This is a genomic window from Streptomyces sp. D2-8, assembly GCF_023184515.1.
Lineage (GTDB): Bacteria > Actinomycetota > Actinomycetes > Streptomycetales > Streptomycetaceae > Streptomyces.
This window is the reverse complement of sequence record NZ_JAAHBP010000012.1, coordinates 115,343-290,297: the sequence shown is the minus strand read 5'-3', so window position 1 is coordinate 290,297 and position 174,955 is coordinate 115,343. Positions and strand designations below refer to the sequence as shown.

142 protein-coding genes, 1 tRNA gene, 2 rRNA genes, 5 pseudogenes and 1 riboswitch (1 of these 151 only partly in view) are annotated in these 174,955 nt (G+C 70.8%); of the genes and pseudogenes, 99 read left to right on the top strand and 51 right to left on the bottom strand.

What is annotated here, in order from left to right; translation table 11 throughout:
- From G3I77_RS22555 to G3I77_RS22540, 4 genes are all read left to right on the top strand, one after another.
- A 23S ribosomal RNA gene (locus G3I77_RS22555) occupies positions 1-105 on the top strand; the annotation flags it as partial.
- Between the two features lie 72 nt (positions 106-177).
- A 5S ribosomal RNA gene (rrf, locus tag G3I77_RS22550) occupies positions 178-294 on the top strand.
- Positions 295-408: 114 nt separating this feature from the next.
- Positions 409-1,071 carry a DegT/DnrJ/EryC1/StrS family aminotransferase gene (locus tag G3I77_RS22545; protein WP_248506550.1) on the top strand — a complete coding sequence of 221 codons (663 nt, stop codon included), beginning with the start codon at positions 409-411 and terminating at the stop codon, positions 1,069-1,071.
- Positions 1,072-1,145: 74 nt separating this feature from the next.
- A tRNA-Thr gene (locus G3I77_RS22540) sits at positions 1,146-1,221 on the top strand.
- Between the two features lie 43 nt (positions 1,222-1,264).
- Here the strand turns inward: G3I77_RS22540 and G3I77_RS22535 are convergent.
- Positions 1,265-4,018, bottom strand: a complete 2,754-nt coding sequence (locus G3I77_RS22535) for a SpoIIE family protein phosphatase (RefSeq protein ID WP_248506526.1) — start codon at positions 4,016-4,018, stop codon at positions 1,265-1,267.
- A 381-nt stretch (positions 4,019-4,399) separates the two neighbouring features.
- Between G3I77_RS22535 and G3I77_RS22530 the strand changes: the two genes are divergently transcribed.
- The 10 genes from G3I77_RS22530 to G3I77_RS22485 all read left to right on the top strand — a co-directional run bounded on the left by G3I77_RS22530 (position 4,400) and on the right by G3I77_RS22485 (position 19,612).
- Positions 4,400-9,871 (top strand): HAMP domain-containing protein, encoded by a 5,472-nt coding sequence (locus tag G3I77_RS22530; RefSeq protein ID WP_248506524.1) that lies wholly within the window; start codon positions 4,400-4,402, stop codon positions 9,869-9,871.
- Between the two features lie 307 nt (positions 9,872-10,178).
- Positions 10,179-10,859, top strand: a complete 681-nt coding sequence (locus tag G3I77_RS22525) for a two-component system response regulator (RefSeq protein ID WP_107459878.1) — start codon at positions 10,179-10,181, stop codon at positions 10,857-10,859.
- A 127-nt stretch (positions 10,860-10,986) separates the two neighbouring features.
- On the top strand, positions 10,987-13,740 hold the full coding sequence (locus G3I77_RS22520; protein ID WP_248506522.1) for a DNA translocase FtsK: 2,754 nt from the start codon (positions 10,987-10,989) through the stop codon (positions 13,738-13,740).
- Between the two features lie 263 nt (positions 13,741-14,003).
- The gene (locus G3I77_RS22515; RefSeq protein WP_248506520.1) at positions 14,004-14,849 is read left to right on the top strand and encodes a helix-turn-helix domain-containing protein; all 846 of its coding nucleotides are present in this window, start codon (positions 14,004-14,006) and stop codon (positions 14,847-14,849) included.
- A gap of 93 nt (positions 14,850-14,942) precedes the next feature.
- Complete coding sequence (gene rimO / locus G3I77_RS22510; protein WP_248506518.1) at positions 14,943-16,421, top strand: 30S ribosomal protein S12 methylthiotransferase RimO; 1,479 nt, start codon at positions 14,943-14,945, stop codon at positions 16,419-16,421.
- On the top strand, positions 16,418-17,389 hold the full coding sequence (pgsA, locus tag G3I77_RS22505) for a CDP-diacylglycerol--glycerol-3-phosphate 3-phosphatidyltransferase (RefSeq protein WP_248506516.1): 972 nt from the start codon (positions 16,418-16,420) through the stop codon (positions 17,387-17,389). Before rimO ends, pgsA begins: the two co-directional genes overlap by 4 nt.
- Entirely contained in the window at positions 17,386-17,931 is a 546-nt protein-coding gene (locus G3I77_RS22500) for a CinA family protein (protein WP_248506514.1), read from the top strand. Before pgsA ends, G3I77_RS22500 begins: the two co-directional genes overlap by 4 nt.
- A 109-nt stretch (positions 17,932-18,040) precedes the next feature.
- A complete protein-coding gene (locus G3I77_RS22495; RefSeq protein WP_003993396.1) occupies positions 18,041-18,421 on the top strand; it encodes a helix-turn-helix domain-containing protein in 381 nt (126 codons plus the stop codon).
- A 236-nt stretch (positions 18,422-18,657) separates the two neighbouring features.
- A complete protein-coding gene (locus tag G3I77_RS22490; RefSeq protein WP_248506512.1) occupies positions 18,658-19,128 on the top strand; it encodes a Dps family protein in 471 nt (156 codons plus the stop codon).
- A 190-nt stretch (positions 19,129-19,318) separates the two neighbouring features.
- Positions 19,319-19,612 carry a hypothetical protein gene (locus G3I77_RS22485; RefSeq protein ID WP_248506510.1) on the top strand — a complete coding sequence of 98 codons (294 nt, stop codon included), beginning with the start codon at positions 19,319-19,321 and terminating at the stop codon, positions 19,610-19,612.
- A 148-nt stretch (positions 19,613-19,760) separates the two neighbouring features.
- On the opposite strand, the gene G3I77_RS22480 is transcribed toward G3I77_RS22485, so the two are convergent.
- The 3 genes from G3I77_RS22480 to G3I77_RS22470 are packed head-to-tail and all read right to left on the bottom strand — an operon-like array spanning position 19,761 to position 26,351.
- Complete coding sequence (locus tag G3I77_RS22480; protein ID WP_248506508.1) at positions 19,761-20,525, bottom strand: SDR family NAD(P)-dependent oxidoreductase; 765 nt, start codon at positions 20,523-20,525, stop codon at positions 19,761-19,763.
- 32 nt (positions 20,526-20,557) lie between these two features.
- The gene (locus tag G3I77_RS22475) at positions 20,558-21,379 is read right to left on the bottom strand and encodes an Fpg/Nei family DNA glycosylase (RefSeq protein WP_248506506.1); all 822 of its coding nucleotides are present in this window, start codon (positions 21,377-21,379) and stop codon (positions 20,558-20,560) included.
- Positions 21,380-21,437: 58 nt separating this feature from the next.
- Positions 21,438-26,351, bottom strand: a complete 4,914-nt coding sequence (locus G3I77_RS22470) for an ATP-dependent helicase (RefSeq protein ID WP_248506503.1) — start codon at positions 26,349-26,351, stop codon at positions 21,438-21,440.
- Between the two features lie 204 nt (positions 26,352-26,555).
- Between G3I77_RS22470 and G3I77_RS22465 the strand changes: the two genes are divergently transcribed.
- From G3I77_RS22465 to G3I77_RS22455, 3 genes are read left to right on the top strand one after another with little or no spacing between them, the layout of a single operon-like run.
- Positions 26,556-27,386 carry an AraC family transcriptional regulator gene (locus tag G3I77_RS22465; RefSeq protein WP_248506501.1) on the top strand — a complete coding sequence of 277 codons (831 nt, stop codon included), beginning with the start codon at positions 26,556-26,558 and terminating at the stop codon, positions 27,384-27,386.
- A 23-nt stretch (positions 27,387-27,409) separates the two neighbouring features.
- Positions 27,410-28,132, top strand: a complete 723-nt coding sequence (locus tag G3I77_RS22460) for an AzlC family ABC transporter permease (protein WP_248506499.1) — start codon at positions 27,410-27,412, stop codon at positions 28,130-28,132.
- Entirely contained in the window at positions 28,129-28,440 is a 312-nt protein-coding gene (locus tag G3I77_RS22455) for an AzlD domain-containing protein (RefSeq protein ID WP_248506497.1), read from the top strand. Before G3I77_RS22460 ends, G3I77_RS22455 begins: the two co-directional genes overlap by 4 nt.
- On the opposite strand, the gene G3I77_RS22450 is transcribed toward G3I77_RS22455, so the two are convergent.
- Positions 28,441-29,385, bottom strand: a complete 945-nt coding sequence (locus tag G3I77_RS22450; protein WP_248506495.1) for a hypothetical protein — start codon at positions 29,383-29,385, stop codon at positions 28,441-28,443.
- Positions 29,386-29,465: 80 nt separating this feature from the next.
- On the opposite strand from G3I77_RS22450, the gene G3I77_RS22445 reads away from it, so the two are divergent.
- The 4 genes from G3I77_RS22445 to recX all read left to right on the top strand — a co-directional run bounded on the left by G3I77_RS22445 (position 29,466) and on the right by recX (position 33,365).
- On the top strand, positions 29,466-29,660 hold the full coding sequence (locus tag G3I77_RS22445) for a DUF3046 domain-containing protein (protein WP_248506493.1): 195 nt from the start codon (positions 29,466-29,468) through the stop codon (positions 29,658-29,660).
- Positions 29,661-29,816: 156 nt separating this feature from the next.
- On the top strand, positions 29,817-31,082 hold the full coding sequence (locus tag G3I77_RS22440) for an AI-2E family transporter (RefSeq protein WP_248506490.1): 1,266 nt from the start codon (positions 29,817-29,819) through the stop codon (positions 31,080-31,082).
- Positions 31,083-31,415: 333 nt separating this feature from the next.
- Positions 31,416-32,540 (top strand): recombinase RecA, encoded by a 1,125-nt coding sequence (gene recA, locus G3I77_RS22435; protein WP_248506488.1) that lies wholly within the window; start codon positions 31,416-31,418, stop codon positions 32,538-32,540.
- Positions 32,541-32,543: 3 nt separating this feature from the next.
- Complete coding sequence (recX, locus tag G3I77_RS22430) at positions 32,544-33,365, top strand: recombination regulator RecX (protein ID WP_248506486.1); 822 nt, start codon at positions 32,544-32,546, stop codon at positions 33,363-33,365.
- Positions 33,366-33,459: 94 nt separating this feature from the next.
- Here the strand turns inward: recX and G3I77_RS22425 are convergent, their stop codons facing one another.
- The 4 genes from G3I77_RS22425 to G3I77_RS22415 form a co-directional block, all read right to left on the bottom strand.
- On the bottom strand, positions 33,460-33,879 hold the full coding sequence (locus tag G3I77_RS22425) for a rhodanese-like domain-containing protein (protein WP_248506484.1): 420 nt from the start codon (positions 33,877-33,879) through the stop codon (positions 33,460-33,462).
- Positions 33,876-34,412, bottom strand: coding sequence for a cysteine dioxygenase (locus tag G3I77_RS22420; protein WP_248506482.1), 537 nt, complete (start codon positions 34,410-34,412; stop codon positions 33,876-33,878). Before G3I77_RS22420 ends, G3I77_RS22425 begins: the two co-directional genes overlap by 4 nt.
- A gap of 96 nt (positions 34,413-34,508) precedes the next feature.
- Positions 34,509-34,580: a putative leader peptide gene (locus tag G3I77_RS41235; RefSeq protein WP_310851512.1), complete on the bottom strand. Its 72-nt coding sequence runs from the start codon at positions 34,578-34,580 to the stop codon at positions 34,509-34,511.
- Positions 34,581-34,688: 108 nt separating this feature from the next.
- Positions 34,689-36,296, bottom strand: a complete 1,608-nt coding sequence (locus G3I77_RS22415) for an FAD-dependent monooxygenase (protein WP_248506480.1) — start codon at positions 36,294-36,296, stop codon at positions 34,689-34,691.
- Between the two features lie 858 nt (positions 36,297-37,154).
- Here G3I77_RS22415 and G3I77_RS22410 point away from each other — a divergent pair.
- From G3I77_RS22410 to G3I77_RS22395, 4 genes are read left to right on the top strand one after another with little or no spacing between them, the layout of a single operon-like run.
- Positions 37,155-37,688 carry a MauE/DoxX family redox-associated membrane protein gene (locus G3I77_RS22410; protein WP_248506477.1) on the top strand — a complete coding sequence of 178 codons (534 nt, stop codon included), beginning with the start codon at positions 37,155-37,157 and terminating at the stop codon, positions 37,686-37,688.
- Positions 37,689-37,732: 44 nt separating this feature from the next.
- Positions 37,733-38,266: a peroxiredoxin gene (locus G3I77_RS22405; RefSeq protein ID WP_248506475.1), complete on the top strand. Its 534-nt coding sequence runs from the start codon at positions 37,733-37,735 to the stop codon at positions 38,264-38,266.
- A gap of 1 nt (position 38,267) precedes the next feature.
- Positions 38,268-40,154 carry an ABC transporter ATP-binding protein gene (locus G3I77_RS22400; RefSeq protein ID WP_248506473.1) on the top strand — a complete coding sequence of 629 codons (1,887 nt, stop codon included), beginning with the start codon at positions 38,268-38,270 and terminating at the stop codon, positions 40,152-40,154.
- A gap of 7 nt (positions 40,155-40,161) precedes the next feature.
- Positions 40,162-40,626, top strand: coding sequence for a S26 family signal peptidase (locus G3I77_RS22395; protein ID WP_248506471.1), 465 nt, complete (start codon positions 40,162-40,164; stop codon positions 40,624-40,626).
- A 130-nt stretch (positions 40,627-40,756) separates the two neighbouring features.
- Here the strand turns inward: G3I77_RS22395 and G3I77_RS22390 are convergent, their stop codons facing one another.
- The 4 genes from G3I77_RS22390 to G3I77_RS22375 all read right to left on the bottom strand — a co-directional run bounded on the left by G3I77_RS22390 (position 40,757) and on the right by G3I77_RS22375 (position 44,095).
- Positions 40,757-41,659, bottom strand: a complete 903-nt coding sequence (locus tag G3I77_RS22390) for an amino acid ABC transporter permease (protein WP_248506469.1) — start codon at positions 41,657-41,659, stop codon at positions 40,757-40,759.
- Entirely contained in the window at positions 41,656-42,321 is a 666-nt protein-coding gene (locus G3I77_RS22385) for an amino acid ABC transporter permease (protein WP_248506467.1), read from the bottom strand. Before G3I77_RS22385 ends, G3I77_RS22390 begins: the two co-directional genes overlap by 4 nt.
- A gap of 87 nt (positions 42,322-42,408) precedes the next feature.
- On the bottom strand, positions 42,409-43,239 hold the full coding sequence (locus G3I77_RS22380; protein WP_248506464.1) for a glutamate ABC transporter substrate-binding protein: 831 nt from the start codon (positions 43,237-43,239) through the stop codon (positions 42,409-42,411).
- 79 nt (positions 43,240-43,318) lie between these two features.
- A complete protein-coding gene (locus tag G3I77_RS22375) occupies positions 43,319-44,095 on the bottom strand; it encodes an amino acid ABC transporter ATP-binding protein (RefSeq protein ID WP_031134866.1) in 777 nt (258 codons plus the stop codon).
- 290 nt (positions 44,096-44,385) lie between these two features.
- Here G3I77_RS22375 and G3I77_RS22370 point away from each other — a divergent pair, with 290 nt between their 5' ends.
- Entirely contained in the window at positions 44,386-45,072 is a 687-nt protein-coding gene (locus G3I77_RS22370; RefSeq protein WP_248506462.1) for a response regulator transcription factor, read from the top strand.
- Positions 45,073-45,081: 9 nt separating this feature from the next.
- Positions 45,082-46,488, top strand: coding sequence for a HAMP domain-containing sensor histidine kinase (locus tag G3I77_RS22365; RefSeq protein WP_248506460.1), 1,407 nt, complete (start codon positions 45,082-45,084; stop codon positions 46,486-46,488).
- 28 nt (positions 46,489-46,516) lie between these two features.
- On the opposite strand, the gene G3I77_RS22360 is transcribed toward G3I77_RS22365, so the two are convergent.
- Positions 46,517-47,518 carry a TAXI family TRAP transporter solute-binding subunit gene (locus G3I77_RS22360; protein ID WP_248506458.1) on the bottom strand — a complete coding sequence of 334 codons (1,002 nt, stop codon included), beginning with the start codon at positions 47,516-47,518 and terminating at the stop codon, positions 46,517-46,519.
- 94 nt (positions 47,519-47,612) lie between these two features.
- Between G3I77_RS22360 and G3I77_RS22355 the strand changes: the two genes are divergently transcribed.
- A complete protein-coding gene (locus G3I77_RS22355) occupies positions 47,613-48,020 on the top strand; it encodes a MazG nucleotide pyrophosphohydrolase domain-containing protein (protein WP_248506455.1) in 408 nt (135 codons plus the stop codon).
- A 65-nt stretch (positions 48,021-48,085) separates the two neighbouring features.
- On the opposite strand, the gene G3I77_RS22350 is transcribed toward G3I77_RS22355, so the two are convergent.
- Complete coding sequence (locus G3I77_RS22350; protein WP_248506453.1) at positions 48,086-49,303, bottom strand: cation:proton antiporter; 1,218 nt, start codon at positions 49,301-49,303, stop codon at positions 48,086-48,088.
- Between the two features lie 4 nt (positions 49,304-49,307).
- Positions 49,308-49,793 carry a TrkA C-terminal domain-containing protein gene (locus G3I77_RS22345; RefSeq protein WP_248506451.1) on the bottom strand — a complete coding sequence of 162 codons (486 nt, stop codon included), beginning with the start codon at positions 49,791-49,793 and terminating at the stop codon, positions 49,308-49,310.
- 110 nt (positions 49,794-49,903) lie between these two features.
- On the opposite strand from G3I77_RS22345, the pseudogene G3I77_RS22340 reads away from it, so the two are divergent.
- The 4 genes and pseudogenes from G3I77_RS22340 to G3I77_RS22325 all read left to right on the top strand — a co-directional run.
- Positions 49,904-50,266 (top strand): annotated as a pseudogene (locus G3I77_RS22340) (sensor histidine kinase); the annotation flags it as partial.
- Positions 50,260-50,652, top strand: a pseudogene (locus tag G3I77_RS22335) (LuxR C-terminal-related transcriptional regulator); the annotation flags it as partial. The pseudogenes G3I77_RS22340 and G3I77_RS22335, both read left to right, overlap by 7 nt.
- A gap of 63 nt (positions 50,653-50,715) precedes the next feature.
- Entirely contained in the window at positions 50,716-52,230 is a 1,515-nt protein-coding gene (miaB, locus tag G3I77_RS22330; RefSeq protein WP_248506449.1) for a tRNA (N6-isopentenyl adenosine(37)-C2)-methylthiotransferase MiaB, read from the top strand.
- A 58-nt stretch (positions 52,231-52,288) separates the two neighbouring features.
- Positions 52,289-53,002, top strand: coding sequence for a class III extradiol dioxygenase subunit B-like domain-containing protein (locus G3I77_RS22325; protein ID WP_248506448.1), 714 nt, complete (start codon positions 52,289-52,291; stop codon positions 53,000-53,002).
- Between the two features lie 120 nt (positions 53,003-53,122).
- Here G3I77_RS22325 and G3I77_RS22320 read toward each other — a convergent pair whose 3' ends face one another.
- Together G3I77_RS22320 and G3I77_RS22315 are read right to left on the bottom strand one after the other, a co-directional pair.
- The gene (locus tag G3I77_RS22320) at positions 53,123-53,461 is read right to left on the bottom strand and encodes an antitoxin (protein ID WP_248506447.1); all 339 of its coding nucleotides are present in this window, start codon (positions 53,459-53,461) and stop codon (positions 53,123-53,125) included.
- Between the two features lie 26 nt (positions 53,462-53,487).
- The gene (locus G3I77_RS22315) at positions 53,488-53,760 is read right to left on the bottom strand and encodes a hypothetical protein (protein WP_248506446.1); all 273 of its coding nucleotides are present in this window, start codon (positions 53,758-53,760) and stop codon (positions 53,488-53,490) included.
- A 182-nt stretch (positions 53,761-53,942) separates the two neighbouring features.
- Here G3I77_RS22315 and miaA point away from each other — a divergent pair, with 182 nt between their 5' ends.
- The 6 genes from miaA to hflX all read left to right on the top strand — a co-directional run bounded on the left by miaA (position 53,943) and on the right by hflX (position 62,181).
- A complete protein-coding gene (miaA, locus tag G3I77_RS22310; RefSeq protein WP_248506445.1) occupies positions 53,943-54,881 on the top strand; it encodes a tRNA (adenosine(37)-N6)-dimethylallyltransferase MiaA in 939 nt (312 codons plus the stop codon).
- A gap of 108 nt (positions 54,882-54,989) precedes the next feature.
- A complete protein-coding gene (locus G3I77_RS22305; RefSeq protein WP_248506548.1) occupies positions 54,990-55,502 on the top strand; it encodes a hypothetical protein in 513 nt (170 codons plus the stop codon).
- Between the two features lie 51 nt (positions 55,503-55,553).
- Complete coding sequence (dapF, locus tag G3I77_RS22300; RefSeq protein ID WP_248506444.1) at positions 55,554-56,426, top strand: diaminopimelate epimerase; 873 nt, start codon at positions 55,554-55,556, stop codon at positions 56,424-56,426.
- 294 nt (positions 56,427-56,720) lie between these two features.
- Positions 56,721-58,901, top strand: a complete 2,181-nt coding sequence (locus tag G3I77_RS22295) for a bifunctional (p)ppGpp synthetase/guanosine-3',5'-bis(diphosphate) 3'-pyrophosphohydrolase (RefSeq protein ID WP_248506443.1) — start codon at positions 56,721-56,723, stop codon at positions 58,899-58,901.
- 130 nt (positions 58,902-59,031) lie between these two features.
- Positions 59,032-60,561: a M1 family metallopeptidase gene (locus G3I77_RS22290; protein ID WP_248506441.1), complete on the top strand. Its 1,530-nt coding sequence runs from the start codon at positions 59,032-59,034 to the stop codon at positions 60,559-60,561.
- 126 nt (positions 60,562-60,687) lie between these two features.
- On the top strand, positions 60,688-62,181 hold the full coding sequence (gene hflX / locus G3I77_RS22285) for a GTPase HflX (RefSeq protein WP_248506439.1): 1,494 nt from the start codon (positions 60,688-60,690) through the stop codon (positions 62,179-62,181).
- Between the two features lie 81 nt (positions 62,182-62,262).
- On the opposite strand, the gene G3I77_RS22280 is transcribed toward hflX, so the two are convergent.
- Entirely contained in the window at positions 62,263-63,465 is a 1,203-nt protein-coding gene (locus G3I77_RS22280) for a serine protease (RefSeq protein ID WP_248506437.1), read from the bottom strand.
- A gap of 285 nt (positions 63,466-63,750) precedes the next feature.
- Positions 63,751-64,974, bottom strand: a complete 1,224-nt coding sequence (locus G3I77_RS22275) for a serine protease (RefSeq protein ID WP_248506435.1) — start codon at positions 64,972-64,974, stop codon at positions 63,751-63,753.
- 331 nt (positions 64,975-65,305) lie between these two features.
- Between G3I77_RS22275 and G3I77_RS22270 the strand changes: the two genes are divergently transcribed.
- The 4 genes from G3I77_RS22270 (at position 65,306) to G3I77_RS22255 (ending at position 72,369) form a co-directional block, all read left to right on the top strand.
- Positions 65,306-66,775, top strand: a complete 1,470-nt coding sequence (locus tag G3I77_RS22270; RefSeq protein ID WP_374386189.1) for a diaminobutyrate--2-oxoglutarate transaminase family protein — start codon at positions 65,306-65,308, stop codon at positions 66,773-66,775.
- A 243-nt stretch (positions 66,776-67,018) separates the two neighbouring features.
- Positions 67,019-69,007 carry an IucA/IucC family siderophore biosynthesis protein gene (locus tag G3I77_RS22265; protein WP_374386186.1) on the top strand — a complete coding sequence of 663 codons (1,989 nt, stop codon included), beginning with the start codon at positions 67,019-67,021 and terminating at the stop codon, positions 69,005-69,007.
- A gap of 438 nt (positions 69,008-69,445) precedes the next feature.
- Complete coding sequence (locus G3I77_RS22260) at positions 69,446-70,174, top strand: GNAT family N-acetyltransferase (RefSeq protein WP_248506544.1); 729 nt, start codon at positions 69,446-69,448, stop codon at positions 70,172-70,174.
- A 218-nt stretch (positions 70,175-70,392) separates the two neighbouring features.
- Positions 70,393-72,369: an ATP-dependent DNA helicase gene (locus tag G3I77_RS22255; protein ID WP_248506430.1), complete on the top strand. Its 1,977-nt coding sequence runs from the start codon at positions 70,393-70,395 to the stop codon at positions 72,367-72,369.
- Between the two features lie 186 nt (positions 72,370-72,555).
- Here G3I77_RS22255 and lexA read toward each other — a convergent pair whose 3' ends face one another.
- Positions 72,556-73,335, bottom strand: a complete 780-nt coding sequence (gene lexA, locus G3I77_RS22250) for a transcriptional repressor LexA (RefSeq protein ID WP_248506429.1) — start codon at positions 73,333-73,335, stop codon at positions 72,556-72,558.
- Positions 73,336-73,956: 621 nt separating this feature from the next.
- Between lexA and nrdR the strand changes: the two genes are divergently transcribed.
- The gene (gene nrdR / locus G3I77_RS22245; RefSeq protein WP_248506426.1) at positions 73,957-74,520 is read left to right on the top strand and encodes a transcriptional regulator NrdR; all 564 of its coding nucleotides are present in this window, start codon (positions 73,957-73,959) and stop codon (positions 74,518-74,520) included.
- 161 nt (positions 74,521-74,681) lie between these two features.
- Positions 74,682-77,573: a vitamin B12-dependent ribonucleotide reductase gene (locus G3I77_RS22240; protein WP_248506425.1), complete on the top strand. Its 2,892-nt coding sequence runs from the start codon at positions 74,682-74,684 to the stop codon at positions 77,571-77,573.
- A 94-nt stretch (positions 77,574-77,667) separates the two neighbouring features.
- Here G3I77_RS22240 and G3I77_RS22235 read toward each other — a convergent pair whose 3' ends face one another.
- Positions 77,668-78,201, bottom strand: coding sequence for a TerD family protein (locus tag G3I77_RS22235; RefSeq protein ID WP_248506423.1), 534 nt, complete (start codon positions 78,199-78,201; stop codon positions 77,668-77,670).
- Positions 78,202-78,355: 154 nt separating this feature from the next.
- On the opposite strand from G3I77_RS22235, the gene G3I77_RS22230 reads away from it, so the two are divergent.
- From G3I77_RS22230 to G3I77_RS22220, 3 genes are all read left to right on the top strand, one after another.
- Positions 78,356-78,961 (top strand): YdbC family protein, encoded by a 606-nt coding sequence (locus tag G3I77_RS22230; protein WP_248506421.1) that lies wholly within the window; start codon positions 78,356-78,358, stop codon positions 78,959-78,961.
- Positions 78,962-79,154: 193 nt separating this feature from the next.
- Positions 79,155-79,814 carry a histidine phosphatase family protein gene (locus G3I77_RS22225; RefSeq protein WP_248506419.1) on the top strand — a complete coding sequence of 220 codons (660 nt, stop codon included), beginning with the start codon at positions 79,155-79,157 and terminating at the stop codon, positions 79,812-79,814.
- A 12-nt stretch (positions 79,815-79,826) separates the two neighbouring features.
- On the top strand, positions 79,827-80,732 hold the full coding sequence (locus G3I77_RS22220; protein WP_248506416.1) for an ADP-ribosylglycohydrolase family protein: 906 nt from the start codon (positions 79,827-79,829) through the stop codon (positions 80,730-80,732).
- Between the two features lie 362 nt (positions 80,733-81,094).
- Here G3I77_RS22220 and G3I77_RS22215 read toward each other — a convergent pair.
- A pseudogene (locus G3I77_RS22215) lies at positions 81,095-82,641 on the bottom strand (MFS transporter).
- A gap of 186 nt (positions 82,642-82,827) precedes the next feature.
- On the opposite strand from G3I77_RS22215, the gene G3I77_RS22210 reads away from it, so the two are divergent.
- The 3 genes from G3I77_RS22210 to G3I77_RS22200 all read left to right on the top strand — a co-directional run bounded on the left by G3I77_RS22210 (position 82,828) and on the right by G3I77_RS22200 (position 84,997).
- Complete coding sequence (locus G3I77_RS22210) at positions 82,828-83,448, top strand: TetR/AcrR family transcriptional regulator (RefSeq protein WP_248506414.1); 621 nt, start codon at positions 82,828-82,830, stop codon at positions 83,446-83,448.
- A 149-nt stretch (positions 83,449-83,597) separates the two neighbouring features.
- Entirely contained in the window at positions 83,598-84,299 is a 702-nt protein-coding gene (locus G3I77_RS22205) for a ribonuclease HII (RefSeq protein ID WP_248506412.1), read from the top strand.
- A 68-nt stretch (positions 84,300-84,367) separates the two neighbouring features.
- Entirely contained in the window at positions 84,368-84,997 is a 630-nt protein-coding gene (locus G3I77_RS22200) for a hypothetical protein (RefSeq protein ID WP_248506410.1), read from the top strand.
- A 278-nt stretch (positions 84,998-85,275) separates the two neighbouring features.
- On the opposite strand, the gene G3I77_RS22195 is transcribed toward G3I77_RS22200, so the two are convergent.
- Both G3I77_RS22195 and G3I77_RS22190 read right to left on the bottom strand, forming a co-directional pair.
- Positions 85,276-85,887: a hypothetical protein gene (locus G3I77_RS22195; protein ID WP_248506408.1), complete on the bottom strand. Its 612-nt coding sequence runs from the start codon at positions 85,885-85,887 to the stop codon at positions 85,276-85,278.
- A gap of 312 nt (positions 85,888-86,199) precedes the next feature.
- Positions 86,200-88,365, bottom strand: coding sequence for a RecQ family ATP-dependent DNA helicase (locus tag G3I77_RS22190; protein WP_248506405.1), 2,166 nt, complete (start codon positions 88,363-88,365; stop codon positions 86,200-86,202).
- 141 nt (positions 88,366-88,506) lie between these two features.
- Here G3I77_RS22190 and G3I77_RS22185 point away from each other — a divergent pair, with 141 nt between their 5' ends.
- The 7 genes from G3I77_RS22185 to G3I77_RS22155 all read left to right on the top strand — a co-directional run bounded on the left by G3I77_RS22185 (position 88,507) and on the right by G3I77_RS22155 (position 100,123).
- Complete coding sequence (locus G3I77_RS22185; protein WP_248506403.1) at positions 88,507-90,276, top strand: DUF4192 domain-containing protein; 1,770 nt, start codon at positions 88,507-88,509, stop codon at positions 90,274-90,276.
- Positions 90,277-90,895: 619 nt separating this feature from the next.
- Complete coding sequence (locus G3I77_RS22180) at positions 90,896-92,815, top strand: glycogen debranching N-terminal domain-containing protein (protein WP_248506542.1); 1,920 nt, start codon at positions 90,896-90,898, stop codon at positions 92,813-92,815.
- A gap of 129 nt (positions 92,816-92,944) precedes the next feature.
- On the top strand, positions 92,945-93,703 hold the full coding sequence (locus G3I77_RS22175) for an NUDIX domain-containing protein (RefSeq protein ID WP_248506401.1): 759 nt from the start codon (positions 92,945-92,947) through the stop codon (positions 93,701-93,703).
- A 133-nt stretch (positions 93,704-93,836) separates the two neighbouring features.
- Entirely contained in the window at positions 93,837-96,119 is a 2,283-nt protein-coding gene (locus G3I77_RS22170) for an ABC transporter ATP-binding protein (RefSeq protein ID WP_248506398.1), read from the top strand.
- A gap of 161 nt (positions 96,120-96,280) precedes the next feature.
- Positions 96,281-97,168 (top strand): FadR/GntR family transcriptional regulator, encoded by an 888-nt coding sequence (locus G3I77_RS22165; protein ID WP_248506396.1) that lies wholly within the window; start codon positions 96,281-96,283, stop codon positions 97,166-97,168.
- Positions 97,169-97,593: 425 nt separating this feature from the next.
- Positions 97,594-99,138: an RNA polymerase sigma factor gene (locus G3I77_RS22160; protein WP_248506394.1), complete on the top strand. Its 1,545-nt coding sequence runs from the start codon at positions 97,594-97,596 to the stop codon at positions 99,136-99,138.
- 136 nt (positions 99,139-99,274) lie between these two features.
- Complete coding sequence (locus G3I77_RS22155; RefSeq protein WP_248506391.1) at positions 99,275-100,123, top strand: trypsin-like serine protease; 849 nt, start codon at positions 99,275-99,277, stop codon at positions 100,121-100,123.
- 120 nt (positions 100,124-100,243) lie between these two features.
- On the opposite strand, the gene G3I77_RS22150 is transcribed toward G3I77_RS22155, so the two are convergent.
- Positions 100,244-100,474, bottom strand: a complete 231-nt coding sequence (locus tag G3I77_RS22150) for a hypothetical protein (protein WP_031134785.1) — start codon at positions 100,472-100,474, stop codon at positions 100,244-100,246.
- A 442-nt stretch (positions 100,475-100,916) separates the two neighbouring features.
- On the opposite strand from G3I77_RS22150, the gene G3I77_RS22145 reads away from it, so the two are divergent.
- The 6 genes from G3I77_RS22145 to G3I77_RS22120 all read left to right on the top strand — a co-directional run bounded on the left by G3I77_RS22145 (position 100,917) and on the right by G3I77_RS22120 (position 107,875).
- Positions 100,917-103,040 carry a DNA topoisomerase IV subunit B gene (locus tag G3I77_RS22145; protein ID WP_248506389.1) on the top strand — a complete coding sequence of 708 codons (2,124 nt, stop codon included), beginning with the start codon at positions 100,917-100,919 and terminating at the stop codon, positions 103,038-103,040.
- A 264-nt stretch (positions 103,041-103,304) separates the two neighbouring features.
- Complete coding sequence (locus G3I77_RS22140) at positions 103,305-103,829, top strand: DUF1453 domain-containing protein (protein WP_248506387.1); 525 nt, start codon at positions 103,305-103,307, stop codon at positions 103,827-103,829.
- The gene (locus G3I77_RS22135) at positions 103,826-104,977 is read left to right on the top strand and encodes a histidine kinase (RefSeq protein ID WP_248506385.1); all 1,152 of its coding nucleotides are present in this window, start codon (positions 103,826-103,828) and stop codon (positions 104,975-104,977) included. Before G3I77_RS22140 ends, G3I77_RS22135 begins: the two co-directional genes overlap by 4 nt.
- Entirely contained in the window at positions 104,974-105,657 is a 684-nt protein-coding gene (locus tag G3I77_RS22130; RefSeq protein ID WP_248506383.1) for a response regulator transcription factor, read from the top strand. Before G3I77_RS22135 ends, G3I77_RS22130 begins: the two co-directional genes overlap by 4 nt.
- 68 nt (positions 105,658-105,725) lie before the next feature.
- Positions 105,726-106,286 (top strand): DUF485 domain-containing protein, encoded by a 561-nt coding sequence (locus G3I77_RS22125; RefSeq protein WP_248506382.1) that lies wholly within the window; start codon positions 105,726-105,728, stop codon positions 106,284-106,286.
- Positions 106,283-107,875 carry a cation acetate symporter gene (locus G3I77_RS22120; RefSeq protein ID WP_248506381.1) on the top strand — a complete coding sequence of 531 codons (1,593 nt, stop codon included), beginning with the start codon at positions 106,283-106,285 and terminating at the stop codon, positions 107,873-107,875. Before G3I77_RS22125 ends, G3I77_RS22120 begins: the two co-directional genes overlap by 4 nt.
- 70 nt (positions 107,876-107,945) lie before the next feature.
- On the opposite strand, the gene G3I77_RS22115 is transcribed toward G3I77_RS22120, so the two are convergent.
- The 4 genes from G3I77_RS22115 to G3I77_RS22100 form a co-directional block, all read right to left on the bottom strand.
- Positions 107,946-108,626 carry a response regulator gene (locus tag G3I77_RS22115; protein WP_248506380.1) on the bottom strand — a complete coding sequence of 227 codons (681 nt, stop codon included), beginning with the start codon at positions 108,624-108,626 and terminating at the stop codon, positions 107,946-107,948.
- Complete coding sequence (locus G3I77_RS22110) at positions 108,626-110,299, bottom strand: sensor histidine kinase (RefSeq protein WP_248506379.1); 1,674 nt, start codon at positions 110,297-110,299, stop codon at positions 108,626-108,628. Before G3I77_RS22110 ends, G3I77_RS22115 begins: the two co-directional genes overlap by 1 nt.
- A gap of 112 nt (positions 110,300-110,411) precedes the next feature.
- Entirely contained in the window at positions 110,412-111,356 is a 945-nt protein-coding gene (locus G3I77_RS22105) for a sucrase ferredoxin (protein WP_248506378.1), read from the bottom strand.
- Between the two features lie 53 nt (positions 111,357-111,409).
- Positions 111,410-112,669 carry a citrate synthase gene (locus tag G3I77_RS22100; RefSeq protein WP_248506377.1) on the bottom strand — a complete coding sequence of 420 codons (1,260 nt, stop codon included), beginning with the start codon at positions 112,667-112,669 and terminating at the stop codon, positions 111,410-111,412.
- Positions 112,670-112,778: 109 nt separating this feature from the next.
- Here G3I77_RS22100 and G3I77_RS22095 point away from each other — a divergent pair, with 109 nt between their 5' ends.
- Positions 112,779-113,939 (top strand): citrate synthase, encoded by a 1,161-nt coding sequence (locus G3I77_RS22095; protein ID WP_248506376.1) that lies wholly within the window; start codon positions 112,779-112,781, stop codon positions 113,937-113,939.
- An 84-nt stretch (positions 113,940-114,023) separates the two neighbouring features.
- On the opposite strand, the gene G3I77_RS22090 is transcribed toward G3I77_RS22095, so the two are convergent.
- Both G3I77_RS22090 and G3I77_RS22085 read right to left on the bottom strand, forming a co-directional pair.
- Positions 114,024-114,263 carry a hypothetical protein gene (locus tag G3I77_RS22090; RefSeq protein WP_248506375.1) on the bottom strand — a complete coding sequence of 80 codons (240 nt, stop codon included), beginning with the start codon at positions 114,261-114,263 and terminating at the stop codon, positions 114,024-114,026.
- Between the two features lie 261 nt (positions 114,264-114,524).
- Complete coding sequence (locus tag G3I77_RS22085) at positions 114,525-115,082, bottom strand: DUF6082 family protein (protein ID WP_248506373.1); 558 nt, start codon at positions 115,080-115,082, stop codon at positions 114,525-114,527.
- Positions 115,083-115,403: 321 nt separating this feature from the next.
- Between G3I77_RS22085 and G3I77_RS22080 the strand changes: the two genes are divergently transcribed.
- Positions 115,404-116,507 carry a GTP-binding protein gene (locus G3I77_RS22080; RefSeq protein ID WP_248506371.1) on the top strand — a complete coding sequence of 368 codons (1,104 nt, stop codon included), beginning with the start codon at positions 115,404-115,406 and terminating at the stop codon, positions 116,505-116,507.
- On the opposite strand, the gene G3I77_RS22075 is transcribed toward G3I77_RS22080, so the two are convergent.
- On the bottom strand, positions 116,504-118,960 hold the full coding sequence (locus tag G3I77_RS22075; RefSeq protein ID WP_248506369.1) for a DNA topoisomerase (ATP-hydrolyzing) subunit A: 2,457 nt from the start codon (positions 118,958-118,960) through the stop codon (positions 116,504-116,506). The two genes, G3I77_RS22080 and G3I77_RS22075, sit on opposite strands and share 4 nt — an antisense overlap.
- Positions 118,961-119,307: 347 nt before the next feature.
- On the opposite strand from G3I77_RS22075, the gene G3I77_RS22070 reads away from it, so the two are divergent.
- The 4 genes from G3I77_RS22070 (at position 119,308) to G3I77_RS22055 (ending at position 124,091) form a co-directional block, all read left to right on the top strand.
- The gene (locus G3I77_RS22070; protein WP_248506540.1) at positions 119,308-120,666 is read left to right on the top strand and encodes a pitrilysin family protein; all 1,359 of its coding nucleotides are present in this window, start codon (positions 119,308-119,310) and stop codon (positions 120,664-120,666) included.
- On the top strand, positions 120,663-122,051 hold the full coding sequence (locus G3I77_RS22065; protein WP_248506367.1) for a pitrilysin family protein: 1,389 nt from the start codon (positions 120,663-120,665) through the stop codon (positions 122,049-122,051). Before G3I77_RS22070 ends, G3I77_RS22065 begins: the two co-directional genes overlap by 4 nt.
- 190 nt (positions 122,052-122,241) lie before the next feature.
- Positions 122,242-122,405, top strand: a riboswitch (cyclic di-AMP (ydaO/yuaA leader).
- Positions 122,406-122,418: 13 nt separating this feature from the next.
- Positions 122,419-123,207: a M23 family metallopeptidase gene (locus G3I77_RS22060; protein WP_248506365.1), complete on the top strand. Its 789-nt coding sequence runs from the start codon at positions 122,419-122,421 to the stop codon at positions 123,205-123,207.
- A gap of 188 nt (positions 123,208-123,395) precedes the next feature.
- Complete coding sequence (locus tag G3I77_RS22055; RefSeq protein WP_248506363.1) at positions 123,396-124,091, top strand: GntR family transcriptional regulator; 696 nt, start codon at positions 123,396-123,398, stop codon at positions 124,089-124,091.
- Positions 124,092-124,259: 168 nt separating this feature from the next.
- On the opposite strand, the gene G3I77_RS22050 is transcribed toward G3I77_RS22055, so the two are convergent.
- Positions 124,260-124,541: an HPr family phosphocarrier protein gene (locus G3I77_RS22050; protein WP_003993478.1), complete on the bottom strand. Its 282-nt coding sequence runs from the start codon at positions 124,539-124,541 to the stop codon at positions 124,260-124,262.
- Positions 124,542-124,720: 179 nt separating this feature from the next.
- Here G3I77_RS22050 and G3I77_RS22045 point away from each other — a divergent pair, with 179 nt between their 5' ends.
- The 4 genes from G3I77_RS22045 to G3I77_RS22030 are packed head-to-tail and all read left to right on the top strand — an operon-like array spanning position 124,721 to position 130,075.
- Complete coding sequence (locus G3I77_RS22045) at positions 124,721-127,543, top strand: bifunctional GNAT family N-acetyltransferase/acetate--CoA ligase family protein (protein WP_248506361.1); 2,823 nt, start codon at positions 124,721-124,723, stop codon at positions 127,541-127,543.
- A gap of 51 nt (positions 127,544-127,594) precedes the next feature.
- On the top strand, positions 127,595-128,182 hold the full coding sequence (locus G3I77_RS22040; RefSeq protein WP_248506359.1) for a DUF5998 family protein: 588 nt from the start codon (positions 127,595-127,597) through the stop codon (positions 128,180-128,182).
- The gene (locus tag G3I77_RS22035) at positions 128,182-129,378 is read left to right on the top strand and encodes an alkaline phosphatase family protein (RefSeq protein WP_248506357.1); all 1,197 of its coding nucleotides are present in this window, start codon (positions 128,182-128,184) and stop codon (positions 129,376-129,378) included. Before G3I77_RS22040 ends, G3I77_RS22035 begins: the two co-directional genes overlap by 1 nt.
- Positions 129,379-129,424: 46 nt before the next feature.
- Positions 129,425-130,075, top strand: coding sequence for a thymidine kinase (locus G3I77_RS22030; RefSeq protein WP_248506355.1), 651 nt, complete (start codon positions 129,425-129,427; stop codon positions 130,073-130,075).
- 22 nt (positions 130,076-130,097) lie between these two features.
- Here the strand turns inward: G3I77_RS22030 and G3I77_RS22025 are convergent, their stop codons facing one another.
- Positions 130,098-130,901, bottom strand: a complete 804-nt coding sequence (locus tag G3I77_RS22025) for a VOC family protein (RefSeq protein ID WP_248506353.1) — start codon at positions 130,899-130,901, stop codon at positions 130,098-130,100.
- A 259-nt stretch (positions 130,902-131,160) separates the two neighbouring features.
- Here G3I77_RS22025 and G3I77_RS22020 point away from each other — a divergent pair, with 259 nt between their 5' ends.
- Positions 131,161-132,012 (top strand): sulfurtransferase, encoded by an 852-nt coding sequence (locus G3I77_RS22020; RefSeq protein WP_248506351.1) that lies wholly within the window; start codon positions 131,161-131,163, stop codon positions 132,010-132,012.
- Positions 132,013-132,075: 63 nt separating this feature from the next.
- On the opposite strand, the gene sepH is transcribed toward G3I77_RS22020, so the two are convergent.
- The 3 genes from sepH to G3I77_RS22005 all read right to left on the bottom strand — a co-directional run bounded on the left by sepH (position 132,076) and on the right by G3I77_RS22005 (position 136,539).
- Positions 132,076-133,104 (bottom strand): septation protein SepH, encoded by a 1,029-nt coding sequence (gene sepH / locus G3I77_RS22015; protein ID WP_248506349.1) that lies wholly within the window; start codon positions 133,102-133,104, stop codon positions 132,076-132,078.
- A gap of 917 nt (positions 133,105-134,021) precedes the next feature.
- Positions 134,022-135,341, bottom strand: coding sequence for a D-arabinono-1,4-lactone oxidase (locus tag G3I77_RS22010; protein ID WP_248506347.1), 1,320 nt, complete (start codon positions 135,339-135,341; stop codon positions 134,022-134,024).
- Positions 135,301-136,539: an MFS transporter gene (locus G3I77_RS22005; protein WP_248506345.1), complete on the bottom strand. Its 1,239-nt coding sequence runs from the start codon at positions 136,537-136,539 to the stop codon at positions 135,301-135,303. The genes G3I77_RS22010 and G3I77_RS22005 overlap by 41 nt, the downstream gene beginning before the upstream one ends.
- A gap of 170 nt (positions 136,540-136,709) precedes the next feature.
- Here G3I77_RS22005 and G3I77_RS22000 point away from each other — a divergent pair, with 170 nt between their 5' ends.
- Positions 136,710-137,837: a ferrochelatase gene (locus G3I77_RS22000; RefSeq protein WP_248506343.1), complete on the top strand. Its 1,128-nt coding sequence runs from the start codon at positions 136,710-136,712 to the stop codon at positions 137,835-137,837.
- An 8-nt stretch (positions 137,838-137,845) separates the two neighbouring features.
- Positions 137,846-138,661, top strand: coding sequence for an inositol monophosphatase family protein (locus G3I77_RS21995; protein ID WP_248506341.1), 816 nt, complete (start codon positions 137,846-137,848; stop codon positions 138,659-138,661).
- A gap of 121 nt (positions 138,662-138,782) precedes the next feature.
- Here the strand turns inward: G3I77_RS21995 and G3I77_RS21990 are convergent, their stop codons facing one another.
- Positions 138,783-138,956, bottom strand: coding sequence for a hypothetical protein (locus tag G3I77_RS21990; protein WP_248506339.1), 174 nt, complete (start codon positions 138,954-138,956; stop codon positions 138,783-138,785).
- Positions 138,957-139,372: 416 nt separating this feature from the next.
- On the opposite strand from G3I77_RS21990, the gene G3I77_RS21985 reads away from it, so the two are divergent.
- The 4 genes from G3I77_RS21985 (at position 139,373) to G3I77_RS21970 (ending at position 142,953) form a co-directional block, all read left to right on the top strand.
- On the top strand, positions 139,373-140,026 hold the full coding sequence (locus G3I77_RS21985; protein WP_248506337.1) for a response regulator transcription factor: 654 nt from the start codon (positions 139,373-139,375) through the stop codon (positions 140,024-140,026).
- Positions 140,027-140,032: 6 nt separating this feature from the next.
- Positions 140,033-141,265 (top strand): HAMP domain-containing sensor histidine kinase, encoded by a 1,233-nt coding sequence (locus G3I77_RS21980; protein WP_248506334.1) that lies wholly within the window; start codon positions 140,033-140,035, stop codon positions 141,263-141,265.
- 406 nt (positions 141,266-141,671) lie between these two features.
- On the top strand, positions 141,672-141,968 hold the full coding sequence (locus G3I77_RS21975) for a DUF4193 domain-containing protein (protein WP_003993510.1): 297 nt from the start codon (positions 141,672-141,674) through the stop codon (positions 141,966-141,968).
- A gap of 13 nt (positions 141,969-141,981) precedes the next feature.
- Complete coding sequence (locus G3I77_RS21970) at positions 141,982-142,953, top strand: hypothetical protein (protein ID WP_248506318.1); 972 nt, start codon at positions 141,982-141,984, stop codon at positions 142,951-142,953.
- A 62-nt stretch (positions 142,954-143,015) separates the two neighbouring features.
- On the opposite strand, the gene G3I77_RS21965 is transcribed toward G3I77_RS21970, so the two are convergent.
- Positions 143,016-143,474, bottom strand: a complete 459-nt coding sequence (locus G3I77_RS21965; protein WP_248506317.1) for a DUF3093 domain-containing protein — start codon at positions 143,472-143,474, stop codon at positions 143,016-143,018.
- 58 nt (positions 143,475-143,532) lie between these two features.
- Between G3I77_RS21965 and G3I77_RS21960 the strand changes: the two genes are divergently transcribed.
- The 7 genes and pseudogenes from G3I77_RS21960 to G3I77_RS21930 all read left to right on the top strand — a co-directional run bounded on the left by G3I77_RS21960 (position 143,533) and on the right by G3I77_RS21930 (position 148,631).
- Positions 143,533-144,117, top strand: a complete 585-nt coding sequence (locus G3I77_RS21960; RefSeq protein WP_248506316.1) for a PaaI family thioesterase — start codon at positions 143,533-143,535, stop codon at positions 144,115-144,117.
- A gap of 68 nt (positions 144,118-144,185) precedes the next feature.
- Positions 144,186-144,755, top strand: a complete 570-nt coding sequence (gene dut, locus G3I77_RS21955; RefSeq protein ID WP_248506537.1) for a dUTP diphosphatase — start codon at positions 144,186-144,188, stop codon at positions 144,753-144,755.
- Position 144,756: 1 nt separating this feature from the next.
- The gene (locus G3I77_RS21950; RefSeq protein ID WP_031106683.1) at positions 144,757-145,509 is read left to right on the top strand and encodes a DUF3710 domain-containing protein; all 753 of its coding nucleotides are present in this window, start codon (positions 144,757-144,759) and stop codon (positions 145,507-145,509) included.
- Between the two features lie 484 nt (positions 145,510-145,993).
- A pseudogene (locus tag G3I77_RS21945) lies at positions 145,994-146,662 on the top strand (histidine kinase); the annotation flags it as partial.
- Between the two features lie 110 nt (positions 146,663-146,772).
- Positions 146,773-147,456: a response regulator gene (locus G3I77_RS21940; RefSeq protein WP_248506315.1), complete on the top strand. Its 684-nt coding sequence runs from the start codon at positions 146,773-146,775 to the stop codon at positions 147,454-147,456.
- Positions 147,457-147,497: 41 nt separating this feature from the next.
- On the top strand, positions 147,498-147,896 hold the full coding sequence (locus tag G3I77_RS21935) for an OB-fold nucleic acid binding domain-containing protein (protein WP_248506314.1): 399 nt from the start codon (positions 147,498-147,500) through the stop codon (positions 147,894-147,896).
- A 3-nt stretch (positions 147,897-147,899) separates the two neighbouring features.
- Entirely contained in the window at positions 147,900-148,631 is a 732-nt protein-coding gene (locus tag G3I77_RS21930) for a DUF3159 domain-containing protein (RefSeq protein ID WP_248506313.1), read from the top strand.
- Between the two features lie 88 nt (positions 148,632-148,719).
- Here G3I77_RS21930 and G3I77_RS21925 read toward each other — a convergent pair whose 3' ends face one another.
- Complete coding sequence (locus tag G3I77_RS21925; RefSeq protein WP_248506311.1) at positions 148,720-149,394, bottom strand: TrkA family potassium uptake protein; 675 nt, start codon at positions 149,392-149,394, stop codon at positions 148,720-148,722.
- The gene (locus tag G3I77_RS21920) at positions 149,394-150,065 is read right to left on the bottom strand and encodes a TrkA family potassium uptake protein (protein ID WP_094053911.1); all 672 of its coding nucleotides are present in this window, start codon (positions 150,063-150,065) and stop codon (positions 149,394-149,396) included. The genes G3I77_RS21925 and G3I77_RS21920 overlap by 1 nt, the downstream gene beginning before the upstream one ends.
- A gap of 249 nt (positions 150,066-150,314) precedes the next feature.
- Here G3I77_RS21920 and G3I77_RS21915 point away from each other — a divergent pair, with 249 nt between their 5' ends.
- The 3 genes from G3I77_RS21915 to G3I77_RS21905 all read left to right on the top strand — a co-directional run bounded on the left by G3I77_RS21915 (position 150,315) and on the right by G3I77_RS21905 (position 155,039).
- Positions 150,315-151,283, top strand: a complete 969-nt coding sequence (locus G3I77_RS21915) for a PfkB family carbohydrate kinase (RefSeq protein WP_248506309.1) — start codon at positions 150,315-150,317, stop codon at positions 151,281-151,283.
- A gap of 265 nt (positions 151,284-151,548) precedes the next feature.
- Positions 151,549-153,600, top strand: coding sequence for an APC family permease (locus G3I77_RS21910; RefSeq protein ID WP_248506307.1), 2,052 nt, complete (start codon positions 151,549-151,551; stop codon positions 153,598-153,600).
- Positions 153,601-153,710: 110 nt separating this feature from the next.
- Positions 153,711-155,039, top strand: a complete 1,329-nt coding sequence (locus G3I77_RS21905) for a class I SAM-dependent RNA methyltransferase (RefSeq protein ID WP_248506305.1) — start codon at positions 153,711-153,713, stop codon at positions 155,037-155,039.
- Between the two features lie 397 nt (positions 155,040-155,436).
- On the opposite strand, the pseudogene G3I77_RS41230 reads toward G3I77_RS21905, so the two are convergent.
- The 5 genes and pseudogenes from G3I77_RS41230 to G3I77_RS21880 form a co-directional block, all read right to left on the bottom strand.
- Positions 155,437-155,769: pseudogene (locus G3I77_RS41230) on the bottom strand (alpha/beta hydrolase); the annotation flags it as partial.
- A gap of 146 nt (positions 155,770-155,915) precedes the next feature.
- Positions 155,916-157,475, bottom strand: a complete 1,560-nt coding sequence (locus G3I77_RS21895) for an MFS transporter (protein ID WP_248506301.1) — start codon at positions 157,473-157,475, stop codon at positions 155,916-155,918.
- 12 nt (positions 157,476-157,487) lie between these two features.
- Complete coding sequence (locus G3I77_RS21890; protein WP_248506300.1) at positions 157,488-158,537, bottom strand: amidohydrolase family protein; 1,050 nt, start codon at positions 158,535-158,537, stop codon at positions 157,488-157,490.
- 243 nt (positions 158,538-158,780) lie between these two features.
- Complete coding sequence (locus G3I77_RS21885) at positions 158,781-159,569, bottom strand: 2-keto-4-pentenoate hydratase (protein WP_248506299.1); 789 nt, start codon at positions 159,567-159,569, stop codon at positions 158,781-158,783.
- The gene (locus tag G3I77_RS21880; RefSeq protein ID WP_248506294.1) at positions 159,566-160,198 is read right to left on the bottom strand and encodes a TetR/AcrR family transcriptional regulator; all 633 of its coding nucleotides are present in this window, start codon (positions 160,196-160,198) and stop codon (positions 159,566-159,568) included. The genes G3I77_RS21885 and G3I77_RS21880 overlap by 4 nt, the downstream gene beginning before the upstream one ends.
- A 151-nt stretch (positions 160,199-160,349) precedes the next feature.
- Between G3I77_RS21880 and G3I77_RS21875 the strand changes: the two genes are divergently transcribed.
- The 5 genes from G3I77_RS21875 to G3I77_RS21855 all read left to right on the top strand — a co-directional run bounded on the left by G3I77_RS21875 (position 160,350) and on the right by G3I77_RS21855 (position 166,200).
- On the top strand, positions 160,350-161,954 hold the full coding sequence (locus G3I77_RS21875) for a bifunctional 3-(3-hydroxy-phenyl)propionate/3-hydroxycinnamic acid hydroxylase (protein ID WP_248506292.1): 1,605 nt from the start codon (positions 160,350-160,352) through the stop codon (positions 161,952-161,954).
- A gap of 13 nt (positions 161,955-161,967) precedes the next feature.
- Positions 161,968-162,843 carry an alpha/beta fold hydrolase gene (locus tag G3I77_RS21870; RefSeq protein WP_248506290.1) on the top strand — a complete coding sequence of 292 codons (876 nt, stop codon included), beginning with the start codon at positions 161,968-161,970 and terminating at the stop codon, positions 162,841-162,843.
- Positions 162,840-163,859 (top strand): VOC family protein, encoded by a 1,020-nt coding sequence (locus G3I77_RS21865; protein WP_248506288.1) that lies wholly within the window; start codon positions 162,840-162,842, stop codon positions 163,857-163,859. The genes G3I77_RS21870 and G3I77_RS21865 overlap by 4 nt, the downstream gene beginning before the upstream one ends.
- 287 nt (positions 163,860-164,146) lie before the next feature.
- Positions 164,147-164,563, top strand: a complete 417-nt coding sequence (locus G3I77_RS21860) for a DUF485 domain-containing protein (protein WP_248506286.1) — start codon at positions 164,147-164,149, stop codon at positions 164,561-164,563.
- The gene (locus tag G3I77_RS21855; RefSeq protein ID WP_248506284.1) at positions 164,560-166,200 is read left to right on the top strand and encodes a cation acetate symporter; all 1,641 of its coding nucleotides are present in this window, start codon (positions 164,560-164,562) and stop codon (positions 166,198-166,200) included. Before G3I77_RS21860 ends, G3I77_RS21855 begins: the two co-directional genes overlap by 4 nt.
- 92 nt (positions 166,201-166,292) lie before the next feature.
- Here the strand turns inward: G3I77_RS21855 and G3I77_RS21850 are convergent, their stop codons facing one another.
- On the bottom strand, positions 166,293-167,453 hold the full coding sequence (locus G3I77_RS21850; protein ID WP_248506282.1) for an amidohydrolase family protein: 1,161 nt from the start codon (positions 167,451-167,453) through the stop codon (positions 166,293-166,295).
- Positions 167,454-167,710: 257 nt separating this feature from the next.
- Positions 167,711-168,457, bottom strand: coding sequence for an IclR family transcriptional regulator (locus tag G3I77_RS21845; RefSeq protein WP_248506535.1), 747 nt, complete (start codon positions 168,455-168,457; stop codon positions 167,711-167,713).
- A 185-nt stretch (positions 168,458-168,642) separates the two neighbouring features.
- Between G3I77_RS21845 and mhpD the strand changes: the two genes are divergently transcribed.
- The 4 genes from mhpD (at position 168,643) to G3I77_RS21825 (ending at position 172,484) form a co-directional block, all read left to right on the top strand.
- On the top strand, positions 168,643-169,464 hold the full coding sequence (gene mhpD, locus G3I77_RS21840) for a 2-keto-4-pentenoate hydratase (protein ID WP_248506280.1): 822 nt from the start codon (positions 168,643-168,645) through the stop codon (positions 169,462-169,464).
- Positions 169,461-170,408: an acetaldehyde dehydrogenase (acetylating) gene (locus G3I77_RS21835; RefSeq protein ID WP_248506278.1), complete on the top strand. Its 948-nt coding sequence runs from the start codon at positions 169,461-169,463 to the stop codon at positions 170,406-170,408. The genes mhpD and G3I77_RS21835 overlap by 4 nt, the downstream gene beginning before the upstream one ends.
- Positions 170,405-171,448, top strand: a complete 1,044-nt coding sequence (gene dmpG, locus G3I77_RS21830; protein ID WP_248506276.1) for a 4-hydroxy-2-oxovalerate aldolase — start codon at positions 170,405-170,407, stop codon at positions 171,446-171,448. The genes G3I77_RS21835 and dmpG overlap by 4 nt, the downstream gene beginning before the upstream one ends.
- 394 nt (positions 171,449-171,842) lie before the next feature.
- A complete protein-coding gene (locus G3I77_RS21825; protein ID WP_248506274.1) occupies positions 171,843-172,484 on the top strand; it encodes a DUF2993 domain-containing protein in 642 nt (213 codons plus the stop codon).
- A gap of 708 nt (positions 172,485-173,192) precedes the next feature.
- Here G3I77_RS21825 and G3I77_RS21820 read toward each other — a convergent pair.
- Both G3I77_RS21820 and G3I77_RS21815 read right to left on the bottom strand, forming a co-directional pair.
- Positions 173,193-174,089: an alpha/beta hydrolase gene (locus G3I77_RS21820; RefSeq protein WP_248506272.1), complete on the bottom strand. Its 897-nt coding sequence runs from the start codon at positions 174,087-174,089 to the stop codon at positions 173,193-173,195.
- A gap of 42 nt (positions 174,090-174,131) precedes the next feature.
- A protein-coding gene (locus G3I77_RS21815) for an NAD(P)/FAD-dependent oxidoreductase (protein ID WP_248506270.1) crosses the window boundary here: on the bottom strand, positions 174,132-174,955 show its 3' portion. It continues 400 nt past the right edge of the window; the window shows 824 of its 1,224 coding nt (coding positions 401-1,224); its start codon lies off the right edge, out of view — the gene reads right to left on this strand; its stop codon occupies positions 174,132-174,134.

Here is a 174,955-nt window from a genome sequence, read left to right as displayed (position 1 = left end):
TTGAGAGGGTAAGGCTCCCAGTAGACGACTGGGTTGATAGGCCGGATATGGAAGCACGGTAACGTGTGGAGTTGACCGGTACTAATAGGCCGAGGGCTTGTCCTCAGTTGCTCGCGTCCACTGTGTTAGTTCTGAAACCACGAACAACCAAAGTGCCGGTTGTCAGTTTCATAGTGTTTCGGTGGTTATAGCGTAGGGGAAACGCCCGGTTACATTCCGAACCCGGAAGCTAAGCCTTACAGCGCCGATGGTACTGCAGGGGGGACCCTGTGGGAGAGTAGGACGCCGCCGAACAATCATTGAAAGGGTTGGACCCAGAACTTCGGTTCTGAGTCCAACCCTTTTTTGTTCCGCGTCACTTGAAGTTCACGTTGCGCAACCAGCATTCACAGCATGGGTACTGCTGCAATGCTCAGGGCCGCCGGTGTCGGACTCGGTGACGAGGTCGTCGTGCCGGCCTTCGGGAACGTCGAGGTCGCCGAGGCCGTGGCCACGGCCGGGGCGCTGCCGGTGTTCGCCGACATAGACCCCGCCAGCTACTGCCTCGACGCCGCTGCTGTGGAAGCGACGGTAACCTCGCGGACCGCGGCCGTGGTTGTCGTACACCGCTTCGGCCGGCTCGCGGACATCGCGCGGCTGCACGCCCTCGGACAGCGGCACGGACTGCTGGTGCTGGAGCAAGGGGAGTCCGAGGCGCCGTACGACGAGATAGCCCAGCGCAGGGAGCGGGCGTCCTATCTCGACGCCAAGCTGCGGGGTGTGCGGACGCCGGACGACGGCGACGGGCACACCTATCAGCAGTACGTCGTGCGGGTTCCGGGCAATGGGCGACCCGATCGGGACGCCTTCGCGCGGGCGGTGCGGGCCAGGGGAGTTGATTGCCGGGTGCCGGTGAAGACGCCCGTGCACAGGCTGCCCGAATTCCGGCGGTGTGTTTCGCTTCCGGAGACCGAGCGGGCTTCGGACGAGACCCTTGCGCTGCCCGTGGACGCGTCACTGACCAAGCGGGACATGCAGAGGGTCGTGTCCGCCTGCAATGCCCTCGGAGGGCTGCTGCAGCCCGCCTTCTGACGTGGTTGGGAGCACGGGTCTGTTCGGGGTATGATCTATTCCGTTGCCGCGGGGGAGACCTCGCAAAGCAACAGGCCCCTATAGCTCAGTCGGTAGAGCGTCTCCATGGTAAGGAGAAGGTCAACGGTTCGATTCCGTTTGGGGGCTCCACCAAAAAGGCCCCACCCTCACGGGTGGGGCCTTTTGCGTTTCCCTAGTCCTTGTGGAGGCCCGGGACGCGCATCGCCAGGATCGCCATGTCGTCCGAAGGGGCGTCCGACGCGAAGCGTTCCACCGCGCGCATGATGCGGGCCGCGACCGCGCCGGCCGTCAGACCCGTGCAGGTCGTGAGGACGTCGGCGAGGCCGTCGTCGCCGAGCATGCGAGCACCCTCTCGGCGTTCGGTGACGCCGTCCGTGACGCACAGGAGGACATCGCCCGGGTCGAGGGTGACGGTCTGCTCGTAGAGCTCCAGGTCCTCGATGACGCCGAGGAGCGGCTGGGGTTCCGCGGCCGGTTCGACCGTGCCGTCCTGGCGCAGGCGCAGCGGGAGGGGGTGGCCGGCGCACACCACCTTCAGTTCCGCGCTGCCGTCCTCCTGCGGGCGCATCTCGCCGTAGAGGAGCGTGAGGAAGCGACTGCGGGCGCCTTCGTCGAGGATGGCGGAGTTGAGACGCTCCAGGACCGTCGGGCCACTGAGACCCTCGCGGGCCAGAAGGCGCAGGGCGTGACGGGCCAGGCCCGTGACCGCTGCCGCGTTCGGGCCCGTGCCGCAGACGTCGCCGATGGCGAAACCGTAGGCGCCGTCGCGGATGGGGAAGACGTCGTAGAAGTCGCCGCCGACCTCGTTGCCCTCGCCGGCGGCGCGGTAGATGACCTCGACCTCGACGCCGCCGATCACGGGCAGCTCCGGGGGCAGGAGGCTGCGCTGAAGGGCCTGGCTGATCGCCGTGCGCTCCGAGTAGAGGCGGGCGTTGTCCAGGGCCAGGGCGGCCCGGCGGGAGAGGTCCTCGGCCAGTTCCAGGATCTCCTGGCGGAAGTGCTCGTCGGTCGGCTTGCCGAGCGTCAGCATGCCGATGACACGGTTACGGGCGACCAGGGGGAGGACCACTGTCTCGCCGCCGACGGCGGAGGCCGTGGCGAGGGTGGGGCCGATGCCGGTCGTGATCTGGCGGGTCGGGCTGCCGCTGAGGCCGAGGCTGCGCATGGAGCTGCGCAGTGCCGCCTGGTGGGCCACCTCAGCGGGTGTCGTCCACACGCGGGCGCCGGGGGTGGGGACCGGGTCGGGCGGGGGGACCTTCGACAGCAGGGACTTGATGCCGTCGATGAGTTCCTCGTCCTCGTGCAGGACGTAGGAGAGGTAGGGCTCGGAGGCCTGGTCGGCGATCGTGTAGACGGCGCACCAGGTGGCGAGGGTCGGGACCGTCATCTGGGCCATCAGGGCCAGGGTCTGATCGCGGTCCAGGGTGCCGGCCAGCAGGTCGGACGCCTCGACGAGGAAGCTGAGGGAGCCGCGGCGCAGGCGTTCCAGTTCGCCCAGGCGGGCCGATTCGACGGCGAGGGCGATGCGGTCGGCGGCGAACTGGAGGCGCAGGGCCTCCTCGTTGGAGTATCTGGCGGGGGCTTCGGCGGCGACGCCGAGAGAGCCGGTGAGGCGGCCCTCGACCTTCAGCGGGACCGTGACGACCGAGCGCATGCCGGTGCCGTTCAGCAGCGGTACCGCGCCGGGGACCGCGGTCAGGTCGTCGTGGACGGCGGGCATGCGGGCCGAGCCGTAGCGGCCGGGCCCGGCTTCGACGGGGACGCGGGCGAAGCGCTGGCGGGCGGAGGGGAGGCCGGTGGAGGCGCGAACCTCCAGTTCCGTCTCGTCGTCGGTGGCCAGCAGCAGGAACGCCGAGTCGCCGTCGAGCATGTCGCGGGCGCGTTCGACCGTGCGCTGGAGGAGACCGTCGAGGTCGTCCGGGGCGGGGGAGCCGATGAAGACCTCGAAGGGGTCGGTGCTCTGGCCCTCGGAGCCGGTCGAGGTGTCGGAGGCGGGCACGCGCAGAGGGGTCTGCAGAACTGCCCGTTCGTGGTCCCGTACCAGGAGGCACACGGTTGACGGTTCGCCGCCGGTGTCGCGGACACGCAGGTGGGAGGCGTAGACGGGGGTGACGCGGCCGGTGGCGGCGCGGATGCCGTAGCTGCCTTCCCAGCGGGAGAGCCGGAGGGCCTCCGCGATGCCGGTGCTGGTGCCGGGGGTGTGCGGCCAGGCCGCGAGGTCGGTCAGGGGCTTGCCCGTGACCTGCTCGGCGGGGTAGCCGAAGAGTTCCTCGGCGTCCTCGTTCCAGGCGGAGATGTGGCCGGTGCGGTCGATCTGGATGACGGCCACGCGGACCCGGCCGTCGGCGAGGGGGAGGAGCTCGGAGGGGAGGGCCGGTCCGGCCGCGCGGGTGCCCACCGTGCGGGCCGGCAGGTCCAGTTGGAACCAGACGGTCTTGTGGGTGGGGGTGTACTCGACGCCCCAGCGGCCGGCGAGGGCCGCGCACAGCTGGAGGCCGCGGCCGCCTTCGCGGTCGGGGCTGCCCATGTTGATGGCCGTGCCCTGGAGGGGGATCTCGCGTTCGGGGTAGCGGTCGGCCACCTCGATGCGTGCGCCCTCGTCGCTGCGCAGGCACAGCACGTCGGCGGAGGTGCCGGCGTGGACCACGGCGTTGGTCACCAGTTCGCTGGTGAGAACGACGGCGTCGTCGACGATGTCGGCGAAGCCCCAGCCCTGGAGGGTGTCGCGAACGAAGGAGCGGGCGCTCGCGACAGATCGCCCGACGGGCTCGAAACTGGCGGCCGCGCGCGCGGTGATCACAGAACTCCTCGACCGGTTCTCGACGTGCTGGGCTGCGTGACCGACCGGCTCGCTCCGCTGTTGCGGCAGGCTGCCCGTCGGCCGGGGGTCCGGGGGCTGTCCCCCAGGGATCAGTCCGGTGGTCATGTGTGTGCGGCCGCCCCTCCGATGCCCGCTCGTCTTCGTGCCACCGCCCAGGCCGGACGGACCGGCGCGGCTGGACAGCCGGATGCAAGGTTACTTACCTTCGCGGTCCATGCGGATGCCGGTCTGCAGTGTTTCCGTCCGGAGGGTGTGCGGACGATGTGCGAAGCTGCCGAACTGTTATGGCCTGGTTCGGCCAGGGTGAAACACTGGGCAAGCTTCTTGTGAAGGTCCGGGCAGGCTGTGTGCCCGACACCGACCTTGGGCAGCAGCCCCCCTGGGAACGGCCTGGTATGCAGGGCAGAGAATACGCAGTAGTAACTGGTACGCCGAGCGTGGTACCCGAGCACAGCAGTGACGGTCGACCCCTGCGGGAGGGACACAGTGGAGTCTGGCGCAGCGACGCGTGGCAAGAAGGCGCGCGCGAAAGGCGGACAGTCCCCGATCAACCAGGGCAAGGTGCGCAGTGGCACGACCGAGGTGGACACGGCGGCCCTGAACCGGCTGATGGCGGCCCTGGTGTCGATGCGGGACGGCAACTTCCGCAAGCGGCTCACGGTGTCCGGGGACGGCGTGATGGCCGAGATCGCGGCGGTCTTCAACGAGGTGGCCGACCGCAATCTGCACCTGACGGGTGAGCTGTCGCGGGTGCGGCGGATGGTGGGCCGCGAGGGCAAGCTCACCGAGCGGCTGGAGACGGGTGCCTGCGAGGGCTCCTGGGCGACCGCGATCGACAACTCGAACGCCCTGGTGGACGACCTGGTGCGGCCGGTTTCCGAGGTCGGCCGGGTGCTGTCCGCGGTGGCGGAGGGTGATCTGTCGCCGCGGATGGAGCTGCGGACGCAGGTGCCGGACGGGAACAGTCAGCCGCTGCGGGGCGAGTTCCTGAAGGTCGGGCGGACCGTCAACAACCTGGTCGACCAGCTGTCGACGTTCACCGACGAGGTCACGCGTGTGGCCAGTGAGGTGGGCACCGAGGGCAAGCTGGGCGGGCAGGCTCGCGTACGGGGCATGTCGGGTTCATGGCGGGACCTCACGGACTCCGTCAACACGATGGCGTACCGGCTGACGGCCCAGGTGAGGGACATCGCGCTGGTGACGACGGCGGTCGCCAAGGGTGATCTGTCCCGGAAGGTCACGGTTCAGGTGGCCGGCGAGATGCTGGAGCTGAAGAACACCGTCAACACGATGGTGGACCAGCTGTCGGCGTTCTCCTCCGAGGTGACCCGGGTGGCCCGTGAGGTGGGCACCGAGGGTGCGCTGGGCGGTCAGGCTCAGGTGCCCGGGGTCGCGGGTGTGTGGAAGGAACTCACCGATTCGGTGAACACCATGGCCGGGAACCTCACGGCCCAGGTGCGCGGGATCGCGGAGGTGACGACCGCGGTCGCCAACGGTGATCTGTCGCGGAAGGTGACGGTTCCGGCGCGGGGCGAGGTCGCGCAGCTCGCCGAGACGATCAACCAGATGACCGAGACGCTGCGGATCTTCGCGGACGAGGTCACGCGTGTGGCCAACGAGGTCGGGGCCGAGGGGCGTCTGGGCGGTCAGGCGAACGTACCGGGCGCCGCGGGGACGTGGAAAGATCTCACCGATTCGGTGAACACGGTCTTCCGGAATCTGACCACTCAGGTGCGGGACATCGCCGCGGTGACGACGGCGGTGGCCAACGGCGACCTGTCGCAGAAGGTCACGGTCGACGTGGCCGGCGAGATGCTCGAGCTGAAGAACACCGTCAACACGATGGTCGACCAGCTGTCCGCCTTCGGTGCCGAAGTGACCCGTGTGGCGCGAGAGATCGGTGTCGAGGGTGAACTGGGCGGCCAGGCCCAGGTGCCCGGCGCGGCGGGGACGTGGAAGGACCTGACGGACTCCGTCAACACGGCGTTCCGGAACCTCACCGGTCAGGTGAGGAACATCGCCCAGGTGACGACGGCGGTGGCCAACGGCGACCTGTCGCAGAAGGTCACCGTCGATGTCTCCGGCGAGATGCTCAAGCTGAAGAACACCGTGAACACGATGGTGGACCAGCTGTCGAGCTTCGCCGACCAGGTGACGCGGATGGCCCGGGACGTGGGCACGGAGGGCCGCCTGGGCGGTCAGGCCCGGGTGGACGGGGTCTCGGGCACCTGGAAGGAGCTCACCGACTCCGTCAACTCGATGGCCGGGAACCTCACTTCTCAGGTACGCAACATCGCGCAGGTGACGACGGCCGTGGCCCGGGGTGACCTGTCGCAGAAGATCGACGTCGACGCGCGCGGCGAGATCCTGGAGCTGAAGAACACCATCAACACGATGGTCGACCAGCTCTCGGCCTTCGCCGACCAGGTGACCCGGGTCGCGCGCGAGGTGGGCACGGACGGCCGCCTGGGCGGCCAGGCGCAGGTGCCGGGCGTGGCCGGTGTGTGGCGCGACCTGACGGACTCCGTGAACGGCATGGCGTCCAACCTGACCGGCCAGGTCCGCAACATCGCCCAGGTGGCCACGGCCGTGGCCCGGGGTGACCTGTCCCAGAAGATCACCGTGGACGCCCGCGGGGAGATCCTGGAGCTGAAGAACACCCTGAACACGATGGTGGACCAGCTGTCGTCGTTCGCCGAAGAGGTCACGCGAGTGGCCCGTGAGGTGGGTACGGAGGGCATCCTGGGCGGTCAGGCCGAGGTGCAGGGCGTCTCCGGCACCTGGAAGGACCTCACGCAGTCCGTGAACGGCATGGCGAACAACCTGACCATCCAGGTGCGCAACATCGCCGAGGTCACGACCGCGGTGGCCCGGGGCGATCTGTCGAAGAAGATCACCGTCGACGCCAAGGGCGAGATCCTCGAGCTGGTCACGACCGTCAACACGATGGTGGACCAGCTGTCGTCCTTCGCGGAGCAGGTGACCAGGGTGGCCCGCGAGGTGGGCACCGAGGGCATCCTGGGCGGCCAGGCGCACGTGCCGGGTGTCACGGGCATCTGGAAGGACCTGAGCGACAACGTCAACCTGATGGCGAAGAACCTCACCACTCAGGTGCGCAACATCTCCCAGGTCTCGGCGGCGGTCGCCAACGGTGACCTGACGCGGCAGGTGACCATCGAGGCGCGCGGTGAGGTCGCGCAGCTCGCCGACACCATCAACACGATGGTGAAGACGCTGAGTTCGTTCGCCGAGCAGGTCACCAAGGTGGCCCGTGAGGTGGGCACGGACGGCATCCTCGGCGGCCAGGCGCACGTACCCGGTGTGGCCGGTACGTGGAAGGACCTGACCGAGTCCGTGAACCAGATGGCGTCCAACCTGACCGGTCAGGTGCGCAACATCGCCATGGTGACCACGGCCATCGCCAAGGGTGACCTGACGAAGAAGATCGACATCGACGCGCGCGGCGAGATCCTGGAGCTGAAGACGACCATCAACACGATGGTCGACCAGCTGTCGTCCTTCGCGGAGGAGGTCACCCGGGTCGCCCGCGAGGTGGGCACGGAAGGGGCGCTCGGCGGCCAGGCACGCGTGCGTGACGTGGACGGCACCTGGCGTGACCTGACCGAGTCGGTGAACGAGATGGCCGGGAACCTGACCCGGCAGGTGCGTGCCATCGCGCGCGTGGCGACCGCGGTGACCCGCGGCGATCTGAACCTGAAGATCGACGTGGACGCGTCCGGGGAGATCCAGGAACTCCAGGACTACATCAACAAGATGATCGCCAACCTGCGCGACACCACGATCGCCAACAAGGAGCAGGACTGGCTCAAGGGCAACCTGGCCCGGATCTCCGCGCTGATGCAGGGCCGCCGCGACCTCGAGGACGTGGCGTCGCTGATCATGAGCGAGCTGACGCCGGTCGTCTCCGCGCAGCACGGCGCGTTCTTCCTGGCGATGCCGCTCGTCGACGGCGAGGACATGAGCGCCGCGGACGACGACCAGTACGAGCTGCGCATGCTCGGCTCGTACGGCTACTCGATGGGCTCCATGCCGACGTCGTTCGAGCCCGGTGAGGCGCTGATCGGGACGGCCGCCACGGAGAAGCGCACGATCCTCGTGGAGAACGCGCCCAGCGGCTACCTGAAGATCTCCTCGGGGCTCGGTGAGGCGCCGCCCGCGCAGGTGATCGTGCTGCCGGTGCTGTTCGAGGGGAAGGTGCTCGGGGTCATCGAGCTGGCGTCCTTCACGCCGTTCACGCAGATCCAGAAGGACTTCCTCAACCAGATCGCCGAGATGATCGCGACGAGCGTCAACACCATCTCCGTCAACACCAAGACCGAGCTGCTGCTGGCGCAGTCGCAGGAGCTGACCGAGCAACTGCGTGAGCGGTCGGCCGAGTTGGAGCAGCGGCAGAAGGCCCTCCAGGCGTCCAACGCCGAACTGGAGGAGAAGGCCGAGCTGCTGGCCCAGCAGAACCGCGACATCGAGGTGAAGAACACCGAGATCGAGGAGGCTCGGCAGGTCCTGGAGGAGCGCGCCGAGCAGCTCGCGGTGTCGATGCGTTACAAGAGCGAGTTCCTCGCCAACATGTCGCACGAACTGCGTACGCCGCTCAACTCGCTGCTGATCCTGGCCAAGCTGCTCGCGGACAACGCCGAGGGAAACCTCTCCCCGAAGCAGGTCGAGTTCGCCGAGACGATCCACGGGGCCGGTTCGGACCTGCTCCAGCTCATCAACGACATCCTCGACCTGTCGAAGGTCGAGGCGGGCAAGATGGACGTCTCCCCGACGCGGATCGCGCTCGTCCAGCTCGTGGACTACGTGGAGGCCACCTTCCGGCCGCTGACGGCGGAGAAGGGCCTGGACCTGTCGGTGCGGGTCTCGCCGGAGCTGCCCGCGACGCTGCACACCGACGAGCAGCGGCTGCTGCAGGTGCTGCGCAACCTGTTGTCGAACGCGGTGAAGTTCACCGACTCCGGTTCGGTGGAGCTGGTCATCAGGCCGGCGCGGGACGACGTGCCGCAGAGGATCCGGGAGCAGCTGCTGGAGACCGGGTCGCTGACCGATCCGGACGCCGAGCTGATCGCGTTCTCGGTGACCGACACGGGGATCGGTATCGCGTCGAGCAAGATGCGGGTGATCTTCGAGGCGTTCAAGCAGGCCGACGGCACCACCAGCCGCAAGTACGGCGGTACGGGCCTCGGACTGTCCATCTCGCGGGAGATCGCGCAGCTGCTGGGCGGTGAGATCCACGCGCAGAGCGAGCCCAGCCGTGGCTCGACGTTCACGCTGTATCTGCCGCTGCACCCCAGCGAACTGCCGCCGCAGGGCTACCAGCAGCAGCTGCCCGCCCTGGAGGCCGGCGACCTGGTGGCGTCGACGTCCGAACCGTCCGAAAGGTCGGACGTGGAGGCCGATGCGCCGGCCGAGGTGACGTCGTACCGCGAGACGCAGAACGGGCCGGCCGCTCTGTTCCGGCGGCGCCGCAGGATGCCGGCGCTGCCGCCGCGTCCCGCGCAGCTGGAGCAGTGGACGCCGGCCGAGCAGGAGCCGGCGCCGAGGCCGCACCGCGGCATCCGGTTCGGCGGTCAGAAGGTCCTGATCGTCGACGACGACATCCGCAACGTCTTCGCCCTGACCAGCGTCCTGGAGCAGCACGGCCTGTCCGTGCTGTACGCGGAGAACGGCCGCGAGGGCATCGAGGTCCTGGAGCAGCACGACGACGTGGCGGTCGTGCTGATGGACATCATGATGCCCGAGATGGACGGGTACGCGACGACCACGGCGATCCGCAGGATGCCGCAGTTCGCCGGGCTGCCGATCATCGCCCTGACCGCGAAGGCGATGAAGGGCGACCGCGAGAAGGCGATCGAGTCGGGCGCTTCCGACTACGTGACGAAGCCGGTCGACCCCGATCACCTGCTGGCGGTGATGGATCAGTGGATGCGAGGGGAATGAGGGGAACGTTGGGCAGTTGCGCGACCATGACGGGAAGGTTCGGTGTTCACGCGGAGTTGCCGACTCGGTGTGCGCATAGTCGTGTAGAAGTACATGATCCGGGGAACCTTCTGGTCTCCTGCTGCGTTTCTGCTACGTGCACAGTGACATCGCGGTGACAGGGTGTGGCGACGAGCGGGGTGCGGCTACGATGACCGGCACAAGGACGGGCGGCGAAAGGGAGTCGTCCGCTGGGGCGGCACCCACCGGTGCTTCCACAGGTCCTGCGGACAGGGGAGGCCCCACGCCGGGGCGAGGAGGGCGGGCCATGGTGCAGAAGGCCAAGATCCTCCTGGTCGATGACCGGCCGGAGAATCTGCTGGCGCTGGAGGCGATCCTCTCTGCGCTCGATCAGACGCTGGTGCGGGCATCGTCCGGGGAGGAAGCGCTCAAAGCGCTGCTCACGGACGACTTCGCGGTCATCCTGCTGGATGTCCAGATGCCGGGCATGGACGGCTTCGAGACGGCCGCGCACATCAAGCGCCGCGAGCGGACCCGGGACATCCCGATCATCTTCCTCACGGCGATCAACCACGGCCCGCACCACACCTTCCGGGGTTACGCGGCGGGTGCCGTGGACTACATCTCCAAGCCGTTCGACCCGTGGGTGCTGCGCGCGAAGGTCTCCGTCTTCGTCGAGCTGTACATGAAGAACTGCCAGCTGCGGGAGCAGGCGTCGCTGCTGCGGCTCCAGTTGGAGGGCAACGGCAAGGAAGCGGGCGGCGAGGCCAAGGAATCGGCCGGGCTGCTCGCGGAGCTCTCCGCACGGCTCGCGGCCGTCGAGGAGCAGGCCGAAGCGCTGACCAAACAGCTCAACGACGAGTCGACGGACGCCGCCGCGGTGGCCACGGCGGCTCATCTGGAGCGCAAGCTCACGGGGTTGCGGCGGGCGCTGGACGCGCTGGAGCCGGGCACCGGGAGCACCTCCTCGGTGTCCTCGCAGAACTGACGTGCACGCAGGCGGGATTGTCCGCCCGTGACCGCGCGTCAATTTCGTGCCTCTCCCGGAGCGACACGAACGGGTGAAGCAGTAGACACGCGTGTCCCCTGTCGTCTCCACCGGTAACCTCACACCCATGGCCTCACGTCCCTCCGCAGCCAAGAAGCCGCCGCCCGCGAAGAAGGCGGCCGCGAAGGCTCCGGCGAAGAAGGCCGCCGCCAAGAAGGCTCCCGCGAAGAAGGCGCCCGCCAGGAAGGCCGCGGCCAAGAAGGTCGCGCCCAAACCGGCCCCCAGCCCCACCGGTGGCATCTACCGGCTCGTGCGCGCCGTGTGGCTCGGCGTGGCGCACGCCGTCGGCGCCGTGTTCCGCGGCATAGGGCAGGGCGCCAAGAACCTCGACCCGGCCCATCGCAAGGACGGTGTCGCCCTGCTGCTGCTCGGCATCGCGCTGATCGTCGCCGCGGGCACCTGGGCCGATCTCAAGGGCCCCGTGGGCGACCTCGTCGAGATCCTGGTGACCGGGGCCTTCGGCCGGCTCGACCTGCTCGTGCCCATACTGCTCGCCGTCATCGCCGTGCGGTTCATCCGCCACCCGGAGAAGCCCGAGGCCAACGGACGCATCGTCATCGGCCTGTCCGCGCTCGTCATCGGCGTGCTCGGCCAGGTCCACATCGCGTGCGGCTCGCCCGCCCGCGACGCCGGCATGCAGGCGATAAGGGACGCCGGCGGCCTCATCGGCTGGGCCATGGCGACCCCGCTGTCGTACGCCATGGGCGACGTGCTCGCCGTACCGCTGCTGGTGCTGCTGACGGTCTTCGGGCTGCTGGTCGTCACGGCCACCCCGGTCAACGCCATTCCGCAGCGGCTGCGGCTGCTCGGGGTGCGGCTCGGGATCGTCCGCGACCCGGCCGAGGACGAGTTCGGTTTCGCCGACGACGACGAGCGCTACGACGAGCAGTGGCGCGAGGCGCTGCCCGCGCGACCGCGCGGCAGGCGCGCGCCGGCGCCCGGGGCGTACGACCCGGACAGTGCCGAGCAGGAGGCGCTCACGCGGCGCCGTGGCCGTCCCCGGCGCTCGGCGGTGCCGCAGCCCGACATGGACCGGCCCAGGGACGCCGTGGACGTCGCCGCGGCGGCGGCCGCCGCGCTCGACGGCGCCGTGCTGCACGGCATGCCGCCCTCGCCGATCGTCGCCGACCTCACCCAGGGCGTACGGGTGGGGGACCAGGAGGCGACCACGCCGACGCCCGTCCCGGCCGCCCGGCCCCAGCAGGACAAGCGCAAGCAGGACAAGACCGGGCAGGACGAGCCCGAGCCGCAGAAGCCGAAGGCGGGTGTCCGCGACCTCACCAAGGCCCCGCCCTCCGAACCCCGCGACCTGCCCCCGCGCGCGGAGCAGCTCCAGCTCTCCGGGGACATCACGTACTCCCTGCCGTCGCTGGACCTGCTGGAGCGCGGCGGCCCCGGCAAGGCCCGCAGCGCCGCCAACGACCTCATCGTCGAGTCGCTGACGACGGTCTTCACCGAGTTCAAGGTGGACGCCAGTGTCACCGGCTTCACCCGCGGGCCGACGGTCACGCGCTACGAGGTCGAGCTCGGCCCGGCCGTGAAGGTCGAGCGGATCACGGCGCTGACCAAGAACATCGCCTACGCCGTCGCCAGCCCGGACGTGCGGATCATCAGCCCGATCCCGGGCAAGTCCGCGGTCGGCATCGAGATCCCCAACACCGACCGGGAGATGGTCAACCTCGGAGACGTACTCCGTCTGGCGGAGTCCGCCGAGGACGACGACCCGATGCTGGTCGCCTTCGGCAAGGACGTCGAGGGCGGCTACGTCATGCACTCGCTGGCGAAGATGCCGCACATGCTGGTCGCCGGCGCCACCGGCTCCGGCAAGTCGTCCTGCATCAACTGTCTGATCACCTCGGTCATGATGCGGGCGACCCCCGAGGACGTCCGGATGATCCTGGTCGACCCCAAGCGCGTCGAGCTGACCGCCTACGAGGGCATCCCGCACCTGATCACGCCGATCATCACCAACCCCAAGCGGGCCGCCGAGGCGCTCCAGTGGGTCGTACGGGAAATGGACCTGCGCTACGACGACCTGGCGGCGTACGGCTACCGGCACATCGACGACTTCAACCGCGCGGTGCGCGAGGGGAAGGTCAAGCCGCCCGAGGGCAGCGAGCGCGAGCTCCAGCCCTACCCGTACCTCCTGGTCATCGTCGACGAGCTCGCCGACCTGATGATGGTCGCGCCGCGGGACGTCGAGGACGCGATCGTGCGCATCACACAGCTCGCGCGTGCGGCCGGCATCCACCTGGTGCTCGCCACGCAGCGGCCGTCGGTGGACGTCGTCACCGGTCTGATCAAGGCGAACGTCCCGTCGCGGCTGGCGTTCGCCACGTCCTCGCTGGCCGACTCGCGCGTCATCCTCGACCAGCCCGGCGCCGAGAAGCTCATCGGCAAGGGCGACGGGCTGTTCCTGCCCATGGGGGCCAACAAGCCCACCCGTATGCAGGGCGCGTTCGTCACCGAGGAGGAGATCGCGGGCGTCGTCCGGCACTGCAAGGACCAGATGACGCCGGTCTTCCGGGACGACGTCGTCGTGGGCACCAAGCAGAAGAAGGAGATCGACGAGGACATCGGCGACGACCTCGACCTGCTGTGCCAGGCCGCCGAGCTGGTCGTCTCCACGCAGTTCGGGTCGACGTCCATGCTCCAGCGCAAGCTGCGCGTCGGCTTCGCCAAGGCCGGCCGGCTGATGGACCTGATGGAGTCCCGGAACATCGTCGGACCGAGCGAGGGTTCGAAGGCTCGTGACGTTCTTGTGAAGCCTGATGAGCTGGATGGCGTGCTCGCCCTGATCCGGGGGGAGTCTGAAGGGTAGGGAAACGGGACGCGGTGATCGCCTCACGGGGCGTTACGGCAATCGAGTGTCCGGATCGTGACTCACCCGTAAGGGATCATCGAGCAACCGTTTCCCTTCGTCGTACGTCAAGTTGAGGGAAGCGACAAGCCGCGACCCCACCATCGGAATGTCGGGCCATTCCGATGGCGTACAAAGTGACACCGCCCGGTTGCCCCAACCTTTTGGTACCCCCCTAGACTGAACTTCCAGCACAGGCGGCTACACGCTCGAAAGGCGCCCCCGTGTCCATCGGCAACTCCCCTGAAGACGAGCGTCCGTTCGAAAACGAGCACGTCGAACCCGACCGCGAGGAAGACCGCCCCTCCATCGGCCGTGCCCTGCAGCAGGCTCGTATCGCCGCCGGGCTGACCGTCGACGACGTCAGTAGCGCCACCCGGGTCCGCATGAACATCGTGCACGCGATCGAGGTGGACGACTTCACCCCCTGCGGTGGGGACGTCTACGCCCGTGGGCACATCAGGACCCTGGCTAAGGCCGTCCACCTCGATCCCGAGCCGCTGATCGCCCAGTACGGCGACGAACACGGCGGGCGTCCGGCACCGACCCCGGCCGCCCCCCTCTTCGAGGCGGAACGTATTCGTCCGGAGCGGCGGGGTCCCAACTGGACCGCGGCCATGGTCGCCGCGATCGTCGTGGTGATCGGTTTTGTCGGCTTCACGATGTTCCAGGGCGACGACAGCGGCAACGAGGCGAACGTGGCCGAGGGCTCCACGCCCAGCGACTCCGCCTCCCCGACCACCAAGACCAAGAAGCCCGCCGCCCCCGAGCCCGAGCCGTCCGACAGCGCCATCGCGGCCGTCCCGCAGGACAAGGTGACCGTCCGGGTCAGTGCCGTCGACGACGAGAGCTGGATCGCGGCAAAGGACCACAACGGTCGGATGATCTTCGACGGCCTCCTCAAGCAGGGCGACACCAAGACCTTCCAGGACAGCTCGAAGGTCCAGCTCGTCATCGGAGACGCCGGCGCGATCGACCTCTTCGTCAACGGCAAGAAGATCGAGGAGAACTTCCAGCCGGGATCCGTCGAACGCCTGACGTACACGAAGGGCGACCCCGAGGCCGGGTGACCGGTCCGAAAGGTCCAGTTGATACGGGGTTGGCCGGGAAACGGTCAACCCCGTCGACGTGGGGTGTCAGCGGGACGAAGTAGTCTTGAGCCCATGCCTGAACGCCGTACCGTCGCACTGGTCACCCTTGGCTGCGCCCGTAACGAGGTGGACTCGGAGGAGCTCGCAGGCCGTTTGGAGGCGGACGGCTGGGCGCTCGTGGAGGACGCCGAGGACGCGGACGTCGCCGTCGTGAACACCTGTGGCTTCGTCGAAGCCGCCAAGAAGGACTCCGTCGACGCCCTCCTCGAAGCCAACGACCTCAAGGGGCACGGCAGAACCCAGGCCGTCGTGGCGGTGGGCTGCATGGCCGAGCGGTACGGCAAGGAACTCGCCGAAGCACTGCCCGAGGCCGACGGCGTGCTCGGATTCGACGACTACTCGGACATCTCCGACCGCCTCCAGACCATCCTCAACGGCGGCATCCACGCCTCACACACCCCGCGCGACCGGCGCAAGCTGCTGCCGATCAGCCCGGCGGAGCGCCAGGAGTCGGCCGCCGAGGTCGCACTGCCCGGGCACGCCCCGGCCGACCTTCCGGAGGGCCTCGCTCCGGCCTCCGGTCCGCGCGCACCCCTGCGCCGCCGTCTGGACGGCTCCCCGGTCGCCTCCGTGAAGCTCGCCTCCGGCTGCGACCGCCGCTGCTCCTTCTGCGCCATCCCCTCCTTCCGCGGCTCCTTCATCTCCCGCCGCCCGAGCGACGTGCTGAACGAGACGCGGTGGCTGGCCGAGCAGGGCGTGAAGGAGATCATGCTGGTCTCCGAGAACAACACCTCCTACGGCAAGGACCTCGGCGACATCCGACTGCTGGAGTCGCTGCTGCCCGAGCTCGCCGAAGTCGACGGCATCGAGCGCGTCCGCGTCAGCTACCTCCAGCCGGCCGAGATGCGGCCCGGCCTCATCGACGTGCTGACCTCGACCCCGAAGATCGCGCCCTACTTCGACCTGTCCTTCCAGCACTCCGCGCCCGGCGTGCTCCGCGCGATGCGCCGCTTCGGCGACACCGACCGGTTCCTGGAGCTGCTCGACACCATCCGCGGCAAGGCGCCCGAGGCGGGTGTGCGCTCCAACTTCATCGTCGGCTTCCCCGGCGAGAGCGAGGCCGACCTCGCCGAGCTGGAGCGGTTCCTGAACGGCGCGCGGCTGGACGCCATCGGCGTCTTCGGCTACTCCGACGAGGAGGGCACCGAAGCGGCGACCTACGACGACAAGCTCGACGAGGACGTCGTCGCCGAGCGGCTGGCGCACATCTCGCGACTGGCCGAGGAACTCGTCTCACAGCGAGCCGAGGACCGCGTCGGCCAGACCGTGCGGGTCCTCGTCGAGTCCGTCGACGAGGACGGCGTCTACGGCCGTGCGGAGCACCAGGCGCCCGAGACGGACGGCCAGGTGCTGCTCACAAGCGGCGCGGGTCTGCGCACCGGCCGTATGGTCGAGGCGAAGGTGGTCGGTACGGAGGGTGTCGACCTGGTGGCCGAGCCGCTGCAGGGCTCGCTCACGTCGCCTGCGTGGAGTGAGGAGGCGGGCAGATGACCGGTGTCCCGGCATCCGCGGCGGAAGGCTCCTCCGGCGCGAGGAGGGCAGCGGCCGGTGCTGCCGCCGCGGCCTCGGAGAAGGTTCCCGGGGCGGCGGTGGGGCGTGCGGCCGCGCGGTCGGCCGAGGGAGGGGCGTCCGGTGCGGGGCGCGCTGCGGCGTCCCACGCGGATCAGAGCGGGGCTACCGGTGCGGGACAGGGTGCCGGGCCCGGTGAGGTACATGGTCCGGCAATCGTCACGGGTCATGGTTCGGCGCCCGCCGCGGATGGTGCCGGGGTTGTCGCGGGTGCGGGTGCGGATGCGGAGAGCGCCGGCGTCGGCGACCAGGGGGACGGGAAGCCCGCGCGGGGCGGGAAGCTGGCCGCCGCGGCCGTCAACCAGGCCAGTGTCTGGAACATCGCCAACCTCCTGACCATGCTCCGGCTGGTCCTCGTACCGGCCTTCGTCGTGCTGATGCTCGCCGACGGCGGACACGACCCGGCGTGGCGGTCCCTCGCCTGGGCCGCCTTCGCCATCGCCATGATCACCGACCTGTTCGACGGTCACCTGGCGCGCACGTACAACCTGGTCACGGACTTCGGGAAGATCGCCGACCCCATCGCCGACAAGGCGATCATGGGAACGGCGCTGATCTGTCTCTCCGCCCTCGGCGATCTGCCCTGGTGGGTGACGGGCGTCATCCTCGGCCGGGAACTCGGCGTCACCCTGCTGCGTTTCTGGGTCATCCGGTATGGCGTCATCCCCGCCAGCCGCGGAGGCAAGCTGAAGACCCTCACCCAAGGCGTGGCCGTGGGCATGTACGTCCTGGCGCTGACGGGGTGGCTGGCCACTCTGAGGTGGTGGGTGATGGCCGCGGCGGTCGTGCTGACCGTGGTGACCGGGCTCGACTATGTGAAACAAGCCATTGTGCTGCGCAGGCAGGGAATCGCCGAGCGCAAGGCCGCGTTGGAGGAGAAGGAAGCGTGAGTTCCACGGCCACCGACGTGGTGCGACTACTCACGGTGAAGGGTGAGACGCTCGCCGTCGCGGAGTCGCTGACCGGTGGCCTCGTTGCGGCGGAGATCACGTCCGTTCCCGGGGCGTCCAAGGTCTTCCGGGGTTCCGTGACCGCCTACGCCACCGACCTGAAGCACGGCCTGCTCGGCGTCGACGCCACCCTGCTGGCGGCACGCGGAGCGGTGGATCCGCAGGTCGCGGCCCAGATGGCGGCCGGCGTACGCAAGGCGCTCGGCACCGACTGGGGCATCGCCACCACCGGTGTCGCGGGTCCCGAGCCGCAGGACGGACAAGCCGTCGGCACGGTCTTCGTCGCCGTGGACGGACCCGCCGGAGCCGATTCCGGTTCCGCCGGCGGCGGAAAAGTGGAGGCTCTGCGGTTGAACGGCGACCGCGCGGAAATTCGTAGAGAGAGTGTACGGAGCGTACTCGCAGTGCTCCTGAAGGAGCTTGCGGGCGAACAGACTGGGAATGAGCGGGCACAGGATACGGAACGGAACGGGGGGTTTTGATGTTTGCAGCCCTGAGTGAACACGACATCGCTCCCCGCACGGCCGCGGCGCAAGGCGGTACGGTGGGGCGTAATGGATGCGGCTACGCGGTCCGAGGAGGGAGCCACCGATGATTCTGCTCCGTCGCCTGCTGGGTGACGTGCTGCGTCGGCAGCGCCAGCGCCAGGGCCGTACTCTGCGCGAAGTCTCCTCGTCCGCCCGAGTCTCACTCGGCTATCTCTCCGAGGTGGAGCGGGGGCAGAAGGAGGCTTCCTCCGAGCTGCTCTCCGCCATCTGCGACGCGTTGGACGTACGGATGTCCGAGCTCATGCGGGAAGTGAGCGACGAACTCGCCCTCGCCGAGCTGGCCCAGTCTGCTGCGGCCACCCCCAGCGAGCCTGTACCCACGCCGGTTCGCCCGATGCTGGGTTCCGTTTCGGTGACCGGTGTGCCACCGGAACGGGTGACCATCAAGGCGCCTGCCGAAGCGGTGGACGTCGTCGCCGCGTGAGGCTTCGCGCCTGCGTGGCATGAGACGAGTGGTGCCGAACAGGCGCTGAGAAGTGGTGAGGCCCCGGCCGGGCCTTTCCGGGAGATCCGGAAGGGTGCCGCCCGGGGTTTTCGCTTGCCTGGGGGCCGACCGATGCCGTCTCAGACCATGCCGTGCCTGATGTGTGTGCGTTTGCCGGTGTGGCGTGTGGCGGTCATCGTTGAGGAGATGGCGGGGGGCAGTCCTCGGAGGTGCGGATGTACGTCGTGAAGAGCCCGTTGTCGGACGCGAGCCTGAAGACCGTGTCCGAGGCGCTGCAAGGTGCCCTTGTCGATCTAGTGGATCTCGCCCTCGTGGCGAAGCAGATTCACTGGAACGTGGTGGGCCAACGCTTCCGTTCCGTCCATCTCCAGCTCGACGAGGTCGTCGACACCGCACGGAAGTACTCCGACACCGTGGCCGAGCGCGCCGCGGCCCTGGGGATCTCTCCTGACGGACGTGCCGCGACGGTGGCCGTCGGCAGCGGGATCGGGGTCACCCCCGAAGGATGGGTCGACGACACGACCGCCGTGGGTGCGCTCGTCGAAGCGCTGGGTGCGGTGATCGCGCGGATGCGGGAGCGGGTCGAGGCGACCGGGGAGCCGGATCCGGTGAGCCAGGACATCTTCATCGGGATCACGGCCGACCTGGAGAAGCATCACTGGATGTTCCAGGCCGAGAACGGGTGACGGAAGAGCGCGCGGGCGCGGGTGACGGGCCGGGCGGGAGTTTCGCCACCGCTCGGCGCGGAGACCTGCGCGGCGTGGGCCGGGTGCGCGTGCGCGGCCTGAGTGGCCTGCGCGGTGCGCTCGTGTGCCTGTGGTGCGCCCTGTCCGTGCACCCGGGTGGCCGCATAGCGTCGGGCTGGAGGTGGCGGCCATGGCGGGGATAGCGCACTGGGGGAGCCGGCCCTGGGAGGTGCGCGGGGCCGCGCTCGGGCTGGGGGCGCTGTGGTGGTGGGCCGTGCTGCGGCTGGTGGCCGTCCCTGAGGCAGGGGTGCTGGAGGCGGCGGTCGCGGCCGGGGGGTGGGGGCTGAGCGTGCTGCCCGTGCATTGCGTGCCCAAGCGGAGGGCGCGGGGGGTTGTGGGGGCGGGGCGGTGGCGGAGGATCTGGGGGGTCGGGGGTAGAGCCGGCGGTGGGGGTGCGGCGGGGGCGAAGTCGGGGGGAGCGTAGGGGACTTGCGCTGTGCGCCTCTTGCGTGAGGGGTGGCGGCCCCGGGGGTGTGTCCTGGTTGGGGCGGCTGCTGTGGGCGCATGCCCTGGGTGGGAGGGGGCAGTGGGGCCGCGACCGTGGCTGTACGTCGTAGACCGGCTGGGTTGTGTCACCACGGCATCGCCACGCCCCCGTTCGGGCGGAGGATCTGGCCCGTTGTGAAGGCCGAGGCGTCGGAGGCCAGGTGGAGGATCGCGTGGGCGATGTCCTCGGGCTCGCCCACGCGGCCCAGGGGTGCCCTGCGGGCCATGACCGACTCCGTGTGCGCCTGGGCTCCGCCGTCGCGGCGGTCGGTCATCGGCGTCCGGACCCAGCCCGGGGCGACCGCGTTGACGCGGATGCCGTGCCGGCCGACCTCCGTCGCGAGGGTCTTCGTCAGCTGGACCACCGCCGCCTTGGCCGCGCCGTAACAGAGCAGTCCGGGGCCGCCCGTGTCGACGGCGCCGGAGGCCATGGTGACGATGCTGCCCCGGGTGCCGTGGGCGATCATCAGGCGGGCGGCCTCCTGGCAGGCGTACAGGACTCCCTTGAAGTTGACGTTCAGCACCCGGTCGAGGTCCTCGTCCCGGGTCTCCAGCACGGGGCTGCTGTGCATGATCCCGGCGACCGCGGCCAGGGCGTCCAGGCGCGCGCAGGAGGTGAGGGCCTGCCGCAGCCGGGTCCGGTCGGTGACGTCGAGGGTGTGGGTGCGGGCGGTGCCGCCGGCATCCTTGATCAGGACCGCCGTCTCGTGCAGGCCCTCGGCGTCACGGTCCGCGCAGTGCACGGTCGCGCCCGCCTCGGCGAGCAGGAGCGCCGAGGCGCGGCCGATGCCGCTCGCGGCGCCGGTGACGAAAGCGGTGCGGCCGGTGAGGTCGTACGCCGTGACGGGCATACAGGGACCGTACGAGCGTTTCTGACGGATCGTCAATTGGTGCGGCCGCGCCGGGTCGGGGGCGGGGCGGGGCCCGGCTGGCAGGTGGGGCACCAGTAGGTGGGGCGTTCGCGGGAGCCGTCGCCCTGGTCGGCGACGCGGATCGAGGTGCGGCAGCGCAGGCACGGGCGGGGGGCCCGGCCGTAGACGAAGAGGTCCTGGCCGCGGTGGCCCGTGGTGCTGCGGATGGGGCGGTCGCGGTTGGCCTCCAGCAGCTTCTTGGCGAGCGCGGGCAGCTTCGCGGCGCGGTCGGCGGGCAGGCCGCCGGCCGGGAGCCAGGGGGTGACGCCGAGGAGGAAGCAGAGCTCGCTCTTGTAGACATTGCCGATGCCGGCGAGGTTGCGCTGGTCGAGCAGGGCCTCGCCGAGCTCGCGGGCGGGGTCCTGGAGGACGTTGGCGAGCGCCCGGTCGGGGTCCCAGTCGGGGCCCAGGAGGTCGGGGCCGAGGTGACCGACCGCGCGGTGCTCGTCGGTGGTGCGCAGGAGTTCCAGGACGGGAAGGCGGTAGCCGACGGCCGTGCGGTCGGTGGTGCCGAGGATCGCGCGGATCTGGTGCCCGGGGCCGCCGCTCCAGCGCTGGCGCTTCCCGTACACCTTCCAGGAGCCGTCCATCCGCAGGTGGGAGTGGAGCGTCAGGCCGCCCTCGATGCGGGTGAGGAGGTGCTTGCCCCGCGGGGTGACCTCCAGGACCGTGCGGCCCGTGAGGTCGGCCGTCGCGAAGCGGGGCACCCTGAGGTCGCTGCGGGTCAGCACCTTGCCCGCGAGGGCGTCGTGCAACCGCCTCACGGCCTGCCAGACCGTGCCACCTTCGGGCATGGGTCAAGGGTGGCACGGCGGACGCGGGCCGGGCCGGAGCGGCTGAGGGTGGTGGCCGTCAGGCGCGCAGGCGGAGCCCTCGGGGCGTCGCGATGAAGCCCGCTCCTTCCAGGAGGGTGCCGATGGGGGAGGTCAGGGCTTGTGCGCCGTTGACGCGCTCCACCGTCACCGTGCCGAGCGAGCCCGCGCGGGCTGCCGCGGCCAGGGCCTCCGCGGCGCTGCCCAGGCGGGGGTCGGCGGCCGGGTCGCCGTCCGGGTCGGCGGGCCAGGCCAGCAGGGTCTTGCCGCCGCGCTCCATGTAGAGCGTCAGCTCACCGTCGACGAGCACCACGAGCGAGCCCGCCTTGCGGCCCGGCTTGTGCCCGGCGCCGGTGGGCGGCTCGGGCCAGGCCAGGGCGGCGCCGTACGCGTTCGCAGGGTCGGCGGCGGCAAGGACAACGGCCCTGGATGCGCCGTCGGGGCGGGTGCGGCGGCCCGCGAAGCCCTGGTCGTACGCTGCGCGCCCGCCGTTCTGCCAGGGCGGGGCAGCCTGGGGGTAGTCGCGGGGCGAGACCCACTCGCCCGGGGACGGAGCGGGTGGGTCGAAGGCGGAATCCAGGTCGGGGAAGCCGTCCGGCCCGGGGTCGTCGGTGTGGTCGTGGGACGGGGCGGAGTCGTCCGGCCCGGCGAAGTCATGGGCGGGGAACGGGTCGGCTCCGGAGCCGGGAGGCGGGCCGGTCAGGTCCTCGCCGCGGTCGCGGGCGGTCGACACCGCGCGCAGGCGGTCCACCGCGCCGTCCATCGCGAACTGCGCGGCGCCGAGGCCCTCCACCACGTAGCCGCGGCGGGCCTGGCCGCTCTCCTCGAAGACGGACAGGACGCGGTACGTCGCCGAGAAGCCGCCCTCGACGCCCTCCGCCGCGACCGCACCCCTGGTGACCACGCCATGCCGGTCGAGGAGCGTGCGGGCGAGGGCGTGGGCCCGCACCGTGGGGTCCGGTTCGTGGGCCGGGAGCAGGGACCAGCGGCCGGCGACCGTCGGCGGGCCGGAGCGGGACGCGGTACGGGCCGCCGCCGTCAGGGAGCCGTAGCGGCCGCGCGGGACCGTGCGCTTGGCGCGGTGGGCCGTGGAGCCCGCGGTGCGGCCCGAGCCCAGCAGCGAGCGCATGGGCGTGAGCGTGTCGTTCGTCAGGCGGCCGGACCACGCCAGGTCCCAGAGGGCGTCGGCCAGCTGGGGATCGGTGGCCTCGGGGTGGGTGGTGGCGCGGACCTGGTCGGCGATCTGACGGAAGAACAGGCCGTAGCCGCCGGAGAGGGTGTCCAGCACGGACTGGTGCAGCGCGGTCAGCTCCAGGGGGTGCGGGGGAGGCAGGAGCAGGGGGGCCGCGTCCGCCAGGTAGAGGGAGACCCAGCCGTCCTTGCCGGGGAGGGAGCCCGCCCCGGCCCAGACCACCTCTCCGGCGGCGGTGAGCTCGTCCAGCATCGCCGGGGTGTAGTTCACGACCCGGGACGGCAGCACCAGCTTCTCCAGGGCGGAGGCCGGCACGGACGCGCCCTGGACCTGCTCGATGGCCCGGACCAGCCCGTCGATCCCACGCAGGGAGTGCCCCTTGCCGATGTGCTGCCACTGGGGGAGGAACTGGGCGAGCGCGGCCGGTGGCACCGGCTCCAGTTCGTGCCGCAGGGCGGCCAGGGAGCGGCGGCGCAATCGGCGCAGCACGGCGGCGTCGCACCACTCCTGGCCGATCCCCGCCGGGTGGAACTCGCCCTGGACGACCCGGCCCGCGGCGGCCAGCCGCTGGAGGGCGCCCTCGGTGATGGCGACGCCCAGGCCGAAGCGGGCGGCAGCCGTGGCCGAGGTGAACGGGCCGTGGGTGCGGGCGTAGCGCGCGAGGAGGTCGCCGAGCGGGTCCTTGACGGGCTCCGTGAAGGCTTCCGGGACGCCGACCGGCAGCGCTGTGCCCAGCGCGTCGCGCAGGCGGCCCGCGTCCTCGATCGCCGCCCAGTGGTCTCTGCCCGCGATCCGGACCCGGATGGCGCGGCGGGTGCCCGCCAGCTCCTGGGCCCACTGAGGTTCGGCGCCCCGCTCGGCCAGTTCCGCGTCCATGAGGGGGCCGAGGAGGCGGAGGAGGTCCGCGACGCCCTCGGCGTCCTTGACGCGGCGGTCCTCGGTGCGCCACTGCAGCTCCCGCTCCAGCTCGGTCAGCACCTCCGCGTCGAGCAGCTCGCGCAGCTCCGCCTGGCCCAGCAGCTCGGCCAGGAGCCGGGAGTCCAGCGACAGGGCGGCGGCGCGGCGCTCGGCCAGCGGGGAGTCGCCCTCGTACAGGAACTGGGCGACGTAGCCGAAGAGGAGGGAGCGCGCGAAGGGGGATGGTTCGGGAGTGCTGACCTCGACGAGACGGACCTTGCGGGACTCCAGGTCACCCATCAGCTCGACGAGTCCGGGGACGTCGAAGACGTCCTGGAGGCACTCGCGGACCGCCTCCAGGACGATCGGGAACGAACCGAACTCGCTCGCCACCTGCAGCAGCTGCGAGGCGCGCTGCCGCTGCTGCCACAGCGGGGTGCGCTTGCCCGGGGTGCGGCGCGGCAGCAGCAGGGCGCGGGCGGCGCACTCGCGGAAGCGGGAGGCGAACAGGGCGGAACTGCCCACCTGGTCGGTGACGACCTGGTCGACCTCGCCCTTGTCGAATACGACGTCCGCCGCGCCCACAGGGGCCTGCTCGGCGTCGTACTCCCGGCCCATCCTGACCGGCTCCTGGTCCAGCAGGTCCAGGCCCATGAGGTCGGCGTCCGGCAGGCGCAGCACGATGCCGTCGTCGGCGTGCATGACCTGCGCGTCCATGCCGTACCGCTCGGAGAGCTTCGCGCCGAGAGCGAGTGCCCAGGGGGCGTGCACCTGGGCTCCGAAGGGGGAGTGCACCACCACGCGCCAGTCGCCGAGCTCGTCGCGGAAGCGCTCCACGACGATCGTCCGGTCGTCCGGGATGTGGCCGCAGGCCTCACGCTGCTCGTCCAGGTAGGAGAGCACGTTGTCCGCCGCCCACGCGTCCAGGCCGGCGGCGAGCAGGCGCAGACGGGCGTCGTCCTTGGACAGCGACCCGACCTCCCGCAGGAACGCGCCCACCGCCCGGCCCAGTTCCAGCGGGCGGCCCAGCTGGTCGCCCTTCCAGAAGGGCAGCCGGCCCGGGACGCCCGGGGCCGGGGAGACCAGGACGCGGTCGCGGGTGATGTCCTCGATGCGCCAGGAGCTGGTGCCGAGCGTGAAGACGTCGCCGACGCGGGACTCGTAGACCATCTCCTCGTCGAGCTCGCCGACCCGGCCGCCGCCCTTCTTGGGGTCTGCGCCCGCGAGGAAGACGCCGAAGAGGCCGCGGTCGGGGATCGTGCCGCCGGAGGTGACGGCGAGGCGCTGCGCGCCGGGGCGGCCGGTGATCTCGCCGGTGACCCGGTCCCAGACCACGCGCGGGCGCAGCTCCGCGAACGCGTCGGACGGGTAGCGGCCCGCCAGCATGTCCAGGACCGCCGTGAAGGCCGACTCGGGCAGTGAGGCGAAGGGGGCGGCCCGGCGGACGGCGGCGAGGAGGTCGTCGAACTGCCACGTGTCCAGGGCCGTCATGGCGACCACCTGCTGGGCCAGGACGTCCAGAGGGTTGGCGGGGACCTTGAGGGACTCGATGGAGCCGGTGCGCATGCGCTCGGTGACCACCGCCGCCTGCACCAGGTCGCCGCGGTACTTCGGGAAGACCACGCCGGTGGAGACCGCGCCCACCTGGTGGCCCGCCCGGCCCACGCGCTGCAGGCCGGAGGCGACGGAGGGCGGCGACTCCACCTGCACGACCAGGTCCACCGCGCCCATGTCGATGCCCAGCTCGAGACTGGAGGTGGCCACGACCGCGGGCAGGCGCCCCGCCTTGAGGTCCTCCTCCACCAGGGCGCGCTGCTCCTTGGACACCGAGCCGTGGTGGGCGCGGGCGATGACCTGGGGGGCGCCCTGGGCTGCTCCCGAGCCGCCCATGAGCTCGGCGGGGGAGTGATGCTCGTCGAGTGTTTCGCCCGTGGCGCGTTCGTACGCGATCTCGTTCAGGCGGTTGCAGAGGCGCTCCGCGAGGCGGCGGGAGTTCGCGAAGACGATGGTGGAGCGGTGGGACTGGACGAGGTCGGCGATCCGCTCCTCCACATGCGGCCAGATGGACGGGCGCTCGGCGCCTTCCTGGCCGTCCGCCACCGGGGAGCCGCCCAGCTCGCCCAGGTCCTCGACCGGGACGACCACGGACAGGTCGAACTCCTTGCCCGACTTCGGCTGGACGATCTCCACCTTGCGGCGGGGCGAGAGGAAACGGGCCACCTCGTCCACCGGGCGGACCGTCGCGGAGAGGCCGATGCGGCGGGCGGGCTTCGGGAGGAGGTCGTCCAGCCGCTCCAGGGAGAGCGCGAGATGGGCCCCGCGTTTGGTGCCGGCGACCGCGTGCACCTCGTCGAGGATCACCGTCTCCACGCCCGCCAGCGCGTCGCGCGTGGCCGACGTCAGCATCAGGAACAGTGATTCCGGGGTCGTGATCAGGATGTCCGGTGGTCGGGTCGACAGGGCGCGGCGCTCGGCGGCGGGGGTGTCGCCCGAGCGGATGCCCACCTTGACCTCGGGCTCGGGCAGGCCGAGGCGCACCGACTCCTGGCGGATGCCGGTCAGCGGGCTGCGCAGGTTGCGCTCGACGTCCACCGCCAGGGCCTTCAGGGGGGAGACGTACAGGACGCGGCAGCGCTTCTTGGGGTCGGCGGGGGGAGGCGCCGAGGCCAGCTGGTCCAGAGCGGCCAGGAAGGCGGCAAGCGTCTTGCCGGAACCGGTGGGGGCGACGACCAGCACGTCCGAGCCCTCGTGGATGGCCTGCCACGCGCCGGCCTGGGCCGAGGTGGGCGCGGAGAAGGCACCCGTGAACCAGGCGCGGGTCGCGGGGGAGAAGCCGTCCAGGGCTCGGTGCGCATTGCTGGGCATGCGTCCATCGTGCACCTCGGCACTGACAACGGGGGTCGGCGCGGTGCCGCCTGCGCGTTCGCGGGCGGGGCCGACCCGTGGGGTGCGGGGCCGACCCGTGGGGTGCGCGTTGGGCCCGTGGGGTGCCGGTTCGGCCCATGGGGCACACGGGCCCGTCCTGTGGGGGTGCGCGTCCCGTCGTCTGCTGCCACGGACAATGGTCGTATGAACGAACGCGCGCGGCACTGGCAGTACGACGACCTGCCCGGCGTCGATCTGCTGCGGGCTCGCTATGTGCGGAAGACCTTCGTGCGGCATACCCACGAGAACTTCGTGATCGCGGCCATCGCCGACGGAGTGGAGGTGTTCCACCACGGCGGGGGCGACCAGTACGCCGGGGCCGGGGCGCTCGCGCTGGTCAATCCGGATACGCCGCACACCGGGCGGGCCGGGGTGCCCGAAGGGTGGCGCTACGGGGCGGTGTACCCGTCGGTCGACGTGGTGGCGGAGATCGCGGCCGAGACGACGATGCTGCGGGGCACACCCGGGTTCGTCAGCCCGGTGATGGACGATCCGTACGCCGTCGGTCTGGTGCACCAGGTGCTGCGGGCCGCCGACGAGGGCAACGCGCTGGCCGCGGACACACTGCTGCGGGTCGCCGTGACCAGGTTGCTGCGACTCAACGGCGGACCCATGCCGCGGCGGGAGGTACGCACGGCGGGAGCCCGGATCGCGGCACGCGCGCGTGGTGTGCTGGAGGAGCGGATGGCACAGCCGCCGACTCTGGAACAGCTGGCATCCGATCTCGGGACCAGCCCGTTCGCCTTGCTGCGGGCCTTTCGGGACGTCTACGGCATGCCGCCGCACGCCTGGCTCACGGACGCGCGCGTACGCCGGGCGCGACACCTGCTGGACGCGGGGACGGCGCCCTCGGAAGTCGCTGTGGCCGTCGGCTTCACCGACCAGCCGCATCTCAACCGGCACTTCAGCCGGATGGTCGGCGTGCCCCCGGGGGCGTACCAGCGGGAGCGCAAGAACGTACAAGACCTGCGGTAGCCGCTGCCCGTAGCGTGCGGCGGGTGGTGAATCGGACAGCTCTCAGAGATACAGAAATCGGTGGGAAGGCGGACCGGGCCGTCGTACGCGACGCCCTGGGTGTCGGGGTGGCCGTCGGGCTGTCCGGGTTCGCCTTCGGAGTGACCTCGGCCGGCAGCGGGCTCACGCTGCTGCAGACGTGCGCGCTCAGTCTTCTGGTGTTCACCGGGGCGTCCCAGTTCGCCCTGGTGGGGGCGCTCGCGGCCGGGGGCAGCCCGTTCACCGCCGCCGCCGGGGCCTTCTTCCTGGGCGTGCGGAACGCCTTCTACGGCCTGCGTCTGTCGCAGTTGCTGGCCCTCCCGCGCGCGGTGCGGCCGCTCGCCGCCCAGTGGGTGATCGACGAGACGGCCGCCGTCGCGCTCGCCCAGCCCACCCGGCGCGCCGCGCGACTCGGGTTCGTCGTGACCGGGCTGAGCCTGTACCTCCTGTGGAACCTCACCACGCTGCTCGGTGCCCTGGGCGCCGAGGCCATCGGGGACACCGACGCGTGGGGGCTGGACGCCGCCGGGCCCGCGGTGTTCCTCGCGCTGCTCGCGCCGATGCTGAAGACCGGCACCGAGCGGGCCGTCGCCGGGCTCGCCGTGCTGCTCGGGCTCGGACTGCTGCCCGTGCTGCCCGCCGGGGTGCCGGTGCTGCTGGCCGCGCTGGCGGCGCCGGCCGTGCTGTGGGCGGAAGGCCGGCGCAGGGGACAGGGGGACGCGCGATGAACGTCTGGATCGCGATCGGGGCGACCGTCCTCGGGTGCTACGCCGTCAAGCTGGCCGGGCTCCTGGTGCCCGCGGGGGCCCTGGAGCGGCCCGTCGTCAAACGCCTCGCCGCACTGCTGCCCGTCGCGCTGCTCGCGGCCCTCACCGCCCAGCAGACCTTCGCCGACGGGCAGACGCTGGTGCTGGACGCACGGGCCGCCGGACTCGCCGCCGCGGCCGTGGCGTTGCTGCTGCGCGCCCCGTTCTTGCTCGTCGTCGCCGCGGCCGTGCTGGTGACCGCGGGAGTGCGGGCCATGGGGGCGGGATGATCAGTCGATGGCGCGGCCGTACGCGCTGAGCACGCGCAGGGCCTCGATCGTCACGAGCGGGCGTGCCTCCAGGGCGGGGGCCGGGGCCCAGTGGCGCCACCGGACGGCCCAGCCGCCGTCCTCCTGCTGCTGCGCCGCCAGGTGGTCCAGGGAGCGGGCCATCTCGTCGTCCGTGAACCACGCGCGCGCGAGCGAGCGCGGTGTCCGCGCGTAGTCGTACGGGAAGTGGTGCTCCCCCGGGGCGTAGCCGGGGGACACCGGATACGCCTCCAGGTCGTCGGGGTCGAGGGCCGCGAGGCGGTGTTCGCGGACCAGACGGCCGAGACGGGCGGCGGCCGCCTCCGCACGCGGACGATCGGGGGCGGAGTCCAGGAAGGCCACGGCGGCCTCGATCTCGTACGGGTGCGACGTCTCCAGGGACTCGACCGCCTGCCAGCAGAAGTCCGTGGCCCGGAACAGCCAGGCGTGCCACACCTCGTTGCGGTGCAGCAGCCCCACCACCGGCCCGGTGGCCAGGAGGTCGCTGGGCGGGTCGTCCACCACCGTCACGAAGGGGGCCGTGGGGTAGTCGCGCTGACTGGGGTGGATCGCCGGGAGGGCGCCGTCAGGAGTGGAGACGGACGTCAGGTAGCGGCACAGGCGTTCCACGCGCTGGCCGGCGCAGCGTCCGACCGCGTCCAGGACGCGCAGGGCGTGCGCGGTGTGCAGCGGCTGGCTTACCGGGCCGCGCAGATCGGGCTCCAGCGCGTGGCCGTACCCGCCGTCGTCGTTGCGGTAGGCGTCCAGGGCGGTTTCCACCGGGTCGGCGGCAGCGCCCCGGAAGTGGTGGGCGAAGCGGCGCTCCTCGAGCACGCGCGCGGTGAGCCAGACGAAACGCTCCGCGCGCGTGACGGGGCTGTGCGGCGGGGGCGTCGGGGGGAGTTCGGTAGCTCCTGTTTCGGCCATGGGTCAGACCGTAGGGCGCGAAGCGGCGTCGGCATGCGGTCCCGGCTCAGGCCCACCCCCAGGGGCGGGATACTGGGGTCATGCGGTTGACGGTCTTCTGGCAGCGAATGGCGGATCACTTCGGTTCCGGTTACTCCGAAACCTTCGCGCGCGACCACGTGATGTCCGAGCTGGGCGGGCGCACGGTGCACGAGGCGCTGGCGGCCGGCTGGGACGCCAAGGAGGTCTGGCAGGTGGTCTGCTCGGTGATGGACGTGCCTCGGGAGAGGCGCTGACCGTTGCCGAAAAGGCGCGGAGACCGCCGGCCGACGGGGTCCGCCCGCCTCGGGGACCACGGGCCTGACCGGCCTGCCGGCCTCGGACGTCGCTGACCGGTCACGAAGATCGCAGGCGGGCAGACGGCTGTCGGTGGCGTGGGCCAGACTTGGACCGTGGCACCCACTGACGAGACCGGGCAGGCAGCCCAGCAGTCCTCAGCTTCCGGTACGACGCCGCCCGTCCGGCCCCCGGTGGGCGGGGCCGGGGCGAACGGCCGTATGCCGCGCTGGCTGCCCCGCGCCATGGTGCTCGCGCTCGCCCTCGTCGCCGCGTTCCAGCTGGGCAGCTGGGCCTTCCACCAGCTCACCGGCCTGCTGATCAACATCCTCATTGCGTTCTTCCTGGCGCTCGCCATAGAGCCCGCGGTGAGCTGGATGGCCTCGCGCGGCATGCGCAGAGGGTTCGCCGCGTTCATCGTCTTCATCGGCGTGATGATCGTGTCGGCCGGTTTCGTCACCGTGCTCGGCTCCGTCCTCGCGGACCAGATCATCAAACTGATCGAGGGCTTCCCCGAGTACCTCGACTCCGTTATCCACTGGGTCAACACGCACTTCAAGACCGACCTGAAGCGCGTCGACATCCAGGAGGGCCTGCTCCGCTCCGACTGGCTGCGCAACTACGTCCAGAACAGCGCCACAGGCGTCCTGGACGTGTCCGCCCAGGTCATCGGGGGGCTCTTCCAGCTGCTCACGGTCGCCCTGTTCTCGTTCTACTTCGCCGCGGACGGCCCGCGACTGCGCCGCGCGATCTGCTCGGTCCTGCCGCCCGCCCGCCAGGCCGAGGTGCTACGCGCGTGGGAGATAGCCGTGAACAAGACCGGCGGCTACATCTACTCCCGCGGGCTGATGGCAATGATCTCCGGCGTGGCGCACTTCGTCCTGCTGCAGGCCCTGGACGTGCCCTACGCGCCCGTGCTCGCCGTGTGGGTGGGCCTGGTGTCGCAGTTCATCCCCACGATCGGCACGTATCTCGCGGGCGCCCTGCCCATGCTGATCGCTTTCACGGTGGATCCCTGGTACGCGCTGTGGGTGCTGATCTTCGTCGTGATCTACCAGCAGTTCGAGAACTACGTGCTGCAGCCCAAGCTGACCTCCAAGACCGTCGACATCCACCCCGCCGTCGCCTTCGGCTCGGTCGTCGCCGGCACCGCCCTCCTCGGCGCCGTCGGCGCGCTCATCGCCATCCCCGCCATCGCCACGCTCCAGGCCTTCCTGGGTGCGTATGTGAAGCGCTACGACGTCACGGACGACCCGCGCGTGCACGGCCACCGGCGCCGGGGAGAGGGACCGGGCCTGCTCACGCGCGCGAGGGGACTGTGGGAACGCCACCGGGAGGCGGAGCGGCCGCAGGGCCGGGGGCCCGGGCAGAGCTCCTCCTGATCTCGCGTGTGTCCCCCTGGGTGGGATGCCGCCGGCCATGACCAGATGCGTGGGGCCGACCGCTGGGGGAAGGCCAACAGCAGGGGGCCGAGACACGGGACGGGTGGCGTCGGCCCCATCCCGTGTGTGCCGCGTGGTGCGCTTGACACAAAAATCGAACATCCATTCTCATGGAGGCGCCGGCGAAGCTCAACGAAGGGCATTTCGACGTACTTTGGGTAGAGATGTGCCCGAGTTATCCACAGGCCGGACGTGCGTCGGGGCGCATTGTCAGTGGCAGGCGTTAGCGTCTTTGACGTGAAGCGATCGACTCAAGCAAATCGGGTGGAACCCATGGCAGGAACCGACCGCGAGAAGGCCCTGGATGCCGCGCTCGCACAGATTGAACGGCAATTCGGCAAGGGCGCGGTCATGCGCATGGGCGACCGGGTCAACGAGCCCATCGAGGTCATCCCGACCGGGTCCACCGCCCTCGACGTGGCCCTCGGCGTGGGCGGCCTGCCGCGCGGCCGCGTCGTCGAGGTCTACGGACCGGAGTCCTCCGGTAAGACCACCCTGACCCTGCACGCGGTGGCGAACGCGCAGAAGGCCGGCGGTCAGGTCGCCTTCGTCGACGCGGAGCACGCACTCGACCCCGAGTACGCGAAGAAGCTCGGCGTCGACATCGACAACCTCATCCTCTCCCAGCCGGACAACGGCGAGCAGGCCCTGGAGATCGTGGACATGCTGGTCCGCTCCGGCGCCCTCGACCTCATCGTCATCGACTCCGTCGCCGCGCTCGTCCCGCGCGCGGAGATCGAAGGCGAGATGGGCGACAGTCACGTCGGTCTGCAGGCCCGTCTCATGAGCCAGGCCCTGCGGAAGATCACCAGTGCGCTCAACCAGTCCAAGACCACCGCGATCTTCATCAACCAGCTCCGCGAGAAGATCGGCGTGATGTTCGGCTCCCCGGAGACCACGACCGGTGGCCGGGCGCTGAAGTTCTACGCCTCGGTGCGCATCGACATCCGCCGCATCGAAACCCTGAAGGACGGCACGGACGCGGTCGGCAACCGCACCCGCTGCAAGGTCGTCAAGAACAAGGTCGCGCCGCCCTTCAAGCAGGCCGAGTTCGACATCCTCTACGGCCACGGCATCAGCCGCGAGGGCGGCCTGATCGACATGGGCGTGGAGCACGGCTTCGTCCGCAAGGCCGGCGCCTGGTACACGTACGAGGGCGACCAGCTCGGCCAGGGCAAGGAGAACGCGCGCAACTTCCTGAAGGACAACCCCGACCTGGCCAACGAGATCGAGAAGAAGATCAAGGAGAAGCTGGGCGTCGGCGTGCGTCCCGAGGAGCCGGCCGCCGAGCCGGGCACGGACGCCGCGGTCACCGCACCGGCCGACGCGGCGCCTGCCGTCCCCGCCCCTGCACCGGCCAAGACGGCCAAGTCCAAGGCCGCCGCAGCCAAGAGCTGACCCGTGACACGGCGAACCGACTGGGCGGAGTACGAGTACGCCGCCTCCGGTGTCCCACGGGGGAGGGGCACCGGAGGCGACACGGGGGGCTCGCCCGTGGACGGGGTGGACGGCCCCGGGGACACGCCATACGAGGGCGACCGGCTGTACGGGGACGGGGACGACACCGGGCCGCACGGGGGCGGCTCACCCAGAGGCGGCTCGCGTGACGGCGGGCCGCGAGGCAGGCACGGTCGTCGTCGGCGTGGCTTCGGTGAGGCGGCGGCTGATGCCGAGGACGGAGGTGCCCTCTCCTCGTCGAGGGCCGAGCAGGAGGCACCTCCAGGGGACCCGGTCGAGCGGGCTCGGGCGATCTGCCTGCGCCTGCTCACCGGGACCCCGCGGACCCGTAAGCAACTCGCCGACGCCCTGAGCAAGCGGCAGATCCCGGACGACGCCGCCGAGGAGGTGCTGTCGCGGTTCGAAGAGGTCGGCCTCATCAACGACGGTGCCTTCGCGGACGCTTGGGTGGAGTCCCGCCACCACGGCAGAGGGCTGGCCCGGCGCGCGCTCGCCCGGGAGCTGCGGACCAAGGGCGTCGACTCCACGCTGATCGACGAAGCCGTGTCCCAGCTCGACTCCGAGCAAGAAGAGGAGACCGCGCGGGAGCTCGTCGCGCGCAAGCTCCGCTCCACTCGAGGACTCGACCGCGACAAGCGACTCCGCCGCCTCGCGGGCATGCTCGCCCGCAAGGGCTACCCCGAGGGCATGGCCCTGCGGGTGGTCCGGCAGGCACTGGAGGAGGAGGGGGAGGACACGGAGTTCCTCGGCGACGAGGGGGTCTGAGGGGTGCACCAGGCCCGGATGGCGACGTGAACGGCTGACGCACCTGCGTTGAGGCTGAGGCCCGCAGGACCGGCCCCCACGCAGCCCCTTGAGCTCACTCCACCGGCAACCCGGCCCCCCGCCAAGCCTGGAAGCCCCCGACCAGATCCGTGGCCCGGCGCAGTCCCAGCTGGTGCAAGGACTGGGCCGCCAGGCTGGACGCGTAGCCCTCGTTGCAGATCACGATGATGCGCAGGGCGTGGCTCGTGGCCTCGGGGAGGCGGTGGCTGCCCTGGGGGTCGAGGCGCCATTCCAGTTCGTTGCGCTCGACGACGTGGGCGCCGGGGATGAGGCCGTCCCGTTCGCGCAGGGCGGCGTAGCGGATGTCGACGAGGAGCGCGTCACCGGCCTCGGCAGCCTCGTACGCCTCCTGCGGTTCGATCCGCTCGTAGCCCGCCCGGACTCGCTCCAGCAACTCGTCGATACCGACGGGCGGTTGGGTGCCGCGGCTCGTCGGCCCGGGTGCGGCGCTCACTGCCAGTCCTCCGGTCGCTCGACCTGCTCGAGTCGCAGCATCGGGCCGCTGCGGCTGTAGCGGCGGATCTGCGGCAGGGGCGGATAGTAGGCGTGGACGGAGATCGCGTGCCGGTCGGTGGACTCGTTGAGCACCTCGTGGACGTGGTGGCGGCCGAAGGCGCGGCCCTGGCCGGCCCCCAGCCGGCGTTCCCGGTCCACGTCCTCGGCGAGTTCCAGGGTCTTCCAGCCGTCGGTGGGCAGCCGAGCGGCGAGCGAGTGCTCCTTGAGTTCGCCCGACGCGGTCAGGAAGGCGCCGACCGAGTCGGCGTGGTCGTGCCAGCCGGTGCCCGTACCGGGCGGCCAGCCGATCAGCCAGGCCTCACTGCCGCCGGGCCCGTCCAGCCGCACCCACGTACGGCCCTCCGGGTCGAGCGGCAGGGAGTCGATCAGCTCGGTGTCGGCGGCCGTGCGCCGGACGAAGTCGTAGAGGTCGGCCTGAGTGGGAGCCGGACCGGCGGCGACAGAGGGGGGCGCAGAAGGGGATACAGACACGGGTGCCGTCCTGAAGGTCCTGATGAGGGTTCGCGGACAAGGCGCGACAGCCGGCAGACAGAGCGCGGCGCGCGCCGAGAGAAGAGGAATGCGAAGTCAGCAGGACGGGCGACACACGCAGCCCGCATAGCGGAGGAGGTCCATATGGACCCTCCGCCACAGGCGCACACAGGTGTCGGTCACGGACCGGAGTACACCACGACCGCCCGGACGGGTCAACTCACTGTCACCATGCGGACGCACCGTGACAGTGAGCACATCACCTCCGGGCCGACATCAGCGCGAGCCGGCCGAAGCACCGGCCTCTGCCTGCGCTTTCACCGGTCCGCCCACCGTGGCCTCCGCCGCCGTATAGAGGTCGTCCGGGCGCACTCCGCCCAGCGCGGTGACGAGGTGCCCGTCGGGGCGCACCAGAAGCACCGTGTGCGCGGCCGCGCCCGGATAGCTCTCGGCGACGAGCAGCTCGGCGGGGTGCGGCAGTGCCGTGACTGCCGCCGCGAGCTGCGGCATGATGCCCGCCCCGACCCAGTGCTTGCGCTCCCAGACACCCGTGCCCGGCGCGATCAGCACCACGAGCAGCGCGCCGCGGCCGAGCCGGTCCCGCAGCCGTACGAAGGTGCCGTCCTCCGCGGTGACCCGTACGTCGGTGACCGGCGCTCCGAGCGGTGTGTTGACCGGGACCTCTCCCTCGAGGTGCTGGGGCGCGAGCGGCGAGTCGGCGTATGCTCCCGGCGCGCCGAGCTGGCCGTGCCCCAAGTGACCCTCCGTGAGGAGGGCGTCGTGGCCCCTGGACGAGCCGGGGACGACGGCGCGCAGCCCTCCACCACCGCGCAACAGCGGCAGTGCCTGGTCGGCGGCGCGAAGCCGGGCGGCGACGACCGCCCGCCGTTCCGTCTGGTAGCTGTCGAGGAGCGCCTCGTGCGGCCCGTGGTGCCAGGCCAGGGCCAGTTTCCAGGCGAGGTTGTCGGCGTCCCGCAAGCCTTCGTCGAGCCCGTGCGTGCCCAGCGCCCCGAGCAGGTGGGCCGCGTCCCCGGCGAGGAAAACGCGGTCGGCGCGCCAGCGGCGTGCCAGCCGGTGGTGGACGGTGTGGACACCGGTGTCCAGCAGCTCGTACGGCGGGGTGGTGCCGTCCGCCCAGCCGGCCAGGGTCTCCCGGATGCGGGTGAGCAGCAGCTCGGGTGTGACCAGGTCCTTGCCGGGCGGCAGGAGCCAGTCCAGACGCCAGACGCCGTCCGGCAGCGGGCGGGCGGTGACCTCGCCGGCCGAGGGCCCGGACATGCGCCAGGGCGGCAGGCGGTGCAGCAACGCCTCGTCGTGCCAGGGCAGCTCCGTACGGAGCGCGGCGACCGCGTGACGTTCCACCGCCGTACGGCCCGGGAAGCGGATGTCCTGGAGCTTGCGTACGGTCGAGCGGGGGCCGTCGCAGCCGACCAGGTAACTGCCACGCCAGTAGGTGCCTTTGGAGCCGCGAGTGTGGGCCGTGATGCCCGAGGGCTCCTGTTCGATGCCGTCGAGGCGGCTTTCCACGGCGACCTTGACGAGCCGTTCGCCGGCGAGGGCCGCGCGCAGGGCGCCGGTCAGCACGTGCTGGGCGATGTGCAGGGGGGCGGGTTCGGTGCCGTCGAAGACGATCTCGCGCATCACCTGCTTGCGCCGCATCGACCGCCATCCGGCCCAGTGCGCACCGGCCCGGGCGAGGGGCATGCCGGTCAGCCGTTCCATCAGAGCGGCGGTGTCCTCGCGCAGGACGACGGTGCGCGCCGCGCGGGGTTCGTCCTTGCCCGGGCCCTCGTCGAGGACGACGCAGGGCACCTCCTGACGCGCCAGCGCCAGGGCGAGCGTGAGCCCGACGGGCCCCGCTCCGACGATGATCACCGGGTCCACGACGCGGCGCCCCCTGCCCGCGGTGGTGTCCTCAGAGACGTAGGTGAACAGGAAGTTGGAGCAGGGTGCACGATCACAGAACGTATGCAACCCATTGCCGGTGCTTGCGTCAAGCCATCAACCTGCCGGTGTCCGGCCGGACGCGCGCCTTCACGGCTGCGACGGGCGAACCAGCCGGTGCCGTGGGCGTGATGCGGTCAGGCCTCGCCCTGTGTGAAGAGGTAAAGCGGTGGTTTGAATTCCGATTCAGCGACTTACGGTGAGGTGATTCGACGCAGGACAGGAGTCGGGTAATCGTGACATAGGGAGTGATTTGCGCGTCAATTGCTGCGGGCTCCGCCCGTCGTTGTCCAGGTGACTGTCAAATCATCATTGCAATGGGTACAGGTGTTCCATAGAATCCCTTCCGTAGGTCGAGGCGCAGTCGCGCCTTCAACGGGGGTGGCCTCTCGTTGCACTTTCTTGTGTGGGCAAGGCCTCCGGGTCAGACCAATCCGGAAACAATAGAGGGGAAACGAATGATCCTTAAGAAGATGGCGGGCAATCTGGGGGACCGAATTCTCGGTCGTCTCGTTCCGTCCACCAGCGCGGACGCCGACCAGTTCGAGTGCACCTATGAGTACCGGTGCACGTTCCCGTATTGCGGAGGCGTTCGCCTCCGCAGGCAGCGCCGTCAGGTGTGCGCTGGCACCCACGGTCCCAGCAAGGGGCCGTGGGAGTACATCGGCTGCTGCTGATCAGCCCCACCCTTAGCAGCACCTGATCCATCCGGTTCGGTCGGCCCTCGGGTATATCCCGTCGGCCGGCCGCACCGGTCATGAGGCCGTCCTGGGATACGTTGAAATCGAGCTCACGTCAATGACCTATGTAGAACTCGGGCTGCGGCTTTCTCTCGTAGGGGTATTTCTTGCTTCAGGGCTGGCAAAGGCACGCACGATCGATGATGTCGTCCTGATGTGGACACGGCTGTTCGGCCGTGTGTGGTCAGCGAAGAAGAGTTGGGCCCCGCAAGCGGCGTGGGCGCTTGTCGCCGTCGAAGTGGCGACGGGGGTCGCCCTCCTGTTCCAGGGCGTCACGCGTGTCTTCTCCCTGATGCTCGCCATCGGCCTGCTCGCGGGCTTCACCCTGCTCGCGATTCTCTCCGCGCGTGCCGTCATCAGGCTTGACTGTGCATGCTTCGGCCGGGCCGGCGCGACCTTGGGCTGGCGCCATGTTTGGCGGAATTCCGCCCTGCTGGCCATTGGTGTCACAGCCATACTCTTCTCGCCGGACAACTCCGGGAGGGCGTTGGATGTCGGCGGTGTGTGTGTTTCCGTCACAGCGGCGGTTCTCGTGACGCTCCTCGCCTTCTTCTACGACGAGATAACAGATCTGCTCAACGGCAACTGGTAGAAGTCCGATGCTCTGAGCAAAAACGAAAACGGGGTGTTCCTGATATGGGGTTCTTGGTCGCGGTTGTCGCCCTGATCGGCGCGATGACCGTACTGAACCTGCTTCTGATCATGGCGGTGATGCGCCGACTCAAGCAGCTGAATTCTTTTTCCACCACGAACAATAACGGGTCCGATATTCCTGAGCTCCCGATCGGCAGTCGAATCCCAGAATTCCGTGCCGAGTCGACGTCCGGGGCTGTGGTGACCACCGGGGATCTCATCGGCTCGGAATCCGTCTTCGCCTTCTTCGACACCGGCTGCTCAGTGTGCAAGACGACCATTCCCAAGCTGATCGACCATGCGGACGTGCACGGTCTCAAGGCCGATCAGGTCATCGCGGTCGTGGGGGGCAGCGAGAACTCCGCCGGTGAGTACGTCGAGAAACTGAACGGGTCAGCGACGGTCATTGTGGAGGAATCGGTCGGGCCGGTTGCCTCCGCCTTCTCGATTGCGGGATTCCCCGCCTTCGTGATCGTCGGTGACGACGGCCGGGTGGCCCGCGCTGGGACGCAGAGCACCCTCACCGCAAAGGCCTGACGTGTCGACCCGTTCGGCCCTGCAATTCGTGAGTGGTGTCGGCGTGCTGGCCGGCCGCGCTCTGCACGCCCTCAATCTGGCCTGGCGGGCGGGTCGGGTTACCACATTGCTGTACCTAGTGGCCATCGTGGCGCAGGGCATGCTGCCCGCCGCTCTGGCCCTGCTGACCAAGTGGCTCATCGACGGTGTCCAGCGCGCGAATACGAGCGGTGGGGGCGGCTCGGGGAGCATTCCGGCGCCCGTGATCACGCCGCTGCAGGCGGTCGTCTGCATTGGTGTGCTGACTGCTGTCCTGGCCGCGTTGCCGCCGATCGCGGAGTACCTGAAGTCACGACTCCAGCGTGGTGTGAGCCTGCTGGTCCAGTACCGGCTGTACTCCGCCGTCAGCCGGCTGGAAGGGCTGGCCCGGTTCGAGCAGCCGGAGTTCCTCGACCGACTCCGGATGGCGCAGCAGGCCGCCGTCACAGCTCCCGAACAAGTTGTCGCCTCCTGTTTCGGGCTGCTCCAGGCAGGTCTGACCGTCTTCAGTTTTCTCGGCGTCCTTATAGCCATCAGTCCGTTGATGGCGCTCGTTACGGTACTCGCGGTTCTCCCGGCGCTTTTCCTTCAGATGTCGATCAGCCGGCAGCGTTCCGACATGATGTGGGAAATGAGCCCAAGGAGCAGGCGGCAGCTCTTTTACCAGCGCCTTCTTTTCGATCTTGACGCGGTCAAGGAGACCCGGCTCTTCGGGACCGGCCGGTTCCTGCTGGAGCGGATGCGCGACGAGACAGTTGAGATCAACCGGGCCGAGGAGCAACTTGACCGGAAGACGGTCACACGGCATGTTCCCCTGTCCGTTCTCAGCGCTCTGGTCGCGGCCTGCGGTCTTGTCTGGATCGTCATGGCTGCACTCGGAGGTGAGTTCAGCATCGGCGATGTGTCCGCGTTTCTCGCAGCCGTCGCGGGTGTGCAGAGCGCGCTGGGCGGCGCCATCGCTGATGCCACCGCCGCTTACCACTCGCTTCTGATATTCGGGCACTACCTGGATGTCAGCAGCGGTGAACCCGATCTGCCTAAGCCCGCTGAGCCGAGACAACTCCCAGCATTGCGCCACGGCATCCGACTCGAGGACGTCTGGTTCCGTTATCGCGAAGACGGCCCGTGGGTGTTGCGTGGAATCACGCTGACCATTCCCTTCGGCCGCGCGCTCGCACTCGTGGGTCTGAACGGAGCCGGCAAGAGCACGCTGGTGAAGTTGCTCTGCCGGATGTATGACCCGACGAAGGGCCGCATCACGTGGGACGGTGTGGACATCCGTGACGTCGAGGCAGCCGATCTGCGGGAGCGCATCAGTGCCGTTTTCCAGGACTTCACCTGTTACGACCTGTCCGTCGCAGAGAACATCTCCATGGGTGACCTGAAGTTCCTCGGCAATGAGGAGGAGATCCGTGCGGCCGCCGAGGAAGCCGGGGTTCACCCCCATGTGGCCAAGCTTCCCCGCGGCTACGACACGATGTTGTCGAGGATCTTCTACCAGGAGGACGAGTCGGGCGAGCAGGAGCACGGCGTCACCCTCTCGGGCGGTCAGTGGCAGCGCATCGCGCTAGCCCGGGCGTTGCTCCGCAGCAGGCGGGATCTGCTCATTCTCGACGAGCCCAGTTCGGGTCTGGACGCGGCTGCCGAGCGGGAGGTCCACGAACAACTGAGGCGTTACCGGGCCAACTCCACCAGTGTTCTCATCTCGCACCGGCTGGGCACTGTACGGCACGCGGACAAAATCGTCGTCATCCAGAATGGGAGTGTCGTCGAAGAGGGCACTCATCACGAGTTGATGGACTATCGCGGGGAGTACGCGCGCCTCTTTTCCCTCCAGGCCCTGGACTATATGGACTCCACCGCGTCATGAAGGGACGGTGATCAGGTTGTTCTGGTTGGCAGTCGCCGTATTGACCGTCCTGATGGCTGCGATCGGTGTCTGCTGGATACAGCGGAGTTTCGTCGCCGTCACGGTGAACGGGCTCAGTATGAGTCCCGCGTTCGAGACCGGAGACCGGGTTCTGATCCGGCGCGGGTCCCGGGGCCTGCGAAAGGGGCGTGTAGTCGTGGTGGTGCGTCCGGACATCGAAACGGGGTGGGGTAGTAAGCCACTCGAGGATCGCGATGTGGATGCCAACCGGTGGTACATCAAGCGGGCCGTCGCACTGAGCGGTGAGAGCTTTCCTGAACAGATGAAGAAGGACGGAGTGGTCCCGGCCGGCCATATTCTGGTGATCGGCGACAATCCCCGCAGTGTTGATTCGAAGCAACACGGGCCGTGCCCCACACACCAGGTGCTGGGAGTGGTGGTTCGCAGGCTCGCGCGGTCGACGGCTGCGTGACGGCTGTCGAGGCAACCTGATCGACTTCGCTCGTGCGAGCAGTGAACAAGTAAGGCTGCGAACAACCGGATGAGGCCCGGCAGTCGGACGGTCTGCCGGGCCTCTCATCCAGTGATGCTGGGGGACGGGATCAGTGCCCCTTCTTCACGTCCTCGTGCTCGCCGGGCACGGCCAGTTCCTCGGCTGCGTCCGCGCCGACGACCGCACCCGTCGACTTCTTGGCCTGCCGCAGCCGGCGCTCCAGCCAGCTCGCGAAGGAGGTCAGGGCGAAGTTGAGCGCGATGAAGATGACGGCCACGACCGTGAAGCTGGCGATCGTGTTCGCACCGTAGTAGCCGCTCATCGTGCTCGCCGAGGCGAGCAACTCGGGGAAGGTGAGGATCGCGCCGCCGAGAGCGGTGTCCTTCACGATGACGACCAGCTGGCTGACAATGGCCGGCAGCATCGCGGTCACCGCCTGCGGCAGCAGGACGAGCCTCATCTCCTGGTTCTTGCGCAGGCCGATCGCCATGGCCGCCTCGGACTGGCCCTTGGGTAGAGAGAGGATGCCTGCTCGGACGATCTCCGCGAGGACTGAGGCGTTGTACAGCACCAGACCCGTGACGACCGCGTACAGCGGACGGTCGTCGGACGAGACGTTCGTGTACTCGGCGAACAGGGCGAGCCCGAAGATCATGAGGATCAGCACGGGGATGGCGCGGAAGAACTCGACCACGGCTCCGGCCGGCACCCGGATCCAGGCGTGCTCCGACAGCCGGGCGATGCCCAACACCGCACCGAGCGGAAGCGCGATGATCACGGCGAGCACCGCGGCCTTGAGCGTGTTCTGCAGGCCCGGCCAGATGTACGTCGACCAGGGCTCGGAGCTGGTGAAGAAGGGCTCCCACAGGACCCATTCGAGCTGGCCGTTGTCCTTGAGGGTGATGTACACCCACCACAGCACGGCCGCCAGAGCGGCCAGGAAGATCGCCGTGAACAGGACGTTGCGCCGCTTGGCGCGGGGCCCCTGCGCGTCGTAGAGAAGGGAACTCATCGCTTCACCGCCACCTTCTTGCCCACCCAGCCGAGGATCAGACCGGTCGGCAGCGTCAGGCACACGAAACCGAAGGCGAAGATCGCGGAGATCAGCAGCAGCTGCGCCTCGTTCTCGATCATCTCCTTCATCAGCAACGCCGCTTCCGCCACACCGATCGCCGCGGCTACCGTGGTGTTCTTCGTCAGCGCGATCAGGACGTTCGTCAGCGGACCCACCGCCGAGCGGAACGCCTGCGGCAGCACGACCAGCCGCAGCACCTGCGAGAAGGTCAGGCCGATGGCGCGCGCCGCCTCCGCCTGACCGACCGGCACCGTGTTGATGCCGGAACGCAGCGCCTCACACACGAAGGCGGAGGTGTAGGCGATCAGACCGAGTACGGCGAGCCGGAAGTTCGCCGTGTCCGACCTGTCGGCGCCGAGGGTGATGTTCAGGGCCTGGTAGAGGCCCAGCGAGGTGAACAGGATGATCACGGTCAGCGGGATGTTCCGCACGAGGTTCACGTAAGCGGTCCCGAAGCCGCGCATCAGCGGCACCGGTCCGACGCGCATGGCGGCCAGCAGGGTGCCCCAGATCAGGGAGCCGACGGCCGACAGCAGGGCGAGCTGCACCGTCGTCCAGAAGGCTCCCAGGATGTCGTAGTCACTCAGAAAGTCGAACACGATCTCCCGCGCTTCCGCGTATAGGGATGCCCCGGTGCGCCGCCCCGGAGGACGGCGCACCCGTCAGGCGTTGCCTCAGCCGTTGCGTCAGCTCTTGATGTCGCCGATCTTCGGCGCGGGCTCGTTCTTGTAGTTGGCCGGGCCGAGGTTCTCGTCCACGGCCTTCTGCCAGGACTTGTCGGCGACCATTTCCTCGAGGGCCTTGTTGATCTTGTCCTTGAGGTCACTGCCCTTCTTGACGCCGATGCCGTAGTTCTCGTTGGTCATCTTGAAGCCGCCGAGCTTGAACTTGCCCTTGAACTGCTCCTGGGCGGCGTAACCGGCGAGGATCGAGTCATCCGTGGTCAGCGCGTCGATCCTCTTGGTCTGCAGACCGCCCATGCAGGCCGAGTACGTCGGGTACGTCTGCAGATCGGCCTTGGGTGCCAGCTCGTCCTTGACGTTCTGCGCCGAGGTCGAGCCGGCCACCGAGCACAGTTTCTTGTCGTTGAGGTCGGCCGGCGACTTGATGGAGTCGTCGTCGGCGCGGACCAGCACGTCCTGGTGGGCCAGCAGGTACGGGCCGGCGAAGTCGACCTTCTCCTGGCGCTCCGGGGTGATCGAGTAGGTCGCGGCGATGAAGTCGACGTCACCGCGCTGCAGCATGGTCTCGCGGTCGCCGCTCTTCGCTTCCTTCCACTCGATCTGGTCCGCGTCGTAGCCGAGCTTCTTCGCGACGTACGTGGCGACGTCGACATCGAAGCCCGCGTAGCCCTGCGGCGTCTTCTGGCCGAGACCGGGCTGGTCGTACTTGATGCCGACGGTGATCGTCTTGTCACCACCGGAGCCGGAATCGCCGTTGTCGCCGCCGCAGGCGGTGGCGGTGAGGGCGAGAGCGAACACGGTGGCCGAGGCGGCGGTGACCTTGCGGAGCTTCATGGTGAACATCCTTTGACTTGTGAAGAGATGTGGGCCGTCAAGGGCGGGGGCGCAGTCGGGTCGCGCGCGCCCCGCGCCGTCAGTGGTGCAGGATCTTCGACAGGAAGTCCTTGGCACGGTCGCTGCGCGGGTTGCTGAAGAACTGGTCTGGCGCAGCCTCCTCGACGATTCGGCCGTCCGCCATGAACACCACGCGGTTTGCAGCCGATCGTGCGAAACCCATCTCATGGGTGACAACGATCATGGTCATACCGTCGCGGGCGAGCTGCTGCATGACCTCCAGCACCTCGTTGATCATCTCGGGGTCGAGCGCGGAGGTCGGCTCGTCGAAGAGCATGACCTTCGGCTCCATGGCCAGCGCCCGCGCGATCGCGACGCGCTGCTGCTGACCGCCGGAGAGCTGCGCCGGGTACTTCTCGGCCTGCGCGGCCACGCCGACCCGGTCGAGCAGGGCCCGAGCCCGCTCCTCGGCCGCCTTCTTGTCCTTCTTGCGGACCTTGATCTGGCCGAGCATCACGTTCTCGAGCACGGTCTTGTGCGCGAAGAGGTTGAAGGACTGGAAGACCATCCCGACATCGGCGCGCAGCTTGGCCAGCGCCTTGCCCTCGGCGGGCAGGGGCTTGCCGTCGATCGTGATCGTGCCGGAGTCGGTCGTCTCCAGGCGGTTGATGGTGCGGCACAGGGTGGACTTGCCGGACCCGGAGGGCCCGATGACCACGACGACTTCACCGCGGGCGATCGTCAGGTCGATGTCCTGGAGTACGTGCAACGCGCCGAAGTGCTTGTTGACGCTCTTCAGGACGACCAGTTCTCCGGTCGCGGCCACATCTTCCTTGGCCACCGATACTTCGGTCATCGCTCTCAGGCTCCGTCCTCCTCGGTTTCGGAGGACAGTAGTAACCCTCTACGACCTGCGTCATTACATCTGAGGGGAATCTGAGCATCACGATCCGATAGCAATCGGACACGTGTCGTAGTACGTGGGAGCGGCGCTCATACCAGCCGGGTAACGGAAGGCGTCCGCAACCGGAACCCTCTTGACGCCGTCCTCATCCATCAGCGTGACTGCACAGGGTGCACGCGCGCGCGTGCACGCATTTTTGTACACATCTAGATCGTACGGCCAGTGAACCGAAGGGGGCCCGGATGAGACTGCTGCTCGTCGAGGACGACAACCACGTCGCCGCCGCCCTGTCGGCGGTTCTGGCACGGCACGGGTTCGACGTCACGCACGCGCGCAGCGGTGAGGAAGCCCTCCAGGCACTCGTTCCCGAGGGCGACTGCTTCGGCGTCGTCCTCCTCGACCTCGGCCTGCCCGACCAGGACGGATACGAAGTCTGCGGCAAGATCCGCAAGCGCACAGCCACCCCGGTCATCATGGTCACGGCCCGCTCCGACGTGCGCTCCCGCATCCACGGCCTCAACCTGGGCGCCGACGACTACGTGGTGAAGCCCTACGACACCGGGGAGCTGCTCGCCCGTATCCACGCCGTGAGCCGGCGCACCTCCCACGAGGACACCTCCAGCGGCATCGAGACCGAGCTGCGCCTCGGCCCGGTGCACATCGAGCTGCCCACGCGGAGTGTCACGGTGGACGGGGCGGTGATCCAGCTGACCCGCAAGGAGTTCGACCTGCTGGCCCTGCTCGCGCAGCGGCCCGGAGTGGTCTTCCGCCGGGAGCAGATAATCAGCGAGGTGTGGCGCACCAGCTGGGAGGGGACCGGGCGCACCCTGGAGGTGCACGTGGCGTCCCTGCGCGCCAAGCTGCGCATGCCGGCCCTCATCGAGACCGTACGCGGAGTCGGTTACCGGCTCGTCGCGCCTGCCGGGTAGCGGGGCCGGGTGCGCACACGTCTGCTCCCCCTGCTCATCATCCTGATGGCGGCCGTTCTGCTCGCGCTCGGCATCCCGCTGGCCGTGAGTCTCGCCGGCGCACAGCAGCAGAAGGTCGTCGTCGACCGGATCGACGACACGGCGCGCTTCGCCGCCCTCGCCCAGTTCGTCACCGACTCGCCCGACGGCACCACCGGCGCGTTCGAGACCGAGCGTCTGGCCACCCTCAGAAGCGAGCTCCGCAGCTACTACGAGGTCTACGGCATCCGGTCCGGTGTCTTCTACCGCACCGGCAGTGCCATGGCCCACGCACCGGCCGCGTGGTCGCTGCCGGAGGAGGGCGAGGTGCGCGACGCCTTCGACGAGGCGAAGCTCAGTCGCCGCAGCCACGACCCGAAGCAGGTGTGGCCCTGGCAGCGCCGCAATCTCGTGGTCGCCTCGCCGGTCATCCGGGACGGGGACGTCGTCGCGGTCGTTGTCACCGACTCGCCCACCGGGCAGATGCGCTCGCGCACGCTGCGCGGCTGGCTGGTCATCGGCGCGGGTGAGTCCGCCGCGATGCTGCTGGCCGTCGGTGCCGCCCTGCGGCTGACCGGCTGGGTGCTCAAGCCCGTGCGGGTCCTGGACGCCACCACCCACGACATCGCCACCGGGCGGCTCAAGTCCCGGGTGGCCGCCGCCGGCGGTCCGCCGGAACTCCAGCGGCTGGCCCGGTCGTTCAACGAGATGGCGGACAACGTCGAGGATGTGCTGGAGCAGCAGCGCGCCTTCGTCGCCGACGCCTCGCACCAGCTGCGCAACCCCCTCGCGGCGCTGCTGCTGCGTATCGAGCTGCTCTCCTTCGAACTGCCCGAGGGCAACAAGGAGATCGCCTCGGTCCAGGCCGAGGGCAAGCGCCTCGCGCAGGTCCTGGACGACCTGCTCGACCTGGCGCTGGCCGAGCACACCGATGCGGATCTGAAGATCACCGACATCGGTGAGCTCGCCGCGGAACGCCTGGCGGCCTGGGCCCCGACCGCCGAGGCCAAGGACGTACGCCTGGTCGGGGACTGCCCGCCGACGACCGCGTGGGCCGACCCGGTCGCGCTGTCCAGCGCGCTGGACGCGGTCATCGACAACGCGGTGAAGTTCACGCCCGGGGGCCAGACCGTCGAGGTGACCGTCACCTCCCACGGCGACACCTCCACCGTCGTCGTCACCGACCATGGCCCGGGCCTCACCGACGAGGAGCTGGCCCGCGTCGGCGACCGCTTCTGGCGCAGCGGCCGGCATCAGAACATCAAGGGCTCGGGCCTCGGACTGTCCATCTCGCGGGCGCTGCTCGCGGCGGGCGGCGGTTCGATCGCGTACGACCGTCACGAGCCGCACGGGCTCAAGGTGACGGTGGCGGTGCCGAGGTCGGCGCCCACGGCGTGATGGAAGGCGACGGCGGAGGGTTCGCGCGCTAAGGCTTGACCGACTGGTAGTAGCGCTGGGCGCCGACGTGCAGTTGCAGCGGGTCGGTGTAGATCGCCGTGCGGACGTCGACCAGCTGGGCGGAGTGGACGGTCGCGCCGATGAGGTCCCGGCTGTCGAGCACCGTACGGGTGAGCCACTCGGTGAGCCGCGGATCCATGTCGCTGCGGGTGAGCAGCACGTTGGACACCGCCAGGGTCGGCACCGCGTGGCCGCGCTGGATGGTGGGATAGGCCGACTCCGGCATCTTGGTGGCGCGGTAGTAGCGCGTGGCGCCGCCCTGGTCGTGCAGCTTGGCCACGAGCGTGGCGTCGATCGGCACGAACCGGAAGGCCGATGCCGACTTCTTGGCCGGCCGGCTGAGACCGTCCGTGGGCACCCCGCCCGACCAGAAGAACGCGTCGAGGCCGTGCCCCAGCCGCTTGGGCCCGGTGTCGATGCCGTCCGAGGACGGTTTGATGTCCTTCTCCGGGTCGATACCGGCGGCCTTGAGCACACCGTTGGCTATCAGCCGTACGCCGGAGTCGGGCAGCCCTATGGCCACGCGCTTGCCCCGCAGGTCGGCGACGGTGCGGATGTCCGAGTCCGGCGGCACGACGAGCTGGACGTAGTCGTCGTACAGGCGGGCGAGGCCGCGCAGCCGGTCGGCGCCCGGGCCGTTGTCGAGCTTGTACGTGGCGACCGCGTCGGCCGCGGCGATCGCGAAGTCGGACTTGCCGGTCGCCACGTCGGCGACGTTCTCCTGCGAGCCGGCGCTGGTCAGCAGCCGCACCTTCAGGTCGGGCATGTCCTTGTCGATCTCGTTGCGCAGGAGCTCCCCGTACTCGTGGTAGACCCCCGCGCGGGTGCCCGTTCTGAACGTGATGGTCCCGCTCGGCGGCTCCTCGGCCCAGGGGCGCAGCCACCACAGCAGCAGGCCGAGGACCACGAGGGCGGCGGTGCCGCCCTGCAGGGCCCGGCGCCTGCCGATCGGGGGGAGCGTTCTGGACATGCGGGCGATCCTGCCAGCCGGGGTGCCTCCCTGACCAGGGCAGGGGGCACCGGGTGAGGGCGGGGTGTCAGTGGCCGCCACTACAGTCGCCCCCATGAGCTCTTCGCCCGCCGACCTGGTCCGTGAATTCCACCGCGCCTTCGGCCTGGACGCCCGCGGTACGCCGACGGAGGTCTCCCCGGACCTCGCGGCCCATCGCGGCGAACTCCTCGCGGAGGAGGCCGCGGAGGTCGCCGAGGTGTCGGTGCGGGGCCCGCTCGACCGGCTCGCCCACGAGCTGGCCGATGTGGTCTACGTCGCGTACGGCACCGCCCTCGTGCACGGCATCGACCTGGACGCGGTGCTCGCCGAGATCCACCGCTCCAACATGACGAAGATCGGCCCCGACGGCTCGGTCTCCCGCCGGGAGGACGGCAAGGTCCTCAAGGGGGAGCACTACGAGGTGCCCGACGTGCCCGGGGTGCTGCGCAAGCAGGGGTGGGTGCCGGGCGGGGGCGCCTGACCCGGGTCGCTCCGGGGAGCACGCACCGGGTCACCAGGGCCCGGGCCGCCCGGCTCACCCCCTCCTCAGTCGGCGACCGGTGCCTCGGCCTCGGTCGCCCGGGGCGCGGGCTCCGGGCGATGGGGCTCGCGGCGCCGGGCCCACCGGGCCGCCACCGGCTCCGTGTAGCGCGCGGTGAGCGGACCCAGAACGACCAGGATCAGCACGTAGGCCGTGGCCAGGGGACCGAGGGACGGTTCGATACCCGCCGCGACGGCCAGGCCGGCGATGACGATCGAGAACTCGCCGCGGGCCACCAGCGCGCCGCCCGCCCGCCAGCGGCCCTTGACGGAGATCCCGGCCCGGCGGGCCGCCCAGTACCCGGTGGCGATCTTCGTCAGCGCGGTGACGACGGCCAGCCCTAGAGCGGGCAGCAGGACGGGCGGGATGCTCGACGGGTCGGTGTGCAGCCCGAAGAAGACGAAGAAGACCGCCGCGAACAGGTCGCGCAGCGGGCTCAGCAGAGTGTGCGCACCTTCCGCGACCTCCCCGGACAGCGCGATGCCCACCAGGAAGGCCCCCACCGCCGCCGACACCTGGAGCTGCTGCGCGACACCCGCGACCAGGATCGTCAGGCCCAGCACGACCAGCAGCAGCTTCTCCGGGTCGTCGCTGGAGACGAACCGCGAGATGAGCCTGCCGTAGCGCAAGGCCAGGAACAGCACGAGCCCGGCCGCGCCCAGCGCGATGGCCAGGGTCACACTCCCGGCCATCAGCCCGGCTCCCGCGACCAGCGCCGTGACGATGGGCAGGTACACCGCCATCGCCAGATCCTCCAGCACCAGCACGCTGAGGATCACCGGCGTCTCCCGGTTGCCGACCCGGCCCAGATCACCGAGCACCTTCGCGATCACGCCGGACGACGAGATCCAGGTGACACCGGCCAGCACGACGGCGGCCACCGGACCCCAGCCGAGCAGCAGCGCCACGGCCGCCCCGGGCAGCGCGTTGAGGGCGCAGTCGACCAGACCGGACGGGTAGTGGGTCTTGAGGTTGGAGACCAGATCGCTCGCCGTGTACTCCAGGCCCAACATCAACAGCAGCAGGATGACGCCGATCTCCGCGCCCGTGGCGATGAACTCCTCGCTCGCGCCCAGCGGCAGCAGACCGCCCTCACCGAAGGCCAGACCGGCCAGGAGGTACAGGGGTATCGGCGAGAGCTGGAACCGGGCGGCGAACCGGCCGAGCAGGCCGAGGCCGAGAATGATGGAACCGAACTCGATGAGCAGAACCGCGGAGTGCAACGGCTCACTCCCGCCCGAGTATGGTCGCGGCCGCGTCGACGCCCTCACGGGTGCCGACGACGATCAGCGTGTCACCGCCGGCCAGCCGGAAGTCCGGCGCGGGCGACGGGATGGCCTCGGCCCGGCGCAGCACGGCCACCACGGACGCCCCCGTCTCCGTCCGCATCCGCATGTCGCCCAGCACCCGCCCGTTCCAGCGCGAGGTCGCGGCCACCTCGATCCGCTCGGCGACCAGCCCCAGGTCCGTGGTGTACAGCAGGCTCGGGCTGTGGTGGGACGGCGACAGCGCGTCGATCAGCGAACCCGCCTCCGAACCGGTCAGCCGCAGCGACTGCGCGCACGAGTCGGGATCGTCGGCCCGGTACACGTTCACCGTGCGCGTGCCGTCGCGGTGCGCCACCACCGACAGATGGCGGTGTTCCCGGGTCTCCAGGTCGTACTGGACCCCGATCCCCGGTAGCGGCGTCGCCCTCAGGCGCGGAGCTGACACGTTGCTTCCCCTTGTTCGTCTTGTTTGTCACACTTTGCCCGTCTGGTGAACGGGGTCGACCATCGGACGGGTCAAGTCCGCATGCTCCCATCCGGCCGTACGGTGACGACATGGGTGTCGTGACGGATATACGCAGCGGCCGGTCGCCGGAGAGGCCGGCGGGGGCGGTGCACTGCGTGAAGGCGGGAAGGAGCGGATTCGGAAGCGTGTCGTTGTTCTGGCGGATCTTCTCGCTCAACGCCGCCGGCCTGGTCCTGGCCACGGCGCTGCTGCTCGGCCCGGTCACCGTGTCCACCCCCGTCCTCGCGGGTGAGGCCCTCGTTCTGCTCGGCGGCCTGGTGCTGCTGCTCGCCGGCAACGCGCTCGTGCTGCGGTTCGGCCTGGTGCCCCTGCAGCGGCTGGACCGGGCCATGGCCACCGCGGACCTGCTGCGTCCTGGCTCCCGGCCGGTGGTAGCGGGACCGGCGACAACGAGGAGTACTTCTTCGAGGCGCTCAGGGCCGGGGCCAGCGGCTACGTCCTCAAGTCCGTCGCCGACCGCGACCTCGTCGAGGCCTGCCGGGCGGCCGTGCGCGACGAGCCGTTCATCTACCCCGGCGCCGAACGCACCCTCGTCCGCTCCTACCTGGAGCGGCTGCACCGCGGCGACGGCCTGCCGGAACGGGCCATCACCGAACGCGAGGAGGAGATCCTCAAGCTGGTCGCGGAGGGCCACACCTCGAAGGAGATCGGCGAACTCCTCTTCATCAGCGCCAAGACGGTCGAGCGCCACCGGGCCAACCTCCTCCAGAAACTCGGCATGCGCGACCGCCTGGAGCTGACCCGGTACGCGATCAGGGCCGGACTCATCGAGCCCTGAGCCGGATGCGGGGTTGTCCACAGGCGGCCGAGTCACGTTCGCCGACCGCCTACCCTTGTCCCCATGAGCAGCATCGACCGGAGCCAGTCAGTGGGCGGCACGCGCACATACGAGGTACGCACCTACGGGTGCCAGATGAACGTCCACGACTCCGAGCGATTGTCCGGACTGCTGGAGGACGCGGGCTACGTCCGCGCCCCCGAGGGCGCCGACGAGGCGGACGTCGTCGTCTTCAACACCTGCGCCGTGCGTGAGAACGCCGACAACAAGCTGTACGGCAACCTCGGTCACCTCGCCCCGAAGAAGGCTAGCCGCCCCGGCATGCAGATCGCGGTCGGCGGCTGCCTCGCGCAGAAAGACCGCGACACCATCGTGAAGAGGGCGCCCTGGGTGGACGTCGTCTTCGGCACGCACAACATCGGCAAGCTGCCCGTCCTGCTGGAGCGCGCCCGCGTGCAGGACGAGGCGCAGGTCGAGATCGCCGAGTCGCTGGAGGCGTTCCCCTCGACGCTGCCCACCCGCCGTGAGAGCGCGTACGCGGCCTGGGTCTCCATCTCCGTCGGCTGCAACAACACCTGCACCTTCTGCATCGTCCCGGCCCTGCGCGGCAAGGAGAAGGACCGCCGCCCCGGCGACATCCTCGCCGAGATCGAGACCCTGGTCGCCGAGGGCGTCTCCGAGATCACGCTGCTCGGTCAGAACGTCAACGCGTACGGCTCCGACATCGGCGACCGCGAGGCCTTCAGCAAGCTGCTGCGCGCCTGCGGGAAGATCGACGGCCTGGAGCGCGTCCGCTTCACCTCTCCGCACCCGCGGGACTTCACCGACGACGTCATCGCCGCGATGGCCGAGACGCCGAACGTGATGCCGCAGCTGCACATGCCGCTCCAGTCCGGCTCGGACCCGGTCCTGAAGGCGATGCGCCGCTCCTACCGCCAGGATCGCTTCCTGGGGATCATCGAGAAGGTCCGCGCCGCCATCCCGCACGCCGCGATCAGCACCGACATCATCGTGGGCTTCCCCGGCGAGACCGAGGAGGACTTCGAGCAGACGCTGCACGTGGTGCGCGAGGCCCGCTTCGCTCAGGCCTTCACCTTCCAGTACTCCAAGCGCCCCGGCACCCCGGCCGCCGAGATGGACGGCCAGATCCCCAAGAAGGCCGTCCAGGAGCGCTACGAGCGGCTCGTCGCCCTCCAGGAGGAGATCTCCTGGGAGGAGAACAAGAAGCAGGTCGGCCGCACACTGGAGCTGATGGTCGCCGAGGGCGAGGGCCGCAAGGACGACGCCACCCACCGTCTGTCCGGTCGGGCTCCCGACAACCGCCTCGTCCACTTCACCAAGCCGGACCAGGAGGTCCGCCCCGGCGACGTGGTCACGGTCGAGATCACCTACGCCGCCCCGCACCACCTCCTCGCCGAGGGCCCCGTGCTCGACGTGCGGCGCACGCGGGCGGGCGACGCCTGGGAGAAGCGCAACGCGGCCGAGAAGACCAAGCCCGTCGGCGTGATGCTGGGCCTGCCGAGGATCGGTGCGCCCGAGCCCCTGCCGGCCGTGGCGAGCGGGTGCGGCTGCGACTGAGCCGGGCCGCCGCTGCCCTGTGCGGTAGCAGCGGCTCCTGAGAGTTACCCTGCCGATCATGCTTGTCGCCGCCGCTGTCTGCCCCTGCCCGCCCCTCCTGGTCCCCGAGGTGGCCGCAGGCGCCGCCCCGGAACTGGATGCCGCGCGGGCCGCCTGCACGGACGCTCTGGGCGTGCTCGCCGCCGCCAGGCCCGGCCGGCTCGTGGTCGTCGGCCCGGTGGACAGCGTCGGGCCCGAGGCGTACCCGGAGGGAACAGAGGGGTCCTTCCGGGGCTTCGGCGTCGACCTCGGCGTGCGGCTGGGAGCGGCCGAAGGCGCTGAGACGGAACCGCGGCTGCCGTACGCGCTGGCGGTGGCGGCCTGGTTGCTGGAACGCACCGGATGGTCGGAGGCCCCGGTCGAGGGACTCGGGGTGGGGGAGTCGTACCCGCCCGAGCTGTGCGCGCGGACCGGGAGGGACATCGCCGCCCGGGACGAGCGGGTGGCCCTGCTGGTGATGGGTGACGCCAGCGCGTGCCGGACACTCAAGGCGCCGGGCTACCTGGACGAACGGGCGGCGCCCTTCGACGCGGAGGCCGCCCGGGCGCTCGGCGCGGCGGACATGGCCGCACTCACCAGGCTGGACACCGGGCTGGCCCACGAGCTGAAGGTGTCCGGCCGGGCCCCCTGGCAGGTCCTGGCGGGCGCGGGCGAGGGCGCGGACCTCGGCGGCTCCCTGCTGTACGAGGACGCGCCCTACGGCGTGGGATACGTCGTCGCCGCCTGGTCGTAGACCGGGCGGCACAGCGCGGGAGACGGCGGACGGCCGGGAGCCTTCGTGCTCCGCGGCCGTCCGCCGATATGCCTGTCAGAGTGCCGATGCCCGCTCGGAACCTGCTGCGCCGATGGGCGCTCAGGACGTGGGAGGCGGTGCCTCCGGACGCGGAGTGCCGCCCGCGTCCGGTGAGGGAGCCGCGTCCCGTGAGGGAGCCGTCCGGCCTGTCCCGGGTGGCGCCGTCGTGCCGCCGGTGTGAGGTGTGTCGCCATGGTGTGTGAGTCGGTCCATGGCGTGCTTGGCCCGGCCCGTGCCTGACTGGATCCTGTCGCTGTACTTGCCCTTGGTCCTCTTGTCGACGGCATGCGCTGCCTTGTCGAGACCGTGGTGGATCTTGCCCTCGTGCCGGTGTGCGAGGTCCGAGACCTTGCCCAAGGCCGGGCCCAGCTTGGCTTTCACGTTCTCCAGGAGACCCATGGCTCACCTTCCCTCGCGCGGGGCGGTCACGTACGGGCGCCCTCGCCGGCCTCGTTGTCGGCCGCCTTGTCGGTGGACTGCTGCTTGGGGATGTCGACGCCCTCGGACTCGGTGACCTCGGTGGTGTCCTCGGCAGCCGGCTTCGCCGCGCCCTCGGCTCCGTCGGTGTCCTTCGTCTCCGCGGTCGCCTCGGCCGCCTCCGTCTCGGGCCCGGCCTTCGCCGTGTCGGTCTGAGCCTCGGCCGCAGGCGTCTCCGCCGTGACCTTTGACCGCCGGAGAAGTCGTGCAAAAACGCCCATATCCACTCCATACGTTACTCGTGCGGGCGAAATCCCGCGTTGCCCGGTGCGTCAGTTTGCGCGGCCCGGGCCACCGCCTCTGCGATCCGGCGGCAGGAACCTCGCAACGGGCAACGACCCCGCGGCCGTCGCGTCACGTAACTCGTTCGAGACCAGGGTTCGAGGTTTGCGAGACTGGGGCGGTGAGCAGCGCACCCCCCGCCCCCCGCGTCATCGCCGTCGTCGGACCAACTGCGGCAGGAAAGTCCGATCTGGGCGTCTTCCTGGCCCAGCGTCTCGGCGGCGAGGTCGTCAACGCCGACTCCATGCAGCTCTACCGAGGGATGGACATCGGCACCGCCAAGCTGACGCCCGAGGAGCGCGACGGCGTCCCCCACCACCTGCTGGACATCTGGGACGTGACCGTCACGGCGTCCGTCGCCGAGTACCAGCGCCTGGCCCGGGAGCGGATCGACGCGCTGCTCGCCGAGGGCCGCTGGCCGATCCTGGTCGGCGGCTCCGGACTGTATGTGCGCGGGGCCGTCGACAACCTGGAGTTCCCCGGCACCGACCCCGAGGTGCGCGCCCGCCTGGAGGAGGAACTGACGCTGCGCGGCTCCGGCGCGCTGCACGCCCGCCTGGCCGCCGCCGACCCCGAGGCAGCCCGCGCGATCCTGCCGAGCAACGGCCGCCGGGTCGTGCGCGCCCTGGAGGTGATCGAGATCACCGGCAAGCCGTTCACGGCCAACCTCCCCGGCCACGACTCGGTGTACGACACCCTCCAGGTCGGCGTCGACGTGGCCCGCCCCGAGCTCGACGAGCGCATCGCGCGCCGGGTCGACCGGATGTGGGACGCCGGCCTCGTGGACGAGGTGCGTGCGCTGGAGGCGCAGGGGTTGCGTGAAGGGCGTACGGCCTCGCGCGCGCTCGGCTACCAGCAGGTCCTCGCGGCGCTCGCCGGGGAGTGCACCCTCGAGGAAGCGCGGGCCGAGACCGTGCGTGCCACCAAGCGCTTCGCGCGCCGCCAGGATTCATGGTTCAGGCGCGACCCGCGGGTGCACTGGTTGAGTGGGGCAGCGGCCGATCTCACAGAACTTCCGCAGCTCGCGCTGTCCTTGGTCGAACGACCGGTTACAGCCTGATCACGTCATGGCATCGGGACGCCCAGGCCGTCATCCGGTCCTTCGGCGGCGTGCCATCATCGAGCTTCGATCGACCGAGTTGAGTCCTAGTTGGGAGGGCGCGTGGCGATGGAGGCCGGCCCTCGCGACACCGCACGAAGCACCGATCACATCACCGCCGAGCGGGATGTGGCGGAGGGCGGGGACGCGCCGGAGCAGGAGACGGGTCACCTCAGCTCCGACGGGCCCGACGAGACGCAGGGTGTGACGGACGACGGTCCCGAGCCCGGCGAGATGTTCGCCGACGAGGTCGAGGTCGAGCTGCGCCCCCAGCGCCGGCTCCGCATCTGGCAGCTGGCGCCCATCGTGAGCCTCGCGGCACTCGGCTCCCTGATGTTCGCCTTCCCGCTCGCCTTCGACTTCGGCGACAGCGGGGCCGTCATCGCCATGCTGGGCCTGCTGATCTGCTCGTGCGCGGCCGGCTGGGGCATGATGGCCGCCCGCCGCGTCGGCTACACGTGGCCGGGCCTGCCGGCCCGGGGCTCCGGCCGCAGACCCGACTGGCGGGTCGCCCTCGCGTACGCCCTGGTCGTGGCCCTCGTGGTGGTCCTCGCCGTGTGGCGCGTGGCGCGACTGCGCTGATCGCCGTACGGGCGCTCGGGCTCTGTCGTAGGCACCCCTTACGATCGAGGCATGAGCACGCGGATCGCCTTCCTCAAGGGTCACGGCACCGAGAACGACTTCGTGATCGTCCCGGACCCCGGGAACGCCATCGACCTGCCCCCGGCCGCCGTCGCCGCCCTGTGCGACCGGCGCGCGGGCATCGGTGGTGACGGGCTGCTGCACGTCGTGCGGTCCGCCGCCCACCCGGAGGCGAAGGGCATGGCGGCCGAGGCGGAGTGGTTCATGGACTACCGCAACGGCGACGGCTCGATCGCGGAGATGTGCGGCAACGGCGTGCGGGTGTTCGCGCGCTATCTCCAGCGCGCCGGTCACGTGACCGAGGGAGACCTCGCGGTCGCCACGCGCGGGGGTGTGAAGACCGTGCACATCGCCAAGGACGGTGACGTGACCGTGGGCATGGGCCGGGCGGTGCTCCCCGAGGGTGCCGTCACGGTGAGCGTCGGCGAGCGCAGCTGGCCCGCGCGCAACGTCAACATGGGCAACCCGCACGCGGTCGCCTTCGTGGACGACCTGGCGCACGCCGGAGACCTGCTCTCCCCGCCGCCCTTCAGCCCGGCCGCCGCCTACCCGGACGGGGTGAACGTCGAGTTCGTGGTCGACCGCGGCCCGGGGCACGTCGCGCTGCGTGTACACGAACGAGGCTCCGGCGAGACCCGCTCTTGCGGCACGGGCGCGTGCGCGGTCGCCGTGGCCGCCGCCCGCCGTGACGGCGCCGACCCGACGGCCACCGGCGCACCCGCGACCTACACCGTGGACGTCCCCGGTGGCACGCTGGTGATCACCGAGCGGCCCGACGGAGAGATCGAGATGACCGGCCCGGCCGTGATCGTGGCCGAGGGTGAGATCGACGCGGACTGGCTGGAAACCGTCACGTCCGTGTGAGCCGGGGCCGGTCGTCCTGAAACACCCGCGCGCCCTCGGCCACCCGACCCGAAACCACCGTTGGAATCCGGCCACTTGGCGGGAATCGCATCGTGGAGGTCAAGACATACGGGGGTACAAACCTCACATTCGTCCCTCGAATGGGTGATCAGTTTCACGCTCGGCGAGAGGCGGTCAGTCGAGCGTGGTGGGCTCGGTAGCATCAAGCACCGGCCCGGACGGGGGACCGAAGCCGCCCCCTGAGCCGTGTCCCTGGGGCACCCCGTCCGCCGGTTGACGCAGCCGGAGGTGCCCATGAGTGCGGAGGCCACGAATTCCGTGACCCCAGGCCCGATGCCGGGCGCGGTGTCGGGACCGGTGACGCCGACAGCCCCCCGCAGAAAGGCCCGCCCCCGGATCGACCTGCGCCGCCTCGGCCGCGCGGCCCTGCTCGGCCCCGCCGCCCGTGGCCGGCTGCCCGACGCCATCAGCCACGTCGTCGAGGCCCACCGCGCCCACCACCCCGACGCGGACCTCGAACCCCTGCGCCACGCCTACGTGCTGGCCGAGTCCTCGCACCGCGGCCAGATGCGCAAGAGCGGCGAGCCGTACATCACGCACCCGCTCGCCGTGACCCTGATCCTCGCCGAACTCGGCGCCGAGACCACGACGTTGACGGCGTCCCTGCTGCACGACACGGTCGAGGACACGGACGTGACGCTCGACCAGGTCCGTGACCAGTTCGGCGAGGAGGTCCGCTACCTCGTCGACGGCGTCACCAAACTCGAGAAGGTCGACTACGGCGCCGCCGCCGAACCCGAGACCTTCCGCAAGATGCTCGTCGCCACCGGCAACGACGTCCGTGTCATGTCGATCAAACTCGCCGACCGCCTGCACAACATGCGCACCCTCGGCGTGATGCGTCCCGAGAAGCAGGAGCGCATCGCCAAGGTGACACGTGATGTGCTCATCCCGCTCGCCGAGCGGCTCGGCGTCCAGGCGCTCAAAACCGAACTGGAAGACCTGGTCTTCGCGATCCTGCATCCCGAGGAGTACGCGCACACCAGGGAGTTGATCGTCCGCAACGCGGCCCGCACGGACGACCCGCTCGCCGAGGTCGCCGACGAGGTGCGCGGTGTGCTCCGCGAGGCGGACATCCCGGCCGAAGTCCTCATCCGGCCCCGCCACTTCGTCTCGGTGCACCGCGTCTCCCGCAAACGCGGCCGGCTCCGCGGCTCCGACTTCGGCCGCGTCCTGGTCCTGGTGAACGAGGACGCCGACTGCTACGGCGTCCTGGGCGAACTGCACACCTGTATGAAGCCGGTGGTCTCGGAGTTCAAGGACTTCATCGCCGTACCGAAGTTCAACCTGTACCAGTCGCTGCACACGGCCGTGGCGCGCGAGGACGGCCAGGTCGTCGAGGTCCTCATCCGCACGCACCAGATGCACAAGGTCGCCGAGGCCGGTGTCGTCGCCCTCGGCAACCCCTACGCACCGGCCCCCGAGGACCCGGCCGACGGCGAGCGCGTCGACCCCACCCGCCCCGGCTGGCTGTCCCGGCTCCTCGACTGGCAGGAGGCGGCACCCGACCCCGACCACTTCTGGTCGACCCTGCGCGAGGACCTCGCCCAGGACCGCGAGATCACCGTCTTCCGGCCCGACGGCGGCACGCTCGGCCTGCCCGAGGGAGCGACCTGCGTGGACGCCGCGTACGCGCAGTACGGGGAGGACGCGCACGCCTGTATCGGCGCCCGGGTGAACGGCCGCCTGGCGACGCTGAGCACCGTCCTGAAGGACGGCGACACCGTCCAGCTCCTCATGGGCCAGGACCCGGCGTCGGAGCCCTCCCGGGAGTGGCTGGAGCACGCCCACACGCCCGCGGCCCGGATCGCCATCCAGCGCTGGCTGACCGCCCATCCGGCGCAGGCGGAGTCCCAGCAGAGCGAGGCGCGGATCGCCGAGGACCGGACAGTTCTCCGGCCCGCCGACGTACCCGAGCCGGAGGGGACGCCCGGGCAGCCCGCCGACCGCTTCGCCACCGGCAACGTCCTCGCCGACCTGCCCGGCGCGACCGTCCGGCTCGCCCGCTGCTGCACGCCCGTACCCCCGGACGAGATCACCGGCTTCGCCGTACGCGGGGGAGCGGTCACCGTGCACCGCGTGGAGTGCGCCGCGGTGGCGCGCATGAAGGATGGGGGGCGCGCGGAGGTCGGCGTGCGCTGGGGGGAGGCCGCCGAGTGCCGGGTCACCCTGGTCGCCGAATCGTTCGTCCGTCCCCATCTGCTGGCCGACCTCACCGAGGCGATGGCCTCCGAGGGCGCCGAGATCGTCTCGGCGACCGTCGAGCCCCCGACCCAGCAGCAGGTGCGGCACACCTACACCGTGCAGCTCCCGGACGCAGGCCACCTGCCCGCCCTGATGCGCGCGATGCGCAATGTGGCCGGGGTGTACGACGTCAGTCGGGCACAGCCGCAGCCACAGCCGCAGGGCGGCTGACCCGGCCCGCACCTCCGGAGGGCCTCCCGGGCGGCCCGGACGGCACCCGGCGCAGGCCCCGGTCCCCGGTTCGGGTGGGTCAAAAGCGCGCCGTCCTCACCGCTCAGCCGCGCGCTGATAGCCGTGGGGCATGCTCCTGACCCCCCACAGCCAGGCCACCACCCCCACCCGTCGTCGCCGGACCGGCGCCGCCCTGCTCACCTCGGCGATCTCCGTCTGCCTCGTCGCCGCGAGCGCCCCCGTCGTCCCGCTCGGCGTCGGCGACCGGCTCTTCCCACACCTGGGCAACCCCGGCTACGACGTGGCGTCGTACGACCTCTCCTTCACCTATCCGGGCAGCAACAGCGAGCCCCTGAGGGCCGTCACCACCATCGATGCCTGGACAACGGCCGATCTGGACCGCGTCAACCTGGACTTCGCCCACGGCACGGTCGAGTCGGTCGAGGTCGACGGCGACCCCGCGGAGTTCCGCACCGCCGGCGAGGACTTGGTGATCACGCCCGAGGACTCGGTGTCGGACGGCAACTGGATGCGGATCACCGTGCGGCACACCAGTGATCCGGTGCCCGTCGAGGGCCGCGAGGGCGGCTGGGTACGCACTGCGGACGGCCTCGCCATGGCGAACCAGGCCGACGCCGCGCACCTGGTGTTCCCGTGCAACGACCACCCCTCCGACAAGGCGATGTTCACCATCCGGGTCACCGCACCCGACGGTCACACGGCTGTCGCCAACGGGCTGCCCGCCGGTGTGGCGAAGTCCGGCGGGTCCACGACCTGGACCTACCGCACCCAGCACCCCATGGCCACCGAACTCACCCAGGTCTCCATCGGCCGCTCCACGGTGCTGCACCGCACCGGCCCGCACGGGCTGCCCGTACGGGACGTCGTCCCGACCGAGCACCGCAAGACACTCGAACCCTGGCTGGAGAAGACCCCCGGCCAGATCGCCTGGATGGAGGGCAAGGTCGGCCGCTACCCCTTCGAGACGTACGGCCTGCTCGTGGCCGACGCCACCACCGGCTTCGAACTCGAGACCCAGACGCTCTCCCTCTTCGAGCGGGAGCTCTTCACCGAGCCCGTCTACCCCAGGTGGTACGTCGAGTCGATCATGGTCCACGAGCTGGCCCACCAGTGGTTCGGCGACAGCGTCAGCCCTCGCACCTGGTCCGACCTGTGGCTCAACGAGGGGCACGCCACCTGGTACGAGGCGCTGTACGCCGAGGAGCAGGCGGACAAGCCGATGCGGGACCGGATGAAGGCCGCCTACGGCGCCTCGGACCGCTGGCGCACCGCCGGCGGACCACCCGCCGCGCCCAAGGCACCCGACGCCGGCCGCAAGACCAGCATCTTCCGGCCCAACGTCTACGACGGGGCCGCGCTCGTCCTGTACGCCCTGCGCCAGGAGATCGGCCGCCCGGCCTTCGAACGCCTGGAACGTGCCTGGGTCGCCCGTCACCAGGACGACACGGCCACGACGGAGGACTTCGTCCGGCTCGCCGCCGAGATCTCCGGGCGCGACCTGGACGGCTTCTTCCAGGGCTGGCTGTACGGCGAGAAGACCCCGCCGATGCCGGGACACCCGGACTGGAAGCAGGAGGCGTCCGCGAAGCCGCAGGCCCTTGCGAAGCAGGCCCGGCCGGCGAGGACGCCCGCCCGATAACACGGTGACGAGACGCCCCGTGCCGTGCGACCATCTTCAGGTCGGCGCGGCACGGGCCGCCGGGAATCTCCCGGACCGCCCGTGCGTTGCAGACAGTGAACGGTTTCCCACCTACGTAAGGATCCAATGACCTCCTCTTCTTCCTTTTCCCAGGACTCCAAGCGCTTCGCGCACAGCCACCCCGAGGGTTTTCGGGCCGATGCCCTGATGGAAGAGGACGTCGCCTGGAGCCACGAGATCGACGGAGAGCGGGACGGCGACCAGTTCGACCGCTCCGACCGCGCGGCCCTGCGCCGTGTGGTGGGCCTCTCCACCGAACTCGAGGACGTCACCGAGGTCGAATACCGCCAGCTCCGCCTGGAGCGGGTCGTCCTCGTGGGCGTCTGGACCTCGGGAACCGTGCAGGACGCGGAGAACTCCCTCGCGGAGCTCGCCGCCCTCGCCGAGACGGCCGGCGCGCTGGTGCTCGACGGAGTCACCCAGCGACGCGACAAGCCCGACGCGGCCACGTACATCGGCTCCGGCAAGGCCGAGGAGCTGCGCGACATCGTCGTCGACACGGGCGCGGACACCGTCATCTGCGACGGTGAGCTCAGCCCGGGCCAGCTGATCCACCTCGAGGACGTCGTCAAGGTCAAGGTCATCGACCGGACGGCGCTGATCCTCGACATCTTCGCCCAGCACGCCAAGTCCCGAGAGGGCAAGGCGCAGGTCGCTCTCGCGCAGATGCAGTACATGCTGCCGCGACTGCGCGGCTGGGGTCAGTCCCTGTCCCGGCAGATGGGCGGCGGCAAGGGCGGCGGCCTCGCCACCCGTGGTCCCGGTGAGACCAAGATCGAGACGGACCGGCGCCGGATCCGCGAGAAGATGGCGAAGATGCGCCGGGAGATCGCGGAGATGAAGACCGGCCGCGAGATCAAGCGCCAAGAGCGCAAGCGTCACAAGGTGCCGTCCGTGGCCATCGCGGGGTACACCAACGCCGGTAAGTCCTCGCTGCTCAACCGCCTCACGGGCGCGGGCGTGCTGGTCGAGAACGCCCTGTTCGCCACCCTCGACCCGACCGTGCGCCGGGCCGAGACCCCGAGCGGACGGCTGTACACGCTGACCGACACGGTCGGCTTCGTGCGCCACCTGCCCCATCACCTGGTCGAGGCGTTCCGCTCCACGATGGAGGAGGTCGGCGAGGCCGACCTGATCCTGCACGTGGTGGACGGTTCGCACCCGTTCCCGGAGGAGCAGCTGGCCGCCGTGCGCGAGGTGGTCCGGGACGTCGGCGCCACCGGCGTACCCGAGATCGTCGTGATCAACAAGGCCGACGCGGCCGACCCGCTCACCCTGCAGCGGTTGCTGCGTGTCGAGAAGCGGTCCATCGCCGTCTCGGCCCGCACCGGCCTCGGCATCGAGGAGCTGCTCGCGCTCATCGACAACGAGCTGCCGCGCCCGTCGGTCGAGATCGAGGCGCTCGTGCCGTACACGCACGGCAAGCTGGTCGCCCGTGCCCACGACGAGGGCGAGGTGATCTCCGAGGAGCACACCCCGGAGGGCACCCTGCTCAAGGTCCGGGTGCACGAGGAACTGGCGGCGGAGCTCACGCCGTACGTTCCGGCGCCGGCGCTCTGAGCCCGGCCTGAGCACGCGTCCCGTCCGAACGCGAGAAGGCCCGCCCCCTGTCACAGGGAGCGGGCCTTCAGCATGTGCGGGTCACTGGCCGCCGTACGTCTTGCTCATGTTCTGGTAGAGCGCCTCGGCGTCCCGGCCCAGCTGCGGACCGGCCAGCCAGGTGTTGTCGGCCGGGCCGATCGAGGTGTTGGAGACCAGCACCGATCTGCCGTTCAGGACGCGGAACCAGCCGCCGCCGGAGGAACCGCCGGTCATGGAGCAGCCGATGCGGTACATCGTCGGCAGGGTCGGGGAGAGGGAGAACCGGCCGGGGATGTCGACGCACTTGAACATCTTCAGGCCGTTGTGGGGCGGCGCGGCCGGGTAGCCCCAGGCGCCCATCTTGGCGGCCTCGGCCGCGGACGGGGCGGAGAAGTCCACGTCCAGCGCGGCGCCGACCGTCTCCTCCAGGGACTTGGCGCCCTGCTCCGGCTTCACGTGCAGCACGGCGTAGTCGTACGCGGCTCCGTCGCCGCCGCTCTCCGAACCGCCCTGGATCCACTGGTTCGAGGTCGAGGCCCAGTTCGCCCACCAGTTGCCGTACGGGGCGATCTCGCCCGGGTTCGCGTTGCTCAGCTCCGCCTCGGACTTCCCGAGGTCGTTGTAGGCCGGGACGAAGACGATGTTGCGGTACCAGCCGCCGTCGCCGCCCGCGTGCACGCAGTGCCCCGCCGTCCACACCAGGTTGGACTTGCCCGGGTGGTTGACGTCCTTGACGACCGTGCCCGAGCAGACGGCGGGGCCGTCGGGGGAGTCGAAGAAGACCTTGCCGACCGGCGCCGCGTGGCGGTGGTACGGCGTCTTCTCGGCCTGCGCCCGGACGGGTGCCGGATCGGGGTCGCTGACGCCCTGGCCGGCCGACGCGTCCTTCGTCGTGACCGTCTTGTCGGCCTCCTCGGCGGACTGCATCCGCTCCGGCTTCCAGAGGCCCTCGATCACCGGGTTGACGAAGTCCTTGGCGTCACTGAGCCACTGGTCCTTGTCCCAGTCCTTCCAGCCGCCGTCCTTCCAGCGGTCGACGTCGATCCCGTGCTCCTTGAGCCTGCCCGCGAGATCGGCCGGGATCTTGACCTTGCCACCGCTGTTCGCGGTGGCCTCGGAGCTGGTGGCGTCGGGCTTGTCGCTCGCCGAGTCCGTCGAACCGCCACAGGCGGTCGCGGTGAGCGCCAGGGCGGCGACGAGCCCGGCGGCCGCGAGGACGGTGCGCCGCCCGCGCCTCGGTGCGGGCGTACGTGTGGAACGCATGGTGCGATGGCCCCCGTTGGTGCGTACGAATCTGGTACTGCGTGCGCCTGGGTGTGTGCATGCCATGGGTGCGGGCTCGGTGGCCCGCACGACACCCCACTATGCCCGGGGAGTTGAGGGCGTAGCGGGGTGGGGCGGTGAAGGTTTCCGAGAGCCCCCGGGCCGGATCTCGTGAGTCCGGGGGCTCTGGCGCGCCGGGTGCGCCGGGCGCCCGGGGTGCTTCGGTGTGCTTGGGGTGGCTCGGGGTGCGCCGTCCTGTCGACGGCGCGGTTCAGCAGCCGGCCGTCACCGACCGGCGAACTTCTTGCTGACCGAGTCGTACACGCCCTTGGCCACAGCACCCAGGCGCGGTCCGGCCAGCCAGCCCGACGTCACCGGGCCGATCGAGGTGTTGGACACCAGCGCCGGCTTGCCGTCCGCGCCGGTCGCCACCCAGCCGCCGCCGGACGAACCGCCGGTCATGGTGCAGCCTATGCGGTACATCGTGGGATCCGACGCGGTGACCGACAGCCGCCCGGGCCGGTCCTCGCACCGGTACAGCTTCTGCCCGTCGTAGGGCGGCGCGGCCGGGTAGCCGATCGCCGTGACGCTCTTGACCTGCGGCACCGCGGGCGCCTTGAAGTCGACCGGCAGCGCCGAACCGACGATCTCCTCCAGCGACTTGCCGCCGCTGCCCTTCTCCGGCGTCACATGGATGACGGCGAAGTCGTAGGGCGCGCCGTCGCCGCCCGTCGAACCGCCCTGCTCGATCCACTGGTCCGAGGTCTGCGCCCAGTCACCCCACCAGACACCGTAGGGAGCGACATCCTCGCGGGTGGCGTTCTCCAACTCCGCCACCGGCTTGCCGTCGTCGTTGTACGACGGCACGAACGCGATGTTGCGGTACCAGCCGCCCTTCTTGCCCGCGTGCACGCAGTGGCCCGCCGTCCACACCAGGTTGGACTTGCCCGGGTGCGCCGGGTCCTTCACCACGGTCGCCGAGCAGACGGCCGACCCCTCGGGGGAGTCGAAGAACACCTTCCCGGCCGTCGGGGCGTTGGCGTGGTACGAGGGCGGAACGGCCTGCGCCTCGACCGGCTCGGGCGTCGGGTCGGTCACACCCTGGTCACCGGAGAGGTCGCTGTCGTCGACGCCCTGGTCGGGCTCCTCGGCCTCCCGCATGCGGTCCGGGTTCCAGAGCCCCTCGATGATCGGGTTGACGTATTCGTTGGCCTCGCGCAGCCAGTCGTCCCGGTCCCAGTTCTTCCAGGCGCCGTTCTTCCACTTGTCGATGTCGATCCCGTGCTCGCGGAGCCGGTCCCTGATGTCGTCCGGGATCCTGAGCTTGCCGTCGTCGGAGGCGGTGGCCGACGCGGAGGCCTCGCCGTCCGCCGTGGCGTCACCCGACTCGCAGGCGGTGGCGGTCAGCGCGAGCGCCGAGGCGAGGGCCACGGCGGCCAGCACGGGGGAGTTCCTGCGGCGCGCCCGACCTCCTCGGCCGGTATGGGACGACGGACGTGTGGATCGCATGATCTGAATCCCCCTGATATGGAACGAACGTGGACTAACCGGTGTTTCGGCCCCGATTCCCGTTGTCTCTCGGGAAGTTCGGGGCGACCTCGCGGTGTCCGGGAACGGCACCACACACTATGCGGTGGCTGTGGGGGCGATCCGACGGATCCGCAACAGTTCCGTCACGGAAAGGATCTTGAGGCAACCCGTAACCCGGTGAGTGATCCGGGGTTGGTAGCGGTGGGGGGCCTGCTGTCTGTGCGCGGTCCTCTGTGCCCGTGCCCAGTGGGAGGTCAGGGAAGCCGTGGCGGAATCCACCCGTGGGGGTTGTGCGTCGGAGGAGGCCGCTGTGGGGCGTACGCAGGTGAAATCCCTCGTCGGCGGAGCCGTCGACGACACCGCCCCCGCCCCGCGCTCCGCGCACGAGGGAATCCTGCGCCGCCAAGCCGCACGCGAATCCGCCGCCCGGACCTACGCCCGTGCCCTGCCGATCGTTCCGGTGCGGGCGCGGGGACTGACCATCGAGGGCGCGGACGGCCGCCGCTACCTGGACTGCCTCTCCGGCGCCGGCACACTCGCCCTCGGCCACAACCACCCCGTCGTCCTGGAGGCCATCCGCAAGGTCCTCGACTCCGGCGCGCCCCTCAACGCCCTCGACCTGGCGACACCGGTCAAGGACGCCTTCCTCACCGAACTGTTCCGCACCCTGCCGCCAGGCCTTGCCGAGCGGGCGCGCGTGCGGTTCTGCGGACCGGCCGCCAGCGAAGCCGTCGAGACCGCCTATGCCCTCGTCCGCGCGGCGACCGGACGGAGCGGTCTCCTGGCGTTCACCGGCTCCGGTCGCGGAAGTACCGACAGGGCCCTCTACGACCCGTCCGCGGACATCCAGGGCGCGCGGGTCGCCCGCCCGCCCTACCCGCAGGACTACCGCTGCCCCTTCGGCATCGGTGGCGAGCACGGTGCCGACCTCGCAGCCCGCTGGACCGAGTCTCTCCTCGACGCCCCCGGGTCCGGGGTGCCGTGGCCTGCCGGGATGATCGTCGAGCCAGTCCAGGGCGAAGGTGAGGTGATCCCCGCGCCGGACACCTGGCTGCGGCGCATGCGACAACTCACCGCCGAGCGGTCCATCCCGCTGATCGCCGACGAGATCCAGACGGGCGTGGGCCGGACCGGCGCCTTCTGGGCCGTGGAGCACAGCGGTGTGACCCCCGACGTGATGGTCCTCTCCAAGGCCATCGGCGGCAGCCTGCCGCTGGCCGTCGTGGTCTACCGCGACGACCTCGACACCTGGGAACCCGGCACCCCCACCGACACCTTCCCCGGCAACCAGCTCGCCATGGCCGCCGGCACGGCGACCCTCGCCCACGTCCGCGAGAACGCCCTCGCCCAGCGCGCGGCGACCCTGGGGGCGCGCCTGCTGAGCCAACTCCAGGAGTTGGCTTCTCAGTTCGCGTGCGTGGGGGATGTGCGGGGGAGGGGGCTGATGATCGGGGTCGAGCTGGTGGATCCGGAGGCGGAGGGGGAGCCCGGCTTTTCGGGTGCTCCTGGGGTTGCGGAGGACGGCGTGGAAGCGTCGGTGATGCCGGGCGGCGGACGCCAACCCTTGCCAGCCGCCCCCGAACTGGCCGCCGCGGTCCAGCGGGAGTGCCTGCGGCGCGGCCTCATCGTCGGACTCGGCGGCCGTCACGCGAGCGTCGTACAACTGCTGCCGCCCCTGACCATCACCGATGAACAAGCGGCCGCCGTACTGGACCGCTTGGCCGACGCGGTCCTCGCAGCGGCTCGGTGCCGTGGGGGTGGCACAGCAGCAGCACCCTGAACGCGGTGAGCCTCTACGGCGCGTGAGCCCGCGCCGTGCCCGCGCGCCAGGCCGCCTGCCTGCCGGGCTGCCCGGCTGCGAGGCCGCCGCCTGCCAGGCGCCCGGCCCATGGGCCCCGCACGTCCCCACGCCCCCCACGACCGCACGCCGCGTGCCTACGCGCCCCGCAGCCCCGCCGAGTGAAGCTCCTCGGCTCGCAGCCCCCACCCGCATGATCCGGAACCACCCGATGAGGTACCTGCCGTGAACGCCACCCCCCACCCCGACGACCACGCACCGACGCCGGGGCAAGCCTCCGTCGGCGCCTGGTCGTCGGGGACATCGCCGAACCCTCGGGTCCCCCATCAGCGGCCGGCTGCGAAACCCGCCCAGGGGCTCAGCGGAGGCCATGGCACTGACCCTCTTGAGCATCCCCACCCGCACACCGTCGCCCAGGCCGCCGCGGTGGAGAACCTGCTCCGCTGCTGGGCGCGTGAGACCGACCAGTCCGCCCCGGCCGACGGCGTCCTGCGCATCCCCCTTCCCGCCAGCGGCACGGCCCTCCTCGCCCCGGTCCGTTACTGGTCCCCGACGGGCTGGCACCGCTTCGGCCCTCCTCGTCTCGCCGGTGCACCCGAATACGCCCCACCGGCCGACGCCGTCACGATCGCCGCCCTGCTCACCCGGGAGACGTCCGCAGACGACTCCGGCATCTGGCGGGCCCCCGACTCCTTTCCCACCGGCGCCCTCAGCTCCGTCACCGCTGGTTTCAGCGACGGCGTGATGCTCGTCGCGGGTGTGGCCGACTCCCTCCGACGTGTCGCCGGCTTCGTCACCGACCGCCGCGAACGCCCGGCCGACGGCCCCGACCTCTTCCTGTCCGCGGAACAGGCACTCGTCCTCGGACACCCCCTGCACCCCACCCCGAAAAGCCGCGAGGGTCTCTCCGAAGCCGAAGCGCTGCTGTACTCGCCCGAGTTGCGCGGCTCCTTCCCACTGCACTGGATGGCTGTCGCTCCCTCCGTCCTCGCCACCGACTCCTCCTGGACCGAACGCGGCCGCCCTGTCGCCGCGCCCCGGCTCACGGCCCGCCTGGCCGGAACCGCACCGGCGTTGCCCGACGGGTACGCCCTGCTGCCCCTGCACCCCTGGCAGGCACAGCAGGTCCGCCACCGTCCGGAGGCCGCCGCCCTGCTGGACACCGGACTGCTCCGTGACCTCGGCACCCACGGCCCGCCCTGGCACCCCACCTCCTCCCTGCGAACCGTCTACCGAACCCATGCCCCCGCGATGCTCAAGCTCTCGCTGGGCCTGCGCATCACCAACTCCCGCCGCGAGAACCTCCGCAAGGAACTCCACCGTGGCGTCGAGGTCCACCGCCTGCTCCGCAGCGGCCTCGCGCAGCAGTGGCGGGCCGTGCACCCGGGCTTCGACATCGTCCGGGACCCGGCCTGGCTCGCCGTCGACATCCCCGGCGGTGCCCCGACGCCCGGACTGGACGTGGTGATCCGCCACAACCCGTTCAGCCCCTCGGACGATGTCTCCTGCGTCGCCGGTCTCCTCTCGCCGCGCCCGTGCTCCCCGACCCCGCTGGACGGCGCTCCGGGACGCGCTGAGGAGCACGGCCCGGCCCTGCGGTCCCGGCTGGCCGAGGTCGTCACGCGTCTTGCCCGCCGCACCGGCCGACCCCGCGGAGCTGTAGCCGCCGAGTGGTTCCTGCGCTACCTCGCGCACGTGGTGCGTCCCGTCCTCTGGCTCGACGGAGAGGCCGGCATCGCCCTGGAGGCGCACCAGCAGAACACCCTGCTTCTGCTGGACCCCGACGGCTGGCCCACGGGCGGCCGCTACCGCGACAACCAGGGCTACTACTTCCGCGCGTCCCGCCGCGCCGACCTCGACGCCCGGTTGCCCGGCATCGGAGAGCGGAGCGACACGTTCGTCTGCGACGAGGTCACCGACGAACGGCTCGTCTACTACCTGGTGATCAACAACGTGCTCGGCCTCATCGGCGCGTTCGGCTCCCAGGGGCTGGCCGACGAGCGGCTGCTGCTCGCCGCCTTCCGCCGCTTCCTCAAGGACATCGCCTCCGGCCCGGGCCGACTGCGCACCTCGCTGCCCGCGCGGCTGCTCGACTCACCCGTCCTGCGCTGCAAGGCCAACCTGCTGACCCGGCTGCACGACCTCGACGAACTCGTCGGCCCGGTCGACACCCAGTCCGTCTATGTCACCATCGCCAACCCCCTCCATTCCTGACCAACCTGGCCGATCGATCCCTTCCACCGCTGACCTACCTCCTTCATCCCTGAGGACATGCCCCACCCCCCTTTCTGAGAGGAGCGTTCGGTGCCTCCCGCCGACCCGACCGCCGAGACCGGTTTCGCCGCCCCTGTCATGGCCGACGCGGCCGTCGGCGCCGGGTCCCGAGCCGATTCCGGTGCCAAGCCGGGTGTCGACGACGACGATGCGCCCGGTGCCCACACCGGTACCGGGTCAGGCGTCTGCGCTGACTTCGCCGGTGGTGAGCCGGACGCCCGCTCGGGTGACTTGGGCGGTGCCGAGTCGGGCGCCCGCGCCGGCCACGGCGCCGGTGCCGACACCTTCGGCGGCGTCGAGTCCCGCCTCGGATCCGATGCGGAGCCCGGCGCGATCTCCGGCGAGCAGTTCCGAGCGGACGGGCACCGCGAGGACACCATGGACCTGCGGCTCCCGGACGAGCTCATCGCCCTCGCAGCGGCTGACGCGCTCGACGGTCGCGGAGCCCGGAGGCGGGACGAGGACACGACGCGGCCCTCCGTCTCCATCGCCGCGACGGGCGAGCCGTCCCGACCCTCCGTCTTCCCCCGCCATGACGACCTCCTCGACCGCGTCGCCGAATGGGGCCGGGCCGATACGCCCGCAGGCGTGTTCCACCTCGTCCCCACACGCCTCGAACGCGACCTCCCGCTCATCAGCCGCTGGATGAACGACCCCGCCGCCGCAGCGTTCTGGGAGTTGTCCGGACCGCAGGACGTGACGGAGGACCACCTGCGGACCCAGCTCGCCGGTGACGGGCGCAGCGTGCCGTGCATCGGCGTACTGGACGGAGCGCCGATGAGCTACTGGGAGATCTACCGGGCGGATCTGGACCCGCTGGCCCGTCACTACCCCGCCCGGCCTCATGACACGGGGATCCACCTCCTCGTAGGTGGGGTCGCCGACCGGGGGCGTGGCCTTGGGGGGCTGCTGCTCCGGGCCGTGGCTGATCTCGTTCTCGCGCGGCGGCCCTCCTGCGCACGCGTCATCGCGGAACCCGACATTCGCAACACCCCCTCCGTCGCCGCATTCCTGGCCGCCGGCTTCCGGTTCTCCGCCGAGGTCGACCTGCCTGCCAAGCGGGCCGCCCTCATGGTCCGAGACCGGGTCCTCCGGCATCTGTTGTAGCGCTGTGTCACCGTGCCATCACTCATTGAACGCGGCCCGTGCCGCCGCAGTTCCCACCTGCCGTGCGAATTTCTCGAACCACTTCGCCACGGCCTCACTCACGCAACCGGAAGGCCCATCCACCGCCCCACCCCCGAGGAGCCCACGGTCTTGATCCCGTCCCCCGCCCCCGCCTTGATCGCCCGTTTGTCAGTGCAGGGTCGTAGGGTGGTCGCGCTATGACGAAGCCCTCACTCCCCGAACTCCTGCATGCTGCCGTCACTGCCGTCGGCGGTACGGAGCGCCCCGGTCAGGTGGCCATGGCCGAAGCCGTCGAGGAAGCCATCGACGACGGCTCCCACCTGCTGGTCCAGGCCGGCACCGGTACCGGTAAGTCGCTTGGCTACCTGGTGCCCGTGCTCGCGCACGGGGAGCGGGTGGTCGTCGCGACCGCCACCCTGGCCCTGCAGCGCCAGCTGGTGGAGCGCGACCTGCCGAGAACGGTCGAGTCGCTGCACCCCCTGCTGCGCCGCCGCCCGGAGTTCGCGATGCTCAAGGGCAGGTCGAACTACCTGTGCCTGCACCGACTGCACGAGGGTGTCCCGCAGGACGAGGAAGAGGGCCTCTTCGACCAGTTCGAGGCCGCCGCGCCCACGAGCAAGCTGGGCCAGGACCTGCTGCGGGTGCGCGACTGGGCCGACGAGACCGAGACCGGCGACCGTGACGCCCTGACGCCCGGCATCTCGGACCGGGCCTGGGCCCAGGTGTCGGTGTCGTCGAGGGAGTGCCTGGGTGCCTCGAAGTGCGCCTACGGCGCCGAGTGCTTCGCCGAGATGGCCCGTGAGCGGGCGAAGCTCGCCGAGGTCGTCGTCACCAACCACGCGCTGCTCGCGATCGACGCGATCGAGGGTGCTCCGGTTCTCCCGCAGCACGAGGTGCTGATCGTCGACGAGGCGCACGAACTGGTCTCCCGGGTCACCGGAGTCGCCACCGGCGAGCTCACCCCCGGGCAGGTCAACCGTGCGGTGCGCCGCGCCGCGAAACTCGTCAACGAGAAGGCCGCGGACCAGCTGCAGACCGCCTCCGAGGGTTTCGAGCGGCTGATGGAGCTGGCGTTGCCGGGTCGCCTGGAGGAGATTCCCGAGGACCTCGGGTACGCCCTCATGGCGCTGCGCGACGCGTGCCGCACGGTTATCTCCGCGATCGGCACGACCCGCGACAAGTCCGTCCAGGACGAGGACGCCGTCCGCAAGCAGGCCCTCGCCTCGGTGGAGAACGTCCACGACGTGGCGGAGCGCATCACGAACGGCTCCGAGTGGGACGTGGTCTGGTACGAGCGCCACGACCGCTTCGGTGCTTCCCTGCGCGTCGCCCCCATGTCCGTCTCCGGACTGCTGCGCGAAAAGCTCTTCGCTGACCGCTCCGTGGTCCTGACGTCCGCGACGCTGAAGCTGGGCGGCGACTTCAACGGCGTTGGCGCCTCCCTGGGCCTCGCCCCCGAGGGCACCGAAGGCGACGACATCCCGAAGTGGAAGGGCATCGACGTCGGCTCCCCCTTCGACTACGGCAAGCAGGGCATCCTGTACGTCGCCAAGCACCTGGCGCGTCCCGCTCGGGACGGTGACCGCGCGGACATGCTCGACGAGCTCACGGAGCTGATCCAGGCGGCGGGCGGCCGCACCCTGGGCCTGTTCTCCTCGATGCGGGGGGCCCAGCTGGCCGCCGAGGAGCTGCGGTCCCGGATCCCCGAGTTCCCGATCCTCCTCCAAGGCGAGGAGACGCTCGGCGAGCTCATCAAGAACTTCGCGGCGGACCCGAAGACCTGCCTGTTCGGCACTCTGTCGCTCTGGCAGGGCGTGGACGTCCCGGGACCGAGCTGTCAGCTGGTCGTCATGGACAAGATCCCGTTCCCGCGCCCTGACGACCCCCTGATGAGCGCCCGCCAGAAGGCCGTCGAGGACGCGGGCGGCAACGGCTTCATGGCGGTCGCCGCCACCCACGCTGCGCTCCTCATGGCCCAGGGCGCCGGCCGTCTCGTTCGGGCGTCGGGTGACCGCGGAGTGGTCGCCGTCCTCGACCAGCGTCTGGCGACGGCCCGGTACGGGGGCTACTTGAAGGCGTCACTGCCCGACTTCTGGTTCACGACGGACCGTAACCAGGTGCGGAAGTCGCTCGCGGCGATCGACGCGATCGCCAAGCAGACGGAAGACGGATGAGCTGTGGGGGTCGGGCCCGCGGTGGCTCAGCCACCGCGGGCCCGACCCCCACCTGCATCAGCCCCGGGGCCCCTACAGGCCCGGCAACCACCCCCGGACAGCGCAGGGCCCCGGAACCGGCGCAGAGGTCCCGGGGCCCGGTCAGGGGGCGGGCCCGCTGGGCCCGCCCGACGCGGTGCGCGCTTGTCAGACGCGTCGCAGTACGGCCACCACCTTGCCGAGGATGGTCGCGTCGTCGCCGGGGATCGGCTCGTAGGCCGCGTTGTGCGGCAGGAGCCAGACATGGCCGTCCTCGCGCTTGAAGCGCTTGACAGTGGCTTCCCCGTCGAGCATCGCGGCCACGATGTCGCCGTTCTCGGCGACCGGCTGACGGCGCACCGTCACCCAGTCGCCGTCGCAGATCGCGGCCTCGATCATCGAGTCACCGACGACCTTCAGGACGAACAGCTCACCGTCGCCGACGAGCTGGCGGGGAAGAGGGAAGACGTCCTCGACGGACTCCTCGGCGAGGATCGGGCCACCGGCCGCGATCCGGCCGACCAGCGGCACGTACGACGCGGCCGGCTTGCCCGCCGTGTCCGTGGGCTGCACCGAGGCGGCCTGGTCGGAACCGCGCACCTCGTAGGCGCGCGGGCGGTGCGGGTCGCGGCGCAGGAAGCCCTTGCGCTCCAATGCCATCAGCTGGTGTGCGACGGAAGAGGTGCTGGAGAGGCCGACGGCCTGACCGATCTCCCGCATTGACGGTGGGTAGCCCCGTCGCTGCACGGAATCCCTGATGACCTCGATCACGCGGCGCTGGCGATCGGTGAGTCCGGAGCTGTCCGCCCGGATGCCGGGAGGTCGGCCCGGCAGGGAGCGCTTGTGCCCCTCAGGGTTCGTGGCTTCGTTCATCGCATGCACCGGCTCCAGTCGGCCCTGGGGGTGGTCCTGGGCAGCGATGGCGGCACTGTCTGCGGTGGTGGTCACGTCGGCCCCTCTCGATGGTCTCCCTGCTGGACAACGGTAGTTGCTTTCGAAAGGTTGCGCCAAACACACGTTCGAGTGAAAAATCGCGAATCACCGGACGCGATCATGTGTCCGGGTGTATTGGCGGCCGCGCCACCTGGCGGGCAAAAGGGCCCATTGCTGTACTCTTCACCGCCGGGGTGATCGCCTCGTGGACTGGTGCCCCAGTCTGCCATCCGGCATTCCCTGGCTCCGGGACCAGTCCTCATCTGTGCGGGAGTCCCACCTCCCCTCCTCGCGGCGCCCACGGTATCTCCGCATGCGCCGCGGCGATACGGCTGTGCAGGAACGGGTGCGGCCGTGTCCCGGACGAAGCCGTCGGCAGGGGGCCTCCGGGGGCATGCGGGGCCGGTGAGGCTCGGCCTGTCGCACGTCACCTGCGCCTCCGCGCGCGACACGCGGGAACGTCGTCGATGTATGAGCCAATCCCCACATCTAGTGGTTGGATTGCGACAGCAGCCCAGAAGTTGTGGTCCCCCGTGTCTCGAGGCCCATGGTCATCGCCTATGCTTGGGGCTGCTTCGTGGGGCGCAAGAGGCCCGGCGAGGCTATTGAGTCTGCTGTGAGGAGGGTTGGGAGTTCATGCACTGCCCCTTCTGCAGGCACCCCGACAGTCGTGTCGTCGACAGTCGTACGACCGACGACGGCACATCGATCCGCAGGCGCCGCCAGTGCCCTGACTGCTCCCGTCGTTTCACGACCGTGGAGACGTGCTCGCTCATGGTGGTGAAGCGGTCCGGAGTCACCGAGCCCTTCAGCCGTACGAAGATCATCAACGGTGTGCGCAAGGCGTGCCAGGGTCGGCCCGTCACCGAGGACGCGCTCGCTCAGCTCGGCCAGCGGGTCGAGGAGGCGGTGCGTGCCACCGGAAGCGCCGAGCTGACCACCCATGACGTGGGGCTGGCCATACTCGGCCCGTTGCAGGAACTCGACCTCGTCGCCTACCTGCGATTCGCCTCCGTCTACCGGGCGTTCGACTCGCTCGACGACTTCGAGGCGGCCATCGAGGAGCTCAGGGCGGAGACGGGGCACCCCGACGCGGACGACGGAGACCGCGAGGACGCGGCTGCGGGGAGCCAGGAAGACCACCGCGGGCCCGGAGGGACGGAACAACACGTCCCCGAGCCCGCAGGCGCCGCCGACTGACCCGCGGGCCGGACCCGGAAGGCAGCTCCGGCCCGGCCGGGCGGCGGCGATGAAGACCTGTTGCGGGCGATGTGAGTGGGTGCCCGCAACACCAGACAGAACACCGTGCCACGGGAACAACGGGGCACTTCAGGGCGTTTGCGCCCGTACAGGGAGGCGGCATGACAGAGACGGCGAGCGGTCCGGCACGGAGTTCCCGCGCCAAGAGCGCCAAGGTGAGCAAGGGCCTGCGTATCGAGCGCATCCACACCACCCCTGGGGTCCACCCCTATGACGAGGTGGCCTGGGAGCGCCGTGACGTCGTCATGACCAACTGGCGCGACGGCTCGGTCAACTTCGAGCAGCGCGCCGTGGAGTTCCCCGACTTCTGGTCGGTGAACGCGGTCAACATCGTCACCAGCAAGTACTTCCGCGGTGCTGTCGGCACGCCGCAGCGCGAGACCAGCCTCAAGCAGCTGATCGACCGCATCGTGAAGACGTACCGGAAGGCCGGGGAGGACCACAAGTACTTCGCCTCGCCCGCCGACGCCGAGATCTTCGAGCACGAGCTGGCGTACGCCCTCCTGCACCAGATCTTCAGCTTCAACAGCCCTGTCTGGTTCAACGTCGGCACCAAGCAGCCCCAGCAGGTCTCCGCCTGCTTCATCCTGTCCGTCGACGACTCCATGGAGTCGATCCTCGACTGGTACAAGGAAGAGGGCATGATCTTCAAGGGCGGCTCCGGCGCCGGCCTGAACCTCTCCCGGATCCGTTCCTCCAAGGAACTGCTGTCCTCCGGCGGCAACGCCTCCGGCCCGGTCTCCTTCATGCGCGGCGCCGACGCCTCCGCAGGAACGATCAAGTCCGGTGGCGCCACCCGCCGCGCCGCCAAGATGGTCGTCCTCGATGTGGACCACCCGGACATCGAGGACTTCATCGAGACGAAGGTCAAGGAAGAAGAGAAGATCCGCGTCCTGCGCGACGCGGGTTACGACATGGACCTGGGCGGCGACGACATCACGTCCGTCCAGTACCAGAACGCCAACAACTCGGTCCGTGTCAACGACGAGTTCATGAAGGCGGTCGACCAGGGCGGCCAGTTCGGGCTGCGCGGCAGGATGACCGGCGAGGTCATCGAGGAGGTCGACGCCAAGGCGCTCTTCCGCAAGATCGCCGAGGCCGCCTGGGCCTGCGCCGACCCCGGCATCCAGTACGACGACACCATCAACACCTGGCACACCTGCCCCGAGTCCGGCCGGATCACCGCGTCGAACCCGTGCAGCGAGTACATGCACCTGGACAACACGTCCTGCAACCTTGCCTCGCTGAACCTGATGAAGTTCCTGAAGGACGACGGCAAGGGCAACCAGTCCTTCGAGGCCGAGCGCTTCCAGAAGGTCGTCGAGCTGGTCATCACCGCGATGGACATCTCGATCTGCTTCGCCGACTTCCCGACCCAGAAGATCGGCGAGAACACGCGCGCGTTCCGCCAGCTCGGCATCGGCTACGCCAACCTCGGCGCCCTGCTGATGGCCACCGGCCACGCCTACGACTCCGACGGCGGCCGCTCCCTCGCCGGCGCCATCACCTCCCTGATGACCGGCACGGCCTACCGCCGCTCCGCCGAACTCGCCTCGGTCGTCGGCCCGTACGACGGCTACGCCCGCAACGCCGACGCCCACAAGCGCGTCATGAAGCAGCACTCCGACGCCAACGACAAGGCCGTCCGGATGGACGACCTGGACACCCCCGTGTGGGCCGCCGCCAGCGAGTCGTGGCAGGACGTGCTGCGCCTCGGCGAGAAGAACGGTTTCCGTAACTCCCAGGCGTCCGTGCTCGCCCCGACCGGCACCATCGGCCTCGCGATGTCCTGCGACACCACCGGTGTCGAGCCCGACCTCGCGTTGGTCAAGTTCAAGAAGCTGGTCGGCGGCGGCTCGATGCAGATCGTCAACGGCACCGTCCCGCAGGCCCTGCGCCGCATGGGCTACCTGGAAGAGCAGATCGAGGCGATCGTCGCCCACATCGCCGAGAACGGCAACGTGATCGACGCCCCGGGCCTCAAGCCCGAGCACTACGAGGTCTTCGACTGCGCCATGGGCGAGCGGGCCATCTCCCCGATGGGCCACGTCCGCATGATGGCGGCGATCCAGCCGTGGATCTCCGGCGCCATCTCCAAGACGGTCAACATGCCGGAGACGGCGACCGTCGAGGAGGTCGAGGAGATCTACTTCGAGGCCTGGAAGCTCGGCGTCAAGGCGCTCGCGATCTACCGCGACAACTGCAAGGTCGGCCAGCCGCTCTCCGCCAAGACCAAGGAGAAGGAGAAGGCGGAGATCACCGAGAAGGCCGAGGAGACGATCCGTACCGCGGTCGAGAAGGTCGTCGAGTACCGCCCCGTCCGCAAGCGCCTGCCGAAGGGACGTCCCGGCATCACCACGTCCTTCACCGTCGGCGGCGCCGAGGGCTACATGACCGCCAACTCCTACCCGGACGACGGTCTCGGTGAGGTCTTCCTGAAGATGTCCAAGCAGGGCTCGACCCTCGCGGGCATGATGGACGCCTTCTCGATCGCGGTGTCCGTCGGCCTCCAGTACGGCGTGCCGCTTGAGACGTACGTCTCGAAGTTCACCAACATGCGCTTCGAGCCGGCCGGTATGACGGACGACCCGGACGTGCGGATGGCGCAGTCGATCGTCGACTACATCTTCCGCCGCCTGGCGCTGGACTTCCTGCCCTTCGAGACGCGCTCCGCACTCGGCATCCACTCCGCCGAGGAGCGTCAGCGTCACCTCGAGACCGGTTCGTACGAGCCGAACGAAGACGAGGTCGACGTCGAGGGCCTGGCCCAGTCGGCGCCGCGTGCCCAGGAGCTGAAGGCCATTTCCGCTCCGAAGGCCGAGGAGGCGGCCCAGCCCGCCCCGCAGCAGGCCCACACCAGTGCCGAACTGGTGGAGATGCAGTTGGGCATCCAGGCCGACGCCCCGCTGTGCTTCTCCTGCGGTACGAAGATGCAGCGCGCAGGTTCCTGCTACATCTGCGAGGGATGCGGCTCGACCAGCGGCTGCAGCTGACGCCGAACGCCTGAGCCGATGACGGAGGGGCACCGCCTGCGGGCGGTGCCCCTCCTGTCGTCACAGGTCGCTGCCGAGGGCCTGTGGATGAGGTTCATGGCCGGCGGGCCGCACCCATCGTCCTGGTGAAGTCGATCGGGTCGCTCTCGAAGCCATGGAGTCCGGAGCGGAAGTCCCACGGGCCGGAGCCGTCCCGGGTGAACTCCGCGACCGTCGCCGCCGTCGCCCCCAGGACGCCGCCGAAGTCGTCCTCCGCCAGGACGGTGTACCCCTCGCGGATACGCAGCCCGGGGTTGCCCACACTGACGAAGGTGCGCTGCGCCGGGCGCTGCTGGATGACGACACCGACCACCACGCGCGCGTACCGGACGTCGAGCCGGTCGAGTTCCAGCGTCATGACTTCGTCGTAGCCGAAGCCCTGGCCGTCCTTGCTGTCCCGGTTGAGAGTGATCGTGCCGTCGGGGGAGCGGCTGTCGAAGTGCACCGCGTACGCGGGATCGCCGTGCGGATCATCCGCCAGATAGGTCGCCGCGACCAGGTCCAGATCGGTGGACGGCTGCCCCGCCGGGCTGGGATCCCACCGCACCGCGATCTCGACCTTGCGAAGCCCCTTGTTGAGCCCGTCCACCAGAATCCCCTTCCCCGTGCCGACCCGTCCGTGGCCCCAACTGCCGGGCGCTCATGACTGTTTGTCCATCCTGCCACGCGCGCGGGTACGTGCGTGGGGGAGCGGTCCAGCCGAGAGTGACCGGCGCCACGCTCCGTGGCCTTACCATGGCGCGGTGCTGGTCAAGTGGATTCGCTGCACCGTGGTGGACCGCCGCGGTTTCGAGCGGGGGCAGCGGAAGTGGGCGGGGCTTCTGGGGGAGCCGGGATTTCGCGGGCAGGGGGGTGGCTGGAGCCGGGGGCGGCCGGACGTGGCGCACATCTTCGCGTTCTGGGAGAGCCGCGCCTTCTACGACTCCTTCATGGCACGGTCCCACGACCGGCTCGCGTCGGCCCAGGCGGGCACGTTCAAGGGCGCCCAGGTCAGACTCTTCGACTACCGCTTCGACGTGAAGACCGGCTTCGAACCGCGCTTCACGGACGCCGACCTGCTCCGGGTGGCGCTCTGCCGCATCCACGAGGAGCGGGCCGAGCACTTCGTGCTGATGCAGGAGAAGGTCTGGAACCCGGCGATGGCGGGCTCGCCCGGCATGGTGCGCGGGTTGTTCGGCGAGGCACCCGGGAACGAGTTCCTGGTGCTGTCGATGTGGCGCTCGGCCGCCGAGCACGGCAAGTACCGCACCGAACGCGTGGAGCGGCTCGCCCTGAGGGCCCAGACGGAGGCGGACGTGGCGGCGCTCACCGGGGACGTCGTGGACATGGAGCCGAGCTGGACTGTCTGATTTCCGCGTGCCGCCGACGGGTGCTCCGGATGCTGCGCGCGGGTTGCTGTGACTCCGGGTGGGACCGGACGGAGTAGTTCCGGCCGGACAAGCGTGCGACCGAAGTGACCTGTGGTGCAGGAATCGTGTGACCTACGCCGTATGCGTGCGGTGTGAGTGCTCCAGGAGCCCTTACCCGATCTAGGGTCTTGGCATGGCACGACCACGGCGCATCGTCCTTGTCCGGCACGGCGAGTCAACGGGCAATGTTGATGACTCCGTCTACGAGCGTGAACCCGACCATGCCCTGGCACTGACCGAGCGCGGCCGGCGGCAGGCGGAGGCGACGGGCGAGCAGCTGCGCGAACTCTTCGGCGACGAGCGCGTCAGCGTGTACGTCTCCCCGTACCGCCGTACGCACGAGACCCTGCGCGCGTTCCACCTCGACTCCGGACTCATACGGGTGCGCGAGGAACCCCGGCTGCGCGAGCAGGACTGGGGCAACTGGCAGGACCGGGACGAGGTCCGCATCCAGAAGGCCTACCGGGACGCGTACGGCCACTTCTTCTACCGTTTCGTCCAAGGCGAGTCCGGCGCGGATGTCTATGACCGGGTCGGCGGCTTCCTGGAGAGCCTGTTCCGCAGCTTCGAGGACCCCGACCACCCGCCGAACGTCCTCATCGTCACCCATGGCCTGGCCATGCGGCTGTTCTGCATGCGGTGGTTCCACTGGACGGTCGCGGAGTTCGAGTCGCTGTCGAACCCGGGGAACGGCGAGGTGCGGATGCTCGTTCTGGGGGACGACGGCAAATACACGCTTGACCGGCCGTTCGACCGTTGGCGAGATCCCGAGCCGTACGGGATCACCGGATAGAGTGGCAGGGCGATGACCGCTGATTCCTCCCCCGACGTGCGCCTGGACCGCGCCCTGGCCTGCCTGCGCGGACTGTCCGTCGGGGACGCCCTGGGCTCCCAGTACTTCGTACCGGTGAACTACCCGCTGCTGAAGCGCCGCGAGGTGCCGTCCGGGCCGTGGCGGTGGACGGACGACACGGAGATGGCCGGCTCGGTCGTCGCCGTCCTGGCCGCCCACCACCGCATCGACCAGGATGCCCTGGCCCGCTCCTTCGCCGAGCACCACGACTTCGACCGGGGGTACGGCCCCGCGGTCAACCGCCTGCTGCGCCTCGTCCGAGAGGGTGGCGACTGGCGGGAACTGGCCGCCGCGCTCTTCAAGGGACAGGGGTCCTGGGGCAACGGCGCGGCGATGCGGATCGCCCCGCTGGGCGCCTGGTATGCCGATGATCCGGAGCAGGCCACCCACCAGGCGGAGATCTCGGCCTACACCACCCACCAGCACCGTGAGGCCGTCGTCGGGGCCATGGCCGTCGCCGCGGCTGCCGCGTTCGCGGCCGCCCCCGACGGACCGCCCGGCGCCGAAGCCCTCCTCGACGGGGTCATCGGCCTGGTGCCGAAGAGCGCCGTGGGTGCGGGACTCCGTCGGGCCCGGGACATGCTCGACTACGGCGATCCGGGCACGGTCGCGGCCGTGCTGGGGTGCGGGCGGCGTACGACTGCCCATGACACCGTGCCCTTCGCCCTCTGGTCGGCCGCGAGAAGCCTCGGCGACTACGAGCAGGCGTTCTGGACGACCGCCCAGGTGGGCGGGGACGTCGACACCACGTGCGCCATCGTCGGGGGTGTGATCGCCTCGGGGGTGGCGGGGACGCCACCCGCCGAGTGGGTCGAGCGGACGGAGCCGCTCCCGGACTGGGTGCCGACGTCGGCCTGACGGTCAGGGCTGTCGGCCCGTCGGGAACTCTCCGTGCACCTCGGGAACTCTCCGTGACCGGCCGCCCGTTGTTCTGACATCCGCTGTGCGAGCCGTCGAGGGCGCGCACACTCCGGACGTCCGCGCGGGTGGCGCTGAGGGAGGTGGTCATGGAGGCTCTGCTCGCTGTTCTGGTCCGCTGGTGGGGCGCTGTGGCGCGCCGTGTGGGACGCGGACGGGTGGCCGTGCTGCCGTCCTCTCCGTCCGTCCCCCGGACCAGCCCCGGCCATCCGCAGCAGGTCGCGTACCGGCCCGGCAGTCGTCGGCGGGCTTGTGTCGTGCCCGTCGGCGAGCGGCCGGAGCCGGTTCGCGGTGCGCTTGCGTCAGCCGAGTCCCGGTCCGGCCGAGCCGGAGAGTGCATCGAGGTCGCTCTTGCGGACCCGGATCACCAGCCAGGCCGTGGCCAGGGCGAGGACGGCCATCGCGGCGGCCGGTATGAAGGCCGTCGAGATGCCCTGGGCCAGCACCTCGTGCCCCCATGGCGCGGGCAGCTGATGCGTCCTGGCGAACTCCGCCTTCTGCTCAGCGGTCCCATCGGCCATGAACTTGGGAAGCTGTTTCTCCGCCTCGTCCTTGGTCGCCGTGCCGAAGACCGTCGTCAGGATGGACAGACCCAGCGATCCGCCCACCTGCTGTGTCGTGTTGAGCAGCCCGGACGCCGCGCCCGCCTCGTGCGGGGCGACCCCGGAGACGGCGGTGAGCGTCAGCGTCACGAAGTTCAGCCCCATGCCGAAGCCGAACACCAGCATGGGGCCGAGGACTCCACCGACGTACGAGCTGTCGGAGCTGATGAGCGCCTGCCAGGCCAGTCCGGTCATCGCGAGCGCCGAGCCCACGAGCATGAACGGCTTGGGGCCCAGTACCGGCAGGAACCGCTGCGACAGCCCGGCGCCGAGCGCGATCACGACCGTCACGGGCAGGAAGGCGAGCCCTGCCTCGATCGGGCTGTATCCGAGCACGTTCTGCACGAACAGCACGATGTAGAAGAACATGCCGAACATCGCCGCGGCCAGGCTCAGCATGATCACGTACGTGCCCGAGCGGTTGCGGTCAGCGAACATCCGCAGCGGAGTGATCGGCTCCTTGGCCCGGGACTCGATGATGCCGAAGGCCAGCAGCAGCACCACCGCGGCAGCGAAGGACCCGATGGTGAGACTGTCCCGCCACCCCTCGTCCGCGGCGCGGATGAAGCCGTAGACGAGAGACGCCATGCCCGCGGTCGAGGTCACCGCGCCCGCGATGTCGAAGCGGCCGCTGTGCCGTTCGGACTCGCTGATGTAGAGCGGAGTGAGCACGGCTATCAGCACGCCGATCGGCACGTTCACGAAGAGCACCCAGCGCCAGTCGAGCCATTCGGTGAGCATGCCGCCCGCGAGCAGACCGATGGCACCACCGCCGGCGGAGACCGCGGCGAAGACACCGAAAGCCCGGTTGCGCTCCGGGCCCTCGGGGAACGTGGTGGTGATGAGCGCCAGCGAGGTGGGCGAGGCGATCGCGCCTCCTACGCCCTGCAGAACCCGAGCAGCCAGCAACTGCCATGGCTCCTGGGCCAGCCCGCCGAGCAGCGAGGCGAAGGTGAACAGCAGAATGCCGGTCATGAAGACCCGGCGCCGTCCGAGGATGTCACCGGCGCGACCGCCGAGGAGCAACAGGCCGCCGAAGGTGAGTGTGTAGGAACTGACGACCCAGGTGAGGTCGGTGGTGCTGAACTCGAGCGCGTCTTGAATGTGCGGGAGCGCGATGTTCACAATCGTCGCGTCGAGTACCACCATGAGTTGGCAGGCCGCGATGACGGTGAGCGCGATGCCGGGCGTCCCTCCCGGCGTGCCGCACCTGGCTTCGGATCTTGGAGTAATGGAGAGGTTGTCACTATGGGTCCCCCACGAGTGCGTTAGTGAACGCTTGCGTTCACTGTCGCGTCAACGGTAGTGAGTCCCCGACAGTGAACGCAAGCGTTCACTTACGACGTCGTCGTTCGGCACGTCCCCCCTGTGGCCGTCCGGCGCGTCCCCCATCCCCGGAATGCCCGCTTCCTCTGCTCGTTGGAGAGAGTCCGATGGTTACCCCCAGCTGGGCGGATGCCCCCGCTCAGACGGCCGCCCGCCGCCGCGGCGCGGTACTCGAACGCGCGATCCTCGACGCCGCGCTCGATCAACTCAGCACGGTCGGCTGGAACGGCCTGACGATGGAGGGCGTCGCCGCCGGCGCCCAGACCGGCAAGGCCGCGGTCTACCGGCGTTGGTCGTCCAAGGAGGATCTTGTCGCCGACGCTCTGCGTGCCGGGCTGCCGCAGTTCGACGCCGCCCCGGACGAAGGGAACGTGCGCGAGGACCTCTTGGCGCTGTGTCTGCGCGCCCGTGACGCGATGTTCTCCCGCCCTGGTTTCGCGCTTCGCTCGGTGATTCACGAATGCGACACGGCTCAGGCCGAACGCTTCCATGGCGTGATCTTCGAGGGGGTCGTGGAGCCCACCATGAGGATGTTGCGAGAGGTCGTCGACCGCGGGATCAAGCGAGGCGAGGTGCGCCCCGAGGCTGCGAACGGCTATGTCTTCGACGCCATGCCGGCGATGATGATGTATCGCTCCAAGATGTGCGGCTGTGAATGGCAGGACCGTGAAGTCGAGGAGATGATCGACCAGTTGATGGTTCCGCTGCTGCGGTCGCACGGTTCCTGACGCTGCGGCGAAGGGGGCTGATGCTGCAGCCGAGCGGTGCCCGACGCCGCAGCCGGCCGTTGCCCGACGGGGGCTCGTGAGGCCGGCGATGCCGCCGATGCCGACCGGGGTGTCGCGGGCGGTTCGGGGCGGCGTAATCTAGGGGCGCCATGCCGTACGAACCGCCTACTCACACTGTCGAGCGCTCCCTTCGAGCCACGACCGGAGCGAAGATCGTTGCAGGTGTCGACGAGGTGGGGCGCGGCGCGTGGGCCGGTCCCGTCACCGTCTGCGCGGCGATCACCGGACTGCGCCGTCCGCCCGAGGGGCTCACGGACTCGAAGCTGCTCACCATCAAGCGACGCACCGCCCTCGCCGAGGAACTGCGGACCTGGGTGACGTCGTATGCGCTGGGGCATGCCTCCCCGGAGGAGATAGACGCTCTGGGGATGACGGCCGCGCTGCGGCTCGCTTCCGGGCGTGCGCTGGACGCACTGCCGGTCCGTCCCGACGCGGTCATCCTCGACGGCAAGCACGACTACCTCGGTGCGCCCTGGCGGGTCCGCACAGTGATCAAGGGTGACCAGTCCTGCGTGGCAGTCGCCGCGGCCTCGGTGATCGCCAAGGTTCAGCGCGACAAAATGATGGCCGAACTGGGTATCGACCATGCAGACTTCGGTTTTGCGGACAACGCCGGGTATCCATCACCCGTGCACAAGGCCGCACTGGCGGAGCGGGGCCCCACCCCCTACCACCGGTTGTCGTGGGCGTATCTTGATGCGCTGCCCCAGTGGCGGCACCTCAAGAAGGTCCGCAGCTGGGCGGACGGAAGTGTTCCGGAAATCGAGGGTCAGCTCGGCTTCGATTTCTGACGGTTTCGTGCGCACGGATGCGCCACCCGCCGACGCGGGTCGTACCAACGTTTGATAAATATCAACTCATGCCTCTCATTCCCGAGGAGCCTCAGATTCACGAGAGTGCCCAGGGTCCCCGCGCCACTCCGGCCAGCGGCCGCACCGCGCAGACCCCCCGTCCCGTACCCGGCCCCCGCCCCGCGGCTCCGTCGCGTCCCGGTCACCCCGGCCCTCTCCGGCCGGCGCCGCCGGTGCAACGTACGCCGCGCGATGTGGCCGCCAAGCCCGCTCCGTCGGGTCCCGCCGCCGGCGCCGCCGCACCGGTCACCCCGCAGATCCAGTTGATCCCGGCTTCCGTGGAGGGGGCGCTCGACGCCGCCGAGGAGGCCGTGGACCTGCTGCTGGACTCCGGTCGTGCCCCCGGCGACGTCCTGGTGATCACGACCGGGGATCAGCACCCGTGGGCCACCCACGAGCTGTCCTTCGGTGAAGCCTCCTACTGGGCCCAGCATGACGCCGGCGACGACGTCTTCTACACGGACGCCGCCATCGCGGCCCGCGCCGCGTCGCGGCCTGTGGTCGTGGTCGCCGTCAACGGCGGTCCCGAGGCTGCAGCCGTGAGCGCCCTGTCCCTGGCCCACTCCCGGGCGGGCGCCCTGCTGATCGTCTGCGGCGACCCGCAGCGGATCAACTCGGTGCTGGGCGCGGGTGTCTGAGTGGTGCCGTAGCGCCCGGTAGTGCGCCGGGGGGGGACTTCGGGCGTCGCTGCGGCGGCGCCGCAGCGACGGGCAGTTCACCATGCCCCGAGTGCGGGAGACCGTCCCTGCGTGGTGACCTCGCCCGGCCCCGGGGAGTGCCTCCGTGACTGAGGCGGACCGCCGCGCTCGCGGCTCGGCCAGGGCAAGGTTCGGAGTGCTCGTTCGGCTGCCCGTCGTAGGAATCGTCGTGCGCCGTGGCCCGGGCCCGGATCCGTGCGGAACGGTCTGTCCGGGCCTCAGCGTGCCGCCGCTGCGCGGCGCAGTACCTCGGAGGCGCCGCCGGTGCGCGGTATGGGTGGCGGTGCCTCCGACGTGGCGAACGGCTCCGGTGCCGATGCCGAATGAGGGCGGCGTCCGCCGCGGCCCTCGCCGAGGACCTGCCAGCCGTCACGGGTCAGCGTGATGTATGCCCCGCAGCGCAGTCCGTGGAGGGTGCACGCGTCGCGCAGCCCCCACATCCACGCGCCGTCCTCCTCCGTCCAACGCGCGTCGCCCTCACGGCAGTAGAGCAGCACCGCGGTGCGTACCGGCGTGCGGCGGCGCAGATCGTGCGGGATGACCCGGCGCAGCTGCGCGAGCAGGGCGTTGCGGAACATCCAGCCGTCGGCCGGGGCCGAACGGCGCACGAAAGAGGCGCTCGCCCGCAGCCGCTCGTCCGGGTCGAGCACGGCGACGACAGCGGTCGCCGGCTGCGGGTGGTGACGGGCGTGCAGTCCGCTGACGATCTCACGGGGATTGCGCAGGAGTGGGATCCCGGCGGTGGCCCATTCCGCGGGTTCGAGCAAGCGGTTGGCGGAAGCGGCGGACGTCGACGCCGCTGCCGAGGCCGGAGCGAATCCGAAGGTCACGGTCCTCCCTTCGGCTACGCGCCCACACTGCGGGCGGGGTCGGATTCCTGGGAGCGCGCACCGCAACGAAGCCCTACCGGAGCGGCCGGCGAGCCGTGCGGGAGCAGACCTCAATTCTTCCTGTCGAACTTGAATGCGGCAACGAGCAATTGAGGCAGCCGACCGTTATCAGATGATGCGCGGCTAATATCCCCACCGTGTGTGTCACCGGACCACCCATGGGGCGTTCGAGCACGACACGTTCGTACGTCATGGGGGTGGGCGGCGTCCAGAGGTGTGCGCCGGGGCAGCCGCCCCGGCCCGGGCACGCCGTCAGCCCTGCACGGCCAGTACCAGCGGCAACACCCCCTGTGCGCCGGAGCGTCGGAGCATGCGGGCCGCGACCGCGAGGGTCCAGCCGGTCTCTGTGTAGTCGTCCACCAAGAGGACCGGGCCCTGGGCCTCGGCGAGAGCGGACGTGAGGGCGGGCGGCACGGCCAGAGCGCCATCGAGTGCCTTCAGCCGCTGGGCACTGTTGCTCCGGGAGCCCGGGAGGGCGTCGCCGACGTACTCGACGGCGCCCAGCAGCGGCAGTCGGCCGATCTCGGCGATGCGCGCCCCCAGGGAATTGATCAGCTGCGGTCGCGTGCGCGAGGCAACGGTGACGACGCCGGCCGGGCGCGGCCGGCCATCCGGTGCGCCCGGGGCCCAACCGCCAGGGCCCCTGGCCCAGTCGGCCAGTACGCCCACCACGGCCTTCGCCACGTCGTCGGGCACGGGCCCGTCGGGGGCCTGGGGCGCGAGCATGGGCCGCAGCCGGTTGCCCCACCCGATGTCCGACAGCCGTCCCAGCGCGCGTCCCGACGCGGCCTGTTCGCCGATCGGGATACGTCCCTTGAGGTCCACTCCGATCGCCGGCAGTCCGGTGGGCCACATCCGGCGGGGCTCCACCTCGACACCTGCCCGGCCCAGGTCCACGCGGGCGGCCTCGAGCGACTCCTCGGATGTGTCGGCGGCGAAGCGGGGGGCGGCGCAGTTGTCGCAGCGACCGCACGGCTTGGCGGCCTCGTCGTCCAGCTGGTGCTGCAGGAACTCCATCCGGCACTCGGTCGTCGACGCGTACGCGCGCATGGCCTGCTGCTCGGCCTCGCGCTGACGTGCCACCCACGCGTACCGCTCGGCGTCGTACGTCCACGGCTGCCCGGTCGCGATCCAGCCGCCCTTGACCCGCTTGACCGCCCCGTCCACGTCGAGGACCTTGAGCATGGTCTCCAGTCGGGAGCGGCGCAGCTCCACCAGGGGCTCCAGGGCGGGCAGCGACAGGGGCTTCTCCGCGTGCCCGAGGACGTCGAGCGTGCGGCGCACCAGGTCTTCCGAAGGGAAGGCGAGCGACGCGAAGTACTTCCAGATCGCCTCGTCCTCCTTGCCCGGGAGCAGGAGCACCTCGGCATGCTCCACACCGCGTCCCGCGCGGCCCACCTGCTGGTAGTAGGCGATGGGGGAGGAGGGTGAGCCCAGGTGCACCACGAAACCCAGGTCGGGCTTGTCGAAGCCCATGCCGAGCGCTGACGTGGCGACCAGCGCCTTCACCTTGTTGCCGAGCAGATCCTCCTCGGCCTGCTGACGCTCGGCGTTCTCCGTTTTGCCCGTGTACGCCGCGACCGTGTGCCCGCGCTGCCGGAGGAAGGCGGTGACCTCCTCGGCGGCGGCCACGGTGAGGGTGTAGATGATTCCGGACCCCGGCAGTTCGTCGAGGTGCTCCGCGAGCCAGGCCATCCGGTGCGCGGCGTCCGGCAGCCTCAGCACGCTCAGGCTCAGGCTGTCCCGGTCCAGCGGTCCCCGCAGCACGAGGGCGTCCGAGCTGCCGCCGGTGCCGAGCTGTTCCGCGACGTCGGCCGTCACGCGCGCGTTGGCCGTGGCGGTGGTCGCGAGCACCGGCACACCGGGCGGGAGATCGGCGAGCATCGTGCGCAGCCGGCGGTAGTCCGGCCGGAAGTCATGGCCCCAGTCGGAGATGCAGTGGGCCTCGTCCACCACCAAGAGCCCGGTGGCGGCCGCGAGCCGGGGCAGTACCTGGTCCCGGAAGTCCGGGTTGTTGAGCCGTTCAGGACTCACCAACAGGACGTCCACCTCGCCCGCGGTGATCTCGTCCTGAACGGCGTCCCACTCCTCCGTGTTGGAGGAGTTGATGGTCCGGGCATGGATGCCGGCCCGAGCCGCCGCCTCGACCTGGTTACGCATGAGCGCGAGCAGCGGCGACACGATCACGGTCGGACCGCTGCCCCGCGCCCGCAGCAGCGAGGTCGCCACGAAGTACACCGCGGACTTGCCCCAGCCCGTGCGCTGGACGACCAGGGCACGGCGTCTGTCGGCGACCAGCGCCTCGATCGCCCGCCACTGGTCCTCGCGCAGCCGGGCCTCTCCCGAGACGTCCCCGACGAGACGGGCGAGGACCGCGTCGGCCGCCGCCCGGAGTTCCGCGTTGCTCGTGTGCTCCATGCGTTCCATACAACAGGACGGCACTGACATCCGGAGCCGACCACCGAGAGCTGGGGGCGCGCCGACCTTGGGTGACGTGTCCCTGATCGGACTTATCCACAGGGTCAAGCGGAGATTTGCGTTCCGCGAGATCGTCTTCGCATGACGAACCACGGCGAAACGACCGGATCCCCTGAGAACGGTGACATCACCGGGCCCGAGGCGCAGAGCGGACACAAGAACGGTGAACAGCAGAAGAAGAGGAGCGACGCATCCGGGCCGCACGCTCCCGGCCCCGCGTACGACAGCCACGGCGGCGAGCACCAGGTCACTCTGCGCACTCCGGCCGAACTGGCCGACGCCCTGCCGTACCTGCTCGGATACCGCCCCGAGGACAGCATCGTCCTGGTCGCCCTGCACGACAGGGACGGACGCGGGCGGTTCGGAGGCCGGGCCCGGCTCGGCATCCCCGCGAGCGCGGACGACTGGCCCTGTGCGGCCCGGCAACTGTCCCATGGCCTCGTGACGGGCAGCGAGCGCCGAGGGGCCCGGCCCGAGTCGATGGTGGCCTTCCTGTGCCAAGAGCCGGAGCAGGGCCAGACCGGCCGGCAGGTGATGGAGCGGCTGAGGCCTCTGGCCCAGAGGCTGCGCGTCGAGTGCGGTTCCCTGGACGTGGTGGTGGTCGAGGCGCTGTGCATCTCCGATGGCCGCTACTGGTCGTACTGCTGTGACAACGCGGCATGCTGCTCCCCCGAGGGAGCCACCATGGGCCTGCCCGGCACCTCCGTACTGGCCGCGGCGGCCACCTACGCCGGTCTCCAGGTGCGTGGCACTCTGCGAGAACTCCGGGCCCGGCTGCTGCCCTGGGAAAACGCCGCGGCCCTCGAGCAGGAGGCCGCCCTGGACGCCGCCAGCATGGCGCTGGTGCCGAAAATCCTGGACGACTCGGGCCGTGCCGCCGTGGCGGACGACACGCTGGAACTGGCCGGGAGGATCCTGGCCCGCTTCGCCGAGGCGCATCCCGTCTCCGGCATGCTCCTGGCGGATCTCCGCGACGACGAACTGCTCGGCCACGAGGACGCCGCCCGATTGATCCTCGGCCTCCAGGACCGAGCGGCCCGCGACCGGGCGGCCGAGTGGATGGAGGGTGACGACGCCGCAGTCGCCCTTCGCCTCTGGCGGACGCTGGCTCGCCGCTGCGTCGGGCCCTACGCCGAACATGCCGCTGCGCCGCTCACGCTCGCCGGCTGGGTGGCCTGGTCCACCGGCGACGAACTGGAGGCCCGCGAAGCTCTCGCCATGGCTCTCGGCGCCGATCCCGACTACCTCTTCGCCCGCCTCCTGCACCAGGCCTGCAATGAAGGCCTCGACCCGGAGGCGATCCGCAGTTGCCTGCGAGCGGAGCGCGAAGGTCGTGGGCGTGCGGGAGCCGACCGCCTGGAAGAGCGGGCGGACGGTGACGAGTCTCCTGGACGCGAGACGACCGCGGCGACCGAGATCGAGCGCCGCGACAGGCCCTCATCGGCATCGGCGCCGTCGGTCTCCGGGCCGTTCGGCAAGCCCTCACCGGCAGCGATGACGCCCGAGTTCGGGCCATCCGACAGGCCCTCACCGGCAGCCGTGCCGTCACGCCGTCGCCGCCGCTCCCGTCCCGGCGGCACCACCGGCGCTGCCGTCGGCCGTACCGGCGCGGAAGACCGTGACATGGGAGCCCGGACTCCCCGGCGGCGCACGCCGGCGGGCACCACACACCCTGCCGGTGCTACCGAGACCGGTCCTCGTTCAGGCCGTGCGGCAACGGCGGGTACCGCTCGGTCCGGCAGCGTGCGAACGGGCGGCACGCGTGCGCGTACGCCGAAGAAGGCAACGCCCTGCCGGGACACGGGCCGGGAAGGCGTACAGCCCGGCCACGGCACGGACGATGAGGAGTGAGCCTGCGCCGGGCGGCCTCGAGGTGCAGGGGCCGGGCCCTGGGCGTGACTCGGAGGACACCTCCACCGTTCACCTGAGTGGCGGAACGGCTGAACGGGCCGTGACGCCGTACTGCCCCTGCGCCGTCGGAGCCCTCCGGCACCGGGGCCGAACCCGATCGAGGCGCATCGAGCGCAGAGGAAGCCTTCCCATGCAAAAGCCGACTCCGCCCACCGCCGACGACCGCCGTCGCCAGGGCGAGCCCCCACCGCCCCTCGGATCGGGTGCCGCCCCGCCCGGGGCCGGGATGCCGCGGGCGGGGGACCAGGTCGTCTCCGCGCGACCAGCGGCACGTGTCGATGGTTACGGGCCGAGGTTCCCCGGCAGCACCTCATACCCTTCTGCACCCATCGGCCCCGACTCGCGTCCTCCGTCGTCGCCGGGCCCCGGCCGATCGTCTCCCCGATGGGCGGGTCAGAATCGTCGCCCGGGTGCGAGTTCGGGGTACAGCTCAGCTTCATCGCCCGTCGCCCAGGTGCGGACTCCGCCACCCATGGGGCACTCGTCTTCGCCCCCGCCCCGAGGCGCCACCATCCCCGGACTGCGCTGGTCTGCCGACTTGCCACCCGCGCACACCGCGATGATCTGCGTCGCCCTTCCCGGCCTCGCCATTTCGACCGAGGAGGGACAGCTGACCGGCCGAGGCCTGGAGGGGTTCTACCGTGCCGGCCGGCGCGTGCTCTCCCGGTGCGAGATCCGCGTCGCCGGACGCGTACCCCTCGCGGTCCAGGCCCGGATGTCCTCGGCCGACCGCGCCAGGTTCGTGGGCACACTCCGCACGTCACCGCAGGCGGGCCCGGACCCCGACGTGATCGTGGAACGCAACCGCTTCGCGGACGGCACGGAGCGGATCACCCTGCACAGCGCGGCTCCCCGCCCGCTCCGGCTGCCGGTCGAGATCGTCCTGGGCACGGACCTGGCCGACCTCGGGGCCATCGCCTCCGGCAGCGCCGGCCCCGAACTCCCCGCCAGTGTCCACGGTTCCGGTCTGCGCTGGTCCTGCGCCACCGGCAACGCGTCCGTCACGGCCGAACCAGCTCCCTCGGACGCCCTCGCCTCGGCCGGGCTCCTGCGGTGGGAACTCGACCTGCCACCCGGCGGCAGCAGAACTGTGGAACTGCGGATGCGACCGGACGGCGCGCGGCCCCTCCGAGCTGCGGGACGGGCGGCGACCAGCCCTCTGACCGCCGCGCGTGCGGAGGGCGACGACCTCAGAGTCCCCGCCCTCCTGCGGACGAGCATCGAGGACCTCCAGGCCCTCCTCCTGCGCGACTCCGCGCACCCCGCCGACACCCACCTCGCGGCCGGGGCACCCTGGCGCTGCGGTCTGGCTCCCGCCGACGCGCTCGTCGCCGCCCGGATGGCTCTGCCGCTCGGCACCGGCCTCGCCGCGGGAACGCTGCGGATCCTCGCCCGGACCCAACTCACTGGCCCCGGAACGCAGTCGGGAATGATCCCCGGCCCCCGACGGGACGCCGGGCCGCACCTTCCGCCGCAGTGCACCGGCACAGAGGCCACGCTGCTCTTCCCCGCCCTGCTCGCCGAGGCCCGCCGCTGGGGCCTCCCCGACCAGGAGACGGAAGAGCTGCTGCCCGCCGCCGAACGCTGCCTGGCCTGGCTGCGCACCACCGTGGGAGACGGCACATACCTGCGCGACCCGAACCCGCGCGAGCCCGTCCGGTGCGAGACACAGGCCCATGCCCACCGTGCCGCCCTGCTCGGCGCCGACCTGCTCGACGCCTGCGGCCGGACGGGGGGAGCAGCACTCCGGCAGTGGGCGCAGGCCTTACGGACCGCATTCCGGAAGGACTTCTGGGTCGAGGACCGCGGGGGCGGCCGGCCCGCGACAGCCCGTGCGCCGGACGGCAGCCTGGTGCCTCACCTGGGCGCGGCCGCCGTGCACCTCCTCGACACGGGCCTGCTGGGCGGGGGCGAATTGGCGCCCGGCCTGCTCGACAAGTTCCGGACCGAGAAACTTGCCCGGCTGCTCGGCAGCCCGGTCATGGACTCGGGCTGGGGCCTGCGTGGACTGGGCGCGAAGGAACCGGGATTCAACCCGTTCGGCCACCGCGCGGGAGCCGTACGGATCCAGGAGACGGCACTCGCCGTCGCGGGACTGGCAGCCGCCGGCTACGAAAAGGAATCGAACTCGCTGCTGCGCGGCGTACTCGCGGCCGCCGAGACCTTCGCTCACCGGCTGCCCGAGATGTACGCGGGGGAGCAGCGCACGCAAGGGAGTGCTCCGCTCCCGCACCCGGCAGCCTGCCGCCCCGCGGCCACAGCGGCGGCCGCCGGAGTCCTGCTGCTGACCACCCTCGCCGGTATCCGCCCCGACGCCCCGGCCGGGACGGTCACCCTGAGCCCCGTGCGCAGCGCGCCCCTCGGCGAGATCGGCTTCACGGGACTGCGCGTGGCGGGCGCCCTGTTCTCCGTGCGGGTCAGCAGGCTGGGCCTCGCCATGGTCGAGGAGGCGGCCGATGGACTGCAACTGGGGGTGTGACGTGCAGCGACGTGCCAATTCCGGACCGGGGGAGAGGCAGTGGAGTCCATACCGGACCGAAGTGGATCAGTAAGCGAAGGGACCGGCGAAGGGAGTGTTTATCGTCAGGCAGACGACTATGATCGCCGCATGCCCTACGACCCGTCAGCGTTTCCGCCCTTCGCCGTCACCGTGGACCTGGTCGTGCTGACCGTGCGCCGTCATGCCCTGTGTGCGCTGGCGGTACGCAGGGGCGAACCGCCGTTCCAGGGACGTTGGGCGTTGCCCGGCGGCTTCGTACGGGCCGACGAAGACCTGGCGCAGGCCGCGGCACGGGAGCTGGCCGAGGAGACCGGACTGCGTGTGCACGACCCGTCCGTCCCACCCCAGGACAACGGCGCACATCTGGAGCAGCTCGCCACCTACGGAGACCCCAAGCGGGACCCCAGGATGCGGGTCGTGAGCGTCGCCCACCTTGCTCTCGCCCCCGACCTGCCCGCGCCCAGGGCAGGCGGAGACGCCAGCAACGCGCGCTGGGCCCCGGTCGAGGAGCTGTTGCATCAGGGCGGTTACGGGCGGGACGCCGAGCCGGTCGCGCCGCTCGCCTTCGACCACGCGCAGATCCTCGCGGACGGAGTGGAGCGAGCCCGCTCCAAGATCGAGTACTCGTCGCTGGCCACCGCCTTCTGCCCGGCCGAGTTCACCGTCGGGGAACTGCGCCGTGTCTACGAGGCGGTGTGGGGCGTGGCGCTCGACCCGCGCAACTTCCACCGCAAGGTCACAGGCACACCCGGCTTCCTCGTTCCCACCGGTGGGACGACCACCCGCCAGGGCGGACGCCCGGCCCAGCTCTTCCGCGCCGGTGGCGCGACGCTGCTCAACCCCCCGATGCTGCGCCCCGAGGTATGACCGGCGGGCCGGGCGCGGGCCTCGCCGGGCCCGGAGCGCGACCCGCCCGCACCCCGGTCGCGGGTGATGGTCCTGCCCGCGGCAGGCCTTGGGATGCCCGGAAAACCGGACATAGCGCGCTATCTTGCTGTGAGTGATCCAGGCCTTCGGACTGACCAGCAACCCCCGCAAAGAGCTTCCGCCCGCAGCCGACGACGTCTCCTTCGAGGCGTGGGCGGGTCGCATCACCGCGCTGCTCGGAGCACCGGGCGCCGGCAAGACGACGGTTCTCAGACTCATGCTCGAACTCCAACAGGGCCGCGGCATCACCCACTTCCGGGGGCGTCCCCTGCATCGCATCGCCCATCCCTCGCGCGAAGTCGGTGTGCTGCTGGGCGACGTTCCCGGGCATCCCGCCCGCACGGTCCGCGGCCATCTGCGCATGCTGTGTGCCGCCGCGGGGGTTCCGGTCCGGCGTGCCGACGAAGTCCTCGAAGCGGTCGGGCTCGTGAGCCTGCGCGACGAACGCCTCGGCACCCTCTCCCGCGGCATGGACCGCCGTCTCGGCCTGGCCTGTGTCCTCCTGGCCGACCCGCACACCCTCGTCCTCGACGACCCGGCCGCCGGGCTCTCCGCCCGTGAGAGCACCTGGCTGCACGGCATGTTGCGCGCCCACGCCGCCCAGGGTGGCACGGTCCTGTTCACCACGGCCGACCCCAAGGCGGCCGCGCGCACGGCCGACCGCGTCGTCACCCTGGAGCAGGGCAGGCTCGTGGCCGACCAGGGGGCCGAGGAGTTCTCGCGCACCCGCCTCCGCCCCCGTGTCGCCGTACGGAGCCCGCACGTGGCCCGTCTGGCGGTTCTCCTGGCCAAGCAGGCCCGCACTTCGCAGCGCTCCGTCGAAGTCGTCCGAGAGGGCGGCAACCGCCTTTCGGTGTACGGCGGTACCTGCGCGGACATCGGCGAGATCGCGTTCCGTCACGGCATCGTCGTTCACCAACTCGCCGACGAGATCGGCGACATGGGGCCCGGTGCGGGTTTCGCTCAGGCAAGCGGGCCGCGTGACCGAAGTCTCGTCGTGTCAGGGCGCGTCAGCGACACGCAGCGGCCAACCCTCGCGCCCCGGTTGGGAGAACCGGCAGGGTCCCCCGAGCTGTCGAGGCCGCTCGCAACAGACCCCAAGGCCGCCACGGCCGAGCCGCGGCCGACGCTTGAGCCGCGATCCGCTTCGGAAGTAGGGGAGCCGGTCGCAGGCGAGCCGTCGCTTTCCTCCGGGGCCCCTGTGGCCGTCTCGGCCGAGCCGCGGCCCACGCCTGAGACGGGAGCCGTCTCTGACGCACGGGAGCCGGTCACCGGCGAGCCGTCGTCTTCCTCCGGGGACCCCGCGGCCGTCTCGGCCGAGCCGCGGCCGACGTTTGGGCCGCGATCTGTTTCGGAAGTACGGGAGCCGGTCGCAGACGAGCCGTCGCTTTCCTTCGGGCAACCGCAGCTGCCCGACGCCGAGCCGCACGAGCTCTTGGACACCTCCACGACCAGCCGGTCGAGCAACGGTCCTCTGACGGCGACCGCGCCCTCTCCGCCCCGGGGGCCACACCTCACCAGCCCTCGCGCAGCTCCCACGCTCGACGCGCTGCCCCCTCTGCCGCCCCCCATCTCCGTTCGCCACGCCCCCAGCCCCCTCCGTCCCCTCCGCTACGAGATCCGGCGCGCCGCAGGGATCGGCACCGGGTTCCTGACCGGAGCCGTCGTGCTCGCCGTGTCCGCCGTGACCGCCGTAGTGCTCGCACGCATCGGGCACACCCCGCAGCCGCGCCTGCTCGCCGCGTGGCCGCGGGAGCTGCCCCTGCCGCCTGCGGCGCTGGGCGCGGGACTGCTCGGCGCGCTGGCCTTCGGCGACGAGTTCCGCCACCCCGCCCTGGCGGCGGACCGCGGCACCGTGCCCCGCCGGCTGGGGCTGCTGGCCGCCAAACTCCTCGTCTCCTCGGCCACCGCGCTGGTGCTGGCCGTCCTCACCATCGGCTGCGACGCCGAAGTGCTCTATCTCGTCTACGGACGGGAGCTCGCCCAGGTTCCCGCCGACTGGATCCCATTGAGTGCGAGTTGGATCGGGCTCGTGGTCGGTTGTGCCTGGGCCGGGGTACTAGCCGCGGGTGTCTTCCGGTCCACCACGGCCGGGCTCGCCGCCGTGGCCGCCGTCCCCCTCCTCGTCGTACCCGTCGTGCACAAGCTCGTGAACGGACCGTCCGTGCGAACCGCGGCCGGACTCCCCATGCGGCTGCGAGAGGCCCTCCTGCCGCGATGGCCCTTCGGGGGAGAGCGCTACCTGGAGGCCGCGCTCAACGTGATCTCCCAACCCGTGGGTGGGGCGCTGACGTTGTCGCTGACCGCGCTGCTCTGCGCGTATCTGCTCACCACCCTGCGCAGCAGGCTCCGGTGACGACTGTCCGTAACCCTTAGTCCGGCCATGCGCACAACTCCCCGCAGAACGCCCATTTCTTTCCGATAAGGCGTCAATTGCGACGGGGTGAGCGATCACCCTTTCGTGTGCTTTTCACCAAAGACCTCAAGGGAGTTGGAGACGGCGCCGACAAAGGATGCGTGAGTACCCTTGCGCACACCATGATGACCGCCGCCCGCTCCGCTGACTCCGGCCTCGCGAGCCCGGGCGAACTCGACCGCTACCCGTACGCCGAGGCGCCCGCCGTCGACCGCGTCGGGATCCCTGCCTGGGACGGCGGGGACCCCGAGCTGGGCCGCGTGGGCCGGCGCGCCGCGGGAAACCGCGGGCGCGGGCTGCACGGCCAACTCGTTCAGCAGCTGGGTCAGATGATCGTCTCCGGCGACCTGGGCGCCGACCGCCCGCTGGTGCCCGAGGAGATCGGTCAGCGGTTCGAGGTCTCCCGCACCGTCGTCCGCGAGTCGCTTCGCGTCCTGGAGGCCAAGGGCCTGGTGAGCGCCCGTCCCAACGTCGGCACGCGCGTGCGCCCCGTCAGTGACTGGAATCTCCTCGACCCGGACATCATCGAGTGGCGGGCCTTCGGGCCGCAGCGCGACGACCAGCGCCGCGAGCTGAGCGAGCTGCGGTGGACGATCGAGCCGCTCGCCGCCCGCCTCGCCGCCGGGCACGGGCGCGAGGACGTCCAGCAGCGGCTTGCGGACATGGTCGAGATCATGGGGCACGCGATGGCCCAGGGTGATGCGCTCACCTTCTCCCGTGCAGACTCGGAGTTCCACTCGCTGCTCATCCAGGTCGCGGGCAACCGCATGCTGGAGCATCTCTCCGGGATCGTGTCCGCGGCCCTTCAGGTCTCGGGCGGCCCGGTAGCGGGCTGTGACCGGCCGAACGAGGCGTCCCTGGCGCACCACGGCCGCATCTGTGACGCCCTCGCCATCGGTGACGGAGCGGCGGCCGAGGCGGCCATGCGTCAACTCCTCACGGTCCACCCCGAGGTGGAACGGGTCGTGCCCGCCCCGCGCGAGCACTGACCGCGTTCCGCGGGCGGCGCGGCCGGGTGTGCCACCCCCCTCCTGTGGCAGTGCCTGATCGGTGATCCGCCTCCCGTCGGACCCCGTGGGATCCTTGTGATCCTGTGGGGTCCGACGGCGCGAAGGGGCCGGGACCCGACAGGGCGGCCGGATCCGTACCGGATATGATCACTTCTGTCCATATCTGACCCTTTTGTTTGCTTACGGGGTGTGACTCGGGCCACGCAGATTGGGCGTAACGCTCGCGGGGAGAACGCGATGACCTAAGAGGTGACAGCCGCGGAGGGAATACGGACGCCGTTCACGGCGCTGTGAATCTTCCCGGCCCCCGCCCGCGCCGTCGGCCCATCCCCAAGCCGGCGGTCGGCTCCTGTCCTCTGTGGACGGGGCCGGAAGCCGTTTTCCAACGTTCCGAGAGGTTGTTCGTGTCGGCCAGCACATCCCGTACGCTCCCGCCGGAGATCGCCGAGTCCGTCTCTGTCATGGCGCTCATTGAGCGGGGAAAGGCTGAGGGGCAGATCGCCGGCGATGACGTGCGTCGGGCCTTCGAAGCTGACCAGATTCCGGCCACTCAGTGGAAGAACGTACTGCGCAGCCTCAACCAGATCCTCGAGGAAGAGGGTGTGACGCTGATGGTCAGTGCCGCAGAGCCCAAGCGCACCCGAAAGAGCGTCGCAGCGAAGAGTCCCGCCAAGCGCACCGCCACCAAGACGGTCGCGGCCAAGGCGGTGACCACCCGGAAGGCCACCGCCACCGCCACACCGGCGGCGCCCGCCGCCGAGCCCGCCGTCGAGGAGGACGAGGCACCCGCCAAGAAGGCGGCTGCCAAGAAGACGACCGCCAAGAAGGCGGCCGCGAAGAAGACCGTCGCCAAGAAGACGGCGGCCAAGAAGACCAGCGCCAAGAAGGACGACGCCGAGATCCTCGAGGAGGAGGTGCTCGAGGAGGCAGCCCCCGGCAAGACCGGCGAGGAGCCCGAGGGCACCACCGAGAACGCGGGCTTCGTGCTGTCCGACGAGGACGAGGACGACGCCCCCGCCCAGCAGGTCGCCGCTGCTGGTGCCACCGCCGACCCGGTCAAGGACTACCTCAAGCAGATCGGCAAGGTCCCCCTGCTCAACGCCGAGCAGGAGGTCGAGCTCGCCAAGCGCATCGAGGCGGGTCTGTTCGCCGAGGACAAGCTGGCCAACGCCGACAAGCTGGCTCCGAAGCTCAAGCGCGAGCTGGAGATCATCGCCGAGGACGGCCGCCGCGCCAAGAACCACCTCCTGGAGGCCAACCTCCGTCTGGTGGTCTCCCTGGCCAAGCGCTACACCGGCCGCGGCATGCTGTTCCTGGACCTCATCCAGGAGGGCAACCTCGGTCTGATCCGCGCGGTCGAAAAGTTCGACTACACCAAGGGCTACAAGTTCTCCACGTACGCCACCTGGTGGATCCGTCAGGCGATCACCCGCGCCATGGCCGACCAGGCCCGCACCATCCGTATCCCGGTGCACATGGTCGAGGTCATCAACAAGCTCGCGCGCGTGCAGCGCCAGATGCTCCAGGATCTGGGCCGCGAGCCCACCCCGGAGGAGCTGGCCAAGGAACTCGACATGACCCCCGAGAAGGTCATCGAGGTCCAGAAGTACGGCCGCGAACCCATCTCGCTGCACACCCCGCTGGGCGAGGACGGCGACAGTGAGTTCGGTGACCTCATCGAAGACTCCGAGGCGGTCGTCCCGGCCGACGCGGTCAGCTTCACGCTCTTGCAGGAGCAGCTGCACTCCGTCCTGGACACCCTGTCCGAGCGCGAGGCGGGCGTCGTCTCGATGCGCTTCGGTCTCACCGACGGTCAGCCGAAGACCCTCGACGAGATCGGCAAGGTCTACGGCGTCACGCGTGAGCGGATCCGCCAGATCGAGTCCAAGACCATGTCGAAGCTGCGTCACCCGTCCCGTTCGCAGGTGCTGCGCGACTACCTCGACTGAGCGAGGTCGTACGACACGGAAGGCCCGGTTCCCCGAGGGGACCGGGCCTTCGCGGTGCCGCCTCGCCGCGGGTGCGGGGTTCCACGGCGTGGATCACTCTGGGTGTCTCACGGACACCACGGAGTGAGGAGTGCGTATGCGTCGCCGTCTGGCACGAGCTCTGGTCCTGTCGCTGGCCCTGACAGCCGCAGTACCTGCCCTGTCAATGGGCTCCAGCGCCCCTGTGGCCGCCGACAGTGTGGTCATAGGTGGATTTCCCGTCGAGGCGTCTCAGAGCCCGTGGACGGTGGCCCTGTCCAGTCGTGACCGGTTCGGGGGTACGCGCGCGGGACAGTTCTGCGGAGGCGTGGTGGTCGGCGGCACGACCGTGCTCACCGCGGCGCACTGCCTGGACGAGGACGTCCTGGGCGGGCCGCCGGAGCGCGTACGGGACCTCAAGGTCATAGCCGGACGCACGGACCTGCTCTCGGGCCGCGACGGCCAGGAGATCGCCGTGCGCCGTGCATGGGTGAACCCGGCCTACGACGGTGTCAGCAATGCCGGGGACTTCGCCGTGCTCACTCTCGCCGAACCGCTCCAGGGCGCCTCGGTCATCACCATGGCGGCCGACGGTGACCCCGCCTACGCGGCGGGTGGGGTCGCGACCGTGTACGGATGGGGCGACACCTCGGGCGCCGGCGAGTACCCGGACAGTCTGCGGGCGGCACGCGTGCGGGTGCTCCCCGACGCGCTGTGCGAGGAGGCGTATCCGGGAGGTGCCGACGGCGCCTACGACGCCACGAGCATGCTGTGTGCCGGGGAGGTCGAGGGGGGCCGGGACGCCTGCCAGGGCGACAGCGGGGGGCCGCTGGTGGCCCAGGGGCGCTTGATCGGACTCGTGTCATGGGGGATCGGCTGCGGCCGGGCCGGCAATCCCGGGGTGTACATGCGGGTGTCCGACATCATGCGGACCCTCGGCTGGGCACGGGCCTCGGAAGGTGTGTGAGGCGTCCGGCGGAGCCTGAACCGGCTTGTGACACGTGGACGGGCGGTTGCCTCTGGTGACCAGAGGCAACCGCCCGTCCACCGGCCTGTGCCGGGCTGGCTCGTCGTCGGACGCGAGGTGTCAGCGCTCTTCTTCGGAGGCGTTCTCGGGAACGGACGTGAGCCGCTCCGTCTCGTCCTGTATCTCAGCGGCGATCTTCTTGAGTTCCGGCTCGAACTTGCGCCCGTGGTGGGCGCAGAAGAGCAGCTCTCCGCCGCTGAGCAGGACGACGCGCAGGTACGCCTGGGCGCCGCAGCGGTCGCAGCGATCAGCGGCCGTCAACTGGCTCGCAGGGGTCAGAACAGTAGTCACGTCGCCTCTTCTCTAGCTCGACGAGCTGTCGTACCAGGGTCAACATCCAACCAGCCCCAAAACGTTCCCGCTCGTGGCTTTTCCTCGAAAGATTCTTTCCGAGGCGGCTGTCTGCTGCCGGTTGGCGGCGAATGTGCCGTATTGCGTGTCTATGTGTCTTACGGGGCTTCGCGTTGTATCGGTGGTCGATCCTCCCGGCTGGGTTGCCGGTTGTTCATGAGGACGTGCCCGGAGCCTAAATGGTTCATGCCTGGAAGGGAACGTGATGTGTACTTCACTCCATCGAGGGATCGAACACGCATACGAGTCTGGACTAGTCTGAGTTTCCGACGAGGGTGGCGTTACAGCGGCTCTACCAGGCCTCTGTACCCTCTCACCGGTGACCGAAGCCGCGCCCTTACCCATGAGGGCCCCATCTGAAATTCAGCGAGGAGCGAACCGCGTGACCGCCGAGACGTCCGTGCCGTCCACAGCTCTGCTGGCAGGAGCAGACCGGGACGGGTCCAACTACACCGCGCGGCACCTGCTCGTCCTCGAGGGGCTCGAGGCCGTGCGCAAGCGCCCGGGTATGTACATCGGGTCGACCGACAGCCGTGGCTTGATGCACTGCGTCTGGGAGATCATCGACAACTCCGTCGACGAGGCCCTGGGCGGGTACTGCGACCACATCGAGGTGATCCTCCAGGACGACGGCTCGGTCGAGGTCCGGGACAACGGCCGGGGCATCCCGATCGACGTCGAGCCCAAGACCGGCCTCTCCGGTGTCGAGGTCGTCATGACCAAGCTGCACGCCGGCGGCAAGTTCGGCGGCGGCTCCTACGCCGCCTCCGGCGGTCTGCACGGCGTCGGCGCCTCCGTGGTGAACGCCCTGTCCGCCCGACTGGACGTCGAGGTGGACCGCGGGGGGCACACCCACGCGATCAGCTTCCGGCGCGGTGTCCCGGGCGCCTTCGCCGGGAACGGCTCCGAGGCCAAGTTCGAGGCCAAGAGCGGCCTGCGCAAGGCCAAGAAGATCCCGAAGAGCCGTACCGGCACACGTGTGCGGTACTGGGCCGATCGCCAGATCTTCCTCAAGGACGCCAAGCTCAACCTGGAGACGCTGCACCAGCGCGCCCGCCAGACCGCGTTCCTGGTGCCCGGCCTGACCATCGTCGTGCGTGACGAGTACGGGCTCGGCGAGGGCGGCAGCAAGGGCGAGGAGTCCTTCCGCTTCGACGGGGGAATCAGCGAGTTCTGCGAGTACCTGGCGAACGACAAGCCGGTCTGCGACGTCCTCCGCTTCTCCGGGCAGGGCAGCTTCAAGGAGACCGTCCCCGTCCTGGACGACCACGGCCAGATGACGCCCACCGAGGTCACCCGCGAGCTCGGCGTCGACGTCGCACTGCGCTGGGGGACGGGCTACGACACGACGCTCCGGTCGTTCGTCAACATCATCGCCACGCCGAAGGGCGGCACCCACGTCGCGGGCTTCGAGCAGGCCGTCGCCAAGACGATGAACGAGGTGCTGCGCACCAAGAAGCTCCTGCGCGTCGCCGAGGACGACATCGTCAAGGACGACGCCCTGGAGGGCCTGACCGCGGTCGTCACGGTGCGCTTGGCCGAGCCGCAGTTCGAAGGCCAGACCAAGGAGGTCCTCGGTACCTCGGCGGCCCGCCGCATCGTGAACAACGTGGTCACGAAGGAACTCAAAGCGTTCCTGACCTCCACGAAGCGCGACGCCGCCCAGCAGGCCCGTGTCGTCATGGAGAAGGCCGTCGCCGCGGCCCGCACGCGCATCGCCGCCCGGCAGCACAAGGACGCGCAGCGGCGCAAGACGGCCCTGGAGTCCTCGTCGCTGCCGGCCAAGCTGGCCGACTGCCGCAGCGACGACGTCGACCGCAGCGAGCTGTTCATCGTCGAGGGCGACTCCGCGCTCGGCACGGCGAAGCTCGCCCGGAACTCCGAGTTCCAGGCGCTCCTGCCGATCCGCGGCAAGATCCTCAACGTCCAGAAGTCGTCCGTGACGGACATGCTGAAGAACGTCGAGTGCGGCGCGATCATCCAGGTCATAGGAGCCGGCTCGGGCCGGACCTTCGACATCGACACCGCCCGCTACGGCAAGATCATCATGATGACCGACGCCGACGTCGACGGCTCGCACATCCGTACCCTGCTGCTGACGCTGTTCCACCGCTACATGCGGCCCATGGTCGAGGCCGGCCGGGTCTTCGCGGCGGTGCCGCCGCTGCACCGCATCGAGATCGTCCAGCCGAAGAAGGGCCAGGACAAGTACGTCTACACGTACTCGGACCGCGAACTGCGCGACACCCTCATGGAGTTCCAGAGCAAGGGCATCCGCTACAAGGACTCGATCCAGCGCTACAAGGGTCTCGGTGAGATGGACGCCGACCAGCTGGCGGAGACGACGATGGACCCGCGCCACCGCACCCTGCGCCGGATCAACCTCTCCGACCTGGAGTCCGCCGAGCAGGTCTTCGACCTCCTCATGGGCAACGACGTGGCGCCGCGCAAGGAGTTCATCTCCAATTCGGCGGCGACGCTGGACCGGTCGCGGATCGACGCGTAGCCGCTGTACCGGGCTGTCGCCGGGTACGGCCGGGCGGGTTTGGCGACCCGGTCGGTGCCCGCAGGGGTCCGGCGTGGGTGAGGCTTCTGGGTACCGTCCCGGCCGCACCGAGGCGTCTCTCCACCTCCGGGTGGAGAGACGCACGGCGGCGGATCCACCCGTGATCCACCCTGGCTCCGATCCCGTGACCTCGCGCATTCCGTAGCGTCGAAGGCGTCGGCGGCACCCGCTGCCGGCCGCTCCTTCCCGCTCACGGAGGCTGTGATGTCCGGGCTCGTCGACGCGTTGGTGATCGTGGTCGTTGCCGTCGTGGTGACAGCCCGGCAGTTCCGCGCGCACCGGATCGACGGCGAACGCCGCTGGTGGCCCCTGCCCGTGATCCTGGTCGTCCTCGCGCTGCGCGAGCCGGGCATACTCGACGCCCATCACCACATGGCCTCGGCGCTCCTGCTCGGCGCCGAACTGCTCGTCGGCCTGGCCACCGGAGCCGGCTGGGCCTGGACCACTCGCATGTGGGCGGAACCGGACGGCGTTGTCTGGAGCAGAAGCAGCACGGTGAGCGCCGCCGTCTGGGCCGTGGGCATCGGTCTTCGCGTCGGCCTCTTCGCCCTCGGCTCAGCGGTGGGCGTTCACCAGCACAGCTCCGCCCTGCTGCTGAGCCTCGCCGGCACCCTTCTCGTCCGGGCCGGAATTCTGGTCCGGCGCGGGCAGTCCCTGCGCCCTGACGCGACGTCGAGCGGGGCCTACGGTGACGGCACGACCCGGCCCGTGGGGAGGGAGCGCGTGTGAAGGAGAACGCCTGGGCACGCTGGCCTTCCCGGGAGGCGCTCAGCCGCGAAGGACTCTCGACCTCCCGGTGCGCGCTTGCCTGGTCGGTGCGGGGCCTGGTTTTGGGCATGCTGCTGTGGGGCGCCTTCGTCGACGGTCGTGGGCGCGGTTGGACGACAGCTGCCGGCGTGGCGGGCGTCCTTCTCGCCGCGCTGCTCGCCAGGGAGTTCCTCCGGGCCACGCTCCAACACCGGCTGTGGTCGTCGCTGGCCTCGTTCGCGTTGCTTCAGGGCATGGCCATCGCGGCCCATGTGTCGGGGTTCTCGATGGCCGCCCTCGTCATGTGGTGCGGGTGCGCTGTCGCGGCGCTGGAGCGGCTGCCCCCGACGGCCGCCTTCATCGCAGCGGGTGTGGCCTTCGGTTCGTACGGGTCCGTCATCGACGCCGATCTGCTGACGACGATCGTCAACGGAGTCGGCCTGGGACTGGCCGGATACACCCTGCGCCTCGATGCCGAGGCCCGTGGCAGCGCCCAGCGGCTGCTCGCGCAGGAGCGGGCCGCGCGCGCGGCCGAGGCTCAGACGGCGGCGCTCGCGGAACGGGCCCGCATAGCGCGGGAGATTCACGATGTGGTGGCCCACAGCCTCTCGGCCCAGCTCGTACACCTGGAGGCGGCCAGGCTGCTGATCGAGCGGGGAGGGGAGCGGGAGCAGATCCACGAACGCGTGGTGGCGGCGCGGGAGATGGCCCGGGGCGGCCTCGCCGAGACCCGGCAGGCGCTCTCCGCCCTGCGCGGGGAGCTGACTCCGCTGGAGGACTTCCTGGGCAGTCTGGTGAGTACGGTCGGCGGTGCCGAGATCACCATCACGGGTGAACGGAGGACGCTGCCGGCCGAGGCCTCCCAGACGGTGCGCAGAGCGGCTCAGGAGGCTTTGACGAACGTCCGCAAGCACGCCCCGGGCGGCAAGGTCCGCCTCAGCCTCGACTACCGTCCGCACGAAGTGACCCTGGACGTGCGGGACTCGGGCGGTTCGCCGGGCGAGCTGACCGGGGCGGGCGCCGGGTACGGTCTGCTGGGCATGCGGGAGCGTGCCGAGCTGCTGGGCGGTTCCCTCGAGGCCGGGCCGGGCGAGGAGGGGTTCGTGGTGACGTTGAAGGTGCCGGTATGACGCAGGAGGCCGAGCGGAAGCCCGCTCGGGTGGTGGTCGCGGACGATCAGACAGTGGTGCGGGAGGGCATCGTGATGCTGCTCGGTCTGCTGCCCGGGATCGAGGTCGTCGGCGCCGCGGGGGACGGGGAGGAGGCGGTGGCGCTCGTCGCCGGACTCGCTCCGGACGTGGTGCTGATGGACCTGCGCATGCCCCGTTGCGACGGAGTGGAGGCGACCCGCAGGATCCGGGCGGAGCACCCCGGGACGCAGGTCGTGGTGCTCACGACGTTCGCGGACGACGAGTCGTTGTTCCCGGCGCTGGCTGCGGGGGCGCGCGGCTACCTCACCAAGGACGCGGGAGGGGACGAGATCGTGCGGGCCGTGCACAGCGTGCTGTCGGGCGACGCGGGCCTCTCACCGGGCATCCAGAGGCGCCTGCTGGAGCGCCTGGCGGAGGCCGAGCCCAGACCGGCCGCGCCCCCTGAGCCGCCGGACGGACTCACCGCCCGGGAGACGGAGGTGCTGCTGCTCATCGCCGAGGGGCTCAGCAACCCGGAGATCGCCCGGAGACTGCATGTCTCCACCGCAACCGTGAAGACCCACATCAACAACCTCTTCACCAAGACCGGCCTCAAGGACCGTGCGCAGGCGGTGCGTTACGCCTACGGGAAGGGACTTGTGCGGCCACCAGCGGGTTAGTCACCTGATGGGGTGAAGAGCGAGGGGAAGAAGAGTCGGGGATCTTCCCGTTCTGTCCATCCTTGGGCATGCAGCCAAGCAAGGGCCGTCCCCGCGGTGGCGGGGCCGGCCAGGAGAGTTGGGTCGAGCCTCTCGACGGTCATGACCCGGTCCCGGCCGAGGAGGCCGGACAGCTCAGGTACGACGACCCCTGGTACGACGCCCTCGCCTCCGGCTGGGGCGAGTCGGCCGGCGACGGGGCGCAAGCTCTTGCCGGGGTTCCCTCGGCGCGGACGGAGGGTGACACGGGGGTCGAGGCGGCCGATGTGTACCTGGAAGTGCAGCGCAGTGCGGCCTTTCAAGAGGTGCGGCGGCGGTACCGGAGGTTCGTGGTGCCGGCGTTCGTGACCTTCTTCGCCTGGTACGTGGGCTACGTCGTGGCTGCCACGACCGCGCCGGAGCTGATGGCGCGGCCCGTGGCGGGAGCGGTGAACGTGGCGATGGTGGCGGGGCTCGGACAGTTCCTGTCCACGTTCCTGCTCACCTGGGCCTACGCACGGCACGCGCGGCTGCGCAGGGACAGGGCCGCGCTCGAACTGCGCTGGGACACACAGGAACTGACGCGTGGCGTGGATGGTGGTCTGTCGTGACGGGGGAACACCAGACGCTGGCACTGCTGCTCTTCAGCGCGTTCGTCGGGGTCACGCTGGGGATCACGACATGGGTCAGCCGCAACCGGCGTGGCTCGGCGGAGGAGTTCTACGCGGGCGGGCGGCTCTTCTCACCCATGGAGAATGGTTTTGCCATCGCGGGCGACTACATGTCGGCCGCCTCCTTCCTGGGAGTCACCGGGCTCATCGCGCTGTTCGGCTACGACGGGCTGCTGTATGTCGTCGGTTTCCTCGTGGCGTGGCTGGTGGTGCTGTTCCTGGTAGCCGAACTGGTCCGAAACTGCGGCCGGTTCACGCTCGCCGACGTCGTGGCGGCCCGGATGAGGGAGCGGCCGGTACGGATCGCGGCGGGAACCTCCTCGGTCACGGTGTCCGTTCTGTATCTGGTGGCGCAGATGGTCGGCGCGGGCAGCCTGGTGGCGCTGCTGCTCGGGGGGACGAGCGACGCGGCGCGGGCCTGGACCGTCATCGGTGTGGGAGCGCTCATGGTGATCTATGTGTCGCTGGGAGGGATGCGGGCGACCACATGGATTCAGATCGTCAAGGCCGTTCTGCTGCTCGGCGGCACCATCGCACTGACGGTGCTCGTTCTGCTCCGTTTCCACGGCGACGTGGACCGGCTGCTGCTCACGGCAGCCGAGCGCAGCGGGCACGGCGAGGCGTTTCTGGCGCCGGGGCTGAAGTACGGCGGGGACTGGACGGCCCGCTTCGACTTCATCAGTCTGGGGCTGGCTCTGGTGCTGGGTACGGCGGGGCTGCCGCACATCCTGTCCCGCTTCTACACCGTGCCCACCGCGCGCGCCGCCCGCCGCTCGGTCGTCTGGGCCGTCGGACTCATCGGCGGCTTCTACCTCATGACGATCGTGCTCGGGTTCGGTGCGGCCGCCATCCTGGGGCCGGACGCGGTACGCGGGTCGAACGCGTCCGGGAACACGGCGGTTCCGCTGCTGGCGCTCGATCTGGGCGGTGGTGCGGGATCCACCGGGGGGACGGTTCTCTTCGCGATCGTCGCCGCTGTCGCCTTCGCCACGATCCTCGCCGTGGTCGCCGGCATCACGCTGGCGTCCTCGGCGTCCGTGGCCCACGACCTGTACGCATCCCTGCGGCGCCGGGGCGGGAAGCCGCGCAGCGAGGTGGCCGTGGCCCGTCTCGCGGCCGTCGGCGTCGGCGTGGTGGCGATCGCGCTCGGGCTGCTGGCGCGGGATCTGAATGTGGCGTTCCTAGTGGGCCTGGCCTTCGCCGTCGCCGCGTCGGCGAACCTTCCGGTGCTGCTCTACTCGCTGTTCTGGCGCGGCTTCACCACACGGGGCGCCGTGTGGGCCGTCTACGGCGGTCTGGTTCCGGCCGTGGTGCTCGTGGTGCTGTCCCCGGTGGTCTCGGGCAGCCCCGACTCGTTGTTCCCGGGCATCGACCTCCAGTACTTCCCGTTGCAGAACCCGGGCCTGGTCTCGATCCCCCTCGGCTTCCTCGCGGGCTGGCTGGGCACCGTGACCTCGACGGAGGTCCCGGACGAGGCCAAGCACGCGGAGACCGAGGTGCGGTCGCTGACCGGTGCGGGAGCGGCGTAGGGGGCCTTCGGTGCCACGACCAGGACGGCAGCCATCACCGAGTTCGTGAGGAAGCCGGCAGGCCGTCGCCCTAGCCGCGGGTCGCCCACACGTAACGGTGTTCCGGGCGGCCCGCGTCGCCGTACTTGAGGGTCAGTCTGGCCCGTCCCGTGCGTTCCAGGAGCTTCAGATAGCGCTGGGCGGTCTGGCGGCTCACCCCGGTCCGCTCGGCGATCTCCTGGGCGGACAGAGGCCCGTTCGCGTTCATCAGGGCCTGGCGGACCAGCTCCGCGGTGGTGGGGGAGTGGCCTTTGGGCAGGTCGGGCTCGGAGGCCGCCGACAGGGCCCCGAAGATGCGGTCCACCTCGGCCTGTTCCGCCTCTCCACCGCCGTCGAGGGTGCGGCGCAGCTCCCCGTAGGCCTCCAGCTTGGCGCGCAGGCCGGCGAAGGCGAACGGCTTGACCAGGTACTGCAGTGCGCCGTGCCGCATCGCCGCCTGCACGGTGGAGACGTCCCGGGCCGCCGTCACCATGATCACGTCGGTCTGGTCCCCGCGCCGCCGCATCTCCTGGACGACCGCCAGCCCGGTCGCGTCCGGCAGGTAGTGGTCCAGGAGCACCAGGTCCAGCAGGGGCAGCGTCTCCAGTTGATGCAGCGCTTCCGCGGCGCTGTGGGCCACCCCCGCGACATGGAAGCCCGGCACCTTCTCGACGTAGGCGGCGTTGACCCGCGCGACCCTCATGTCGTCGTCCACGACCAGGACCTCGATCATCACGACTCCTCCTCGGCGGTCTGCGGAGCTGACGGCACGGTCACCACGGCCGGCTCCGGGCCCGGCTCCGCCAGCGCTTCGGGCAGGACGACGGTGAACTCCGCGCCCCCGCCGTGCGCCTCGCCGACGGTCGCGCTGCCACCCTGTCGCTCCGCCAGCCTGCGCACCAGGGAGAGTCCGATACCCCGCTCACGGTGAGCCGGCGGCTTCTTCGTAGACCATCCCGTGGTGAAGATCAACTCCCGTTGCTCCGGCGGGATCCCCGGCCCCGTGTCGCGCACCGTGAGGATCGCCGTACGCCCCTCGGCGCGCAGTTCGACCTCCACGCGCGCGTGCGGCTCGCCGGCGACGGCGTCGAGGGCGTTGTCCACCAGGTTCCCCACGACGGTGACGAGCCCCTGCGGGTCGACCAGCCGGTCGGGCACCCGGGTCCGGTCCGACACCCACAGGGCGACACCCCGCTCGGCCGCGACGGTCGCCTTGCCGACCAGCAGGGCGGCGAGCAGCGGGTCCTCGATCCGCTCGGTGACCTGTTCCGCTGTGGCCCGGTGGTCACCGACCACTTCGCCGACGAACTCGACGGCGTCGTCGTACATCTCCAGTTCGAGCAGCCCCAGAAGCGTGTGCATACGGTTGGCGTGCTCGTGGTCCTGGGCGCGCAGGGCGTCGATCAAACCGCGGGTGGAATCCAGTTCGCGGCCCAACTGCTCCAGCTCGGTGCGGTCGCGCAGGGTGGCCACGGCGCCACCGTCGTCGGTGGGCATCCGGTTGGCGACCAGCACACGCTGGCCGCGCACGGTGAGCAGATCCGTGCCGGTGACCCGTCCGGCCAGCACATCGGCCGTGCGGCCCACGCCGAGCGCCTCGTCGGGGGAACGGCCCACCACCGTCTCCCCGATGCCCAGCAGACGCTGTGCCTCGTCGTTCACGAGGCGGATGCGGCCGGTGCGGTCCAGGGCGACGACGCCCTCCCGGATGCCGTGCAGCATCGCCTCACGCTCGGACAGGAGCGCCGCGATGTCCGAGAAGGCCAGGTCCCTGGTCTGCCGGTGGACCCGCCGGGAGATGAGCCACGCGGCCAGCGCGCCCACGGCCAGGGCGCCGCCGGCGTACGCGAACAGCCCTGGGATCGCGTGGATGAGGCGGGCCCGGACGCTGTCGTAGGCGATGCCGACCGAGACCGCGCCGACGACGCTGCCGTCGCTGTCGCGCAGCGGCACCTTGCCCCGGGCGGAGCGGCCCAGAGTGCCGCTGTCGATCTCCATGACCTCCTTGCCGGCCAGGGCCTGGCCGGGGTCGGTGGAGACGATGCCGCCGATCTGCTTCGGGTCCGTGTGCGACCAGCGAACGCCCCGCCAGTCCATCACCACGATGTACTCGGCCTTGGTGGCCTTCCGGATCCGCTCCGCCTCCCGCTGCACCGGACCATGGGGCGAGGGCGGCGTGTCCCGCAGGTCCCGCGCGAGTTCAGGCTGCTGCGCGGTCGTCTGCGCGATCGCGAGCGCGCGGCGCATCGCCTGGTCGTCCAGCTGGTTGCTCAGGGGCGCGAGGAACAGCCCGGTCGCGAGCACCGCGACTCCCGCCGCGATCGCCACCTGCATCAGCAGCACCTGCGAGAACACCCGCCGGGGCAGGCCGAGGCGCAGGCGACGGGCGGGGGGAGTGGGGCTCATACCCAAGACGGTACGTGCGGCCGGCTACCTGCCCTAGACGGGTGTGGCGTGGATCTCCCAATCAATGTGTGCAGAGGCAGCATCAATGAATGAAGCGTCCAGAGCCGGACGGTCAGCCGGCCAGCGCCGTCGCCATCCTCACCTCACGTACCGCCACCACGTCCATCCGCGCGGGTGAACCGAGAACGGACGCCCCGCAGCTCTCCGGGCGGGGCGGCAGGGCCGCGCCCTGGGCCACGTCGACCTGCCAGCGGCGCCCGTCGGTGTGGGCGACGGTCACCTCCCAGCGCGGGGCCGTGCCGGCCGTCCCGACGACGCTCAGCGCCTGAGCGGCGTATTCGCCGGTCCTGGTGCGCACGGCGAGCTCGGCGGCCTGACCGGGCCGATCCCAGGCGGAGCTGCCCCGGCACCCCTCCACGACGATCCGCCCCTCCCGGGCGCTGTGCAGGACCTCCTTGAGGGAATGAGCCTCGGCCCTGCCGTACGCGTATCCGTACGGCAGCACGAGCACCGTGGGGGAGAAGCGGTGACCACCCAGATGGGTGACCTCCCAGACGCCCTCGACCCCGGACGTCGCCAGCTCGGCCGCGAGGGGCCGGCCCAGGAGGGCGCAGCAGCGGTCGCGCTTGCCGTTGGTGCAGACGAGGGCGAGCGGGTCACCGTCATGGGGCCGGCCGCCGAGCAGCGCGTCGAACATGCGGTGGTCGCCCCGGCCGAGTGCCGCGAAGTCGAGATCGAGCAACCGCTCGGGGTCCGAGGTCGAGGCGCTGTGCAGCCACACGCTTCCCGGGACGACGTGCGCCGCGTACACCCGGCGCGAGGCGGGCATGCGGCGGTCCGCGTGGCGCCCGGGGCGGCGGATGAGCGCGATCCGTACACCCGTGTCCTTCGCGGCCGCCTCCAGGGCACGCCCCAGGACGGGGTCCAGGTGGCTCGAAGTGAGCGCCTTGGCACCCCACGGACCGGGCTGTTCCAGCAACAGCCAGGTCCTCGCAGTGGCCGCGGTTCCCGAAACGGGCTCGTCGAAGTCCCGGGAGACGCTTGAGCACGTACTCACAGAGGTGAGCCTAACCTGACTTCGTCCGCAGCGACTTTCGGCCCCGCCCCGCTCTACTCCGGCAGTGGCTGCGGAGGCCTCGGACCTGCGTAGAGACCGCTCGGACGCATCCGCAGCGGGCGTTCGCCGTACTCCTCCAGGGCGTGGGCGATCCAGCCCGCCGTCCGGGCCACTGCGAAGATCGTCTCGCCCGCCGTCGGGGCCATGCCGCAGGACGCGGTGAGCACGGCGAGCGCCAAGTCCACGTTGGCGTGCAGCGGGGCGTGGCGGGCGGTGGTCTCCACGATGTCGCGGGCCGCGAGGAGAGCCGGCTCCGCGCGCGGGATCTGCTCCAGGAGGGCGAACAGAGCACGCGCGCGTGGGTCCTCGCCCGGGTAGAGCCGGTGTCCGAGGCCCGGGACACGGCGGCCGGCGCGCAGTTCGTCCGCGATCACCGGTGCCGCGTCGCCCTGGTCGAGCACGTCCTGCAGCAGCCGGTGGGCGTGCCCGCTGGCCGCACCGTGCAGCGGACCCTCGATCACGCCCAGCCCGGCGGAGACCGCCGCGTAGGGGTGGGCGCGGGCGGACGCGGCGACGCGCACCGCGAGGGTGGAGGCGGCCAGGTCGTGGTCGACGAGGAGGGCGAGGGCAGCGTCCAGGGCGCGCAGGGACGCCTCGTCGGGGTCCTTGCGCACCGACAGCCGGGTCCACAGGCGGTGGGCCATGGGGTCCTCGTCACGGCGGTGGTGCCCCGCCGGAGGCAGCGCGGCGACGAGCGTGGGGATGAGGGTGCGCGCGGTGCCGAGCACGGCCTCCTCGGACAGATCGAACCGCAGGGGGTCGGCGGTCGCGGCGGCGATCGTCGCCACCCGCAACAGGTCGGTGGGAGCGGCGTGTTCGGGCAGCGCCTCGACGGCGCGGCGGGCGACGGCGACGGAGGCGGCGGGCGCGGTGAAGGTGCTGCCCGGGAGCATCCGGCCCGTCCACAGCCACTCGGCGACCTCCTCGTAGGTGTGCCGTGCGGCAAGGTCGACCGCGTCGACACCGCGGAAGAAGTAGCGGTCGTTCTCGATGAGCGTGATGCGGGTGCGGACGGACAGGTCGCCGCCGGTGCCGGAAGCGCCCGCGCTCTCCCGCCTGTTGCGCCGGGCGAGCGCCTCGACCTCCCGGGCGTCGAAGGTGCTGCCGCGGCCGCCGCTCACCCGTCGGCTGCTGAGCTGGCCGCGGCTCACGTACGCGTACACGGTCTCCGGCTTCACACCGAGCAGCTCGGCGGCCTCCTTGGTGCTCAGCCGCCGTTCCGCGTCCAGGGGGGCGGGTTCTTGATCGCGCATGGGGGTCACCGTATCCGTCAGCGGACCATTGACTGATATATTGATTCAATCAATATTGACACGTCTCAAGTCAATCATGGACAGTCAAATCAAGTTCAGGGAGGAAGTCATGTCCGTCAACAGGTCAGCAGCCACTCTTGTCGAAGCGCCCCGGGGGCTCGCCGGTGTCGTCGTCACCGACACCCGGGTCGGTGACGTCCGCGGTCTGGAGGGCTTCTACCACTACCGGCAGTACTCGGCCGTCGACCTGGCGCGGAACCGCGGCTTCGAGGACGTCTGGCATCTCCTCGTGCACGGCGAACTGCCGGACGCCGGGCGGAGTGCGGCCTTCGCGGCCGAGACCGCCGCGCTGAGGCGGCTGCCGGACGAGGTGCGGGCGGCAATGCCGGCCATCGCGGCGGCCGGCGGGCGCTCCGGTCCGCTCGCCGGGATGCGGACGGCCCTCTCGCTGCTCGGTGCGGCGAAGGCGTTCCACCCCGTGTACGACATCGACGCCGACCGGCGCCGTCAGGACACGATCGAGGCGGCAGCGGCCGTACCCACGTTGCTCACCGCGCTGCACCGGCTGGGCAAGGGGCTCGAACCGGTGGAGCCGCGCGAGGACCTGTCCTACGCGGCGAACTACCTGTACATGTTGACCGGTTCGGTGCCCACCGAGCCGCACGCACGGGCGATCGAGCAGTACCTGATCTCAACGATTGATCACGGATTCAATGCATCAACCTTCACGGCCCGGGTCATCGCGTCCACGGGTGCGGACGTGGCGGCGTGCCTCGCCGGGGCGGTGGCGGCGCTGTCGGGCCCGTTGCACGGGGGTGCGCCCAGCCGTGCACTGGACACCCTGGACGCGATCGGCACCCCGGACCGAATCGACCCGTGGGTGCGCCGGCGGGTGCTCGCCGGTGAGCGCATCATGGGGTTCGGGCACGCGATCTACCGCACGGAGGACCCGCGGTCCCGGATGCTGCGCGAGGTCGCCCAGGGATTCGGCGGGCCGAGGGTGGACTTCGCCGTCGAGGTCGAGCGTCATATCGAGGCGATCCTGGCGGAGCTGAAGCCCGGCAGGGAACTCCACACCAACGTCGAGTACTACGCGGGCGTGGTCATGGAACTCTGCGGCCTGCCCCGCGAGATGTTCACCCCGACCTTCGCCGCCGCGCGGGCGGTGGGGTGGAGCGCCAACATCCTGGAGCAGGCGGAGGACACGAAGATCATCAGGCCGGTGGCGCGCTATGTGGGACCGGAGGCGCCGGCGCCTGTGCCCGCCTGAGCGAAGGCGTCACGGGAGCGTGAAGAGGCCCGGCACGTTCCGGTGCCGGGCCTCTGGTGTCCGGCCTATGAGTGACCGACGGGATCAGGCGTCGGGAATGTCGACCTTGGCGTCGATGAGAGTTCTGCGGGAGACTACGACGATGCGCTCGTAGTCCGCCCGGGAAGCGTCGGCGGGAAGCTTCCCGTCCAGTTCTTCGGTGAGGTCCGTGCCGATCACAGCGAACCTGCCGTCGGACAGCTCGAAGATATCGGGGCAATTGGCACCGGTCGCACTGCCCCGGTCGCTGGGAGGGGTGCCAATCCGACGGATGATGTGGCTCACTGTTCTGGCGTTCCTTGATCTCGAGGCGTGGTGCGCACTCGCCTGCGGTGCGATGCGGCCCTGTGGGGCCGCGGCCTCGACAACCGGGCGGCGTGGAGCGGCGGTTCGGCGGTGGTCGACCCGGTTCGCGGGATGCGCAGTAGTCAACCTTGTTGGCACCTGGGGAAACGCGCCGGTTTATGGGTTCGTTACCGCCCAGCCGTGTGATGCGTTCCGGAGAGTGATCCTCGAGGTGCGGCGCTTACGGCCGGTGCCGTGGGGCTACTCGCCCGGCGGATCCCCGACCACCCACCACTCGTCGATGTCCGCCTCCTCCAGCTGTACGAGAAGTTCGTCGACCATGCGTCCCAGCCCGGCCTCGTCGGAGGTGTCGACGAGGGTCGCCCGGTGTGGGCGGGTGGCGTACCAGTACTCCCGGAAGAGGGGGTTCTGCAGCATGCTCCGGGCGAAGCCGAAGAACTCCTCTCTGGTCATGTTGCCCATGCGGTAGTAGCACAGGGCGTTGGTGTAGAGGGCGTTGGCGAAGAGGAACTGGCGCTGCTTCCTGGGAGAGACGGTCCCGTCGTAGGCGTCGATCACCTCGGCCAGTTCCGGATCGTCCATCGCCTTGCTCAGCAACTCCCAGTGCAGACGCTGCTGGTACGCGAAGTTGGTCCGGTGCTGGGCCTGCGCGGCCTCCTCCAGCTGCTCGATCCGGGCACGCAACGCGTGGAACGCGGGCCACTGCAGGGCCAGGGCGACGGCGGCACCCGCCGCCAGGCCCATCCCTGCCGAGGCGGTGGCCCTCAGCCCTCGAAACCCAAATTTCTGTGTGGCCATGTCAACCCCCGGTTCAGGCGGCCGTCCGCCGGTCGTCGGGGTGCGGGTCGACTGGTGGGGACCGGCGAGCGGTGGGCGGCGCTTGCCGTCTCCCAGAGTGCCGAGCGGCTCTGATCGGCGGGGAGGCGGAGAGGAGGCGCACGGAGGGAAGCGAGGGTCGCACAAACCGGCGCCATGCCCAACGTCTGCCCCGCGAGTGCTGCTAACAATCGTTCACTTCGGCGTGGATCTCATGGCTCGTATCCTGGGGCGGCATCCCCATTTCCCACGTGTGCCGGGAACGCGAGCCGGTGCACGCGTCGGCGCGAGAGAGGTCGCACGGTGAGTCAGCCGAGCCCGAAACCGCAGCAGATCCCGGTCGTCGTCCTGGCCGGATTCCTCGGCTCGGGAAAGACCACCCTGCTCAATCACCTCCTGCACCGCAGCGGTGGCAGCCGTATCGGAGCCCTCGTCAACGACTTCGGGGCGATCGAGATCGACGCGATGGCCGTGGCGGGAGCGCTCGGCGACTCGACGGTCTCACTCGGCAACGGCTGTCTGTGCTGCGCCGTCGACGCGAGCGAACTGGACCAGTACCTGGAGCGGCTCGCGGAGCCCTCCCTCGGCATCGACGTCATCGTCATCGAGGCCAGCGGTCTCGCCGAGCCTCAGGAACTCGTCCGGATGCTGCTGGCCAGTGAGCATCCGGGGGTCGTGTACGGCGGGCTCGTCGAGGTCGTCGACGCCGCCGAGTTCGACGACACCCGGGCCAGGCACCCCGAGATCGACCGGCATCTCGCGCTGGCGGACCTCGTCGTGGTCAACAAGCTCGACCGGGCGGCGGACGGCGAGCGGGTCCTCGGGCTGGTCCGGTCCCTCGTCGACCGCGCCGCGGTCGTTCCGGCCTCCTACGGCCGGATCGACCCCGAGTTCCTCTTCGACTGCCGGCCGAGCGAGGAGCGCATCGGACAGCTCTCCTTCGACGACCTCCACGAAGGCGACCTCCACGGGGACGCCCCCCACGACGACGCCCCGCACCAGCACGGCGTGGACGACCACACCGGCCACCTGCATGCCGCCTACGACAGCCTGTCGTTCGTCTCCCCGGAGCCCCTCGACCCGCGCCGGCTGATGACCTTCCTCGACAGCCGGCCCGAGGGGCTGTACCGGATCAAGGGCTACGTCGGCTTCGGGCCGTACGACCTCCGCAACCGCTACGCCGTCCATGCCGTCGGGCGGTTCCTGCGCTTCTACCCGGAGCCCTGGCCGGCCGGCGATGAACGCCTCACCCAGCTGGTCCTCATCGGCTCGGGGATCGACGCCCCCGCTCTCGGCAAGGAGCTGGAGGCGTGCACGAGCGACGCCCCACACGCCGACGAGCACGGCATGTGGGGCGTCCTGCGGTACGTGCGCGGTCCCGAGGCGGATGCCGCGGACCCGGCCTAGACCGGCCCGGCCACCACCGCCACCGTCTTCGCCAGGGACACCCCCGAGCCGTCACGGCGCGGGTCGATCTCCGGGAGGTCGGCCGGGGTGCCGTTCTTCTGCGCCGCGAGGGCGGGGACGGGGCCCGCCCAGGCCAGCGACAGGCAGTCCTCGCCCTTCAGGAACCGCTGGCAACGGACACCGCCGGTCGCGCGGCCCTTGCGCGGGTACTGGTCGAACGGGGTCAGCTTGGCCGTCGTCTGGACGGAGTCGTCCAGCGTGCCCCGCGAGCCCGCGACGGTGAAGACGATGGCGTCCACGGCCGGGTCCACCGCCGTGAACGAGATGACCTTCGCTCCCTCGGCGAGCTTGATGCCGGCCACACCGCCGGCGGGGCGGCCCTGCGGGCGCACCTGGGACGCCTGGAAGCGCAGCAGCTGCGCGTCGTCGGTGACGAAGACCAGATCCTCGTCGCCGGTGCGCAGCTCGACCGCGCCGACGATCCGGTCGCCCTCCTTGAGGGTGATCACCTCGAGCTCTTCCTTGTGGGCCGGATAGTCCGGGACCACGCGCTTGACGACGCCCTGTGCCGTGCCGATCGCCAGGCCCGGCGACGACTCGTCGAGCGTGGTCAGACAGACCACCGTCTCGTCGTCCTCCAGGGAGACGAACTCCGCCAGCGGGGCGCCTCCCGCGAGGTTCGGCGCCGCCGGCGACTCCGGAAGCTGGGGCAGGTCGACCACGTTCAGCCGCAGCAGCCTGCCCGCCGAGGTGACCGCGCCCACCTCGCCGCGGGCGGTGGCCGGCACCGCCGAGACGATCACGTCGTGCTTCACGCGCTTGGCGCCGGCGTCCTCCGCGAACGGCTCGCCGCTCGCCGTACGGGCCAGCAGACCCGTCGAGGACAGCAGCACCCGGCACGGGTCGTCGGCCACCTGCAGCGGCACGGCCGCGACCGGGGCGCCGCCCGACTCCAGCAGGACGGTACGCCGGTCGGTGCCGAACTTCTTGGCGACGTTGGCCAGTTCGTTGGAGACCAGCTTGCGCAGCTCCGCGTCCGAGTCGAGGATCCGGGTCAGCTCCTCGATCTCCGCGTTGAGGCGGTCCTTCTCCGACTCCAGCTCGATGCGGTCGTACTTGGTCAGCCGGCGCAGCGGCGTGTCCAGGATGTACTGCGTCTGGATCTCGCTCAGCGAGAACTGCTCCATGAGGCGCTGCTTGGCCTGCGCGGAGTTCTCGCTGGAGCGGATCAGCCGGATGACCTCGTCGATGTCCAGCAGGGCCGTCAGCAGGCCCTCGACCAGGTGCAGCCGGTCGCGCTTCTTCGTGCGGCGGAACTCCGAGCGCCGCCGTACGACGTTGAAGCGGTGGTCGAGGTAGACCTCCAGGAGCTCCTTCAGGCCCAGCGTGAGCGGCTGGCCGTCGACCAGGGCCACGTTGTTGATGCCGAAGGACTCCTCCATCGGCGTCAGCTTGTACAACTGCTCCAGGACGGCCTCCGGCACGAAGCCGTTCTTGATCTCGATGACCAGGCGCAGGCCGTGCTCGCGGTCGGTGAGGTCCTTGACGTCGGCGATGCCCTGGAGCTTCTTCGAACCGACCAGGTCCTTGATCTTGGCGATGACCTTCTCGGGGCCGACCGTGAAGGGCAGCTCCGTGACGACGAGACCCTTGCGGCGGGCCGTCACGGGCTCCACCGACACCGTCGCCCGGATCTTGAACGTGCCGCGGCCGGACTCGTACGCGTCCCGGATGCCGGACAGGCCGACGATGCGTCCGCCCGTGGGCAGGTCGGGGCCCGGGACGTGCTTCATCAGGGCGTCGAGATCGGCGTTCGGGTACCTGATCAGGTGGCGGGCGGCCGCGATGACCTCGCGCAGGTTGTGCGGTGCCATGTTCGTGGCCATACCGACCGCGATGCCCGAGGCGCCGTTGACCAGGAGGTTCGGGAAGGCGGCGGGCAGGGCCACCGGTTCCTGCTCCTGGCCGTCGTAGTTGGGGTTGAAATCGACGGTGTCCTCGTCGATCGACTCCGTCATGAGGCTCGTCGCCTCGGCCATCCGGCACTCGGTGTACCGCATGGCGGCCGGCGGGTCGTCGTTGCCCAGCGAGCCGAAGTTGCCGTGGCCGTCGACCAGGGGGACCCGCATCGAGAAGGGCTGGGCCATGCGCACGAGGGCGTCGTAGATCGACGCGTCGCCGTGCGGGTGCAGCTTGCCCATCACCTCGCCGACGACACGGGCGCACTTGACGTACCCGCGCTCGGGGCGCAGGCCCATCTCGCTCATCTGGTAGACGATGCGGCGGTGCACCGGCTTGAGGCCGTCACGTGCGTCCGGCAGGGCGCGGGAGTAGATGACCGAGTACGCGTACTCGAGGAAGGAGCCCTGCATCTCGTCGACGACGTCGATGTCGAGGATCCGCTCCTCGTACGAGTCGTCGGGCGGCGGGGTCTTCGTGCTGCGGCGGGCCATCGCTGCCGGCTCCTCCTGTTGCTGGTCGCTCGCCTACAGGGCATTCATGCCGGTGACGAGCCGTCGACCGTGCTCAGCCCTTCGGGCCTCCGCGCGCTCGCCCTCTCGTCACCGACCGCCCCTGCGGCTTCGCTCATGCTGCTGCGATCCGGATCTGACGCCGACCATTGTGGACCGCCGCACTGACAACCGGGACCAGGACCCTGTCCTGGGCACCTCCCGTGCTGCTGGGACCAGGTCGCCGCCGGGAACTTCACCAGGGCTTCGCACGCTTGCATACAGTGGCAGGACCGGCAGGAATCCGCGGTCTGAACAACCGCTCCGCGATCGAAGGGACGTACATGCCCATGGGTCACACGGCCACAGCCCAGGCAGGCTCCGGGGGCCTGACAGCGACCGAGCACCGCCTGGCCAACGGCCTGCGCGTGGTGCTCTCCGAGGACCATCTGACCCCGGTCGCGGCGGTGTGCCTCTGGTACGACGTCGGCTCACGCCACGAAGTCAAGGGGCGGACCGGCCTGGCTCACCTTTTCGAGCACCTGATGTTCCAGGGTTCCGCGCAGGTCAAGGGCAACGGCCATTTCGAGCTCGTCCAGGGCGCGGGCGGCTCGCTGAACGGCACGACCAGCTTCGAGCGGACCAACTATTTCGAGACCATGCCCGCCCACCAGCTGGAGCTCGCCCTCTGGCTGGAGGCCGACCGTATGGGCTCGCTGCTGGCCGCACTCGACGACGAGTCGATGGAGAACCAGCGGGACGTCGTCAAGAACGAGCGCCGCCAGCGCTACGACAACGTCCCCTACGGCACCGCATTCGAGAAGCTGACCGCCCTCGCCTACCCGGCGGGCCACCCCTACCACCACACCCCGATCGGCTCGATGGCCGACCTGGACGCGGCGACCCTGGAGGACGCGCGCGCGTTCTTCCGGACCTACTACGCGCCGAACAACGCCGTGCTGTCCGTGGTCGGCGACATCGACCCGGAGGAGACCCTCGCCTGGGTCGAGAAGTACTTCGGCTCCATCCCCGGTCACGACGGCAAGCCCGCCCCGCGCGACGGCTCGCTGCCGGAGACCATCGGCGAGCAGCTGCGCGAGATCGTCGAGGAGGAGGTCCCGGCGCGCGCCCTGATGGCCGCCTACCGGCTGCCGCACGACGGCACGCGCGCGTGCGACGCGGCCGACCTGGCCCTCACCGTCCTCGGCGGCGGCGAGTCCTCCCGCCTCTACAACCGGCTCGTGCGGCGCGACCGTACGGCCGTGGCGGCCGGATTCGGCCTGCTGCGGCTGGCCGGGGCGCCCTCCCTGGGGTGGCTGGACGTGAAGACGTCCGGTGACGTGGAGGTTCCGGTCATCGAGACCGCCATCGACGAGGAGCTCGCCCGGTTCGCCGAGGAGGGCCCCACGGCCGAGGAGATGGAGCGCGCCCAGGCCCAGTTGGAGCGCGAGTGGCTGGACCGGCTCGGCACGGTCGCGGGCCGCGCCGACGAACTGTGCCGGTACGCCGTGCTGTTCGGCGACCCGCAGCTCGCCCTGACCGCCGTCCAGCGTGTGCTGGAGATCACGGCGGAGGAGGTCCAGGAGGTCGCCAAGGCCCGCCTGCGGCCCGACAACCGCGCGGTGCTCGTCTACGAGCCCGTCGCCGACGAGGACGCTCCCGAGGACACCGCAGCGGCCACCGACGAGAACGAGGAGGCGGCCAAGTGACCGAGCTCGCCACGATGGACTTCCACCCCCGCCCCGACGCGGGCGAGGCCAAGCCGTGGGCCTTCCCGGCCCCCGAGCGCGGCACGCTCGACAACGGCCTGACGGTGCTGCGCTGCCACCGCCCCGGCCAACAGGTCGTCGCCGTGGAGGTGCTGCTGGACGCCCCCCTGGACGCCGAGCCGGCCGGCCTCGACGGTGTGGCCACGATCATGGCCCGGGCCTTCTCCGAGGGCACCGACAAGCACTCCGCCGAGGACTTCGCCGCCGAGCTGGAGCGCGCCGGCGCCACCCTCGACGCGCACGCCGACCACCCCGGCGTCCGGCTCAGCCTGGAGGTGCCGGCCTCCCGGCTCACCAAGGGGCTGGGCCTGATCGCCGACGCCCTCAGGGCGCCCGCGTTCGCCGACAGCGAGGTCGAGCGGCTGGTCGACAACCGTCTCGACGAGATCCCGCACGAGCTGGCCAACCCCTCCCGCCGTGGCGCCAAGGAGCTCTCCAAGGAGCTGTTCCCGGCGAACTCGCGCATGTCGCGGCCGCGGCAGGGCACCGAGGAGACCGTCGCCGCGATCGACTCCGCGGCCGTACGCGCCTTCTACGAGAAGCACGTCCGCCCCGCCACGGCCACCGCCGTCGTCGTCGGTGACCTCACCGGCATCGACCTCGACGCCCTGCTCGGGGACACGCTGGGCGCCTGGACGGGTTCCTCGGCCGAGCCGCGCCCCGTGCCGCCGGTGACCGCCGACGACACCGGCCGGGTGGTGATCGTGGACCGCCCGGGCGCCGTCCAGACGCAGCTGCTGATCGGCCGGATCGGCCCGGACCGGCACGACCGCGTGTGGCCCGCGCAGGTGCTCGGCACGTACTGCCTCGGCGGCACCCTCACCTCCCGCCTGGACCGCGTGCTGCGCGAGGAGAAGGGCTACACCTACGGCGTACGGGCGTTCGGCCAGGTCCTCAGGTCCGCCCCGGAAGGCACGGGTGCCGCGTTGCTCGCCATCAGCGGTTCCGTCGACACGCCCAACACCGGCCCCGCCCTGGAGGACCTCTGGACGGTGCTGCGCACCCTCGCCGCCGAGGGGCTGACCGATGCCGAGCGGGACGTCGCCGTGCAGAACCTGGTCGGTGTGGCGCCGCTGAAGTACGAGACGGCGGCGGCCGTCGCGAGCACGCTGGCCGACCAGGTCGAGCAGCACCTGCCCGACGACTACCAGGCCACCCTGTACCGGCAGCTCGCCGCGACCGGCACCGTGGAGGCCACCGCGGCGGCCGTGAGCGCCTTCCCGGTGGACCGGTTGGTGACCGTCCTCGTCGGTGACGCGGCGCAGATCAAGGCGCCTGTCGAGGCCCTCGGCATCGGCGAAGTCACCGTCGTCGCCGCCGAGTAACGGCACGAGCGTAGGGGCCCTGGTTGTCTTCCAAGGCACCAGGGCTCCTTTATGCCCGAATTGATACGGAGGTTGCCTGTCTGCCCTGTGGGATGCGCTACAAAAGCCGGGATTCGTTTGGGAATTGAAAGTGGCGCCGCTTAGCGTCATCCGGGCTGTTCGTCAGGCAGTGCGCCGCACCCGCGGCACCGGACAGTCATCGCCGAGTCCCCGTACGGCGCGAGCCAGGGGAGCCGGGGACCCATCGCAGTCCCTGGGGTGAATCGGACGCCCGCGCGAGCCGCGAGGGAGTCCGTAGGAGACCTTCCTGCTCCGAACCCGTCAGCTAACCCGGTAGGCGAGAAGGAAGGAAAGGACCAGCCACCACATGGCGTTCACTCGCGCCACCGGGAAGCACCGTCGTCCCAGCAGGATCCAGCGCGGCACCGCCCGCGCGGCCGGCGTCGCGGCCCTCGCCACCACCGGCGTGATCGGCACCGTGGCGGCCCCCGCGGCCTTCGCCGCCGAACCCAGCGCCGAGCAGACGGGCCTCACTCCCGTCGTCACCATGGGCGACACCGTGGCCCAGCAGATCGACGCCCAGGCCGTCGCGCAGCAGCAGGCCGCCGACGAGGCCGCCGCCAAGCAGAAGGCCGAGGAGGCCGCCCGCAAGCGGGCCGCCGAGGTGGCCGAGAAGGCCAAGGAGGCGGCCGAGAAGGCCCGCGAGGCCAAGGAGCGCGCCGCCCGCGAGGCCGAGCGCAAGCGCCTCAACACCTTCGTGTCCCCGATCTCCGGCTCGTACGTCTCCACCAGCTACAAGGCCAGCAGCGGCCTGTGGTCCTCCGGCAGCCACACCGGGGTCGACTTCCACGCGGCCAGCGGCACCTCCGTCCACGCGGTCGGCGCGGGTACCGTCGTCGAGGCCGGCTGGGGCGGCTCCTACGGCAACCAGATCGTGATCAAGATGAACGACGGGACGTACACCCAGTACGGCCACCTGTCCTCCGCCGGCGTCTCGGTGGGCCAGCAGGTCACCCCCGGCCAGCAGATCGGCCTGTCCGGCGCGACCGGCAACGTCACCGGTCCGCACCTGCACTTCGAGGCCCGTACGAGCCCCGAGTACGGCTCGGACATCGACCCGGTCGCCTACCTCCGCTCGCACGGCGTCAACCTCTGACCGGAACCTCTCCGCTGTTCCAGAAGCCCCGGCTCCCCGAGCCGGGGCTTTCGGCGTTTGTGGCCGCCCGCTGTCCAAAAAATATCCATGGATTCCCGGCTGCCGTCGGAAATTCCGGCTCATTGCAATAGAGTCACGGAACGCGCGCCGTTCGTCGGCGTTTCACGGGGATTAAGCGGAGGTCGGTCATGCGTATTCCCGCGCACTCGGTGTGCACGGCCATCCGGGACGACATCGTCGCGGGTGTCCACGCACGCGGCAGCCGGCTCACCGAGGAACTCCTCGCGCGCCGCTACGGCGTCTCGCGGGTGCCCGTCCGGGAGGCACTTCGCACGCTGGAGGCCGAGGGCTTCGTGGTGACCCGCCGGCACGCGGGCGCGTGCGTGGCCGAACCCACCGAGCAGGAGGCCGGCGACCTGCTGGAGATGCGCATGCTGCTGGAGCCGCTCGGTGCGGCCCGTGCCGCCCAGCGCCGCACCGAGGCGCACCTGAAGGTTCTGCGCGGCCTGGTCCGGCTGGGCCAGGAGCGGGCCCGCCGGGGCAACAGCGAGGACCTGCGCTCCCTGGGCGGCTGGTTCCACGAGACGCTCGCCCAGGCCTCCGGCAGCCCCGCGCTGACGTCGATGCTCACCCAGCTCCGCCACAAGATCGCCTGGATGTACACCGTGGAGGCGTCGGCCAACCCGGTGGAGTCCTGGACGGAGCACGGCGCGATCGTGGACGCGGTGGCGCGCGGGGACGGCGAGCGCGCGCGGGCGGTCACGGCGCGGCACACCGAGCGCGCGATGGGCGCACACCGCCTGCGTCTCGGCTCCGCCGGGGAGCGCACCGACCATGTGAGGAACTCGCAACATCCCGTAAACACGGCGAGCCTGCGGCATTAACACGGCAGCCGTATACAAAGAGCAGCTATTCACGGGGGCTTGTTTTCCCTTGCCCGGAAACGGTGAATTCTCGAATTCCCGCCCGGTGTCGGCCGGGAATGGCGAAGGGCTCGCCCGGTGAATTCGGACGAGCCCTTCGGTGTGCGCCGGGTCGGGCGCGCGGGGAAATCAGACGGTCTCGGGCAGTTCTTCGAGACCCTCGGAGACCAGCTTCGCCAGCCGGTCCAGGGCGGCGTCCGCGCCCTCGGCGTCGGAGGCGAGGACGATCTCCTCGCCACCCTGGGCGCCGAGGCCCAGGACGGCCAGCATGGAGGCCGCGTTGACGGGGTTGCCGTCTGCCTTGGCGATCGTCACCGGGACGCCTGCGGCCGTGGCGGCTCGGACGAAGATGGAGGCGGGGCGGGCGTGGAGGCCCTCGGCCCAGCCGACGTTGACGCGGCGCTCAGCCATGTGTTGCTGCCCTTCGGTGTTCAGGGTTGTCTAGACCAGTTTCCCATATCGTGAAGCTGACCCGGAGCGGTCCTCGCGTTCCACTCCGGGGGTGCCGTCGGATCGCGGCCTCGACCCGACTGACGCCCTCCACAGACTGCCTCGCGCCGCTGTCGGACGCTAGCCGTACTCTGGGGCCCATGCAGACCTCGCCGGACCGGCATGAGTATCCCGCCCACTGGGAAGCCGACGTGGTGCTGCGCGACGGGGGTACCGCGCGCATCCGGCCCATCACCGTTGATGACGCCGATCGCCTGGTCAGCTTCTACGAGCAGGTCTCCGACGAGTCGAAGTACTACCGCTTCTTCGCGCCGTACCCTCGCCTGTCCGCCAAGGACGTCCACCGCTTCACGCACCACGACTTTGTGGACCGGGTGGGACTCGCGGCCACAGTCGGCGGCGAGTTCATCGCCACCGTACGCTACGACCGGATCGGCGCGGACGGAACGCCCGCGTCCGCACCCGCCGACGAGGCCGAGGTCGCCTTCCTCGTGCAGGACGCCCACCAGGGCCGCGGGGTCGCCTCCGCCCTGCTCGAACACATCGGCGCCGTCGCCCGCGAGCGCGGCATCCGCCGCTTCGCCGCCGAGGTGCTGCCCGCCAACACCAAGATGATCAAGGTGTTCACGGACGCCGGCTACACCCAGAAGCGCAGCTTCGAGGACGGCGTCGTCCGTCTGGAGTTCGACCTCGAACCCACCGACCGCTCCCTCGCTGTGCAGTACGCGCGCGAACACCGTGCCGAGGCGCGCTCCGTGCAGCGGCTGCTCGCCCCCGGCTCGGTCGCGGTCATCGGCGCCGGCCGCACCCCCGGCGGCGTGGGCCGCAGCGTTCTCGGCAACATCCGGGACGCCGGGTTCACCGGCCGTCTGTACGCCGTGAACAGGGCCCTCCCGGAGGGGCAGAAGGAGCTCGACGGGGTGCCCGCGCGCCGCTCGGTGCGGGACATCGACGGCCCGGTCGACCTCGCCGTGGTCGCCGTGCCGGCCGAGCATGTCCCCGACGTCGTCACCGAGTGCGGCGAACACGGCGTGCAGGGGCTGGTCGTGGTGTCCGCCGGGTACGCCGAGAGCGGCCCCGAGGGGCGCGAACGCCAGCGCGCACTCGTGCGGCAGGCGCGCACGTACGGCATGCGGATCATCGGCCCGAACGCCTTCGGCATCATCAACACCTCCCCGCGGGTACGGCTCAACGCCTCCCTCGCCCCCGAGGTGCCGCGCCCGGGCCGGATCGGCTTGTTCGCCCAGTCCGGCGCCATCGGCATCGCCCTGCTGTCCCGGCTGCACCGGCGCGGTGGCGGCGTCACGGGTGTGACCGGCGTCTCCACCTTCGTCTCCTCCGGCAACCGCGCCGACGTCTCCGGAAACGATGTCCTGCAGTACTGGTACGAGGACCCCGACACCGATGTCGTCCTCATGTACCTGGAGTCCATCGGCAACCCCCGCAAGTTCACCCGCCTCGCCCGCCGGACCGCCGCGGCCAAGCCCCTGGTCGTCGTCCAGGGCGCGCGGCACGGCGCCGCTCCCCAGGGGCACGCCGTACGAGCGACCCGGCTGCCGCACGCCACCGTCTCGGCGCTGCTGCGCCAGGCCGGCGTCATCCGCGTCGACACCATCACCGAGCTGGTGGACGCGGGCCTGCTGCTCGCCCGCCAGCCCCTGCCCGCCGGCCCCAGGGTGGCGATCCTGGGCAACTCCGAGTCGCTCGGCCTGCTCACGTACGACGCGTGCCTCGCCGAGGGCCTGCGGCCGCACCCCCCGCGGGACCTGACCACCGCGGCCTCCGCGGCGGACTTCCACGCCGCCCTGTCCCGTGCCCTGGCCGACGACCGGTGTGACGCGGTCGTCGTCACCGCCATACCGGCGGTGGGGGAGGGCTCGGTCGGCGACGCGGCCCTCGCCGAGGCCCTGCGCTCGGCATCGGCGGCGGCCCCGGCAAAGCCGGTCCTGGTGGTCCACGTGGAGCTCGGCGGCCTGGCGCAGGCCCTGTCGGCGGCGGCGAGCACGGCCCCACAGGCAGGTTCGGACAACCTGCCGCAAAACACCCCCAGCCCGGCATCCGTCGAAGAACGCCTCCCCGCCACCGAGGCCCCCGAAGGTGCCCACCTCATCCCCGCCTACCCCGCCGCCGAGCGCGCCGTCCGCGCCCTCGGCCAGGCTGTCGCCTACGCGCAGTGGCGGCGCGACGCCGCCGACCCCGGCAAGGTGCCCGAGTACGAGGACATCGACGAGAGGGGCGCCGCCGCGCTGATCGACGGCCTCCTCGCGCGCGGGCAGGGACTCACGCTCGGCACGGACGAGACCTGCGACCTCCTCGGCCACTACGGCGTCCAGGTCCACCGCGCCCTGCCCGCCCCGACCCCCGAGGCCGCCGCCGAAGCCGCCCGCACCCTCGGCTACCCCGTGGCGCTCAAGGCCACCGCCCCGCACCTCAGGCACCGCGCCGACCTCGGCGGCGTCCGCCTCGACCTCGCGGACGAGGAACAACTGCGCCGGTCGTACGCCGAGTTGAACGAGCTGTTCGGCGCGCCGGAGGAGCTGCGACCGGTGGTGCAGCGGATGGCGCCGCGCGGCGTGGACGTCGTCGTACGGGCCGTCATCGACCCCGCGGCCGGGGCCGTGCTCTCCTTCGGGCTCGCCGGGGCCGCCTCGCAGCTGCTCGGGGACACCGCGCACCGGCTGATCCCGGTCACCGACCGGGAGGCGACCTCGCTGGTGCGCTCGATCCGCACCGCCCCCCTGCTGTTCGGCTGGCGCGGCTCCGCACCGGCCGACACCCGCGCCCTGGAGGAGCTGCTGCTGCGGGTGTCCCGGCTGGTCGACGACCACCCCGAGGTCGTCGCGGTCACCCTGGAGCCGGTCGTCGTCGCCTCGCACGGCCTGAGCGTCCTCGGCGCCTCCGTCCGCCTCGCGACCCCGCCCGCCCGCGACGACCTCGGCCCGCGGACCCTCCCCGCGTACTGACAGGGGGCGAGCTGTCCCTCGCAGCCAGTGGTCCCCCGTAGGATGGGCGTCATGGCCAAGACCAGTACGACGACCCAGGGGCTGCGGTCGGCGATCGAACGCAGCGGCTACTACCCGGCCCTCGTGGCCGAGGCGGTGGAGGCCGCCGTGGGCGGCGAGCCCATCCGGTCGTACCTGGTCCACCAGGAGACGACGTTCGACCAGAACGAGGTGCGGCGGCACGTGACGGTGCTCGTCCTCACGGACAACCGCTTCATCGTCAGCCACACCGACGAGCAGGCCGCCGACAGCACCTCCCCGACGCCGTACGCCACGACGTCGACGGAGTCCGTGAAGATCGGCCGCATCTCGTCGATCGTGGTCAGCCGCGTGGTCGCCAACCCCGAGTCCTACAAGCCGGGGACCCTGCCCCGCGAGGTCGTCCTCACCATCGGCTGGGGTGCCGTCTCCCGCATCGACCTGGAGCCCGCCGCCTGCGGCGACCCCAATTGCGAGGCGGACCACGGCTACACCGGCAATTCGACGGCGGACGACCTCAGCCTGCGCGTCAGCGAGGCCGGGGACGGACCGGAGACCGTGCGCGAGGCGCTCGCGTTCGCGCAGGCCCTCTCCGAGGCGACCGCGGACACGACCCGCTGATGGCACAGCCCAAGACGGCCTGGGACCACCACCCCGAACCGCTCGCTGTCGCCTCCGCGCCCGTCCCCGAGTACGGCAGCGGATCGCTCGCCGACCTCCTGCCCACCCTGGCCGCCGGCCTGGGCGTACCGGACATGAGCGCCACGATCACCGAGCTGACCCCCGCCGACCGGAACTGCGTGTTCCTGATCGACGGCCTCGGCTGGGAGCAACTGAGGGCGCACCCCGAGGACGCCCCCTTCATGACGTCCCTGCTCGCCACCTCCCGCGGCGGCACCGGGCGTCCGCTCACCGCCGGCTACCCGGCGACCACGGCGACCTCCCTCGCCTCCGTCGGCACCGGCCTGCCGCCCGGCGCGCACGGCCTGCCCGGCTACACCGTCCGCAACCCGGACACCGGCGAGCTGATGAACCAGCTGCGCTGGCAGCCGTGGACCCCGCCCCGCCCCTGGCAGCCGTACCCCACGGTCTTCCAGCTGGCGCACGCTGCCGGGGTGCACGCCGCGCAGGTGTCGTCCCCGACCTTCGAGAACACCCCGCTGACCAAGGTCGCGCTCAGCGGGGGAAAGTTCCTCGGGCGGCTGTCGGGCGAGGACCGCGTCGGCCTGGCGGCCGAGCAACTGGCCGCGGGTGACCGCTCACTGGTGTACACGTACTTCGCCGAGGTCGACGGCGCCGGCCACCGCTTCGGCGTCGACTCCGACGCCTGGCGCGGTCAGCTCATGTACGCCGACCGCCTGGTCCAGCGCCTGGCCGAGCAACTGCCCCCGCGCAGCGCGCTCTACGTCACCGCCGACCACGGCATGATCGACGTGGCCTTCGACGAGCAGCACCGCATCGACTTCGACGAGGACTGGGAACTGAGCGCCGGCGTCGCCCTGCTCGGCGGCGAGGGCCGCGCCCGCCATGTCTACGCGGTGCCCGGCGCGGCCAACGACGTCCTGACCTGCTGGCGCGAGGTGCTCGGCGAGCAGTTCTGGGTGGCCTCACGCGACGAGGCCATCGCGGCGGGCTGGTTCGGCCCGCAGATCGACGAACGGGTGTACGGCAGGATCGGTGACGTGGTCGCGGCCGCGCGGGACGACGTCCTGCTCATCGCCTCCGAGCGGGAGCCGAAGGAGTCGGCGATGGTCGGCAACCACGGCTCGATGACCCCCGCCGAGCAGCTGGTCCCCCTGCTCGAAGTACGCTCCTGACACAGCCCCACCCCGACCTCTCACGCCGAAAGGTGCTCAACTCCACATGCCCGAGCTGGTGTTCTTCTGCGGAACGATGGACTGCGGGAAGTCGACGCTGGCTCTCCAGATCGAGCACAACCGCTCGGCGCGCGGTCTGCAGGGCATGATCTTCTCGCGCGACGACCGCGCCGGCGAGGGCAAGCTGTCCTCGCGCCTCGGCCTCGTCACGGACGCGGTGGAGGTCGGCGACGGGCAGGACCTCTACGGCTACCTCGTCGACCACCTCTCGCAGGGCGGCCGCGCGGACTACGTGATCGCCGACGAGGCGCAGTTCCTCGCGCCGGAGCAGATCGACCAACTCGCGCGTGTGGTCGACGACCTGAGCCTGGACGTCTACGCCTTCGGCATCACGACGGACTTCCGCTCCAAACTGTTCCCCGGCTCGCAGCGGCTGGTGGAACTGGCCGACCGGGTCGAGGTGCTCCAGGTCGAGGCCCTGTGCTGGTGCGGAGCCCGCGCCACGCACAACGCCCGCACGGTAGGCGGGGTGATGGTCGTCGAGGGCGCCCAGGTGGTCGTCGGCGACGTCACCCACTCCGCCGACGAGGTCGGGTACGAGGTCCTGTGCCGCCGCCACCACCGCCGCCGGATGACCGCGGCGACGTCCCACGCGGCGGCCCTGTCCCCGGACGTGCTGCCGGTGACGTCCGGCTGACCTGCGTCCGGCTCTGTGGCCGTCAGTTCGGCCGTTGCAGCAGCGCGAACCGCGCCCCTTCCGGATCCGCGACCCTCGCCACCCGCCCGTGGGCGGTGTCGTGCACCGGCTTGAGGACATGCCCGCCCAGGTGGACGAGATGATCCAGAGCGTCGTCGACGTCGGCGACCTGGAAGTACGTGACCCAGTGCGGTCCCCGGTCGCGGGGCAGGGCGTGCCCCAGACCGTGGATGCCGGCGACGGGTTCGCCGGCGAGGTTCAGGGTCACGTAGTCGAAGTCGGCGGAGACCACCGGCTCCTCCTCGTAGCCGAACACCGTCCGGTAGAACTTGGCGACGCTCGCCGACTCGAAGGTCAGCAGCTCGTTCCAGGCGGGGGTGCCGGGAACGCCCGAGACGGCGGTGCCGAGGTGCGCGGCGGCCTGCCAGATGCCGAAGACCGCGCCCGAGGGGTCGGAGCCGATCGCCAGCCGGCCGGCGTCGGCGGCGTCCAGCGGACCCACGCCGATCGTGCCGCCGCGGCTGCGCACCGTCTCGGCCGTCAGGTCCACGTTCCCCGAGGCGAAGTAGGGCGTCCACGCGATGGGGAGATGGCGGTCCGGCGGCAGCCGGCCGATGCCGGCCACCTCGCGCCCGTCGAGCAGCGCGCGCACATACGGGCCGAGCTGCTGGGGGCCCGGCTGGAACTCCCAGCCGAACAGCGCTCCGTAGAACTCCTCGGTCGCGTCCGGGCCGTGCACCATCAGGCTCACCCAGCAGGGTGCGCCGGGCGCGTGCCGAGCGGGTGTGTCGCCGTTCGGGCCGGTGGACCCCCGTGCGTCGGTCATCGTCACTCTCTTCTCGGCCTCGCGGTGGCCGTGCTCTCCGCAGCCTGGTGGGGCGGCCTTGTGGGGCGTCCCTTGTTCCGGTGTCCGGGAGAATGCCCGATGTGCGGGCCCCTGTCCCTCGCGGCGCGCTTATCGGCACGTGTCGTTCAGCTGTACAGCATGTGCTTGTTCCCGCACGCCGTGTGATCGCTCCGCTCCGGCCGAGCAGAGTAGCCGGACACGGACGGCTCGGCCACCCCCGTGCGCGAGGATGGGGACCATGAACGCCATCATCTCCGCATCCGACCTGGCGAAGGACCTCACGGGCGCCCACCCGCCGGTCCTGCTCGACGTCCGCTGGCAGCTCACCACGGCCAAGGCGGCCGGCGAGCCGCCGTTCGACGGCCGGGCCGCCTACGAGGCAGGGCACCTCCCCGGTGCCGTCTACGTCGACCTGGACCGGGAGTTGGCCTCCGCGCCGGGCAAGGCGGGCAGGCATCCGCTGCCCGACCTCGCGCGCTTCGGTGCCGTGATGCGCCGGGCGGGCGTGTCGGCCGGGACCCCGGTGGTCGTCTACGACGGCGGCCAGGGATGGGCGGCGGCCCGGGCGTGGTGGCTGCTGCGCTGGACGGGTCACCCTGACGTGCGAGTCCTCGACGGTGGGTTGCCGTCCTGGGAGGGGGCGTTGGAGAAGTCCGTGCCGGCTCCGGCGGAGGGTGCCTTCGTGCCCGAGCCGCGGGCGACGGGGCTGCTCGACGCGGATGCCGCCGCGGCGCTGGCCCGGTCCGGGGTGTTGCTGGACGCACGGGCGGGGGAGCGGTACCGGGGCGAGGTGGAGCCGATCGACCCGGTGCCCGGGCACGTCCCCGGTGCGGTGTCGGCGCCCACCACGGAGAACGTGGCGGCCGACGGGCGCTTCCTTCCCGCCGGGGAACTGCGGGCGCGCTTCGAGGGACTTGGCGTGACCGAGGGGACGCGGGTCGGCGTGTACTGCGGGTCGGGGGTCTCCGCCGCCCACGAGGTCCTGGCGCTGGCGGCCGCGGGCATCGAGGCCGAGCTGTACGTGGGGTCGTGGTCGGAGTGGTCCTCGGACCCGGGCCGGCCGGTCGCCGTGGGTCCGGACCCGCAGTGACCTGATGCGAAGAGAGGGCCGCGCCCGGACGGCGCGGCCCTCGTCGTTCGACAGCCGACTCGGCTACTCCTGCTTCTTGCGCCGCGTCCCGAAGACGATCTCGTCCCAGCTCGGGACGGCCGCTCTGCGGCCCGGGCGGACGCCGTCCGCCTCGGCCTGGCGGTCGGTGGCCCCGATGAGCCGGTCGCGGTGGCTGCCCACGGATCGCGGCATGAGGACGTCCGCGTAGGCGGAACCGGCCGAGGCCGCGGGGGCCGGGGGCTCCTCCTCCTCGACCTCGGCGACGACGGGCTCCTCCTCGGGCTCCGCCGGGGGGAGTTCCGGAACCACCAGGTCGCCGCGGAAGCTCGGCACCGCTTCGAGCAGGCTGGTCAGCGAGTCACGCTCGCCCGTGGTCTCCTCGATCGGTTCGGACGCCTGCGCGGGCAGGCTGGGCCGCTCGGGGCGGTCCAGCGGTCTGTCGCGCGGCAGCCGGGCGATCCGGGGGACGAACGGGAAGCTGGGCTCGGGCGCTGCCAGGTCGTCGGACTCGCCGATCAGGGAGCGCGCCTCGTCGTCGACGGCCTGGACGAGCCGCCGGGGCGGGTCGTACGTCCAGCTCGCCGAGTGCGGCTCACCCGCGACGCGGTAGACCAGCAGGACCTCCCACGTGCCGTCGTCGCGACGCCACGAGTCCCACTGGACGGTGTCCTTGTCGGCGCCGCGCACCAGCAGCCGCTCCTGCACGGCCTCACCCAGGGGCGGACCGGAGTTCTCGCCGGGGCGGCGGACCGGGGTCTTGCGGGCCCGCTCCGCCATGAAGGCACGCTCCGCGAGCACGGGGCCCTCGAAGCGGCGCACCCGGTCGACGGGGATGCCGGCCATCTGCGCGACCTCTTCCGCGGTCGCGCCTGCACGTATACGCGCCTGGATGTCGCGGGGGCGGAGGTGGCTCTCGACCTCGATCTCGATCTGGCCGAGACGGGGACGGTCGCCGCGCACGGCGGCGCGCAGGCGTTCGTCGATCGGAAGGGTGTACTCCGTAGAGTCGGCAGCCTTCAGCACCAGCCGTGTGCCGTCATTCGAGACGGCCACGACACGCAGTTCGGGCATGGGGACCTCCCGGGTGGTGCCTGCCGACGTCACGTGCGTCGCTGCTTCCGCTAGTCGAGTGTGGCCTGCCCGGGTGCAGCCTGCCACAACCTTGCCGAGTTGCCCGGCGTGTCGGGCGCGGGCCCTGGATCGCCGTTATGGCACGGTTACCTATTCGCAACGCTAAGTGACGAACTCTGTCACCCTGTGCAACTAGCCCCCTCCCGGCGGTCCTTAAAGGCCCTGTACACCCTGACGGGAGACCGGACCCAGGGCTCGCAACAGTACTCCATTTGGGCCACGTGCGTGGATTGGCGCGCCGTCCAACTTCTGGCAAGTCGTGGGGCTTGGCCGCCCCTTGCCCCCGATTCGCGATCTTGAACGTGGGGAACTTCACGTAATCGCCTGAATCGGAACTAAGGGTTTCGGTCGCACGTCCCCTTCTTGTGCAGTTGAACGACCGTGTACGGGAAAGGCAGGCAAGGTCCGGGGATGCGTGAAAGGTGCCGTGGCGGCGGTCCCGGCCGCCGAACCGGCGTCCTGCTTCGGGGTGTACGGCACGATCCTCGGCGCCGGCGTCGTCAGTGTGGTCGCCACCTGCGGCGGCAGGCTCTTCCAGCACTTCTTCAAGCGCACCGGAGAGCAGCTCCGGGACGCGACCGCCGTGGCCGCCAGGCCGGCGGCACCACCTCGCCGGGCCCTGGTGGTTCGGGCGGCTCGGGGACGTCCGGGGCATCCGGTTCCGGTACCCCCGACTCCGGCAGCCCGGACGACTCCGGCGCCGCCGACGCTCCTGCGACCGGCCCGTCCGGTGCACCGCAGGGCGAGACCACCCCCGCCCTCCACCGGCGAGAGCGGCGCTGCGACGCCCAGCCCGACCCCGACCCCGAACGCCACCGGGAGCGAGGAGGCCGGCAGCACCGCCCCCAGTGCTTCGCCTACGCTCCCAGAACCCGCCGCAAGTAGTCGTTCTGGAACCGCCGATCAGGATCGAGACGATCCCGCAGCGCCGTGAACTCGCCGAAGCGCGGATACACCCGGGAGAAGTACTCGGCGTCCCGCGTGTGGACTTTGCCCCAGTGCGGACGGCCTTCGTGGGCGGTGAAGATGCGCTCGGCGGCCGTGAAGTACCGCTGGTAGGGCGTGCCCTGGAACATGTGGACGGCGATGTACGCGCTGTCCCGGCCGGAGGCGGTGGACAGCGTGATGTCGTCGGCCGGGGCGGTGCGCACCTCGATCGGGAAGCTGACCCTGAGTCCGGAACGGTCGACCATCGTCTTCAGCTCGCGCAGCGCCTCGACGACGGCCGCGCGCGGAACGGCGTACTCCATCTCCACGAAGCGCACCCGGCGCGGGGACGTGAAGACCTTGTAAGGGATGTCCGTGTAGGTCCGCGCGGACAGGGCCTTGCTGGAGATCTGGGCGATCGCGGGGATCGTGGCGGGCACCGCGCGGCCGACCCAGTTGGCCACCTGGAAGACGCCGTTGGAGAGGAACTCGTCCTCGAACCAGCTCTGGAGCTGCGGCACGGGCTTCTCCGGGCCCGCGCTGCGGTTGTTGCGCTTGGTGTTGGTGCTGCCGGTGTGCGGGAACCAGTAGAACTCGAAGTGCTCGTTCTCGGCCCAGAGTTCCTCGAAGTCCGCGAGGACCCGGTCGAACGGCATCGGTTCCTCGCGGGCCGTGAGCAGGAAGACCGGCTCGACGGCGAACGTGATCGCGGTGACGATGCCCAGCGCGCCGAGGCCCAGGCGGGCCGCCGCGAACACCTCCGGGTTGTCCTTCTCGGAGCAGCTGAGGACCGAGCCGTCCGCGGTGACCAGTTCCAGGCCCCGGATCTGGGCGGCGATCGAACCGGAGTCGCGGCCCGTGCCGTGCGTGCCGGTACTGGTGGCTCCGGAGACCGTCTGCTCCATGATGTCGCCCATGTTCGTGAGCGACAGGCCCTCGCGTGCGAGGGCCATGTTGAGCCTCTTGAGCGGGGTGCCGGCCTCCACCGTGACCGTCATGTTCTCGCGATCAATGCTGCGTATGCCGGTCAACAGTTGAGGGCGGATCAACACGCCGTCCGTCGCGGCTATGGACGTGAAGGAGTGCCCGGCGCCGACGGCCTTCACCTTCAGACCGTCCTCGGCGGCCCGCCGCACGGCGGCGGCCAGCTCGTCGACGGAGGCAGGGGTGACCTCTCGCGCGGGACGTGCCGAGACGTTGCCGCCCCAGTTACGCCACGTGCCGTTCTTTCCGTTCGCTGTGCTGCTCAACGGAGCCTCCCCGACCCGGTGCCGGTCGCTTGAGCCGGCGGAACCCGAGGAAACCCACCGCGACCGCGGCGGCCCCGGCCACCGCCGGAACCCCGTACCCGGCACGCGCCCCGGCCGCGTCGATCACCCAGCCGGCCGCGGCGGAGCCGAGTGCGACTCCCACCGCGAGCCCGGTGCTCACCCAGGTCATTCCTTCGGTGAGCTGCGCGCGTGGTACGTGCTCTTCGATGAGGGACATCGTCGTGATCATCGTGGGAGCGATGGACAGACCCGCAACGAACAGCGCCACGGCCAGAAACGGCAAGTTTCCGACCAGTAGGAGGGGGATCATACTCACGGCCATGGCACATACGCCCAGCAGCCATCGACGTTCCGGTGCTCCGGCGAAGTGCAGCAGCCCGAAGATCATGCCCGCCACACAGGAACCTGCCGCGTACAGGGCGAGGACGACGCTCGCTGCGGCCTTGTGCCCCTCCTCGTCGGCGAAGGCCACGGTGACCACGTCGACCGCCCCGAAGATCGCCCCGGTGGCGACGAAGGTGGCCACCAGGACCCGGAGCCCCGCCGCGCGCATCGCGCTGCCGCCGCCCTTGCGCTCGCGCGGGTGCGGCTCGGGTTCGGTGGCGCGCTGCGCGGTCAGCCAGAACACGCCGACGGCCAGGAAGCAGGCGGCGAGCAGCGGGCCGGCCTCCGGGAACCAGGCCGTGGACAGGCCGATGGAGATGATCGGCCCGAAGATGAAGCACACCTCGTCCACCACGGACTCGAAGGAGTACGCGGTGTGCAGCCGCGGGGTGCCCCGGTACAGCGCCGCCCAGCGAGCCCGGATCATCGCGCCCACGCTCGGCACGCAGCCGATGCCGGCGCAGGCCACGAACAGCACCCAGTCCGGCCACCCGTAGTGCGCGGCGAACAGCAGGACCGCCGCCGCCGTGAGCGAGATCAGCGTGGCCGGGCGCAGCACCCGCCGCTGCCCGTACTGGTCCACCAGGCGCGAGACCTGGGGTCCGGCCACCGCGGCGGCCAGCGCGATGGTCGCCGACAGGCCACCGGCCAGCCCGTACCGCCCGGTGAGCTGGGAGACCATCGTGACCACGCCGATGCCCATCATCGACAGCGGCATCCGACCGAGGAAGCCCGCAGCGGAGAAACCCTTGGAGCCGGGTGCTGCGAACAGGGCGCGGTAGGGGCTGGGCACGGGGTCTCCGAAGGGCTCAGTAAGCTGCGAACGCAGTCGACACAGCTTACGGCTCGGGGCACCCCGATGCACCCGTCCGGCCCAGCCCCGGAGCACCCCCGGGCCCGCGTGCCGCGCGGGCGCCACCCCGCCGTTTCCCGGCTGTCAGTGCAGGGTGGCAGGATCGACTCATGCCAGACGCGCGCGATGTCAGCCCCTACGACGCCCTGCTCCTGCTCTCGTTCGGCGGCCCGGAAGGCCCGGACGACGTGGTCCCGTTCCTGGAGAACGTGACGCGTGGGCGCGGCATCCCCAAGGAACGCCTCAAGGAAGTCGGGCAGCACTACTTCCTCTTCGGCGGGGTCAGCCCGATCAACGACCAGAACCGCGCCCTGCTCGACGCTCTGCGCAAGGACTTCGCCGACCACGGCCTGGACCTGCCGGTCTACTGGGGCAACCGCAACTGGGCGCCGTACCTGACGGACACGCTGCGCGAGATGGTTCGCGACGGCCGCCGCCGCATCCTGGTCCTCGCCACCAGCGCCTACGCCTCGTACTCGGGCTGCCGCCAGTACCGCGAGAACCTCGCCGACGCGCTCGCGGCCCTGGAGACCGAGGGGCTGGAGCTGCCGAAGGTCGACAAGCTGCGGCACTACTTCAACCACCCGGGCTTCCTGGAGCCCATGATCGACGGGGTGCTCCAGTCCCTCGCCGAGCTTCCCGAGGACGTCCGGGACGGGGCGCACCTCGCCTTCTCGACGCACTCGATCCCGACGGCCTCCGCCGACACCTCCGGCCCGGTCGAGGAGCACGGCGACGGTGGAGCCTATGTGAAGCAGCACCTGGACGTGGCGCAGCAGATCGCCGACGCCGTCGGGGAGCGCACCGGCGTCGACCACCCGTGGCAGCTCGTCTACCAGTCCCGCTCCGGCGCCCCGCACATCCCGTGGCTGGAGCCCGACATCTGCGATCACCTCGACGAGCGGCACGCGGCCGGCGTCCCGGCCGTCGTCATCGCCCCCATCGGCTTCGTCTCCGACCACATGGAGGTCCTCTACGACCTCGACACGGAGGCCAGGGCCCGGGCCGAGGAGCTCGGGCTGCCGATGCGGCGGTCTGCCACCGTCGGCGCCGATCCGAGGTTCGCCGCGGCGATCCGCGAGCTCGTCGTGGAGCGCGCCGCCGTCGAGCGCGGGCAGGACGTCACGCCGTGCGCCCTGGGCGCCCTCGGGGCGAGCCACAACCTCTGCCCGGTCGGCTGCTGCCCCGCCCGCGCCCCCCGGCCCGCCGCCGCGGGCGCCGACAGCACCTACGCGTGAGGAGCACCGTGACCGACCCCCTGCACACGGACCTGCTCGAACTCGCCCAGGAGGCCGCCCGCCGCGCCGGCGCGCTGCTGCGGGACGGGCGCCCGGCCGACCTCGCGGTCGCCGCGACCAAGTCCAGCCCGATCGACGTCGTCACCGAGATGGACATCGCGGCCGAGAAGCTGATCACGGGCCTGATCGCCGAGCGCCGCCCGGACGACGGCGTCCTCGGCGAGGAGGGTGCCGCCTCGGAGGGCACGAGCGGCGTCCGCTGGGTGATCGACCCGCTCGACGGCACGGTGAACTACCTTTACGGGCTGCCGACCTGGGCCGTCTCCATCGCCGCCGAGCAGGACGGCGAGACCGTCGTCGGAGTCGTCACGGCACCGATGCGCGGCGAGACGTTCCATGCCGTGCGCGGCCGGGGTGCCTGGGCCACCGGCACCTGGGACGGCGAGCGCGGGCTGGCCTGCCGCCCCGCGCCGCCCCTGGACCAGGCGCTGGTCTCCACGGGCTTCAACTACGTCGCCGAGGTCCGCGCCCACCAGGCCGATGTGGCCCAGCGGCTGATCCCCCTGCTGCGCGACATCCGGCGCGGCGGCTCGGCCGCGGTCGACCTGTGCGACGTGGCCGCGGGACGCCTCGACGGCTACTACGAGCGCGGCCTGCACCCCTGGGACCTCGCGGCGGGGGACCTGATCGCCCGGGAGGCGGGCGCGCTGACCGGTGGACGCCCCGGTAAGGGCCCGTCAGGCGATCTGGCAGTGGCGGGTACCCCCGGCGTCTTCGAGCCCCTCCAGCGCCTCCTGGAGGACTTCGGAGCCTGGCACGACTGAGGGGGGCCGGAGCCGCCCTGCGAAGGCCGACGGCGTGCCGAACACCAGGTGAACGCACCCCTACGGCAACGAAGCGGGCCCCGGCGCTGGATTCGCCGGGGCCCGCTTTCGTACGGCCTGATCAGACGCGCGTCGCGCCGACCTGCACACCGTGCTCGGCGGCGAGACGGCGCAGGTCGTCGAGCTCGCCCTGCTCCACATCGACGAGGAACTCGTCGCCCTCGTCGCGAGCCCGGGACAGATCGGACTCGGTCGCCCTTATGCGCTGCAGAAGTCCTGCGGTGAATGCGTCCATGCTGCGCCCCCTCGTCCTGGGTCGTGGGTCGTTGGCACGGGGGTGTGCCGTTCGGAAGGGACGATCACGCCGCATGTGGATGCCCAGCGCCGCTCGGCTGGGCGGCGACGGTGCCGGACACCCACGCCCGCCCTGCGGAAAAGCGGATTGTTGCGCACCGCATGGTGGTGCGGCGCCAGCAGAGCGTGATCGTGGGATGTAAAGCCGTCCTCCCCAAGCTCCCTTTCGTGGAAACCTAACCGGAGGAGAAAATCTCGTATTCCCCCTCGGGCCCCCGCCCTCCCACCCGCCTTACCTCCGACTTATGGCCGAAAAGGGCAGGATGGAGGGCAACACACCAAGGCACCGTCGAAGACCCCTGCCCGCGTGCGCCCGGTGAAGGGCTACGCGGGTGGACATGAGGAAGGACCAGGAACGTGCGCGTACTCGTCGTCGAGGACGAGCAACTGCTCGCCGATGCGGTGGCCACCGGACTGCGCCGGGAGGCCATGGCCGTCGACGTCGTGTACGACGGTGCGGCCGCCCTGGAGCGCATCGGCGTCAACGACTACGACGTGGTCGTCCTCGACCGCGACCTCCCGTTCGTGCACGGCGACGACGTCTGCCGCAAGATCGTCGAACTGGGCATGCCCACGCGCGTGCTGATGCTGACGGCCTCCGGCGACGTCAGCGACCGGGTCGAAGGGCTGGAGATCGGCGCCGACGACTACCTGCCCAAGCCGTTCGCGTTCAGTGAGCTGATCGCGCGGGTGCGCGCCCTGGGCCGGCGTACCAGCGTGCCCCTGCCGCCCGTCCTGGAGCGCGCCGGGATCAAGCTCGACCCCAACCGCCGCGAGGTCTTCCGCGACGGCAAGGAGGTCCAGCTCGCGCCCAAGGAGTTCGCGGTCCTGGAGGTGCTGATGCGCAGCGAGGGCGCCGTCGTCTCGGCGGAGCAGCTCCTGGAGAAGGCCTGGGACGAGAACACGGACCCGTTCACGAACGTCGTGCGCGTGACGGTCATGACCCTGCGCCGCAAGCTCGGCGAGCCGCCGGTCATCGTCACCGTCCCCGGCTCCGGCTACCGGATCTGATACCCCGTGGCAGCGACTCCCGCGCCCCCGCATGCGCCTCCCAAGCCCACCTGGGACCCCAGAAGGCCCGTGCCGCCCTTCCCGTGGCTGCGCCCGACCATCCGCATACGGCTCACGCTGCTCTACGGCGGCATGTTCCTGATCGCCGGCATCCTGCTGCTGTCGATCATCTACCTGCTGGCCGCCCAGGCCCTGAACGTGGGCAGCGACCTGCCGTTCAAGATCGTCGAGGGCAAGGTCACCAGCGACATCTGCAACCTGCCCGGCCAGGCCTCGCCCAGCGAGTTCAACGACGCCATGAACAGTTGCGTCAACGAGCAGCGCCGGCACGCCCTGGACAGTCTGCTCAGCCGCTCGCTCCTGGCCCTGCTGGGTCTGGCGGTCATCGCCTTCGCCTTCGGCTACGCGATGGCCGGCCGGGTCCTGTCGCCGCTGGGCCGGATCACCCGCACCGCCCGCGCGGTGGCGGGCTCCGACCTGTCCCGCCGGATCGAGCTGGACGGCCCGGACGACGAGCTGAAGGAGCTGGCGGACACCTTCGACGACATGCTGGAGCGGCTGCAGCGGGCCTTCACGGCCCAGCAGCGCTTCGTCGGCAACGCCTCGCACGAACTGAGAACGCCGCTGGCGATCAACCGCACGCTCCTCGAGGTGCACCTGTCCGACCCGCAGGCGCCCATGGAGCTCCAGCAGCTCGGCAAGACGCTGCTGGCCACCAACGAGCGCAGCGAGCAGCTCGTCGAGGGCCTGCTGCTGCTCGCCCGCAGCGACAACCAGGTCGTCGAGCGGGGGCCCGTGGACCTCGCCGAGGTCGCCTCGCAGGCCATCGACCAGGTGCACGGCGAGGCCGAGGGCAAGGGCGTACGGATCCGCGGCGAGCAGAAGCCCGCGGTCATCCAGGGCAATGGCGTGCTGCTGGAGCGGATCGCGCTCAACCTGGTGCAGAACGCCGTGCGCTACAACGTGGCGGAGGGCGGCTGGGTCGAGGTCACCACCGACGTGCAGCACGGCCAGGCGGTCCTGGTCGTCTCCAACACGGGCCCGGTCGTGCCGGCGTACGAGATCGACAACCTCTTCGAGCCGTTCCGGCGGTTGCGCACGGAGCGGACGGGCAGCGACAAGGGTGTCGGGCTCGGGCTCTCCATCGTCCGGTCCGTGGCCCGGGCGCACGGCGGGCACATCTACGCCCAGCCGCGTGAGGGGGGTGGGCTCGTCATGCGCGTCACGCTGCCGATCTGAGATCATGTCGCCGATCAACTCGGCGGCACACGGGGATGTTCGCTTTGCGCGGAATTTCTGAAGCTGCACCGCGCGTGCACCGTGTGTGATCGATCACAGGGACGCCTTTCCGGCCATCTACTCTCCGTGATCATGCACGCTGTCGGAAAGCCGGGAAAATCCCGGTTTTCGGGGGTCTTGATCACGGGAAGTACACGGTGAGACGCCTTTGGCGTGCGGCATACGGACCGTGTACGGTCCCCATCGCCATCCAAGCCGATCACTCATGAGGGGTCCGGTTGGGTGTCGATTGAGTAACAGACCTTGATGTGAGGCAAAATCTCCGCCTCAGGTCGGGCACAAGTCCGGCCTCTCACGCGTTACGTGCGCTGGAGACACCGCAGACACCCAGAGGGGGAGAGCGACCATGGCAACCGATTACGACACTCCACGCAAGACCGACGACGACGTCGACTCGGACAGCCTCGAAGAGCTTAAGGCTCGGAGGAACGACAAGTCGGCCTCCGCCGTGGACGTCGACGAGTTCGAGGCCGCAGAGGGCCTCGAGCTGCCCGGAGCGGACCTCTCGAACGAGGAACTGGCCGTCCGGGTGCTCCCGAAGCAGCAGGACGAGTTCACCTGCATGAGCTGCTTCCTGGTGCACCACCGCAGCCAGCTGGCCCGGGAGAAGAACGGTCAGCCGATCTGCCGCGACTGCGACTGAGGACGGGTCGGCCGTGACTGGCTCGACCCCTCCCTGGAAGCGCCGCTTCTCCCGGAGGGAAGCGGACGAAGGGCCGATGGACGGCCCGCAGTACGGCGCGCGTGACGACGAGCGAGGCTCAACCGATACGGGGGCGGCCTCGCTCGAACCGACAGCGGACCGGGGTGACCTCCCGGCGTCCGTGGACGTCCCCGCACCCGTCGCGAGACGGCGGGCGGGGACGATCCGGGAGCGGGCCAGGGAAGGCGCCCGCAAAGGCGGCGACCGGGCCCGGGCCGGCCTCTCCTACCTCGCCGACCGGATCATCGAACTGGCCCCGCGCGTCCCCGTGCGGGACCTGGCGACGCTGCGCAGGCAGTTCCCGGGCCTCGGGCCCGAGGAAATCGCGGACAAGCTCGTGGCGGGCGCCGCGAACGCGACGGCGACGGTCGGCGCGGGTATCGGCGCGGCCGCGATGCTCCCCGTGCCCCCGGCGATGCCGACGGAACTGGCCGCCGAGGTCACCGGCGTCGCGGTGATCGAGCTGAAGCTGATCGCCGAACTCCACGAGGTCTACGGCGTCCGGCCGCCCGGCAACCTCAAGCAGCGCAGCACCGCGTACCTCGACTCGTGGTCGGGCGAGCGCGGGGTCGACGCGTCCAAGCCGTCGACCCTCAGCGTGGCGCTGAACAGCCGCATGAAGCGCGAACTGCGGCAGCGGATCATGAAGCGGATGGTCCGCAGCATGCCGAACCTGATGCCGTTCCTGGTGGGCGCCGCCGTGGGGGCGGTGATGAACCGCGGCGAGACGAGAAGGCTCGCCGGCCGGATCCGGAAGGACCTGCGCAAGATCCAGGTGTCCTGGGAAGCCCTGGAGGCGCTCCCCGCCCTGGAACGTCCGGCGGACGCCCTGGAGATGGGCGAGATCACCAGCGACCCCCTGGGCCGTCACCAGGGCCACCGGCCCGACGGCGGACACGGCCGTCAGCACGGCGACGGGCGCTGAGACCGGCCCGTCGAACAACCGGCCCGTCAAACAGCGGCCGGGTGATGCCCCGCGCAGGTGTGCTACGCCGGCTTCGCCGTCCGCAGGGCCTCCGCCAGGCGCTCCGGCTCGCGCGTGGACAGGTACAGGTACGGAGTCGGGTCCTCCGGGTCCGTGACCTCCACGCGCAGAGCGGTGGGGATGTATGCACGCAGCAGGAGGAAGGCGCGCGTATCGGCCTTGTAGGTGCGCCAGGCGCGGGCCCCCTCCGCGTCCAGCACCTCCGCGTCGCCCAGTGCCGCCAGCGGGATCTTCGCCTCGCCCGCGATCAGGGAGTCGCCCACGACGCGGATGCGGACCGAGCCGTACGAGCTCGCGGCGACGGCCGCGACCGCGGTGCCCCCGGCCAGGCCGCCGAGCGTCGGCAGCGTGCCGAACGGGAGCAGGATCAGGGCCATGGAAACGCCCACGAGGAACGAGATCAGCCACCAGCTCCGCGGGGCGGTGAGGCGTTCTTCGTAGGGGGCGGCGGAGAGCTGCATGGGGCCAAGCTTGACACGGTGTCGGGAAGGGGCCGACGCGCGGGTAAGGTCTCCGGCTGTGAGTCGTACTTCCGCAGCTCTTCAGCCTCCGGTCGATGCCGTGCAACCGGTGCGACACCCGGACGCGCCCGCGCCCGGTGAGCTCCTCGGCGCGCACTACGGCCAGTGTTTCGGCTGTGGCGGCGACCAGCCGCACGGGCTGCACCTGGAGGCGCGGGCCGGTGAGGGCGTGTCGCTCACCGCCGAGTTCACCGTGCAGCCCGCCCACCAGGGCGCCCCCGGCCTCGCGCACGGTGGCGTGCTCACCTCCGCCCTGGACGAGACCCTCGGCTCGCTGAACTGGCTGCTGCGCACGATCGCGGTGACCGGGCGGCTCGAGACCGACTTCGTACGGCCCGTGCCCGTCGGCACCACGCTGTACCTGGAGGCGGAGGTGACGGCGGTGGCCGGGCGGAAGATCTACTCCACCGCGACCGGACGCGTCGGCGGCCTCGACGGGCCCGTCGCCGTGCGCGCGGACGCGCTCTTCGTCGAGGTGAAGGTCGACCACTTCGTCGACCACGGCCGCCGGGAGGAGATCCAGGCCGCCATGAACGACCCGGACCAGGTCCGGCGCGCCCGCGCCTTCGAGGTGAACCCGTGAGCACAGCCCGTCCCGTGCTGCCCGACAGTCCCAACAGCCTCACCAGCCCCGTGAGCCCGGAGAGCCCCATGACTCCCACGAGCCCCGTGAGCCGGCAGCCGCTGGACGTGCTGATCCGGCGCGTTGATCCGGACGTACCGCTTCCGTCGTATGCGCAGCCCGGTGACGCCGGGGCTGATCTGCGCACCACCGAGGCGTGCCAACTGGAGCCGGGCGAGCGGGCCGTGCTGCCCACGGGAGTGTCTGTGGCGCTGCCGGAGGGGTACGCGGCCTTCGTGCACCCGCGATCCGGTCTGGCCGCCCGCTGCGGCGTCGCCCTGGTGAATGCCCCGGGGACGGTTGATGCCGGGTACCGTGGGGAGATCAAGGTGATCGTGGTGAATCTCGACCCGCGCGAGGCCGTGCGGTTCGAGCGATTCGACCGGATTGCCCAACTGGTAGTCCAGCAGGTCGAGAGGGTCCGCTTCCAGGAGGTGGCGGAACTTCCCGGCTCCGCGCGGGCCGAGGGGGGCTTCGGGTCCACCGGAGGCCATGCCGCGGTGGACGGGACGAACGGCACAAGCGGTCAGGCCGCCCTGGGCGGTCAGGCGGGTGGGAATCGATACGCTTCGGTCGTATCCGACCGGGAAGGACAGTGACGTGTTCGGACGTCGCAAGAAGAGGGATGCCGCCGAGGACGCGGCCGGCGAGGCCGAGCAGGTCGTCGACGGTGTCGACACTGAGGCGGACGACGAGCGCGAGCGCCTGAGGCTCGAGCCTGCGCCGCGCCCCGACGGGCCCTGGGACGACTCGGAGGTCCGGGACCCGGGCGAAGGCCGGGTCGACCTGGGCGGTCTGTTCGTGCCGGGCGTCGACGGCATGGAGCTGAGGGTCGAGGTCGCGGGCGACGCGATCGTGGCGGCGACGGTCGTGCTGCGCGACAGCGCCATCCAGCTGCAGGGCTTCGCAGCGCCCAAGCGCGAGGGCATCTGGGGCGAGGTGCGCGAGGAGATCGGTACCGGCATCACCCAGCAGGGCGGCATCGTCGACGAGGTCGAGGGGCCGCTGGGCTGGGAGCTGCGCGCCCAGGTGCCCGTACAGCTGCCGGACGGCACCGGCGGCTTCCAGGTCGTGCGGTTCGTCGGTGTGGACGGCCCCCGTTGGTTCCTGCGCGGGGTCATCTCGGGCCAGGGTGCGGTGCAGCCGCAGGCCGCCGGGCTGCTCGAGCAGATCTTCCGGGACACGGTCGTGGTCCGCGGCGAGGGCCCGATGGCGCCCCGCGACCCGATCGTTCTGAAGCTGCCGAACGACGCCCAGATGGTCCCCGAGGGCGTGCAGCAGGAGGAGGGCTCCCGTTTCGCCGGCGGAATGGGCCAGCTCCAGCGCGGACCGGAGATCACCGAGGTCCGCTGAGTACGCAGAGACGCCAGGGCCGCACCCCACCGGGGGTGCGGCCCTTTGTCGTGCGCGGAACCCTGACGGCCCATTGGTCTATTCATCCATGAGAACGGAAGCCCCTCCCGCCTATGCGAACGGCACGCCCGCAAGGCGAGCAACGCGCCCCTGCAGACCGGCTGGGCCGGCTCCTCCTGGCCCAGGGCCGCCGAGATCAACGGCTCGAACTCCAACGGGAACGGGGAGCTGTCGATGATGGAGGCCGCCGTCGGTATCTCCGTCTTCGTGGAGGACAAGGCGTCGCAGGACCTCTACGGCACCGACGTGGGCGAGCGGCTGCTGACCCTGCGGGGGACCCCGGCGCCCAGGCCGCCCGCGGGCCGGCCCGCGTCAGAGTTCCGTCAAAGTGCGTCCCGAGTCGTGGCCTGCACCCGGATCCCGCCCTTTCCGGCCGTAGGGTCGACGCTGCGCAGTCGGCAGACCACGGGAAGACAATGGAGCCATGGCACGCGGCAAGCTTCGGATCCACCTCGGCGCGGCGCCGGGCGTCGGCAGGACGTACGCGATGCTGTCCGAGGCGCACCGCCGGGTCGAGCGCGGCACGGACCGCGTGGTGGCCTTCGTCGAGCCCCATGGGCGGCCCCGCACCGAGGTGCTGCTGAACGGCCTGGAGCAGGTGCCGCGCAGGGAGCTGGAGTACCGCGGCGACGTCGTCGAGTCGATCACCGGGGTGCGGCAGCAGGAGACCGGGCCGGACGAGGTGGTGCGCCGGGCCGACCAGGTCGAGCTGGTCGAGATGACGCCGGAGGCGCTGCGGCGGCGGATGGCGCACGGCAACATCCACCAGCCCGGCAAGGCCGACGCCGCCCTGAACTACTTCCGCCCCGGCGACCTGACCGCCCTGCGCGAGCCGGCCCTGCTGTGGGTGGCCGACCGGGTCGACGCCCACCTCACCCGGTACCGCGGCGAGCACCGGGTGTCGAGGATCCGGGGCTCGCGCGAGCGGATCGGTCGACCGGGGGCCGGGCGTCCCCGACGAGGCCAAGGAGCACATCTTCGAGCCCTCCAGCGTCATGGCGGCGCCCCGCGCGGCGCGGGGGTCGGTCCGGGACTCGCGGTGGCGCGCGGCTTCGCCGAGGCGATGGGCGGCACCCTGAACGCCGAGGACACCCCCGGCGGCGGACTCACCATGGTCCTCACCCTCCGCGCGGCGGGAACCCGCCAGGAGCTTCAGCACGCGGCAGAACCGGACCACGCGGCAGAACCGGAAAGGCAGGCCTCATGACCCGCGTCCTCGTGGTCGACGACGAGCCGCAGATCGTGCGCGCCCTCGTGATCAACCTCAGGGCACGCAGGTACGAGGTCGACGCGGCCCATGACGGCGCCACCGCCCTCCGGCTCGCCGCCGCCCGCCACCCCGACGTGATCGTCCTCGACCTCGGGCTGCCCGACATGGACGGCGTCGAGGTGATCAGGGGACTGCGCGGCTGGACCCGGGTGCCGGTCCTGGTGCTGTCCGCCCGGCATTCCTCCGACGAGAAGGTCCAGGCGCTGGACGCGGGCGCCGACGACTACGTCACCAAGCCGTTCGGCATGGACGAGCTGCTGGCCCGGCTGCGCGCCGCCGTGCGCCGCGCCGAACCGGCCGGCGGCGGTGAGGACGACGTGATCGTCGACACCGGCGAGTTCACCGTCGACCTGGCCGCGAAGAAGGTCAACCGTGCAGGCAAGGACGTCCGGCTGACCCCCACGGAGTGGCACCTGCTGGAGGTCCTCGTGCGCAACAGGGGCCGCCTGGTCGGGCAGCGGCAACTGCTCCAGGAGGTGTGGGGACCGTCGTACGGGACGGAGACCAACTATCTGCGCGTGTACATGGCGCAGTTGCGGCGGAAGCTGGAGGCGGATCCGTCGCACCCGAAGCACTTCATCACCGAGCCGGGGATGGGATATCGCTTCGAGAAATAGGCTCCTCGCCCTTCGTCAGTACGCCCCGGTACGCTTCAGATATGAGTGCTGTCCCTCGTTCCGAAAAGCCGGTGGGCCGGTTCCGGCGCATGCTCGACCGGCTCTCCTCGTCGCAGGAGGACCTGGAGTCCGAGGAACTGCGGGAGGACACCGAGACGGCCGGCTGCATCCGGATCGGAGACTGCCGGGACCGCGAGATAGTGACGGTTACTGGTACCTTGCGCACGGTCACCCTTCGGCCGCGCGCCGGAGTCCCGGCCCTGGAGGCCGAGCTGTTCGACGGCTCCGCCGCGCTGGACGTGGTGTGGCTCGGCAGGCGCTCCATCGTGGGGATAGAGCCGGGGCGCAGACTGATCGCATCGGGCCGGATCTCGATGAGCCGGGGCCGCCGGGTGCTGTTCAATCCCAAGTACGAACTGAGACCCCTCGGACGGGAGTAGCCGGTGACGTCGCTCGACAAGCCGACCGAAGAGACATCTGCGGACGACGCCCGGGCGGTGACCGAGGCCGCCCTGTTCGAGGCGTTCGGCGGCGTGCGGGGCATGGTGGAGACGGTGCTTCCCGGCCTCCTCTTCGTCACCATCTACACGATCAACAAGGACCTGCACCTGTCGGCGATCGCGGCGCTGGCCGTGTCGCTGGTGCTGGTCGTGGTCCGGCTGGTGATGAAGGACACCGTCAAGCACGCCTTCAGCGGTGTCTTCGGCGTGGCCTTCGGTGTCGTCTTCGCGATGATGACCGGCAACGCCAAGGACTTCTACCTGCCCGGCATGCTCTACACGCTGGGTCTGGGCCTCGCGTACATCATCACCACCCTGTGCGGGGTGCCGCTGATCGGGCTGATCCTCGGCCCGGTCTTCAAGGAGAACCTCTCCTGGCGCACGCGGAACCCGGGCCGCAAGAAGGCGTACGCGAAGGCCAGCTACGCCTGGGGCGCGATCCTGCTCGCCAAGTGCGCGATCCTCTTCCCGCTGTACTGGTGGGCCGACACCACGCAGCTCGGCTGGGTCCTGGTCGCCCTGAAGATCCCGCCGTTCCTCCTCGCGGTGTACCTGACGTGGGTGTTCCTGGCGAAGGCACCCGCTCCGATCGACGTGTTCGCGGAGATGGACGCGGAGGAGAAGGCGGCCGAGGAGCGGGAGCGGCAGGCTGCCGCCCGGTCCGCCGAGCAGTGAACCTCCAGAGCTGACAGAAGCTGACGGAAGGGGCGTCCCGAGCACTCGGGACGCCCCTTCCGCCTGTTCCCCCCGCGGGGGGAGGTGCTCAGCCCGCCGCGTTCCGTCGTACCGACAGCAGGTCTTCCAGCTGCTCCTCGCGGGCCTGGGCGGCCACGAAGAGGAGCTCGTCGCCGGCCTCCAGGGAGTCATCCCGGGAAGGGGTCAGGACACGGTTGCCGCGGATGATCGTCACCAGGGACGTGTCCTGCGGCCACTCGACGTCGCCGACCTGCGTGCCGGCCAGGGCCGACTCCTCCGGCAGGGTCAGCTCGACCAGGTTGGCGTCGCCGTGGCTGAAGCGGAGCAGGCGGACCAGGTCGCCCACGCTCACCGCCTCCTCGACCAGGGCCGACATCAGACGCGGGGTGGAGACGGCCACGTCGACGCCCCAGGACTCGTTGAACAACCACTCGTTCTTGGGGTTGTTCACGCGGGCGACGACGCGCGGGACGCCGTACTCCGTCTTGGCGAGGAGCGAGACGACCAGGTTCACCTTGTCGTCGCCGGTCGCGGCGATCACGACGTTGCAGCGCTGGAGCGCCGCCTCGTCCAGGGACGTGATCTCACAGGCGTCGGCGAGCAGCCACTCGGCCTGCGGGACGCGTTCGACCGAGATGGCGGTCGGCGCCTTGTCGATCAGCAGGACCTCGTGGCCGTTCTCCAGCAGTTCGCCCGCGATCGAGCGGCCGACGGCGCCGGCTCCGGCAATGGCGACCCTCATCAGTGACCGCCCTCCTCTTCGGGACCCTTGGCGAACGCCGCCTCGACCTTGTCGACCTCGTCGGTGCGCATCATCACGTGCACCAGGTCGCCCTCCTGCAGCACCGTCTGCGAGGTGGGCAGGACCGCCTCGCCGAGCCGGGTCAGGAACGCGACGCGCACGCCGGTCTCCTCCTGGATCCGGCTGATCTTGTGGCCGACCCAGGCGGTGGAGGTGTGCACCTCGGCGAGCTGGACGCCGCCGGTGGGATCGCGCCACAGCGGCTCGGCGCCGGAGGGGAGCAGACGGCGCAGCATCTGGTCGGCCGTCCAGCGGACCGTCGCGACGGTGGGGATGCCCAGGCGCTGGTAGACCTCCGCGCGGCGGGGGTCGTAGATGCGGGCGGCGACGTTCTCGATGCCGAACATCTCGCGGGCCACGCGTGCGGCGATGATGTTGGAGTTGTCACCGCTGGAGACGGCGGCGAAGGCGCCGGCCTCCTCGATGCCCGCCTCGCGCAGCGTGTCCTGGTCGAAGCCGACGCCGGTGACCCGGCGGCCGCCGAACGAGGAGCCCAGCCGGCGGAAGGCGGTGGGGTCCTGGTCGACCACGGCGACCGTGTGCCCCTGTTGCTCCAGGTTCTGGGCCAGTGCGGAACCCACCCTTCCGCACCCCATGATGACAATATGCATCGCGTCACACCGCGCTTCCTGCAGGCCCTCTGGCCTTCATGAATGTCGTGCTCATGTCTCTCTCTCGGCTCGCCAGGCATCACGTCGCGGCCTGCGTGCGGGCCGCCGGGCAACATCATGCCGGTGGAATCACGTCATGATGTCCTCCGGGGGCCGTGCCGCGTTCGGCTGCCCGACTCCAACGTATCCGCAAAGTCGAGGGGGTTGCCGAGGGCCCTGCCGGGCCCCGGGCCCGGGGAGGAACCCGCAATGAGTACCGAGATCGACGTCCTCGTGCTGGGCGGCGCGGGTGTGGACACCATCGTGCCCGTGCCCGAGCTGCCCGTGCCGTTCGCGGACAGCCACATGATCCGGCCCGGAATCGTGACGCGGGCGGGCCAGAGCGGGGACTTCGTCGCCCTCGGGACGAGCGCGCTGGGCCTGCGCACGCACCACCTCGACCTGCTCGGCGACGACCCCGAAGGTGACCTCGTCCGCGCGCTGCACCAGGAGCACGGCATCGGGCTCACCGCCGTCCCGCAGCCGCTCGGCACCAAGCGCGCGGTCAATCTCGTCGGCCCCGACGGCAGGCGGCTGTCCCTCTACGACGCCACCCGCGCAGCCGACACGGACCGGCTGCCCGAGGCCACCGTGCGCGCACTCGCGGGTGTCAGCCGGCACGCCCACGTCGTCATCACCCAGCCGTGCGCCCAAGCGCTGCCCGCCCTGCGCGAGGCGGGCGTCACGATCTCCACCGACCTGCACGACTGGGATGGCTCCAACCCCTACCACGAGCCCTTCGCCCACCAGGCCGACCTGGTCTTCCTGTCCAGCACGTCCCTGACCGACCCGGAGCGGACCATGCGGCGGATCACCGAGCGGGGCCGGGCCCGGATCGTCGTCGCCACCGCCGGGGCGGAGGGAGCGTACCTGCTGGCCGACGGGGAGCTCACCCACGTACCCGCCGCCGCGCCCCCGGCCCCGGTCGTCGACTCCAACGGCGCGGGCGACGCCTTCGCCGCCGCGTTCCTCTACGCCTGGCTGAACGGCACCCCACCCCACCGCAGCGCCCTGCACGGCACGGTGGCAGGCGCCTATGCCTGCACGATCCCCTCGACCCGGGCGGCCGGCATCGGGCGGGAGGAACTGAGCGCGGGGGTGGCGGGGCTGGAGCGCTCCGGGCAGCCGGGCTCCGCGCCCCCTAGCGCGCCCCCGGCGACACGTCCTTGCGCCGGCTGATGCTGCGCACGCTCGCCATCGTGAGGATCCCGAGAGTGACGAGCGTGGCCGCGGCGCCGATCAGCTGGGCGGGCGTGTGCATGGGACCTCCAGGGGCGGCAACGGCCGGGTGACGGACAGGGCTTAGTCATATAGGCATGGGAAGCGGGTGGCCTGCGGAATCCGCAGCCGCATGCGCCTCTGAATTCACTCGGAGAGCAGACGGAACGCCGCTGGAGGGTGGCGGGTGGGCGGCCCCGCAATCGAAGGCCTACGATCCTCTGTTGTGTCCAAACTGACCGACGTGCCCAAACGGATCCTGATCGGGCGCGCACTGCGCAGCGACCGGCTGGGCGAAACGCTCCTGCCGAAGCGCATCGCACTCCCCGTCTTCGCCTCCGACCCGCTGTCCTCCGTGGCGTACGCGCCCGGCGAGGTGCTGCTGGTCCTGTCGATCGCGGGCGTGACGGCGTACCACTTCAGCCCGTGGATCGCCGTCGCGGTCGTCGTGCTGATGTTCACCGTGGTCGCCTCGTACCGGCAGAACGTGCGCGCCTACCCCAGCGGTGGTGGCGACTACGAGGTGGCGAACACCAACCTCGGCCCCAAGGCGGGCCTGACGGTCGCCAGCGCGCTGCTCGTGGACTACGTCCTCACGGTCGCGGTGTCGATCTCCTCCGGCATCGAGAACCTCGGCTCCGCGATCCCGTTCGTGGTCGAGCACAAGGTGCTCTGCGCGATCGGCGTGATCGTGCTTCTGACGCTGATGAACCTGCGCGGGGTGAAGGAGTCGGGCTCGCTGTTCGCGATCCCGACGTACGTCTTCGTCGCCGGCGTCTTCACCATGATCGCCTGGGGGGCCTTCCGCGGACTGGTCCTGGACGACACCATGCGGGCACCGACGGCGGACTACGTCATCAAGCCCGAACACCAGGGCCTGGCCGGCTTCGCCCTGGTCTTCCTGCTGCTGCGCGCCTTCTCCTCCGGCTGCGCCGCGCTCACCGGCGTCGAGGCGATCTCCAACGGCGTCCCGGCCTTCCGCAAGCCCAAGTCGAAGAACGCCGCGACCACCCTCGCGATGATGGGCCTGCTGGCCGTCACCATGTTCTGCGGCATCATCGGCCTCGCCATGGCGAGTGACGTCCGCATGGCCGAGAACCCGGCCAAGGACCTCGTCCACAACGGCGTCCCGCTCGGCCCCGACTACGTGCAGAACCCGGTGATCTCCCAGGTCGCCGAGGCCGTCTTCGGCAACGGCAGCTTCCTCTTCATCGTCCTGGCCGCGGCCACCGCACTGGTGCTGTTCCTCGCCGCGAACACCGCCTACAACGGCTTCCCGCTGCTCGGCTCGATCCTCGCCCAGGACCGCTACCTGCCGCGGCAGCTGCACACCCGCGGCGACCGGCTGGCCTTCTCCAACGGCATCGTGCTCCTCGCGGGCGCCGCCGCACTGCTGGTGGGGATCTACGGCGCCGACTCCACCCGCCTGATCCAGCTGTACATCGTCGGCGTGTTCGTGTCCTTCACGCTCAGCCAGACCGGCATGGTCCGGCACTGGAACCGGCACCTGGCCACCGAGAAGGACCAGGCCAAGCGCCGCCACATGATCCGCTCCCGCGCCATCAACGCCTTCGGCGCCTTCTTCACCGGCCTCGTGCTGGTCGTCGTCCTCGTCACCAAGTTCACGCACGGCGCCTGGGTCGCCCTGCTCGGCATGGTGATCTTCTTCGCGACGATGACGGCCATCCGGAAGCACTACGACCGGGTCGCCGCCGAGATCGCCGCCCCCGAGGGCCCGAGCGACGACAGCGTGCGGCCCTCCCGCGTCCACTCCGTCGTCCTGATCTCCAAGATCCACCGCCCCACGCTGCGCGCCCTGGCCTATGCCAAGCTGATGCGCTCGGACTCGCTGGAGGCGCTGAGCGTCAACGTCGACCCGGTGGAGACCAAGGCCCTGCGCGAGGAGTGGGAGCGGCGCGGCATCGACGTACCGCTGAAGGTCCTGGACTCGCCCTACCGCGAGATCACGCGGCCGATCATCGAGTACGTCAAGGGGCTGCGCAAGGAGTCGCCGAGGGACGCGGTGTCCGTGATCATCCCCGAGTACGTCGTCGGCCACTGGTACGAGCACCTGCTGCACAACCAGAGCGCCCTGCGGCTGAAGGGCCGGCTGCTGTTCACGCCCGGGATCATGGTGACCTCGGTGCCGTACCAGCTGCAGTCCTCCGAGGCGGCCAAGCGGCGGGCCCGCAAGCAGCAGGACTGGAACGCGCCGGGGTCGGTGCGGCGCGGTCCCGCGCAGGTGCGGTCGAAGGAGTCCACCGAGCACAAGTCGTGAGGCGACGGCTCGTGTGAAACGGCCGGGCGGCAGCCACGTAGACTGGTGGGCTGTTGTCCGGCCGTGTCCGTTCGGCCCTTTCCCCTCACGCGTTTTGGAGTCACCCCGCCATGCAGGCAGAACCGAGGAAGTCGCTGGTGGGGGAGGAGTACGAGGTCGAGGTCGGCCCCGTCGCCCACGGCGGTCACTGCATCGCCCGCACGTCCGAGGGCCAGGTGCTGTTCGTACGGCACGCGCTGCCCGGGGAGCGGGTCGTGGCGCGGGTGACGGAGGGCGAGCAGGGCGCGCGGTACCTGCGCGCCGACGCCGTGACGGTGCTCGACGCCTCCAAGGACCGGATCGACGAGCCCTGCCCGTTCGCCGGCCCCGGGCGCTGCGGCGGCTGCGACTGGCAGCACGCCAAGCCGGGTGCGCAGCGACGCCTGAAGGCCGACGTCATCGCCGAACAGCTCCAGCACCTCGCCGGGCTCACCCCGGAGGAGGCCGGCTGGGACGGCACGGTGGTGCCCGCCGAGGGCGACAAGCTGCCCGCGGGCCAGGTCCCCGCGTGGCGCACCCGCGTCCAGTACGCCGTCACCGCCGACGGCCGGGCGGGACTGCGCCGGCACCGCTCGCACGAGGTGGAGCCCATCGACCACTGCATGATCGCCGCGGAGGGTGTCAGCGAGCTGGGCATCGAGAAGCGGGTCTGGACGGGCATGGACTCCGTCGAGGCGATCGCGGCGACGGGCTCTCAGGACCGCCAGGTGATCCTCACCCCGAAGCCCGGGGCGCGCCTCCCGCTCGTCGAACTCGACCGCCCCGTCTCCGTCCTGCGCGTGGACGAGCGCACCGGCGGTGTCCATCGTGTCCACGGCCGCCCCTTCGTCCGCGAACGCGCGGACGGCCGCACGCACCGCGTCGGGAACGGCGGCTTCTGGCAGGTCCACCCGAAGGCCGCGGACACCCTGGTGACCGCGGTCATGCAGGGCCTGCTGCCGCGCAAGGGCGACATGGCCCTCGACCTGTACTGCGGTGTCGGCCTCTTCGCCGGCGCCCTCGCCGACCGCGTCGGCGACCAGGGCGCGGTCCTCGGCATCGAGTCCGGCAAGCGGGCGGTGGAGGACGCGCGGCACAACCTCGCCGAGTTCGACCGTGTCCGCATCGAACAGGGCAAGGTCGAGAGCGTGTTGCCGCGCACGGGCATCACGGAGGTCGACCTGATCGTCCTCGACCCGCCGCGGGCGGGGGCGGGCCGCAAGACGGTGGAGCATCTGGCCTCGCTGGGCGCGCGGCGGATCGCGTACGTGGCGTGTGATCCGGCTGCGTTGGCGCGGGACCTGGGGTACTTCCGGGATGGGGGGTATCGGGTGCGGATGCTTCGGGCGTTCGATCTGTTTCCGATGACGCACCATGTGGAGTGCGTCGCGATCCTCGAACCTGCGGGCAAGAGGCCCTGACCTGCGCTTTTGTTGTCCGGGTGGGTTACTCGACCTGGTTCCCTCCGTGCAGCGGTTCGAGCGACGGATCGATCTTTTCAGTTCGCTGACCTGCGGATTCGTTAGCGAGGTGCCTGCATCGGCGACGCCTTCAGGGGGTCGTTCGGAGATTCTTGACGCTCGGATGACGCCCGAAGCGGAAGTCTCTGCTGCACCTCCGCAGTGGCGGTGCGAGCGGAGAACGCGGCCCGACCGCGCCACTTTGATACCGACCTGGTATCAAGTCTGTGTGGCGTGACACTCCGACTCCCCGACGACCTTGATGCGAAGCCCACCGAGCGGGCTCGTCGGGAGGGCCGCCTTTCGACCTGGTTCCTCCTTTCCTGACGTTCGATGTCGTGCGGTGGGGGACGAAAACCGCGCCCGGGTCGCCGAACTTCTCGCGCAGCATCTTCCCGTCCCGACGCAGGGTCGACTCGTCCCGCCGGTTCGGCAGGAGCAGCACCTTGCGCGGGCCCTCGGCGTCGATCTCCACCGGCGGTTCGGCGGGGGTGTACGGCCAGAAGGCGCACGGTGTGATGTTGGCGGTGGTGGCGCCGTGCAGCGGGTAGCGTTCGCCGTCCTCGGCAACGCCCCGCCGGTAGGTGTTGACGTCCTCGGGCCACTCGACGTCGTTGCAGGTGACCCGGCCGCGCTGACGCCCAGGGTGAGGCGGCCGACAGGCCGCGGGCCGCCGCCTCGTCGCCAGCATCGCCTGTCAGGTCTGCGCCGGCTTGGGGTACTGCGTCTGCTTGAGCAGGTGGCCGAACGTCAGGAGTCGGATGAGGCTGCCGTCGATCTCCGCGACTGGAGCGTCGTCGAGTGTGCCGGCGATGGTGAACTGCCGCCGTGCCGGAGTCAGTCGACCGTCGGCGGTGCCTTCGGCGCGCGGAACAGGCAGCCGATCGCTGCGGCCAGGACGATGATGCTGACGGCGATGAGTGAGGCGGACAGGCCGTCCATGAAGGCGGACTTGACGCCGTCTGTAAGGGCCGCGCCCCGGGCACCGAGTTGATCGGCGACATGGAGGCCCGCGGCGGCGGAGTCGCGTGCGGCTTCGCTGGCTTCGGTGGGGAGCTCGTCGAGGGAGGCGGGGAGGCTGGAGCGGTAGTGGCTGCCGTAGATCGAGCCCATGAGGGCGATGCCGACCGCTGAGCCGACCTCGCGGGTGGTGTCGTTCATCGCGGAGGCGACGCCCTGCTGGCCGCGGCCGAGTGAGCCGGTTATGGCGGCCGTGCCCACGGATCCGGACAGGCCGATGCCGAAGCCCGCCAGGACGAGACCTCCGAGGAACGGCAGATATCCGGAGTCGACGTGGAGCAGGGAGATGACGAACAGGCCGGCGCTCAGCAGGAGCAGACCGACGGTCATGGTGACCTTCATGCCGACCCGTCGCACCAGGTGAGGGGTGGCCTGGGAGGTGGGCAGGACGACGACGGCGACGGGGACGAGGGCGGCGGCTGCCTTGAGCGGGCTGTAGCCGAGGATCAGCTGCAGGTACTGCAGGCCGACGAAGAAGAACCCGAAGACGGCCATGAACTGCACGAGGACGGTGATCGCGCCCGCCCGGAAGCCGCGGATGCCGAACAGCGAGGGGTCGAGCAGCGGGTGCTGATTGCGCAGGCCGAGCCAGGCGTACGCGGTGAAGGCCACCACCGTGACGACGAGGGCGACGATCACCGCGGGATCCGTCCAGCCCTGCTCGTTGCCCTCGACGATGGCGAAGACGAGGGTGCCGATGCCGACGGCGGTGCACACGGCCCCGGACACGTCGGGCGGGGACGGGTGCTCGTCCTTGGTGTCGGGCGCCAGGACGAGGGCGGCGACGGCGGCGACGAGGGCGGCTGCGGCGCTGGTGACGAAGATCGACCGCCATGAGTACCACTCCAGCAGAGCCCCCGCGGCGAGCATGCCGATGATGGCGCCCGCCGCGGCGAACCCGGACCAGGTGGCTACGCCCTTGGCGCGCTGCTCGGGAGGGAAGGCGGCGGTGATCGTGGACAGGGTGCCCGGCATGATCATCGCGGCCCCCAGGCCCATGACGACCCGCCAGACGACGAGGGTGGTGGTGGAGTCCGCGTAGGAGGCGGCCAGGGACGCTGCGCCGAAGACGACGGTGCCCACGAGGAGGACATTGCGGCGACCGACGCGGTCACCGATGGCGCCGAGGGGCAGGACGAGAGCGGCCAGGGCGACGGTGTAGCCGTCGGCGATCCAGGTCAGCGAGCTGTTGGTCGCCGACAGGTCGATGGCCAGGTCGGGCATGGCGAGGTTGAGCGCGGAGACGGACGCGACGACCAGGACCAGGGACAGGCACATGGCGAAGAGCACGCCGTGGTGGCCGGCGCGGCCGGTCGCAACGGCCTCTTGCCTGTCCTCGGTCTGATGGTCGGGCTTCTGGTAGGGCGTGGTGGACATGAGGAACCCGTCTCAGTCGGTGCCGGGCTGGAGGAGTTTGAAGACAAGACGCGCGGCGGTGCGCTGGGCTGCCTGGCGCAGGCGCACCGGGGCCGGGACAGCTGGGGACGGCGTCGGGGGAGTGGTGGCCAGACGCGGGAAGAGCGCTTCGGCGGTGGTGCGGTTGACAGCCGTGAGCGCGCCCGGGTCGACGTTGCCGTCGAGGCCGTTGGCGAAGTACTGCGCGGCGGGAGTGGGGGCGAAGGGCCAGTCGCTGCCGAAGAGTATGCGTCCGGGGCGGGCGAAGGCGAGCAGGGTCGGCAGGGCGGCGGGGCTGGAGGACAGGGCGGTGTCGAAGTAGAAGGAGCGGAAGTCGTCCAGCACGTCGAGCGGGCTGCGCGCGGTGTCATTGGCGATGGTGACGGCCATGCGGTGCGACGAGTAGGGAATGAAGCCACCCCCGTGGCTGAGGATGAACCGGATGTCCGGGTAGCGGCGCGGGATGCCGTTGCGGACCAGGAGGTAGGCGGCGCGGGTGGTGTCCAGCAGGAAGTCGGCGGCGAAGGGGGGAATGCCGTCGACGGGCGGAGCGGGCAGTTCCGCCGGGTGTACGAAGACCACCGCACCACGGTCGTTCAGGGTGCGCCACAGCTCGTCCTGGCCGGCGGATCCGAGGTAGCTGCCCCGGTTGTTGGCGAGCAAGGTGACGCCGTCGGCGCGCAGGTCGTCCAGTGCCCGCGCGGCCTCGGCGGCGGAGGCGTCGGCGTCGGGCATGGGCAGGGTGGCGAAGAAGCCGAAACGGCCGGGGGGGTCGGCCGTCAGGGCCGCGGAGTGGTCGTTGAGGCGTCGGGCCAGGTCGGCGGACTCGCCGGGGCCGGTGAGAAAGCCGGCGCCGGGTGTCGAGACGGACAGGATCGCGGTGGTGGTGCCGAGGAGGTTCATCAGCTGCAGTGCCGACTCGGGGCTCCAGTCGGGCAGGGCCCGTCCGCCGGCGTCGGCGATGCCGGCCTTGGCGAGCTCGTTCCGGTAGAAGTCGGGCACCACATGCTGGTGGACGTCGATGCGCTGTGCCGAAGGGGACATGAAGCGGCCTTTCATGCGGTCTACGGGGTGCTGCGGGGAGCCGCGTCCTCCCGGCCGTCCAAGGGGCGCTGCCGAACCACGCGATGAGCAGGCGCGGGGCGTTGGTGCCCCGGGACGCCGAAGGAGACCGGCGGGGCGGTTGAAGGGCCCTGGGAGACCGGGGGAGCTGATCGGGGGCGGGTGGGGAGGCGCGTCGCGAGCTCGGCCTTCACGTCTCAGGCGGGATGGAGGGCGGACGGCCGGTCAGACGAAGGACACCGAAACGGAGCCGAGGGCGTCGAAACGGGCCTCCGCCTTCTGCCCCGCGCTGACGAAGGGGGCGGTGGTCATGGCGCCGGGCAGGATCACGTGTCCGGGGTCCAGTCCGATACCGAAGGCGGCCAGGGTGTTGGCCAGCCAGGCGACCGCGGCGGCCGGGTGGCCCAGGACCTGCGCGCCGCTGCCGGAGGCCACGTGGTCCCCGTTCACGTGCAGGTCCACGGTGACCGCCGCGAGGTCGGGCGCGTACTCCATCGGTGTCCAGGAGCCGCAGACCAGCCCGGCGGAGCTGGCGTTGTCCGCGACGGTGTCGACCAGGGTGATCCGCCAGTCGCGGATGCGGCTGTCGACGATCTCCAGTGCGGGAGCGACCGCCTCGGTGGCGGCCAGTACGTCCTTGACGGTCGCCCCGGGGCCGCGCACCGGCCGGGCGAGGCGGAAACAGATCTCGGGTTCGACGCGCGGGCCGCAGTAGCGAGTGGCGCGTACGGTGCCGCCGTCGCGGTGGACCATGTCGTCCAGCAGGTGCCCGAAGTCCGGCTCGTGCACGCCGAGGAGCTGCTGCATGGCGGCGGAGGTCAGGCCGACCTTGTGGCCGATCACCGTCGCCCCGGCGGCCAGCCGGTGGGCGATGTTGTCCTGCTGGACCGCGTAGGCGTCGGCGAGATCGAGGCCGGGCAGCGTCGTGGAGAGCGGTTCGACCGGTGTCGTGCGGCGTTCGGCCTCGCGCAGCAGCCGGGCGGCTTCCTCGCGTCGTCGGCCGGGCGGGGTCATGCCTCGCTCCTTGCCGCCATGCGCGTCGCCGCGTCGTAGACCAGCTGGGCGTGCAGTTCGAACAGTGCCACGAGGTCGACGGCGTCGCCGTTGATCTCCCGATGTACGAACAGTCCGTCAGCGCCCGCGACGGCGTAGGTCGCCAGGATATCGACGGCCTCCCCGTCGAGGCCGGGGAAGAGCGTTTCGGTCACCTCGGCGATCTTCGCGTGCGCGATGGCGCGGACCTGGAGGAACACCGTCCGGCCGCGGGGTTCGGCGGGGCGTCGTTCCAGCGCGAGCATCAGACCCAGGCGGAGGAAGTCGGGGGCATCGACCAGTGACTTCGCCACGTTGCCCGCCATGGCGGTGATCCGCTCCAGCGGGGTGCCGGTCTCCTCGCCCGGAAGCACGACCGCGGCCAGCCAGGTGTCGAAGCTGCGCTCGATGACCGCGGCGATCAGGTCGTCCTTGTCCTTGAAGTGCCAGTAGATCGAGCTGGCGGGCAGGCCGCACTTGGCGCTGACCGCCGCGATCGACGTGCCCTCGTATCCCCGCTCGCCTGCGATCTCCACGGCGGCGTCGAGGATGCGCTGCCGCGACTCCACCCCGTTCGCGCGCTTCTTGCGGGTCGTCTGCGGCCTCGTCATGGCTGGTAACCCCTCCTCTGTGCCGTCCACGCCGGCTCTTGACCGTCTCCGGCTGCAAGCATACCGTAGCATCTGCTCCAATTGGAGTGAGCGTTACAACAAGAGCTGCAGCAAGAGCCGTGCACCATGAACGACAGTGAGGTGGCCTGGTGTGAGTGAGATCAGGGCCGGAACAGAGACCGAGAACAGTGCCTACGACGTTGCGGTGATCGGGTACGGGCCCACGGGCGTGACCGCCGCGAACCTGCTGGGCGCCATGGGCCTGCGCGTCGTCGTCCTGGAGAGCGATGCGGAGATCTTCAGCCGCGCCAGGGCCATCTCCACCGACGAGGAGGTCGTCCGCATCTGGCAGCGGATCGGCCTGGCCGAGCGGCTCAAGCAGGACATGCTGACCGAACGGCCCGTCGACTTCGTCGACGCGAACGGCCGCCCGTTCCTCAGCGCGCGCCCCACACCGCGCGGCCACGGCCATCCGCCGCAGATGTTCATCTACCAGCCCGCGCTGGAGCAGGTCCTGCGGGACGGCGTCGACCGCTACCCCAGCGTGCGGGTGCTGCTGCGCCACGAGTGTCTGCGCGTGCGCCAGGACACCCACGGGGTGGAACTGACGGTGGTCGGCAGGGCCGACGACTCCGTCCACCGGCTGCGCGCTTCCTATGTGATCGCGGCCGACGGCGGCTCCAGCCTCACCCGCGCCCAGCTGAACATCGGCTACGAGGGCAAGACGTACGAGGACCGCTGGGTGGTCATCGACACGAAGATGCTCAAGCCCTGGCCGGACCACGACAAGCTGCGTTTCCACTGCGACCCGGCCCGTCCCGCCGTGGACTGCCCGACCCCGCTCGGTCACCACCGGTGGGAGTTCCCGATCCTGCCCGGCGACGACGAGAAGCAACTGACCACCGAGGAGGCCGTGTACCGGCTGGTGGCCCGGTACGGCATCTCCCGCGACAGCGTCGAGGTCCTGCGCGCCACCGTCTACAGCCACCACGTCCGCTTCGCCAGCCGCTTCCGCATGGGCCGGGTCTTCCTCGCCGGCGACGCCGCCCACGCCATGCCTCCGTGGATCGGCCAGGGCATGGCCGCAGGCGTGCGCGACGTGGCCAACCTCTGCTGGAAACTCGACGCCGTCCTGCGCGGCGAACTGCCCGAGGCAGTGCTCGACAGCTACGAGGCCGAGCGCAAGCCACACGTCAAGGAGGTCACCAAGCGGGCGGTGTTCGTCGGCCGGATCATCACCGAACGCCGCACGCGGATCGCGCGCGTCCGCAACGGCGCCCTGCGCGCCCTGGGCCACATACCGGGCTTCGGCGACTGGCTGCAGGACTCGAGCTGGATACCCGTCGCACGGTACGACGCCGGCCTGCAGGCCCGCTTCCGCACCAGGGCGACCGGCCACCAGGTCCCCCAGCCCTGGGTCACCGGCCCCGACGGCACCCGCGTCCGCCTCGACGACGCGCTCGGCGGCCGATGGCTCCTCCTGCACGCCGGCACGGCCACGCCCCAGTCCGCCTGGCCCTCGGGCGTTCCTTGCCTGACCGTCACCCCCGCCGGCTCCCGGCCGGCCGAGGGCACCCTCGTCGACAGCGACGGAGTTCTGCTGCCCTGGATGACCCGGCACGACGCCGTCACGCTCGCCCTGCGCCCCGACGCCTACGTCTACGCCGCGGCTCCCGAGGACGCCCCGCTCCCGCCGCCGCCCCGTGGCTTCACGCCGTCCACGACCTCCCGCCCGACCGCGTCCACCGCCCAGTGAGGACACCTGCATCATGACGACGACACCGACCGGCCTGCCGACGATGCAGGAGACGACGTACGACATCGGCGGGCGGAAGATCTTCGCCGCGGAGACCGGCGACGGCCCGCCGGTCCTGCTGCTGCACGGCGGCGGCCCAGGAGCCTCCGGCGTCTCCAACTACGGCCGCAACGTGGCGGAGCTGGCCAAGGAGTACCGGGTCATCGTGCCCGACCTGCCCGGCTACGGACGCAGCACCAAGGGCGTCGACGGCGCCGACCCCTTCGGGTACCTGGCCGACGGCATCCGGGGAGTGCTCGACGAACTGGGCTTGGGGAAAGCCCACTTGGTCGGCAACTCCTACGGCGGTGCCTGCGCGCTGCGCCTGGCCCTGGACACCCCCGACCGGGTCGAGCGCATGGTCCTCATGGGCCCCGGCGGCATCGGCACCACCCGCGCCCTGCCCACCCCCGGCCTCAACAGCCTGCTGAACTACTACACCGGTGACGGCCCCTCGCGGCCGAAACTGGAGAAGTTCATCCGTAACTACCTCGTCTTCAACGCAGCAGACGTCCCGGACTCCGCGATCGACGAGCGCTACCGGGCCAGCATTGACCCCGAGGTGATCGCCGCGCCGCCGCTGCGACGGCCCTCGGGCCCCAATGCCCTGCGCACTGTGTGGAAGATGGACTTCACCCGCGACCCGCGCCTGTCCCGGCTGCCCGTGCCCACGCTGGTGCTGTGGGGGGCACAGGACAAGGTCAACCGGCCGTCCGGGGGCCGGATGCTGGCCGAGCGCATGCCCAACTGCGACCTTTACCTGGTCGCCAACACCGGGCACTGGGTTCAGTTCGAGCGCGCCGAACTCTTCAACCGGCTGTGCGCCGACTTCCTGGCAGGCCGCCGATGAGCACCGCAGTGACCACAGCTCCCTCCGTCTTCGGCTCCGTCCACCTCGGCTACGTCGTCATCGAGACCAACCGCTTCACCGACTGGCGCCGGTTCGGCACCGACGCCATCGGCATGCATCACGACGCCCTCTCCCGCGACCTGATGCGCTTCCGCCTGGACGACCAGGAGTGCCGGTTCCTGCTGCGGCGCGGACCGGCCGAGGATGTCGTCGCCACGGGCTGGCACATCGACGACCACACCGCCTTCGAGCAGATCGAGGCCCGCATCCGTGCCCACGGCGTCCCACTCACCGTCGGTACGGACGAGGACGCCGCGCTGCGCGGCGTCGAACGCCTGCTGCGCTTCCCCGGACCCAAGGGCATCACCCAGGAGATCTACACCACCCCGGTGAAGTCGGCCGAGCCGCTGCGCATGCTCGCCTCCGGCTTCGTCACCGGGGACTCGGGCATGGGACACATCGCGCTGACCTCCACCAAGCCCACGCAGATCCGCGGCTACTTCAACACGGTCTTCGACGCCCGCCTGACCGACTACATCGACGAGACCATCAGCGGCGTCAAACTCAGGATCCGTTTCCTGCGCGTCAACGAACGCCACCACTCCGTCGCCGTCGTCGGCACCCGCGGGCTGGCCATCGACCCGGTCCGCACCCGCGTCCAGCACCTCAACATCCAGGCCGCGAACCTCGACGACGTCGCCCAGAGCTACCAGCGCGTGCACGAACTCGGCTTCGGCATGGCCCTGTCCGTAGGCCAGCACACCAACGACAACGAGCTCTCCTACTACGCCCGCACACCCTCGGGCTTCGAGTGGGAAGTGGGCTGGAACCCGATCGTCATCGACGAGACCACCTGGGAACCCACCACCCACCAGGGCATCAGCATCTGGGGGCATCTCCCCGTCGGCCAGACCATCGTGGACAAGCTCAACCAGTTCCGCCTCGGCGCCCGCTCCCTGGCCCGTCCCGAGAACACCGTGCCCGCTCTCAGCGGCAGGGGTATCGCGGACTACTGACCCGCGTACGGTCACTTCACCACCGGCGGGGCGACCGTACCCGCCGGACTCTCCATGGCCGGGCGGGGGGACCCGCGCCGCCCGCCCACCCTCACAGCCCGATCGCGGGCAGCGCCTTGCGACCCGGCCGTTCCGGGCGCCTTCGGCCGTACGTGCCCGTGCCTTCCCGTTTCGCGCTGTTCAGCCCGCGGCACGCCCCCCCGGCCTTCCTGCCACAAGGCACCAGGGATCGGTCATGTCGCAGACCTCCAGTGAATGACCACTCCGTCTCGCGAAAGGACCAGCTCATGTGCGTCCTTCCTCACCGGCCCGGCAACGGACCGACCGACGACCCGGCCCTGGACACCGGCGCCGGGCCCCTGCATGTACTCCACCGCACGCACGCCGGTGCGCGTCGGCGGTTCCTGGCGGTCAACGGTGTCGCCTTCCTGGTCACCGCGCTGCTTTCCGGCGCGGTCGGCGAGCTGTTCGCGGACCGTCCGGCGAGCGGAATGCCCCTGGGCGCAGCGCTGGGCGCTCTGCAGCTGACCGTGCTGCTGCTGACCTCCTGGTGGTACGACCGCGCTCTCCGGAGGCACGCCGATCCACTCGTCGACGAGGTACGACGCCGTGCCGCGCACCTCCCGCACTCGGCTCAGCCGCAGCCGGGCCTCGCGGACGCCATGTCCGGATGGCCGTTCCCGGCACCGGGGAGACAGAGATGACCGGGCTGTCGCTTGCCACGCAGTTCACGTCGGTCTCGGGCGGTTCCGACGATCGGGCGACGGTGTTGACCGCCTTCATGGTGTTCATCGTCCTGTCCCTGCTGTTGTGTGTTCTGGCCGGCCCCGAGGGCGAGACCGCGTCCGACTTCTACACCGGCAGCCAGTCACTGACGCCGATGCAGAACGCGTTGGCGCTCACCGGGGACTACATATCGGCCGCCACACTCATGGGGGTCTCCGGTCTGGTGGCCGTGGCCGGGTACGACGGCGTCTCACTGGCGGTCAGCAGTTGTCTGGCCGTCGGCGTGTTCCTGGTGCTCGCCGGCCCGCTGCGCAACGCCGGCCGCTACACCCTGGGCGATGCCTTCGCGCTGCGTTCGCCGGGTTCCTCGTCCCGCGTCGCCGCGGCCACGGCCACCTTGGCCGTCTGCCTGCCTTTCCTCGTTCTCCAACTGGCCGGAGCCGGCAGCGCCACGGCGCTGCTGCTCGGTCTCACGAGCCAAGGTGCCCAGCAGGTCTGCACCGTCTTCGTGGGATCGGTGATGATCTGCTACACGGTGCTCGGCGGCATGAGAGGGACGAGTCTGGTCCAGATCGTCAAGGTGGTCGTGGTCATCACCACCATGCTGCTGCTCGCCTTCCTGGTCCTGCGGCGCCACGACTTCGACCCAGGTGCTCTGCTGACCGCGGCCGAGCAGGGGAGCGGGCTCGGCGACCGCTATGTCGAACCCGGTCACGCCCTCGGTGACAGCGCCGTCGGGCGCCTCGACTTCCTGAGCCTGCAACTGTCCGTCGTCCTGGGCGGCGCGTGCATGCCGCACGTTCTGATGAGGATCAACTCGGCCGCCGACGGGGCCGCCGCGCGGCGGGCGACCCGCTACGCCGTCGCCATCATGGCCGTGTTCTGCCTCTGCGTCGTCATCGCGGGACTTGGTGCCGCCGATGTGGTGGGAGGTCAGAAGATTCGTGCCGTCGACAGCAGCGGCCAGACGGCCCTTGTCCTCCTGGCCGGGAACCTGGAGGGTGGCACCTCGGGACTTCTAGGCCGCGTGCTGTACACCGCCGTCGCGTGTTCCGTCTTCGTCACCGTACTGGCGGTGGTCGCCGGCATCGCGTTGAGCGCGGCGGCCGCGCTGGCCCACGACCTGCACGCGCACGCAGTGCGCCGGGGCCGCATGTCGGGGTATCGGGAAGTCCGTTCGGCCCGATGGGCCGTGGCCGCCGTGGGCGGTCTCGGCGTCTTCCTGGCGGCGATGGCCCAGGGGCGGAACATTCAGTCCCTGACCCACCTGGCCCTCACTCTCGCCGCCTCCACGGTCCTTCCTGCCTGTCTGTACGGACTGTTCTGGAGCCGGTACAACCGGACCGGTCTGCTGTGGACCGTGTACGGCGGCGTTCTCTGCACCACCGCTCTGTACGTATGTTCCCTCTCCTTCTCCGGCACACCTGCCTCACTCCTGCCGGGGCGTCACTTCCACGTCATCGGGTTGCAGTCCACCGCCGTGCTGGCGATCCCGGTGGGATTCCTTCTCGGATGGGCGGGCACCGTCGTCGGACGGCGTGCACGCGGCGCCGAGGAAGCCGAGGCGGACGTCCGATGGCGTGAACGGGTCCTCGTCGGAGCGAGACAGCAATGAAGAGCGCCGCGGCCCGGCGGTACGACCGGGCCGCGGCGCACGCCGCGACTCACTCACAGAGACAGAGGTGGGGCGCCGTCGCCGCGCCGGGCTCAGGCCGGAACGGCCCCGATCCTCGCGGCCAGCGCGGGAAACTGCGCCAGGGCGTTGGAGCGTTCGACAGCCAGCCGCTCAGCAGGTGCGAACGTCTGGTCCAACTGCGGTGCGGGGTCTCCGGTCGCCGGGAACAAGGCGCTCGTGAAGGGCCAGTCGGTGGCGAAGAGGATGTGCTGGGTACCGGCCAGTTCCCGCACCGATTTCATGGCCTGGGGGGCCGGTGACAGGGCGGTGTCGTAGAAGAGCTTGCGGAAGTACGGGCTGCTGGCGTCCGCACCGGTGGCGCCCACCTGCTGGGCGATCGCCGGGGTGAGGGTCAGCAGGCTGGTGCGGTAGGAGATGTAGGGCAGAGTGCCGCCTGCGTGGGCGGCGAGCCAGCGGATGCGCGGGTAGCGCTGATACACGCCCCTGTAGAGCATGTTGACCAGTGCGCGGGTGGTGTCGAACGTGAACTCGTACAGAAACGGTGGCAGTCCGAGGTCCGGGTAGCCCTGCGGGGTCACCGGGTGGACGAACACCATGGCGCCCAGGTCGTCGAGCGCCTTCATCAGGGGCTCGAACACGGGATCGCCCAAGTACCTTCCGCCGTAGCTGCTGAAGATGCCGACACCGTCCAGCTTCAGGTCGCCCACGGCCCGCTCGGCCTCGGTGACGGCACGTGCGACGTCCCGCTCGTCGACGGTGCCGCCCAGAGGCAGGACGGCGAATCCGCCGAAGCGTCCCTTCAGGCGTGCGGACTTCGTGTGAACCAGATCCCGGCTGGTGTAGGTGTTCAGACGCTGTGCCATCTCCACCCGGGCCTTCGGGGAGGACAGGTAGGTGACTCCGGGTTCGGAGACGGACACTACCTGGGTCTGGATGCCGTAGCGGTTCATGAAGTCGACCGCGAGCGCCGGGCTCCACGCCGGGACCGGCACGCCCCCGATCGCGGTGACGCCATGCGCCGCCAGGGAACGGCGGTAGAAGTCCGGGATCAGATGGCAGTGCACGTCGATACGGTCCCGGCCGCGGGGTGCCGGAGCGTCTGAGGACGCGCTGTCGACCGCGCTCGCCGGCACGGTTCCGAGGGCTGTCGCGGCGACCCCGAGCGGCAACGCCGCCTTGAGCACGCCGCGTCGTCTGATGCCGCGCGGGTCAACTTGTCCGGTAACAGCCATGGAACACCTCACCGAGGGAGCGAAGGGGGGACGTAGGGCCGCTGGGAAGGCAACGCGGAAGTCGGGCGGCCACAGGATCCGGCAGCGGTACGCACGCCGACATCCGGCCTTCTTGTAGCGTTCACTACAGCGACTGGAGCGATCGCTACGGTAAGAGTGGCGGGAGTGGGCGTCAAGGACCGCGGCAGGTGTGATTCAGGGGTGCGGCTGGGCGCCCGGGTTCTTCCGCCGGGCACGGACAGGTGCCCGGCGACGTCTCAGTAAGAGGTGCCGCGCGACGTGCCGCTGCCCGCGCGCAGTACGCGGGACAGGCCCAGAGCGGCCGTCCGTACGGCGGGCGCCAGCCGGGCAGGGTGGAACCGGGCGCGCGGTACGGCGACCGACAGGGCGCCCACCGCTGTCGGTCCGTCGAAGACGGGCGAGGCGATACAACTGACGCCGAGGGCGGCTTCCTGTTCCTCGTAGGCGAGGCCGGACACCTGGATCTGCTCGATGGCGGTGCGCAGCCGCACGGCGTCGGTGACCGACTGGGGGGTGAGGCGGGGCAGCGGCGCGGCCAGTACCTCGTCCACCAACTCGGAGCCGGAGAAGGCCAGGAGTGCCTTGCCGACACCGGTGCAGGTCAGGGGGAGCCGTCCGCCGATGCGGGAGGGCAGCGACAGGGCTTGGTGGCCGTGGATCCGCTCGACGTAGACCACGTCGTGTCCTTCTCGTACGCCCAGGTGCACGGTCTCGTGGGTGGCCTCGAAGAGGTCCTGGAGGAACGGCAGCGCCGCCTCCCGCAGGTCGAGCCGGCGCGGCACCAGCGACCCCAGCTCGAAGAGCTTGCCGCCGAGCCGGTAGGTCTCGCCGTCACGTTCGAGCAGACCGAGGCGTACGAGGTCGGCGCAGAGACGGAACGCTGTCGTCTTGGCCAGCTCTGTACGGGCCGTGATTTCTGTGAGACGGAACGCGCCGCCGTCCGGGCGATAGCAGTCCAGGACGGCAGCCGCCTTGTCGAGCATGTTCCCCTGCGCGCTGTTCCGTGTCATGGAACGAATTTTGCCACTGCTGCGACCGCACTCCTATACCTGTGGTGGATCGACGGACGGCCACCCGCCGCCTCTCCGACAGCCCCATGTCTCCCCGCCCTGGAGGTAGCCCGCATGTCCGCTCCGCACCGTCGCACCAGTCCGCGCCGGGGTCGAACGTGAGCCCCCACGAGTCCGCCGATGCCGTCGCCAGGGCGGCGGCCGTCCTTGAGGAAGCCGCCCGCACCGGTGCCCCGTGCGCCCCGGTGCGCACGCTCCTGCCCGAGGGGGACCTCGAGGCCGCGTACGCCGTGCAACGCCTGCACGTGGAGCGCGGCGTCACTGCCGGCCGCCGGCTGGTGGGCCGCAAGATCGGCCTGACCTCGCCCGCCGTGCAGCGTCAACTCGGCGTCGGCCAACCGGACTTCGGCGCCCTGTTCGCCGACATGGCAGTGCCCGAGGGACAGCCGGTCGCCGCCGGACGACTGCTCCAGCCGAAGGTCGAGGCGGAGGTCGCCCTGGTGCTGGGGGCGGACCTGCCGTACCGCGACCCGACCGTCGCCGACCTCCTGAGGGCCACGGCGTTCGCGCTGCCCGCGCTGGAGATCGTGGACAGCCGGATCGCCGACTGGGACATCAGCATCGTCGACACCGTCGCCGACAACGCCTCCTGCGGCCTGTACGTCCTCGGCGGCACGCCCGTGCCCCTGGACCGGGTCGACCTGCACGCCGTACGGATGACCCTGACGAAGAACGGCGAGACCGTCTCGCGGGGCACCGGCGCAGACTGTCTGGGCAGTCCGCTCACCGCCGCCCTCTGGCTCGCCGCCACACTCGCCGGCCTGGGCGATCCGCTGCGGACCGGCGACATCGTCCTGACCGGGGCGCTCGGCCCGATGGCGGTCGCCGTTGAGGGCGACGAGTTCACCGCGCACATCGAAGGGCTCGGCACGGTCACGACGGCGTTCGCGTCCGCTCGCACGGAAGGAGCTGGAGCATGAGCACGAAGGTCGCGGTCATCGGGTCGGGCAACATCGGCACCGATCTCATGATCAAGATCCTGCGGCTCTCCGAGTCTCTGGAGATCGCCGCGATGGTCGGGATCGACCCCGACTCGGACGGCCTGGCCCGCGCCCGCCGCCTCAAGGTCGCCACCACCCACGAGGGCGTGGACGGCCTGGTGAAGCTGGACGCTTTCGCGGACGTGGAGATCGTCTTCGACGCCACCTCCGCCGGTGCGCACCGCCGACACGACGAGGTGCTGCGCTCACTGGGGCGCAGGGTGGTGGACCTGACGCCCGCCGCGCTGGGCCCGTACGTCGTCCCGCCCGTCAACGGCGACGCCCACCTCGACGCGCCGAACGTCAACATGGTCACCTGCGGCGGCCAGGCCACCATCCCGATCGTGGCCGCCGTCGCGGCCGTGACCCCGGTGCACTACGGCGAGATCGTCGCCTCGATCTCCTCGCGTTCGGCCGGACCCGGTACGCGGGACAACATCGACGAGTTTACCGAAACCACCTCCGCGGCCATCGAACAGGTCGGCGGCGCGGCCCGCGGCAAGGCGATCATCGTCCTGAACCCGGCCGAACCCCCGCTGATCATGCGGGACACCGTGCACTGCCTGGTCGGCGAGTGCGACGAGGCCGCGGCGACCGCTTCGGTGGAGGAGATGGTGGCCCGCGTCCAGACGTACGTGCCCGGCTACCGCCTCAAGCAGAAGGTGCAGTTCGACCGCGTCACCGGCGACGATCCCCTGCGCTCGCTGCTGCCCGCCGACGCACGGTCCGCCGACGCCGCGAAGGTCTCGGTCTACCTGGAGGTCGAGGGCGCCGCCCACTACCTGCCCGCCTACGCCGGCAACCTCGACATCATGACCTCGGCCGCCCTGCGCACCGCCGAACGCATGGCCGCACACCGCTCCACGGAGGTGGTCTCCCGATGACCGCGAACCAACTGCCCACGCAGCCGCCCGCCCTGTACATACAGGACGTGACCCTGCGGGACGGCATGCACGCCGTACGCCACCGCTACACCGTCGACCAGGCCCGCACCATCGCCACCGCCCTGGACGCCGCCGGGGCCGCCGCGATCGAGGTCGCCCACGGCGACGGCCTGTCCGGCTCCAGCATCACCTACGGCGTCGGCGCCCACACCGACTGGGAATGGATCGAGGCCGTCTGCGACAGCGTCCGGCACGCGGTGCCCACCACGCTCCTCCTGCCCGGCATCGGCACCCTGCGCGACCTGCGGCATGCCCACGCGCTCGGCATCCGTTCGGTCCGCGTCGCCACCCACTGCACCGAGGCCGACATCGCCGCCCAGCACATCGCCGCCGCCCGCGACCTGGGCATGGACGTCGCGGGCTTCCTGATGATGTCCCACCTGGCCGACCCCGCCGAACTCGCCCGCCAGGCCAAACTGATGGAGTCCTACGGCGCCCACTGCGTCTACGTCACCGACTCCGGCGGCCGGCTCACCATGGACGGCGTCCGCGACCGCGTCCGCGCCTACCGCGACGTCCTCGACCCGGCCACCGGACTCGGCATCCACGCCCACCACAACCTCGGCCTGGGCGTCGCCAACTCCGTCGTCGCCGTCGAGAACGGCGTCACCCGCGTCGATGCCTCCCTCGCCGGACAGGGCGCCGGGGCGGGCAACTGCCCGCTGGAGGCGTTCGTCGCGGTCGCCGACCTGATGGGCTGGCAGCACGGCTGCGACCTGTTCCCCCTGATGGACGCCGCCGACGACCTCGTACGTCCTCTGCAGGACCGCGAGGTGCGGGTCGACCGCGAGACGCTCACCCTCGGCTACGCGGGCGTGTACTCCAGTTTCCTCCGGCACGCCGAGGCCGCCGCCCGCCGTCACGGCCTCGACACCCGGGCGATCCTCGTCGAAGTCGGTCGGCGCAAGATGGTCGGCGGCCAGGAGGACATGATCACGGACATCGCCCTCGACCTCGCAGCGGCCGGTCGCGCCGGCTGACCGGGGGTGATCGGCGCGGGACCCGCGGCCGCTCGGAGGAGGCGACGTCACCGCTGCCAGGTGGTCGGCCAGGACATCCGCGGCGAGTCGTTTCGCTCGCCCGCGACCTCCACCGCTGGGTGTGGCAGAGCCTCATGCGGCAACGCCCGTACCCCGGCTCCCGCGTCCCGAGCAGATGGGTGCGCGTAAGCGTGCCGGGGCACCCGGCCGCCCGGCTCGGCGGCCTTTCGGCAACACCCCCTGAAGGATGGTCATGACCCCGCACCGCCATGACGACGGCCCTGGGCGTCGGCCCGGGTCCGGCGCCGACTCCGTGTCCGTCGACGCGTCGCCCCGAGTGCTCCGCAGAGCCGTCACAGCCGTCGTGTGCCTGGCCATGGTGGGGGCGGCTTTCGTGACCGTCGACCGCGTGGCCACAGGCCGGGCGGAGAGCCGTACGGCCGAAGCCTTCCAGCAAGGAATGGGGACGCCGAAACGCCCGTCGGTCGACGTCCGTGGATTCCCCGTCCTGACGCAACTGGCCTCCGGCACCTTGCGGCACGTGGACATCACTGCCGATGACCTACCGGCCCGAGGCACCAGCCGGCCGCTGCCGGTGACGAGGCTCACCGCCGGGCTGGACGGCTTGGGAACCTCCGGTGACGCCGACCAGGCCCGCGCACGCGCTGTCAATGCGACGGCGGTCCTGTCCTACGAGGACTTGTCGGATGCGCTCGGGGTCCAGGTCTCCCAGGACACAGAACCGGGGCGGGTCAGGGCGCGCCTCGTCCTCCCATTGAGCGGGGAGGCGACTGTGAGCACGGCCGTCACGGTCCTCTCCGACAACCGCATCGCCTTCTCGCATGTGCTCGTCGTCCAGGGACATCTGCCGGCTCCCGGACGAGTCGCGCTCGACAAGGTACTGGCAGAACCTGTTCGTTTGCGCAGCCTCCCTGAAGGGCTGCACCTGCGATCGGTCACCGCCACGACTGTCGGACTCGACGCGCGCTTCACCGGTGACAACGTCACCTTCCGGCCGGACACCTCTTCTGCGTGACCCCCTTGCACGGCAGCGCCGGCCGAGACCGCCGGTCAGCGGGCGACTGCGCGGTTCGTCAGGACCGGCAGAGTCCTCACCAAGATCACTTCAGCGAGGATAGCCACCTGTCCAACACCGAGCTGGGCACACCGTTTGGAGTGCTGGCACTCACGTGGGCACCGTTCGGCTGGTTGCCGGCTGTCTGTTGGACAAGCTCGGCAGACGCAAACCGATTCTGATCGCCGCCATGGTTCTTTTCTCCTGTTTCTCCGCGGCGGGCGGATGACCGGCTTCCTCGGTCTGCTCGTCGCCCGGGCCCTGATGGGCGTGGCGGAGGGGACCGTAACGCCGCTGGCACCGTCACCGATGGTGGAGGCGTCCCGGGAAAGCCGTCGCGGTTGCTCGGCTGTTTCACCCTGTTCATGGCCACGATCCCCGCCCGGCGCCACCGTGTTCACGCGGGTGCCGTCCGCGGCGGGCCGGCCGTCGTCTACGGGGTGGCCCCGACGTCGGCGGCGGTCCCTCCACGGCATCGTGCGGCAGACGCCGCAGCCACGGTCGCAGGTGATGAACGGGGGCGCCCCCGGGGCGTGCATCTGCCGGGCCTTGTCGAGCATCCGTTCGAGAATGTAGCGGGAGGGGCTCACTCCGGTCGGCTGAACGGTGACGGCCCCCGGCCGTGTCCCCGGCCGGGGGCCGTGCGGTGGTGCTCCCGGGGAGAAGCAATCAGCGGTTGAGGGTCCGGCTGAGCCACCCTGCGCTGCGGGAGACGATCTCGGGAAGGTGGTTCGAGAGGATCTCGTAGTGCTGGCCCTTGTACTCGATGAGTTCTTTGGGCTCGGGAACCCTCCCGAACATCTCGCGGGCCTCCTCTGCCGGCGCCACGGTGTCCTTTGAAGCGAGGATCATGAGCAGCGGCGCGGTGATGCGCTCGGCGTAGCCGCGCACCTCCATCTCGAACAGGTAGTCCAGGGTGGAGACGGTGATCTCGTTGCTGAAGCTGGGCAGGCCGTGGATCATGTTCTCCACGAACTCCAGGCCTTCCTCGTCGCTGAACATTACCGGCTTGCCCGGCTCGGGCTTGCCGTGCAGGCGGATGGTGGCGGCGGCCTCACCGCGCAGCTGTGCCTGGCGGTCGTCCGGGATGAGGGCGTCCAGTTCGGCCATGGTGTCGGAGGGCTGGAGCCCCCGGGCGCTCCAGCCGCTGACCGGCGGGATGAGGCTGACCACGGCTGCGATCCGGCGGTCCATGGCGGCGGTGAACAGGGAGTTGGCGCCTCCGATGCTGATGCCCCACAGGCCGATGCGGTCGGCGTTGATGTCGTCACGCAGTGTCAGGTGGGTGATGACGTGGCGCAGGTCGCGGCACTGCTGCCAAGGGTCGAAGAGCTGGCGGGGCTCACCCCCGCTGTAGCCGGTGCAGCGGTGGTCGTATATCAGGCAGGCCAGTCCGGCGTCGGTGAAGCCCTGGGCCATGGGGAACATGGCCTCGGCGGGGCCGCCGAGTCCGGCCTGCAGGACGGTGACCGAGAGGGGGGTGTCGGCGCTGCTCTTGGGGCGGAAGAGCTTGCCCCTCAGGGTCGCTCCGGGCACGGTGAACTCGACGTCTTCCTCGACGGGCATGATGAATCTCCTTGGAGTGGGCGGTGTGCGCTGGATCCGCGGTCAGTCGCGGTCGGGGACGGTGAGTTCGTCCGGCAGGAAGTCGCTGTCGAAGGCGCGGGGGTCGGCGGAGGCGCGCAGGATGGGAAAGACCTCGGCCCGCATTTCCGCCTCGTACTCCGCGACGGCCTTGAGCAGGGGAACGTCGCCGTGTACCACCTCCGTGAGTGCCCGGGTCAGAGCGGCGGCGTCGCGCAGTGCGTTGTTGGCCCCGGCGCCGAAGGTGGGCGGCATGGCGTGGATGGCGTCGCCGAGCAGCGTGACCCTGCTGGTGGTCCAGGGGTCCGCCGGCTCCAGGTGCCGTACGGCCACGGGGAAGAGAGTCGAGGCGTCGATGCGTGCGACGGCCTCGGCCAGTGCTGGATCCCAGCCCCGGACAGCCTGGCGCATCACCTCGTGACGCTCTTCGGCGGACGCCTTCCACAGGTCCGGGGCCTCGCGGCTGAAGGGACTGCCGGGGATGATGCCGAGGTTGACCATGATGTACGGGTCGACCGGGTCGATTTGGGCGCCCGGCGCCAGTTCGGCGGCTGCCTCGGCGATGGGGCGGCGGGGTTGGTAGACGCCGTAGACGATCAGCGCTCCGTCCGGGCCGGAGGCGGCGGCGAAGCCGTCGAAGAGGGCTTCCGGCAGGGTGGCGGCCAGGTCGTCGGTGAGCGGCGCGGTCGCGTACATGCCCAGGATGTGGGTGTCCACGACAGGCACCTTGGGCAGGAGTCGGCGTCGGATCACCGAGTTGATGCCGTCGGCCGCCACGAGGATGTCGCCGGTGGCCGAGGAGCCGTCGGCCAGGTGGACCCGCACTCGGTCGCCGTCCTGCTCGAAAC

Excerpts from the sequence above, each read along its gene's own strand:
- G3I77_RS22115 (WP_248506380.1), bottom strand. The coding sequence starts at position 108,626 with ATGATCGAGGTCCTGGTCGTGGACGACGACATGAGGGTCGCGCGGGTC.
- G3I77_RS22380 (WP_248506464.1), bottom strand. The coding sequence starts at position 43,239 with ATGAAGCTCCGCAAGGTCACCGCCGCCTCGGCCACCGTGTTCGCTCTC.
- G3I77_RS21885 (WP_248506299.1), bottom strand. The coding sequence starts at position 159,569 with ATGACCCCGCCCGGCCGACGACGCGAGGAAGCCGCCCGGCTGCTGCGC.
- pgsA (WP_248506516.1), top strand. The coding sequence starts at position 16,418 with ATGACCGGTGTCCCGGCATCCGCGGCGGAAGGCTCCTCCGGCGCGAGG.
- G3I77_RS22070 (WP_248506540.1), top strand. The coding sequence starts at position 119,308 with ATGGGTCACACGGCCACAGCCCAGGCAGGCTCCGGGGGCCTGACAGCG.
- G3I77_RS22060 (WP_248506365.1), top strand. The coding sequence starts at position 122,419 with ATGGCGTTCACTCGCGCCACCGGGAAGCACCGTCGTCCCAGCAGGATC.
- G3I77_RS21835 (WP_248506278.1), top strand. The coding sequence starts at position 169,461 with ATGAGCACGAAGGTCGCGGTCATCGGGTCGGGCAACATCGGCACCGAT.
- G3I77_RS22155 (WP_248506391.1), top strand. The coding sequence starts at position 99,275 with ATGCGTCGCCGTCTGGCACGAGCTCTGGTCCTGTCGCTGGCCCTGACA.
- G3I77_RS22130 (WP_248506383.1), top strand. The coding sequence starts at position 104,974 with ATGACGCAGGAGGCCGAGCGGAAGCCCGCTCGGGTGGTGGTCGCGGAC.
- G3I77_RS22110 (WP_248506379.1), bottom strand. The coding sequence starts at position 110,299 with ATGAGCCCCACTCCCCCCGCCCGTCGCCTGCGCCTCGGCCTGCCCCGG.
- G3I77_RS21870 (WP_248506290.1), top strand. The coding sequence starts at position 161,968 with ATGACGACGACACCGACCGGCCTGCCGACGATGCAGGAGACGACGTAC.
- G3I77_RS22280 (WP_248506437.1), bottom strand. The coding sequence starts at position 63,465 with ATGCGTTCCACACGTACGCCCGCACCGAGGCGCGGGCGGCGCACCGTC.
- G3I77_RS21940 (WP_248506315.1), top strand. The coding sequence starts at position 146,773 with ATGACCCGCGTCCTCGTGGTCGACGACGAGCCGCAGATCGTGCGCGCC.
- G3I77_RS21845 (WP_248506535.1), bottom strand. The coding sequence starts at position 168,457 with ATGCTCGACAAGGCGGCTGCCGTCCTGGACTGCTATCGCCCGGACGGC.
- G3I77_RS22210 (WP_248506414.1), top strand. The coding sequence starts at position 82,828 with ATGGTTACCCCCAGCTGGGCGGATGCCCCCGCTCAGACGGCCGCCCGC.
- G3I77_RS22240 (WP_248506425.1), top strand. The coding sequence starts at position 74,682 with ATGACAGAGACGGCGAGCGGTCCGGCACGGAGTTCCCGCGCCAAGAGC.
- G3I77_RS22455 (WP_248506497.1), top strand. The coding sequence starts at position 28,129 with ATGAACGTCTGGATCGCGATCGGGGCGACCGTCCTCGGGTGCTACGCC.
- G3I77_RS22490 (WP_248506512.1), top strand. The coding sequence starts at position 18,658 with ATGTACGTCGTGAAGAGCCCGTTGTCGGACGCGAGCCTGAAGACCGTG.
- G3I77_RS22375 (WP_031134866.1), bottom strand. The coding sequence starts at position 44,095 with ATGACCGAAGTATCGGTGGCCAAGGAAGATGTGGCCGCGACCGGAGAA.
- G3I77_RS22495 (WP_003993396.1), top strand. The coding sequence starts at position 18,041 with ATGATTCTGCTCCGTCGCCTGCTGGGTGACGTGCTGCGTCGGCAGCGC.
- G3I77_RS22040 (WP_248506359.1), top strand. The coding sequence starts at position 127,595 with ATGGCCAAGACCAGTACGACGACCCAGGGGCTGCGGTCGGCGATCGAA.
- G3I77_RS22410 (WP_248506477.1), top strand. The coding sequence starts at position 37,155 with ATGACCTATGTAGAACTCGGGCTGCGGCTTTCTCTCGTAGGGGTATTT.
- G3I77_RS22290 (WP_248506441.1), top strand. The coding sequence starts at position 59,032 with ATGCTCCTGACCCCCCACAGCCAGGCCACCACCCCCACCCGTCGTCGC.
- G3I77_RS22075 (WP_248506369.1), bottom strand. The coding sequence starts at position 118,960 with ATGGCCCGCCGCAGCACGAAGACCCCGCCGCCCGACGACTCGTACGAG.
- dapF (WP_248506444.1), top strand. The coding sequence starts at position 55,554 with ATGAGCACGCGGATCGCCTTCCTCAAGGGTCACGGCACCGAGAACGAC.
- G3I77_RS22450 (WP_248506495.1), bottom strand. The coding sequence starts at position 29,385 with ATGGCCGAAACAGGAGCTACCGAACTCCCCCCGACGCCCCCGCCGCAC.
- G3I77_RS22180 (WP_248506542.1), top strand. The coding sequence starts at position 90,896 with ATGATCTGCGTCGCCCTTCCCGGCCTCGCCATTTCGACCGAGGAGGGA.
- G3I77_RS22190 (WP_248506405.1), bottom strand. The coding sequence starts at position 88,365 with ATGGAGCACACGAGCAACGCGGAACTCCGGGCGGCGGCCGACGCGGTC.
- G3I77_RS22480 (WP_248506508.1), bottom strand. The coding sequence starts at position 20,525 with ATGCCCGTCACGGCGTACGACCTCACCGGCCGCACCGCTTTCGTCACC.
- G3I77_RS22050 (WP_003993478.1), bottom strand. The coding sequence starts at position 124,541 with ATGGCTGAGCGCCGCGTCAACGTCGGCTGGGCCGAGGGCCTCCACGCC.
- G3I77_RS21850 (WP_248506282.1), bottom strand. The coding sequence starts at position 167,453 with ATGGCTGTTACCGGACAAGTTGACCCGCGCGGCATCAGACGACGCGGC.
- G3I77_RS22475 (WP_248506506.1), bottom strand. The coding sequence starts at position 21,379 with ATGCCCGAAGGTGGCACGGTCTGGCAGGCCGTGAGGCGGTTGCACGAC.
- G3I77_RS22175 (WP_248506401.1), top strand. The coding sequence starts at position 92,945 with ATGCCCTACGACCCGTCAGCGTTTCCGCCCTTCGCCGTCACCGTGGAC.
- G3I77_RS21895 (WP_248506301.1), bottom strand. The coding sequence starts at position 157,475 with ATGTCCACCACGCCCTACCAGAAGCCCGACCATCAGACCGAGGACAGG.
- G3I77_RS22200 (WP_248506410.1), top strand. The coding sequence starts at position 84,368 with ATGCCTCTCATTCCCGAGGAGCCTCAGATTCACGAGAGTGCCCAGGGT.
- G3I77_RS22055 (WP_248506363.1), top strand. The coding sequence starts at position 123,396 with ATGCGTATTCCCGCGCACTCGGTGTGCACGGCCATCCGGGACGACATC.
- G3I77_RS22045 (WP_248506361.1), top strand. The coding sequence starts at position 124,721 with ATGCAGACCTCGCCGGACCGGCATGAGTATCCCGCCCACTGGGAAGCC.
- G3I77_RS21965 (WP_248506317.1), bottom strand. The coding sequence starts at position 143,474 with ATGCAGCTCTCCGCCGCCCCCTACGAAGAACGCCTCACCGCCCCGCGG.
- G3I77_RS22260 (WP_248506544.1), top strand. The coding sequence starts at position 69,446 with ATGGACCTGCGGCTCCCGGACGAGCTCATCGCCCTCGCAGCGGCTGAC.
- G3I77_RS21860 (WP_248506286.1), top strand. The coding sequence starts at position 164,147 with ATGTGCGTCCTTCCTCACCGGCCCGGCAACGGACCGACCGACGACCCG.
- G3I77_RS21920 (WP_094053911.1), bottom strand. The coding sequence starts at position 150,065 with ATGCATATTGTCATCATGGGGTGCGGAAGGGTGGGTTCCGCACTGGCC.
- G3I77_RS22025 (WP_248506353.1), bottom strand. The coding sequence starts at position 130,901 with ATGACCGACGCACGGGGGTCCACCGGCCCGAACGGCGACACACCCGCT.
- dut (WP_248506537.1), top strand. The coding sequence starts at position 144,186 with ATGACTCCCACGAGCCCCGTGAGCCGGCAGCCGCTGGACGTGCTGATC.
- G3I77_RS21975 (WP_003993510.1), top strand. The coding sequence starts at position 141,672 with ATGGCAACCGATTACGACACTCCACGCAAGACCGACGACGACGTCGAC.
- G3I77_RS22020 (WP_248506351.1), top strand. The coding sequence starts at position 131,161 with ATGAACGCCATCATCTCCGCATCCGACCTGGCGAAGGACCTCACGGGC.
- sepH (WP_248506349.1), bottom strand. The coding sequence starts at position 133,104 with ATGCCCGAACTGCGTGTCGTGGCCGTCTCGAATGACGGCACACGGCTG.
- G3I77_RS22370 (WP_248506462.1), top strand. The coding sequence starts at position 44,386 with ATGAGACTGCTGCTCGTCGAGGACGACAACCACGTCGCCGCCGCCCTG.
- G3I77_RS22305 (WP_248506548.1), top strand. The coding sequence starts at position 54,990 with ATGGAGGCCGGCCCTCGCGACACCGCACGAAGCACCGATCACATCACC.
- G3I77_RS22035 (WP_248506357.1), top strand. The coding sequence starts at position 128,182 with ATGGCACAGCCCAAGACGGCCTGGGACCACCACCCCGAACCGCTCGCT.
- G3I77_RS21905 (WP_248506305.1), top strand. The coding sequence starts at position 153,711 with ATGCAGGCAGAACCGAGGAAGTCGCTGGTGGGGGAGGAGTACGAGGTC.
- miaB (WP_248506449.1), top strand. The coding sequence starts at position 50,716 with ATGAGCAGCATCGACCGGAGCCAGTCAGTGGGCGGCACGCGCACATAC.
- G3I77_RS21915 (WP_248506309.1), top strand. The coding sequence starts at position 150,315 with ATGAGTACCGAGATCGACGTCCTCGTGCTGGGCGGCGCGGGTGTGGAC.
- G3I77_RS21935 (WP_248506314.1), top strand. The coding sequence starts at position 147,498 with ATGAGTGCTGTCCCTCGTTCCGAAAAGCCGGTGGGCCGGTTCCGGCGC.
- G3I77_RS22405 (WP_248506475.1), top strand. The coding sequence starts at position 37,733 with ATGGGGTTCTTGGTCGCGGTTGTCGCCCTGATCGGCGCGATGACCGTA.
- G3I77_RS22525 (WP_107459878.1), top strand. The coding sequence starts at position 10,179 with ATGGTGCAGAAGGCCAAGATCCTCCTGGTCGATGACCGGCCGGAGAAT.
- hflX (WP_248506439.1), top strand. The coding sequence starts at position 60,688 with ATGACCTCCTCTTCTTCCTTTTCCCAGGACTCCAAGCGCTTCGCGCAC.
- G3I77_RS22140 (WP_248506387.1), top strand. The coding sequence starts at position 103,305 with ATGTCCGGGCTCGTCGACGCGTTGGTGATCGTGGTCGTTGCCGTCGTG.
- G3I77_RS22320 (WP_248506447.1), bottom strand. The coding sequence starts at position 53,461 with ATGGGTCTCCTGGAGAACGTGAAAGCCAAGCTGGGCCCGGCCTTGGGC.
- G3I77_RS21890 (WP_248506300.1), bottom strand. The coding sequence starts at position 158,537 with ATGTCCCCTTCGGCACAGCGCATCGACGTCCACCAGCATGTGGTGCCC.
- recA (WP_248506488.1), top strand. The coding sequence starts at position 31,416 with ATGGCAGGAACCGACCGCGAGAAGGCCCTGGATGCCGCGCTCGCACAG.
- G3I77_RS22355 (WP_248506455.1), top strand. The coding sequence starts at position 47,613 with ATGAGCTCTTCGCCCGCCGACCTGGTCCGTGAATTCCACCGCGCCTTC.
- G3I77_RS21855 (WP_248506284.1), top strand. The coding sequence starts at position 164,560 with ATGACCGGGCTGTCGCTTGCCACGCAGTTCACGTCGGTCTCGGGCGGT.
- G3I77_RS22545 (WP_248506550.1), top strand. The coding sequence starts at position 409 with ATGCTCAGGGCCGCCGGTGTCGGACTCGGTGACGAGGTCGTCGTGCCG.
- G3I77_RS22520 (WP_248506522.1), top strand. The coding sequence starts at position 10,987 with ATGGCCTCACGTCCCTCCGCAGCCAAGAAGCCGCCGCCCGCGAAGAAG.
- G3I77_RS22485 (WP_248506510.1), top strand. The coding sequence starts at position 19,319 with ATGGCGGGGATAGCGCACTGGGGGAGCCGGCCCTGGGAGGTGCGCGGG.
- G3I77_RS22445 (WP_248506493.1), top strand. The coding sequence starts at position 29,466 with ATGCGGTTGACGGTCTTCTGGCAGCGAATGGCGGATCACTTCGGTTCC.
- G3I77_RS22535 (WP_248506526.1), bottom strand. The coding sequence starts at position 4,018 with ATGACCACCGGACTGATCCCTGGGGGACAGCCCCCGGACCCCCGGCCG.
- G3I77_RS22275 (WP_248506435.1), bottom strand. The coding sequence starts at position 64,974 with ATGCGATCCACACGTCCGTCGTCCCATACCGGCCGAGGAGGTCGGGCG.
- G3I77_RS21880 (WP_248506294.1), bottom strand. The coding sequence starts at position 160,198 with ATGACGAGGCCGCAGACGACCCGCAAGAAGCGCGCGAACGGGGTGGAG.
- rimO (WP_248506518.1), top strand. The coding sequence starts at position 14,943 with ATGCCTGAACGCCGTACCGTCGCACTGGTCACCCTTGGCTGCGCCCGT.
- G3I77_RS22185 (WP_248506403.1), top strand. The coding sequence starts at position 88,507 with ATGACGAACCACGGCGAAACGACCGGATCCCCTGAGAACGGTGACATC.
- G3I77_RS21990 (WP_248506339.1), bottom strand. The coding sequence starts at position 138,956 with ATGGACGCATTCACCGCAGGACTTCTGCAGCGCATAAGGGCGACCGAG.
- G3I77_RS22205 (WP_248506412.1), top strand. The coding sequence starts at position 83,598 with ATGCCGTACGAACCGCCTACTCACACTGTCGAGCGCTCCCTTCGAGCC.
- G3I77_RS22390 (WP_248506469.1), bottom strand. The coding sequence starts at position 41,659 with ATGAGTTCCCTTCTCTACGACGCGCAGGGGCCCCGCGCCAAGCGGCGC.
- G3I77_RS22255 (WP_248506430.1), top strand. The coding sequence starts at position 70,393 with ATGACGAAGCCCTCACTCCCCGAACTCCTGCATGCTGCCGTCACTGCC.
- nrdR (WP_248506426.1), top strand. The coding sequence starts at position 73,957 with ATGCACTGCCCCTTCTGCAGGCACCCCGACAGTCGTGTCGTCGACAGT.
- dmpG (WP_248506276.1), top strand. The coding sequence starts at position 170,405 with ATGACCGCGAACCAACTGCCCACGCAGCCGCCCGCCCTGTACATACAG.
- G3I77_RS22315 (WP_248506446.1), bottom strand. The coding sequence starts at position 53,760 with ATGGGCGTTTTTGCACGACTTCTCCGGCGGTCAAAGGTCACGGCGGAG.
- G3I77_RS22225 (WP_248506419.1), top strand. The coding sequence starts at position 79,155 with ATGGCACGACCACGGCGCATCGTCCTTGTCCGGCACGGCGAGTCAACG.
- G3I77_RS22100 (WP_248506377.1), bottom strand. The coding sequence starts at position 112,669 with ATGCGCGATCAAGAACCCGCCCCCCTGGACGCGGAACGGCGGCTGAGC.
- G3I77_RS22465 (WP_248506501.1), top strand. The coding sequence starts at position 26,556 with ATGAACGAACGCGCGCGGCACTGGCAGTACGACGACCTGCCCGGCGTC.
- G3I77_RS22085 (WP_248506373.1), bottom strand. The coding sequence starts at position 115,082 with ATGGCCACACAGAAATTTGGGTTTCGAGGGCTGAGGGCCACCGCCTCG.
- G3I77_RS22220 (WP_248506416.1), top strand. The coding sequence starts at position 79,827 with ATGACCGCTGATTCCTCCCCCGACGTGCGCCTGGACCGCGCCCTGGCC.
- G3I77_RS22325 (WP_248506448.1), top strand. The coding sequence starts at position 52,289 with ATGCTTGTCGCCGCCGCTGTCTGCCCCTGCCCGCCCCTCCTGGTCCCC.
- G3I77_RS22360 (WP_248506458.1), bottom strand. The coding sequence starts at position 47,518 with ATGTCCAGAACGCTCCCCCCGATCGGCAGGCGCCGGGCCCTGCAGGGC.
- G3I77_RS22095 (WP_248506376.1), top strand. The coding sequence starts at position 112,779 with ATGTCCGTCAACAGGTCAGCAGCCACTCTTGTCGAAGCGCCCCGGGGG.
- G3I77_RS21865 (WP_248506288.1), top strand. The coding sequence starts at position 162,840 with ATGAGCACCGCAGTGACCACAGCTCCCTCCGTCTTCGGCTCCGTCCAC.
- G3I77_RS22125 (WP_248506382.1), top strand. The coding sequence starts at position 105,726 with ATGCAGCCAAGCAAGGGCCGTCCCCGCGGTGGCGGGGCCGGCCAGGAG.
- G3I77_RS22030 (WP_248506355.1), top strand. The coding sequence starts at position 129,425 with ATGCCCGAGCTGGTGTTCTTCTGCGGAACGATGGACTGCGGGAAGTCG.
- G3I77_RS22470 (WP_248506503.1), bottom strand. The coding sequence starts at position 26,351 with ATGCCCAGCAATGCGCACCGAGCCCTGGACGGCTTCTCCCCCGCGACC.
- G3I77_RS22000 (WP_248506343.1), top strand. The coding sequence starts at position 136,710 with ATGCCAGACGCGCGCGATGTCAGCCCCTACGACGCCCTGCTCCTGCTC.
- G3I77_RS21925 (WP_248506311.1), bottom strand. The coding sequence starts at position 149,394 with ATGAGGGTCGCCATTGCCGGAGCCGGCGCCGTCGGCCGCTCGATCGCG.
- G3I77_RS21820 (WP_248506272.1), bottom strand. The coding sequence starts at position 174,089 with ATGCCCGTCGAGGAAGACGTCGAGTTCACCGTGCCCGGAGCGACCCTG.
- G3I77_RS22295 (WP_248506443.1), top strand. The coding sequence starts at position 56,721 with ATGAGTGCGGAGGCCACGAATTCCGTGACCCCAGGCCCGATGCCGGGC.